The organism is Xenorhabdus sp. TH1 (genome assembly GCF_037260955.1).
Taxonomy (GTDB): domain Bacteria; phylum Pseudomonadota; class Gammaproteobacteria; order Enterobacterales; family Enterobacteriaceae; genus Xenorhabdus; species Xenorhabdus griffiniae.
Genome location: NZ_CP147734.1, coordinates 958,187 through 1,188,872 on the forward strand (window position 1 = coordinate 958,187; position 230,686 = coordinate 1,188,872).

The window sequence follows — 230,686 nt, forward strand, 5'->3', positions numbered from 1 at the left end:
GAAATTCTGTCGGGTGACAGCGCTTGATGGGCGTGAAATTCAGGTGGGAGAACTGACGGCACTAGGGCAAGGACATTATTTCAAACCCAACAACCCCACTTATTTACTGTCCTGCCAGAAAGAGTCTGAGCAAAAGGAGGGGGATGATGCCTGAATATATTAATTCTGAACCGATAGATAACGTCAGTTTTGATCCTGAAAAAGTCTGGTTTGTTGGTGCGGGGCCAGGGGATAAGAGCTTGATTACCCTGAAAGGCTATCAATTATTACGTCAGGCGCACGTGGTGATTTATGCCGGCTCGTTGGTTAATCGGGAGTTACTGGATTATTGCCGTGCAGATGCCGAATGCCATGACAGCGCGAGATTGACGTTAGCGGAAATCACGGCATTGATGGTGAATGGCGTGAAAGCGGGCAAATTGGTGGTTCGCCTGCAAACGGGGGATTTATCGCTGTTTGGCTCCATACGTGAACAGGCAGAAGAACTGGCAAATCATGCTATTGGTTTTGTTTCTGTGCCGGGAGTGAGTTCGTTTCTTGGGGCTGCTGCACAGTTGGGCGTGGAGTACACCGTGCCCGAAATCGCGCAAAGTTTGATTATCACTCGTATGGAAGGCAGAACGCCAATGCCGCCACGGGAAACGTTGGAAGCCTTCGCTGCTCACCAAACTTCAATGGCGATCTTCCTTTCGGTACAAAACATAACAGAGGTTGTGGCTCGGTTGATTCAGGGAGGATATGGACAGGAAACCCCGGTTGCGGTGGTTTACAAGGCAACCTGGCCGGATTGCCAGATAGTGCGGGGAACATTGGCGACGATTGTTGAACAGGTACGCAGCGCCGGCATCCGTAAAACGGCCTTGATCCTGGTAGGGGCTTTTCTTGGCGAAGAGTATCACTACTCGAAATTGTACGATGCGAGGTTCAGCCATGAATACCGTAGCGCCTAACTTAATCTTATCTAAGACTGAGTTACCTAAAATAATGTCACCTAACAAAGAATATGCCTTGTTTTGCCTGACTGAAGGGGGAATGGCATTGGCTCGTCGTTTGCGAACTCACTTAGCGGTGGATTGTTTCACTTCCCCGGAATTGGTGGCGAGTGACGTTATAGATGGCGGTAACGGGTTCAAAGCATTTGAAGGCGGTTTTGCCAATACGGTACGCAAGGTATTCACCCAATATGGTGCGTTGATCATGGTTGGCGCGACGGGGATTGCCATTCGGATTATCGCTCCTCTGCTCAAGGACAAAATGACTGATCCAGCGGTCGTCGTATTGGATGAAAAAGGGCAGTTTGCTATCAGTTTATTATCAGGACATATGGGAGGCGCGAATAAACTGGCACAACAGATTGCAGATATTCTCGATGGTCAGGCGGTGATCACCACTGCCACCGATGTTAACCAAGTTGCCGCATTGGATCTGTTATCGCAAGAAATTGATGGGACAATGGAGAATTTCCGGACGAATGTCAAAACCGTTAACCAAATGCTGGTTAATGGCAAGCGGGTAGGAATATGGTGGCACCCGAACTTAAGTGATGAAAAAGATCGCTATGACACGCGTGGGTTTATTCCCGTTGACTCTCTGGAAGAGCGGCCTGAGCTGGATGCTCTGGTATACATCAGCTATGAACGGACAAATCTGGCACTGGCAATCCCGACTTTTAAATTAATCCCCTGCCGTATTGTTGCAGGCATTGGTTGCCGGCGGGGTGTGGAAGCGGAGCGGCTCGCCGAATTATTAGATCGCCATCTGGCGGAACATAACCTTGAATCTTTGGCGTTAAAAGCCGTCGGCAGTGTTGAACTGAAAAAAAATGAACCGGCGTTAATTCAATTGGCACAAGAGCGCCAAATTCCATACCAAATCTTCTCTGTTAATCAGCTTGCTCAGTGTGAACAGACATTTCCGGTTTCTGAATTTGTCCGAAAAACAGTGGGCATAGGCTGTGTCTCCCAACCTGTGGCCTGGCTAATGAGTCAGGGGCATCTGGTTGGCCATACCCTGCGTGAGCAGGGCGTCACCATCACATTAGGAGTATTGCATCCATGTTAACAGTCATTGGAATTGGTCCCGGCAGTGAAGCCATGATGACGCAGGAGGCGATTGCGGCATTGAAAGCGGCTGACATCGTGGTGGGTTACAAAACCTATACCCATCTGGTGAAACCACTGGTCGGTGATAAAGAAGTTATCAAAACTGGCATGTGCAAAGAGATTGAACGTTGCCAGACAGCCATTGAGTTGGCCGAGCAAGGTAAAAATGTGGCAGTAGTTTGTAGTGGTGATGCGGGTATTTATGGCATGGCAGGCTTGATTTTGGAATTGGTCAGCCAGCAAAAGCGCAATGTAGACGTTCGGTTGGTGGCGGGAGTGACGGCAAGTACGGCTTGCGCTGCCTTGCTTGGTGCACCATTGATGCATGATTTTTGTCATATCAGCCTAAGTGATCTGCTCACCCCGTGGGAGGTCATTGAAAAGCGGGTTCAGGCTGCGGCAGAAGCCGATTTTGTGGTCTGTTTCTATAATCCGCGCAGTCGCGGACGGGAAGAGCATTTGGCACGGGCATTTTCCTTGATGGCGCCGTGGAAATCACCAGAAACGCCCGTTGGTGTGGTGAAAGCGGCAGGGCGCAAACAGGAAGATAAATGGCTGACGACTTTTGGCTCGATGGATTTTTCCCGTGTTGATATGCGCAGTCTGGTAATAGTGGGTAACCAGTCAACGTATATACGTGATGGCCTGATGATCACGCCGAGAGGATACAAGCTATGAGACAACCATTGATTCACATTTTTGGCGGTACGAGCGATGCCCGCCAGATTTGTGTGATGATGGATGTTGCCGGAATAGATTATGGCTTATCAGTGGCAACGCCGACGGGAGCACAGCAGGCGATGGGGGTTCGCGGTGAAATTGTTACCGGCAGGATGGAAGCCGAAGAGATGGCCGAATATTTGCGAAAGCGGGGGACGAAAATGGTCATTGATGCGTCCCATCCTTATGCTGAACGGCTGAGCCAAAACATTGTCGATGCTTGCCAAACGCTAGGCATCCCTCTTATTCGTTATATTCGTCCCAGCGATATTGATGCTATTGAACATCCCCTTATCTATAAAGTGGCAACTATTAAGCAAGCGTGTGAAATAGCAACCAGTTTGGCAACCCGTATTTTGCTGACAACCGGCAGTAAGCAATTGGCCGATTACGTGGCGCACCTGCCAGGAAAAACCGTACTGGCCCGTGTATTGCCCACCGCAGAAGTTTTGGCGCTGTGTGAATCTTGTGGTTTGTCAGTTGATCAGATTTTTGCCCTGAAAGGGCCATTCAGTGCCGATTTCAATCGGGCATTTTACCAGTTTTGTCAGGCAGAGGTTGTAATTACCAAAGAATCTGGTGAGCAAGGAGGATTCAGGGAAAAAGTGGAGCCTTGCCTTTCCCTTGGGCTGCCCTGCATTGTGCTCTGTCGCCCAGGGCAGAAATTTGCCGGAGAAGGGATCACGCAGGCCAATGGATTGGAAGAGATGGCACAGTTATTGGCGAATTTTGGTACGTAAATAAACCAATAAGGAAAAGCGAAATGAAAAAAGCATTATTGGTGATAAGTTTCGGAACCAGTTATCCCGAAACGCTGAAAAACAATATTGAAGCCTGTGAGCAGCAATTAGCCTCAGTGTTTCCAGACAGGGAACTATTTCGGGCCTTTACCTCTGGCATGATCATTCGCAAATTGCGTCAGCGCGATGGCATTCACATTGATACTCCCCACGATGCACTGACCAGATTGCATCACGCAGGTTATCACGATGTTGCTGTTCAATGCCTGCATATCATTAATGGCGATGAATATGAAAAAGTGCGGCGCGAGGTTGAGAAATTTCGCCCTCGTTTTAAGCGGTTGGTGCTGGGTACGCCTTTGCTTAGCCACTTTGATGACTATCTGCAATTGATGCGGGCACTGCGCCACCAGCTTCCGCGGTTGGCAGAGAATGAATGTGTCGTTTTTATGGGACACGGTACAACCCACCCGGCTTTTTCTGCCTACGCCTGTTTAGATCACCTGATGAGCCACTCCCATTTTCCGGCACGGGTAGGCGCGGTCGAAAGTTACCCCGAACTTCCTCTGATCATCAAAGGATTAAAAGAGCAAAAAATCCGCAAGGCTTATTTGATGCCATTGATGCTGGTGGCAGGCGATCATGCCACTAATGATATGGCTTCCAATGAAGACGACTCCTGGAAATCACAGTTGGAGGATGCGGGAATTGTTGCGATCCCCTGGTTACAGGGATTGGGAGAAAACCCGATGATTCGGCAGATGTTCGTCGATCACCTTGCCTATGCGCTTAATGATCAGGAGAAAGCCTTATGAACGAAACAGTAACAGCAGGAAAACTGTATGTTATGGGTGTTGGCCCAGGAGCCAGTGATCTGGTGACTGTACGGGCTGCGCGTATTCTTTCTGAGCTTGATGTGATCTATACCCCGACGGGAAAAAAAGGCACCAAAAGTCTCGCCCACTCCATCATTGAAGAATACCTTTCGCCGAACACTCACGTTTGCACTTATCACTTTTTAATGAAAGCCGACATGTCAGCAAAACAAGCGGTGTGGGACGAAGTGGCGCAAAATTTGAAAGAGGAAGTCGCGAATGGCAGGAAAGTCGGTTTTATCACTTTGGGCGATCCCATGCTGTTTAGTACATGGGTATTTCTTTTGCAGCGGTTGGTGTCGCAACAGATGACTTCTCCCTCATGGCTGGAAATTGTGCCAGGGATCACCTCATTTTCCGCTATTGCTGCCGCCAGTGCGATGCCACTGGCGATGGAAGATCAAACATTGGCTGTGATTGCCTGTACCGCTTCTGAAGCTGTCTTAGAGCAAGCATTACTCAATTACGACTGCATTGTCCTGATGAAAGTCTACTCGCGTTTTCCCCAGATCAGTGACCTGCTGCAACGTCACAATCTGTTAGAACATGCGTTGATGATGGCTGATGCGACTTTGCCGACTGAGCAATGTTGGCATAATCTCGCCACACTGTCTTTCAGCGAAAAAGAGAGGATGCAGAAATTATCATATTTTTCAACGATTTTGGTTAATAAAAACGGGCAGTTATCAAGGTAAGTAGTGAGGGTGGGTTAAAATACAGGAGAAAATAGAATGACATTATCGCTGATGGTTCAGGGAACGGCATCTGATGCGGGTAAAAGTGTGCTGGTAGCGGGATTTTGTCGGATATTTGCCCAAGATGGCTATCGCTGCACTCCCTTTAAGTCACAGAATATGGCGCTTAATTCTGGGGTTACCGCAGACGGTAAAGAGATGGGACGAGCGCAGATATTTCAGGCGGAAGCAGCAGGGATTGCGCCGGATGTACGGATGAATCCTGTATTGTTAAAACCCACCAGCGATCGCAAGGCCCAGGTGGTTTTTATGGGGAAAGTGATGTGCAGCATGAATGCGGTGGAATATCACGAATATAAGCCGCAATTGCTCCAGCAGATTTTGATGGCATATAACGGGTTAGCGGCAGAAACGGATATCATGGTGTTAGAAGGGGCAGGCAGTCCGGCTGAGATCAATTTGCGTGATCGCGATATTGTTAATATGGGGATGGCTGAATTAGTGGATGCTCCAGTCATTTTGGTAGCAGATATTGATCGGGGTGGTGTATTTGCATCCATCTACGGCACATTAGCCTTGCTTAAACCTGCGGAAAAAGCGCGTATCAAGGGGGTGATCATCAATAAATTTCGCGGTGATATCGCCTTGTTGCAATCAGGCATCGATCAGATCGAAGCCTTGACACAAGTACCGATATTGGGGGTGTTGCCGTGGCTGGAGCTTGATCTGGAAGATGAAGACAGCGTCGCGTTACAGGTAGGTAAATATGATCGACAGCAACAAAAAACAGAAGATTGTCTGGATATTGCTGTCATCCAATACCCTCATATTGCCAATTTCACCGATTTCAATGCACTGGCTGCTCAACCGGATGTGTTTTTGCATTATGTCTCCGAACCTTCTGAACTTCAGGAAGCCGATCTTATTATTCTTCCTGGCAGCAAGAATACATTGGCAGATTTGGCATGGTTGAAAAGCCAGGGTTTTGAGCAGGCAATTATCATAGCCCGTCAGAAAAATGTGCCGATTATCGGGATCTGCGGTGGTTATCAAATGTTAGGTAAGCAGATTGTGGATGGCGTGGAATCCGGCTTAACTCAAATGGCCGGATTAGGTTTATTGGATACACAAACCCACTTTGCCAATGAAAAACAGACCGCGCAGGTTGAGGGCGTAGTTATGCCTGCATTGTCGGGTATGCTGAAACTATGCAGCGAACAACCCATTGCGGGCTATGAAATCCATATGGGAACCACTCGGCTTGGCCAGCAGGCAACACCTTTTGCTCAAATACATTGGCGCAATAGTGGGGAAAAAAATGGATTTGAGGGTGCAGTTGCTCAAGATGGGTTGGTAATGGGCAGTTATCTGCATGGCCTGTTTGATCAAAACACGTTTACCCGCCCACTATTAAATCAATTGCGTATCAGAAAAGGCGACGTTCCACTGGAAAATGGAGCGTTTAATTACTTCCAGCACAAAGAAAAACAATTCAATAGATTGGCTGCCAGTATGCGTGAGCATCTGGATATCGCGCGGATTTATCAATTAATGCATGAACACACCTCTGGCGGAGTGATGCCATGATTTTGGTGACTGGCGGTGCTCGCAGTGGCAAGAGTAGCTATGCTGAACGCTTGCTCACTAAACAGTGCGAGCAAGTGTTATATATCGCGACGGCACAGGTCACAGATGAAGAGATGGCGGCGCGTATTAAGCGACATAAACAGGAGCGTCCAGCACATTGGCGAACCTGGGAAGGCCATCAAAATTTAGGCTCTGTTATCCGCCAGCACCGCCAACCCCAAGAGGGCGTTATACTAGAGTGTGTTACCACACTAATTGCTAACTTGTTGTTTGACTTATCGGGTGGTGTATCACCTGATGAACTTGATTTCACCTTATTAGAGGTGATTATCCATCATCAGATTGATGACCTGATTGATGCTAGCTTGATGTGTCCGATGCCAGTATATTTGGTGACCAACGAGTTGGGGATGGGCATTACACCTGAAAATCGACTGGCACGCCATTTTGTCGATATTGCTGGACGTGCCAACCAAAAGTTGGCACAAGCGGCTAAAGAAGTCTGGCTGATAGTTTCGGGCATTGGAGTCAAGATCAAATGAAACTGCATCTTTTTTGGGCCACACTACAGTTTATGACACGGCTTCCGATCCCCAAAAAGTGGGCGACAGGTGTCGATTTTCGTCAATATTGGCGTGGTGTGCCTTATTTCCCGTTGATTGGGTTCATTGTTGGTGGTCTGGCTGGGCTGGTATCACTTTCGATCAGCCAGTCGGGTGGGGGAATGTATATTGGTGCGATGGGTTATGTGTTGGCTTTGGTGTTATTGACGGGAGGGTTACATGTAGATGGACTGGCAGACACATGTGATGGGCTTTTTTCCTCCCGCCAGCGTAAAGAAATGCTGGAAATTATGCGCGATAGCCGACTTGGAACGTATGGTGGTGTTGGGTTAATTTTCTGTCTTGCCCTCAAAACATTCGCTGTTGTTGAATTATCTTATCATCCTCCCTTTTATTTACTTGCCTTGTTGACCTGTGCATCGATTGTCGGACGAACAGCCGTGGTGCTTTTAATGTATGCGCAACGTGACGCCCGTGAAGGCGAGGGAATGGGAAGCAGTTACGTTGGCCAAATTAGCTTCTCTGCAACTACGCTGACTTTGTTGGCTGGTATTGTATTGGTGATGGTGCTGGGGAATTGGCAAACTTTGTCGGCAATGATGGTGTCATTACTTGTGGTTTACGGGCTGGCCCTCTATTTCAATTATCGTCTTGGTGGACAAACGGGCGATACGCTGGGAGCTTCCATTGAGGTAGGGGAAATTGTTTTTTTGCTGGCAATGATTTGGCAATAACGACCTATCAATGCTGTGTGGTCTTTTGCCTTCCAGCAAGGAGTCATCACCATGCGGAATTTACCACTTTGCACGTATTCAACGCTTCGACAGAATGTCGGTTGGATGGATAAACATGACACTACAATCATTGATTGATGCGATCCAACCCTTGGATCGGGGAAATATGGAAAAAGCGGCACAGCACATTGACAGCCTAGTCAAGCCATTGGGAAGTTTGGGGCGTCTTGAAGCGTTGGCGATACAATTATCGGGTATGCCAGGTATTGTTGGCCTACAAAATCTGCAAAAAGAGATTATCGTCATGTGTGCTGATCATGGTGTATATGACGAAGGTGTGGCTATTTCACCTAAAAACGTTACGGCCATACAGGCACGCAATATGTTGAAAGGATTAACAGGTGTTTGTGTGCTGGCGAAAAACAGTGGAACACATGTTTTGCCGGTGGATATTGGCATAGATTGTGATCCTATCGAACATATGTTGTCCCTTAAAATCGCACGGGGCTGCGGTAATATTGCCAAGGGGGCTGCGATGGATTATGGACACGCTGAAATGTTGTTGCTGGCAAGCGCACAATTGGTGCAACAGCGTATTGCAGCAGGAATAACGGTATTTGGTATTGGTGAGCTGGGAATTGCCAATACGACTGCGGCAGCCGCGGTTATCAGTGTCCTGACAGGCAATGATCCCTGTGATGTGGTTGGGTTAGGCGCTAATTTTCCTTCTGAGCGGCTGGCGTATAAACAATCCATTGTGCGGCAGGCTATTGCCATCAATCAACCAGATCACAATAACGCCATTGATGTGTTGGCAAAAGTGGGAGGATTTGAACTTGTCGGCATGGCCGGTGTGATTCTGGGGGCGGCGGCTTCTGGTGTACCTGTGGTACTTGATGGTTTTTTGTCCTACGCATCAGCATTAGCCGCATGTCAACTATCTCCCATCGCACGGGAGTATTGCATCCCTTCCCATCTGTCGGCAGAAAAAGGTGCGGTATTGGCGCTACGATATTTGAATTTGCAACCCTACTTGCATTTAGATTTACGCCTTGGTGAGGGGAGTGGTGCGGCCATGGCGATGTCGCTGATTGATGCAGCCTGCTCGATGTATTGCCATATGGGGAAATTGGCAAGCAGTGGGATCAATTTACCGGCGTTAGAAAGGCCGCACGTAATAGCGCCGTAAATTAAGCCCAAGGGATTAATTTATCGTTATTCTCTTTATGCTGGCTATATTAGTCTTTGACACGTTTCCTCAATTGATCTTTTACCACTTTGCCATTGGCATTTCGCGGTAAAGTTAAAAAAGTATATCCTTTAGGGCGTTTATAGCGTGCTATTACCGTACAAATATAATCGTCTAATTCTTGCTCCGTGATTGTTGTATTTTCATCGAGTTCAATAAAAGCATGGGGGACTTCTCCCCAATAGGGATCGGGTTTTGCCACAACAGCAACCGCTAATACATTTGGATAACTGGATAAGGCATTTTCCAGTTCAAGGCTGGAAATATTCTCACCACCGGAAATAATGATATCTTTTTTCCTATCGATGATTTTGATATAGCCATCAGGATCGACGACGGCTAAATCACCCGTATAAAACCATTGGTTAGTGACCTCCGGTGTAACATGGCGTACAGGATCATAAGCTGCTACGATATTACCGCGGATTGCGATCTCACCGATGGTTTTGCCATCAAAAGGCACTGCTAAGTTATTTTCGTCAATAACGCTCACCTGACCTTGCAAATTAGAGACAATTCCCTGACGCATCCGTTTTAAGACTTTTTCTGATTTTGGCAGTGATTGCCATTCATGCTTGTTTTCACAAACAACCACAGGGCCATAAGTTTCGGTTAATCCATAAACATGCGTTGCATTGATACCGACTTCGTCCAGCAATGAAAACATCATTTCTGTCGGTGGGGCACCAGCAATCAGGCCATAAACATGACCATTAAAATGCTTTTTATGCTTTTGCGTTATCTTGCCTAAAGAGTAGTGAATAATCGGGGCACCACAATAATGGGTAACGTGATGTTCCTGGATCAGTTGCATTGCTTCTTCTGCATCAAATTTCCTGATACAGATGTGTGTGCCAGCCCGTGCCGCAACTGTCCAGGGGAAACACCAACCATTACAGTGAAACATGGGAAGAGTCCATAAAAAGATGGGACGTTTAGGCATGTCCCAATCCAGGATATTGGAAATAGCATTTAAAAATGCCCCACGGTGAGAATACACAACCAGTTTTGGTTGCCCGCTGGTGCCCGAAGTGCAATTGATACTAATAGTGGCTTGTTCGTCAATTTGGATAAATGAGAGTGACTTTGATGAGTGTTCGGTTACCAGTGATTCGTAAGCGATAAATTCATGGCCGGCAGGGGATATAGGAATCGCTAAATTATTTTCATCAACAATAATTATCTTAATTGGATTATTAAAAGAGACATTATTTAATAGCGAAAGATAGTTTTTGTCGATAAATAATATCTTGGGATGCAATTTTTCAAAAACAAAATTTAATGTGGCTGCATCTGTTCGGGTGCTCAAGGCATTAAGAATACCGCCGGATAAAGGAACAGCAAAATGTAACTCAAGCAATTCATGGATATTGGGTAAAATAGCCGAGACTACGCTCCCTTTATCTACTCCCAATTGTTGGAGAGAGATAGCAATCCTTTCACAGCGATTGGCATATTGGTGCCAGGTCCAACGTTGTTTGCCATCAATAATGGCAATATCACTACCATTGCTTAATACAGCTCTTTTAAGAAATAAAATCGGTGATAATGCTGTACCGGTATATTCATGTAAGAATGAATTATTGAGAATCATACTCTTCACTCCATCTCATTATCGTTAATAAAATGTTACGTACTTTAAAAGTAATCTCTGGCAGAAGAATAAGCAATATCGGAAAAATTTAAGGAGGGGGTTTTATTTCAATTTTTCATGTAAATAATGCGGCCTTATTTTATGTTTTTTAATATGCAGCTTTCATTAATTAAACCTGATAAAGTTACGGTTTAAAAATAAATTGAATAATTCTATTTTATACCAATCTAACTTCAAGGTGCGTCTGATATCTCCCCGCAAAGAGGGGGAGATATCAGGTTTAATATAATGTTGTCAATTGTAATGCGTATATACGCGTTACCTTTCAATTTACTCATTATAAGACAACATAACTCATTGTTTCTCCCCGCGAAGCGGGGAGAAACAATGTGCATCTTGAAGTGAAATAGGTATAGATAATAAAAAAACGCTCACTACTAAATATAAAAGGAAAAGCTATGTTCGATTTAGCGGGAAAAATTGCTTTCATTTCAGGCGGCACCAAAGGTATTGGCACGGGCATTGCCAAGGTATTGAAGCAAGAGGGAGCTGTTACTATTATTGCCGGCACTGATGAGCTGAGAGGAAAAGCTATTGCCAAAGCGCTGGAGGTGGATTTCATTCCCCTTGATGTGACTGATCAAGCAGCATGTAAAAACGTGATTGCCCAGATTGTTGAAAAGTACGGTAGGCTCGATATTCTTTGTTCCAATGCAGGTATTTTTCCACAGCATTATCTGAAAGATATGACAGCGGCGGATTGGGATTTAGTGCACACGGTCAACCTTAAAGGGACATTTTTCCTGGTACAGGCGGCATTGAATGTCATGGAAAAGCAGCGTTACGGGCGTGTTGTTATCACGTCATCAATAACGGGAGAAATAACAGGCATTCAGGGTTACAGCCACTATGGTGCCAGTAAGGCGGGGCAACTCGGGTTTATGCGCAGTGCCGCGTTGGAATACGCGGGACAAGGCATCACTATTAATGCGGTTATGCCAGGCATGATCATGACGGAAGGTTTAAAGTCATTTGGTGATGAGTTCCTCAGTTATGCGAAAGAGATCACGCCAATGCGGGCTTTGGGTTCGCCAGAAGATATTGGCTATGCTGCCTGTTTCCTGGCTTCCGATGAAGCGAAATATATTACCGGACAAACGATAGTCGTTGATGGTGGGCAAGTTTTACCAGAAGTACCGGAGGCTTGATCCTTTTACAAAGATTGTCGTAAGACAGTAGAAGAAGGTAAAATGTCTACCCAGTAAACACAAGGAAGGGGATTTGTTCTCTTCCTGATTTTTTATTGTCTGAATCAGGTAAGAAATATTATGTCACTGAATTATGAGCGTAAACCTCTTCCATTGCCAAATGGGAACAAGAAAGTGCTGCTGCACTCATGTTGTGCACCATGTTCTGGGGAAGTGATGGAAGCAATGTTGGCTTCAGGGATTGATTTCACAATATTTTTCTATAACCCGAATATTCATCCCCTGAAAGAATACGAGTTGCGCAAAGATGAAAATATCCGTTTTGCGCAGGAGATGGGTATTCCTTTTATCGATGCCGATTACGATCGTGATAATTGGTTTGAACGCGCGAAAGGAATGGAAAATGAACCTGAGCGCGGTATTCGTTGTACAATGTGTTTTGATATGCGTTTCGAACGAACAGCGCTTTATGCCCACGAACATGGTTTTCCAGTGATTACCAGCTCACTCGGGATTTCACGCTGGAAAAATATGCAGCAAATCAATGAATGTGGAGTTCGTGCCGCTTCCCGTTACCCTGACTTAATGTATTGGGAATATAACTGGCGCAAAGGGGGCGGATCTGCCCGTATGATAGAAATCAGTAAACGAGAAGAGTTCTATCAGCAGGAATATTGTGGCTGTATTTACTCGTTGCGGGATACTAATCGTCATCGCCTGGCTACCGGCCGTGAAAGAATTAAATTAGGTACGGTCTTTTATAGTGCGGATAGCAACAAAAAAGAATAAAAAAGCCTGCGCGGAAGCAGGCCAAAGATACGGCAAATATAAAAATCCCTGGTGGTGACTTAGAGCTTAGTCGGATTAGCTCTAAACAGTAATGAGTCACCATGACTATATGTGATATGAGATACCGCCGTCCAATGGATTGCACAGATCAATTAGAGGAGATTGATCGATAAAAACGATCATAATCTCTTCGCCTAATTGGGATTGCGGCTTTTCAGTTTGATCTAAACAAGTTTATATCAAACTGGAAGGCCTTGATTTATGGAATATCACACTAACGATTCGTTATTAAATGAATCGCTAATCTTTGCCGTATCTGGAGCGATTAGGTGTACAACCAAAACGTCGGCGATAGCTTTGAGTGAAATAGGACTGACTGGAAAAACCCGATTCCAGTGAAATATCGGCGATACTCATTTCGCTATTGAGTAATAATTGATGTGCATAAAGAATGCGTTGTTCACTAATCCAGGCCTTGGGGGAAGTGCCATAGACACTGTTAAAAAGCTCCTTAAAAGAAGTTAACCCCATACCAAATTCACGTGCGAAGTCATTTAATTTCCATTCTTTGAGATAGTGAGCTTTCATAAATGTTTGCAGGCGTTCTACCTGACGGTTGCTTAATTTCCGTAGAATAGACATGAGTAGTGTCCCCTGCTTACCCAAGGAAAGCAGTAACAATAACTCTTCAACTCTCAGTTGAACCAAAGCTGGAGGGGAATCATGCGTCAGTAAGTTCGTCAGCCCGCGAATACTTTCCGTTAACAAGGGGGATTGGTTAAAAGGAATCAACCTAGAAGCAGGAAACTCCTGTCGCCCTAACTGACTTAATAATGATCCGAAACGTTGTAAAAAACTACGTAAAAACTCCATGTGTAACGGTAACCATAATAGTTGGCAACTTTCTGTATTGGTTTTAGCTGCATAACTTCCGGGGTGGGTAAAAAGGATTTCATTTGCTTTAATGTGATAAGTGTTTATACAATCTTTCCATACCATTTCGCCATCAAGTAAAATATATAGCCCTCTTTGTTTATGTTCCAGAATATTGAAATCTGGCATAGTTAATTGGATCGTGCAAATATTCTTTTGATTTAAGCCCGTCGTCCTTTTCATCTAATACTCCTAATTTTCCGTATCGTGAGTAATCATTTTTTGATGAGTGCATGAAGTGTTTTTTTATTATTAAATATCTACTGTCATTATATAACTAAATGAATTTTTGTGTTAGATTTAAATGTGATTTTTTTGTGGTCAAAAATAATTTTTCGATTTTTTACCTTGTTTTTATTAATGCTTTTGTGGTTTTTTTAAGGTTTTGTTAATGTTGATAATTAATCGATAGATGATTTTAAAAACGTAATCTGATTCATTATTCAAATAGACATTGATATTGAAATAAAAATTAATATTAAAAAAATATAAATTATTGTTGATCTATTTGGTTTAAAAATGGAATGTTAACCCATTTAGTTATAATTGCATATTCATATATTAAGTAAATATAAACCAAATAGCTATTGAGTATAGCGTGTTTTTATGAACTCAAATATGATGCATCATTATTAATACTTTTTATGTGTTGTTGATGAGTTGTGAATTTATACGCATTAAACTTCAAGTTGCCATTTACGACACTATATGAAACTTGATATCCCTCCAGCGAAGCTGGGAGATATCACACGCATCTTGAAGTTAGATTGGATATATGGTTTATATTTATGAAATAAGAAATTAAATTTATATTTAGGGATTGTTATTATTTAATAAATATGAAAAAAATTATAGAAAATCAGAGGATTAAACTAAAATAGAAGCTTTATCCGTGTAATAACGCTATAAATCCCTCTGTTATAGCTTCGTAGATTGTTTTTTATACTTATACAATGGTAGGATGTTCTTCCACAGCCTGTTTCTGTTACCTGCTAAGGCATATGTATAGATATATTTTGCTGATGAAATATAAGAAAAAACCACAAAAACGAGAACAATATGACAATGTATCGTTTTTCAGATAATGCTTTTTTATGCAGTGTATGGCTCCTTTGGGGAATTGCATTGGGACTATATCTGTATGGTGCGCATTTTAGTTGCACTATGACAGCAATTTTATCTTTTTTAGCCTTAGTGTTTTACTTTATGAAAATGAAATTGAGAATAAACGCTATGTTTGGAAAAAAAACAACCGAGGCAGCAACTGCCAGTTCTGCGACACCTGCTATGGGCATCAAGCCTGAAGAGAAAAAATTACCTGAAGCCGAGATCCGCCCTAATACCATTATTGCAAAAGACACTGTTTTCAAAGGGGATGTCGAAATGGAAGGAGATATCCAGATCTGGGGTAAAGTGGTTGGCAATATTCGTGTAAAAGGTGGTGCCATTCGGATTATGCATGCCGGCAAAGTAGAAGGTGAGCTGAATGCACCTGAAATTATCATTGATGGTCATGTTGAAGGCACGTGCTGTGCGGAAACATTAGATATCCTTGAACATGGCGAGTTACGGGGCATTAGCCGTTGCGGCAGTATGTCAATTCGACGCGGCGGGTTGTTTTTTGGTCAATCCGAACAGGTTGATAATAAGAAAAAACCAGAAATGGAACGAGTGATTTCCATTAGAGAAAATCAAGGTGACAAGCCAAAAGCGAAAAATAACGCTTGATAATCAAGGAGGCGTTGTGGTTTTCGAATTGGAAACAGAAAGATTGCGGCTCCGTGCCTGGAAAGCCGAGGACAGAGAACCTTTCTTTCACTTAAGTAGCAACCCCGACGTAATGGAATTTTTTCCTGACATACTGACTAAAGCGCAGAGCAATACTTTTATTGATAATTGTATCCACAAGTTTGAGACGCAGGGTGGTTGGGGATTATGGGCGGTTGAATTAAAACAGAATGGTGAATTTATCGGCTCTGTAGGACTGAATGTCCCGAACATCAAATTTCCATTCTCACCTTTTGTTGAAATCGGCTGGCGTTTGGACAAGCCATTTTGGGGAAAAGGCTATACGTGTGAAGCTGCCCGCAGAATTTTTGACTTTGCATTTACGGAAATCGGATTGGAGGAAGTTGTTGCTTTTACGACGGTTTCTAATTATCGCTCGGAAAATGTCATGAAAAAATTGGGTATGGTTAGGGATGAAAAAACATTTCTTCACCCTGGGTTAGAAGAAAACCATCCATTAAGGGAGCATGTTCTGTATCGGTTTCAGCGTTCAGATTTTGTATGAAAATGGTTGAATGCCATCAAGGTTATCCTCATGACTATAACCTTGATGGCAACTGTTTTATGTCAGATTATTTATTGTCTGGATATGACCAGAGCGACGCGGCCAATAAATTTGATATCGCTGATTGCACAATCAAAAGTAACGTTGCTATCGCTGACCCGAATCTTGCTGATTGGGATTTTGACAATCTTTTTGATACTGTGCATACCTTCAATATCCACCAGCCATAAACCATCTTGAATATTGCCTTCTTGCGTATCTAGCAGATACCATGAGGCACCATCATCAACAACCAGTGGATTTTTGAGTTCCTTGGAAATCAACTCGCTGTCCAGGATCACAGGGCTAATTTCATTGAGTTTACCGCCCGATAATTTTACACGAGAGATGGATGGGGCAATGATATTTTCCAACCGTTCCGCTTTTTTGCCGCTTTCTCCATCTGGGAACATTTCTCCTTGACCCGTGCTCAGCCACAGCAGTGAAGCGCCAGTTTCGAGATTGCACTGGATGATCCAATCCGCAGGGAAACTATCACGAAGGTAGCGGTTTGCCATCGTGCTTTTGGAAACGCCCAAATGGTCACTTAGGGCCTGACGTGATTTAAATCCATATGCGCGGACAAGACGTTCAATAGCAGGTCTTCCCCCACTATCGGTCCCCATTTTTATCTCAATATTGGTATTTTTCATTGATAGTACAGATAAGAGCTATTGATATCCCGCCTAATTTCTCGATACAAGATCTTCGGTGAGCCCAGATTGGTTAAGATGAAAACCATTGAGAGATATTGCATCATGAACGCCCAAATTTCAATCTTTATGCCTATATCGAAGTATTTCGGAAATGCCATTGAGGATAGATTGAGAGTTTGAAATGAAGAGAGTGTTGGAAATAGCGGGGAATTTTGAGGAAAGTCTTGTAGAAAAATATTGATGGAAAATATGGCGAATATCCGGTGTCCTCTCCATGATAATGAATTCAACATTTTACCTAAGAGGAAAAACAACGATTAATCATACGTACATTTTTCAAGTACTCTGATTTGGAAAATGAAAAATGGAGTTGTTTATGGCAACGCGAATCTTGCTCCGATATTGCTCATCACAATGGTGTAGTTGTCAAATTTTGAGTTCGAGTTAGGTCAATAAGTATACGAATTAACAGGGTAAGTAGAAAGATAAAGTATTCGATAGATCATAGAATTATCATAGTAGAAAAATAAATTAAATTAGTAAATGTTTCTGTTAAAACAACAGATAATAGTTATTAACTATCAAATTTAATTATTAAAACAGTTAAAAATTACTTCAAATTTAGCTTTATTGCATGTACTGTATGCATATACAGTTTCTTATGTGGAGGCAGGTAGATCAGTGGAATCTCTTATAGAATCATTGGTAGCGCAACGTATCAATTTCATTGCTAGAATGGCAACAAGTTGCGAATGTAATCATGCGGAAGACAAAGAGCTGGCACTGGTTTGGATAGCAGAGCTATCTGCACCTTATGAAAAAAGGTTTAACAGTTACCAGGGTAAACAGGAAAACAATCTGTTAGGTAATGAAGAGAACGGTAATAAAACGTTAAGGAATTATGAGCACATAGAAGAATAGATTTGGAGGAGAAAAAAATGCGAATAGAAATACTTTTCGATAAACGAACTAATATTTCTGAGCCAGTCATATCTTCATTAGAAAGTGAACTAAAAAAAAGAATATTACCACACTATCCTGATACAAATTTTAGAATTGGAATTAGCAGCAGCACCTCCGTAAGAGTGACAGGGACTAAAAAAAGCAGTGAACACGATCACATGATGGAACTCATTCAAGAGGTTTGGGAGGATGATAGTTGGTTATCTGATTAACACTGATAAGGATTAACTCCGTCCTACGAAGAGAAATTCATTGTAATAAGAAATAAATCAAGGGCAGGAAACCCTTTTCTACTCTTGATTTATTTGGATTGAATTTCCTTTATTTGTACTACTTACCTAACAATCCCACCGCATTGAAGCATTTCGCTAATTATTTGATCATAACTCTCCGATTTACTAACTGGTTTCTGCAAAGAAAAAGGAGAGTGTATGCAAGTTATCGCACAGCAAAATGAGACCGTAGATGCCATTTGCTGGCGTCATTATGGTCGCACATTGGGGATGACTGAGCGTGTGTTACAGGCAAATCCTGGATTAGCGGATTGTGGGGCAGTACTGCCGCATGGAACGAAAGTTGAAATGCCGGAATTTATACCTGCTGCCAGTAAACCTATTATCCAGCTTTGGGATTGAAGAGGAGACTGAACTGGTTTGTTGGGAATTAATACAATAAAAAAGGTGCCGTTAATTATGAGCTTGGTTATTGGTGGGAGTCTTGGCTGGTGGGGACATCGCACCCTGTTTCTCAGCGAAGTGGCGGATTTAAAACAGCAACAGGCTGAGCAGCTTGTTGCTATCAACCAACAAGCCCATTCAGAAACGTTGGCAGCTATTCAGCAAATGAAAGATGCACAAAATCGGGCTGCACAATTGGATGAATATTATTCAGGAAAATTAGCTCATGCTACCGAAGAAAATGCGGCTTTGCGTGCTGACATTGTTGCTGGTCATCGGCGGGTGCAAATCGCCGCCGCTAACCTTGCTACCTGTCAGCTCACCCAAAACCGAGATACCCGCCCCCGCAGCATGGGCGATGGAACCCAAGTCGAACTCACTGCAAAAGCTGGACGCGCTATTTACGATATCCGAACCGGCATCATCAAAGATCAAGCCAAATTAGACTATTTACAACAGTATGTACGGGATGTTGTTCGACAATGTAAATCAGAATGATTACACCTTAGCAATGCTGTTTTTAAGGCCTTCTTTTTCCAAAGGAGGTCTTTTTTATTTAATTGATTTAAAAGGGTTTTTATTCTGGATTTGTATGCTGTTTCCTACAAATTCAGTTTAATGTCCAACCTGCTATTTCATGGCATTCTTACGTCATGAACACACAACTCACTGAACTGATGCGCTTATTGCGCAACCTGATCCGAACCGGCGTTATTACCCAAGTGGATACCGCAAAGGGAATGTGCCGCGTCGCGACAGGTAATCTTGAAACCAACTGGCTGCACTGGTTGACATCTAGAGCGGGAAACTCCCGCACATGGTGGGCGCCCAGTGTTGGTGAGCAGGTTTTATTACTGTCCATAGGCGGAGATCTGACCACCGCCTTTGTATTGCCAGCGATTTTTTCAGATGAATTTCCGGCGCCATCAACATCACCTGAAGCGACGTATATCAAGTTTCCGGATGGTGCTGTGATGGAGTATGAACCGCAATCTGGTGCATTGACTGTGATTGGCATCAAAACCGCAACAGTGACTGCGTTGGATTCCGTCCATATTACCGCGCCGGAAATCACCTGTGTCGCCAGCACCCGAATTACGCTGGATACACCGGAGGTCATCTGTACGCAGCTAATGAGCACAGGCAACTTGATTGTGCGCAACGGCGGCAAAATGGCAGGCAATATTGAACACACCGGAGGCACTTTCAGTTCCAATGGCGTGGTCGTGGATTCCCATAAACACACCGGCATCAGGTCAGGCGGTGACACATCAGGAGGCCCCGTATGATGTACTTGGGAATGAATCGGCAGACGGGACGAGAGCTAACAGATTTGGCACATATCCGGCAATCCGTCAGCGATATTTTATTAACCCCTGTGGGCAGCCGTATCGCACGTCGTACTTACGGCTCTTTGCTGTCAGAGCTGATTGACTGGCCGCAAAATGCAGCGCTCCGGCTTCAGGTTATGGCGGCCAGCTATACCGCAATCAGCCGTTGGGAGCCACGCGTGATACTGACCTCCATTACGATGGAAACCAGACAGGACGGCAAAATGGTGGTGGATATTACAGGTAGTTATCATCAATCCGCCAAGGAATTTTCACTTTCTATTCCGGTGAGCCATTCCCGGTGAGGTAATAAATCATGCCAACAATCGATTTAAGCCAGTTGCCACCACCGGATGTGGTGGAGCCACTGGATTACGAACAACTGCTGGAAGAGCGTAAAAAAGGCTTGATCTCGCTCTATCCAGAAGATCAGCAAGACGCCATTGCACGTACTTTGCAACTGGAATCTGAACCTTTGGTCAAGTTGTTGGAAGAGAACGTTTATCGTGAGCTGCTCTTGCGTCAACGGGTTAACGAAGCAGCGCGGGCGGTGATGGTGGCCTATTCAACAGGCAGCGATTTGGATCAATTGGGGGCGAACAACAACGTATCCCGTATGGTTCTGCATCCTGCGGATAATTCTACCGTGCCACCGACACCAGCAGTGATGGAATCTGACAACGATTACCGCGTGCGTATCCCACAGGCTTTTGAAGGTTTGAGTGTTGCCGGTCCAGTCGGCGCGTATGAATACCATGCACGCAGTGCGGATGGTCGTGTCGCTGACGCTTCGGCAATCAGCCCGTCGCCAGCGAATGTCACTGTGACCATTATGTCGCGGGAAGACAAGGGTATTGCTTCCAAAGAGTTACTGGAAATAGTCGAAAAAACGCTAAACGATGAAAATGTGCGTCCAGTGGCGGATCGTCTGAAAGTCCAATCAGCAAACATTGTGGAATATGAAATTGATGCAGAGTTGTACATTTTCCCTACACCAGAATCAGAACCTATCTACAAGGCAGCAAAACAGCGACTGAAACATTATGTTGAAGCACAGCATCGTTTGGGGCGTGACATTCGTTTGTCAGCGATTTATGCCGCACTGCATGTGGAAGGTGTCCAGCGCGTGGAATTGAAGGCACCGTTAAAAGACGTAGTACTGGATAAAACGCAGGCATCTTACTGCACTAAAACTACCCTGACGATGGGAGGTTCGGATGAGTGATCGCCTTCTGCCGATAGGCTCGACTCAGTTAGAACTTGCAGCGGCCAAAGCCTGCGCTGAATTGCAGAAGGTCAAGGTTCCGTTACGCGAGTTGTGGGATCCAGACACTTGTCCGGCATCACTACTGCCTTATCTGGCTTGGGCATGGTCAGTTGATCGCTGGGATGAACGTTGGCCTGAAAGTATCAAAAGAGAAGTGATAAAAAGCTCCCTATTCTTGCATAAACATAAAGGAACGATTGGTGCGATTCGGCGAGTTGTCGAGCCATTGGGTTATCTCATCCGCGTAAAAGAATGGTGGCAAACCAACGATGCTCCGGGCACTTTCCGGCTGGATATCGGTGTATTGGAAAATGGAATTACCCATGAAATGTTCGAAGAGTTGGAAAACCTGATTTTCGATGCTAAGCCAGTGAGCCGACATTTGATTGGATTGGACATCAACCTAGATACACGTGGCGAATATCACTACTCAGCGGCGACTTACAGTGGTGACGAACTGACGATTTACCCTTATTTCCCGGAACAAATAACAATATCCAGCTCAGAAGTTGTGGGCGCGGGTGTACATATTATTGATGACATGAGGATTAGAGCATGAGTACCAAATATTTTGCGCTACTGACGCAATTAGGTGCAGATAAGTTAGCAAATGCTGCGGCCTTGGGTACTAAAATTGAAATTACCCATATGGCTGTTGGTGATGGTGATGGCAGCTTGCCGACGCCAGATACTAAACAAACCAAATTGATTAATGAAAAACGTCGTGCAGCGATTAATACGCTGAGCATTGATCCGAAAAACACCAACCAAATCATTGCAGAACAGGTTATTCCTGAAAACGAAGGCGGTTGGTGGATCCGTGAAATCGGCTTGTATGACAAAGATGGCATTCTGATTGCTGTAGGTAACTGTGCAGAAACCTATAAACCACAATTACAGGAAGGCTCCGGTCGTACACAGACTATCCGTATGATCTTGATTGTCAGCAGCGCTGATGCAGTGACTCTGAAAGTTGACCCGTCTGTGATTTTGGCTACGCGTGAGTATGTGGACGATTCTATTAAGAAACATGCAAACAGCCATAACCATCCTGATGCGACGCTAAAAGAAAAGGGATTTGTGATCCTAAGTAGCGCGGTGGATAGCAATAGCGAAATTCATGCGGCAACACCAAAATCGGTAAAGACAGCTTATGATTTGGCTAATGCGGCGAATAATAATGCCAATACTCGTCTGGAAAAAAACAAGAACGGTGCGGATATTCCAGATAAACAGGCGTTTGTGAAAAACCTCGGTTTAGTGGAAACGGTCTATCGAGCCATTGGGAACGGGCCAAATCAAATTCCCGATATGTCATTTTTCAAATCTCAGCCAGCTCGCTCCGGTTACCAACGTCTGCCGGGTGGAATAATCATCCAATGGGGGAGAGTAACTGCGCATCAGAACGGTACCACATTCGCGTTTCCGTTATCGTTTCCAGCACAATGCTGCATAATCATTGGTTCAGAACAGAGTAATACCAAAAACCCGACAGTAGCCACGTTTAGTCATATCGATAGATTTAGTTTCTTAGCTCGTGGCTGGAACCTCAATAGTAATAACGCTATTGCTATAGATTTCGGCTGGGTGGCAATCGGTTATTGATGAGAGAAAAATAAAAATGAAAATTTTTTGGTCAGCAACAACCAACGGTTTTTACCCGAGCGATATTCAATATGACCCACTGCCGGATGACCTGGTAGAAATATCTGTTGAAAACTGGCAACTGCTACTCTCAGGACAAGGAAGCGGAAAGATCATCAATTCTGGTAACAATGGCTATCCTGTTTTGACTGAGCAGCCGCCACCGTCAGGTACAGAGTTTATTGCAATGGTTGAGCAGCAGAAAAACTACCTAAAATCGACAACGAACAGTGAAATTAATTGGCGACAAGATACTGTTGATTTAGGTATCTCCACCGATATCGAAAAATCCGCATTAACCGAATGGCGCAAATACAGGGTGCTGTTCAATCGGGTGGATTACGCTACTGCCCCCGATATCCAATGGCCGGAGCAGCCGAAATAACAAACGGGGCACTACGCCCCGATAGTTATTTAGTATATTTGATTCTGAGTTCAAGAAATGGTTTTTCTATGAATTTGAATGTAATAATTGATAAAATAATTGTTATTGGAATAATTAAAAATGCAGCATTGGTAACAGCCTCAATATTATTTTTAGGTGGATTAAGTATTGTCAAATATGCAGCTTTAGATACTGCGAGATGAAGTAGATACATTGAAAAACTAAGGTTCCCCAAATAGGCAAGCGCCATATCAAACTTTTTTGGGATTTTGATATTACAAGACACATAACCATAAATCAAAAGACACCAAAAAAATGCCTCAATAGTGAACGAAAAAGGTATAAATAGGGGGGAGTTCTGGGAATTAAAATGCATAAACGCAGTTATACCAACTAAAGCAATAACAATCATGGTGGCTGATATAAAATTAGTTTCTCTGAAATAACCTTTTAAGTAAAAATATCCCGCAATCATTCCAATTAAAAATTGGTCTAATCTTCCGATAATAGAATGGTAAAGACGAGGGTAGACACCCGTTCCGTTGAAAATAACTAGAGATATTTTTATTAGAATAAAAACAATTATTATTCCGCTAATCGTTTTTATGCCGTCTTTTTTCATAAATATAATTAAAAATGGAAATAGAAGGTAAAATTGAAATTCTACTGCAATAGTCCAGATTGGCCCCATAGGATAATATTGATGCCCCCATCCAGTACTAGGATTGCCAGTATTCAGTTGTAATGTAAGTAACCTGAGGACATCCATAGGAGTGGACTGTGCTTGATTGATACAAATAACAATAAATACAAATAAAGTCGCCATTGGTGCTATTCTTAATATTCTATTTTTTATAAAACTCTTATATTCAATTTTTTTTCTTCCTGCATCCGAAATAATACAGAATAAAAATCCTGATAATACTAAAAATAAACTGACTCCCGTTGACCCCCACCGAAGCCATAGAGAGGCTAAATCAGATAAACTGTCAATTGTTCCAGAGTAAACAATTTTACCTCTGCAATGATGGAAAATAACTAAAATGGCAGCAAAAAATCTTAGATGGTCTAGTTTAGATAGGTAATTATAATTTAGTGTTTTCATTTTAAAGCTCTTTGTTTAATTTTGTCCATTACTTAATGGTACTTCAATGGAGTGAAGAAGTAACCTTAAACCTTAATGGTGAATTTAAATCAGTCAACCGAGCAGGTACTATATTGCCTACTTGTTGGTAACATAATAATAGATGTAAATCAGATGAATAGTATTTAATAAATCGAAAAAATGCATAAATAAAGACGGTTTGTCGGATGCGGTACGAATTAGCCGGATAATTAACGGAAAATCGTTGACGGGTGATGTGGATATTGATTTCCGCGATATTTTCGACACAGCGATTGATTTGGGCGGTCAAAACCTCAACGACCTGAATATCGCTGGATTGTATTATCAGAGTGCCAGTTCGCCTGATTTGGTACATCTGAATTATCCAGTTGGCCATGCAAGGTCACTGGCGGTGATAAAAACGGGCCGACACAGCGTAAAACAAACCTATACCGAGTGGTTGGGCTCTAATACATATATTCGGGTGTACAACGGCAGTTCAGGTCAATGGAGTGTTTGGAGCGAGTTATACACAACCACCAGTAAACCCACGGCGGCGGATTTGAGGCTGTACAGCCGTGCTGAAATTGATGATATCACCAGTCAAATATCCAGTCTCGGGGTGAAACAACAGTGGGTTGATGTGACAGCCAACGAGAATCTCATATCAGTTACAAAAACACAGCAGGCCAAATCTCAGAAAAAATATCTAATGATTCAAGCTACTGATGCTATTGCCCCGTTGCAATATGCTGTTGACCTCCAGATGGCAACGAATACGGAACAGAGCAAACTGACGGAATGGAAACGGTACTATCTCCTCCTGAACCGCGTAGACTGCTCGACAGCACCAAACATTGACTGACCTAAAGCGCCAGAATAACAATCAGGGGCTCTATGCCCCTATATTCATTTCGGCTGTTCCGGCCATTGGATATCAGGGGCGGTAGCGCAATCCACCTGATTGAGTAGCATCCGGTATTTATGCCATGCGGTTAATGCGGACGTTTCGGCGGTGGTGGCCATATTGAGGTCTACAACATCCTGTAGCGGGGCGACAGTAGAATTTGCTATTTCCATCAAACGTGATTTTTGACGTTTTGCAATTGAAATATAATCAGTCGGTATTTTTTCAATTTTTCCGTCAATATACCGCCATGGTAATTCCAGCGGGGTCGTACATGATTTTTACCGTATCGTCTGAAAACAGTGACTGGCACCCATACGAGTCCTGCCCATCGTCGGTTTGGCGGATACGGTACGAACGAGCCGAAAAATCAACGGTAAACCACTGACGGGTGACGTTACATTGAATGCCACTGATGTGGGGGCGTATAAAAAAGACGAATCCGACCGGAAATACCAGCCGTTGGGTAACTATGCCAGCTCCACCTCTGAAACGTTCACGGGTACAGTGAGAGCACCAAGTATCATCACTGGAACAGGGAATAATCTGAGCTACTTTTTTCAAAGGGATGGCGTTTGGGTATGGACAGTTCAACAAAATGGTATATGGAAAGGTGAAATTAAACATCCTAGTAGAGGAGGTGTATTTGCCTTGCAGGGAGACAGCTATACGAAAGGGGAGTCTGACAATAAATACCAACTGAAAGGAAATTACGTTAATAGAGGGGAATCTTATACCAAAAGTGAATCGGACAGCAGATATCAACCGCGTGGTAACTACCAGCCTGCGGGGAATTATGCGGTTAGGGGGGAATGCTATACCAAAGAAGAGTCTGATAGTAGGTATTTGAGAACAAAAGTTATTGGTTGGAAACTCTTGTATAATGGAGGTGGATTAAGTAGCGATGGTGTTAACATCAATGAGGATATTCGCGGTAAGATTGTTTGGGTTCTTGCTAATGACGATTGGAATTCATTTTGTTTACCTCCTGTTGATAATATACCGATGTGGTGTGGTAACACAGATAATAATTGGTGTACATTTAAAACGACCAATGGTGGAAGAAAAATCCATAGAGCATACGGGAAAGGGAATACTTCAATAAGAAAAGTTTATGTTGCTAGTTAGGAGATGTTGACGTTTTTATGAGGGGAAGTTTGAACAGCATAATGAACTAATATCATTGTATTCGCCAAAAAGCATTACTACGAACTATCATGCCAAGAATAAAGAATGGGTTGTCTTTGACCGGATTTACCCGCCGAATTTAGAAAATGGAATACGGTTTTTAAGAACTTGAATAAATGGCCAAGGAAGGTGTTTTTTTATTTGTTATTCAAATTATTTTATTGCTTAAACTACTACGCCTGAACATTCTGAATAATTTATGAACACAAAATGTGGTCACGTATTCAAGATGTTGATTGGTCTTAAATAGAATATTATCTTTCGATAAAAGTCCCGATGACTTTGTCATGCAGTTATGCATTTCCGGTGATTTTGAATAACCAATGTCTTACGATTCAGCCGCTGAATTTGGTTTCTAAGAATGAGATTTTCACGTTCAATGCGTTGCGTAAAACTTTTTCCGATGAAGTAGTTATCTGTGGACAACAAGTTGTAAGCTTTGAATTTATCGGTACACCAAAAAGCAACTTTAAAGTGCGATAATTTTTTGAGCAGTTTCTTCAATGTCTTTTTGCTTCGTCGGCCGAAAGTATGTGCAATAATATGCTTCAGACGAGGCTCCCAAGCATACCATAACCAACATTGCTGCTTTTTATTTCCAATAAATGAGCAATGAGCACATCTCATCGACTTCACAGAGGAGATGGATTTCCATATACTCCAGCGGTAATATAGTTACACATCGTGGGGATTATTTTTTAAAGTGCGAACGACAGTATTAATACTGATATGCAATGCCTGTGCAGTGTCACGGATGCCAGTATGATTCATTGCAAGATCCACAACTTATTCTTTTATGCCGACCCGGCAAGCACGAAAAGCATATTCAAGCTTAAAAGTACGTCGACAAGACAGGCAACGATAACGCTGACGTTCACCTTGACCTGTATCATGTTTTCTTACCGATTCAGTTTGTTGACAAAATCTACATTTCACTTCTACAGTTGTCATCTTATTTCCTGAAAAAGTGAGGAGTATGCATGAGAAACAACAAATTGAATGCATGACCCAAAATGTCAATCACCCCTAACCCATTTAGGTTATTATCTTGTGATTGTTTACATGAAATATCAGGAACACTAATGTTTGGTTGGAAGAAAGCTAGCTTTGATAACTATGTAGAAGCATATAATTTGTACGGTGGAGGAATATCAACTTCCCCTGAGGTACTTCAATTTTTACATTGCAGACTTAATTTTAATGAAAAGTATTTCGTTAAAATAGATGGTAATGGCAATATACTGGCGGCGGTATGTGTTTGGGATGCTAATTATTTAGCTGGTGATCCTAACGTATCACAAAAATTTTCTAATCCTTATCCTGTTTGTTCTGATGAAATTATTCTCCCAATTAAGCAGGGGCATCAGTGTGTATTGCCATTTAAATCAAAATTTCTTTCATGTAAAAATGCAGACAATGTTATTAATGGATTCCATATATTAAATGCTCATCGTGAAATATGTTTTGTAAAAAAACTATCAGGTAAAACAGTCAATACAAGAAATAGGGAATTAAAAAGATTTTTTAATAATGGTGGTAAGTTAATTAATATTTTAAACATAACAACAGATGAATTTGTTGACATTTATGATGAGTTATTCTTTATGCGTCGACAAATTCATATTGATAAAAAAGCGATAAAAGAACTACTGGATGAAATACCTTCTTTGAAATTTGGTAATATTTTATTTTGGAACAATAACCCAGCTGCTGTTCAGTTTGTTATAAAAAAACAGTGTGTTAATTGGATTAACTTTGATTTTATTAATATTGGTAGAGATATGAATCTTCAAGATAGCTCTATTGGAACAATTGCTATGTGGGTTAATGTCAGAGATGCTATAACGCTTTCAGAAAAAGAAGAGGTTGAAATGAGGTTTAGTTTTGGCCGTCCTACATTTGACTACAAAGAGCGTTGGTGTACAAAAGAAAAGTTATACAGAGTTATCACACTTTAAAAATAACATTATCGTAATATAATTTTGCGCAATTTAAATAAAAAATTTTTTCAATTCATGCGGAGCGCTACATTCATGTTTATACAAAAGTGGAGGTTGATAATCGTTTTATTAAGTTAGATTCTCATACTAAAATATCAGGATATATTTTATCTAGATTGTGTCCCTTAATTATATAATCTTCGGTAAAATAGTCGAATACAACCTAATTTCACCATGGACAGATAATTACGTGCAGTCTTTTCATAATGTGTTGCGATACGCCGATTTCCTTTGAGAAAACCGAAACAGCGTTCAACAACATTCCGATGGCGATAGAACTGTTTATCAAATTGAATACACCCATCACTATTCCCTTTTTCATTGATTTTATAAGGAATAATGCGTTTTATTCTCAATTTGCGAAGGTAACCGCGAAATTTTCCTCCCGAATAGTCTTTATCTTCCAGCACGACTTTGCCACGCCGTTTCATAAAACCATTCTTGCGTTGCACGCCAACTCCGTCGAGCAAGGAGAGCACGTAGAGGTGACTATGATCATGTACAGTATTTAGACTAACGTCACAAAATGATGCAATGGCTCGCTGACTACATTGATGAAACATAAAATCCTGCTAATATAATTAATCAAAATTTAATATGGTGTAATTTGGAAGTTTTTGTCATTAACTTAGAAAAAGATATAGATCACAAACTATCAATACAAAACCAGTTAAAAAAAGTTAATCTTGATGCTGAATTTATTACAGTGGTGTATGGGAAAGAAATGTCTGATGAACAACTCTAAAAAAATTTTTTGTCCAGACTTCAATAAAATATATCTAACTCTTAGTGAAGTTAGGTGTTCAATGAGTCATCTGAATATCTATAAGAAAATAATATATAATAATATTCCTATCTCACTCTTGCTGGAAGATGATGCTAAACGGGATCATTGTTTACCTAATGTATTACAAACTATAGAATTAGTAGCAATGAGTGAAAAACCTATCGTGTTTTTACTCAGTAAGCCTAATGAATATTAGGATTCTTTCAAAGTTCAACTGTTGGAATTATGATGAAGAAAAATAAAATTTTCATTGCTGGATATAATCTAAGTGGATTTGGCGGTATGGAAACAGTTTTCAATAATTTTTACCGATTAATGTCCACACCTAAAGATGGATATGAAATATTATTTGTTTTTTTCGAGGATAAGTTCAAAAACCCTGATGATCAGTGGCTTGATAACAAAAATTACATTCGTATCAAATCGAACATTAAAAACACAAAATTAAGAAGATTACATTTCGCATATAAATTTTCAAAATTAATCTTACAGCATAATCCAGAACATATTATTTCTTACGATTCGTTAACATGCTATATATCACTATGGGCAAGAAGATTTAATTTAAGTAGTACTAATATCCTTTCTTGGTGTCATTTTACATTACATAACATGTATAAGGCAGAATATATGTTATTAGCAGATAAACATTTAGCTATCAGTTCTGGAATTACCAAACAACTCTACAATATAGGAGTTAACTCAGACAATATTTACACTATTTATAATCCTGTGACACCGAAACACGAGGTAATAAGCCGTTCAGAAAACAACATTTCTTTTTTATATTTAGGCAGAATCACTTTTAGTGGACAAAAAAATCTAAAAGAACTATTTTTATCACTTTCTAGAATAAATGGAAATTGGTCATTAAATATTGTTGGCTCTGGTGAAGATCAAGAAATTGACAAACTAAAAGAACTTGCACTTTTTCTTAAAATTGAAAATAGAATAAAGTGGCATGGCTGGCAACAAAACCCTTGGGTATATGTTCAGAAAAAAATTAAGAATGTAACTTGTTTATTGTTAACTTCATCTTATGAAGGCTTCCCAATGGTTTTATGTGAAGCGATATCTTATGGAGTCTATGTAATTAGTTCTAATTGCCAAACAGGTACTATTGATATTGTCAAAGAAGGTGTTAATGGAGAATTATATCCACTGAACGATGTGGATTCTTTATATAAGAAATTACAATCCATTATAGATGGAAAGCAACTTCCTGATTACTCATTAGTAAAAGAATCCATATCTGAATATTATGATGATATATATTACGAAAAAATCAAAAAAATATTAAATAACACGTAATTAAAATTTTAAAAAGGGGATCATTCTCCCCTACTCTATTACACAAAAATATCATCAAACCGCATGGTTAGTTCTTATTCACTGAGTATAGCTACCAAAAATAAGCTATGCTGTTCGATACCAGCCCATTAACATCACATAGGCATTTTTGACATTGATTGCTACCCCACTGCCGCTATTGGCTGTAGTACCTGAAAAACTGTGTTTATGCGCTCCAATCGATACTGTATGCGAATGATTACCGTCCAAGCTCGTATTATATTTACTGTTATTGGAGTCTGCGCGATTCGCTCCAAAATTGTTTAGCGTATTATCGTATGTCCCATGTCGCGCATTGGATGGATGATCGTCCCCCCAGCCACTGTCATGATAGTGAAGGCCACTGTAATTAGTGGTTTTTGAACCATAATCAAAACTAGAAGTATTACCTGAAAAACTATGACCATGCGCAGGCAGGTTATTAACTGTCAATATAACAGTATCACTACCACCTGTTGACAATACATCTGAGCCATTTGCAGTGGCTAAACGAATAGTTCGATTTTCACCAATATATCTCCATGATGTCCCAGGAAATAAATTATTCGGATTTTTATTTTGCGCAAACCATAAAACTATCCCAATGGGATACACCAGATTTATTAAATCACCACGCGGTTGATATCTGCTATCTGATTCACTCTTGGAATACGCCCCTACCTCCCCCGCAGTCGGCTTATTTTTAGTGGTATATATCTCTGTCCAATCCTCTTCAAATCCAACCCTATCCCTAGCTGAGCGATAGGCTATACCACCATTCTTATATATTGATTTTAACTGGAGTGCAGGTGTGCTGCCTATACCTATATTAAAATGAACAACTATTGCAGAATGTCCAACTAACTGGGCATTATATGCCCCGGATGATGCATTCCATGGGACGCCATTTTCTCCTTGAACACTGTTTGTTAAACCCCAAGGAAACGCCCCTACATCGGTAGCATTCACCGTAATATCTGCTGACAGCGGTTTCCCGTTAATTTTTCGGTTATTGGGCACCGTTCCTGATAAACCGAGGTTTTTCACAATCTCTGGATCCTTATGAACCTAACTAAGATCCAATCTCCTATTCCCTGAAAATCAATATAAATAGAGGTGAAAAAGTCCCAATTTAGTTTGTCAAAAAGTAACCAAAAACCAGAATTACTTGAAACAATACTAAATGGAATGAATTTTGAACTAATTTTGAGTTAACAATAAGCCAAAAGGGTTCGTTATTTGATCAGCGAAAGGCCACTCACCAAAAGCTATTAATTTCTCTCTACCCGCCCAACAATAAATCAAATATAAAATTAAAATATTGATTATTAATAAAAATATTAATCTAGATTTGTACCTTCCCCCACACACCGCCAATCGAATGATTTCTCCCATCCAATCCGCCAATATATCAGCACACCTTAACAGGAGAGAACGCTAATATGGCACAAGATTATCATCACGGAGTCCGTGTTCAGGAAATTAACGAAGGCACGCGCACCATCACTACCGTTAGCACCGCTATCGTAGGTATGGTCTGTACTGCACCTGACGCAGACGAAAAAACATTTCCATTAAACACACCGGTATTACTGACTGACGTTATGAGCGCCATTGGTAAAGCTGGTGAAAAAGGCACTTTGGCCACATCACTGAAAGCAATTGCAGCACAGGCACAACCTATCACTGTCGTGGTTCGTGTGGCTGAGGGTGAAACTCTAGAAGAAACCTTTACTAACATCATCGGTGACGTTACGCCAGAAGGTAAGAAAACGGGTATGAAGGCACTGCTCGCTGCGCAAAGCCAGCTCGGTGTTAAACCTCGCATTCTGGGTGTTCCGGGGCTGGATTCAAAAGCTGTAGCTACTGAACTGGCCGTTATTGCTAAGCAACTGAAAGCAATGGCATATGTAAGCGCTTATAGCTGCAAAACTGTTCCTGAAGTCATCAAGTATTGCGAGTCCTTCAGCCAGCGTGAACTGATGGTGATTTGGCCTGATTTCCTAAGATGGGATAAGGGGGAAGTTATCGCACCTGCGACGGCTTATGCACTGGGCTTGCGCGCTAAAATCGACGAAGAGATCGGTTGGCACAAAACTCTGTCCAATGTGGGCGTTAACGGCGTAACGGGTCTGTCTGCCGATGTTTTCTGGGATCTACAAGAGACTGGAACGGACTCTGATCTGTTGAACCAGAATCACATCACAACACTGATCCGTAAAAACGGTTTTCGTTTCTGGGGTTCACGCACTTGTGCTGGTCCTGATTCTGATGAGTCACTGTTCCAGTTCGAAAGCTACACCCGTACTGCTCAGGTTCTGGCTGACACCATGGCTGACGCGCATATGTGGGCAATCGACAAGCCGCTGACTCCATCGCTGGTTCGCGACATTATCGAAGGTATCAATGCTAAGTTCCGCGAACTGAAAGCCGGTGGTTACATCATTGATGGTCGTTGCTGGTATGACGACAAAATCAACGATAAAGACACCCTGAAAGCCGGAAAACTGACCATCGATTATAACTATACCCCTGTACCGCCACTGGAAAACATGATGTTACGCCAGCGCTTTACAGATAGTTACCTGATGGATTTCGCGAAAAATATCAATAAATAAGGGGCTAACTGATGGCATTACCTCGCAAACTTAAATACCTGAACTTGTTCAATGATGGCAACAACTATCAGGGACTCGTGGAAGAGCTAACGCTTCCTAAGTTAAGTCGCAAGCTGGAAGCCTATCGTGGTGCTGGTATGAATGGCAGCGCAATGGTGGATTTAGGTCTGGATGAAGGCGCACTGGATGCTGAATTCACTCTGGGTGGCGTTGAAGATCAACTGTACAAACAGTGGGGTATCGCGAAAGCCGACGGTGTCATGCTGCGCTTTGCTGGTTCTTTTGAGAGTGAAGATAACGGTGAAGTGGTTGCAGTCGAAGTTGTAATGCGTGGTCGTTTTCAGGAGTTTGATCACGGTACTTATAAACAAGGTGATAACACCCAGACAAAAATCACGGCCAAAAATACTTATTTCAAACTGACATGGAATGGTGAAGAACTGATTGAAATCGACACCATCAATATGGTTGAAAAAGTAGGTGGGGAAGATCGTCTGGAGCAGCATCGCCGCGCTATCGGTCTTTTTTAATCGCTTCTTTTAGCAATTAACTTTTTTAAAACTTATTTCCTGTCTCATCAGTGTATTAATCGTGCTTGTTGAGACAGGTTTCTAATCGGATAAACAAGGTTGAACCATGACAGAAACACTGAATACTCAAAATGACGATCTGCGCACCATTGAATTGGAAGTACCACTGGCGCGAGGCAACGGCGAAATTACGGAAGTGATGGTACGCAAACCTAACAGCGGTGCGTTGCGCGGTGTACGTTTACAGGCATTGCTGGAAATGGATGTGGATTCTATGCTGCTTGTCTTGCCGCGTGTTACCACCCCTGCATTGACCAAAAATGACCTGATGATGATGTCACCTGGTGATCTGATTAATCTCAGTGTGGAGGTGGTCAATTTTTTGTTGCCGAAGTCGGTCAAGTCCGATTCCCAGAACGATTAACCGTTGATGAATTGGTGGCAGATATCGCCACCGTTTTTCACTGGACTCCGGCAGACACAGATACAATGTCACTGTCGGAATTATTGAGCTGGCGACATCGGGCCATTTTAAGAAGTGGTGCAGAAAATGAGTAATATACAGTCACAGCTAAACAAGGTACTGAGTACCGTTGGAAAGCTGACCAGTTCCTTTAAATCTTTTCAACAGCATCAGAAAAAACTGGTAGGTTCAGTTGATGAAATTTATAACCAGTTTAAAAAACTTGATAAGACTGTTGAAGGATTAAAACCTATTGTAGGTTATGCGCAGGAAACTGCGCGTATGCGCGCTGATATTAAGGCTTATAATCAAACCATTAAACAGTCTTTGGCTGTGCAGAAAAACTCCACTAAAGTAGTACAAGTTAACACTGCTAGCCAATCAGCCAATATTATCCAAACTACGCAGAATATTAGACAAGAAAATTCATCCAGTAAGAAAAATAAATTTAACCTTGGTGTATCTGGAAATATAACTAACAATTTTACATTGCTAGATAAGTTGATTATTAATATTAATCCAAAGATAATAATTTTATTTGGCACGTTGAAAAAAATTAAAGCAGTTTTGAAATTTCCCACTAGTTTAGTGAAAGCATCGTTTCAAGTTCTGATTAATTCTATAAAAATTTTTGGCAGTGTTGGTATAAGAATTTTTGGTTCTCTGAAAGTTAGTCTCCGTATCTTTGGGATTTTATCTATTCAGATTTTTGGAGCATTAAAAATTCGGCTAAATCTTTTTGGAAAGATAGGCATTAGAGTTTTTCGTTTATTGCGTATTGGATTGAATATCTTTGGGCAATTAGGTGTCCGAATATTTGGTTCATTGAAAATTAGTTTGAATATTTTTGCTCAGTTGGGGATACGAATTTTTGGCTCTTTAAGAATTGGTTTAAGTATATTTGGTCAATTAGGTGTAAGAGTATTTAGTTACTTGGGAAGCAGCTTCAATATATTGGGTAGTGTTGGAGGGAAAGTTTTTGGTTTTCTCAGAAATTCATTAAATACACTATTCAGTAGCAGTAATAAAATTGGTATTTTTATAAGGTTAAGAAAAGGTATAGGAAGATTAGGAAATATTGGACAGCAAGTATTTAGCTTTTTAGGTAATGGTATAAATATTCTGGCAAGTGTTGGTGTAAAAGGCTTGTCCTTTTTAAGTCGTGCTTTTAGTGTATTAGGTAAAGCAATGCTGTTTATTGGCCGAGCTATGATGGCAAACCCTATTCTTGCCATTATTGGTGTTATCGCAATGGCTGCTATTTATATTTGGCAGAGTTGGGAAACATTAGGCCCCAAATTCACTGCTTTGTGGGAAAACATCAAAAATGTTTGTAGCAATGCATGGCAGGGAATTAAAGACCGAGTTAGTGCTGCTTGGGAAGGTATTAAAAGTTATTTCATGGATGGTGGATTAATCGGACTTATTTACCAAAATTGGGACACGATTAAACAAAGTGCCTCAGAAACTTGGGGATCAGTTAAAGCTAAAATAGGTGAAGTTTGGGGCTCCGTTAAACAGAATACTTTAGAAATTTGGGAGAGCGTTAAAAAATCAATTTCAGATAGATGGAGTGAAATTGTTGCTGATGCTCAATCTATTCCTGAAAAATTAAAAGCGGCTGGCTCAGCAATGATCGATAGTTTACTAATTGGTATTCAAGAAAAATGGGAAAACCTGAAAAGTAAATTCGCTTCTATTACTGATTGGTTTAAATCGTGGTGGTCTGGTGATGATAAAGAGGAAATTACCGTAAAAACATCACAGGAAATCACCAAGAGTGACGCATCTCAGCAGGCAAAACAGATTACTCAACATGATAAAGGAGGATTTATTCCAGCCGGGAAACTAGGTCTTGTAGGGGAATATGGCCCTGAAATTATCAATGGCCCAGTTAACGTTACCAGCCGGAAAAATACTGCGAAACTCGCTGCTTTGGGTCTTGGTGTTAGTTTAATGTCACTGCCGGTTGCGGCACAGGATGCACCATTACACGCCCAGAGTTTACCTGCTCATGCTTATGAGGAAGTGCAGGCGAAACGGGAGCGAAGTCAGCCACAGCAATACAGTGGCGTAGCACCGCAATATAACATCTATGTTTATAGCACTCAGGGACAATCCGCGCAGGATATTGCCCGTGTGGTCAGGCAGGAATTGGAACAAAGGGAACGTATGCACCAAGCGCGTATGCGTAGCTCACTTTCAGACAGAGGAGAAGATTTCTCATGATGGCTGCACTTGGTTTGTTTGTTTTTATGCTGAAAACAACGCCTTATCAGACTTTTCAATATAAACAGAGTTGGCGACATACCTTCAACAGCCGCGTGGGAGCGCGGCCTGCCTGGCAGTTCGTCGGTTCAGACAATGATACTATTACGTTATCAGGGGAGCTTTATCCTGAACTGACAGGTGGCTCACTTTCATTAACTGCATTGAAATTGATGGCTGATAGTGGCAAGGCGTGGTCTTTTATTGATGGCAGTGGTGCCATTTACGGTATGTTCGTTATCGAAAGTATTGATGAAACAAAAACAGAATTTATGTCAGGCGGTGCAGCCAGGAAAATCAGTTTCGCGCTGACTTTGCGACGTGTCGATAATAACTTGCTCGAAATGTTGGGCGATTTGCAGGAGCAACTTTCTGATATCAAAAAAGATTTACCCAATCTGTCAAAGAAACTTTCTGCATTTAAAGATGGTGTTATTGATAAAGTCAATGGAGTGTTCTCATGATCGATTTTGAAAAGTGGATACCCGACACGAATTGGACCCCCCAGTTTGATTTGGTCATTGGAAAAATCAGTGAGCCTGCTTTTCGTCTGGAAATCAACAACAAGGATATCAGTGGGAAGATCCAATCACGCCTGATGTCATTAACATTGACGGATAATCGTGGTTTGGAATCAGACCAGCTCGATATTGAGTTGGATGATGCGGATGGCATGCTGATGCTGCCTCGTCGTGGCGATATTCTTACATTAGAGCTGGGGTGGCATGGTCATTCCTTAACGCCGAAAGGAAAATTTGTGATTGATGAAATTGAACATGTTGGTGCGCCAGATCGATTAACCATTCGTGCCCGTAGTGCAGATTTTCGTGGTGATCTGAATGTGAAACGGGAAGCATCTTACCATAAATGCACTTTAGGCAATATTGTCAGCACCATTGCGGCCAGAAATAAATTGGCGTTTAAGATAAGCTCAGAGTTAGAAAACATCTCTATGCATGTCGATCAAACAAATGAATCTGACGTCAGCTTTTTGACTCGATTGGCAAAACAGGAAGGCGCGATCGCTTCAGTCAAAAATGGCGAATTATTGTTTGTTCAGCAGGGGCAGAATAAAACGGTGAGTGGTCAGCGTATTCCACCTGTGCTGATTACGCGTAACTCAGGGGATAGCCACAGGTTTTCTCTGTCCGATCGTGAGGCCTATACTGGTGTAGTTGCCCAATGGTTGGATACACGTACAGCGTCTAAACAGACGGTTAAACTGAGGCGAAAGGAAACAAAAGAAGGAAAAGCTGAAATTATCTTTGAATATGCAAGCAGTAGTAGTCAATCATCAGGCAAAGAGCCGGCTCAAAAAGATAAAAATGCTACTAAAAAAGAGGGGGAAATTTCCAGGCAAAAGCAACCACAATCCACTAAACAGGGCAAAAATCTTAAATCTAAATCACCTGTACCAAGTAAAGTTAATTTGGCGAAAAAAAAACCAAAAGCTAAAGGTCGTGGAAAGCCAACTTATATTCAAAAGGGGAATAACAAGAAAAGCAAAGATAACGGCAGTATTGAGATAGAAGCAAATTTCGATATTGAAGCAAGTTCATCTTATAAAGAACAACGTGAATCAACAGTAGAAAACCATCAAACAACTACGGTACAGCAAGAATCTGCAAGCTATTTGGTAGGAACTGAGGAAAATATTCTGACGCTTTCGCACATTTATTCTAACAAAGAAAGTGCAGAGCGTGCCGCTATCGCTGTTTGGAAAAAAATGCAACGAGGAGCTGCACAGTTCTCTATTACATTAGCATTGGGGCGTGCTGATATTTATCCTGAAACTCCCATCCAGTTAGAGGGTTTTAAGCCAGAAATTGATGGAACTGACTGGACCTTGGTCAAAGTCACTCACACACTCAATGACAGTGGTTTTACGACATCATTAGATCTCGAAATAAAAATAGACGAAATTGAAATGAGTTCTTGATCTCGTTATGAGATCTTTGGTATATTATTCACCAGACGAGATGGTGTTTTTTCAAGACAGTTATTTCAAGATAACGATTTCAGAAAGGTAAACAATATGATCAAGTGTCCTCTGTGTGGTCAATCAGCGCATACTCGTAGCAGCTTTGAGCATTCAAGCCAAACAAAGGAGCGCTATAACCAGTGTCAGAATATCAATTGTGGAGCAACGTTCGTCAGCCATGAAACCTTTGTTCGTTTCATTTCTAAGCCAGGTGAAATCCAAAATGTGACGCCACATCCAAGGGCAAAAACCAAGAGACCACCTCGCCAGAAAGCGGCTGCCGTACAATAAATAACGAAAAAATTATTGCTCCAGTTTTTGCCACCGCTATGGTGGCTTTTTTTGGGATGTTAGATTGAATGGGTTCTCTATTAGAGAACTTTTTGTGACGCCCGCTCGTCTACAAAGCAGGCGTCAAAACCATTTGGCTGATTTACTTCTGGTTCTGATATTGTTCCTGCAAAATCCTTTGCATTTCATCTTTTATGTGTAGTTTTTCTTTTTTCAGGCGCACAACTTTATCGTTATAACCTGCACCATTTGGGCCTTCAAGTTGGGTTATCTCGTGGTCAAGTCGGTTATGTTTTTCAAACAGGGATTGGAAGCGGGGATGAGATTCTTTCAGATTGGATACTAAATCACGATATTCTGGAAACATAAGACCTCCTATACGAAATTCACTATCACACTCAATGAGTGTAGCAGGCCATTTTAATATCAGATTTGAGAAATATCACATAAAAAAGATCTGGTAGAACCTGTTAGTTTGTTGATGATAAATAAAACTTGACATTAATGATGAGTGAATAGATTTTCCTTATCCAATACCTTTAAGAATCAGTACCTTGCCAAAAAACATAATTTACCCCTGTCTTTTTGTTGTTATTATTTAGTCTCCTTTTTAAACATATTTAGAGGTGATATATGAAAAAATATCTATTTCCTTTCGCTGCATTGATGGTATCAACTTCGGTTTTTGCCGATAAAAAACTTGAAGATATCGCCCCTTATCCAGCACCTTCTGAGAAAATGGCTCGTAGCGTCATTGAATTACCTCAGAAAGAACATGAAAACGGCTATATGGTTGAGTTGGTGATTGGCAAGGATATGAAAGTGGATTGTAATCATCACTGGTTTGGCGGTAAGTTGGAGACTAAAACTCTGGAAGGGTGGGGATATGATTATTACGTGCTAAATAATGTAACTGGTCCCGCTTCAACAAAAATGGCTTGTCCAAATGAAGAACAAACAGTGCGTTTTGTTCAGGTGCAGTTAGGTAAGGATGCTTTCATCCGTTATAACAGCAAATTACCTATCGTGGTATATACGCCAAAATCGTTGACAGTTAAATATCGTATTTGGCAAGCCTCGGATGAAGTAAAGCAAGCAGTCATTAAATAACTTATTGATTAACTAAATAAACAACCTGAGTTGTTATATTAAACTCGGGTTGTTTAAAAATGAATTTCTTCGTTGCTTATTATTAAGTTAACAATCAAGCAATCTGTAATAAACCAATTTATATCGGTTTTTCTTTATTTTCCTATCTGTGATTTCTTGCCCATAATTAAAAACACTAACTAAACTAGTTTTTGGATTTTTTTGCATTCATGCAAATATTATTGAGGAATCGTCGAATGTTTAAAAAGTTATCGGCAGAGTTTTTAGGTACTTTTTGGTTGGTGTTTGGTGGGTGTGGTAGTGCTGTTTTAGCTGCGGCATTCCCACAGCTAGGAATTGGTTTTGTGGGCGTATCCTTGGCTTTTGGTTTAACTGTGGTAACGATGGCCTATGCGGTAGGGCATATTTCAGGAGGGCATTTTAATCCGGCAGTAACATTGGGGTTGTTTGCGGGCGGGCGTATTTCTGCCAAAGAGGTTATTCCTTATATTATTGCCCAAGTGATTGGAGGAATTGCGGCAGCCGCGGTACTGTACCTTATCGCCAGTGGTAAAAGTGGTTTTGATGCAACGGCAAGTGGTTTTGCATCTAATGGCTATGGTGAACATTCTCCTGGTGGTTTTTCATTAAGAGCTGCAATTATTATTGAATTAGTATTAACCGGATTTTTCTTGATTGTCATTCTTGGAGCAACAGATAAAAATGCACCAGCAGGTTTTGCACCGTTGGCTATCGGTTTAGCATTGACACTTATTCACTTAATCAGTATTCCAGTAACCAATACATCGGTTAACCCAGCAAGAAGTACAGCGGTTGCTATTTTTCAGGGAACCTGGGCCTTGGAACAGCTTTGGGTATTTTGGTTGATTCCATTAATTGGTGGGGCTATCGGTGGATTGATATATCGAACACTCTTACAGAAAAATGATTCATTCGTTAATTAATATTTCCCTTATTTTGATAGGCCATGTTATAGCATGGCTTTTTTATGGTGGATTTATTTACATTTCTGAAAATACCTGAAATACCTTAATAAATGCTAAAAAAGCGGGCAGTTATTATTAGTGTTTGGATAATACCGCCTGCACTGTTTATATATATTCATTAGAAATAAAAATTCACACTGAAAATAAATGTCATTATCTATGATCCGTATTATTTTCTTTATATAAGGTGAAAATATCAGGTAATAAAGTCATTAAGCCAATGAAAGCCATCAATCCACCAACCCATAATGGAGCTCGTAATCCCCAGCCTAAATCAATACACAATCCACCAAGAAAAGAGCCGATGACCACACCAAGTGTTATCACGGAGGTGTGAATTGTATTAACCAGTGGGCGACCATTAGCTGTTCGCATAACTCGAGTGACCATAGCCGGGTTCATCGTTACTCCAACTAATCCGATACCAATTAGGGATAAGGCTGCAAGTGATTTGTTATCAGCAAACAAGCCAAAGAGCAGGAGAAATAGGGTAAGAGAAATTAAGCCGATGGTTAAGACTGTGATTGTATGGCGATCTGTGAGTTTACCTACCACGATATTGCCCACTATTGTGGCGGCACCATAGAGAATCAGCAAACTGGCGATCATATCATCACTATAACCCGTTACCTCTTTTAATATTGGTGTAAAGTAAGTAAACGCCGCAAAAGTTGCCCCGATAATCAGCAGACTGGTGGAAAAAACACACCATAATTTTAGATTCTTTAGTTCTCCTAGTTCCGTACGTAAACTAGTAGCAGGGATTTTGGGGATAGAGGGAAGGTAAAATATACTGATAACACTTACTATTGTGGCTAATACACTGGTTGTCCAAAAACTTTCTCTCCAACCAGCATATGTGCCTATTAAGTTAGCCATGGGTAGCCCTAAGATCGTTCCCAACATAATGCCGGAAAGTACAATGGAAATTGCCCATGCTCGTTGCTGTTCCCTTACGATTTCCACACAGATTGCCAGTGCAACACCAAAGAAGGCTCCTGAAGCGGCACCAGTGATAATCCTTGCGACCATTAGCATGGGATAGGAATTTGCAAGTGCACCAAGGATTTCACCGGTAATGAAAGTCACGTATAGGCTAATTAATGCCGTTTTGGGGGATGTTTTTAATAATCCCATAGTAAGAAGTGGGCCACCAAACGTCATGGCTAGAGCATATAAGGAAACAAGATAACCAATTTGAGAAATGGATACGTCTAAATCGTAAGCCATAATTGGTATCATTCCCGTCACTTGAAATTCACTAGTCACTATAGCGAAGATACCGAGGGTTAGGATATAAATGGCCAGAGGAATCGATTTATGCTTTGTCGTAGTATGTCGATGATGAATATTACTAGGGCTTAAGTTTTCCATAATTAGCGTCTTTTGCTGATCATTTATGTAGTAAGGATTACAAAATTATCTGACTTGCGAAAATGGATCAAGATATTTATGTTATAGTCACTACAAAAATAACAATGGTACATATGATGGCACAACGAGGACGCCCTTTAAGTTTTAATCGTGATACTGCGCTTCAACAAGCAATGGAGCTGTTTTGGAATAAAGGTTATGAAGGTACACAACTTGTTGATCTCACAGTTGCGATGAATATCAATCCACCGAGTTTCTATTCGGCGTTTGGCAGTAAGAAAAAAGCCTTTTATGCAGCGGTTGAACTCTACATTAAAACAGTCGGGGCTAAAGTGATGGACAGTCTTAATGAGGCTGTTGATGTAAGGGAAGGTGTGCGAGTAATGTTAGAACGCTCTATCGATGTGGCGACTTCGAACCGAGCTGGTGGATGTTTGCTTATTTTAGGAGTTATTAACAATTCTCAAGAAAATGAGGATGTTCATGCTTATCTTAAAACTGTGCGTAAAAACACACTAGCGTTGATTCATAGTCGGATAGAAAAAGGGGTAAAGGATGGTGAGTTACCCAATGATACCAATGCTGGAAAATTGGCATCATATTTTTTTGGGATTATACAGGCCATTTCATTGCAATCACGTGATGGTGTGTCAAAAGAAGAACTTATGAGTTTGATTGAGCCGGCAATGGCTGCAATACCTTCTTGAATTAATTGATACCAGAAATATTGCAACCTGATAAAAGTAAACCCAAAGAGCCGTTATTATAATTCATCCCAATGATGAATGATCTGCCCGACAATACCGTAATCACGGGCTTCTTCTGGCTCCATCCAGTAATTCTGATCGGTATCTTTTGCGACCTTATCAAGGGATTGATTGGTTGCTTTACTGATCAGCCGGTTTATCCGGTTACGAATTTTTATTATTTCTTTGGCTTCGATTTCGATGTCTGAGGCGCGCCCTTGCACACCGCCTAATGGTTGGTGGATCATAAAACGGGTATTTGGTAGGGAGTAGCGATTTTCTTTATTGGCAGCAAGGAAAATGGTAATGCCGGCACTTGCAACCCAACCAGTACCAATCATCATGACCTTGGGTTTGATAAATTTGATCATGTCATGCAGGGTATCACCCGCTTCAACGTGTCCACCTTGGCTATTGATAAATATTTTTATTGGATCATCACTGATTTCCTGCAAAATTATCAGTTGTGTCATTATATTTTCGGCAAGCGCCTGATTGATTTCTCCAGCAATAATAATAGATCGTGATTTGATGAGTTGATTTTGAGTATATGAGATTGCTGTTGTTTCTTTTTTTGAGCTATTTATAAATTCGCAATGCATTATTTTTCTCTCCTGTAATAAATAATATTGGATATATAAATAATATAGCTTTAAAAAATAATATTTTCTAAAAACTTTGAACTTTATTTCAGTTTTGTAACATCATCAAAAAAATTGAATTATTTTTTTAAAAAAATTTAGTTTATTTGTGAAACTATAATGATATATATTTATATGTATGATTTTTTAGCATTTTATAGAATGCGTAATAAAATAAGATAAGATAAAAAACCCAGTATATTTATAGTTGGATTTGGTTGTATATTGTAACTTGCACGTTGTAAGTTTTGTTTCGAATTTTTATATATTAAAAAGCATGTGAGTTAATGTTTTTATACTCAGCAATATCTACATATTGCTAACTGTATTAATTGGCTGTGATGTAAATGTAATAAATTAGGAATGAATTATGGAACGTCTTGACATAGAAGAAGTGTCTAACAAAATTCTACATGAATTATTGCAGTATCGACGTCGTTTCCCTGAGTCTGAACATACACTTCAATATGAAGAAAAAAAGGTTTCTGAGGTTCAACTACCACGTATCCGTGCATTTGTGGAGCAAGGAAAACCTATTGAGTGTATTTTACCTGCATTTCCAACGAAATCCCCAAATCCTAGAAAAGTATTGGGTAAAATGCCGGATATGGCAGAAAAGTTATCACTGATTTTTCTAAATTCCCTTTGTCAGCGTATTCAACTTTATTATCCACCTGGGGCAAATATTGTTATTTGTTCTGATGGGCATGTGTTTAGTGATCTTATTCATGTCGATGATGACACAATTACTCATTATCAATTAGAAATTGAAAAGCTGCTACATGAATTAGGCGCGACTCATCTTTCAGTTTTTAATCTTGGTAACGTTGAATCACTAACACAATATACCAATGATTACGATCAACTACGTGAATTATTGGTCAGTCGTTATGCTTCTTCAATTGAAGAAATCAAAGATGAACTCAAAAAAACCGAAGAGGGTGTTCAATTATATCGGGCAATTACTCGTTTTCTTTATGAAGATAGTTTATTACCAGAATATGCAGGTTCGAAAAATGCTTTGCAAAAAGATGCCCGTCAGCGCTCGGTAGGGGTTATCCAACGTAGTTGGGCATGGGGGAATTTGCTAGCAGAACAATTCCCATTAGCGATCCGACTTTCTATTCACCCGCAGCCTGTGGATAGTATCAAAATTGGTATTCATATGATGCCGACTCGGGATGATTGGTTGACACCGTGGCACGGTGTGGCAGCCAACATTAATGGCCAGTTTGTACTGATGAAAAGTGATGAAGTGAAAAAGATGAATGGAAAACTGATCGAAATTAGAGGAGTTCCAAGCCATTACTTGATTGAAACGTTCTCCGAAGAAATTCAGCAAACAAAATCCCAGACGGCGACAGCATAAGCAGAATAACTGAATAATAACTGCATTTTGGAGAAAAAAATCATGAATACCTATGAACTTGATTGTCACATTGAGGTAATGACACCTTTTGGCGTGTGTATTACTCCCAGTTACCCTGATCAGGATATTACTACACTGTCAATTGATGCTCTGCGTAAACTGGCTCGTACTCATCTGCTAGTTGTGTTGCGTGGCTTTCAATCTGGTTTTACGAATAAAGAGAAATTGGCAGAATATTCTAGCCGCTGGGGTGAAATCATGATGTGGCCATTCGGTGTTGTATTGGATGTTATGGAGTCTCCGAAACCCTCTGACCATGTTCTGGACAGCAGTAGTGTACCGTTGCATTGGGATGGAATGTATAGGGAGACGATCCCTGAATTTCAGATATTTCATTGTGTATCTGCTCCAAAAGCAGCTCAAGGAGGGCGTACTACGTTTGTCAATACTGAACAATTAATTATCGATGCTAGTGATGATGAGCGTAATGCATGGAAAAATACCACTATTACTTACCGCACAAGTCGAGTGACACATTATGGTGGTGAAGTGAGTTCACCGTTGGTTTGTCTTCATCCCGACGGTAAAAAATGGGTGATGCGTTATAATGAGCCGATGGGAAAAGACGATGTCAAGTACGCTGATCATCACTCTTTGGCGATAGATGGAATGTCATACGAAGAGCAACAATCCTTTGAGGAAGCATTGTATAATAGATTGTATGATCCGCGTTATTTCTACGCCCACCAATGGCAGTCTGGTGATATTGCGATTTGCGATAACTTCACTTTATTACATGGACGTGAAGCTTTTATTTCCCGTTCTCCTCGCCATATTCAACGGGTACATATCCACAGCACGCCTGTGTGTAACAATCACAGCTTCCGTACTATTTCTGTTTCCGGTTCTGTTTCCAGTGCTGATTAAGTAGAAATTGTTTTGAAGGAGGTTTATTAATGTCGCGTATTGCCTTAGCAGCTATTGCAACTCCTGGCCATGTTTTTCCAATATTCACTATTGCGGAACATTTAATAGGACAGGGACATGATGTCACAATATTTAGTGGTTCTTTGTTTCAACAGCAAGCGGAAGCATTGGGAGCCACTTTTGTTCCCTTTGATAAACAAGTGGATGTTGATTATCGCTATTTGGAAAATTATTTTCCTGAACGGGCAAAACATCCACCGGGAAATATTCAGATGGCGCTATCGTTAGGGAGATTTTTTGCCGAACCCATTCCTGTATTGTCGAAGCAATTGCTGCAAATCATCGACGAGGGGAAAGCTGACCTGTTGATTATTGATAATACCTTTTATGCCGCGTTGCCGTTATTACAGAAACCAACTGAAAAACGCATTCCCGTTATTGCGATTGGCGTTACTCCGTTGCCATGGTCATCAAAGGATTCCATATTCTGGGGGGCTAGGATACCCCCTGAATTATTGCCTGCTGATTTGACTCGCGAGCAATTGGTGGATGAGGAAACGCACCAATTAATTGAGCAGGTTAGGGAAACATTTAATCAATCACTTGCTGCTGTAGATTGTCTTCCACTAACAGGGGATCATAATGATGTTTTGATGAGCGGAGTTGATCGTTTCTTGCAACTGGCAACGCAATCATTTGAATTTTCGCGTGATGATTTACCTGAGACAGTGGAGTTTATCGGAGCGCTGCCGGTAAAAGTGGAAGATGATAAAACGCAAATCAGTTGGCCGGATGAAAGCCTGCCGTTGATCCTGGTGACTCAAGGTACACTGGCTAATATTGATTTTAACCAATTGATATTACCTACATTACGGGGATTGGCAACGTTACCGGTTCGGGTATTGGCGATTACAGGCGGTCGTTCTATTGATGCCTTGGGAGAAGATCTTCCAGAAAATGCCAGGGTGGTCGAGTATCTCAATTTTGAACACTGGCTCCCCAGAGCATCCATTTTTATTACTAATGGTGGTTATGGTTCTCTGAATTCAGCCATTCGTCATGGAGTACCTTTAGTGGTCGCGGGAACAGGAGATGGAAAATTAGAAGCTGTCGCTCGTGTTATCTGGTCACGTTGTGGTATCAGCTTGCACACTGATACACCAACTGAGCAGCAGTTATATCAGGCAGTGACAAGGATATTATCTTCCCCGATATGGCGCCAGCAGTCACAGATCATTAAGGCAGATTATGATGCCCACAATGCTTTGGCTCTAATAACGCGTCACGTTAATGAACTGATTGCCCAATAGATATGGAATTTGTCTAAAACAGGATAAATGGAACGCGGTACGTTTTTCTTACCGCGTTCTTTTATGATTAGGTTTTTTCTCGCACGCCTTCAACGGAAATGATTAGTTCGACTTCCTGAGATTTTGGTCCCAGATCTTCTTTGATATTAAAGTCTTTTAATTTGAGTTTGCCTGTCGCCTCAAAACCAGCACGGTATCCACCCCACGGATCGTTTCCTGCATTGATCAATTTTGCGTCCAGTATGACAGGCTTGGTCACACCATTTAATGTGAGATCTCCGGTAATAAGATAATGTTCACCTTCTTTCTTAACATTCGTTGATGTGAAATTAGCTTCAGGATATTTATTACTGTTCAAAAAATCAGGACCACGTAAGTGCTTATCTCGTTCGGCATGTTTGGTGTCTACACTATCGGTTTTGATAACGACATTCACTTTATCATTTGCCGGATTTTCTGGATCAAAAGTAAAGTTACCATCGAAATCCCTAAAACCACCATAAAGCCAGCTAAATCCCAAATGTTGAATACGAAATTCAATAAAGGCATGTTGGCCTATTTTATCGAATTTATAATTAGCAGCGAGAGTATTTCCTGTACTCATGAGCCATCCCCCTACGGTTAGGGCTACTAACGTTTTTTTCAGCATCATAATTCTCCAAAAGTCATTTTAATTTGGTTTGTAACCAAATATTCTTTTTAGGGTAATATCACGATCAATAAAGTGGTGTTTCAGTGCAGTAAGCCCGTGTAATAGGGAAAGCACAACAACAATCCAGGCAAGATAAAGATGAATAACCCCCGCCGTATCAGCCTGTATTCCTTGTTCTGTTAAAGTGGCGGGAATTTCAAACCAATCAAAAATTCTGATAGATTGCCCATCGGCTGTGGAAATGAGATATCCACTAAATAGAATACCAAATAAGGCGATATAGAGAGTGAGTTGCATTAGTTGTGAACTGATGCGTATAAAAAGACTGTAGCTTGCCAAAGGTTTTGGTGGTGGCGAAATAAATCGCCACATTACCCGAATAATCATGACAATAAATAATAAACTACCTATACTTTTATGTAGTTCAGGAGCACGATGATACCAGTTATCGTAATAACTTAATGTGACCATCCATAATCCAAGTGCAAACATTCCATAAACGGAAAATGCCACTAGCCAATGAATAAAAATAGAAATATGACCAAAGCTAATGGCAGTATTTTTGAGTGGCATATTATACCTTATTTTTAATATAGAGATGTTTCTACAATATATACCAATTTAACTTCAATATGCATGTGATTTCTCCCCGCCTCGCGGGGAGAAATCAGGTTTCATGGAGTGTTGTAAATTGCAACTTGAAGTTTAATGCGTATAGATGAGGGTTTTTAAAGTACATAGTGAATTCATTTTTTTATTTTGTGGATTATTTGTTTTTTTTATTGAGTGCTATTCTAATAGCGTGATATTTTATAATGGAATTACTGTTTTTATGGGGAAATATAATGTTTATTTATAATCACGTAATTTTATTATAGTAGAGAAAAATACGATGTATACATTGTGGATAGCCAATAAAAATTATTCTTCTTGGTCACTGCGTCCGTGGATTTTGCTCAGGGCGTTGGATATTCCTTTTAAGGAGAGGCTAAGTTATTTTGAAGATGGTAAAAGCAGTCGTGAGAAATTTCAGGCATTTTCACCTACTGGTTTGGTTCCTTGTCTGATTGATGGAGAAATTACGGTTTGGGATTCTCTGGCAATTATCGAATATATTGCTGAAGAACATATACAAGTTTGGCCATCAGATAAAATAGCCAGGGCATGGGCGAGAAGTGCTGCGGCAGAAATGCATTCTGGCTTTGCAACATTACGTCAGCTTTGCACGATGAATTGTTCTATTCGTAATGAGCTTAATGAAATAACACCCGAATTACAGTGCGATATTGAACGAATAGATGCACTTTGGACAGAAGGGTTAACTCAATTTGGGGGTGAATGGCTGGCGGGAGATAAATTCACTGCTGTCGATGCTTTCTATGCTCCAGTTGCTTTCCGTGCCCAAACTTATGGATTGAAACTTTCTGCAATCAGCCAGAAGTGGGTTAATCATATGTTAAAACATCCAGCAATGATGGAATGGGCAGAGTCTGCGCTAAAAGAACCTAAGATAGCGCATTAATTCACGTCTTATAAGATAGAAATTATGATTCGGGGTGCTTTGTGTACCCTGATTTAATATTTCACTTTAAAAATTAACGAACGAAAAAGTGAATCTATTTATCAGGCGCGGTTTTCCGACTAACCTGGTGTTTTCTGCTGCTCGATGTATTGCCGGATGATCGAGATCGGCGCACCTCCGCAACTACTTGCAAAATAGCTCGGTGTCCACAAAACGCCTTTGTAGTAATAGCGTAGAGCAATATCTGGACGGTCACGCCGAAGCAGCCTGCTGGAAACGCCTTTAAGACTGTTGACCAGATTCGATACTGCGAGCTTTGGCGGGTAGTTGATCAGCAAATGCACGTGGTCGTATTCGCCGTCCATTTCAACCAGTTCAACACCAAAATCAGCACATACGCTGCTAAAGTAGCTGCGTAGCTTTTCGATGGCATCAAGATCGAATATCTTTCGTCGATACTTGGCGACGAATACCAAGTGGACGTGCATCAGGAAAACACCGTGTCTTCCGCGTCGACTATCAGTTTCTTTTGTCATAGACCAAAGTATAATGATAGTCATGAAACGACTTCAAGCCTTCAAATTCCAGTTAAGACCAAATGGTCAGCAGGAGCGCGATATGCGACGCTTCGCAGGGGCTTGTCGCTTCGTTTTTAACCGTGCACTGGCACTCCAGAATGAGAACCCTGCAGCAGGGAATAAATATCTCCCCTACACCAAAATGGCTTCATGGCTGATTGAGTGGAAATCCGTACCTGAAACACAATGGCTGAAAGAATCTCCCTCGCAACCGTTGCAGCAGTCACTGAAAGATCTGGAGCGCGGCTACAAAAATTTCTTCCAGAAGCGGGCTGCATTCCCCCGCTTCAAAAAACGTGGTCAACATGACTCATTCCGCTACCCGCAGGGCGTGAAGCTCGATCAGCCCAACAGTCGAATCTCGTTGCCAAAGTTAGGGTGGATACGCTATCGCAACAGCCGTGAAGTCATTGGCGAAGTGAAAAACGTCACGGTCAGCCAGTCATGCGGCAAATGGTACGTCAGTATCCAGACTGAATACGAAGTGACTGACCCTGCTCACAATGCAGAATCAATGGTCGGACTGGATGCCGGAGTAACAAAACTTGCCACGCTTTCAGATGGCACGGTATATCAGCCAGTAAGCAGCTTCAAAGCAAACCAACGTAAGCTGGCAACACTCCAGCGGCAGTTGAGTCGCAAAGTAAAATTCAGCGCAAACTGGCAGAAACAAAAACGGAAAATCCAGGGTTTGCACTCACACATTGCCAATATCCGGCGCGACTACCTTCACAAAGTCACCAGTGAAATCAGCAAAAACCACGCGATGATCGTCATTGAAGACTTGAAGGTCAGTAACATGTCGAAATCGGCAAAAGGCACGGCAGAGAAGCACGGAAGAAACGTCAGAGGCAAATCAGGATTGAACCGCTCGATACGGGATCAAGGCTGGCATGAAATGCGCCGTCAGCTTGAGTACAAGCAGCTCTGGCGCGGTGGTCAGGTACTGGCGATACCTCCGGCATACACCAGCCAGCGGTGTGCCTGCTGTGGTCATACGGCGAAAGAAAACCGTCAGACGCAAAGTCAATTCGTGTGTCAGGTATGCGGCTACACCGCGAACGCGGATGTAAACGCCGCACGTAATATTTTAGCGGCAGGACATGCCGTGCTTGCCTGTGGAGGGATGGTGCAGTCAGACCGCCCGTTGAAGCAGGAACCCACCGAGGTGAGTCAGGCTTCGGTCTGAACGCTGTAGGAATCCCCGTCCTTTAGGGCGGGGAGGATGTCAACTAGATAAAAAAAGCTCCGTGTAGGAACGGAGCGAGAAATAGGTAAAAGTAGCTGAGAGAAATGTAGTACGAAGTCATAATAACTCAGCGGCATTAAATGAAGATTAAACAAAAAAGAGATGAGTATATGTTCCTGAGTACGAATACTTGGTATGGCTGATACTTGCTTAATGGGAAATCGCATCCCGAATGGCTTCCAATGAAGCGGGATTCTCAATCAGGGCAATATCGCTTGGTTCACGTCCTTCACAAATAGCCTGCATGGTGCGGCGCAACATTTTTCCTGAACGGGTTTTCGGTAATTGCGTCACAAAATAGACGCGTGCCGGACGTCCAACGCTGCCGATTTTCTTATCCACCAACGCCATTAATGCCTTCTCCAAGGTGGCAAAATGGTCAGCACTCTGGATTTCTCGTCCTTCTTTGAGGACAGCAAACGCCACGGCGGTTTGTCCTTTCACTTCATCCTTGATACCAATGACGGCAACTTCTGCGACATCTTCGTGACTGGCGATGCACTCTTCAATCTCCCGCGTTCCCAAACGGTGGCCGGAAACGTTAATCACATCATCCGAACGCCCCAGAATAAAATAATAACCTTCGCTGTCACGTATTCCCCAATCAAATGTCGAATAGACTTGCTGATCAAAGTGACGCCAGTAAGTATTAATGAAACGGCGATCATCACCATAGACAGTCTGGATGCAACCTGGCGGCAAAGGGCCTTTGATAACCAGCATTCCTTTTTCATTATCACCACATTCCTGACCAGTCAGTTCGTTGAGTAGCTTGACGTTAAAACCGTACATGGGAAAACCGGTGCTACCAAAACGGCTTGGCCTGTTATCCAGACTGCGGGCAATCGCCATAATGGGCCAGCCCGTTTCAGTTTGCCAGTAGTTATCAATGACAGGCACATTAATGGTTTCGGCAATCCAACGGGCGGTATGTTCATCAAGCGGCTCTCCTGCTAAATAGAGTGTTTCAAGCGATGAGATATCATATTTGGCGATACAATCCGTCGGGTATTTTTTCAAAACGCGGATTGCCGTAGGAGCAGAAAACATTCTGGTGACACGATATTTTTCGACAATTTGCCACCAAATGCCCGCATCCGGTCGTATCGGGAGACCTTCATACATGATCGTTGCCATGCCGGCGATTAAGGGAGCATAGACAATATAAGAGTGCCCAACAACCCAGCCAATATCCGATGTGCAGAAAAAAACGCCGCCTGCCTGACCACCAAAAATAACGTCCATTGATGTCGCCAGCGCCACGGCATAACCGCCGACATCGCGTTGAACCCCTTTCGGGGTTCCGGTTGTGCCTGATGTATAGAGCACACAAGACGTTTCACTGGATTCGAGCCATGTGACAGGCACTTCTGCATCAAGATGCTTCTGCCGTAATGTGGCAAAATCGACATCCCTGCCGTTCACCCAATGAATATTGGACAGTCCGCGATCTACCATCAAAACATGGCGTGGCGTGTGCCTGGCTAATTCAATGGCCTCATCAAGCAGAGGCTTATAAGGAATGATTTTTCCCCCACGTGAACCCGCATCCGCTGAGACAACTAAAACGGGTTCAGCGTTATCTAATCGGGTAGCGAGACTGTGAGAAGCAAAACCCCCAAATACGACTGAATGGATTGCCCCAATACGGGCACAGGCCAGTAAAATAAACAGGGCTTCAGCCACCATTGGCATGTAAACAACGACACGATCACCTTTTTTCACGCCGAGCGACAACATGATAGCAGCGGCACGATTCACTTCCCGATGCAGTTCTTTATAGGTGAAAACTCGCTCGCTATTGGTTTTAGTTTCCGTTGAAATGGCAATCAGTGCCCTGGCATCGGGTTGGCTTTCCAGCCAGCGGTCTAGCGCATTGTAGCAGAGATTGGTTTTTCCCCCACAAAACCAACGGGCAAAAGGGGGATGGCTATGATCCAGGGGCTGTTCAAAAGGCTGTTGCCAGTGTATGCGTTTGGCCTGTTCTGCCCAAAAAGTATCAGGATCATCAATTGAATGCTGATAGAAATCTTGGAATGACATAATCTCTCCTACATTCATCTCTTAAGGATATACAAATTATATGACATACAAATCAAGGTATTCGTTTACCGGGATGTCTCTCAATGCCATCAGATCAAGAGATATCGCTAAAATTTTTTGTTGCTGCTCTTGCGGGAAACGACGCGCCAGATTGGTTTTGAATTTCTCCTCTAATAGCGGAATGCCATCTTTACGGCGACGGGCGTGTCCAATCGGGAATTCGATTTTAACTTCGTCCAATTGAGTGCCATCGGTGAATGTCAACGTCAGTGCATTGGCAATGGAGCGTTTTTCGGGATCATGATAGTCACGGGTGAAATCAAGGTCTTCAACGCAGACTATTTTTTCCCGCAAGGTGTCAATGCGTGGATCGGCAGCGATATCATCTTCATAATCCGCAGCCGTCAGACGCCCAAAAATCAGCGGGACGGCAACCATATATTGAATACAGTGATCCCTGTCGGCGGGATTGTTCAATGGTCCCTGTTTATCAATGATTCTGATACAGGCTTCGTGGGTACGGATAGTGATTTGTGCAATATCTTCAATGCGTTTGTTGTGCTCTTTCAGTTGCTGATGCAAGATCATTGCTGCTTCTACGGCAGTTTGTGAATGGAATTCTGCTGGAAAAGCGATTTTAAACAGCACATTTTCCATGACATAAGAACCATAAGGGCGCTGGAATGTGAATGGCTGACCATTGAACAGAACGTCATAAAATCCCCAGGTTTTGGCAGATAATACAGAGGGATAACCCATTTCACCGGTTTGGGCTATCAGAGCCAGACGCACGGCACGGGAAGTTGCATCTCCCGCAGCCCAGGATTTGCGCGAGCCGGTATTGGGGGCATGGCGATAAGTTCTCAAAGATTGTCCGTCAACCCAGGCCAATGAAACCGCACTTAATATTTCCTCACGTTGCAGCCCTAACAGTTGAGCGACAACCGCCGTGGAAGCCACTTTGACTAAAATAACATGATCCAACCCGACTTTATTGAAAGCATTTTCTAATGCCAGGCAGCCTTGAATTTCATGCGCCTTAATCATCGCTGTCAGAACATCCCATATGGTGAGTGGTTTTTCTCCGCGGGCAATCGCATTTCTGGACAACCAGTCGGCGGTGGCAAGTATTCCGCCAAGATTATCAGAAGGATGTCCCCATTCGGCCGCCAGCCAGGTGTCATTGAAATCGAGCCAGCGGATCATTGCACCAATGTTAAAGGCGGCTTGAACAGGATCGAGCTGGAATTGGGTTCCTGGTACGCGCGCACCGTTAAGTACCGTTGTTCCCGGCACAATTGGCCCTAATAGTTTTGTGCAGGCGGGATATTCCAGCGCCTCTAATCCACAACCCAAGGTATCTATCAGGCAGTGGTGGGCTGTGGCGTAAGCAATTGGGGATGTTATGGTGTAGTCCATGACATAATCCACAATATCTACAATCACCTGATCGTAATCAGGTCGGTTGTTAACAACAGAGGTAGACATAATTAATCCTTAAATCGAATTATTAACGTTGTTCAAGCGGTATAAATGCCAAATTTTCAGGGCCAATATAGTGAGCTGATGGACGGATGATTTTGTTATCAATACGTTGCTCAATAATGTGAGCGGCCCAACCAGAAGTGCGGGCCATCACAAATAGCGGGGTAAACATGGCAGTAGGAACCCCCATCATGTGATAGGAAACCGCTGAGAACCAATCAAGATTCGGGAACATTTTTTTGTTATCCCACATCACGGATTCAATCCGATCAGCAATGTCATACATCTGGGTTGTCCTTGCTTCCTGGGAAAGTTGCAGGGCAATTTCTTTAATGACTTTATGGCGAGGATCGGAGACGGTATAAACCGGATGGCCGAAACCGATGATAACTTCTTTTCTCGCCAGACGGGCCAGAATATCGGTTTCGGCTTGCGCGGGAGTGTCATAGCGTTGCTGAATTTCGAATGAAACTTCATTGGCCCCACCATGCTTCGATCCACGCAGGGCACCGATTCCCCCGATAATGGCAGAGTAAATATCTGATCCCGTGCCCGCAATGACTCGGCTGGTAAAGGTAGACGCATTAAATTCATGTTCAGCGTACAAGATCAGGGAGGTGTGCATCGCTTTTTCCCATGATCCCCGTGGCTTTTGACCATGCAAGAGATGGAGAAAGTGTCCGCCAATGGAATCATCATCGGTTTCAACTTCGATGCGACGGCCATTATAACTATAGTGATACCAATACAGCAGTATTGAACCGAGAGAGGCGAGTAAGCGATCAGCAATATCGCGGGCACCAGCCAGGTTGTGATCTTCTTTTTCTGGCAAAGTACAACCCAGTACAGAAACGCCGGTACGCATGACATCCATAGGATGGGCCACCGCAGGCAGTGCCTCCAATGCGGCTTTGACATTGCTTGGCAGGCCACGTAAGGATTTCAATTTGTTTTTGTAGGATGTCAATTCTGCGTGGGAGGGAAGTTTGTCGTGGATGAGAAGATAAGCGACTTCTTCAAATTCACAATGGGCGGCCAAATCGAGAATATCATAACCACGGTAATGTAAATCATTGCCATTTTTGCCAACGGTACAGAGCGCTGTATTGCCTGCTGTGACACCGGACAGTGCAACTGATTTTTTGGGCTTAAATGGTGTAGATTCTGAGAGTTCCGTTGCCGTATTCTGCTTACTCATGAGTATCACCTCTGCTATTTTTCTGGGAAAACAGGGCATCCAGTTTTCGTTCAAAATCGTAGTAGTTGATGCTTTCATAAAGTTCATTGCGGGTTTGCATCATATTGATGACGTTTTTCTGTGTGCCATCTCGACGCAAAGTGGTATAGACCTGTTCGGCGGCTTTATTCATCGCCCGAAATGCTGATAGCGGGTAAAGGGCAATGGCGACGTTGACGCGCCTTAATTCTTCGATTGTAAAGAGTGGTGTCGCACCGAATTCGGTAATGTTCGCTAAAACAGGGACCTGCGTCTTGGACGCGAATTCCTGATACATATGCAGCTCGGTGATGGCTTCAGGGAACAGCATATCGGCGCCCGCTTCGATATAAGCTGTGGCTCTGTCCAGTGCGGCATCTAACCCTTCTACTGCCAGTGCATCCGTGCGGGCCATAATGACAAAATTTTCATCGGTACGGGCATCAACGGCAGCCTTGATACGGTCTACCATCTCCTGTTTGGAAACAATTTCTTTATTTGGACGATGACCACAACGTTTAGCACCGACCTGATCTTCAATATGCACACCCGCGGCTCCTGCTTTAATAATAGAACGAATTGTGCGGGCGACATTAAACGCCGAGGAACCGAACCCAATATCGGCATCGACAAGCAGCGGTAAGTCACAGACATCAGTAATACGGCGGACATCAATCAACACGTCGTCCAGCGTAGAGATCCCCAAATCTGGCAGCCCCAGTGAACCCGCAGAAACACCACCACCTGAAAGGTAAATCGCCTTGTAGCCTGCCTGTTTTGCCAGTAATGCATGGTTTGCATTGATGGTTCCGACGACTTGTAACGGAGATTCGTCCTCTATTGCCTGACGAAAAGCTAAACCAGCGGAAGAAAGTGCCATACATAACCCCATTGTTACCAAAATGAAACCAATTTGTATTTTGTTGTTACTGTGAATTTTTTTAGCAAAGTCTATGCCAATATTTAAAAAATGGGCAGATGGGCTAATGTTGATGTTTCAACTATATGTTTTAATTATTAAAAATTAATTTGGTGGATAGATTTTGGTTGATAAGTAGCTACTGTTTAGCTATTGGCTATAATGTATATTTGTTTCATATTGAATCAATTATGTTTCATTTTTGTTTCATATTTTGGCGGTGAAACAGAACACAAGCAACAGGGGAGGAGATATGGCATCAGCACAGGCAGAGGAACGTGATAACAATAAACCCGTTATCTGGACCGTCTCTGTTTCCAGACTTTTTGATCTTTTTCGTGATATTACACCGGAATTTGATCACCAAGCGAATATCACGCCGATTCAGTTGGGTTTTGAACGTGCGGTCCAACATATTCGCAAACGACTGGAAACTGAACATTGTGATGCGGTGATTTGCGCAGGATCTAATGGGGCGTATTTAAAAAGCCGTTTATCTGTGCCTGTGATTATAGCTAAAGCCAGCGGATTTGATTTTATGCAGGCATTGGCCCGTGCCCGACAAATCAGTTCCCGAATTGGTGTGATTACCTATCAAAATACGTTGCCTGCATTAGAAGAATTTCAGCAGCATTTCAATTTGCGCATTGAACAACGCAGTTATGTCACAGAGGAAGATGCTAGGGCGCAGGTCAATACGTTGAAGGCGATGGGCATAAAAGTGATTGTCGGGGCCGGATTGATTACCGATCTTGCTTATGAAGCTGAGTTAGTGGGGGTTTTTGTCTATTCAGCGGATTCGATTCGGCAGGCATTTAGGGATGCGTTGGAGATGGCCCGAATGAGCAAACTTAATCAGGCAATGATTTCTCCTTATCCTACAGAAGATAAACTACGCACACGGCACACAATCAACGACATCAGGGGACATTCTGTTGTGGTAGAACATGTGCGCAATACAATTATGCTGTACTCCCGCTCGACGGCAACAGTTTTAATTCAGGGAGAAAGCGGTACAGGAAAAGAGCTGGTGGCGCAGGCTATTCATCATGAATATACCTTGCGATATGGACAGCTAGCGGGCAAGTATCCGCGGCCATTTGTTGCCGTTAACTGTGGCGCGATTACGGAGTCTTTGCTGGAGGCTGAACTGTTTGGTTATGAGGAAGGCGCTTTCACCGGTTCACGACGTGGTGGGCGTGCGGGGTTATTTGAAATTGCACATAGAGGGACGCTATTTCTGGATGAAATCGGTGAAATGCCATTGCCTTTGCAAACGCGGTTATTAAGGGTATTAGAAGAAAAATCGGTTGTCAGGGTTGGTGGATATCGTCCGATTGCCGTCGATGTGCGGATCATCTGTGCGACGCATTGTGATTTAGATACTTGGGTCAGGGAAGGGCGTTTTCGGGCAGATTTGTTCTACCGTTTGAGTGTATTGCGGATCAACATACCTGCATTAAGGGAGAGGGGGGATGATATTGGTTTGTTGGCGCTAGAATACTTACAACGGGCTTTCGCGGTACTTAACTTACCCATTACTGCATCGAGGATACAGGCGCTTGCTGGGTGTTATGACGTGTTGCATGACTATCATTGGCCGGGAAATGTGCGTGAACTACGTAACTTAATGGAACGGATAGCGCTTTATTTAAGTGCTCATCCAGAACAGGCGTTAACCCCTACATTGATATTATCGCTTTCACCTGAACGCCAGACTGGCTCTGATGTTACTCAAGCAGCCCAGATTGAGACAGCTTCTCTTATCGAAAATACGCCTTTAGTACACGATATTGTGGCGCGGTTTTCCGGTAATCGGCGTGCGGCAGCAGAATATCTGGGCATTAGCCGCACGACGTTATGGCGGAAGTTAAAGAAAGAACAGGAAAAAGTTAAGTAGCAATTTTCTGCTTATTTTTATCATGCTAACGGGGGCATGATTAAATAATGAATGCTCATGAGAGCTTGTTTGCTAACAAATGTGCATATTGTTTTATATCAATATTTCCACCACTCAAGATAATTCCGATACGTTGCCCTTGCAATTGTTCCCGCATTGCGTTTGCCGCAGCAAATCCCAAACAGCCGGTAGGCTCGACAATGGTTTTCATTCGCTCGGCCAAAAAGTGCATGGCATCAATTAATTGATCATCTGACGCAGTAAGAATGTCTTTAACAAGGTGGCGAATGATAGCAAAAGTGTGTTGTCCCAAGTGTTGTGTTTGAGCACCATCTGCAATGGTTTTTGGGGTATTTATATGGACTATTTCACCTTTTTTAAAAGACTGCTGACCATCATTACCGGTTGCTGGTTCGACACCAAAAACCTGACATGTAGGGGATAAGTGAGCAGCGGCAAGCGCAGAGCCAGACAATAAACCCCCACCGCCAAGAGGTATAAACAGAGCATCCAACTCACCGACTTCTTCAAATAACTCCTTAGCTGCGGTGCCTTGACCTGCAATGATATGTGGATGATCGAAAGGTGGGATGAGTGTCATGCCGTGTTTTTCTGCCAGTTGCCGACCGATTTTTTCGCGATCTTCAGTATATCGGTCATAAAAAACTATTTTACCACCATAACCTTTTGTTGCCGTTATCTTAGCTTGGGGAGCATCGTGTGGCATGACAATGGTGGCAGAAATATTCAGTAACTTAGCTGCCAGCGCAATTGCTTGTGCATGATTGCCTGATGAAAAAGCAATAACGCCTGCGTTTTTCTGTTCATCACTAAACTGGGATAGGGCATTCATGGCTCCGCGGAATTTGAATGCCCCCATTTTTTGATAGTTTTCACACTTGAAATAGACTTGAGCGTTAAAGAGTTCATTGACAGTTGTTGATGTCAATACAGGGGTTTTATTGATATAGGATTTAATACGAGAATGTGCTGCATGAATATGATTATAATCGGGAACAAACTTCATTACTTTGTCTCCTTTGTCCGGTAATGTATCCCATCAATGTTATTGAATACCTTGATAAATAAGAGGGCAGTATAGTCACAATATTGTGGTTAATACTGGGATGGCTGTATCAATATGGCATCTTAGAATTTAATATATTCCAGAGGAATCCGGCCTGCTTCTCCTGAGTCTTTATATGCCCAGTACCAACCATTTAATGCTCGGTTAAGATACAGATATTCTCCCACTTTTACTGTTATACCAATCTAACTTCAAGATGCATGTGATTTCTCCCCGCGAGGCGGGGAGAAATCAAGTTTCATAGCGTGTTGTAAATTGCAACTTGAAGTTTAATGCGTATAACTCGTGAGCCGTGTAATAATAATACTGCGGCGCATATTAGTAAGCATTGTTGAGAATATTAATTAAAACTACTAGGGAAAAGTTTATTGCTTTCATGCTGAATTATTAATGTTGAGTTTTTACACATAATAACCTTTTGGGGATGATGTTTATTCTTATTGGTTTATATTCTTAGGGTGATTATGTTTCTGATTGATATTGAGTGTAATTTTTCTGTTTTTTTGTGAGAGCGATATAAATCAAATTAGAGTTTAATTAATTAAATTTTGAATTTTGAATTTTGAATTTTGACTGTTGCTTGTTTGTGCAAAAAACCACACAAATCTAACAAATTAAAATGGTGTTCAGTATTTGTTAATATATTTCAACTGTCTGACAGTGAACGGAATATAAATTTTATTTTTTCTTGAAATTACCTATAAATATAAGGAATTAGTATGTCTAACGTTATTAAGCCTGAATGTGAATGCCCATTCGATCCAAAACAATATCAATGCGATTGCTTTATTGCACCAGTGGGTTCTTTCTCTTGGGCTTTGATTCAATTAAAACTACGCAAGCGTATTGCCCGTTTTGTTTGGGGTGATAAAGGCATGTATCTAGCTATTACGCCACGAGTGAATAATCTAATTGTAGATGAAGGTAGTGCTTATGCGGTTGATGGTGTTGCTGTTGGGACTCAGTATGATTATCTGACACATATTGATTTGCATAATGAACACGGTAACTTCGTGCCTTGGCAACCGACACAAGAAGATATGATGGCTTGTGATTGGGAACTGATTAAAGAACTAGATGATATGTTAGTTTTCGATCTTAAATCAGAATATGAAGGAGAATCTAATTATTCGGGATATTTGGGTGTAAATAAAATAAGTGATACAAGTGTAAATCCTATGGGGATTTTAACTATCACCCAGAATAAAACAGCTATTGAAAATACTTCAATATTCCATACTAACATAAATAAAGATTATATTCATTTTGCGGTATCCATTAATGAAAATAATTCTCAAAAAGTGAAAGAATTATTTAAGAAGAATCTTTATGTCAAAGTTGACGATGTAATCTACAATCTTGGAGTATTCACAAAAGAGTTTGGACCAGATATAACAAATTCCACATACGGTGTTTTGTATTACTATAACCACGATGATGATCCACAAAAACCAGATGTTCAGAAACTAGGAGAGATTCTGAAGCAAACAGATCAAACTAAGCGTTATTACTTAAACTGGCGTGATGAATAAATTGCTCAAATTCATACTCTAAATTTAAGGCCGCGCAAATTTGCACGGCCTTTCTCATGTTATAAAGGTGGGATTTCTCGATTTCAAATTGGAAAATTCTTTTAGCGAGTAGACAAAGACAGTCGCATCAACCATGACTTGCCTTAAGCGGGCACACCTTCGTTATGCCCATTGACCCGGCCTAGCAGAGCCAAGATCATCAACGCCGTCAGCACGGAAGCTCCTGATAGAATGAACAAGGTAGTGCGAAACGCTGCATCGTAGCTGCGTAGCAGCGCGTCCTCTAATCCAGGTAGCAAGGTGTTGGCACCAGCCAAGTCGCCAATAGCAGCACGGCTGGCTGCTTGACCCAATGCTGTGTTGGAAGTGATGTCGGATAAACCAGACTGGATCAATATCACCAATAACACACCAAATACAGCCAGTGCTAAACCATCAGCCGATACACGGATCGCATTGAAGATGCCTGTGGCCATACCCGCACGTTCCTTCTCCACCACGCTGACCGCGAGGCTGTCCATCAGACCCCACGGTAAGCCGATGCCTACGCCGATCAGCAGCATTGGCCAGTGTAATACGCCATTAGCAGCACCTCCGGCTAGGTTATGACCCAATAGAGCCAAGCCCAGTGCCAGGATCAATAGGCCAATACCTGACAATATACCCGCCGATATCCAACGAGCCAGCACTCCAGCGATGAAAGGTACCACCAGCAGCGGTGCTGATAAAGCGATCATAATTTGCCCAGCCTCCAGTGCGCTGTAACCATCTACGCTGATGAAACGTGCTGGCAGGATCACGATCAGCGTGATATAGAAAAACGCGGGCGAAGCACCTAGCAGTTGTACGCCTACAAAGCGGGTGTTAGCGAACAGCGATAGATCGAGCATAGGGCGAGTCTGTCGTTTCTCTATAATGATAAAAGCGACGAACAATATCATGGTCGCCACCAGAGACGCCACTACGCCAGTATCTTTCCAACCGTGCTCCGGTACACGTAGCAGCCCGTAAGTCAGCAGTGTCAGGAAGCCGGTGAAACTAATTGCTCCAGGCCAGTCTAAACCCGTAGCCTGTGGGTCGCGTGACTCGTCAGCGGTGAAGAGTGCCAAAATCAGGCTAATGACACTGAGCAGTGCGGTTGCCAAAAATACCCAGCGCCAACCCGCAGTATCTACCAACCAACCTGCGGCCAATGGGCCAAAGGCCAGAGCAACACCGAAGCAGGTACCGAGGATACTGAATGCACGGGTACGAGTTGAGCCGTGGAAGACTTGAGCTAGGGTTGAAATGCCCCCGGCACATGCTACGGCTCCCGCTGCGCCTTGGAACAGACGCAACACACCTATCCACAGTACTGACGGCGCGTAGGGAATGATAAATGTGACTACGATGAATAGCGTCAGCCCGAGCAACCAGATCCGCTTGCGCCCATAAGTGTCGGCCAGACTTCCTCCTGCCATCATCAGGCTGCCATAGGTCAGGATATAGCCGTTCATCACCCAGCTAAGTTGATTAGGTGTACCGCCCAATATCTGCTGAATCGATGGTAATACTACTGCCGGACCGGTAAAACAGAGTGGTGTCAAGATGCCGGTTAGGCAGACAGTGAGGAGTAGGAACCAACGGCGCATGCCAGTATCGGATTTCTTCATTATGGTATTCTTCTGTTTGGATTGGATCGATTCAAGCGTTGAAACCGCCGTCCACGTCGATCACTGCACCGGTGATATAACGTCCGCTGTCGCTAGCTAAGTAGAGTACGGTAGCGGCAATGTCTTCGGGTTGGCCGTAGGCAGGCAGAGCTAATTTGGCCAAATTTGAAGGCGCGCACGGCCCATCGGCTGGGTTCATATCGGTGTCGATTGGACCCGGCTGGAGCAGGTTGACTGTGATGCCGCGTTTACCCAAGTCATGCGCGACACTCTTAGTCAAACCGACCAAAGCAGATTTGCTAGTGGCATACAAACTGATACCGGCTCGCCCCGCACGTGGGGCGAGGCAGCTCCCTAGAGAGATGATGCGTCCGCCATCAGGCAGATATTTGACTGCATGCATGATGGCCGCGAATACAGCCCGTAGATTGACCGATATGGTGCGCTCGAAATCGTCAATCGTGAGCTGATCGATGGTTCCAGTCAGGAAATTGCCAGCATTGTTGACCAGAATATTGAGTTGCCCGAGCCTGGAGATGGTTGTGTCCACGGCGGCGATAACTTGGGTGGCATCGGACGCATCGGCGGCGATGATTTCGGCACGTTGGCCAAGTGCGCGAATCTCTGTCGCGACAGCCTCTGCTTTGTCCTTGGAAGCACTGTAGGTAATGGCAACGTCTGCACCATGTGCGGCTAGCATGCGCGCAATGGCGGCACCAATACCGCGGCTACCACCGGTGACGAGAGCGACTTTTCCTGCGAGTGAGCTCATGATTAAAACTCCTATAATGGTTAAAGATGAAAGGTCATTTACAAGTAAATCTCAATGACTGGAAGGTATGTGCTCCTGTGGCTCGCAAAACCCGTCATCATCAGTGCAGGTAATCCAGGAGTTGGCAGGCGTTCACTTTCTGTTCCTGGAAATGTAGAGGTGTTTTTGTGCATCAAAACGGCTCCTTATCATTTATATACCAATTGGTATAAAATGTAATGATGATGAGGCTATCTTGTCAATGATTTTTATATTGAATAGTATTTAAGTTTATTTTTAATAAGGAAATGGTTATGGCTAAGATGGGTCGTCCCCGTACTTTCGATCGTGATGAAGCAATCAATCAAGCAATGTTATTGTTCTGGGAGTATGGCTATGAATCAACGTCTCTAAGCCTACTCAAAGCTGGGATGGGTGGTATCTCCGCTCCCAGTTTCTATGCGGCCTTTGGTTCCAAAGAGGCATTATTTAAAGAGGTGGTAATCCGTTATATCGATACGTATGGACAAGTAAGAATGAGCCTTTGGGATCAAACGCTTTCTCCCAAAGAGGCTATTGAGTTAACTCTACGTCGCTCAGCAAAAATGCAGACGGAATGTAGCCATCCTCCGGGATGTTTGTTGGTACTGTCAGCGAGCGTTTGCTCACCGGAGCACGACCATATCCAAAAACTGTTGGCTGATGCCAGAGGACAAGTACGGCAAGGATTCGCTGCCTGCATTCAGCGAGCTATAGACAACGGTGAATTGGCAAGTGAAAAGGACCCAGCCGTAATGGCTGCAATGTTTGACAGCTTCCTGTCAGGATTTTCAACTTTAGCTAGGGATGGAGTTCCTCTGAGTGTTCTCGAGTCATCCATTACGCAACTAATGAAAGTTTGGGATAGTAAAGTCAACAACAGTTGTGAGCATTACGATCAGTTTCGTTGAGTGTAGTGATTTCGATAATAGAAGCCTGTTTGGTTTCTATTGGTCATAGCTTAATAGTTTTGTCCATTAAAAATAGCGCGATGTACTCTGAGCTACTTTAATTAAACAGGATACTTTAATAACGGAATATAATCCCATTATTGAGTTGTAAAATGACAAAACGTAAGAATAGAACTTATCCCACTCAATTTAAGCAAGACCATAAACGACCATTGCTCATCTATTTCACAGATAATTTGAATATTATTTCCATTCAGGGATAGTGTCGTTACGTTTCAGGACGTGAGGTTTTTAACGTTTTCATGACGGTGGCTGTGGCGACTTTCAGGACTTGAGCGGTGTTGCGAATTCCCCATTATTCATCGTCATGTCGACAATCTACTCTACTACTTAAAAATAATGATGCACAATTATCCGAGGTAATTACCATGATGATGGTTGATATTTCAACCATCAATGTTAGCTATTCGGCTCGCCACTTATTATGCTTCACGCTTTAGCTACATAAACCCACGCAACATCACCTGATGTCAAATTTACTCTGATACGGTGATAGTCTGATACTTCATAAGCATCTGCTTTGAGAAGTTCATCTGATGAGACATAAAACGCTGTTCCTTCAACCCTATCGCTATCGTTTCCACTCTGACTAACAATCGGATGAAAGCGTTCTCCGCTTTCTGCCAAGACATCCGGATCAGTGATTTCGAGCATATTCTTACGCCAGCCAACCATTGCAGCAGGTTTTCCCTCCAGCAAGCGACCGAAATTAGCTTGTTGTACTGATTCTAGTTGAAGTGTCCCATAAGAAAAAAGCAGCTCGGTGTTTACATTAAATGTCATGATGACCTTCTGATAATATGGCTCGATATAGATCCTACGGCATGATACACATACCTCAATTAATAATACAGTGCTTAGATAGTGTCGTCATAAATAAATTCATGTAATAATAACCCTATATTACATGAATGGATGACTTAACCATGAGCACACCCGCACACCGCCGTCACGATATTTCCGATCATATTTGGATCAAAGTCTCTGCGTTGCGCCCAAGCTGCGCAATTCCCACGAAATAAACGTTAACCCCACGTAAAACGGACTACACCGCACCCGCCTGCGGTTTTGGGATCAGAAAATTATTTCAGTTTGAAGTGTAGAAAAAGGATCGAGATAAAAAAGCAATACGTTGATAATAAAAGAAATTTTATACTTTACGTGGGGTTAATGATCTACCTTTTACAAGAAGAATTTTAGAGAATATTTATTTTTCAGATGGTTATAGATTTTTGAAACTGAAATGGAATGGAACATAGTTATGTTAAGAAGAATTAAAAAATATCTTTTGAAACTGAAATGAAATAGTAATTGATATATGCGTAAAAATTTTCTGTGTGGACGCAATGTGGACATTCCAAAAATTAAGGGGCTACGTTTTCACGTAACCCCTTGTTTTATTTGGTGGAGCTGGCGGGAGTTGAACCCGCGTCCGAAATTCCTACATCCTTGGCACTACATGCTTAGTCTAGTCTTTACATTCGCTTGCCAGCTGCGGACAGACACGCCACTAACAAACTAGCCTGATTGGATTTAACGCTTCAACCCCAGGCAGGGCATCCACGCGATCTCTTTTGGGTTTGACCTCTCTTGATCCCCGTCCTAAGAGCAGAGGCTAGGGAGAGAGGGCTCTGCGCAGGTTATTAAGCTGCCAGTGCGTAGTTTTCGTCGTTTGCGACTATTGTTTTGCGGCTTTTTACGAGGCCAACCGCCCCTCGGCATGCACCTTGGGTTTCGCGAATCCCGTCGAATCCAGAATCAGCCCCAAGTGTATTAAGAATAAGTATATCAGAATATTGAGTGATAATGCCAGTGATTAACGCCCAGAATTCTTCATAATTCTCGCTTTGTCTAATTTCCATTCACGTTCTTTGATATCTGAACGCTTATCATGCGCCTTTTTACCTTTTGCCACGCCAATTTTGATTTTGCACCAGGCATTTTTCCAATACATGGAAAGTGCGACGATGGTATAACCTTCTCGATTGATTCGACCATACAGTGAATCAAGCTCGCGTTTGTTAAGTAGTAGCTTACGTGACCTCGTCGGATCACAAACTACGTGGGAAGAAGCAACATTTAATGGCGTAATTGTGGCACCAAAAAGATAAGCATCACCATCTTTGAGCAAAACATAACTCTCACTGATGTTAGCCTTGCCAGCGCGCAGTGATTTGACTTCCCAACCTTGTAGGGATAAGCCTGCTTCGAGTTCTTCCTCAATGAAGTATTCGTGGCGGGCTCGCTTATTCATGGCAATTGTTGCCGAACCGGGTTTGTATGCTTTTTTCTTTGTCATAGTGCGTTGTATTATACTGTATGCGTTAGTGAAAGAAATCTCTTCTGTATGATATTTAGCGATAAGTGCGCATTTATTGTTCTAAATGTCATCGGGTTTTTATTTAACCATGTTTAAGTGATACTATTCAGTGCTGTTATGTTTTACAGGAAACGATATGCCACAGATTAGTCGCTCTGCGCTAGTGCCTTACAGCGTGGAACAAATGTATAAATTGGTCAACGATGTGACATCTTATCCGGATTTTTTACCAGGATGTGTAGGTAGCCGTGTAATAAGCAGTAGCAACAATGAAATGACGGCTTCTGTTGAGGTCTCTAAGGCAGGGATCAGTAAGACGTTCGTAACGCGCAATACGTTATTTGATAATCAACGCATCAGTATGCAACTTGTTGATGGGCCTTTCCGTAAATTGATGGGAGGGTGGCATTTTACTCCGTTAAGTGAAGAGGCTTGTAAGGTTGAGTTGCATCTCGATTTTGAATTTACCAATAAATTGATTGAACTGGCTTTTGGTAAGGTATTTAAAGAGCTGGCGGGGAATATGGTTCAGGCTTTTACCCAACGTGCACGTGAGGTCTATAGTGTCTGAAATTAATATCGAAGTCGTTTATGCTCTGCCTGAACGGCAATATCTGCGTAATGTGAAAGTACCGCAAGGAGCAACCGTCGAACAGGCGATTGTAACGTCCGGCCTTTTGACATTACGTAATGATATCGATTTGGCTAAAAATAAAGTTGGTATTTATAGCCGTCCTGCCAAACTGACTGATACATTGGAAGAGGGAGATCGTGTGGAAATTTATCGCCCTCTGGTTGCTGATCCAAAAGAAATGCGCCGTAAACGAGCAGAGCGTGCGAAGAACAATGCACGATAATGTCTATTTATTCGCCAGGCTCTTTACTGGCGAATAAATAAAACACACATTTCACTGATTCTCTGGCAGTGATTTTTCATCCTTGATATCAGTTAACACGCCTTTGCTATCAAAGGTAAGTGTCAGTGTTTCCTGAGTTGTTTTCCCATGGCCTGGTTGTTGGCGGAATACGTAATACCAAGTTTGACTCCCAAATGGATCGGTCAGCATTGGTGTTCCCAAAGTGTAAGAAACTTGCTGCTGAGTCATTCCTTTATGGATTTTTGATACCGCAGCCGGCGTAAGGTAGTTCCCTTGATTAATATCAGGACGATAAACAATTCGCTCAAACATAGAGCAACCCGCAGTCAGCATAACAAGTGATACAGTAGCGGCAGTCAACAATTTACAGCGCATAGTAATTACATTCCTTTAGGAGTTAGGCCGTCGATAATAATAAACATTGAAGAGGTTGAAAACCTCTATGCATTTACCTATGACTGCAATTATACAAGAAAGTTGTCTCAATTTATGCCGCTAACAGTTCTTTTGCGTTAGCCAAAGTATTTTTTGTAACCTCACTTCCCGCCAAAAGCCGTGCCAGTTCTTGAAGTCGTGCTTTTTTATCCAATAGCTGCATTTGGGTTTCTGTTTCTTCACCGTCTGTCTGTTTGCTGACATAAAAATGTTGATGCCCGCATCCTGCAACTTGGGGTAGATGGGTGACGCACATAACTTGGGTCGATTCTCCCAATTCACGTAGCAAACGCCCAACAATGGCCGCTGTTGGACCACTGATACCTACATCAACTTCATCAAAAATCAGCGCAGGGGTTTCCATTTTTTTCGCTGTAATAACTTGAATTGCCAATGCAATACGGGAAAGTTCACCACCTGATGCCACTTTTGCTAACGGTTGGTGGGGTTGGCCGGGGTTGGTTGTGACATTGAATTCAACTTTGCTGGCGCCATCAATATTTAAATGCTCCGCTTCAAAGGTAACATCAATGGTAAAACGTCCGTGAGGCATAGAAAGTTGGTGCATACTGTTTGTTATCAGTTGGCTTAATTCTGCGGCATATTTCTGGCGAACATGATGCAATTTTTCTGCCACAGTTAGGGCTTGCTGATAATGTAAGCTGACAAGTTCACTAAGGTGGGCGCAATCATTTTCCTGCTGGGATAACTGATATTGCTCTTCCAACAGTTGTTGATGTAATGCAGGTAACTCTTCTGGCGCAACATGGTGTTTACGGGCCATACTAATTTGTTGGGAGATTTTCTGTTCCAGTTCAAATAAACGATTGGGGTCCAGTTCCAGTTGGTCGCTGTAATGACGTAGCTCGTCACTCACTTCATTGATTTGAATAGCCGCCTCTTCCAGCATGTTAAGCAGGCCACTGAGTTTGTGATCCATGCTGGCAAGCTCTGTTAGTTCACTGCGGGCATAGCTAAGAAGACTGGTAATGTTCTGTTCATCATTATCACTTAAAATCTGGAGTATATTTTGACTGACGGACAAGAATTGCCCGCAATTTGCCAGCCGTTTATATTCACTATCCTGTTCTTGATAATGGCCTGGTTGTGGTGACAGTTCATCCAGTTCTTTCAGGTGATATTCCAGCAATTGCTGACGTGAACGACGCTCAAGAGCTTGTTGTTGGAATTGGGAGAGAGCCTGGCAGCTTTGGCGCCATTGCTGGTAAGCCTGTTTCATTTCTTGCTGAAGTTCGAAATCGCCTGTGTAAATATCCAGTAAGCGCCTTTGGTGACGATTTTCTAACAATAATTGGTGAGCATGTTGCCCGTGAATTTGTATTAGATGAGAACCTAATTCACGTAATTGAGAAAGCGGTACAGCAGTACCATTGATAAAACCGCGAGAGCGCCCATCAGCGGTAATTGTACGACGCAGCAGGCACTCATTATCATCATCAAGACTTCCATCTAGCTGGTGGTCTATAAGCCATTTGCGGGCAGAAGGAGCATCAGTTAGTGAAAAACGGGCACAAAGATCGGTACGCGGAGCACCTGGGCGAACCATGTTAGTTTCGCCACGATTGCCAAGACATAAACCTAATGCATCAATCGCGATAGATTTACCGGCTCCGGTTTCACCTGTGATTGCCGTCATACCTGTGCGGAAATCAATTTCAAGTTCGCGAACGATAGCAAAGTTACTGATGGTCAATTGAGTCAGCATCGTGCTCCTCCTTCTTTTTTACTGTATATAAACACGTTCCTGTGCATAAAAACATGTCTGTGCTTCCATACAGTATAAACTGGTTTTTTATACAGTAAAGTAGGAAGATCTATTTTTAGAACATTTTTTTCGACCAGCCCAGTTTTGTGCTCAGTGTATTAAAGTAGTTGTAATCTTTTGGGTGAATTAAATGCAGATTATAGTCACTGCGTTTGATGATCACTTCTTCACCATCTTGGATTGGCAGGACGATCTGGCTGTCACAACTGACTTCGTAGTCATTGCTATTCTGGGCAAATTTCAGGCGAATGCTGCTTTCGCTGCTGATAACGAGAGGGCGAGCCGAGAGCGTATGTGGAAACATCGGCACTAGCACGATAGCGTCTAAGTTTGGGGTTAATATAGGTCCTCCAGCAGACAGTGAATAGGCCGTAGAGCCAGTGGGAGTTGCTATGATTAATCCATCTGAACGTTGAGAAAAAGCAAAACGTTCATCAATATATACTTCGAATTCAATCATATGAGCAACTTTGCCTGGATGAAGTACGACTTCATTTAATGCAGTGCTACGGCGGGATTTATGTCCCGTTTTTGTCACTTGTGCTTCAAGTAGAAAACGTTTTTCGTCTCGATATTTGCCGTCCAAAACTTCGGATAGTTGTTGTAAGGCATTATCGGGATCCAAATCCGTCAAAAAGCCCAAATTGCCTCGGTTGATACCAATGACTTTGATGTTATAACGTGATAATACTCTGGTTGCACCGAGCATATTGCCATCACCACCGACAACAATCACAAGATCGGCAATTTTACCAATTTCTGTCAATCCCCCAGTTTGAGCGCCTTTTAAATTAATGTCTTTCGCGACCTGTCTATCCACAATGACGCAATAACCTTTAGATACCAGCCAGTGGTACAGCATTTCGTGGGTGGCCAGCGCTTCCGGGTGACGTGGACGACCGACAATACCGATGCATTTGAATTCATTATTCATTGCTGTTATTTCCTTCAGCATATGGTTTTGCCCTCACAATAATGATTGTTCCCTTGAATCCCGCGTATTGATCCCCATAATAAGCTCAAATGGCGAAGATAATACAAAATACGCGGAGATATTCATGAGTAGTAAAGACCAAAAAGTACCTGACGAGCAAGTCGCAGAAAATACAGAAAATGTATTAGAGCAACAAATGAATGCGGAACAGGCAGATGCGCCAGAGACTGAAAACGTTGTTAATCCGCGTGTTGCTGAGTTGGAAGAACAACTGAAACAGGCTCAGGCTAATGAACGTGATGCTATGTTGCGTGCGCGTGCTGAAATCGAAAACATTCGCCGTCGTACTGAGCAGGATATAGAAAAGGCACATAAATTTGCATTGGAAAAATTCGCCAATGAACTTTTGCCCGTTATCGATAATCTGGAACGTGCATTAGATGCGGCTGATCGTACCAATGAAGCCTTACTGCCAATGATTGAAGGTATTGAACTGACACTGAAATCTTTTATTGATTCAGTGGGTAAGTTTGGTGTTGAAGTGGTCAGTGACATTAATGTACCTTTCAATCCAGAAGTGCATCAGGCGATGACCATGATGGAATCAGATCAGCATGAACCTAATCAGGTTATGTTGGTGATGCAGAAAGGTTATACTTTGAATGGCCGTCTATTGCGTCCTGCAATGGTTGCGGTTTCTAAATAAAGGTTACGGTCTCTCGTGATGCAATGCCGCCATTAGAAAGGCGGCATTTTTGTAGATAGAGATCGGTTATTGGGGTAATTGAGGCACCCAATCTATAGGAGATAATCCTTGAGCTTCCAATAAGTTATTAGCCTGTGAAAAATGTTTGCAGCCTAAGAAACCTCGATGGGCGGACAGAGGTGAAGGATGGGGGGCTTTTAATACATGGTGGCGTTGGATATCAATGAAGTGGCCTTTTTTCTGGGCATGAGATCCCCAAAGTAAGAAAATGACTCCGTTGCGATGTTCATTGATTGCTGCAATAACTTTGTCAGTGAACGTTTCCCAGCCCAAATGCGCATGAGAATGTGCGTTACCGCGCTCAACGGTGAGTACGGTATTGAGTAATAACACGCCCTGTTTTGCCCAGCTTATCAAGCAACCGTGATTTGGACGAGTAAATCCAGCAATATCCGACTCCAGTTCTTTGTACATATTGACGAGAGAGGGCGGTGCAGGAATACCAGGCTGTACAGAGAAAGCCAAACCGTGGGCCTGATTCGGACCGTGGTAAGGATCTTGCCCTAAAATGACGACTTTTACATCAGCCAATTCAGTATAGCGAAAGGCATTAAAAACATCGGCTTGAGGCGGATAAATGGTTTTTCCAGCCTGACGTTCATTGGCAACATAAGCCAATGTATCAATAAAATAAGGCTGTTTCTTTTCATTGCCGATGACATCGTGCCATGTGAGAGGTGTGGACATAGCCAATCCCTTTCTAAATGATTATCAGATGACTAAAGCTTACCGATTCCCTTGGGATAGGGAAACCCTCAGATCCCAATCTAAGTTTAATTCTCAGGATGAAAATCTATTTTTATAAATTTTTTTGAAAAAATATGAAAATAATTTCATTCAATTCTACTGTAAAAGATGATTTAAAACATAATGTTATGAATTTTTTATCAATAACCTTATGAAATTAGTTGATTACAATCAAAGAATCTTCTCATTTGTGCTGGTATACAGGAAATCAAGAACGATGGTTGATTAAATTATGGATTGACTGAATAACTAAGATGATGATTCTGGAGGTATAAATGATTACTGGAATTCAAATTACCCAATCTGATAATGCTGCATTGATGAATTCTTTTTGGCTATTGGATGATGAAAAAAATGAAGCGCGTTGCATCTGTGCCAAAGCAGATTACGATGAAGGCCAGATTGTTGCTAAAGAGGAGCTGGGGCAATTTGAATATCGCGAGATCCCGCTGGAGGTCAAGCCGGCTGTACGTGTAGAAGGCGGGCAACATCTAAATGTTAATGTTTTGCGTCGTGAAACGTTGGAAGATGCAGTAAAACACCCTGAAAAGTATCCTCAACTCACTATTCGTGTATCTGGTTATGCTGTGCGTTTTAACTCACTGACTCCAGAACAGCAACGTGATGTTATTGCGCGTACGTTTACAGAAAGCCTGTAATTTTTGTATCAAGCAAAAAGTTTAAAGGGAGAATTAATACTCCCTTTTTTATTTCCATATTTTAGTTACGGGTGTTAATTTTGTTAATTGAAAATTAAATTTGTTTTAAAGTTGTTAATAATTCTGCCGATAGAGAATTTGGGATTTTAACCCCCACCAAATTTAAATAATCTGTAGGAGAATTTTATGACTTTATCAGTTAATACCGATTTTTTCAGAGGACTAGGGATCGATTCATTACAAGGAAATGCGTTACAACCTCAACCGAATTCTTCAGCTCAATCACCACCTGACAAAGTTGAACACACTTCTTCCCCAAGCATTTCATTTTCAGAAAATACCAAGCAGGTGAATGCGCTCTATCAATCATTGGTTAATAATTTAAATGCCAGCACGATGGCAGCTCCTGAATTGAAAGCTAATGATATTGCGGGAAAACAATCTAAACTGGTCGATTATAACTTGACGTTGGTTACCCGTGATGTTTATCGACAAACGAGTTTAGGGATTGGCGATTATGTGCGCCTGTCTGATGAAGATTTATCAAAATTAGGGATTGATCCTGACACTCTGAATGATTATTCAACAGGGTTTCAGGCCGGTGTTTACCATAATAAGGGACTATATATTGTCTCTTTCACAGGATCGAATGAATTACAGGATTTTATGGCAAGTATTCGTCAAGGGCTTGGTTACAATGAAAAACAGTATACTCAAGCTGTGGAATTGGCACATAAATCGTTAGAAGTATTTGGTGAAAATGTCATTTTTACAGGGCATTCATTGGGGGGCGGATTAGCAACAGTGGCAGCATTGGCAACAGGAAAACCAGCAGTTATTTACAATTCTGTGAGTGTTTCTGACGCTACATTGAAATATATGGGCGTATCACCTGAAGTTGCTCGTGAAATGGCTGACAGCGGTTTGATACGCCATTATACCGTCCAACATGATTGGCTGGGGAACCTGCAAAAAACATTGCCAATTCCTCAACCTATGGGGCACGAAGTAGAGCTTAAGTATGAATATGAATTAGAAAGCATATGGGATGTCATTTTGCCTAATCGATATGGTCTCCATACTTTTAAGGCGCATTTTTTGGAAGCTGTCCTCGAATTAATGGCGGAACAGAAGCCTTGGTTGAATAATGGCGACACCATGTTGGCGTCAACGGAAATTACAGATACAGATATCACCTTGCAACAAGGTGAGCAGCATTATGCCGTGTAATATTTAGCCCTCAGTCTGCCGGAGCATGGGGCGAATTCATTGTATGTCTTCGCCCATGTTTTACAATCGGTGATTAATTAATCGTTGCTAAATAGGTTTTTCTCATACTGAGAGTATCAGATGTTGGAGTTCCTTACCCTGTACGGAGCACGGGATAAGGCATACTCCTATCATTTTGGAAATGCTATTTAGACTCAGTTAATTCTGGTCTGGGATTGCCAGAAGGAGCGCGGCGTTTCCCGATATTTTTGCTATCGCGATGACGAACTTTTACGCGGTTTTTCTTTGTCTCTTCTGTTTTCTTCTTCTCTTTGCGTTTTGCCAGTACTTTTTTGGATGGCTTATTGCTCTTTTTCTCGCTTGGCGCTTTGGTTTGTGGGCGAAGTTCATCAACCACTCGTATTTTCAAAGGCTCTTTCAGATAACGGCTGATTTTGCCCAAAAGCAGGTGATCGTGTGCTTCAACCAGAGCAACGGCAGTTCCTTTACGGCCTGCGCGAGCAGTACGACCAATTCGGTGTAAGTAAACATCCGCGGTACGAGGCAAATCGAAGTTAAAGACGTGGCTGATATTCTCGATATCCAAGCCACGGGAAGCAACATCGGTTGCGACCAAGACCTTGACTTTACCCTCATTCAAGCGTCTGACAGCATCTGTACGCTTGGCTTGCACCATTTCACCTTCAAGAAAACACGCTTGAATGCCTGCTTGGTTTAGCCAATCGACAAGCTCGCGTACACGCTCTCGTTTGCGCACGAAAACAATGGATTTCGTCACTTCAGGCTGCTGGAGAAGGTGGCACAGCAGGGCTGTTTTATGCTCTAACGAATCAGCCCGATAGTAAAATTGCTGAATTTTCTTGCGCTCACGGCGAGAAGGTTCGGCATCGATCTCAACCGGATCCGTTAACAGACGCTCGGCAAAATCACGGATGGATTCTCCTTCCAGCGTCGCGGAGAATAACAATGTTTGTTTACGCCAGCGGGTTTCGCCTGCAATCGTTTCGACATCATTGGCAAATCCCATATCCAACATGCGATCCGCTTCATCAAGGATCAGCGTTTCCACTGCACGGCAGTCGAAATTTTCCTCTTTGATGTATTGCAGCAGACGCCCTGTCGTTGCGACAACAATATCCTGATTCTCACTGAATACTTCCGCATGATTCATGTAGGCAACACCACCTGTAATTGTGGCAATGTCCAAATGTGTATGGGCCGCCAGTTCTTTTGCCTGTTCTGCCACCTGCATTGCCAGTTCACGGGTTGGTGTCAAAATCAGGATGCGTGGAGGTCCCGATTTTTTGCGAGGAAAATCCAATAAATGCTGTAGAGCCGGTAGCAGGTAAGCGGCAGTTTTACCAGTACCGGTTGGCGCTGAGCCTAATACATCGCGTCCGTCCATCGCCGCAGGAATGGCTGCCGCCTGAATAGCGGTTGGGCGTTCGTAGCCTTTGTCGTTCAGTGCTTCAAGCAAGGATTCATCAAGTTGGAATTCGGAAAAGTTTGTCGCAGTCATCATATACCTCTGTTTGGGTCGCCGATTATAAACAGGTTAAGCGTATTCTTCATCCTATAAAAGCATCCAATAAGTAGGTTGCTTTTATCCGTCGGCTATAAGATTTATGCTATGACAAATTCTAATTTCAGCAGAATAGGTTATGGCATCGATACAGAAACCCGTTTTTCGCCGCGGTGGTTTTACATTTAAACAGTTTTTTGTTGGACATGATAAATGTGCGATGAAAGTCGGGACGGATGGGGTGTTGTTGGGAGCCTGGGCGCCAGTATATAACAGGAAAAGGTGTCTGGATATTGGATGTGGCAGTGGTTTGATTGCATTGATGATAGCCCAACGTACCAAAGAAGATACCTTTATTGATGCGGTGGAGCTGGATGAACTTGCTGCAATGCAGGCAGTGGATAATGTACGGCAATCACCGTGGCCTTCCCGTATTACGGTATATCAGCAGGATGTTCATGATTTTGTACGACAAAATGCGTTGCGGAAAATTAACGCGCAATATGATTTGATTGTGAGCAACCCTCCCTACTTTGAGCCGGCTATTGCATGTCGAAACGAAGCTCGTAATCAGGCGCGCTATACGGAATCATTGACGCATCAGGGGTTATTGGCGTGTGTACGGGCATTGATTACACCAACAGGGTTATTTTGTCTGGTACTCCCTTATGAAATTGGTGAACAATTTGAAAAAATGGCATCAGATTTGGGATGGTTTACCCATTTCCGTGTCAACGTTCGTGACAGGCAAGATAAGCCGTTGCATCGTCTATTACTGGGATTGTCACGACAAGAACAAGATGTCCAAGTGAGTGAATTAACAATCCGTGCTTCGGATGGCACATATTCAGACGACTTTCGCCAGTTAGTGATGGATTTTTATTTTTATTATTGATGATGTTAGCACTATTGAGATGGTGAATGAGATTTTTCGGTATAATAAAACAAAGGTTTTCTTTTTCTCAGTTTAAAATCGCGTATCCTGTGAAATAGCAGCTATGATTTAGAAAAGTGCAATACGAAAATAACAGGTGGCTGTAATCAAAATTACAACTAAAGTTGAACTTCACAGTGAACTGATACTCAAAGTCATGCTTGTTCGGGAAATCAGAACATCATATTAGTTTAATTTAAGTATAAATGTGGAGTTTTACCTCAGGAGAGTGAACCTCGGATGAGCGAGCAGTTAACGGATCAAATGCTGATTGAACGCGTCCAGAAGGGCGACCAAAAAGCATTTAATTTGCTGGTGATGAGATACCAGCACAAAGTAGCGAGCCTGATTGCTCGTTACGTACCTCAAGGTGACGTTCCTGATGTTGCTCAGGAGGTTTTCATTAAGACTTATCGGGCACTTTCTTCTTTCCGAGGTGATAGTGCATTTTATACATGGTTGTACCGTATTGCCGTTAATACTGCGAAAAATTATTTAGTTGCCCAGGGGCGCCGTCCACCATCCAATGATCTGGATGCCAACGATGCAGAAAATTATGATACGTCAAGTTCATTAAAAGAAATTTCGAACCCTGAGAACTTAATGTTGTCTGAAGAATTAAAGGAAGTCGTTTTCCGCACGATTGAATCGCTTCCAGAAGATTTGAGGGTCGCGATTACGTTGAGGGAGTTGGATGGGTTGAGCTATGAAGAGATAGCCGACATCATGGAGTGTCCTGTAGGCACTGTGCGTTCACGAATTTTTCGGGCAAGGGAAGCAATTGATAATAAAGTTCAACCACTGATCCAAGAATAAATAGTGGAAACAGTGGAATAAAACAATATTGAAGGGTACTTTGGCATGCAAAGAGAGAAACTTTCCGCATTAATGGATGGAGAAGCTCTTGATAGTGAAGTAGTTCATTTGGTCTCTGAAGATGCGGTCATGCAGAAACAGTGGGAACGCTATCACCTGGTGCGTGATGTGCTGCGTGGCGATGTGGGGGATGTATTGCATTTGGATATTGCAAGTCAAGTCGCATTGGCACTTGAAAAAGAACCCATTCAAATTAATTCAGCGGCTGTTTTGGAATCTCAGCCAAAACCTGCAACATGGGCTAACATGCCATTCTGGGATAGAATTCGTGCATGGAAGAGTCAAATTGCACAAATTGGTGTGGCAGCCTGTGTATCGCTGTCCGTGATTATCGGTGTCCAGCAGTATAATAGTGATAACAGTGTTGAAACAGATAACCAATTTGAGGCACCGGCTTTTAACACATTGCCTATGATGGGTACCGCTTCAACAGTTGGCTTAGCAACCCCAGCTGAAGAAGAAACTTTCGGTGGTGATTTGAGTATGCAAGTGCGAGAAAGCAATAAACGAATTGATGCAATGTTACAGCAATATGAGCTCGCCCGGCGTATTCACTCTGAGAAAAATCATGGTATCACTCAAACTAATCAGGTTCCTGAAGAGCAAGCGCCACAACAACAGTGATGAAACGTATTTGGGTTGTCGTTTTTTTATTGGCGAGTAGCCTGATAAATCCTCTAAAAGCCTCAGCGCAACAAAGCAACGCTGAGGCTTTGTTACAGGATATGAGTAAGGCAGTGAAAACGCTGAATTATGAACTTGGTTTCATCATCTTAGAACAGCAATTTCTTGTTCCCTTGCGTTACCGTCATGCCATTATTGATGGACAGATTATTGCTCAAGTCATCCAAATGGATGGTTCACGTAGGGAAATTATTCAGCGTGGTGACCAAATTAGCTATTACGAACCTGGATTAGACTCATTTAGTATCCGTGGTTCTCATATCGTCGATTATCTTCCACCAATTATCTTTGCCGATTTTGCCCAATTACAAAAATTTTACCGTTTTATTGATGCAGGCAGCACGAATTTTGGCGATTATCCTGTGAGTTTTGTACGTATCATAGCGAAAGATAAATCCCGTTATAACTATAACCTGCTGATTGATGAGAAAAATCATCTTCCTCTGCTGATAGACCTATTAGATAAGGATAATAAAACAGTCATTGAACAATTCCGTGTCGTGTCATCAACTGTGAATGACTCGATTAAAACGGAATTGAATGTGATTACTAATTTGAAATTACCACCTATGCTGCTCATTCCTCCTGCTGATAAATTGAAATTCAATTGGCTGGTTGGAAAAATGCCTGACGGTTTCAAAGAAATTTCACGTAACAGCCGAAAATTATCAGAGACAGAATGGTTAGAGTCCATCATGTATGGTGATGGATTGTTTAATTTTTCTGTAAATGTGGTGAACTCAGATAAAAAGATTGTCGATGAACAACCATTTCGACAGGGCAGAAGAACGGTTTATACTTTGGCCAGAAACAAAAACAGCATAACAGTCATTGGTGAGCTGCCTTTTGCAACAGCCGAACAAATTGCAGCAAGTGTGACGTTTACGGGAGAAAACTGATGGTTAAAGAGTGGGCAACTGTTGTTCGTTGGCACAAAGGGCGAGCATTATTACGTTATGGCTCATCTTCAGGCTGCGGTAGCTGTCAAACCAAAGCAGCCTGTGGTTCTTATTTGTTGGAAAAGATAGGGCCAGAAAGCATCCATCAGTTGGAACTGGAAATTTCTCAACCACTCCAACCGGGTCAGAAGGTTGAAGTAGGCATTCCTGAAAGCAGTTTGTTACGCTCAGCCATGCTGGTTTATTTGACACCCTTATTGGGTTTGTTTTTGGGAGCCGCATTTTTCCAATTTTGGACGACTGTCCAATTGTGGGTTTGCTTAGGAGGGATTGGCGGTGGAGTCGCTGGTTTTTTCATTGCTCGTAAGATCGCGGCGTATTGGGATAATTTGCAAGCATACCAGCCTGTTGTGTTACAAATTGGTTTACCGCCTGATTCGATTAAAATTCTACAGCAAGAATAATCTGTTTTACCGTACGAGCTTCAACTTTAATTTATCATTACTGAAAACAACTGGGTCATACTGAAAACGACAGGCATGGCTAAGTTTTCACGGGTTTGGTTTTCACGGGTTTGGCATGTAGAATACAGCTCCTCAGGCCAGTGGCCGAACCAATAAACTGTCGCTTTATGTCCATCAATGTGTCCATAGGCGAATGATTCAGAAATATTAAGGCAAAAAAGATTTAATAATGAAGCAAATAAGAAATTTCTCCATTATCGCCCACATTGACCACGGTAAATCCACGCTCTCTGACCGGATTATTCAAATTTGTGGTGGTTTGTCTGATCGCGAAATGGCAGCGCAAGTACTGGATTCAATGGATCTTGAACGTGAACGCGGGATCACGATCAAAGCACAAAGTGTAACCCTTGATTACAAGGCAAATGACGGGCAAGTTTACCAATTAAACTTTATCGATACGCCAGGGCATGTTGACTTCTCTTACGAAGTTTCCCGTTCACTGGCTGCGTGTGAAGGTGCTTTGCTGGTTGTTGATGCAGGGCAGGGGGTTGAAGCCCAGACATTGGCTAACTGCTATACCGCCATTGAAATGGATCTGGAAGTCGTTCCAGTTCTGAATAAAATTGACCTTCCTGCTGCTGAACCAGAGCGTGTCGCTGAAGAAATCGAAGACATTGTTGGTATTGATGCGACCAATGCTGTTCGTTGTTCTGCAAAAACGGGCGTGGGTGTACAGGATGTTATTGAACGTCTGGTGAAAGAGATACCGCCACCAGAAGGCGATCCTGATGCTCCATTACAGGCCCTGATTATTGACTCATGGTTTGATAATTACCTTGGTGTTGTGTCACTTGTTCGTATTAAAAACGGTACGTTGCGTAAAGGTGACAAAATTAAGGTAATGAGTACTGGACAGGTATACAACGCTGACCGATTGGGTATCTTCACACCGAAACGCATTGATCGTGATGTGTTGAATTGTGGTGAAGTAGGCTGGTTGGTCTGTGCCATCAAAGATATTCTGGGGGCGCCAGTTGGGGATACACTGACAACGGCTCGCCAGCCTGCGGAAAAAGCCTTGCCTGGTTTTAAAAAGGTCAAACCGCAAGTTTATGCTGGTCTGTTTCCTGTAAGCTCTGATGACTATGAAGCATTCCGTGATGCGTTGGGCAAATTGAGCTTAAATGATGCATCATTATTCTACGAACCAGAAAGTTCGACTGCGCTGGGTTTTGGTTTCCGCTGTGGTTTCCTCGGCTTGCTGCATATGGAAATTATTCAGGAACGTCTGGAACGTGAATATGATCTCGATTTGATCACAACGGCTCCAACAGTTGTTTATGAAGTTGAGACAACCAGTGGTGATATTATCTATGTTGATAGTCCATCCAAGTTGCCACCATTAAACAACATTAATGAATTGCGTGAGCCGATTGCCGAATGTCACATGTTGTTGCCGAAAGAGTACCTTGGCAACGTCATTACACTCTGCGTAGAAAAACGTGGTGTGCAGACAAATATGGTTTATCACGGTAATCAGGTGGCACTAACTTATGAAATTCCAATGGCTGAAGTGGTTCTGGATTTCTTTGATCGCTTGAAATCAACATCTCGTGGTTACGCCTCTTTGGATTATAATTTTATCCGTTTCCAGGATTCGGATATGGTTCGTGTGGATGTCTTGATTAATGGTGAGCGTGTTGATGCTTTGGCATTGATTACTCACCGTGACAACTCTCAGTACCGTGGACGTGAGCTGGTGGAAAAAATGAAAGATTTGATCCCACGCCAGCAATTTGACATCGCTATTCAAGCTGCCATAGGAACTCACATTATTGCGCGTTCTACCGTTAAGCAATTACGTAAAAACGTATTGGCGAAATGTTATGGTGGTGACGTCAGCCGTAAGAAAAAGTTATTGCAGAAACAGAAAGAAGGTAAAAAACGCATGAAGCAGGTCGGCAATGTTGAACTGCCACAGGAAGCCTTCTTAGCGATTCTGCATGTTGGCAAAGATAATTAACACAAGGTTGTAAGGAGTTCAAATGGCTAACACTTTTGCCTTGATATTAACGTTAGCAACGTTAATCACGGGTATTCTTTGGTGCATAGAGCGATTTAAATTCGCACCTGAACGTAAGAGAAAACTTGCTCATATTCAGGAACAGGCGACAGGCGAAGAAGCCCAGGAAACTTTGGCTAAAGGACTTAACAAACCTTCATGGTTTGAAACAATTGCATCTGTCTTTCCAGTGTTAGCCATTGTGTTGGTTCTGCGCTCTTTCGTCTATGAACCTTTTCAGATCCCTTCTGGTTCAATGATGCCAACATTGTTGATCGGGGATTTTATTCTGGTTGAAAAATTTGCTTATGGTTTAAAAGATCCCATTACGCAAACAACCTTAATTAAAACTGGCGAGCCTAAGCGTGGGGATATTGCAGTTTTCAAATTCCCGAAGAACCCAAGCATAGATTTTGTAAAACGCATTATTGGCTTACCTGGAGATAAGATCGTTTACGATTATGTCAACAAGGAGCTTCAGGTTTACCCGGGCTGTGGCTGGAATGCGCAATGTAAGGGCGATTTACCGGTTACTTATCGGAATGTGTTCCCAAGTGAATGGACAATAAAAGAGGCTGTGACACCAGAAGGCGTTAGTATTAGTGGTGTTTATCAAGTTCCGGTTGATGAGTCAGTAGGGTCGAACGCTCTTCGTCAGGACGAAAGAGTCGAAACTTTAGGTAATGTGTCGCACCATATTTTGACCATTCCTGTAATACAACGTTTCCCTGGTTTTTCTCAAGAAGGCTTACCAGTAGGGACTTGGGTTGTTCCTGAGGGGCAATATTTTGCCATGGGTGATAATCGTGACAATAGTGATGATAGTCGTTCATGGGGCTTTGTACCGGAGAAAAATTTGGTAGGCCGTGCAACTGCCATTTGGATGAGCTTTGAAAAACAGGAAGGTGAATGGCCTACTGGTGTACGCTTCAGTCGAATTGGTGGAATTCACTAATATTTATATATTAGCGCAGCATTAATTTATCTCACAGTGTAGAATATTCTTTCAAACGAGATGACTGGCTCCTGAAGAGGATGAATACTTTGGGAGCCAGTGCAAACGCAACAGTTTTGTAAGGCATGCCGCAAAAATATCCCCAAGATAACTTGCTGGTTGATGTTGCCTCACAGGTCTGTTGCGTGTGCTTTTTATTTGATGAATTCTAACTGAATTGGTAGCACATGAACCCCATAATAACGAACCGATTACAACATAAGCTAGGATATAGCTTTAAACAGCACGATTTGTTGCTTCAAGCATTGACTCACCGCAGTGCCAGTAGCAAGCATAATGAACGTTTGGAATTTCTTGGTGACTCAATCCTGAGTTTTGTCATTGCTAATGCCCTTTACCATCGTTTTCCCCGTGTTGATGAAGGGGACATGAGTCGCATGCGGGCAACATTGGTGCGTGGTAATACTCTGGCGGAGCTAGCCAAGGAATTTGAATTAGGCGAATGCCTACGTTTGGGGCCGGGTGAGTTAAAGAGTGGAGGACATCGTCGCGAATCCATTTTAGCGGATAGCATTGAAGCCTTAATCGGCGCTATTTTTCTTGATAGCGATATTCAGGCAGTCGAAAAGATTATCCTGAATTGGTATGAAACCCGTTTGAATGAAATTAGCCCAGGCGATAAGCAAAAAGATCCTAAAACCCGTTTACAAGAATATTTGCAAGGGCGTCATCTGCCGTTGCCTGCATATCTGGTTGTTCAGGTTCGTGGGGAAGCCCATGATCAGGAATTTACAATTCACTGTCAGGTCAGTGGATTTGAACAACCGGTCAGAGGAGTCGGTTCCAGTCGCCGCAAGGCAGAGCAGGCGGCTGCGGAACAAGCATTAAAACAACTGGAGCTTGAATGAGCGAAGAAAAAAACTATTGTGGATTCGTTGCAATAGTCGGTCGGCCCAATGTTGGTAAATCAACGTTACTGAATCAGTTATTGGGCCAAAAAGTATCTATTACCTCCCGTAAACCTCAAACGACGCGGCATCGCATCATGGGGATCCATACGGAAGGGGCATACCAAACGATCTATGTTGATACACCGGGTCTGCATATTGAAGAAAAGCGGGCGATCAACCGCCTGATGAACCGTGCGGCGAGCAGCTCTATTGGTGATGTCGAACTGGTTATTTTTGTTGTGGAAGGTACGCACTGGACACCCGATGATGAAATGGTGGTGAATAAGTTACGTCATTTGCGTTGTCCTGTCTTACTGGCTATCAATAAAGTGGACAATGTAACGGATAAAACCCTTCTTCTGCCACATATCGGTTTTCTTAGCCAACAGATGAATTTTCTCGATGTTGTGCCGATTAGCGCCGAAAAAGGCATGAATGTTGATACTATTGCCAACATAGTACGTGATCATATGCCACAGGCGGATCATCACTTCCCTGAGGATTACATTACTGATCGCTCACAGCGTTTTATGGCGTCAGAAATCATCCGTGAAAAACTGATGCGTTTTTTGGGTGATGAACTCCCCTATTCTGTGACAGTGGAAATTGAGCAATTTGTTACCAATGAGCGTGGAGGCTATACCATCCACGGTTTGATTCTGGTAGAGCGTGATGGTCAGAAGAAAATGGTGATTGGTAATAAAGGCAGCAAAATCAAGAAAATTGGCATAGAAGCCCGTCAAGATATGGAAAAGCTGTTTGATATGAAAGTCCACCTGGAATTGTGGGTAAAAGTGAAATCCGGTTGGGCTGATGACGAACGAGCGTTGCGTAGCCTCGGTTACGTCGACGACTTATAAGGCAGATTTGTGGACGGCTGGCAGAGAGCCTTTGTGCTTCACGGGCGCCCTTACAGTGAAACCAGTTTATTGCTGGATTTTTTTACTGAACATGAAGGGCGGGTACGTGTTTTAGCGAAAGGGGCACGCAGCCGTCGCTCCAATCTAAAAGGTTGTTTGCAACCTTTCACCCCGCTGCTTATTCGTTGGAGTGGTCGGGGTGAAATCAAGACATTAAGAGACGCAGAGCCTATCTCATTGGCTCTCCCCTTAACGGGAAGTGTGCTTTACAGCGGTTTATATGTGAATGAACTCTTGTCCAGGCTTCTTGAGCAAGGAACGGCATATCCCGCGCTTTTTTTTGATTACCTCCAATGTTTACAAGCGCTTGCTGTGAGTGAATACACACCAGAATGTGCATTGCGTCGTTTTGAATTAGCATTACTAACCAATATGGGATACGGAGTAGATTATCTTCACTGTGCAGGAAGTGGTGAACCTGTATTGGATACCATGACTTACCGTTATCGTGAAGAAAAAGGGTTTATCGCCAGTTTGGTTGTAGATCACTACAGTTTTACAGGTTATGAACTCAAGGCACTGGCAAATAGCGAATTTCCCGATCAGGTGACCTTGAAAGCGGCGAAGCGTTTCACTCGCATTGCCTTGAAACCTTATCTGGGGGGAAAACCGTTAAAAAGCCGTGAGCTATTTCGTCAATTCGTACGTAAAAAAACTGATAACCCCAACAAGAAAAATGAAAATTAAAGTAAACCACTTTTGCATGATGAAGAGTGTAGACTTTACTGAATCTTATGTTATTGCAGGAGCTAAAAATGGCTGAGGTATTGTTAGGTATCAACATTGATCACATTGCAACCTTGCGTAATGCCCGTGGGACACAGTATCCCGATCCCGTTCAGGCAGCATTTGTTGCAGAGCAAGCGGGAGCAGATGGTATAACGGTTCACCTACGTGAAGATCGCCGCCATATTACTGACAGAGATGTTCAATTATTAAATAACACAATCCAAACCCGGATGAACCTTGAGATGGCGGTGACAGATGAGATGGTGGGGATTGCTTGCCAAATCAAACCTGTTTTCTGTTGCTTAGTGCCTGAAAAGCGTCAAGAGGTCACAACCGAAGGTGGATTGGATGTATTTGGGCAAAAAGAGCACATTGCTGCGGCTATTAAGACTTTATCAGAAGCAGGGATTTTAGTGTCTTTGTTCATTGATGCGGATCACCAACAAATTGATGCTGCTGTCGAAGTTGGGGCGCCATTTATTGAAATTCACACGGGTGCGTATGCAGATGCAGAGAATGAGAGACAGCAGGAAAAAGAGTTTCAGCGTATCAAAGAAGCCGCAACCTATGCAGCCGCGAAAGGGCTTAAAGTCAATGCAGGCCACGGTTTGACCTATCACAATGTGCAGCGCATTGCAGCCTTACCTGAAATTTATGAATTGAATATAGGACATGCCATTATTGGCCGTGCTGTATTCAGTGGCTTATCTGCGGCTGTTGCGGATATGAAAACTTTATTGCGGGAAGCACGCCGTTAATGGCTATTCTTGGATTAGGCACAGATATTGTTGAAATATCCCGCATTGAAGAAATTGTCGGGCGTTCAGGCGAACGTCTGGCAAGGCGAGTTCTGAGTGATAGGGAATGGCAGCAATATCAACAGCATAACCAGCCTGTCCGCTTCCTTGCAAAACGGTTTGCGGTCAAGGAAGCGGCCGCTAAAGCTTTTGGAACAGGTATCCGCAATGGATTGGCCTTTAATCAATTTGAAGTGATTAATGATCCATTGGGAAAACCCACATTGAAACTTCATGGAGAGGCTGAAGTGCTGGCTAACAAATTGGGGGTAAAATCCATGCATGTCACACTAGCAGATGAACGGCGTTATGCCTGTGCGACAGTGATATTGGAAAATTAAATTCAGATCTTATCAGCATGATGCAGGAGTACAAATTTATCCCATAACTGCTCTTCAGTTTCCTGATGATTAGGATCAAGAATAATGGTGTTCGTAATCGGGCAGACAGATTGGCAAGTTGGCTTTTCGTAGTGCCCGATACACTCGGTACAGCGTTCAGGCTCAATTTCGTAGATCTCTGCGCCCATTGTGATGGCCTGATTAGGGCATTCGGGTTCACACATATCGCAATTAATGCAGCGTTTGGTAATTAATAGTGCCATTTTAACCTCTTAAATCAATTAAGTCTTTTAAGTTGCAGACTTAATTCTTCCTGATTTGTTGCTCCAGACCATCCTTTGTTATTCCATACAATATATTTACAAAAAATACATCTTACAAAAACATGGTTACAACTAAATGCATTGTGCAAAGAAAAGCTATCTGGGGTAGATATTAACACATTAGAAAGCAGTCCAATACTTTTATCATGGTATATACTTAAATATGTTTTCAATACATTAGAGTAAAAACATGCTTGAATACATCGTAAAACATGGTAATGATATTGTGAAAGTCTTGGGATCTATCGGGACTTTTATTGGTATTATTCTGTCTGTATTAAAGAGGCTTTATGCCGATGTGTGTGTGTTTAGAGAGAGAAAGGCCATAAAGTATATCAAATATCTTAACGAATATAACGTTTATTTAGATGATTTGAGTAAAGAATATATTAAACATCAAATTGCATCTGAAATAATGTTTGATGTTACAAAGATAAAATCTGATAAATTTAGAAATATATTTATTAAGCTGAAAAAAGATGGGTTGAACCCGGAATATCTGGATATTCTGAAAAAGTTGAAAGCATACACTGTATTAAATTCTGGCGTAGTACAAGTTAATATTGGTCCTTCATATTATTTTACTTATTGTTTTGAAAGGGTATTTTCAACGTATTTTTTCACATTGGCATTTGTTGTATTGGTAACATTTTTGTTCAAAGTTGATGCCTTAAGTAATACCATCAGCAATGCTTTAGATTTCTTTTTCGTCATATTAAGTATGATTTTACTGATGGGGATTGGTATCTATTTATTGATGTTAAGCCCGTCAAAATATCAAATCCGAAAATTAAATAAGGAATTAATTAAATATAAAATTGATGATATTTCTTTATATACCAATTTAACTTCAAGATGCGTGTGATTTCTCCCCGCGAAGTAGGGAGAAATCAGGCTTCATATCGTGTTGTAAATTGCAATTTGAAGTTTGATGCGTATAGACGGTATGGGTTGAATTGTCATTGTATCTAAACTTAAAGTCTGTTAGATAGTGAGATTCATTTCGCGTGTCTTCTGGAGCTACCCCAATGAAATCAAGCTGCTTAACGGAAGTTATATTACCCAATAATTATCATACGAGCGATTTTTTGGCCTTTCATCAGCGGGATGAAATGGGTGTTTCTGAAATAGTACAACATAATCAAATAAAAAAAGGGATTATTTGGTATGAAAATCCGGCTCTTTTAACCATCACAATAGAAAAGAATAGAGCGAAAATACGGCTTGATATTGATGGTGATAAAGACTGTTCTTCACAACATGAAGCATTATCGACGTTAGCCTCTCATATGCTTGGTTTAAAACAATCTGTTGATATATTTGAATCTATCTATCAAGCTCATCCCGTTATTGGAGAATTGGTTAACAGACAAACGGGATTACGCATTTATCAGTCCGCGACACCTTTTGAAGCATTGAGTTGGGCGATTATTGGGCAACAAATTAGTTTAAGCGCCGCAATTTCCATTAGACGGCGTTTTATTCAGGCGGTGGGGCGTCAGCACTCTTCTGGGTTACTGTGTTTCCCGAATTATAATCAGGTCATGCAATATTCACCGCATGATCTCCGTCAGTGTGGTTTTTCTGTGAGTAAGGCCAATGCCTTATTGCATGTTTGTCAACTGATTAACTCAGGGGATTTGGAACTCAATATCCCAGAAAGAGAAAATGCAATAAAACAACTGACAGAGAGTTTGCTTGCTATCAAGGGCATCGGCATGTGGACAGTGAATTATGCATTGCTACGGGGATTCAATTATCTGGATGGTTCACTACATGGTGATGTAGCTGTTAGGCGTAATCTCCAATATTTGCTTAGCCAGGAAAACAAAGTGAGTGCGGAACAGGCGGAAAAATGGTTGGCAGATTTTTCTCCCTGGAAAGCGTTGGTGGGCGCGCACTTATGGCAACAGCAATCCAGTAGTGGATATTAATATTAAACTTCTTTTCCAGATGCTTTTCGTAAAACTTCAAGGCGGCCGGCAAGAGAACTATATGGGGTTAGGGAAACAGGAGAAATTTTGGCTATGTTATTTTTTTCACCGTTTGAAGATTTGGCTCGACAGCTTTTACCGATGGCAATAGAAAGTGATGATGGCGCCCATGATATTGCCCACCTAGATAGGGTATGGCGAAATGCGAAACAAATTTGTGAAGCGGAATCGGGTAATTTGCGGTTAGTGTTTGTCGCTGTGCTATTACACGATTGTGTCAGTGTTGAAAAAAACGCGCCAAACCGACACCTTGCTTCACGCATGGCAGCAGAAAAAGCCGCAATGATATTGAAAGAATTGGCGTGGTGTGAGCAGGACATTCAGGCTGTCTGCCACGCCATTGAAGCGCATAGTTTTTCAGCAGGCCTAACCCCAAAAACATTGGAGGCAAAAATTGTGCAAGATGCAGACCGGCTGGATTCCATTGGCATGATTGGTGTTGGACGTTGTTTTTACACCGCTGGCCGCATAGGGTCTGCATTGTATGACTTTGATGATCCGTTGGCAAAGCAACGTGAGTATAATGATAAGGCTTATACTGTCGATCACTTCTTCACTAAGCTATTTAAAATTGAATCAAAATTTCAGACGGTATCAGGTAGAAAAATGGCGAGTGAAAGGACTCAACGCATGAAATTGTTCCTTGATGCCTTTCTTAATGAGATTCAAGCTGAATCAGCAGATGGAAGTCATTGGGTATAATAGGCGGAATTTTTATAAGCAAGAGAATGGGCAGTGACAGAAATAGATACAGTGACCGAAAATTTTAGTGATGAATATTGGATGCGTCGGGCAATAGATTTAGCCATGCAAGCACAGGCCAAGGGAGAAATTCCTGTTGGTGCTGTATTGGTAGCTGATAATAAGGTGATAGCTGAGGGATTTAACCACCCAATCACTGACCATGATCCTACCGCCCATGCAGAAATTATTGCGTTACGGCAGGGCGGGAGGCAATTGCAGAATTATCGTCTGTTGAATACGACACTGTATGTCACTTTGGAGCCTTGTGTCATGTGCGCAGGTGCGATGGTACACAGCCGGATACAACGGTTAGTTTATGGTGCCAGCGATATGAAAACGGGAGCGGCAGGATCATTGATGGATATCTTGCGCCATCCGGGCATGAATCACCAAATTGACATTATCGGCGGTGTTCTGGCGGAAGAGTGCTCCACTATGTTGAGTGCTTTTTTTAAACAACGCAGGGAGCAGCATAAAGCGTTGAAAAAAATGAAATCTCAGCAACAGGATATGCCATAATCAGTTATGTGTGTGAGATCTCTAACTTCGATTGACTGAGCAAGTTGCGACTAATACAAATAAAGAATTCAATAATTAATTTTATTGAATTCTTTTCAAAAAATATCGTTTTCATGTGTTACATTTTAGAATGTAACAATGTGTCCTGACCAAATACCACCATATGTCACATCTCTATCATTATCATTACCGACCTGATAATCAAAGAAGATCTCTCCATCATGGTAAGGAAATGCTAAATTATTATTCAATAAATCATAAGGAATATTAAATCTCAATGTTGCTGTTTTTCCCCCTGCTTCATCTGGTTGATAGGGCATGTCACCGTTAAAAACTTTTTTTGTTGTTTTGTTACTTGCATTAATATATAAAGTTAAGATGACTTTTGAACCCAATTTTACTTTAGTATTATCACTATTATCATTGGTTCCTGTTATTGTGACAAACAGGCCAGCATCGTCTGGGTTATTAGCATGGTTTGATATAGTTTTGTCAATAATGGGGCTATCCTGGTTTATAAGTTCGTTTAAGCTGGAATAAACCTGGCAAGGTTCATATGTTCTATCAATATCATTCCATGGTTGATTTGGTCTTCCTCTATAAATAACATCAGCAGGACTTGATTTGGCGATTATATTGTCACTGGGTTTAATTAAAAAATAAGATAGTTTTGATGGTTCATCTTTTTTGAAAATAAAATAAGGTAACTCCTTTAAACAAGGTTCACTCTCCTTATTACTAAGGATTCTGGTGTAGTACTTATATTCATCGTTAACAAAAAATAACAAAAAATCACCCAACTTATAATCATTACACGGTGACATATCTACCCAAAATTTACTTTCTCCTTCTGACTTTAAATTATCATTAATGGCAGTTACTATATTTAAGGGTTGCCGGTAATCTTTAATGTTATCAACAAAAATAAATATAGGATCATTAGCAAACTTAAAGTCGGTTGAATTTGGTATGGTAGAAGATAATTGAATGATTGGTAATACTGCTTTTTTCGGAGAAATGTAAAATTCTAGCTTTCCTTTTTCATCTGAATTTACGAAAATACCCTGATCGTTACCAAATTCATGAACATCTATTTTTGTGGTTTTATCATTGTGGTAAATATTTATTTCTTTTAACTCATTAATGGTATTAGCTTTTATAAATACAGGTACTCCTGATAATGTTTTTCCTTTTTTATCTCTTAGAATTGTATGAATTTTAGTTGATAGAGAGCCAATTTGGGCGTCGGTAAATGAGATTGGAATAACTAAACATGGGTTATCAATACGTAATCTCACTGAATCCGAATCAATAATTCTTGCTGTGGATTGTAATGTTTTAGTTGGAAATCCGGTTGACGATGTTTTTACACTAAAAGAAATTTTTTCATTTTCTGCTATAGAGTTAGATACAGTAAGAGTGACTGTTGCTGCTGCCTTTTTTTTATTGTGATCTGATGTTAAGGAGATAGGATCAAGTGGTACAGTAATGTTTTTGTTATTATAAAATGAAATAGTAGAAAGGTCATCAATATTTTCATCAGATGATAGAGTTACTGTAAATAAAAATTTTTGTCCGATAATTAAATCGCCATTATCAGGTAGGGAAAACTCAATTGTACCAGCCATATTTTTATTTCCTTTTCTATTTTATGAACATTAAGTTTAAGAGCGGTGCTACAATCAGCGCTCATATTTTTGTTAATTAATTACCTGTATCATCTGGTAAGGTTTGTTTATAATTACTTACAGACACCATAAAATACGATAGTCTTGAATAGAGTAAAAATAGAATATTTTTAATCTGGTGCCCCGTTTCTTATTTTTAACTTATTTCTTAAATTTAAAATTTAAAACTTCAAGTTGCAATTTACAACACGGTATGAAGCCTGATTTTTCGCCGCTTCACGGGGAGAAATCACACGCATCTTGAAGTTAGATTGGTATAGATGCAGGATATATACTTTATAAATAATAAAAATTAAAATAAGTGTATTATTATATGGTTTGAATTATCAGTGGTCTTTCACACCTCCTGGAGCTGCATAGGTATCAATAGATCCATCCCAAACCACACCATACTCTAATTTTTCATCTAAGTAAAATTGATAATCAAAACTAAGTCCTCCATCTTCTATACCAGCCAAATCCATATAAGGAATATGGAAGAAAATAGAATCTTTATTACCATCACTCCCGATGTCATCTAATGTAATTGGTGTGTGATAAGTTAACATTATATTTCTATTCGGTGAATCTATATACATATTTAAAGTAAAATCCGTTACACTTAATGGAACAGGGTTTACTGTTAAGTTAGGATCCTGAGTATTAGAACGAACAATTTCAATAAATAATCCATTATGTTTATAACCGGGATATTGCATAATGCTGGCATAAGCAACACCATTATGAGTTGGGATAATATTATCAGGGCCAACACCAATACTGGTATGAACTAGGCAATGTTCATAACTCCTATCAACATTCGGGTTAGCTTCGTAAGGAATACCACCTAAATAAGTGACCGGTATTGGTTCAGAATAGAGGGCTTTGCCATTCGATTTGACTACGGTATAAGAAAATTTGGATGCTTCATCTTGTTTAAAGATAGCATAAGGAAGCTTTATGCTGTATTGATCTAACTGTTTTTCTTTATCCTCGATCATCATGGAATAACCAGTATAGTTACCATTAACAAAAAATAAAATGAGATCACCATTTTCTGCACCATCATAGCTACTTATCGATACCAGAAAATTGGGATCTGAAGTATATGCTGTTAATCCTTCGGGGGTATTACCCTCAATACTTGGCATACCTATAGAATTAAGATAACCCGGTTCTTTATAATTAACTACATAAATCATTTTTTTAGCCAGAATGTTATCTACATTCAGAATAACAGTCTCTAACAGAAGTGTGTTCATCAGTGATGATTTAGGGTAGAGATAAAACTTTGCCAAACCATTTTTATCTGAAATTATAGTTATTCCTTCATTAGGTCCAATTTTCTCAGGAATAAGCTCTGTTTGATTATTAGAACTCTTAAAGCTAAATTCTTTCATTTTATTTTTTTGTACAGATGTAATAAATACAGGTGTACCCGCCAATACTTTCCCTGATGTACTTTTCAACGTTGTATATATTGCCGTAAAGTTATCTTTCTCCGATGGTTTTTCATTACCTGCGATACTTGCTTTCAAGTAAGGTTTTTCAATAAAAAATGCCAACGAATTTATATCAATTTGATTAGTCGTACCACTGAAAAGTACAAAATTAAAATCAGCCGCATCTGTATGTACCTCAAATTCAATAGGAGAACCCTCTTTTATGGAGTTACCATCAACTTCTTTAAGCACAATGAACCCTAACTGCGCAGAAGCTGTGAGGAAATCTTTTTCATAAACAAGTGGAATAGTTTCTTTATCAAACTGTGTATTATTACTGGAATTTTTTATAATTATATTTTTCAGTGGGAGAATTAGTTTATCCGAACTTAATGTAACAACAAAACGAACGTACTGTCCAATGACTAAATCCGCGTTAGGTTGAATTGAAATTTCCATTTTATTATTTTTCATTTTATTATCTCATATTTTTATTGATACTGTTTATAGTTAATGACTTGTGAATTAATTATAAGAGCGCTGCTACAATCAGCGCTCATGTTTATTTTTGTTAATTAACTACCTGTTTCACCAGGGCCTGCGGTTGTTTCAATATTTGAAGTCCATTCTACACCATATTTTAATAATTGATCTTGATAGAAATGATAGTCAAAATGTATATAACCATGACCTTCTATACCAGAGATATCATCATAAGGAATATGGAAAAAAATAGAGTCTGGATTACCAGCACTACCAATTTGAGCTAAGGGTATTTGTTTAGTGTAAGATTTCTGAAAACTATTATTGTCTGAATTTATATACATTGTCAGAGTAATATCTGTTATATCTAATGGGACGGGATTTATCTCTGCATTGGAACTAATATTATCAGAGCGTATAATCTCAATAAATAATCCATTGTATTTATATCCAGGGTATTTCATTATGGCGTCATAATTAATATAATTACCCCAACCGGGTTGTAATATGTCATCTGGACCAACACCAATGCTGGCATGAACTATACAAGGTTCAAATTCTCTTTTAACACCTGTAATAGGTTCATAAGGAGCACCACCTATATAATTTAATTTTAACACTTCAGAATATAATGCGTGTCCACCAGATTTAATTACAGCATAAGAAAATTCAGAAGACTCATTTTCTTTAAATATAGAATAGGGAAGGAGTATAGGAGTATTTAACTGGTCAGCTAATTTAATAATACTTACAGAATGGCCTGTATAGTTACCATTAACAAAAAATAATATGGTATCACCAACGGCTGCTTGGTCGTAACTATTTACTATTGTGGCAAAATCTTTCATTCCCGTAGAATATAAATTCCCTATAGAAAATCCAGCGATAATTGGTTGACCTATAGAATTCATGTAGCCTGGATTTGTATAATTGACAGCATAAATTTCTTGTTTAGCAGGGGCATCAGTCACACCATCAAGGATAATAGTCTTGAGTGTAAGTGTGACAATTTCTGCCAATTTAGGATAGAGATAAAATTTAACTAATCCGTTACTATCTGAAGCCAACATAATACTTTCATTTGGTCCTATTTTTTCAGGAATAATATCAGTTTGATTATCAGCTTTTTTGAAATAAAAATCTTTCATTTTATGTGAAATCATTGATGTGATTAGTACAGGCGTATAAGCCAACGTTTTTCCTGATTTGCTTTTCAATGTTGTATATATTGGTGTGAAGTTACCTGTTTCTGATGGTGGTTGATCACCCTTTATTATTGTTTTCAAAATAGGTTTTTCAACAAAAAGCGATAATGAATTTGTATCAATTTCATTAGCTTTCCCATTAAATTGTACAGATTGAAACGTAGCGTGATCGGTTGTTGTAGCATTAGTCTCTATTTCAAAATTAATTTCTGAACCATCTTGTGCACTCGAAAGTACTGTAAACCCTAACTGCATAGTGGCTATTGTATTATTAGAGCCATACACAAGAAAAGTAGGCATCGGATCGAATTGTATATTGTTACTGATACTGCTTTGTTTAATAGTTATCGAAGCTGACTGATAAATAGGTGTGTCCGAACTTAATGTGACAACAAAACTAACATACTGACCTATAACTAAATCAGCTTTTTTGTTAATTGAAATATCCATTGTTTTTTTTGAAACTGGTTTGGCTTTAACTTTGCCCGCCATAACCGGTGGTGGCGATGTAAATTTAACGCCACCAACATCAGCATCGGTATCTACGTCAAATGTAATGTCAGAATTAACTTGTGCATTGGGAAGGATTTGAAACGTAAACTTTGCAGTTGCTGTCTGGTCTTGATTGGCGTAAGCAAGATTAACAGAATTTGCATCGAATTGTATATTTTTACTGTGATTATTTTTTATTGTTACTTTTTTCCCCTTTGTAATAGGCTGATCTGACGTTAATGTTACGGTAAAACTAATCTTTTGGCCTATAACTAAATCATTTGGATCGATTTTTGAAATATCCATTTTATTATTTGGAGCTGGTTTGGCTTTAACTTTGCCCGCCATAACCGGTGGTGGCGATGTAAATTTAACGCCACCAACATCAGCATCGGTATCTACGTCAAATGTAATGTCAGAATTAACTTGTGCATTGGGAAGGATTTGAAATGTAAACTTTGCAGTTGCTGTCTGGTCTTGATTGGCGTAAGCAAGATTAACAGGATTTGCATCGAATTGTATATTTTTACTGTGATTATTTTTTATTGTTACTTTTTTCCCCTTTGTAATAGGCTGATCTGACGTTAATGTTACGGTAAAACTAACCTTTTGGCCTATAACTAAATCGTTTGGATCGATTTGTGAAAGTGTTATTTTATTCGTTAAAGCTGCCATTTTATCACCTCATTTTTTAATTAATGCTAGTTATTTATAATAACGGATAGAATACCTATTTTCAGTTGAAACTATTTTATGCGTTAATGGTTTTTAATAAACTTAAGACAGATTAAATTATAAACTCAACTGTGCTGTTTTTAATGGTTGAGATCGTCGTTTAAACTAAATAAATAATCAGAAAAAAACCAATGAAAAAAAGTTATCAGGTGATAACTTTTTTTCATTGTAAGATTTTGTCATATTTTATAAGTCTTATTTTGTTTTATGTTATTTTATCGATGTAACATAAAACTACTCCTTCTGAATATTTATCAAAAGTATTGCTGTTAAAATCATAAATTCTGTATTTACTTTGATTACCAGCACGGGTGTTTTGTACTACAATAGTGGCTTTATTTTTATCCATTCCTGATGTATTACCGAATATGCCCCATTTATATAAATTACCAAATTCATTATATAAACTATAAATATTGGTGTGATCAGAAACTTGCTTATCTGAAAAAATATGGGAAGCAATACCTGGAAAACTTGGATTACTATTACACTGAATATTGCCATTTATATTTTGATACACAAGGTTATTAAAGGGTGATAGAAGTTTTGTAGCAGACATTTTATATTCATATAATTGAATCTCTCCCGTTTGTTTATTTGTTATTATGACGGTTATGGTGGCAGAACCTAGCGCCATAAATTGTATGGGGCCACTGTTGTCAGCACCAAAGAATAACATTCCATCTCCATAAATTGGAGAATTAGCATCTTTTATACCATAAACGATTTCATTTTTATTTTTATCAAAGGGACCAGAATTTGTGGATTTCCTTAATTCTCCTCGAAAAATAGGCGCAATGTGATTCGGATGAAGTTTACCTCCGATATTGTCAAAGTATTTATGTTCATCGGTAATGGTGTTATAAATATACAATATTGCAGGTTGAGCAACTGGTGCGAAATCTACATTCTCTTTGGAATCTTTACTGATAATATTCTTTGTAGAGTTGCTATTTAAGTGTGGTATTTTTAATGTAATTTTAACATTATCTACGCCAACAAAACTCTTCAATTTTGCGTATATGTATCCACTGGCATCGGATGTAAATTTATCTCCTCCTGTCGGTGAATAAGCTTCAGGTTTAGGGAATTTAGCGTCCTCGATTTTGTCATGGTCGTGTGTCCACTGTATACCTTCGAACGTATAACCGGAGAGAGGATCTGTCGTCCCTTTTTTTACGATCAATGCCTTGTAGTGATATTCATCTGTGCCATTACCTTGTAATGGATTATTTTCATCAAAATTCGTCACTTTAACCCAGGAAATATCGAATTCCGGTGGAGGTTCAACAAAATTCATCATATCTGAACATGTTGGTGCCGCTGGTTTTCTACCGTCGATATCAATACAAACTTTCACCTTCTGTGCCTTACTACTAGCGACATTCACTTGCAGTTTGCCATCATTGGGGGTCACGGATTGTGAGCTATCTGTTGAGGGTGATAAGGTTACACCTATCGCCTCCGTACCATCTTGGTTTTGAGGTTTAGACCACCTAAACTTAATATCTTGCCCTTTATATGTTGTCTTATTTTTTTCACGCCATACCCTTGCGGTGAGAAAATATTTTTCTTGCCCGCCAATAGTGACATCATGATTTTTGGGTTTATCTATGGTGATTTCCGGCCAACTAAAATTAATTTTATCCTTTGATTCTCCTTGACTGGATTGGCCTGCAACAGAAGCTATCACGACAATATTTGAAGCCTCAATGGGACTCCTTAATGTTGCCGTCACTTTACCATCACTATTGGTTTTCTCTGAAGAGGGTATCAGTTTAAGGTTAATATTATCTTTAACCTGCCAATTTACTGTCTTATCTGATACACCTTGGCCACCCACGTCGGTGACTGTTGCTGTACAGGTGTAGGTTTCAGTAACCAATACAGGGAGTTCCCCATCAGCTTTACAGATCACATTAATACTTTCAGGCTTAATCAAAACTGAAACTGGAGGATCGCTGGTAACGGCAGCATGGTGTTCAATAGCCAGTGAAACCTTCACACCATTTAATGGCACTGAACTATCCAGTGTTGCGATCAATTCTCCGTGTTCATTTGTCTCTGTTTTTTGTGTTGTTAATTTAACATCCTGTCCTTTATCATCTTTTGCTTGCCATATCACTCCATCGATAGGCTGACTAATCACCTTGTACTTCTGACTATCAATGTTCTTCTGACTATCAATAACAGTGGCCTTAAAGGTATAGAATTTTCCATCACCAACTGTCAGAGGGCCTTTGGGCTTCACGGTCAGGCCATCCTTAATTTTGTAGTGAGGTTGTTTTTTGTTAAACGTCACTGAACCTATTTTTTGCTGTGGGGCACCATCTAGCTGTATATAAATATCGACTTTTTCATGGGGTTTTTCACTCAATAAAATGTTATGGACTAGTTTCCCTTTTTCATCGGTTAATTCACCCTTTTCATTCGTTCGGGCAGGCTGATTATTCCATATAAATTTTAAGCCAGAACCAGCGCCTAAAGCCGGCTCGGTTGTCCAGACAACTTTATCGATTCTGGCATTTTTAACAAATTTTCCAGATGGGGAACCTGCATAAGTAATAATAGGGGTATCAAACGTATATCCATTTTCTTTTTCGCCGGTTGCTACCGGTGATTTAGGTGGAATGATATTGACTTTTCCCTCTATCATAAAAGGCAAAACTTTCATGGGGATCTGAATCGGTTTTGTTTTTTCCTGACCATCTACTGTATATTCTAACAATATATCAAGCAGGTAATCATTTTTATGTGTTTCCTGATAGCTGGGGAGAGTAATAACAATATTCTTACCTGAGTCAGAAGAAAGTTTCCCCTTGTTATGTAGAAATGCTTTATCTGCAACAATCCAGCGAATTTTTTTTATATCAATATTAGAGGGGACGGGTAAGTTAACGGGTATCTCTTGATGGCCATATCCGACAATAGGCTCTAACGCGATCAGTATTTCTTGTTCTCTTTTTGCATGATCTAAAACAATATGATTATTTCTTTCCACCAAATCATAACGGCTACTTGCTAATGTCCGCATTGAAGCCACATTAGCGGGTGACAATTGAATACTAAAGGGAACCCCGAATTTATAATTTAAGTTTGCTAAAAACTGTGTTTCAGTATGGCCACTTTCCCCCTGCTTATAGTCAACGCCCATGGTAATTAGTGGGATTGGGGTATATGTTAGGCCGAACTTAGCCAGGCTTGGATTTTTCTGTTTAGTATCACGATTGAATAAAGTGACCTTATCACCAAAATATTGCTCATAGGTTAGTTTCATTCCCAGATTAGGGTAAGCCGGCAAGAAAAATTCCCCATTAATGTCATAACCGTTGGCGGAACGTTCATAATAATCCTGAAAGTTTCGTGATTTTTGCCAGTCACTTAAACGATAATAGGTATTAGCGGAAAGTTTAATATAATCGCCCCAGATTTCTCCTCCTAGTCCCAAACGTTGGTTTTTTCCAGTAAAGTCATGATCATAGAAAGTATTTAAGCCATACATCCAGTTCTGATAAAAATAGCGACCACCTAAACCCAGATTCATGGTATTTCGGCTATCTTTGTTACGATAACCCAATTGGGAAAAGAACAACCAATCTGCTTTGTTATCGTAAAGGGGTAATAGTATATCGAGTGAGTTATCTTTCAGTGTCCATTTCCTATCTAGCCCAAGGTTAATTCTGGCAGTACCAAACTGCGATAACCATTTTTGAGTTTCTGAAGATAGGGTGCTATTAAATTTACCTAATGCATAGGATTTTGCTTGCTTCGCGAGTTCTGAAGGGGAAGAAGATAAAATATGACTAGCTTTCTGGATATTGCTGATAATGACATGTGGGGCGTTCAGATCTGAAGTGTCATTTTTTTTTAAATGAGTATACAGTTTATCATCTGTCTTGACATTAGCTTCTGCTAAAGCGTTACTGACTGTAGAAGGCATAAATAATATGTAGAAGAAAATAAAAAAGACAATGATTTTTCTAGTATATGATGACATATATGAGAGCCTCAAAAAGTTCATATCAGCCGTTATTTTTACTTAATTTTTGATTTCTTAAACAACTTCACTTATTTCCGTATATAAATCTAGTCAAGAAAACTCAAATTAGCATCATTCAAAATAGTTATCACATCATCAGCAGAGTATCTTGGAACTCAATTGAAATGGCGTTTTCGATCAAGGGAATGATTCAGAGGCTTTCTAGACACGAAGAAAACTAATTTCATGTGTGGTCGTTTGCTTTCATGATAATCGTATTTCACTTATTATACGAAATCAGTGATAATAAAAAGTTATCAGTTGATAATCTTTTATCATTAGTTTTTGAGTTTCACTCTGTTTATTCTAAAGCGACATCAGAAGATCAATTTTATAGTGATAATAACAGTAAATTATTATTTCATTGATCTGAGAGGGTTTGTATTTAAAAAATAATTTATGTGGCAGTTTTTTTAATTAAAGCATGAGGTGATAACATGTCAAATAACAACAATAAAATGGAAATTTGCACTCAACCTAATGCGAGTTTAATCATAGTTCAGTATGTGATTTTCGTTGCCATATTAAGTTCGAATAAGTCGATTGTTTCACTGAAAAAAATAACCAATAAAAATTATGATAATAATACACAATTTAATTATGATATTATCCCATTTGTTTATATAAATAATGATATCACTCAGTGTTATTATATTTATATTTTTATAATAAAAATAATTCTCCTTAAAATAACCAAATGAATTTAATTGTAATGAATAAACCAATCATAAAGTTTATAATTTTATAGGTTGATTTTTTAAATTTTTTTCAAAAAAGGTTTTTTATGAATAACAAAAGCAAAAATATTTTATTGCCACCTACTTTTCCTCAAGGAAATTTAAGTGCTGTAATTAATATGCCTGACGTTATTGCAATGAAAATTAAGTATGTAATGATGCAGGTGAATAAATATGAAGGTGTGGAATTATTAGATAAAATAGAGGGTGAGATTTATGTAAAAGATAATATAACCACTAAGGTAAAAAGCGTTCCTTATCATGTTACATCAGATAAACTAAAAGATGATTTCTATTTCTTATTATTTCGAGTTAATGAAATGGATATATCAGGCCTGTGTGAAGCAAAATATACAGTAACAGATTTAAATTATAATCATCTTGATTCGCCAACATCAAATATCACTATTATAGGGGATCCTAACATGAGTAATGCCGACAATGTGGTCATTTTTCTTGATGCTAAAAGTTCTATATTAAGTTTACACACAATAAATCTTAAAGAAGGTGTTAGGCTTCAGGCTAAATTTAAAGGTCTTGTACCTGGTGATACTATAATTATAGAAGCCAAATTTTTAAGAGAAGATAGTACAGAGTTAATAACCATCCATTCTGACAATATTGATTTAGACTCGAATGCAATAAATGATGGTCATAAGGATCATACAATTAAAACAAATGAAGTTAATTTTTTAGAAGTAAAATATATTGTTGCATCCTTTACTGTTCTTAATAAGAAGATAAATCAATATCCTACACAAGTTTCCATTTTAAATGATTTAGATACTGTCAATATTAAAGTGCAAACAACTAAAAATGTAGGTAGTACTCTAAGTGACTATCCACATATAAAGCCTTTTTTAACCGCAGTAATATATACGGGTTCAGATAACAATCCAATAAATGCTCGACTGACAAATGCCAAATTTACTGATGATACTTATGATACAGTGGTAGACAAAATCGATGAAAATGGTGTGGCATATCTTCATATCTATAGTGATGATATTACTAAAAATAGCGTATTAATTCTTAACTATGAAGATCCAGTGATTGCCTGTAAAGTTCCTTTGGATTTTGGCAATTGGATTTCATCTTCAGCGGGAGAACTTTCTTATACCTATAGTTCTTATGGTGTCGCAGATGGTAATTGTCAATGTTTACTTCTTATTAGACTCCTCTCAGAGGATATTACGGGGATTACAGTGAATTTTGATAGCCCTGATATTAAAATTAATGGCGCGAATAATACTTCACAAATAGATAAACCTGATTCTAACAAAATATTAGTTTATAAATTAACATCCACAAAAGCGGTTCGCTCAAATTTTACTATTAATGTTAGTGGTATTTCTATGGATCAAATTAGGAATACTATTGTTTTTACCGACCTTCTTACACTTTAAATAAGAATATTATGAATATTTCAGTGAAATTCTTTCAATCTTATCGACTCTATCAAGATAGGTCTGCTACTGATATTCAGATTGTAGTCCATGAAGAATATATTGATTTGGCTGAATTAGGCCTAATTCTTGAATGCTCATTAGGTAGCTTTATCATTAATGGTCAGGAGACAGGCGACAATACACTTTCTTGTTTTACAGATAGTGGCGGAGAAGTTTCTGTTTCAATTGTCGGTTCTGAAATAGGAGGTGATGGTCACTTAACCGTCTCTCTTCAAGATCATGGTAAACAGATTGGTGTCCAACCCTACCATCTTAAAGCTACGGCATATTATACACTTAACTTTAATGTTATTAATGATTATGCAATGGCTGACGGTGTGCAAAGTAATAAAGTTACGGCGAAACTTACCGGAACCGGTTCAGGGGTAAATCTTACTAAGCGTAATCTGGATTTAAATGTTACAGGTTCTGCTTCTTTTGAGAAAAACCATGTAGTTCAGACCACTTCTATAGAGACTGACGAAACAGGAAATGTGAGTTTTGAACTTTATAATACCAATAAAGATGCTGAAATGGTAACACTCACGGGTTTCTTGGATATCAGCAAAGCAGCCTACGCAACCGAACAAATCCATTTTCAGTCTAATCTGGATTGTGAAGCTTCGCCTCCTGCTAATGGAGTATACATTAGAACTATTTTTATTTATTCCATTAATTATCAACAGTATCTTTTGCGGCAGCGTCAATGTGATCATCTGGTGACGGTACACCAGCTGCTCGCAAGTGGACAACAAGGAAATCAAACTTCTACTGGGCAGAAGTGGGTAAATTTTTATGATTTAATGTTTCCTTTTGTGCTTGGTGAAGAACAATATATTTTTGGGTTAGCCAAAAATTTTATTAATAAGTCAAACAATACGTATAAATCCTATTGGATAATTGCAAAATTAGATGAAAAAGGACATAAAGAAATTATAGACTCCGGTTATTGGGATAGTGACTATGATGTAGGTTTTGCCTATAAAACGAGTAAAAGTCAGTTTATTTATCTCCATAGTAAAGATAAAAATGATCAAGGTAAATTCCCCTATATTATATGGGAAATATTGCCAAATGGAAAAATGGGAACAATAGTAGAACAAAGTGATTGGGATAATTTTTATGGGGCTACTTTCTTCTTCTCAATGGAAGGAAAAGAATACATATATATCCATACGAGCGCTAATCGTGCTATGTTTACTTATGAATTAAATGAAGACGGAAAGATAGGTAACTTAGTTAACCAAAATACTTGGGAATATTATTACTATCCACAGTTTCCATATGCTATTGACGGGAATTATTTTTACACAGGGCAAAGATTCTACGATAATTATTGGTTTGTTAGCTATCTATATAGTGGGGGAATACCTGATAGAATAAATGAACATCAAGATTTATGGGATAGGAGTTATCAATATCTGGTTCCATTTTCTATTGATGGGCATCAATATTTTTTGAGACAGGATCAGAGCAAAGATCATTGGTACATTACAGAAATCCTTGCTGATACTCGTATGGGGAATGATACCGATAGCAGTGTTAATCACTAAGCTCTGTTAATGGATGTAACTTATGTTTCATCAGGCGTTTTATCTGTCAAGCTATCGTGTGGTCTGGGATGGTTGTAAAACGCCTCTTATTCGCCAACCTGGCTTCTAATTTTGTTATTGTCTTCTGTATTATTACCTTCCATGTTAGTTGTACCAGTTTTATCATTTTCAGTTTGGAGCACACTGACGATGGTAGTATCCGTTGGTGCTTCATTGCTCTTTGCTTTCTCGCGGTTGGCTTTTGCCCTCATGTATCCCTCCAGGCTCAAATAGTAGCGCCGAATATTTTCAACGTAGCGATAAGCTTCATAGCCACGGGCATAACCATATGTTGTATTGGCGTAATATTTTTTCTTGCTGAGCAAGGGAAGACGCGTTTTAACATCCAGCCAACTGTCTGGATTACTTTTTTGCGCAGCGGTTAACTTACGGGCATCAAGAAGGTGCCCATACCCCATGTTGTAAGCGGCAAGGGCAAACCAAATGCGCTCATCTTCAGGAATGGTTTTTGGCAAACGTTCCATCAGGTAGTTCAGATAAGCCATTCCTCCTTTTACACTCTCTTCTGGATCCAGCCGATCATGAATTCCAGCCCATTCTGCTGTTGGGCGGGTGAGCATCATTAATCCACGAACACCAGTCGGTGAAGTGGCTTGTGGATCCCAATGTGATTCTTGCCATGCAATGGCAGCCACCAATTGCCAATCAAGCGATCCCGCGTATTGTTGAAAAATTGGCTGATAGGTTGGTAAGAGCTTATCGATGGCACGAATAAATGAAATAGTGTCGAAATAATCGAATGAACCGACATGACTGAAATATTTTTCTTGTAGCCGCGACATAATGCCGTTTTCAGTCAACATACTGAAGAAATCGAGCATAGCGGAGTAGAGGCTATAATCGCCATTGCGTTTTAAATACCAGGTTAAAGGACTTTCTTCACTGACATCAAAAGCAACTGCCAGATTGGGATGAATACGCTGCTGCAAAGCTAAACTAAGGGAGTCACTGATGGTGTAGTCGATTTTTCCCTCGGACAGTTGTTCGAGCAATTGTTGCGTATTTTCGCGCGGTGTTTCTTCCCAACTTAATTCAGGATAAGACTTTTCTTTCCACTTTTTCAGCTCGCTTACATGGGCAGAGCCTGCCGTGACGATGAGTTTACCTTTTAGGTCGCCAAACGAACGTGGCCGTGCCTCCCCCTTGCGATAAACCAGTTGTTGTATGACAGAAGCGTAGGCAGGGCCGGTGCGTGTTTGATCCAGCCTATCTTTATTGTAGATAAGCCCGGCAGCCAGGAAATCGGCTTTATCGTTTTCCAAGTCGTCAAACAGTTGCTTAATGTTGGGACGAAACTTAATCACAAGTTTAACCCCCAGATAATCGGCAAACCGCTTGACTAACTCATAGTCGAATCCTGTCGGTTCATTTTTACTGTTAAGAGAGAGCAGAGGAGAGCTAATAGTGCTAACCCGCAGCTCTCCTCGTGCCAGAATTTTGTTTATCTGCTCCTGCTGTTTATTCGGCCAATTGATATTAAGGCCGATGATAGCAGCAGAAAGGAGCGTGATAATTACTATTACAAAGTAATTTATCTTTATGTTATTCAAATAGTTATCTCTTTTCAGAACGATTTGAAACCGTATGAAGTACAAGATAATAGCATGGTTAAATTTCCAGTAATTGAGAATTTTGCGTAACAAAAGGGAGATGTGCAACCCTATTAAACCCATTTTGGCATTTTATTGAGTGTATTGTTGGGTGGATAAATCACCACGCAAACGGTTTCGTCAGAGGAAACATTCCTCTATAATGCTTGCAGTTTCCCCTGAGACATCAGTCAGGCTTTGCGTCTAAGATGAGAGAACCTATTATTATGGAAATTCTGCGTGGCTCACCCGCTTTATCGGCATTTCGTATCACTAAGCTCCTTTCCCAGTGTCAAGATCAACATCTCCCTGTTACCGACATTTATGCAGAATACGTGCATTTTGCCGAAGTTAATACTCCAATCACAGAAGATGAGCGAGAGAAATTAAATAAGCTATTAAAATATGGTCCTTCTTTGGCTGAATTGGAGCCTAAAGGGCAACTTATATTAGTCACTCCGCGTCCTGGCACGATATCCCCTTGGTCATCGAAAGCGACAGACATTGCCCACAATTGTGGACTGAAGCAGATTGTCCGTTTAGAAAGGGGAATTGCCTATTATATTCAGGGTATTGGCATGGATGACGGGCAGTGGCAAACATTGTCGGCATTATTGCATGATCGCATGATGGAAAGTGTGTTCACTCAGTTTGAACAAGCTGAAGTCCTGTTTTCTCACCAACAACCTGCACCGTTAAAACAGATTGATATCTTGCAATTGGGGCGGGCAGCATTGGAGTCGGCAAATATTGAATTAGGGCTGGCTCTGGCTACCGATGAGATTGATTATCTGATGAGCGCTTTTCAGGCGTTGGGGCGCAATCCAACAGATGTTGAGCTGTATATGTTTGCTCAGGCAAATTCTGAGCATTGTCGCCACAAAATTTTCAATGCAGATTGGGTTATTAATGGTCAGGCTCAACCCAAGTCTTTGTTCAAAATGATCAAAAACACGTTTGAACAAACGCCGGATTACGTGCTTTCTGCTTATAAAGATAACGCAGCGGTTATGGAAGGCTCTAATGTTGGCCGCTTTTTCCCTGACTCCACCGGTACTTATGACTACCATCAAGAGTCAGCCCATATCTTAATGAAAGTGGAAACCCATAACCATCCAACCGCGATTTCGCCTTGGCCTGGTGCAGCAACGGGCTCAGGTGGTGAAATTCGTGATGAAGGTGCAACCGGACGAGGAGCTAAACCGAAGGCTGGGCTGGTCGGTTTCTCAGTTTCAAACTTGAGAATTCCTGGGTTTGAACAACCGTGGGAAGCGGATTTTGGTAAACCTGATCGGATTGTCAGTGCATTAGATATCATGCTGGAAGGTCCATTAGGCGGTGCAGCGTTTAATAATGAATTTGGGCGGCCGGCATTGGCTGGGTATTTCAGAACCTATGAAGAAAAAGTCTGTTCCCATAATGGTACAGAATTGCGTGGTTATCATAAGCCCATCATGTTGGCAGGCGGGATCGGCAATATCCGTGAAGAGCATATCCAGAAAGGGGAGATTTCGGTCGGCGCAAAATTGATTGTGTTGGGTGGGCCAAGCATGAATATCGGCTTAGGGGGCGGTGCGGCATCTTCAATGACATCAGGTCAGTCTGATGCTGATTTGGATTTTGCCTCTGTGCAGCGTGACAATGCCGAAATGGAGCGTCGTTGCCAGGAAGTTATCGACAGTTGCTGGCAATTGGGGGATAAGAATCCGATTTTATTTATCCATGACGTTGGGGCTGGTGGTTTGTCAAATGCCATGCCTGAATTGGTCAGTGATGGTGGTCGAGGCGGGCGTTTTGAATTACGCAATATTCTTAACGATGAACCCGGCATGAGTCCATTGCAGTTATGGTGCAATGAATCCCAGGAGCGTTATGTTTTAGCGGTAGCACCAGAGCAGTTAGCCCTGTTTGAAGAAATATGCCGTCGTGAACGTGCGCCTTACGCTGTGATTGGGGAAGCCACGGAAGAGCGACATTTACTGTTGAATGACAACCATTTTAATAATCAGCCAATCGATATGCCGCTGGATGTCTTGCTCGGTAAGACACCAAAGATGGTGAAAAATGTGCAGGTCTTGCAAGCGCAAGGGCAAGGTTTGGATCGCAAGGGTATTGATCTCGCAGAGGCGGTAAAACGCGTCTTGCATTTGCCCGCTGTAGCGGAAAAAACATTCCTGATTACGATTGGGGATCGCTCCATCACCGGTATGGTTGCCCGTGACCAAATGGTTGGCCCTTGGCAAATTCCAGTCGCAGATTGTGCTGTTACTACCGCCAGTTTGGACAGCTATTATGGCGAAGCCATGTCAATAGGCGAGCGAGCGCCGATTGCATTGTTGGACTTTGCGGCATCGGCGCGTATGGCGGTGGGTGAAGCTCTGACCAATATTGCTTCCACCTATGTCCAGGATCTGAAACGCGTGAAGTTATCAGCTAACTGGATGTCGGCATCAGGCCATGCTGGTGAAGATGCGGGTTTATATGCTGCCGTCAAAGCGGTGGGTGAGGAGTTGTGTCCCGCTTTAGGATTGACCATTCCCGTTGGCAAGGATTCGATGTCAATGAAAACCCGCTGGCGTCAAAATGGGGAAGAGCGTGAAATGACTTCACCACTTTCATTGGTTATCAGTGCCTTCGGACGAGTAGAAGATGTGCGCCGTACCGTGACGCCAGAGTTATCTACTGAAGATGACAATGCGTTGTTGCTGATCGATCTGGGTAAAGGACAAAATGCGCTGGGTGGAACAGCATTGGCGCAGGTTTATCGCCAACTGGGGGATAAAACCGCAGATGTTCGCAACGTCGAGCAATTAGCGGGCTTCTTTAATGCGATCCAGCATTTGATTTCAGAACAAAAATTACTGGCTTACCATGATCGTTCGGATGGTGGGCTATTAGTGACATTAGCGGAAATGGCTTTTGCTGGTCATTGCGGCTTGCATACCGATATCAGTGCATTTGATGAAGATATCTTGGCCGCATTATTTAATGAAGAACTGGGTGCGGTGATCCAAATTCGTGAGACTGACAGGGTGCAAATTGAAAACCTGTTGGCAGATTATGGATTAAATGAATGTGTGCACTATTTAGGTAAAGCCCAGGCGGGCGATGATTTTGTGATTTCCAGTGGCAATATGGAAGTTTATCGTCAGAAGCGCAGCACATTGCGCTTATGGTGGGCAGAAACAACGTGGCAAATGCAGCGTCTGCGTGATAACCCAGAGTGCGCAGATCAAGAACATCAGGCAAAACAGGATGTGGATGATCCGGGCTTGAATGTGGAATTAACCTTCAACCCTGTGGAAGACGTTGCTGCTTGTTATATTGCAAAACAAGTGCGTCCGCGCGTTGCTGTATTGCGTGAACAGGGCGTTAATTCCCATGTTGAGATGGCGGCGGCATTCCACCGAGCGGGCTTTGAGGCGGTGGATGTTCATATGAGTGACTTATTGGCGGGGCGGATCACATTAGATCAATTCCAAACATTGGTTGCCTGTGGTGGCTTCTCATATGGGGATGTGCTTGGTGCAGGTGAAGGCTGGGCGAAATCCATTCTGTTTAATCCACGGGTACGTGATGATTTTGCGAGTTTCTTCGCAAGGCCGGATACCTTAGCACTTGGTGTATGTAACGGGTGTCAGATGATGTCCAATTTGCATGAATTGATCCCTGGCACGGAACACTGGCCGCGCTTTGTCCGTAACCGTTCAGAACGCTATGAAGCCCGCTTTAGCTTAGTGGAAGTGGCAAACAGCCCTTCATTGTTCCTGAAAGATATGGCCGGTTCTCGCTTGCCAATCGCAGTGGCTCATGGTGAAGGGCAGGTGGAGTTCAGAAACGACCTGAGTTTAATGGAACTTGAAAAGCATCAGCAAGTCGCATTGCGTTTTGTGGATAACTACGGTTCAGTGACAGAAAACTATCCGGCAAACCCGAATGGTTCTGTGAACGGCATTACTTCTGTGACCAACCTTGACGGCAGAATCACCGTGATGATGCCTCATCCTGAGAGGGTATACCGCACAGTTAGCAACTCCTGGCATCCTAAGGAGTGGGGAGAAGATAGCCCGTGGATGCGAATTTTCCGTAATGCACGCAAACAGCTAGGTTAATAGCAAAGGCTCTGAAAATACATCAGGGCCTTTATTTTTTACGTTATTAATCATTTTCTTGGCAGTGTCTCTATCTCGCGACAAGAGTGCTTTTTAGTGTCTCAAAAATGAGACATTTAATTTGTTGATATTATTTGAAAAATATTTTTTGATGGTGAGGTGTCATAAATAGGCGACACTTATACCTATCAAATATGAATAAATACCGATAAGAAAATGCAATAAATCTATGTTTTTGTTTATTTTCAATTATATCAGTTATTTAAAAATAATTTTGTAAGTTGGCATGTAATGTGCATAATACAGAGCAGTTGCTCATTCAACTTTTTTATGTCGGCCCGCAATTGGGTGGAAACATGCCACATAAAGCCCGGAATGACGCCAAAGTAAGGTGCCTACCGTCCAACTTAATGATACTCGCCTTCAGGCCTTATCAAACACAGGACGACACGTGGAGTGAGGCACCGCCTACATGTTTACATGTAGGAACTTCACTGGCGGGATGGTAAAAAAAGTTACCGTCCCGCCATCATTATTACAGCCCACCCTGTTTATGTATGCATCCGCATCACTTTCAATGACTCATTGTTTCAATTATCCGTCGTTTTCAACTATTATTCTGACCATTTTCAATAAGAGAAAAGTCACTGTAGCATCAATGTCATTACAGGTTATGAGATGATTTCTTTGAAAAAATGGCGTTTATTTCCACGCTCATTGCGCCAGTTGGTTGTCATGGCTTTCTGGTTAGTGTTATTACCGCTCTTGGTTTTGGCTTATCAGGCTTATCAAAGTCTTGATCAGCTTAGTACCCAGGCTGCTGAGATTAATCGTTCAACGCTGGTGGACGCTCGCCGTAGCGAAGCAATGGTTAGCGTCGCCCTTGAGATGGAGCGTAGTTACCGCCAATACTGTGTATTAGGTGATAGTCGGTTAGAAAAGCTTTATCAACGCCAATATCGGCAATACATGAATATGCTTGGTAATCAGATGGCGATGCTAGCTAATGCAGAGTATACAAAGAAATTCAATGAATTATTGTCGGGCTTGAGCAACATTGCCTGTAGTAATGGGGCGCCAGAAGCAACGTCTTCTAAATTACTTGAAGAATTTTCCAGGGCTAATAATCTTTTGGTACAGGAAACCCGTAATATTATTTTTAGCCGTGGTGAACAACTGCAAAAAGATATCGCCGACAAAGGGCAATTTTTCGGTTGGCAGAGCCTTATTTTATTCTTGTTAAGTGCTTTCTTGATAACCTTGTTTACGCGTATGATCATTGGGCCAGTAAAAGGCATTGAACGGATGATCAATCGGCTTGGAGAAGGGCAATCATTGGAAAATCAGATTGATTCCTTTAAAGGACCACGGGAATTGCGATCATTGGCCCAACGCATTATTTGGCTGAGTGAGCGTTTATCCTGGCTAGAGTCTCAGCGTCATGAGTTTTTACGCCATATTTCCCACGAACTGAAAACCCCTCTGGCAAGTATGCGTGAAGGAACGGAGCTATTGGCTGATGAAATTGCTGGGCCTCTGACAGCAGATCAAAGGGAAGTTGTCAGTATCTTGGATAGCAGTAGCAGGCATTTACAGCAGCTTATTGAGCAATTACTGGAATATAACCGCAAATTAGCGGATGGCGCTGCCGAACATCAGATTGTTTCTTTAAAAGAAATTGTGAATAGTGTCGTATTATCACACCAATTGCCGGCACGGACAAAAAATATTCATACGGAAATTCAACTGGATATGGATTATTGTTGGGCAGAGCCTGGCTTACTAACACGGGTGATTGATAATCTCTATTCCAATGCAGTGCACTATGGCGCTGAATCCGGTAACATTTGGATTGCGAGTCGGCAAGTGGGGAAAAACCTTCAAATTGACATTGCCAATACAGGAACGCCTATCCCAGAGTTAGAGAAAAGTATGATCTTCGAGCCATTTTACCAAGGAAAACTGCAACGAAAAGGCGCAGTTAAAGGAAGCGGTCTTGGTTTGAGTATCGCGCAAGATTGCATTAAACAAATGCAGGGGGCGCTTTGCCTGGTAGAATCCGAATTTGCTGATGTATGTTTTCGAATTGAACTGCCATTAACCGCAGAGAATGACTAAATAATATGTATAACAGGTTTACTTACCGCTTTATGACGGAGACGGAACAGCAAAATATTGTGACTAACCCAATGAAAAAAATGGTTGTCAGGCCATCTATCTTGGCACGTGCTTCGGCCCTGCGCTTGCGGGCGATATTGCTATTGTGCGTTCCCTATTTGCTGGCAGGATGCGTTAAAACGAGTGGTTCAGACAATTTGACAACCCTGGCGCAGTCTATCCTGCCAGAACAAAATGTTACCGATTATCGTCTTAAGGATTGTGATGTAATCTGGGATATCACAAAGCCTGCGGCGATGGAAAACGGACTTTATTGGTTGAGATTTATCGATTGTACGGATCGGTTGACTTCGTCAGAAGCTCGTGAGACGGCGAAACGGTTTGCTCCAGAGACGCCGACTGATTGGCAGCAAGTGCTTAAGCAAAGTATTTTAATTGGCAGGGCGACTTCTGTATTAGCTGAACGCCGGAAAACGGTGGAAAACTTTAATCAGTATAGTGCACAATTTCCTATCGGTTTACGGCCATTACTTCAACTGTGGCGTGAGCAGCAATATCTGAAAATTAATCTTGCTGAAGAAAGAGCCAAATTCCAGCGCTTCCAGTTTGACAGTGATAACAAAATTGATCGTTTGAAAGAAACACGAGCACGTTTAGAATATGAGCTTCATTCAATGTCCCGCAAACTCGAAAATTTAACCGATATTGAACGCCAACTTTCCTCCCGTAAACAAGAACAAAGTAGCGTAGCTACTCCTAATACGAACACGTCACCGGATAATAAAGCAGAACTGAAAGAAAAACCCGCCCCAAACGCGGATACTAAAGTGGAAGCCAATCCTTCAGAAGAAAAATTAGAAGAAAAAGGAGCTGAATAATAATGACAGTACGCAATTCCGCCCATCTTCTTTTAGTTGATGATGATCCCGGCTTGTTAAAACTATTGGGAATGCGTTTGACCAGTGAAGGCTTTCGTGTCACGACCGCAGAGAGTGGTCATGAAGCGTTACGCATACTGGCGAGAGAAAAAGTAGATTTAGTGATCAGTGACTTACGCATGGATGAAATGGATGGTATGGCACTGTTTGCTGAGATCCAGAAACAGCATCCCGGTATGCCGGTCATTATTCTGACTGCGCATGGTTCTATTCCTGATGCGGTGGCAGCAACGCAGCAAGGTGTATTTAGTTTTCTGACCAAGCCTGTTGATCGTGACGCACTTTATAAAGCGATTGATGATGCGCTGGAACTCTCAACGCCAGCCATTGATGGGCAATGGAGCGAGAAAATTGTTACCCGAAGCCCTTTGATGTTGCGTTTACTGGAACAGGCAAAGATGGTGGCTCAATCCGATGTGAGTGTTCTAATTAATGGGCAAAGCGGAACCGGTAAAGAGGTATTGGCGCAAGCTATTCATCGGGCAAGTCCCAGAGCGAAGAAACCTTTTATTGCTATTAACTGTGGTGCCTTACCTGAGCAATTACTTGAATCTGAATTATTTGGTCATGCCAAAGGCGCGTTTACAGGCGCAGTCAGCAGTCGGGAAGGGCTATTTTTAGCGGCGCAAGGAGGAACATTATTCCTTGATGAAATCGGCGATATGCCGATGGCGTTGCAAGTTAAACTTTTGCGAGTGCTACAGGAACGCAAGATCCGTCCATTGGGGAGTAATCGGGATATCGACATTGATGTCAGAATTATTTCGGCAACCCACCGTGACCTGCCTAAAGCCATGCAACGTAATGAGTTTCGGGAAGATCTCTATTATCGATTGAATGTTGTTAATTTGAAAATTCCTGCCTTGAACGAACGCGCAGAAGATATTCCTCTCTTGGCTAATCATCTGTTACGTGACGCAGCTAAACGCCATAAACCGTTTGTGCGCAGTTTTTCCACTACGGCCATGAAATGCCTGATGGCAGCAAGTTGGCCGGGCAATGTTCGTCAATTGGTTAATGTCATCGAACAGTGTGTGGCATTGACGATGGCTCCGGTCATTAGTGATGCGCTAGTTACTCAGGCATTGGAAGGGGAAAATACGGCATTGCCGACATTCGTGGAAGCCCGTGGTCAGTTTGAACTGAATTACCTGCGTAAATTGTTGCAGATAACCAAAGGCAATGTGACCCATGCCGCTCGTATGGCAGGGCGGAACCGGACAGAATTTTATAAATTGTTGGCACGCCACGAGCTGGATGCTAACGATTTTAAGGAATAACTTTTCTGCTCCTGCAAAAATTCTTACACTGAGTAGAAATAAATTGCTTTGCTGCTAAGACCCAGTAAAGCAGATAGATGATTTATGGCCCAGGAGAGCCGCATTCTATGAGTCGTACTCTTAATATCGCTCTTGCCCAGTTAAATTGGTTGGTAGGAGACATTGAAGGCAACAGTGAACGTATGTTGCAGACAGTTCGGGAGCAGCAGGCAAAAGGCGCTGATCTGGTTATGTTTTCTGAGCTGGCGCTGTCTGGCTATTTTCCTGAAGATTTGTTATTCCGTTCTGATTTACATCAGCGTTGCCGTGAACAATTGGTACGTTTGCAACAAGCAAGCGCTCAGGTTGGTATCTTGGTAGGGCATCCGTGGCAACAGGATGGCAAACTTTACAACGCACTTTCCCTGTTTTGGCGAGGGGAAATTGTGGCTCGTTACTTCAAACAGTTATTGCCAAACTATGGCGTTTTTGATGAAGAGCGTTATTTCGACGCGGGTGATCAAAACTGTGTTATCCCATTCAAGGGTTATAACCTTGGTTTGTTGATTTGTGAAGATTTGTGGTTTGATGCTCCCATTGATGCCTTGAAACAGGCGGGGGCAGAAATCGTCTTGTCGATTAATGCTTCTCCTTATAATCGTGAAAAACCGAATATCCGCAGTACATTAATTAAATCCCACTGCCAGCGTACTCATTTGCCAATTATTTATCTTAATCAGGTGGGGGGGCAAGATCAGCTTATCTTTGATGGTTGTTCTAAGGTCTTTGATGCCAATGGTGAAATAACCCATCGCATGGCGGCATTTGAGGAACAGGTTGAACAATGTCGTTTCAATGAAATGAACATTGAACCTATGGCAAATCCGATCCCTCAATTGCCCCCTCTGGCGCAAATTTATAAGGCGTTAGTGCTTTCTGTACGTGATTATGTGCAAAAGAACGGTTTTAAAGGCGCTTTGCTTGGTTTGTCAGGTGGGATTGATTCAGGGTTGACATTGGCAATTGCTGTGGATGCTTTGGGTAAAGATCACGTGCAGGCGGTCATGATGCCATTCCGCTATACCTCAGAAATAAGTATCCACGATGCCAGAGAACAAGCAGAATTGCTGGGGGTTGAATTTGACGTTGTTTCCATCGAACCCATGTTTGATGCGTTTATGGCACAGCTTGACCCCATGTTTGCGGGAACAGAAAAAGATACGACAGAAGAGAATTTACAGGCACGTTGCCGCGCAGTGATTTTAATGGCAATGTCTAACAAGCGTCGTCGCTTGGTATTGACCACCAGTAACAAAAGTGAGTCGGCAGTCGGGTACTCAACCCTGTACGGCGATATGGCGGGTGGCTTTAATGCTTTGAAAGATGTTCCTAAAACGATGGTATTTGCATTGGCTAAATATCGTAATACCGTATCTCCGGCGATCCCTCAGCGTGTGATTGATCGTCCACCGTCAGCGGAGTTGGCACCAAATCAACTGGATCAGGATAGCCTTCCTCCCTATGACATTCTGGATGCGATCCTCGAAGGGTATGTTGAAAAAGATAAATCAGTGGCTGATCTGGTATCCGAAGGTTTTGATGAAGCCATTGTACGCAAGGTGATCCGACTGGTTGACATTAATGAATATAAACGTAGCCAGGCACCTATTGGCCCACGCATTACGCAGCGTGATTTTGGTAAAGATCGGCGCTACCCGATTACATCTGGTTTCGGGCGTAATAATTGGTAATTACAGGAAAACTTGATGAAAAAGATTGATGCAATTATCAAACCTTTCAAGCTGGATGATGTGCGTGAAGCGCTGGCTGAAGTGGGTATCACTGGTATGACGGTGACAGAAGTGAAAGGGTTTGGCCGTCAGAAAGGGCATACTGAACTGTATCGCGGCGCAGAATATATGGTGGATTTTCTGCCAAAGGTAAAAATAGAAATTGTCGTACCGGATGATATTGTTGATACCTGCGTCGAAACAATCATGCAGGTTGCACAAACAGGCAAAATTGGTGATGGCAAAATTTTTGTTTTCGATGTTGCCCGTGTTGTGCGCATTCGTACCGGCGAGCAGGATGAAGAAGCGATTTAATCAAGTCACTAAAATCACCTGAAAAAAGTGATAACGGAAATATTATCAGTTATTCCATATCCTAACTTAATGTAGGAGATGAGGAGTGGAAATATCCGATTTTTATCCGCTATCACTTATCTTGTTTATTCGGTGAACTTTACTAAATGACTTTGTGTGGGCCAAAACATTCATAATGGATATGTTGTTCATCAATGCCCATTGCCAGCAGCTGTTTGGCGATATGTTGCATGAAAGCCACAGGCCCACAGAAATAGAATTGCATCCCTTTTACCGCTATTGCATCCTTCACGAGCGATAGATCCATCAGCCCAATATGCTGGTAATGTATGCCTTTCTGATCTATATCTCTGGGTTCACGATACCAAACTTGTGAATACAAATTAGACATAGATTGGGAAATTTCATTCACCTTATTGGCAAATGCATGATGGCCACCATGCTCTGCGGCGTGGAACCAATTTACTGCACCAATATGATGTTGGTTATGCAGGGATTGCAGCATACTCATCATTGGTGTCAAACCAACCCCGGCAGAAATCAGCGTAACTGGCATATCAGGTTGTACATCAAGGAAGAAATCACCGTGTGGTGCAGCTAGCATCACAATATCCCCTTCCTGTACCTTATCGTGCAGATGGTTTGAAATTTTGCCTTGAGGTTCACGTTTGACGGCAATTTGGTAACTGGTTCCGTTTGGCGCGGCAGTCAGTGAATATTGGCGGATTTCACGGTTGTCAAATGAGGGATCTTCTACATAGATTGCCAAGTATTGCCCTGGTTTGTAATCCATAACCTTGCCACCATCAACAGGCGAAAACTCAAAGCTAGTGATAACATCACTTTGTGGTTGTTTCCGGCTAACACGAAACTGACGTAGATCACGCCAACCTCCTTCCAGGGATTCACCACTTTGATAAATTTCCTCTTCTCGATTGATAAAGACATTAGCTAATACGTTGTAAGCTTCTCCCCAGGCGTTGAGAACTTCGTCACCAGGATGAAACATTTCATCAATCGTTGCCAGCAGGTGCTTACCGACAATTTGATAATGCTCAGGTTGAATACTGAGGCTGGCATGTTTATGGGCGATTTTTTCTACGGCAGGTAAGAGTGCTGACAGATTATCGATATTGCCAGCATAAGCACAAAGGGCATTGAAAAGTGCCTCCCGCTGATCACCGTTGATCTGATGACTCATATTAAAAATATCTTTCAATTCAGGGTTATACTTGAACATCCGCTCGTAAAAATGCGCAGTTAGCTTAGGACCTGTAGAAACAATTAATGGAATGGTCGATTTTATGGTTGCGATAACCTGACTATCTAGCATGGGGATCTCCTGAATTTTTCTCACATAATGCTGAAATTTATAAATTGCATTTTAAATGCAACTTATAGGGTTTGGGAATGAGTCAAATTAAGAAAAGATGATTATCTCTTCTTAAATCAAAAAAATAGAATTTTAATTAACGTGGATCACGATCAGGATCACAAATCTCAGTAATAAATCCATAATCATTAGTGAAACAACAGGTTATTTAGCTTCTATTGGGTTACCAGGGTGGAGTGCAAACGTTTGCGTAATTTATTTTGTCAAGACTATCTCATTCGATAAAAAGAGTTTACACTGTGTGCCATTCTGGCCCTCAGGGGTATTTTTTTAGAGATGTAGCTGAGTCAGGAGAACCAAATGTTAAAGCGTGAAATGAATATTGCGAATTACGATCCCGAACTGTGGCAAGCGATGGAACAGGAAGTTTGTCGTCAAGAAGAACACATTGAATTGATTGCTTCTGAAAACTACACCAGCCCAAGAGTAATGCAGGCACAAGGCTCTCAGCTGACTAACAAGTATGCGGAAGGTTATCCGGGTAAACGTTACTACGGTGGCTGTGAGTATGTTGATGTGGTTGAGCAGCTTGCGATTGACCGCGCAAAAGCGTTGTTTGGTGCAGATTATGCTAATGTCCAGCCACACTCTGGTTCTCAGGCAAATGCTGCGGTGTATATGACACTGCTAAAACCCGGCGATACGGTTTTAGGGATGAATCTGGCGCACGGTGGCCATCTGACTCACGGCTCCCCAGTTAACTTCTCTGGCAAACTTTATAATATCGTGCCTTATGGTATTGATGAAAATGGCAAAATCGATTACGACGATATTCGTAATCAAGCGCAAAAACATCAGCCTAAAATGATCATCGGCGGCTTTTCTGCTTATTCTGGTGTTGTCGATTGGGCGAAGATGCGTGAAATTGCGGATGAAATCGGTGCCTATCTGTTCGTTGACATGGCTCACGTAGCAGGTCTGGTGGCCGCAGGGGTTTATCCAAACCCAGTGCCTCATGCACACGTTGTCACAACCACAACGCACAAAACATTGGCTGGCCCACGTGGCGGCTTGATTTTGGCGAAGGGTGGTGATAAAGAGTTTTACAAGAAACTAAATTCCTCTGTTTTCCCTGGTTCCCAGGGTGGTCCGTTGATGCACGTTATTGCTGGTAAGGCAGTTGCATTGAAAGAAGCGATGGAGCCTGAATTCAAAGCCTACCAACACCAAGTTGCTAAGAACGCGAAAGTGATGGTAGACGTATTCCTGCAACGCGGTTACAAAGTGGTTTCTGGAGAAACCGAAAACCATTTGTTCTTGCTGGATTTGGTGGACAAAGACATTACGGGTAAAGATGCTGATGCGGCCTTGGGACGTGCCAATATCACCGTGAACAAAAACAGCGTACCTAATGATCCACGCAGCCCATTCGTCACTTCTGGTATTCGTATCGGCACGCCTGCAATTACCCGCCGTGGTTTCAAGGAAGCAGAATCCCGTGAGCTGGCTGGCTGGATGTGTGATGTGCTGGATAATATCAATGATGAAGCAATCATTGAAAGTGTTAAGCAAAAGGTATTAGATATCTGCGCAAAATATCCGGTTTACGCATAATTTAAATAAAATTTAGTTTAGTAATAAACCCGACTCATAACGTCAGTTTTGAGCGGGTTTTTTGTATCAAAAACGGGGGCATTTGGATGGTTGTTCCATCGACATTTTGGTTAGGCTTGGGCTATTTCACCTATTTTTTTTCTTACGGTATATTCTTGCCTTTTTGGTCTGTCTGGTTAAAAGGTGAAGGCATTGATGCCTCAATGATAGGGATCTTGCTAGGTGTTGGAATGGTAGCTCGCTTTGTCGGCAGTTTGGTTATCTCTCCTACGGTAAAAAACCCCGCTAAATTAATTAACGCATTACGTCTTCTCTCATTATTGGCCTTGCTTTTTGCCATTGGCTTTGTATTTGGTAGCCATTGGGCATGGCTTTTCTTTATCATGGTTGGTTTCAATTTATTCTTCTCACCATTAGTCCCCTTATCAGATGCTTTAGCGGGAACATGGCAAAAGCAGTTTACGTTTGATTATGGCAAGGTAAGGGTTTGGGGTTCGATTGCATTTGTTATTAGTTCTTCGTTGGCAGGCATATTGATGTCTGCCAATGGGATCAATTTCTCAATCAGTAGCCTGAATGTTGACTGGAATATATCGTTTGATCGTTTGAATAATTGGATCGGTCATGAGTTATTCGGTACACACCATATCATTCTTGCTTTCTTGCTATTCAGTGTTACCGCCATGTTATTGGGTATGATGTTGAAACCCTCCATCATGCCAGTAGGTAAGATTAAAGCTGCCAATATTAATGCTGTTTCTTTTAAAGAACTCTTATCTGAAAAATCAGTGTGGCGGTTTTTACTCTGTGTCACTTTATTGCAGGCCGCCCATGCGGGATATTACAGTTTTGGTTCCATTTATTGGGAGCAAGCGGGTTATTCCTCATCAACCATTGGTTATCTCTGGTCCTTGGGTGTAGTGGCTGAAGTTGTTGTCTTTACTTTTAGTAAACAATTATTTCGTCGTTGGAGTGCCCGTAATTTACTATTGTTGTCGGGGATTTGTGGTGTCGTTCGTTGGGGGCTTATGGGAACCTCAACCGAGTTACCAGTGTTGATTATTATTCAAATCCTGCATTGTGGTACTTTTACTGTTTGCCATTTGGCCGCGATGCGTTTTATTGGCGCCAGAAAGGAAAACGAAATTATCCGGTTGCAAGCAACTTACTCTGCTTTAGCGATGGGGGGCGGTATTGCTGTCATGAGTATGGTTGCCGGCTTCATGTATGAGCAGATAGGAAGTGGTATATTTGGGGTGATGGCACTGGTTGTTTTGCCCGCCCTATTCCTGAGACCAAAAGTTGAAGCCCATTCACTTTCGCGCTAATAAAAAAACGAAGATAAGAAAAAGGGCACCCGATAGGTGCCCTAAAAATAACATTGCTCAAATTATATTTATTCAATAATAACGAATTAACGTTTTAATGCTTCAGTCAATTCTTCACGCATTTCAGACAGAATGTCTTTAACGATACGTGGGCTACCTGCAACGATATTGCCAGAGCTGACATAGTTATGGCCACCAACGAAATCGGTGACAATACAACCTGATTCACGTACCAGCAATTCACCACCCAGGAAATCCCAAGGTTTTAAGCCAATTTCAAAGAAACCATCGACACGTCCGGCAGCAACATACGCCATATCCAGTGCTGCCGAACCTGTGCGACGGAAATCTGCACAACGTTCAAATAATTTACCCAGTACATTCATGTAAGGGATAGTGTGTTGCTTAGCTTTGAATGGAAAACCTGTCGCAAGGATAGTGCCGTCCAGATCACGGGCATTAGCGCCACGCAGACGATAACCGTTCAATTGAGCGCCTTGGCCACGAGTTGCACTGAACAGTTCATTGCGCATTGGATCGTAAACCACAGACACTTCTGTGCGGCCTTTAATGCGTACGGCAATGGAAACAGCAAAATGAGGAAGACGTTTAATAAAGTTGGTGGTGCCATCCAGTGGATCGATAACCCATTGGAAGTCATCTTCTTCTCCTATGTGATCACCACTTTCTTCGGTGATAATCGTATGTTTAGGGTAAGATTTACGGATGATGTCAATGATCAGCTTCTCTGCTTCACGATCAACATTGGTAACGAAATCATTACTGCCTTTTTGACTTGCTTCAACAGCATCAGGAGTTTCGTAGCTTTTGGCAATGTAGTTGCCGGCCTTACGCGCAGCGCGTATAGCGATGTTTAGCATCGGATGCATGGGGTATCTTCCACCAGGATTTTAAAGAACGGGAAATAAATTGGCGCGCATTATAGCAGTAGTTCGTCAAAATGACTAATGCTGTGTTAAGATATTCGGCTCTTATACTGAATTTAAAAGCCGTCATGTTAGAGAATATCCGCATTATTCTGGTAGAAACCTCCCATACGGGGAACATGGGATCAACCGCCAGGGCCATGAAAACCATGGGATTGACCAACCTGTATCTGGTGAATCCCATTGTCCAACCTGATTCTCACGCTATCGCACTTTCAGCCGGTGCAAGTGATGTTATCGGCAATGCAACGATTGTGAATTCGTTGGATGAAGCATTGGCCGGGTGTGAGTTAGTCATTGGCACCAGTGCCCGTTCCCGAACCCTATCCTGGCCGATGGTGGAGCCACGTGAATGTGGTGAACGTTGTGTCGAAACTGCCAGCCACTCGCCAGTTGCTATTGTCTTTGGCCGTGAACGTGTTGGCTTGACTAACGAAGAGTTGCAAAAGTGTAATTATCACCTTTATATCCCAACTAACCCAGAATATGGTTCATTGAATTTAGCAATGGCGGTTCAGTTGGTTAGCTATGAAATTCGCATGGCATACCTTGCGGCTCAGGAGTTAAAAGAAGCAACGTCTCCAGAGCATGAAGTAGAGTATCCCCCTGTCGAAGACATGGAGCGTTTTTATCAGCACCTTGAACAGGTATTGAAAGAGTCCGGTTTTATTCGCAAAGCGCATCCGGGCCAGATAATGAATAAATTAAGACGTCTTTACACTCGTGCCCGGCCAGAAACCCAAGAGCTGAATATCCTGCGTGGTATACTGACTTCCATGGAAAAGTGGGATAGAAAATAAATTGGTACAGTATACCCATCTAACTTCAAGATGTGTGTGGTTTCATATAGTGTGTAAATTGCAACTTGAAGTTTAATGCAGATAAAAACTGTAGCAGAAAGTAACAGGAAGCAGTCGCTAGAAAATACAATGTAATGGGAAAATAGGTAACTGGACAATAGCGGAAAACAGTCGGGATAGGTAAGTGAAAAAGTAAAAGAGCGTCAAATAATAGTTGAGTGAATTACTCGGTTAAATAGTTGACTAAAATACTCAGGAATGCCACAATTTCAACCATATTTCACCACGGAGTTTTTGTTATGAGACTGACATCAAAAGGACGTTATGCGGTAACAGCCATGCTAGATGTGGCGTTGCATTCACAAGAAGGGCCGGTGCCGTTAGCCGATATTTCTGAACGTCAGGGTATTTCTCTTTCCTATCTTGAGCAGTTGTTTTCCCGCCTGCGTAAAAATGGTCTGGTTTCTAGCGTCCGTGGTCCAGGTGGCGGCTATTTATTGGGTAGAGATGCCGGTAAAATTTTCGTTGCTGAAGTGATTTCAGCGGTTGATGAATCTGTTGATGCCACTCGTTGTCAGGGGCGAGAAGGTTGTCAAGGCGGTGATCGGTGTTTGACCCATGCTTTGTGGCGTGACCTCAGTGATCGCATCACGAGCTTCCTGAGTAGTATCAGTTTAAAAGAATTAGTGAATAACCAAGAAGTATTGGATGTTGCTGATCGTCAAGACGGCGATAAGCGTCGTACCCCTGGCCCTAACGGCAGACTTCAAGAGACGATTAACGTTAATCTGCGTGCGTAACTTGCGGCAAATACTTGTGTGGCAATGAAAAGTATTAAAAATGTCTTACGGAGCATGTGAGCAATGAAATTACCCATTTATTTGGACTATTCAGCAACAACACCAGTCGATCCACGTGTTGCTGAAAAGATGATGAATTATTTGACTATTGACGGCGTCTTCGGTAACCCAGCTTCCCGTTCACACCGTTTTGGTTGGCAGGCTGAAGAAGCGGTTGATATTGCGCGCAATCAAATTGCTGACTTAGTAGGCGCGGATCCACGTGAAATTGTGTTCACTTCCGGTGCGACAGAATCAGATAACCTGGCAATTAAAGGTGCTGCAAAATTTTATCAGAAGAAAGGCAAGCACATTATTACCAGTAAAACTGAGCATAAAGCGGTTTTAGATACTTGTCGTCAGCTGGAGCGCGAAGGTTTTGAGATCACGTATCTGGCGCCAATGAGCAATGGCCTGATTGATCTGAAAGAGTTGGAAGCGACCATGCGTGAAGACACCATTCTGGTTTCTATCATGCACGTTAACAACGAAATTGGTATTGTTCAGGATATCATGACTATTGGTGAATTATGCCGCAGTCGTGGCATTATTTTCCATGTTGATGCAACCCAAAGTGTTGGTAAAGTGCCTGTCGATCTCAGCCAGCTAAAAGTGGATTTGATGTCCTTTTCTGCCCATAAACTTTATGGCCCGATGGGGATTGGTGCGCTGTATGTTCGTCGTAAGCCTCGCGTACGCATTGAAGCTCAACAACATGGTGGTGGTCATGAACGCGGTATGCGTTCAGGTACATTGCCTGTTCACCAGATTGTTGGCATGGGTGAAGCTTACCGTATCGCGAAAGAAGAGCTGGAATCAGAGGCAGAACGCCTGCGTGGTTTACGTCTGCGTTTGTGGAACGGTATTAAAGATATTGAAGAAGTTTACCTGAATGGTGATTTGGAACAGGGAGCGCCACACATTCTGAATGTCAGCTTCAACTATGTTGAAGGTGAGTCATTGATGATGTCATTGAAAGATCTGGCAGTATCTTCTGGCTCGGCATGTACTTCAGCGAGTCTGGAGCCTTCCTATGTCCTGCGCGCACTGGGTATGAATGATGAACTGGCGCACAGTTCTATTCGTTTCTCTTTGGGGCGTTTTACCACAGAAGAAGAAATAGACTATGCAATCAAACTGATCCACAACGCGATTGGTCACTTGCGTGATCTTTCTCCATTGTGGGAAATGTTCAAGCAAGGTGTGGATCTTAGCACCATCGAATGGTCTCATCATTAATCAGACGGTTTCAGGAGTAACGATATGGCTTACAGCGACAAAGTAATTGATCACTATGAAAACCCACGTAATGTTGGTTCATTCGATAACGAAGATCCAACAGTGGGTAGTGGCATGGTAGGAGCACCCGCTTGCGGTGACGTCATGCGACTGCAAATCAAAGTCAACGATGAAGGTATCATTGAAGACGCACGTTTCAAAACCTATGGCTGTGGCTCGGCCATTGCATCCAGTTCTTTGGTAACAGAATGGATGAAAGGTAAATCGTTGGAACAGGCTGAGGCAATTAAAAACACGCAAATTGCTGAAGAATTAGAACTGCCACCAGTGAAAATCCATTGCTCTATTTTGGCAGAGGATGCTATCAAAGCGGCTATCGCTGATTACAAGAGCAAGCGCCAAGCCAAATAATTTTTCATAAAAAGAACATAATTCTGGTGGATATTGTAGCAATATCCACCTTTACGAGTTTTAAAGTGAGGTGTTGTATGTCAATTTCCGTGACAGAAAGTGCAGCCCAACGTATTTTGGCTTTTCTGACCAATCGAGGAAAAGGTGTCGGGTTGCGCTTGGGAGTGAGAACATCCGGCTGCTCTGGTATGGCATATGTGCTTGAATTTGCTGATGCAGTAAATGAAGAAGATCAGGTTTTCGAAGATAAGGGCGTGAAAGTCATCGTTGACGGTAAAAGCATCATTTATCTTGATGGTACTGAGTTGGATTTCGTTAAAGAAGGTCTGAATGAAGGCTTTAAATTCAACAACCCCAATGTTTCCAGCGAATGCGGTTGTGGAGAAAGTTTCCACGTTTAATCCCATTTTTTGACCCGCATTTTGCGAAACTAAGAGTAACTTATGGACTATTTTGCTTTATTTGGGCTGCCTGCACGTTATGCGATTGATCGCGAACAGTTGGTGACCCGTTATCAGGAATTGCAACGCCAGTTTCACCCTGATCGTTTTGCCAACCAGCCAGAACGTGAAAAAGCGCTGGCACTCCAACAAGCTGCTACCATTAATGATGGTTATCAGACACTCAAACATCCCCTGAAACGCGCAGAATACATGCTTTCTCAGCAAGGGTTTGATCTATCCAACGAACAGCACACGATGCAGGATACGGCTTTTTTGATGCAGCAGTTGGAATTGCGTGAAGAGCTTGATGCCATTGAACATCGTGCAGATTCAGAGGCAGCCTTGAACGATTTTTCCTCTCGCTTGCATAAAATGATTAAAACACGCAGTGAGCAGATGGAACAGCAACTCAATGCTGCCGAATGGTCAATTGCAGCTGATACCGTCCGTAAGTTACGCTTTCTGGATAAATTGCAACAGCAGGTTGAACAACTGGAAGAGCGGTTGTTGGATGATTTTTAGCGGATTTTTGGCTGAATGCATTTCAGTTGAGTAAATTTCGGCTGATATAGATTTATAGGGGCACATATGGCTTTATTACAAATCAGCGAACCAGGTTTATCTGCCGCACCGCACCAGCGCCGACTGGCTGCAGGGATTGATCTTGGCACAACTCACTCTCTGGTTGCGACCGTCCGTAGTGGCCAGGCGGAAACATTGGCAGACAGTGATAACCGTCACTTACTTCCTTCTGTTGTACAGTATCGTAAAGAAGAGATTCAAGTTGGTTGGCAGGCGCGTCAACAGGCTGCGTCTGATCCTGCCAATACAATCAGTTCAGTCAAGCGGATGATGGGACGATCTTTGGCTGACGTTCAACAGCGTTATCCTAACCTGCCATATCAACTTCAGGCCAGTGAAAATGGTTTGCCATTGATCAATACTGTGGCGGGGCTGGTAGATCCTATTCAGGTTTCTTCTGAAATATTGAAATCGTTGGCGCAACGGGCAGAAGAAACCTTGGATGGTAAACTTGATGGTGTTGTGATCACAGTGCCTGCTTATTTCGACGATGCTCAGCGTCAGGGCACTAAAGATGCTGCTCGTTTAGCGGGCTTGCATGTTCTGCGTCTCTTGAATGAACCTACTGCGGCAGCCATTGCTTATGGTCTTGATTCCGGTCAGGAGGGGATAATCGCTGTTTACGATCTTGGTGGCGGAACATTTGATATTTCTATTCTTCGCCTTAGCCGAGGCGTGTTTGAAGTGCTGGCAACAGGGGGAGATACCGCCCTTGGTGGTGATGATTTTGATTCGTTGTTAGCAAATTGGATACGTGAGCAGGCTGGGATCAGTGATAACGGCCACGGATTACAGCGTCAATTGCTGGATGTTGCTACCCAAACCAAAATTGCCTTGAGTGAAGCTGAGAGCGCGGAAATCAATATAGCTAACTGGCAGGGCAGCATTACTCGTACCGAATTTAACGAATTGATTGCCGCTTTGGTCAAACGTACATTACTCTCCTGCCGTCGGGCGCTGAAAGATGCAGGTGTAACGATTGACGAGGTTTTGCAGGTCGTCATGGTTGGTGGTTCAACGCGCGTGCCGTTGGTACGCAGCATGGTGGGAGAATTCTTCGATCGCGAACCATTAACGTCTATCGATCCAGATAAAGTTGTCGCAGTGGGTGCTGCAATTCAGGCCGATATTCTGGTGGGTAACAAACCAGATAGCGAAATGCTGTTACTTGATGTTATCCCGCTGTCACTTGGCTTAGAGACAATGGGAGGGTTGGTTGAAAAAGTCATTCCACGTAATACCACCATTCCCGTTGCTAAAGCGCAAGAATTTACCACTTTTAAAGATGGTCAAAGTGCGATGAGCGTTCATGTGGTGCAGGGCGAGAGAGAACTGGTTAGTGATTGCCGTTCACTGGCGCGTTTCACACTGCGTGGTCTTCCGCCATTACCGGCTGGTGGTGCACACATTCGTGTGACCTTCCAGGTCGATGCGGATGGCTTGCTAAGTGTCAGTGCATTAGAAAAATCCACGGGTGTTGAGGCTTCCATTCAGGTGAAACCTTCCTATGGTTTGTCGGATGAAGAAATTGCCCATATGCTCAAAGATTCTATGTCTAATGCACAGGAAGATGTTCAGGCACGCAAATTAGCTGAACAGAAAGTAGAAGCCGCTCGAATGCTGGAAAGTTTAACCAGTGCATTGGAAAAAGATGCAGATTTGCTGGATCAAGAAGAGCTGGCGGCGATTGATGCTGCTGCACATGTATTAATTGAAAGTGCTCAGGGAACCTCCCCTGAGGCAATTGAAAGTGCAATAAAACAACTGGACAAGCAAACGCAAGAATTTGCAGCACGCCGTATGGATACATCAATCCGCCGGGCTTTGGCGGGTCATTCTGTGGATGAGATTTAATATATGCCGAAAATTGTGTTTTTACCTCATAACGAACTTTGTCCTGAAGGGGCAGTCTTGGAAGCAAAGGAAGGCGAATCCATTCTGGATGTTGCATTACGTAATGGCATTGAGATTGAACATGCCTGTGAAAAATCCTGTGCGTGTACCACTTGTCACTGTATTGTCAGGGAAGGCTTTGACTCACTGGAAGAAAGCTCTGAACTGGAAGATGACATGTTAGATAAAGCATGGGGTTTGGAGCCTGAAAGCCGTTTGAGCTGTCAGGCTAAAGTTACCGATGAGGATTTAGTCGTTGAAATCCCCAAATACACCATTAACCATGCGCGCGAACACTGACAGGAGAACAGAAAATGAAATGGTCTGACAGTCGTGATATTGGTGAAGCACTGTATGATAAATTTCCTGATTTAGATCCAAAAACAGTGCGTTTCACCGACATGCATGAATGGATTTGTGAGCTGGAAGGTTTTGATGACGATCCACAGAAATCCAACGAAAAAATACTGGAAGCTATTTTGTTGGTGTGGCTGGACGAATATGAATAACGTGCAATTTCACCGATTCTTGCTCAATAGCTTGGCATAGTGTGTATTTAGTGGAAAACTGGCGATTGCCAGTTTTTTTATAAACCCTCACTGTGTAACAGTGAACAAATAAGATAAGAAGTGAGAAAAAATGACAAAACAAATCATGCCTATAACACTGTCTTATGAGCCAGCTAACGCTTGCTGGGGTGAAAAAGCACTAATTAGTTCAAATGAGCAAGGGATCACAATCCATTTGGAAGGCAATGGCAAGCTGGGCGCAATTCAACGTGCCGGGCGTAAAATTGACGGACAAGGAATTCGCAATATTGCTTTAGTGGGTGATGGCTGGGATCTGGAAAAAAGTTGGTCATTTTGGCTGGGCTTCCGTTCACCTAAAGGATTACGCACAATTGAATGGCCACAACTCCCTGCGGTGGAAAAACAGGAACTAGAAAGAAGGATCAAATTCATTGACTGGGTGCGTGATACCATCAACCTTCCAGCAGAAGATTTGGGGCCAGACCAGCTTGCTCAAAGAGCTATTGATTTATTGCGTGGAGTAGCGGGTGATGCCGTTAGTTATCGTATTATCAAAGGAGATGAGTTGCGTAAACAGGGATATGCAGGGGTATATACCGTTGGCCGTGGCTCTTCTCGTGATCCTGTGTTCCTGGCATTAGACTTCAATCCAACAAAAGATGCAAAAGCACCTGTCTTCGCCTGCCTGGTTGGTAAAGGCATTACTTTCGATTCCGGTGGATACAGCATCAAACCTTCTCATTTCATGGACTCTATGAAATCAGATATGGGGGGATCAGCGACATTAACAGGAGCACTGGCTCTGGCAATCAGTCGAGGCTTAAAACATCGTGTAAAACTGTTCCTGAGTATTGCAGATAATATGGTGAGTAGTAATGCGTTCAAATTGGGCGATATCATTCACTACCGCAATGGTAAAACGGTTGAAGTGATGAATACGGATGCGGAAGGGCGTCTGGTTCTGGCTGATGGTTTGATTGATGCTAGTGCAGAAAAAGCACAACTTATTATTGATGCTGCTACGTTGACTGGCGCAGCGAAAACAGCAGTAGGAAATGATTACCACTCAGTATTGGGTTTTGATGATCAACTGGTATCTGATTTAATGGCTGCGGCCAATAATGAAAATGAATTGTTCTGGCGTTTACCGCTGGCTGAATTCCATCGTAACCAGCTACCATCCAACTTTGCTGATCTGAACAACATTGCGTCACCGGCACATTCGGCAGGAGCAAGTACCGCAGCAGCATTTTTGTCGCACTTTGTTGAAAATTACAAAAAAGGTTGGGTGCATATTGACTGTTCAGCAACTTACCGTAAATCCGCTGTTGAACAGTGGGCGGCGGGTGCAACGGGATATGGTGTACGTACCATTGCCAATTTATTGCTGACAAAAGCGAAATAAACTGAAATATCTTGCTTAATAGCTCCTCTTCTTATGGGGAGCTATTATTGAATTTTTCGATGACCTTATCTTCAATTTAAACAGTACCATCGGAGATTTTCATGAACTTATTAAATGGATCTATCGCTACTGAAATAGAGGTTCCTGGCGGAAGTCTCATTACTCTAAGCCAGCCAGAAGAACAGCCAACTCAGCTTATTGAGTCATTAATTGAATTATTTAAACAACATAAACCTGTTCGACAGGCTTTTTTAATTATGGCCCATGATAAGAATATAGATGAAAAACCCAATGTATTAATTGGCTTGGAATTCAGTGTGACACTGGCAGAAAACGAAATTAATTTGTTAATTCAAGAAGCGGGTGAACTAGCTTGCAAATATCTTGATGAAGAGGAATCTGTCGATTTTTGCCTGCTTGATGAACAAGAAGGAGGCATCAGCCATTTCTTGATTCATCATACCCAACCCTTTTATCAGCGAAAATTAGGTAGCTGGTTGCGTGATACTATCCCGATTGTTAATCAATAACGACTTGAGGATGGACATAAGATTAGTGTTTTAGATTAAAAAATTATTGTTTTACGATAATTTTGATCTATAATTCGATCATGTTAACTAATGAGACACAAACATGATGCCCTCTGGAAAACTGACACGAATAACGACACTCAGCTTGGTGATGTCCAGGTTATCTTTGTTAATTATCATCCTAATGATGGTGATTAATATTTTTAGTTGGCTGGATCCAAAACTCATTTTGGGAAGATATGGATTAGGTTTTTCTTTAACTGAAAGGATATTATCCAACTTTGACAGGGATACGTTTACTGCATGGAAATTAACCGGAGGAATATTGATATCGACGATCCCACTATTATCATTGGTTGGTAGTTTTTTGGCTTTTCATCGATTATTTGGCAATTATAGAAAAGGAGATTATTTCTCCAAACGCACGGTTAAATATTTGGAGTATGCGGGTTGGGGCGTTATTTTATGGAGTATTTTAGATATTCTTTGCCAGCCAGTATTAACATTATGGTTAACAATAGGAGCACCAGTAGGTGAACGCCTTATCTCATTGAGTTTAACGACCGGTCATTTTGTCGCTATTTTCATTTCAGTTTGCCTGGCTATTATTTCACGTATTCTTTATCAAGCATGTGATATATATGATGAAAATCAGAGTATTGTATAGGAGATACCGTGGCAATTCTTATCAATTTGGATGTGATAATGGCGAAACGAAAAATTAAATCTAAAGATTTAGCACAAGTTATTGGCATTACTGAACAGAACCTTTCTTTGCTAAAAACAGGAAAAATTAAGGGGATTCGATTTTCTACCTTAAATGCCATTTGCCAATATTTAGAATGCCAGCCGGGAGATATATTGGAATTCAAAGACGATTAGAGCAAGTAAATAGCGTAGTGGTTATTATTAATTCAACGTAAACAGTGAGGAAAAAAGATGAAAAATTTTTCATATGTTTTGCTGCTGGGGGCATTTTATATACCTGCTTCGTTTGCTGATACCTCAATAACTAATAGTCAAAAAATAACAGATCAGGGATCTCCTCGCCAGGGAGTACTAAGAGAGTGTACTGATCTATTACCAACGGGGCACAAATATACTATCAGTATTATTGGTACGTCAGATAAAACCAGCCAAGATCCTAAAGAAAAGTTCACCGGAGAATTTATCGTTTCTGATGAAAGTAAACAAGATATAAGCAAAGAAAGGGCTGACGAAATTAAGCCTTTTATTCAATGTGTAACAGAGAAGGTTTTATAATTGTCATTGAGTGAAAAACACGAATTCAATGATCCTGGTCAGTATGCCTGTTTGGGAATTCATCGCCTGAACGGGCATTATTTTATAAAATGGTTATTTCATCGTGTATACCAATCTCACTTCAAGATGCGTGTGATTTCTTTCCGCGAAGCGGGGAGAAATCAGGTTTCATAGCGTGTTGTAAATTGCAACTTGAAGTTTAATGCGTATATAACGAAGCGAAAATGTGATTTATGCTAAAAAATGATATTTTCGCTAAGAAAGTTTTAATAAAATGTTATGTTTTTTGTAGGCAAGCAGAAACTCTCCTCCTATAATCAACGCCTATTTTTATTCCTGTCAGATACAGGGTAGAGCAGCCCTTCAGTTTTGTTTAGGGCGTAAAAATTAAAATGAATCATCGCTGAAAGTGCCAAAGAGGTTACGCAATGACAATTGAACGTACTTTTTCCATTATTAAACCCAACGCCGTGAAGAAAGATGCTATCGGTTCTATCTATGCCCGCTTTGAAAGTGCTGGGTTTAAAATTATCGCCGCCAAAATGTTACATTTGACGCGCGAACAGGCGGAAGGTTTTTATGCTGAACACAAAGGCCGCCCTTTCTTTGATGGTTTGGTGGCGTTCATGACCTCTGGCCCAATTATGGTACAGGTTCTGGAAGGTGAAAATGCCGTTCAACGTCACCGCGATCTGATGGGGGCTACCAATCCTGATAATGCGTTGGCTGGCACTCTGCGTGCAGATTATGCCGACAGCTTTACTGAAAATGCGGTTCACGGTTCAGACTCTCCTGAATCTGCAAGTCGTGAAATAGCTTACTTTTTCAGTGACGATGAAATCTTCCCACGTTTTTAAAGTTCTTCACTTAAGTAGCATATAAATAGTAAAGTTTGTACAATGATGCGCCCCACTGATTTGGTTCAGCGGGGCGTTTATTATTTTATTTCAATGTCCATTCAATATGGCTCTGATTAAAAGAGAGAATGAACATTGAATTGGCAGTCACCGCATGAAAACTTAATGCTGAAATCAGATCAGCATAGAGCCGAAAGTGTAACAACGAGGCGATGTAACAATGTCCCAACTTAACGAAACCGTACCACCTGCAACTTCCGCCGTATCCGTCACGCCTGAAAAGAAAAACGGTAAAGTCAATTTGCTCGATCTTAACCGTAAACAAATGCGTCAGTTTTTTGTCGATATGGGAGAGAAACCTTTTCGTGCCGATCAGGTTATGAAATGGATTTACCATTATTGCTATGACGATTTTGAGCAGATGACCGATATCAACAAAGTGCTCCGGGCAAAATTGCAACAACTTGCTGAAATCAAAGCCCCTGAAGTTGCAGAAGAGCAACGCTCTGCTGATGGCACAATCAAATGGGCGATTACTGTCGGTGATCAACAGGTTGAAACGGTTTATATCCCAGAAGATGATCGTGCGACACTGTGTGTTTCATCTCAGGTGGGGTGTGCTTTAGAGTGTAAATTTTGTTCTACGGCTCAGCAGGGCTTTAACCGTAATCTGCGAGTTTCCGAGATTATTGGTCAGGTTTGGCGTGCTGCCAAGATTATAGGATCACTGAAATCCAGTGGTCGTCGCCCCATTACCAACGTAGTGATGATGGGAATGGGGGAACCATTACTCAATTTGAATAATGTCGTGCCAGCAATGGAAATCATGATGGATGACTTTGGCTTTGGTTTGTCGAAACGCCGTGTAACATTGTCAACGTCTGGTGTTGTTCCTGCGCTGGATAAACTGGGGGATATGATCGATGTTGCACTGGCAATTTCCTTACATGCACCCACTGACGACATTCGTGATGAAATTGTGCCAATTAACCGCAAGTACAATATTGAAGAGTTTCTGGCGGGAGTACGCCGTTACCTGACAAAATCCAATGCTAACCAGGGACGTGTGACAGTGGAATATGTGATGCTTGATCATGTCAACGACAGCGTTGAGCAGGCTCATCAGTTAGCCGAATGCCTGAAAGATACTCCCAGCAAGATCAACCTGATCCCGTGGAACCCGTTCCCAGGTGCACCTTATGGGCGCAGCTCAAATAGCCGCATTGATCGTTTTGCCAAGGTCCTAATGGGATACGGTTTTACAACCATTGTGCGTAAAACGAGGGGAGATGATATTGATGCTGCATGTGGGCAGCTTGCCGGTGATGTCATTGACAGAACCAAGCGAACCATGAAAAAACGCCTTGCAGGTGAACCTATTCAGGTAAAAACAGTCTAATTTTTTGTTTAATATCGATTAATGGCTAAAAATCTGGCAAAGTTTAACATATCCTTATAAATGAAGATGGTATGATACGGAAATCAATAATTTGGTCTATAGTTTGTTTTGGCCTGCTAACGGGGTGTGTGGAACAATCAACGCATCGCACTCATCAGGTTGTTGCCATAGATACACGATTGCAGCTAGGGAGAGCTTATTTGGCGGAACGAAATTTATTGGCCGCTAAATATCATTTTCAAAAAGTCCTGCTGGCGGAGCCTCATCATCCAGAGGCACATTTAGGCATGGCGCTGCATGAACAATATGCAGGCCATCCTGAAACCGCCAGTCAGCATTATAGAATGGCTATGCAGTATGCAGCTGAAAGTGATACCGTAGTGTATCACTACCATATTTTTCTTTGTGAACAGAAGCAGTATGAAAAAGCTGAGCAGTTGATCATGAAAAATATGAAAAGTAACACCGGCCGTTATAGCTGTGATAAATGATTTTCTGCGGCCAACGTAGTATTTGGATGATTTCGCTACACAAATTAAATGAATATCAATTTGTGTAAATTCTTTAACCCAGAACAGTACCAGTATCCCTTGCTAATGAAGACTGAAACTTACCCAGAAGAAGCCAATCTGACAACAGGTCAGATTCTGCGTCAAGCTCGTGAAAAACATGAGCTTTCTCAGCAAACTGTGGCAGATCGCTTGTGTCTTAAACTGTCCACTGTTCGTGATATTGAAGAAGATAATATCCCGTCAAATATTTCACCAACATTTCTTCGTGGTTATATTCGCGCCTATGCAAAATTAGTTCAGGTGCCTGAATCTGAAATCTTGAGTACCCTGGATAAACAGATCCCTTCCAAGGCCATAAAAACGGCACCTATGCAAAGTTTTTCAGCAGGAAAAAAACGCAAGAAACGTGACGGTTGGTTAATGAAAATAACATGGGTTGTTATTGTTGTATTGCTGGGAATGACATTCCTGTGGTGGTGGCAGAACTATAAAGTACAACAAACAGAACTGTCTTCAATGGCCACACAATCAAATGCCCAGGATAACCAGGTAACAGGTTCTGAAAATGATCGACTGGCGCCAAGTGCTGGGGAAAATAATGTAGCGCCGCTTAAAGAAAATCAAGCCGAAGCGACTGCTCAATCTGATGTTTCCCAGGCGAAAACATCGCCGACAGAGGCGAATGACACAGCAGGAAACAGCAAGGCTCCAGAGCCTCCCGGCGCGCCGGTATCCACAGAAGCAAATCAGCCTGCAACCAATGTAACGCCAGAAAATGCGGCTGCTTCTGCCAATACAGAGGCGGCGAATAGTACTGTTGTGAGCCCGTCATCGACTGATGTAAATAGTATCAGTACTGCGAACAACGATGAATTAGTGATAGATTTCAGCGGTGAGTGTTGGCTGGCCGTCAAAGATGCTAAAGGTAAGATGTTGTTTAGTGGCATAAAAAAGAAAGGGGATAGCCTAAAACTTTCCGGGAATTTACCTTACTCAGTGAATATTGGCGCACCTGCTAAGGTTAAAGTCCAGTTCCGAGGAAAGCCCGTGGATCTCAGTTCTTTTGTGAAGAAAGGTGTCACGGCTAAACTGACACTGAAATAAATGCCTTAACCGTTTTGGCATAGTTATTCACCACAGCATAGTTGTAATTCTTATAAACAAAAATACAGGGATGTAGGGGAGTAATGTAAAAATGCATAATGAATCACCGATAAAAAGACGTCAATCTACACGTATTTATGTCGGTAATGTTCCTGTCGGGGATGGCGCACCGATTGCAGTGCAATCAATGACTAACACACGAACAACTGATGTTGAAGCAACAGTCAACCAAATTAAGGCGTTAGAGCGTGTGGGTGTTGATATCGTTCGGGTGTCTGTTCCAACAATGGATGCAGCCGAAGCATTCAAGTCCATCAAACAACAAGTTAATGTCCCTCTTGTTGCCGATATTCATTTCGATTACCGCATTGCATTGAAAGTTGCAGAATATGGTGTTGACTGTCTGCGCATCAATCCTGGCAATATTGGTAACGAAGAGCGTATTCGTCAAGTTGTGGATTGTGCCCGCCACAACAACATTCCGATTCGCATTGGGGTTAATGGTGGATCACTGGAAAAAGATCTACAGGAAAAATATGGTGAACCCACACCAGAAGCGTTAGTTGAATCAGCAATGCGTCATGTGGATATTCTTGATCGCCTAAACTTCGACCAATTTAAGGTCAGCGTCAAGGCCTCTGACGTTTTTCTGGCGGTTGGTGCATACCGTTTACTGGCGCAACAAATTGATCAACCGCTGCATTTGGGAATTACGGAAGCAGGCGGAGCCCGTGCTGGTGCGGTGAAATCATCGATTGGCCTTGGCATTTTGTTGTCAGAAGGAATTGGCGATACGTTGCGTATTTCGTTGGCCGCAGATCCAGTGGAAGAAGTTAAAGTCGGTTTTGATATTCTGAAAGCATTGCGGATCCGTTCACGGGGCATTAATTTCATTGCCTGTCCAACTTGTTCGCGCCAGGAATTTGACGTTATCGGTACGGTTAACGCGCTTGAGCAGCGTCTTGAAGACTTAATCACCCCGATGGATGTTTCCATCATTGGGTGTGTCGTGAATGGTCCTGGGGAAGCAGAGGTTTCAACGCTTGGCGTAACGGGTGCTAAAACAAAAAGCGGCTTTTATGAAGATGGTATTCGTCAAAAAGAGCGTTTTGACAATAACAATTTGATTGATCAACTTGAGGCGAAAATTCGGGCGAAGGCAGCTATTCTTGATGCTAAAAACCGAATCAGCATCAATCAGCTTGATGAGTAAGTTATTGGGGATATAAGCATATAGATTTGCTTGCAGATTGAACCTTGCAAGTATTCGCTTTTATAATCGGTGGCATTGTATAAATATTAATAAGAGATAAAACGTGGCAAAAAATATCCCAGCTATTCGTGGCATGAACGACTGCCTTCCTGCTGAAACAGCCATCTGGCAACGAGTTGAATCTACGGTAAAGCGTGTGCTGTCAGGTTACGGTTTTAGCGAAATTCGGACACCGATTGTAGAGCAGACCCCGTTATTCAAACGTGCAATTGGGGAAGTCACTGATGTTGTCGAAAAAGAGATGTATACCTTTGACGATCGCAATGGTGAAAGCTTGACCCTGCGCCCAGAAAATACCGCAGGATGTGTTCGTGCCGGTATTCAGCATGGTCTGCTGTACAATCAGGAACAGCGCTTATGGTATATCGGACCTATGTTCCGTTATGAACGTCCACAAAAAGGCCGTTACCGTCAATTCCATCAATTAGGCGCTGAAGTGTTTGGCTTACAAGGGCCAGATATTGATGCTGAACTTATTTTAATGACAGCACGTTGGTGGCGCGAGCTTGGCATTGCTGATCACGTTACACTTGAATTGAACTCAATAGGCTCATTAGAAGCCCGTGCCAATTATCGTGAGGCGCTGGTGGCATTCCTTGAACAACATAAAGAGAAATTGGACGAGGATTGTCAACGCCGCATGTATACCAATCCCCTGCGTGTATTGGACTCTAAGAACCCTGAAATTCAGCAACTTCTGAATGATGCACCGGCGCTGTTTGATTATCTTGATAGCGAATCAAAACAGCACTTTGATGGACTGTGTCAGCTACTTGACAGCGCCGGGATCAAATACCGCATCAACCAGCGTCTGGTTCGCGGCCTTGATTATTATAACCGTACAGTTTTTGAGTGGGTGACATCCGCGTTGGGTGCGCAAGGAACCGTCTGTGCTGGTGGTCGCTACGATGGTTTGGTTGAACAATTGGGGGGTAAGGCAACACCAGCGGTTGGTTTTGCCATGGGCATGGAGCGTATGGTCCTGTTGGTGCAAGAGGTCAATCCTGACTTTGTTGCTGATTTGGCCGTTGCTGATGTTTATTTTTCTTCCTTTGGTGAAGGTAGCCAGCAAGCGGCATTGATATTGGCCGAAAAAATTCGTGATCAACTGCCAGAATTACGTCTGATGACCAATCATGGCGGCGGTAACTTTAAGAAACAGTTGACGCGTGCGAGTAAACATGGTGCCAAAGTTGCCTTGATTCTGGGAGAAGATGAAATTCAGGCAGGCAATATTACAGTGAAAGATTTACGCAACGGCGAACAAGAAACCTTGTCACAACAAGCGATCGCAGTGCGTCTGAGCGAACTGTTAGGCTAAGGAGATAAACTCTAATGCAAGTCTATTCCACAGAAACTGAACAAGTTGACGCAATGAAGCGTTTTTTCTCTACCAATGGTAAATACCTTGCTATTGGTCTGGTGCTGGGCATTGGTGCTTTGTTGGGTTGGCGTTACTGGCAGACTCATCAAACCAACCAATTACATAATACGGCAGTAGTATTTGAAGAGTTGAACAAATCACTGGCGTCGGGGTCGAAAGAAAATGTTGTTGCCGTAGAAAAGTTCGCTGATGAGACGAACAATGTCTACGGTGTTATGGCTGATCTGGAACTGGCAAAACAGGCTATTGCTCAGAATGATCTGGCTCAGGCAGAGAAAAATTTGCTAGCGGCATCCGGTAAAGCCAAAGATGGGAATATGCAAGCATTGTCTAACCTTCGTCTGGCTCGGATTCAATTGGCAGAAGACAAAACAGATGTTGCATTGAAAACGCTGGATTTGGTCAAAGGCAAAGGCTGGCAAGTTATGGTTGAGGATATTCGTGGGGATATCCTGGCTAAAAAAGGGGATATTGCTGGCGCACGTGCAGCCTATTCCACAGGGCTTGGACTTGATGGCCCGCAGGTAATTAAGGATTTTATGAAAATCAAACTTAATAATTTATCCAACTAAGGGAGCCAACTTCATAATGCAGCTGCGAAAAACACTCTTGGTTGGGCTGGTTGCTTCTGTTCTGCTGGCAGGTTGTTCAAGTGAACAGGATACGGTAACAATGTCACCGTTACCGAAGGTTGAAAATCAATTCAAACCTCGCATCGTTTGGGATAAGTCCGTTGGGAGTGGTACGGGAGAGTATTACTCTCATTTATCACCAACCTGGCAGGGTTCAACAGCTTATTTTGCTGACCGTAATGGTGTTGTTAAAGCATTTGATATAGACAGCGGCAAAGAGATATGGGCAACGGATCTGTCAGAAAAAGCAGGTTTATTGTCATCCCGTTTGCCAGCGATGCTTTCTGGTGGTTTGACTGTATCCGGTAATCGCCTGTATGTCGGAACAGAAAAAGCAAAAGTCATCGCACTGGATACAACGAATGGTAAGGTTGAATGGGAATCAACGGTCGCTGGCGAGGCGTTATCCCGTCCGGTAGTGAGTGATGGTTTTGTCTTGATCCATACCGGTAATGGTATGTTGCAGGCATTAAACGAAACGGATGGTCATATTGCCTGGTCAGTTAACCTGGATACACCTTCGTTATCCGTTCGTGGTGAATCCGCTCCTGCCGTAGCCTATGGTGCAGCTATTGTCGGTGGTGACAATGGCCGTATTAGTGCGGTGTTGTTGTCTGAAGGGCAACTGATTTGGCAACAACGTATTTCTCAAGTCACAGGTTCTACCGAAATAGATCGCCTGAATGATGTCGATATGACCCCGGTTATTTCTGACAATGTTATTTACGCGATTGCTTATAACGGCAATTTGGTGGCAATGGATATGCGTTCAGGCCAGATCATCTGGAAACGTGATCTTGGCTCAGTGCATGATATGGTGGTCACTGACAGCAACATTTTCATTGTTGATCAAGATGATCATATTTTGTCCTTGCGCAAGAGTGATGGTGTGACATTATGGTCGCAAAATGATCTCTTGCACCGTAACCTGACAGCCCCAGAAATGTACAATGGTTATCTGGTTGTTGGTGATGCTGAAGGTTACTTGCATTGGTTGAATATGGCTGATGGCAAATTTGTAGCGCAGAATAAGGTTGATAGTTCTGGTCTGTTGAGTCGTCCGGTAGTTGCCAGCGATAAACTGATGTTACAAGCGAAGGATGGGACAGTTTATCTGTATACCCGTTAACTTCGAACGTGTTTAAATAACACGGAATTATACGGCTCCTGGACAATAAACAGGGGCCGTTTCGTCTTTTTAGTATCTTGTATCTTGCAGTGGTGAAAGTTGCTTTCAGCAGGATATCGATTTAAATCTAGTCATGAGGCATCAAGAAAATGATACCTGTCGTTGCGCTGGTTGGGCGCCCCAATGTTGGAAAATCCACCTTATTTAACCGATTAACCCGAACCAGAGATGCGCTGGTAGCGGATTTCCCTGGCTTAACCCGTGATCGTAAGTATGGACGGGCAGAGGTTGAAGGGCAGGAATTCATCATCATTGATACGGGTGGTATCGATGGTACAGAAGAAGGCGTAGAAACGCATATGGCTACGCAATCTCTGATGGCCATAGAAGAGGCGGACATTGTTCTGTTTATGGTTGACGCCAGATCGGGATTGATGCCTGCTGACCATGCGATTGCCAAGCATTTGCGTAGCCGTGAAAAAGCAACCTTTCTGGTGGCGAATAAAACCGATGGTATCGATATTGATACCTCGATAGCTGAGTTTTATTCACTCGGTTTAGGGGATGTTTATTCCATCGCGGCTTCCCATGGTCGTGGGGTGACCCAACTGATTGAACGTGTGTTGTTGCCATATTCTGATAAAGAAGAAACGGAACAAGTTGAGTTAACTGAGGAAGAAGCTAACGCGGCTTATTGGGCCGAAATGGAGCAAGCCGAATTGGATGCTTCTGTTGAACAGGAAAAAGAGGAGGAGGCATTTGATCCTACAACATTGCCTTTGAAACTTGCGATTGTTGGCCGCCCCAATGTGGGTAAATCCACATTAACCAACCGTATCCTCGGTGAAGAGCGTGTTGTCGTTTATGATATGCCAGGTACAACCCGTGACAGCATTTATATTCCTATGGAGCGTGATGGCCGTGAATATATTTTGATTGATACAGCGGGTGTGCGTAAGCGTGGAAAAGTCACTGAAACAGTTGAAAAATTCTCTGTGATTAAAACGCTCCAGGCGATTGAAGATGCCAATGTTGTATTGCTGGTAGTGGATGCCCGCGAAGGCATTTCTGATCAAGATCTCTCTCTACTTGGTTTTATCCTTAACAGTGGCCGTTCCCTGGTTATCGCCATCAATAAATGGGATGGCATGAGTCAGGAAGATAAAGATCACGTTAAGGATATACTTGAGTTGCGTTTGGGGTTTGTTGATTTTGCCCGTATTCACTTTATTTCTGCGCTGCATGGCAGTGGTGTTGGGAATTTATTTGAATCAATTCTGGAAGCCTATGAAAGTGCCACCCGTCGCGTTAGTACGTCCTTATTGACCCGTATCATGCGTATGGCAGAAGATGATCACCAGCCGCCAATGATCCGTGGTCGTAGGGTGAAAATGAAATATGCCCATGCCGGTGGATATAACCCACCTATTGTGGTTATCCATGGTAATCAGGTCACAGATTTACCTGATTCCTATAAGCGTTATTTGATGAATTATTTCCGCCGCTCTTTGAAGGTGATGGGAACACCTATCCGCATCCAATTTAAAGAAGGGGCTAACCCTTATGCGGATAAGAAAAATACATTAACAGCATCTCAGCTCCGTAAACGTAAGCGTTTAATGGAACATCTGAAAAAGCGGTAATTGTTTAAAAATATTGATATAAATGAAAGGGCTATTCTTAGCCCTTTATTATTTTCTGTATTTAAAGAATAGCTTAACCATCATAAAAACAGAATATACCAGCCTAACTTCAAGATGCGTGTGATTTCTCCCCGCTCCGCGGGGAGAAATCAGGCACATTATTTAACGTAGAAATACCGCTTGCAGCTTAATGACTGAGACGGTATCTGAGCTTTGTGCTTAAAAAGGGAACTAAAGTATCTCAGGCATGCATTGTATCGTGCTGTCTGTGATCGCGAGTTTTTGCCCGTCTGCATCGGCTAGTCCTTTTGTTAAAAAGCCAAAGGACTTAACTTGTCAAACCATGGCTTTGCTTGCTCCAATTGAAAGGCTAGCCGGAATAACACATCTTCACGCCCTGCATCGGCTGCAAATTGTACGCCAATAGGTAAGTTATCTTTGTTCCAGTACAAGGGGACTGACATGGCGGGTTGCCCGCTAGCGTTAAAATATGGCAAGAATGCCGTAAATTGCAGTGTATCGGAACGATGAGTCACATAGTCCCGATTTGCCGCATAACGACCGATTTCAACGGGAGGAGAGGTAAGTGTAGGGGTTAGAAGTACATCATAATTTTGCATGAAAAATCCAAGTTTGCGGCCAATTTGATGTATCAGTGCAACAGCATCGGTGTAATCTACAGCTGAATGTTTTTTTGCAAAATCAATTGCAGTGAAAATGGATATTTCCAGAAGGTCAAGATTAGGTGCCGTATTATGCATGGCGCAACCTGCCCGCACGGCTTGTGCAATGCTTGCCGCAACGATCAGGCGCATGGCATGGCCAAAGTCCGCATAATTAATATCAGGCAATTCTGTCGGCATGATATGATGACCCAATGTTTCACACAATTTCGCAGCATCTTCAACGGCTGCAAGGCAATCGGTGTGAACGGGTAATCCGGAAGGGGATTTCGTCACCAGACCTATGCGTAATGGCTGAAGTTCTGTCTTATTTAAATCCTGATAGCGACCTGTAAAAATAGGTGCACAGTAGGGAGCCCCGATGTCCCTACCATGTGTCGCATCCAGAACAGCTGCACTGTCACGTACTGACCTCGAAATGACGTGTTCCACGCCAAGACTGCCCCAGCCTTCACCTGCAATCGGTCCTGTTGGATTGCGCATTCGGGTTGGTTTAAGACCGAAGAGACCACAGCATGAGGCGGGAATTCGGATGGAACCGCCCCCATCAGAAGCATGGGCGACTGGCAAGATACCGGCCGCGACTGCCGCCGCCGCCCCGCCTGAAGATCCGCCTGAAGAAAGAGCGGTATTCCAAGGATTGCGCGTTGGTTCTCCATAAAAAAGAGCTTCAGTCGTGCAGTTCGCACCAAATTCAGGTGTCTTAGATCGCCCGAAAAAATTAAACCCAGCTTTGCGAAGACGCAAGGCCAATTCATTATCTTGACTGCTTTTATCGCCTTTAAAAAGGCGTGATCCATTGGTGAGGGTAAATCCTTTTGCCGTTATGCCGAGGTCTTTCAGCAGCATTGGAACGCCAAGGAACTGACCCTTGAGTGTTTCCTTGTTCGATTGCAGGGTTTGGTGCATTTGCTTTGCCTGATCGCGCGCCAAGTCGAGTTCAGACCAGCATACGGCATTGATCGTAGGCTGGATCCGTTCCATCTGGGTAATGGCGGCATCCAACAGTTCTTCCGGGGTTATTTTGCCCTTTCGTACAAGTTCTCCAAGACTCAAACCGTCATGCTGAATATAGTCTTCATGCTTCATGAAATCCCCCCCCCGATTCTGCTCTGCTAATCGGTGCAAGCGCTTTTTGAAAATGACATCTTCACTCTGGTGTTTTCTTTGATAAAAACTTTGATCGTGCCTTAGACATTGAGTTCCTTTCTTAAGCGAAGCTCACGTTAATTAGCTTTGAAAATCTGTCAAACTTATTAATGGGTTTATTGTAAATTTAGTTTTTATAATATTATCTTAAAAATTATGTAAATCAGAGGGTAAGACTGTTTTTTTTAATTAATAACTATCTTCTGATTTAGGGTTTTTCCTATTTTTATATAATAAAAGATTATTTTCAGAGTCTAAGGCGCCTTCTTTGGTTGATTGCTTCATGAGTTTATTAACATGCTCCAAAGTTTTCAAAACATACTTTTTATCATTAACATCACAGTTTTTTGCAATATATTCTAATAAATAAGGAGGGATTATATTTTGTTTTCTTGCTCTATTGTCAATCATGATAATACCCTATTTTATATGTATGTTGTGGTGGTGGTGTATATTTGGTCTAATCTGAATAGTAGCTAAACTAACCATGTTAGTCACTACTAAAAATGTAAATTTTTTATGATATGACTTTTTATGATATGGCATGAAGGGATAAGATGATTAATTAAATTAAAGATAAATATATAAATGTAATCAAGACCTTCCCTGGTCCTGAATAATTAGAGAGATACTACAACTTTTAGAGTAAAGTTCCGACTTGTTTCCATGAATGAGTCACAATATCTGAAATTTCCTTGCCAAATAACTGGTTAGCATTATCAACGGTTAGCTGTGCAAAATCATTAAAACTGGCTTTGTGGGATAATCGTTTGTCCAATAATGTATTATACCAAATTTTTCCCGCTTGTTCCCAAGAGTACCCTCCTAACTCTGTTGCCAATAAATAGAATGCCTTATTAGGAATACCAGAATATTTGTGGACACCCCCGTTATCATCTCTGACAGATAAATCCTGATATTGGTCCATATGACCAACTTGATTATCTTTCGGGTTTGCTGATCCAGGGTTTTTAAATGAGCGCAAGGCAACATTAGGATCGTTGTCTGGGTTAAGTGCAGGGCCAAATATTCCCTGACCTATCAACCAATCAGATTCATTAGCCTTTTGGTTATTTGCATATTGTTTTACCATAATACCAAATACATCTGAGATCGATTCGTTTAATGCACCCGATTGATAGGCATAATCGAGATTTGCTTCACTTTCAGTTACCCCATGAGTTAATTCATGCGCAGTAATGTCAATGCAGGAAGTAAAACAGTTAAAATAAGGGGCATAACCATCACCGAAGATCATTTGATTATTATCCCAAAATGCATTCATATAGTTTTTTTGGTAATGCACAGTAGCAACTAATTTAAGACCTTTGTTATCAATTGAGTTACGGCTAAAAATTTTCTGATAAAACTCATATGTTTTACCAAGATAATTATAAGCCTTAGTGGCTGCAATATCATCAATCATAGCCATGCCCTCGCATAAAATTAATTTATCCCCCGGGTATTGATCATTATATTCGGCATTGTAAATAGTCCTATTTAATTTATTGTCAAAACCAGGCTGATATCCATGAATTAGTATATCTATTTCAGCAGAGCTATTCATTAGATTGTAAACATGATCTAATGTTTTTAATATGTGCGCTTTGTCGATTTGGCCGCAAATTTTAACAACGTATTCCAATAGGGATGGTGGGATGATACCGGATTTATTTAATTTATCTTGATGATTTTGCATAATGATACCCCGCTTTTTAAGTGCTATGCATATTTTTATCTCTAGGGATTTTAATTAATTATTAATCTAAGTGATGGCATTTTCTACTAATGGAAAGTGTTTTTGTTGGGTTATAAAATGTTAATTTATAAATATGATAAAGGGTTATCCTTAACTCTTTATTATTTGTTTTATGATTATCTTAATGTTACATATTAAAATATGAATTGGTATTTTATTAATATACCAATCTAACTTCAAGATGCGTTTGATTTCTCCCCGCGAAGCGGGGAAAAATCAGGTTTCATATCGTGTTGTAAATTGTAACTTGAAGTTTAATGCGTATATACCAATCCAACTTCAAGATGCGTGTTATATTTCCCCGCGTAGCGGGGAAATATAAGGTCTCGCCTCGTCTTGCGGGTTGCAACTTGAAGTTTATCGAGTATAGTAATTTCATTATTCTTCAGAAAGTAGAACACCAACTTTTTTCCAACCATGACTAACAATCTTTGACGTTTTCTTATTGAATAATTTTTCAGCATTATCAACCGTCAGTTTGGCAAAATCCTCGAAATCTGCATCTGAAGATAGACGTTTATCCAGTAGCGTTTCATACCAAATCTTTCCTGCTTTTTCCCAGGCATAACCTCCTAACTCCATCGCCACTAAATAAAATGCTCTGTTAGGAATGCCTGAGTGTATGTGAACACCTCCATTATCAATTATGAAGGGAAGGTCTTCATATAGATCCATATGACCAACTTGCCTATCTCCAGAAAATGCACTTCCGGGGTTAATAAAGGAGCGTAAGCTAACATCGGATTTATTTTCTGGGTTAAATTTTGGCCCTAGTAAACCTTGGCCTAATAGCCAATTGGACTCATCGACTTTTTGGTTATTAACATATTGTTTTACCATAATGCCAAATACGTCTGCGATGGATTCATTAAGTGCACCAGACTGATAGATATAATCTAGTCCAGCTTCGCTTTCGATGACACCATGGGTTAACTCGTGAGCTATAATATCAATGGCAGAGGTAAAACGATTGAAGTATTTTCCATCACCATCACCATCACCAAATACCATTTGTTTTCTGGTCCAGAATGCATTCAGATAATTTTTTCCATAATGTACTGTAGCAACTAATTTGATTCCTTTATTATCAAGAGAATTGCGGCCGAAAACTTTTTTATAGAATTCATGAGTCTTACCAAGATATTCATAAGATTCATTAACTGAATCATCTGAACTCTCTGGCATACCTTCGCTACGAGATAATTCTTCTCCTGGGAAATCCTCTTTATTTTTAGCATCGTAGATAGTGCGATGCAGTTTATCATTCGCCTCTTTTTTAGTTTCCTGCTTATCCTCTTGAGAGATAATTTCTTCAACAGGCGCATTCATCAATTGATAAACATGACCTAATGTCTTTAATACATATTGATTAGTATATGTATCACAATCATTAGAGATATATTCCAGAACAAATGGAGGAATTAAGCTGTATATATTGGTTTGATTATTGCTCATAATAATACCCTGTTTTTTGTTATGTTAGACGTTGTATTCTTTTTTCTGGCCCTGATTGAATACTAGCTGTAATTAATAGTCGAGTCATTAGTGTAAGCATTGACTTTTTATAGCAGGGTATTGCTAATGAAAAATAATAAATATTTTTATCAGTATTATGATAAATAACTCATCTTTTTTAGGTTAAATTTTTTATAAACAAGGAGTAAAAACAGGAATAAAGAAATTGTCTTGTATTCCTGTTTTGAATTGTTATACCCAATCTTTTTTTATCAGAAATGAAGTATATAATTCAGATTCAGGAGAGTTAGCTTCTGGAGAATAGCTATATTCCCAACGTACTAATGGGGGCATTGACATTAATATAGATTCAGTTCTTCCACCACTTTGCAGGCCAAACAGTGTTCCTCTATCCCAAACAAGATTGAATTCAACATAGCGGCTACGACGATATAATTGGAATTGCCTTTCACGCTCACCCCAGGTGATATCTTTTCTTCTCTCTACAATCGGTAAATAGGCGGATAAAAATCCATTTCCGACAGCTTGCGTGAAATTAAAACAGGAATCAAAATCAGGCGTATTTAGATCGTCATAAAACAAGCCACCAATGCCACGTGGTTCATTGCGGTGTTTAATAAAAAAGTAATCATCACACCATTTTTTATATTTGGGATAAATATCATCGCCAAATGGCTGACATAAATTTTTGGCAACGGTGTGCCAATGAATAGCATCTTCTTCGAAACCATAATAAGGTGTGAGATCAAAGCCACCGCCAAACCACCATACAGGAAGCTCCCCTTCTTTTTCAGCAATAAAGAAACGCACATTTGCATGGCTGGTTGGGACATAGGGATTAAGAGGATGGATGACAAGAGAAACGCCCATTGCCTGATAGCTGCGACCTGCTAATTCAGGACGATGAGCTGTAGCAGAAGTGGGCATTGAAGCGCCAGAAATATGTGAAAAATTCACACCAGCTCTTTCAAAAACCTTACCTTCCGTCAGTACTCGGCTTCTTCCACCACCGCCTTCTTCTCGTTGCCAGCAATCTTCTATGAAGGTTGATTGACCATCAAGTTGTTCTAGCTGCTTGCAAAGGTGATCTTGTAAGGAGAGGAAAAAATTCTTAACTTGATATAGATTAGGTGTATTCATTTCTGCTTTCATTTTGGCTAGTTTATAATGATATGCAGTATACCTGTTAGTATCAATAAACGCATTTTCAGATTGATTTCAAAATAAAAGCAGTGATAATTAACATTGATTCAACTGCTTATTAAATAGGCCTACTAACTATGGAAATTCGGGTATTTCGGCAAGACGACTTTGAAGCCGTTATCACACTTTGGGAACGTTGTGATTTGATTAACTCTGGTGATGATCCAGAAATAGATATTGAGCGTAAACTCACTCATGACGCTGGTTTATTTCTGGTTGCTGAAGTTGCGGGAGAAGTGGTTGGTACAGTTATGGGCGGTTATGATGGACACCGTGGTCATGCTTATTATCTGGGGGTGCATCCTGAATTCAGGGGCCGGGGAATAGCTAATGCATTGATCTCCCGCTTGGAAAAGAAATTATTGGCTAGAGGTTGCCCCAGTATTTTAATTGTGGTTCCAGAAGAAAATGATGCAACAATCTGCATGTGTGAAAAGATGGAATATGATTATTTGGGCCAAGAAAATGTCATGTTTAGCAAGCGATTAATCATCGATTAAATGAATCTTTAGATAAATATGCAAGCCATGAAATGGTTGAATAGAATTATGCTATTTATATACCTCTCTATTTAGCCATTATCTTCGGTCATTACTTTTTTGATGAAGTGTGAATAGAGTGTACCCAACTTCTCATATATTTGTTTTTTATAACAAGAAGATCTTTTGACATTATTGGCTTTTCATTGTCAATATAAAGTGTCACTTTAATATTTCCATTCTCATCCTTAGATAGAAAATAATGTTCAGGTATAGAGTATGTGGACTTTCCTTTTAATACAGTCCAGTCAGAAAGCTGTTGAAAATTAATATGATATTGATAAGGAGTATCCATCATTTCTTTCCTGAGTTATCTCATCTAACCAATGAACCATAACAGGGAAATATGAAAATAAGCATTAGCAGTCAGATGAAGGATATATAATACTCGTTTAATCATACAGTTTATTTTATAAATAGATGTGCAATACTTGATAAATGACATCTTTTAAACATGATTTTGATGTTTTTGTTGATGAATGGTTTGTATATTTACAATTGAATGTTTTTTTAAGAATGTGGTCTGATAGATATCAAATGATAAAGCCATAGAACCAAAGGTAAGAAAACAGTGATGGGTAAATTTTTTGCATTTAATGTCTGTTCTAAACAGAAGAGGGTTATGGTAGCCAGCAGTTTAGTTGGATGCTCATTCTTATTGACGGCTTGCGCCGGGACTTTAAGAATGTCATGGCCTGCTTTATCACCTTTTAATTGGTTTGGCAGTTCCTTAAGCGTTTCTGAACAGGGTATAGGAAAAATCAATAAACAGACGGATATGTCTCAATCTGCAATCGAAAAAGGGTTAGAGGGAAAATATCATCTGCGTAGTGGCATGGAAATGCAAGATGGCAAGTTAGTGAGTGTGATTCAGGGCATGGAAGAAGGTCAGGTAAAACTAGAATTTCACGGTCTGGTCAATGGTAAAGTCAATCGTATTGACGTGTTGGATGATGAGGTTAAAACCGTTTGGGGAACGAAAATAGGGACACCTTTCTCCAATCTCTATAATCAGGCATTTGGAAAATGTCAGCGCTCCCATGAGCTCACTGTATCATCACCTACAGTTATTTGTACTTCTCCGCAAAGTCAGCATGTCAGCTATGTTTTCACCGGAGCTTGGGAAGGTCCTGAAGGATTAATGCCTTCTGATGATGTTTTGAAAGGCTGGAAAGTTTCGCGCATTATTTGGAAAGCCTGATAAACGCCTGCAAATCGCTTTATATCAAGTCAAAAATTTTTTAATCCACTTACATGATAAGGGCAGGGTGCCAGAATTCAACCCATTTCAGTTACTTGAAAAGCGGCTGGCACCTGTAACCTGATATTTTCTACATCTTATCGTTTTTCATCATTTCTCATAAAAATTCGGTATATAAAACAGCAGGTAGTAAACTACCCTGTTATAAAGATTCTGGATACAGTAGAGAAATTGTCGTCAATTATAGTGTGAAGAATAAGGTGTTGGATGAAAATAGTGGCAATAAAAAATAAATTATTAAACGGAGTGACTAGCCTGTTGTTTTTGGCCTGTCTCAACGTTTATAGCTCTAGCGCCTTAGCTGTTGAGTTGCTGAATAGTTCTTACGATATTGGGCGAGAATTATTCTTGCGCTTGAACCCGGAATTTGAAAAACAATGGAATGAACAGAATCCGCAGGACAAATTAACCATCAAGCAGTCCCATGCCGGTTCATCGAAACAAGCATTGGCCATTTTGCATGGATTGCGGGCGGATGTTGTCACTTATAACCAAGTCACAGATATTCAGATCTTGCACGATCGCGGCAATCTCATTCCTGCTAATTGGCAGCAGCGTTTGCCGAATAATAGTTCTCCATATTATTCCACTATGGCGTTTTTGGTACGCAAAGATAATCCTAAGAATATCCAATCTTGGGAAGATTTGGCGCGAAATGATGTGAAATTAGTTTTCCCAAACCCAAAAACATCAGGTAATGGACGCTATACCTATTTGGCCGCATGGGGCGCTTTTCAGCAAAAAAATCCGCATGAGCCTGCTAAGGTTCGCCAACTGATGCAGCACTTTTTACAGAATGTAGCGGTGTTTGATACCGGAGGTCGTGGCGCAACAACTTCCTTTATTGAACGGGGTATAGGGGATGTACTGATTAGTTTCGAATCTGAGGTCAATAACATTCGCAAACAGTATGGGGAAGATAATTACCAAGTCATTGTACCTCCGGTAAATATTTTGGCTGAATTCCCTGTGACCTGGGTGGATAAACGTGTTCAGAAAAATGGTACGGAAGCGGTTGCCAGAGCATATTTAAATTATTTGTATAGTCCGTCAGCCCAGCAAATCATAGCCAGTTTTCATTATCGTGTGATTGATCAAAATGTGATGAACGCACAGCAATCCCATTTTCCTGTCACCAAACTGTTTCGCCTCGAAGAACAATTCGGTAGCTGGCCCCAAGTGATGAAAATTCACTTCAATACTGGCGGTATGCTTGATCAGTTATTGGAAGAAGGGCGCAAATAATGTGGATATTTAGCAAACGTGTCTTGCCCGGATTTGGGCTGAGTTTAGGCTGTAGCCTGTTTTATGTCTGCCTTATCCTGTTATTGCCATTAAGTGCTCTGGTAGTACAGCTTTCGAGTATGACATGGGAACAATATTGGCAGGTCATCGCTAATCCGCAGGTTGTTGCCGCTTATAAGGTGACATTATTGGCCGCAGCGATTGCCAGTTTGTTCAATATGGTTTTTGGCATGTTGATGGCTTGGATATTAACGCGCTATCAATTTCCTGGACGTAGTTTATTAGATGGTTTGATGGATTTGCCCTTTGCTTTACCGACGGCAGTTGCTGGTCTCACGCTAGCGACACTTTTTTCTGCAACTGGGTGGTATGGGGCCTGGCTTGGTCATTTCGATATCAAAGTCGCCAATACCTGGCTGGGGATTGCGGTCGCAATGGCATTCACAAGTTTGCCGTTTGTTGTGCGTACTGTTCAGCCTGTGCTTGAAGAACTGGGGCCTGAATATGAGGAAGCGGCACAGACATTGGGAGCCAGCCGTTGGCAAACTTTTCGGCGGGTTATATTACCAGAGGTTTCACCAGCATTGATTGCCGGAACTGTGCTCTCTTTTACACGTAGCCTGGGAGAATTTGGTGCCGTGATTTTCATTGCAGGCAATATTGCCTGGCAAACCGAAGTTGCTTCTCTGATGATCTTTGTCCGCCTGCAAGAATTTGATTATCCGGCGGCTAGTGCAATTGCTTCAGTTATTCTCGCAGCGTCGTTATTACTGCTGTTTAGCGTCAATATACTGCAAAGCCGCTTTGGTAAACGGATAGGGGGACAGTAATGACTGAATTTTCAGCACACATAGTGGCACAACGTCCCACTATAAATTGGGGAAAATGGTTACTGATCGGCACGGGTGTACTTTTTTCCCTTTTGCTGTTGGTTATACCGGTAGCATGGATTTTCTTGACCGCTTTTTCCAAAGGAATCGATATGGTTGCCCAGAACCTTTTCGATCCCGATATGCTGCACGCTATCTGGCTAACAGTGATGATTGCGCTTATCACCGTTCCCCTTAATTTGGTTTTTGGTGTGATGACGGCATGGTTAGTGACACGTTTCCAATTCCCCGGCAGACAATTATTGCTGACACTAATTGATATTCCGTTTGCGATTTCGCCGGTTGTAGCTGGATTACTTTATCTGCTGTTTTATGGTGCAAATGGCTGGTTAGGGAGTTATGACATCCAATTGATGTTCTCATGGCCTGGTATGGTCTTGGTGACTGTGTTTGTGACATGTCCGTTTGTTGTCCGTGAATTAGTGCCGGTGATGTTGAGCCAGGGCAACCAGGAAGATGAAGCTGCCATATTGTTGGGCGCCTCTGGCTGGACGATGTTCTGGCGCGTGACATTGCCAAATATTCGTTGGGCATTGTTATATGGCGTCGTTTTGACCAATGCGCGGGCGATTGGGGAATTTGGTGCTGTGTCTGTGGTATCGGGGGCAATTCGTGGTGAAACCTATACACTGCCTTTGCAGGTTGAGCTGTTGTATCAAGACTACAATACGGTTGGCGCATTTACGGCTGCGGCTTTATTAGCGGTGATGGCGATTATTACTCTGATTGTCAAAAGTGCATTGCAATGGCGTTTAAGTCGCCAGCAAGGGTAGGTTAGGAGCGGGATATGAGTATTGAAATCAGTAAAATCAGTAAATCTTTTGGTCGATCTCAGATACTGAATGACATTTCACTGGATATTGAATCTGGTGAGATGGTAGCCCTGCTTGGTCCATCGGGTTCTGGCAAGACGACATTACTGAGGATTATCGCAGGGCTTGAGCAGCAGAGTGCCGGCCAATTGAAATTTCACGGCCAGGATGTCAGCCGATTACATGCAAAAGATCGGCGTGTTGGGTTTGTATTCCAGCACTATGCCTTATTTCGCCATATGACAGTATTTGATAACGTGGCTTTTGGTTTGACGGCTCTTCCTCGTCGTCAGCGTCCCAGTACTGAGGCATTGCGTAGTAAGGTCATGGCATTGCTGGATATGGTGCAACTTGCCCATTTGGCAGAACGTTATCCATCGCAGCTTTCTGGTGGACAAAAACAGCGTGTGGCATTAGCGAGAGCATTGGCGGTTGAGCCACAGATCCTCTTATTAGATGAACCTTTTGGTGCATTAGATGCTCAAGTTCGTATGGAGTTACGTCGTTGGTTGCGTCAGCTGCATGAAGAATTGAAGTTTACCAGCGTATTTGTCACCCATGATCAGGAAGAGGCAATGGAGGTGGCTGACAGGGTGGTACTTATGAATCAAGGACGCATTGAACAGGTCGGCACTCCTCAGCAAGTATGGCATGAGCCAGAGAGCCGTTTTGTTCTTGAATTTATGGGAGAAATAAACAAACTGAGCGGTGAAATTAAAGGTTCCCAACTTTGGATTGGTGGGAAAATTTTTCCATTGAATATCACACCGTTACATCAAGGAAATGTTGATGTATTTTTCCGGCCTTGGGATATGATGCTTAGTGCTAGGCAAACACCCATTTGTCCTTTGCCAGTGCAAGTTGTAGAAGTGAGTCCACGCGGTCATTTTTTCCTCTTATCTGTTCAACCGCTAGGATGGGGCGATGAATACCTGACTGTGATTTGGCGGGATGATTCATCTATACCAGTTAGAGGAAGTGATTATTTTATTGGTGGTACAGGCGCTCGCTTGTATGCGGAGGATTTGTCATTAAAAGTGTTGAGATTTGCTGAATCTGCCTAATTTAATGCATCTTTATATTCAATCCCTATTTCCCGCTATGCGGAGGAGTAGGGATTTTTTGCTTAATGTCTTGCTACAGTTTCCTTAATATGATTATTTGTTTATCCATTCTCATACGAACTAGGTAACACTGTGGCAAGTTTGGAAGAATTTATAGGTAATACACCACTAGTAAAATTACAACGAATTACAGAAGGTGTTGATGCTGAAATTTGGGTGAAGCTGGAAGGCAATAATCCAGCGGGTTCAGTCAAAGACAGAGCTGCACTTTCGATGATCCTGCAAGCAGAATTGCGTGGGGAAATTGCTCCGGGCGATGTTTTGATTGAAGCAACGAGTGGTAATACTGGTATTGCACTGGCGATGATCGCGGCGGTAAAAGGATACCACCTAAAATTATTGATGCCTGAAAATATGAGCCTCGAGAGGCAGGCATCAATGCGGGCTTACGGTGCTGAATTAATTTTAGTCAATAAAGAATTGGGAATGGAAGGTGCGCGGGATTTAGCGCAAGAAATGGAGAAGAGGGGGGAAGGAAAAGTCCTGGATCAGTTTAATAATAAGGATAATTCACTGGCACATTTTAATACCACTGGTCCTGAAATTTGGCAGCAAACACAGGGACGGATCACGCACTTTGTTTCCAGCATGGGAACGACAGGCACGATTACGGGAGTGAGCCGTTATCTGAAATCTCAGTCAGGCAGAGTGAAAATTATCGGATTACAACCTGCGGAAGGTAGTCATATTCCTGGTATTCGTCGTTGGGCTCCGGCTTATATGCCCGGAATTTATCAAAAAGAGCTGGTGGATCAAATCTTGGATCTCACCCAAACAGAAGCGGAAAATACCATGCGTTTGTTGGCCAAAAAGGAAGGCATTTTCTGTGGCGTCAGCTCTGGTGGCGCTGTTTCTGGCGCGTTACGCATCGCAGCCGAAAACCCGGGCTCAGTCATTGTAGCAATTATTTGTGATCGTGGTGACAGGTACTTGTCTACAGGGGTATTTAATTAACTTCTTATCATCCATAAAAAAATCGCCCTGTTTTATCGAGCATTTTACTGACTAGCCTGATAAAGCAGTGGCGATTCACGAACAGGTCATCAATGAAAATGAACCGGTTAACAGAAAAAAGAGGGAAATATCCCTTAGTGATTTTTCTGTTACTTTTTGATTCGCATGATGACCGACTCACCTACAACTACAGAGCCATTGACTTTCGTTAACTCTTTAATTTCATCCATGTTAGAAATTACAACAGGAGTTAAGGTTGATTTAGCTCTTTCTTCCAAAAATGCCAGATCAAACTCTAAAACCAAATCACCTTTTTGTACCCGCTGACCTTCTTCGGCAATGCGTTTAAAACCTTCACCTTTCAATTCAACGGTATCAATACCAAAATGGACGAATAGCTCAATGCCACTATCAGATTCGATAGAAAAAGCATGATTAGTTTCAAAGATCTTACCAATGGTGCCATCAACAGGAGCGACAATTTTGTTACCGGTTGGTTTAATCGCGATACCATCACCAACGATTTTTTCGGCAAAAACAACATCCGGAACATCCTCGATGTTGACTATTTCACCTGACAATGGTGCGATAATTTCAATACTGCCACTATTTTTTTTATCGTCTGAAACCAGAGACTTCAATTTATCAAGCAGACCCATGAATCTTCTCCTAATTGTTTAATGGGACCGTATTCTGGCTAATTTTTAGCAGAGTGTTTTTTCTCTGGTAAAGGTGTCAACCAAATCCATCAATTCCTTTGCTGTTGGCTGAGTCAAGGCCTGCTCTGCCAGTGCTTTTGCATCATCATAATTAGTATTACGGATGATCTTTTTAATGCGTGGAATTGATATTGCACTCATGCTGAACTCATCCAACCCCATGCCCAGGAGCAACAACGTGGCACGTTCATCACCGGCAAGCTCTCCACACATACCAGTCCATTTACCTTCTGCGTGTGAGGCATCAATAACCTGCTTGATTAAGCTCAACACTGCTGGTGACATTGGGTTGTAGAGATGAGAAATCAGTTCATTACCACGGTCTACCGCAAGAGTATACTGAGTTAGATCGTTTGTCCCAATACTAAAAAAGTCAACTTCTTTTGCAAGATGATGAGCAATGGTTGCAGCAGCTGGCGTTTCTACCATGATGCCAACTTCAATCGATTCATCAAATGCTTTGTTTTCATTGCGTAACTGCTCTTTGAGTAACGCAATCTCAGCTTTCAATTCCCGAATTTCTTCAACTGAAATAATCATTGGGAACATAATGCGAAGGTTACCAAATGCAGAAGCTCTCAGAATAGCACGTAATTGAGAATGTAAGATCTCTTTACGGTCAAGGCAAATTCGGATCGCACGCCAGCCAAGGAATGGGTTCTCTTCTTTTGGCAAGTTCATGTAAGGTAAATCTTTATCGCCACCAATGTCCATTGTACGAATAATGACGGCTTGATTACCAACTGCTTCTGCAACTGCTTTATAGGCCTTAAACTGTTCATCTTCGGTTGGCAGAGAATCACGATCCATAAACAGAAATTCAGTACGGTATAAACCAATACCTTCGGCACCATTACGTTCAGCGCCTGCGATGTCACGTACTGTACCGATATTAGCGCAAACCTCAACTTGGTGGCCATCCAATGTAATGGCAGGTAAGTCTTTCAGCTTCGCCAGTTCGGTTTTTTCTGTCAGGTACTCACTTTTCGCTGTTTTCAGTTTCTCAATTTCAGTATTAGATGGGTTCACATAAATGTGATTATTGACGGCATCTAGAATCAGATAACTGCCATTTTGGATTTGCCTGGTCGCGTTGGTTGTGCCAACAATCGCTGGTAATTCCAGTGAACGGGCCATAATGGAAGTGTGAGAAGTTCGGCCACCAAGATCGGTGATGAAACCTAATACCTTGTCCAGATTGAGTTGTGCGGTTTCTGATGGGGTCAGGTCACTGGCAACCAGGATAACTTCTTCTTCAATGGAACCTAAGTCGATAATTGGCATATCCAGAATATTTTTCAGTAAGCGCTTACCAATATCACGGACATCGGCGGCTCGCTCTTTCAAATATTCATCATCCAACTCTTCCAGCGCATTGGCCTGATCTTCAATAACGGAATGAACGGCGGCATCTGCTGTTAACTGGTTTTTTTTAATAAGAGTGATAATTTCCTGTTCTAGCTCTTCATCTTCCAGCAACATAATATGGCCTTCGAAGATTTCGGCTTTTTCTGCACCCAGATTTTTTTCGGCTGTTTCTCTAATTATCTCTAATTGTGCGGAAGATTTGTCGCGGCCTTGCTTAAAACGGGAGATTTCTTGTTCGACTTGTTCAGGAATAATTTTTTTATGATTGATAATGATGGGATCTTCTTTCAGTAATAATGCCTTACCGAAAGCAATTCCTGGTGATACTAAGATGCCTGAAATCATATTATATGACCTTACTGCGGGTAATTATCTTTCATTAAGACTTAGGAGAAAACCCTAACTATCCCCAGATTTTATTGGCCTGGGGATAAGCTGAATGAAATAGATTGGTTTGGTTGAACGGATAATTATTCCAATTCACCCATCAATTTAACTAAATGTTCAACAGCTTGTTGTTCATCTTCGCCTTCAGCAGAAATCGTTACGACTGTACCTTGAGTTAATCCCAGCGTTTGTAATTTGAACAGGCTTTTTGCGCTGGCAGACTTGCCTCCAGAAGTCAGGGTAATGTCAGAAGAGAAGCCTTTTGCTTCTTTGACAAATTGTGCCGCAGGGCGAGTGTGGAGGCCGTTTGGTGCAGTAATAGTAACTTCTTGCTGGAACATAGTATTTCCTTAATAACTTAAATATTCGTTGATAAGCTAAGAGAATTCCATTGAATATAGCTGAATTCCCTGCGACTTATACAGCCGTTAAAATGATAATGAAGTAAAGCGTAGTCCTTTCATCTTTCAAGTTATTGCTCTGTTAGTTTTAACTTGAAATTCAGTGGAATTATAATAATCATTATCAAAAAATTAACATACCTGATGCACTCAATTGTTGATTTGGTGTTAATACACGTTATCCGACGAATGAATTAATTGAATAACCTTTATTGCCATCTCGTTGGCGATTAATTTCGTGCATCAAAATAATTACTGGTTAAATACTAAAGCTACTTGAATAAATCATCTAGGAAAGTTTTAAACTTTGATCTAATGCACAAAAAAGCACCCTGGAGGTGCCTTTTTGTGCATGTAGTGAAACGTTCTATCGAGTGATTTTTACTCACTGTGTAAGTCAGCAAACAGTGCTGTACTGAGATAACGTTCCGCCGACGAAGGTAAAATTACCACGATATTCTTATCCTTGTATGCATCTTCTTGCGCTATTTTGATAGCCGCGGCAACCGCAGCTCCTGAAGAAATACCAGAAAGAATGCCTTCTTTTTCAGAGAGTTCACGTGCAATCTGCATCGCTTCTTCATTGCTGATTTTAAATACGCGATCAACTAATGTTAAATCTAAGTTATCAGGAATGAAACCAGCGCCAATTCCCTGAATTTTATGTGGACCTGGTTTAAGTTCTTCACCCGCTAATTTTTGGCTGATAACAGGTGAATCTTCTGGTTCTACCGCAACGATGGTAACTTGTTTACCCCGCGTATTTTTTAAGTAACGGCCAACACCGGTAATTGTGCCACCAGTACCTACTCCAGCAACAAAAACATCTACATTACCGTCAGTATCTTCCCAAATTTCAGGACCAGTGGTTTTTTCATGAATTTCAGGGTTGGCAGGATTGCTGAATTGTTGCAGAAGTATATAACGGTCAGGATTACTGTCACGGATTTCGTTGGCTTTCTCAATCGCGCCTTTCATGCCTTTTGCACCTTCGGTCAGCACCAAATTTGCACCGAGTGCTTTCAGCAGCTTACGTCGTTCAAGGCTCATTGTTTCAGGCATGGTCAATGTCAGTTTATAACCACGGGCAGCGGCAACATAGGCAAGTGCAATCCCTGTATTACCACTGGTTGGCTCAATAAGTTCTTTATCTTTGGTCAGAATGCCACGTTTTTCAGCATCCCAAATCATATTAGCACCAATGCGGCATTTTACACTGAAGCTAGGGTTACGGGATTCTATTTTCGCCAAGATACGGCCATTCGCAAAGTTTTTCAAACGTACTAGCGGAGTGTGACCAATAGTCAACGAATTATCTTCATAAATTTTGCTCATTGTTCGATTGCCCCTAACATACCGTAAATACTGATTAACCATACGCTAACATCATATTTATGGAAATAAGGTTTCAGTCTATTCTTATTATATAAAAGAATAATTGATGGACATTTTATATTCTTCTGATTATTTAAGATTGGCATGAATTTTTAAACAAAGTCCCCTGACATGCTTGTCACTTGTCAGGAGGCTTGTAGTAGGCAAAAGGGAGTATAAATTAATTTAATGATGTGCGATTCAGGGCATGCTGAGCACGGTAGCGATCAACCCACATCGCAGTCGCGCCACAAACCGCAACGGGCATGATAAACAGGTTCACAATCGGGATCAGGGTCAGAATGTTTACTGCTGCACCGAATTGCAGGTTATCTATTTTATTTTGGCGTAATGTATTGCGCATCGTGGTAAAACTGACTTTATGGTTGTCAAACGGATAATCACAATATTGGATTGTCAGCATCCAGGCACTGAAAATAAACCAAAGGAGAGGCGCGACGGTTTGGCCTATTCCTGGAATGAAATAAAGTAACAATAGAACAACTGCACGCGGAATATAGTAAAGAATTTTTACTACTTCGCGTTTCAGAATACGGGGTGTATCTTTGAGTAAGTCGATAACGCCAGTATCGGGTGCCGGAATGCCTGTTAAGTCAGCCTCTAATTTTTCTGCCAGCAGGCCATTGAATGGTGAAGCGATAAAATTAGCCAGTGTGCTGAAAAAATAAGTAAAAACGAGCAAGATAGAGATAACTGCAAGTGGCCAAATTAAATAGCTTAACCATTGCATCCAATCTGGTATTTTATCGAGAGTCCATTGTATCCAGCTCCCCAGTTTATGGTATAGCCACCAAAATGAACCACCTAGCAATAAGATATTAGCCAATAAAGGTAATAAAACGAACCTCTTAATGCCAGGACGGATTATTAGTTGCCAACCTTGGACAATATAGTGAAATCCATTCGCATGTTTTGGCACCCTTGTCGAATTCGTCATATTTTCTTATTCTCTCTTAGATGATTGAGGCGGTATGATATAGGCAGGGTTTTCTACTGACCAGTCGTTTTATGAGTAAAAAGCATCCGAAAAAACAGAGAAAATCTCTCATTATGATAAGAAAAGTAGGTAGAGACTTGCACTTGTCCTATTTGACAAATACTCTTATCTAAAGAATATTCCGCCGTGGTGGCAATTAATTTAAACAACAGAGATAGCAATGATGCAGGATTTGCGTCTGATATTAATCGTTGTTGGTGCGATAGCCATAATAGCTTTGCTATTACATGGGTTGTGGACCAGCCGTAAAGAGCGTTCATCACTCTTTCGTGATCGCCCAGTTAAACGTCATAAACAGGGGCGTCAGGAAGAGCCAAAGAATGATGATGGCGATGAACTGTTTGATAATACGCCAAAATCGAATGTTCAGGAGTCGGCGAAACGGCAGACTGAACATCGTGCAGAGCCGGTTATTGAACATCATGCGTCTGAATCGTCAGCTATATTGCCTGATGATGGCACAGATCCTTTACTTACAAGGCATCAATCTGATGCTCCTACAGTCAAGATGAAAGGTGTCGATGATCAACAGGAAGAACCACAACTTGGCTTGTTTGATCCGATTGAATCTGCTGAGTCGAAAGAAGCCAGGGTCGCAGAGTCAGACTCTGACATTGTGGAAGGGCAGTCAAAGGCAGCGAAAAATGAAGCACAGTCTAAACCTGAACAGACTAAAAAAGAGACAGTGTTAGTGTTGCATGTGGCCGCTCATCATGGGCAAGAACTGAATGGTGAAGTGCTGTTCCAAAGCATTTTACAGGCGGGCTTCCGGTTTGGTGAAATGAACATTTTTCATCGCCATCTAAACCCATCGGGTAGCGGTGCTGTGTTGTTCAGTTTAGCTAACATGGTAAAACCGGGTTCGTTTGATCCAGACCAAATGGTCGATTTCACTACGCCTGGCGTTTCCATATTTATGCTTGTGCCTTCATATGGTGATTCCAATCAGAATTTTAAACTGATGCTACAGGCGGCGCAGCGCATCGCCGCTGATGTGGGAGGCGTTGTTCTGGATGGTGAGCGCAAGTTGCTAACACCACAGATGATCGAACTCTATAAGGCGCGTATCCGTGATACGCTCAATGTCAGTGAATAACCCCTCTTTTTATTAGTATCAAGCCCCCGCTAGTCGGGGGTTTTTCATCTCTGGTGAGAAGTCATGGAAAATATCATCCAAAAAATCAAAGAATTAAGAGAAACATTACGTCATCACGAATATTTGTATCATGTTATGGATGCACCAGAGATCCCTGATGCAGAATATGATCGCTTGATGCGAGAATTAAAAGTGCTGGAAGAGCAGTATCCAGAACTGGTTACTGCGGATTCACCTACCCAGCGTGTGGGTGCAGCGCCGTTAACAGTATTTGAGCAGGTACGCCATGAGATCCCGATGTTGTCTTTGGATAACGTATTTGACGAAGAGAGCTATCTGGCGTTTGACAAACGCGTTCGTGATCGTCTGAAAAATGGCCAGGATTTGGTGTTTTGTTGTGAACTAAAACTTGATGGTTTAGCGGTCAGTTTGCTGTATGAAAATGGGGAATTGGTGCAGGCTGCGACGCGTGGCGATGGGACAACGGGGGAGAATATTACCGCCAACGTCCGTACCATTCGTGCCATTCCTTTACGTTTGAAAGGGGACAATATTCCCTCTCGTGTTGAAATCCGTGGTGAAGTTTTTATGAAGCAAGCCGGGTTTGAGAAATTCAACGAAGAAGCGCGTCGCACAGGCAATAAAGTTTTCGCCAATCCCCGTAATGCGGCGGCTGGATCGCTGCGTCAGCTTGATCCACGTATTACTGCCAAACGTCCACTTACGTTTTATTGTTATGGGGTTGGTGTGCTGGAAGGCGGAGAGTTACCAGCAAGTCACTATGAACGCCTGATGCAATTCAAACAGTGGGGGTTACCTGTCAATGATAACGTGAAGTTATGCCAGGGCACTCAACGGGTGATAGATTTTTACCGTGACATTGAGCTGAAGCGGCCGACACTAGGTTTTGACATTGATGGCATTGTCGTCAAGGTCGATTCTCTTGAATTACAAGAAAGGTTGGGTTTTGTTGCCCGAGCACCACGTTGGGCGACGGCTTTCAAGTTTCCGGCTCAAGAGCAGATGACTATCATCCGTGATGTCGAGTTTCAGGTAGGGCGTACTGGAGCCATTACTCCGGTTGCTCGTCTGGAACCGGTATTGGTGGCCGGTGTTACGGTGAGTAATGCGACACTGCATAATGCAGATGAAATTGAACGTCTGGGGTTACGTATTGGTGATACGGTGATTATTCGTCGTGCCGGAGATGTTATCCCGCAAGTCGTGGGTGTTGTTCATGAAAACAGGCCTGCAGAAACTCAGGAAGTGATTTTTCCTGCACATTGTCCGGTTTGTGGCTCAGATATAGAGCGTGTCGAAGGTGAAGCTGTCGCTCGTTGTACCGGAGGTTTGTTTTGTGGAGCGCAGCGTAAAGAGGCACTGAAACATTTTGTTTCCCGCCGTGCTATGGATGTTGATGGCATGGGTGAAAAAATTATTGAGCAGCTTGTAGATAAAGAGTATGTCAAAACGCCGGCAGATCTTTTCCGACTGACAGCCGGAAAATTAACAGGTCTTGAGCGAATGGGGTCTAAGTCTGCGCAAAATGTCATTAATGCCTTGGAGAAAGCGAAAAAAACCACTTTTGCACGCTTTATTTACTCTTTGGGTATTCGTGAAGTCGGGGAAGCGACCGCTGCCAACTTGGTTGCCCATTTTGGCTCGTTAGAAAAATTGCGTGCAGCGGATATTGAAACCTTGATTGCGGTGCAGGATGTAGGAAGTGTTGTTGCCCGCCATGTTGTGAATTTCTTTAATGAGCCACATAATCAGGTGGTGATTGATGATCTAGTTAACAAGATTGGTATCCATTGGGAATCGACTGAAAGCCTGAACTTTGATGAAATTGACAGTCCATTTTCTGGTAAGACAGTCGTATTGACAGGTTCATTGAGCCGTTTATCCCGAGACGAAGCTAAAGATAAGCTGGTAGCGTTAGGCGCAAAAGTGACAGGAAGTGTATCTAAGAAAACAGATCTGGTGATTGCTGGTGAAGCTGCGGGTTCCAAGTTAGCTAAGGCCAATGAACTGGGAATTGCTGTGATTGATGAAGAGGAAATGCTCCGTTTATTGGGTGAATAATGTTTCTTCCATTTAGAGGGAGGATTATTAAAGTGTGATCGAGTTGGCTAAATAGAGATTTGTAACCACTCAAATAGTAAATTATTGTGATAATAATCAAACTTTACTATTATATGTTACATAAAATACAGATATAAGTTTGCACAGAATCGTGTTTGGAGCCTTTCTTTATGTCTATGTCTCATATTTTGCACTTTTTCCTCTCATTGGTCGTCATTGGCGGCCTGGCGGTTTTGGCAAGTAACAACCGGAAGGATATTAAGGTTCGTTATATTTTTCAGTTACTTATAATCGAACTCTTGCTAGCATGGTTCTTCCTAAACTCTAACGTGGGTTTAGGGGTGGTTAAAGGATTTGACGATTTATTTGTCCATCTATTGTCTTATGCAGCAAAAGGCACTAGCTTTGTTTTTGGTGGCATGATAGAAGCGAATTTAGCCTTTTTCTTCCTGAATGTATTGTGTCCTATCATCTTTATCTCCGCCCTGATTGGTATCTTGCAGCACATCAAAGTACTACCTATCATCATTCGTGTGATAGGTACAGTACTGTCTAAAATCAACGGCATGGGTAAACTGGAATCGTTTAATGCGGTGAGTTCATTGATTTTGGGGCAATCAGAGAATTTTATTGCGTATAAAAATGTGTTGGGCAAAATGTCTGAACGCCGGATGTATACGATGGCGGCGACGGCAATGTCTACTGTATCTATGGCGATTGTTGGTGCCTACATGACGATGCTGGATGCAAAATATGTGGTCGCGGCACTGATACTGAATATGTTCAGCACTTTTATCATCTTATCTCTCATCAATCCTTACTCTGTTGAGAATGAAGAAGATATCCATATGAGCAACATCCACGAGGGACAAAGTTTCTTTGAAATGCTGGGCGATTATATTCTGGCGGGCTTTAAAGTTGCTTTGATTGTTACTGCGATGTTGATCGGTTTTATTGCCCTGATTGCAGGAATTAACGCAATTTTCCATCTGGTATTTGGTATTACTTTCCAGGAATGTATGGGATATGTGTTTTATCCGTTTGCATGGATCATTGGTATTCCAAGTGATGAAGCATTGAAAGTCGGCAGTATCATGGCAACTAAGTTGGTTTCCAACGAATTTGTGGCGATGCAGAGCCTGCAAGAGATATCTGCTCAACTAAGTGAACATTCGAAAGGTATTCTGTCCGTATTTTTGGTTTCTTTCGCTAACTTTGGCTCCATTGGGATTATTTCTGGTGCTGTTAAAGGTCTTGATGAACAACAGGGTAATGCTGTTGCGCGCTTTGGCTTGAAATTGCTGTTTGGTTCAACGCTGGTGAGTTTCCTGTCCGCAGCAATTACCGGGCTGATTTTGAGCATCTAATCTGTTTCATTGGATTTGATAGAAAACAACCAAAAGTGGCATCCTGGCAGATGCCACTTTTTTGTATTCGTCGCGAAATAATGAGGTTGATTTAATGAACAAAGAAGATTTGTTGAAAATAGCTAATACAGCTATGCCATTTGGTAAATATCAAGGACGAATGTTGATTGATTTGCCGGAAGAGTATTTACTTTGGTTTGCTCGCAAAGGAGAGTTCCCACAAGGAAAACTGGGCGAGTTGATGGAAATGACGCTTGCAATAAAAATTGAAGGATTGGACTCTCTGGTAAAACCGTTGAAAGGAGCCTGATGGATAACGTTTCTTTGTTCATTATTATCAAATCAGTGACATAAATCGCTTAACCATATCCCTGATAGCACTAATATCCTGCGTGATTAATTGAAATATTGGGTGGTTTCCAATCACATGCATCTATATGGAGAGCCACATCCATACGGAGGATTATGATGAACTATTTTGACGGGAAAATTGCGATTGTTACAGGTGCGACAACGGGAGTTGGCGAGGGCATTGCAGAAGAACTATTCCAGCGCGGAGCGACGGTAATTATTACTGGGCGTCAATTTTCCCGTGCTAAACAGACAGCAAGACAGCTTGATCCCACAGGACAATATGTGATCCCAATGGAAGCAGATATCAGGGATCATCTTTCAGTCAAGGCATTGATTGACAACACAGTAAAGCAATTTGGTGGATTGCATATGTTGGTCAATAATGCGGGTATTACTGGGCCGCATGGTATCACTATTTGTGATTATTCCATTGATGATTGGAATGATGTGATTAATACCGATCTCAGCGGAACATTTTTTGGCTTGAAATATGGTATTCCGGCACTCCTTCAAAGTGGAGGCGGAGCTATTGTTAATCTTTCTTCCTCTAACGGCATTGTGGGCATTCCTGGCATTGCACCTTATACAACGGCTAAACATGGTGTGCTTGGTTTAACGCGTTCGGTTGCCCTGGAGTTTGCAGATAAAGGCGTTCGCATCAATGCAGTTGGACCGGGTTATGTTGATACTCCGTATATGCAAACTCTGCCTACAGACATCAGGGAATGGATGGCAAATAGTCACCCAATGAAACGCATGGCAACCAGAGAAGAAGTGGCAAAAACGGTAGCATTTCTATTGTCTGATGAAAGCTCATTTACGACTGGCGCATTTTACGCGATTGATGGGGGCTATACGGCACAATAGGGTAAACACAATAAAGTGATGACAGTTACGCCAATTTTTTAATAATTGACTTTATATCTTGATTGGATGGCTAATACAGACTAGACAGAAAAACCCCTGAAAACGCAAGTTTTCAGGGGTTTCAGAATTTTGGTGGAGCTAAGCGGGATCGAACCGCTGACCTCTTGCATGCCATGCAAGCGCTCTCCCAGCTGAGCTATAGCCCCACGAATGTGGTTCGGATTTTGAATGCCAGATACGGTTTATCTTTGATGAGTAAATAAAATAAGTATTTGGTGGAGCTAAGCGGGATCGAACCGCTGACCTCTTGCATGCCATGCAAGCGCTCTCCCAGCTGAGCTATAGCCCCAAATCAAAATCCTGTAGAACGGGGCGAATCATATGAAAACCGGAGAATTCTGTCAATGAATTCATTAATATTCCCCGTGTAAACGCTGAAAAAGCCATCAATGACCCATTGGGAAGGCAAAAAATAAAGGCACTGCAATAATTGAGTGCCTTTCATTTCATTATTTACGCCATGTTATGACGTAACATCGATAGATGACGATTTATTGCGCTTCACGCTGAGCAATATAAGCCAGGGCTTTATCAATACGAGCTAATGAACGAGCTTGGTTAATAGCATGGATCGTTACATCAACACTTGGAGACTGGCCCGCACCTGTTACCGCAACACGCAGTGGCATACCTACCTTGCCCATCCCAACTTCCAGTTCGTCAGCCGTTGCCTGAATGGCGTGATGGATATTTTCAGGTGTCCATTCAGTAATGGCTGCCAGTTTCGCACGGGCAACTTCTAATGGCTGGCGAGCAACAGGACGCAGATGTTTTTTCGCCGCGTCTGCATCAAATTCGGCAAATTCTTCATAGAAATAACGGCAAGATTCAGCCATTTCTTTCAGCGTCTTGCAGCGTTCACCTAACAGTTTGATCAAATCAACCAGTTCTGGCCCCGTGCGAGTATCAAGACCTTGTTGTTCAATATGCCATGCTAAATGTACAGCAACTTTTTCTGCTGGCAGGGTATTAATGTAATGATGGTTCAGCCATTGCAGTTTTTCTGTATTGAATGCACTGGCCGATTTGCTGATGGCATCGAGACTAAACAGCTCAGTCATTTCTTCAACGCTGAAAATCTCCTGATCGCCATGTGACCAGCCCAGACGAACCAGATAGTTCAACAGTGCTTCTGGCAGATAACCATCATCACGATATTGCATTACGCTGACTGCCCCGTGGCGCTTGGACAGTTTTTTACCATCGTCGCCGAGGATCATCGAAACATGGGCATATTCTGGGACAGGTGCCCCAAGTGCTTTTAGGATATTGATCTGACGTGGGGTATTGTTGATATGGTCTTCACCACGAATAACATGGGTGATTTCCATATCCCAATCATCAATGACCACACAGAAATTATAAGTTGGTGAGCCGTCGGTACGGCGAATGATCAAATCGTCCAGCTCTTGGTTACTGAATTCAATCGGGCCACGGATACTGTCGTTAAAAACGACAGAACCTTCTTGTGGGTTGCGGAAACGCACAACATGTGGCTCATCATGACTATGCTTGCACTCGCTATCACGGCATTTCCCGTCATAACGTGGTTTCTCACCATTAGCCATCTGAGTTTCACGCAATTGTTCCAAACGCTCTTTAGAGCAATAGCAGCGGTAAGCCGTACCTTGCTCTAACATTTCATCAATAACCCGGTTGTAACGGTCGAAACGTTTGGTCTGATAATAAGGACCTTCATCCCAATTCAGATTTAACCAGTTCATCCCGTCCATAATTGCATCGATGGCGTCTTGGGTAGAACGTTCCAGATCGGTATCTTCGATGCGAAGAACAAATTCACCTTGATTGTGGCGACTGTATAACCAGGAATAAAGAGCAGTACGCGCACCACCAACATGCAGATAGCCAGTAGGACTTGGCGCAAAACGGGTTTTAATTTTACTCATCAGGAATTGCCTTAATTACGTTTCTCTTTATTAGAGAGCGTGTTGGATGATTGAAGTAACAACAGTGGGAGTTATTTTATCACTGCGCTTCAATTCCTCAATGGCGTTAACAGCAGGTTATTGAGAAAAGCTAAAATAACGTGTCTAAATGATACCATATGGTGATTATAATTGTTTCATTCTGTTTAATTTTACGACGAACGATTGTTTTAGTGATAAAAAGCGTTGACTCACTTCGAACTATCCCTATAATGCGACTCCATCACGACGGGCGATTAGCTCAGTTGGTAGAGCATCTCCCTTACAAGGAGGGGGTCATCAGTTCGAATCTGGTATCGCCCACCATATTTCTCGTAGTGATAAAAATGATTTTATGATTGGGCGATTAGCTCAGTTGGTAGAGCACCTCCCTTACAAGGAGGGGGTCATCAGTTCGAATCTGGTATCGCCCACCAATCATGAATCAGTGGTATTGATGTCGGTAATAGTCATCGTGAAGTGGGCGATTAGCTCAGTTGGTAGAGCATCTCCCTTACAAGGAGGGGGTCATCAGTTCGAATCTGGTATCGCCCACCACTTCATCGGGTTGTTTCGTCTCCAGTATCACATTGATATTTAGAATGGGTCGTTAGCTCAGTCGGTAGAGCAGTTGACTTTTAATCAATTGGTCGCAGGTTCGAATCCTGCACGACCCACCATTTAAATATCAAAATCAAAATTATCTAATTGGGTCGTTAGCTCAGTCGGTAGAGCAGTTGACTTTTAATCAATTGGTCGCAGGTTCGAATCCTGCACGACCCACCATTTAGATATCAAAATCAGAATTACCTAATTGGGTCGTTAGCTCAGTCGGTAGAGCAGTTGACTTTTAATCAATTGGTCGCAGGTTCGAATCCTGCACGACCCACCATTTAGGTATCAAGATATGAAGTGGGCGATTAGCTCAGTTGGTAGAGCACCTCCCTTACAAGGAGGGGGTCATCAGTTCGAATCTGGTATCGCCCACCACTTCATGCCATCATTTCTTATCAGTCACTTGCTTACCTTAAAGTCATATCCCCTTGATACTTTTTCTCTAATATACAGAATATTGCCGTTATTTTATCTTTAGCTCATAACTTTTGAATTTTTCCAGTACTTGCAGCCTTTCTGCCGGAGAAAGTATTGGCGCTGTTTTCATAATTGGCAGTACTTTTAAATAAAGATGTGCCAATACCTCAATTTCATTGGCCAACAATGCAGAGATCCACTTTGCCACGTTGCATTAAGTGCCTGCCGGCGTTACCAGCAACTATGAAATATTCTGTTTTTTATTCGACTAATATCAAACGAGTATCAATTATGTTTAAGGTTTTGCTAGAGGGGGAAGACCATAAGCAGCTCTGGCACGATCACAACTTTCATTATAATCTTCCGTTTCCCAGGCTTGGGTAAATTCTCTGCAAGGAGAGGGCCTTTTATCATAGATAGAACAGGAAACCGATTTACCAATTTCACCATATAAATTGATACATCGAGGGTGGGGTTTATTGGTGCCTTTCATACAGCGCATGAAATCATTTAATTTTTCGGTCATGGATACGGGAACTGTGCCGCCACCATCCTCAGCTTCCGCCCAATAAAATGAAACACGAAAATATGCACAGCAAGCACCGCAACTAATACAGGGATTGTCTTGTAACTTAGATTGAGAAATTAATGTTTTACTCATACCAGATGTCACTATCTGATGTTTAAACCCATACTTAGGTAAAATAACCTTTCCTCAAAATGCCCGTTTTCCAATGAAAGTCAAGCCTTCTTAAAAATAAATTATGTTACCAAATTAGATCTATTTTCAAGATAAATTTATATACCAATCGCCTTTCAAGATGCGTCTTCTATCTCCCCGTTACGCGGGAAGATAGAAATAATCACATTGATTTTCAAGCTGCAACTTGAAGTTAGATTGGTATATATTTTGGATGTAATTGAAATTATTTAATAACTTATTATTTTAGAAAATAAAATATCGCTGAATAAACTTTATCTAAATCAATATTGTTGACATTTTCAGGGTCATATAATGTGATGAATGTATCTTTTTTAGCCATTGGTGCCCAATTTTCAGGTCTTGTTACACCATAAAAGGCAACAATCTTTTTCTGTAATGCGGCAGCTAAATGACAAATACCACCATCACCGACAACAATGAGTGTCATGCTGTTCAATAGGGCTAAAAAAGAATTCAGAGAATAAGATACGACGACTTCACTATTTTTTCCTATACGTGACTTTAAATCCTCAGCTAAGGGAATGTCATGCTTATATGAAGAAATAAAAAATTTTGTATCTGGGTGATTTTCTAGGATTTTATTTGCTATTAAAGTGAGTCGTTCATTATTAATGAGACTGTATTTTCTATTGTTAGAGACAGAAAATAAAATCATAGGTGATTGCTGTTCAATAGACTGAAGGGTATTTTTAAATTTGATACAAGGAAAAAGCTCAGGAGATAATTTATTCTCATCAGGTGAAAAAATACGTAGTACCTTTAATGCTTGATGATAGCCATCGACTTGTTCTTGGCTAACTGGATAGTTAATTAACTTTGTATGCCAATGCCTATCTGCAACGACAGCGTAGCGTTTTTTAGCCCCTAATAGCCATAAGAATAAATTATTTAGTTTCATAGGGGTAGGTTTAGCTGATATCGCAATATCAAAATTTTTTCGACGAAATGTTAATGCAGTTTTAATAATAGATAGGTATTTATTCCCTCTAGGGAGGATGTAGATCTTGATTTCAGAACACAAATAATAAGCAAGTTCAGTATTACTAGAGTTTATAAATAGGCTGATTTCTGCTTTGGGATATGTTTTTTGTAAAAACTTTATTAATGGCTGAGTACAAATGAAATCACCAAGACCATTTCTACGTAGTATGGCTATTCTCATATGAAATTATCAACATTAAAAATTTTATCGTTTGAAGTTGATTTAATTATAGTTAACTCAAGACTATTTTCTAACAACACTGTGAAAATTTCCGCATATGTCGAAATTATGTTGTTACAGACTGATATAGAGACATAGTCTTACAGGCTTTTGATAAATCTGTACCCGAAGATTATCTGATCCGTAAAATTGGTAGGGCGATTGATTGTGAATTCATTCGTGATGCCGTTGCTGTAAAAAATGCTAAAGCCAACTCATTTTTTAATTCCTTTAATTACAGTTCCTGACTACCTTTAAGTAGAAGAACGAATAAGCTGGATAAAAAGTCTGGTTTTTTCTATTTGAATGAAAATGAAATATTTTTTGGAAGTATTTTTGTTCTAAAAATGAACTTTAATAATGATCACATTTTAGATTGACCTACTCTGCTGTAATTGTTTCTAGGGGGAACGGTTTTGGCCTTGAAGTTAGAATTATCATCAGGCACTGATCTTTTTTGCTGCCGACGTCATTATGGTTGATGAATAAGAAATATCTATTTTAATTAAAAACGTAAGGTTTTTAAACATATCTGAATAGTCTGGAGATACTATGCAGCCATTATTGCAGTTGATCCACCGCCATAAATCAGGCGAGAACGTTGGAGTTTACTCAGTTTGCTCGGCCCATCCCTGGGTGCTGGAAAGTGCTATTCGTTTTGCCAAAGAGCGAGGCTCTTCGGTACTTATTGAGGCAACTTCTAATCAGGTTAATCAGTTCGGTGGATATACCGGAATGCAACCGATAGATTTCCGCGCAATGGTCTGGAACATTGCTGACAAAATAGGGCTTCCTCGCGAAAAAGTCTGGCTTGGTGGTGATCATCTGGGGCCTAATGCATGGCAAAACCGTAGCGCACAAGAGGCGATGCAGCTTTCTGAAACACTGATTTACGATTATGTTGCGGCAGGTTTCAGGAAAATTCATCTCGATTGCTCAATGTCCTGTGCCGATGATCCGGTGCCGCTCTGTGATGAAATCGTAGCATCCCGTGCAGCGAGGCTGTGTCAGGTTGCTGAACGCAGTTGGAAAGCGCACGGCGGTGAACGCCCTGTTTATGTGATTGGCACTGAAGTTCCTGTTCCGGGAGGTGCTAAAGTGTCAATGGCAGGGATGCAGATCACTTCGCCTCTGGCTGCAGAAACGACGCTGAAAATTCATCAACACGCATGGCAGGAGCATGGTTTAGCGGATGTCTGGCCGCGGGTCATTGGCCTTGTGGTTCAGCCTGGCGTCGAATTTGATCATCATAATGTTGAACATTACAAGTCAGCGAAAGCACAAACACTAAGCCAGTTTATCGAGACAGTCCCCCATTTGGTTTATGAGGCGCATTCTACGGATTACCAAACTCCGCGTGCTTACTGTGAATTGGTGCGTGACCATTTTGCCATTCTAAAGGTGGGGCCTGCACTGACGTTTGCCCTGCGCGAGGGGTTGTTTGCTCTCGATAAGCTAGATCGTGAATGGAACGGTGAGCTGAATGCGGCTCACCTGCACAGTACGCTGGAGCAAATCATGCATGAGCAGCCTCAGCACTGGCATCCTTATTACCAAGGCAATGCACATCAGCAATATATCGACCGCCAATACAGTTTTAGTGACCGCATCCGTTATTACTGGGCAGATCCAAAGGCAGAAGCGGCAGTCAATAAGCTGTTGGATAACCTGCGTAATAACCCAATACCTCTGTCGATGTTAAGTCAATACCTGCCTGAGCAGGCCGAAGCAGTAAAAGCAGGGCGGCTGGAACAGGATCCGAAAGTGTGGGTGATGGATAAAGTGAGAACCGTTTTACTTCAGTACGCACTCGCGTGTGAAGGAGCTGTCGCATGAAGACGATATTGTCATATTCACAGTCATGGCTGGAAGAACACGATGCACTGTTTACCGCAGAGGAGATAGCCCATCAACCCCGTTTATGGCGTGAACTCTATCGTGAATTGGAGTCCAGCGCGGCACAGTGGCAGCCTTTTTTGTCTCCATTGTTAGCTAAGCCTGATTTACAGATTATCCTCTGTGGTGCCGGTTCTTCCGCTTTTGTCGGTAAAGCGATGGCTCCGTGGTTACGTGAACATTGCGGGTTGGATGTTTGCGCCTATGCATCGACAGATATTCTGCCGACACCGTGGCAGTATCTTGAAAAACAGCGTCCGACCTTACTAGTCTCCTATGCACGTTCGGGTAACAGCCCGGAAAGTGTTGGTGTAATTGCGCTGGCAGATCAGCTGGCAGGTGATGTTTATCACTTGATACTTACCTGTAATCCTGATGGCGCGCTTGCCCATTATGTCAAGGAGAAGCGGGCAGAGGGTAAGAACAATGTCTGTTCGCTGATTATGCCTAAAGGTTCCCATGATCGTAGTTTTGCAATGACATCCAGCTTCAGCAGCATGACGTTGGCGACATTGCTACTGCTTGGCAAACTGGATTTTGCACGGGCAGATAAGTCAGTCGAAAAGATGGCCACTCTCTGTGAAAAGTGTTTTTCAGAATGGTTGCCGCAGGTTCAGAAAGTATCACAGTCCGGTTTCAACAGAATGGTAGCGTTGGGTTCCGGCTGTTTTACCGGCATCGCGGAAGAAGGTGCCCTGAAGATGCTTGAACTGACCGCCGGGAAAGTAGCAACCCGTTTTGATTCTACACTTGGTGTACGTCACGGTCCTAAATTTATGATCGATGAAAATACCTTAGTTGTCGTGATGCTGTCGGCTGAAGCGTATTGCCGCCGTTATGATATCGATCTGCTCAATGAACTGAAACATGATGAACTGGCAAAACAGATTATTCCGCTTAGCAGCCTGCCATTGTCGGGAGCTGTTGAACTCAATAGCGAGCTTTCTGATGTCTGGTTAATGTTTCCGTATCTTATCTTTTTCCAGTTGTTGGCATTCAATACCTCGCTGTCACATAGCTTATCACCCGATAATCCTTGCCCAACAGGGGAAGTCAATCGGGTTGTACAAGGTGTCCAGCTATACCCTTATTAACAACAAAATAATAACAGGAGTGAGTATGTCTACCCCAAACATATTGATGACCCGAATCGATAACCGTCTGATTCATGGTCAGGTTGGCGTGACCTGGACAAATTCACTGGGCGCGAATTTGGTGGTGGTGGCAAATGATGAAGCATCAGCCGACCCTGTTGCGCAATCTCTAATGGATATGGTGGTTTCTGACGATGTGCAGACCCGTTATTTCACATTGCAGAAAACAATTGATGTCATCCACAAGGCGGCGGACAGGCAGAAAATTTTTATTGTCTGCAAAACACCTCAGGATGTGCTTACTCTGGTTAAAGGAGGTGTTCCTATTAAATTTGTCAATGTCGGAAATATGCATTTCTCGGAAGGAAAAAAACAGATCCACAAAACAGTTTCTGTTGATGACGCTGATATCAATGCATTCCGTGAGTTGGATAAATTGGGAGTCACTTGTGAAATCCGTCGGGTGCCGGATGAAGCAGGTGAATCTGTCTCTAAGCTGATTAGCTGAGGAGGTCAGTATGCTTACTAGCGCACTACTTATCGCTTTACTGGCAGGGATAGCCGGTGTTGATTTGTTCAACGGACTGACTCATATTCACCGTCCCATCGTGATCGGCCCTTTGGTTGGACTGATTTTAGGGGATGTACAGACGGGTTTGCTGGTTGGCGGAACGCTGGAACTGGTCTGGATGGGGATGGTGCCACTGGCCGGAGCACAGCCACCTAATGTGGTGATTGGTGGGGTGATTGGGACAACGTTTGCGATCATGGCCCATACCGATCCGAAAGTGGCGATAGGGATAGCTGTGCCATTTTCGATAGCCGTACAGGGTTGCATCACACTGTTGTTCACTATCTATTCACCGATGATGCACAAGTGCGATGAAATGGTGAAAAAACTAAACTGGCGTGGTGTTGAATGGGTTAACTACTTCGGTATTCTCATTCTGTTCTTGTTCTACTTTATTGTGGCTTTCCTGCCTATCTATTTCGGTGCAGATGCGGCGAGTGCCATAGTTAGAAAAGCGCCACAATGGTTGCTTGATGGCCTTGCGGTCGCAGGGGGAATGATGCCCGCGATTGGTTTCTCATTACTGATGAAACTCATGATGAAAAAAACCTATGTGGCCTACTTCATGCTGGGTTTTATTTCCGTAACTTTCCTGAACATGCCGATTATTGCAGTCGCACTCGGCGCATTCGCAATCGCACTGATTGATTTCTTTAATCGTACCCGTAACGACAGCAATGACGATCAGGGTGCTGGCTCTCAGACTACCGCACAGGAGATGAACGATGGCATTTAACATGGAAACCAGTCAGGTTGATCGGGACGACTATATTGATAGTGATCCTGCTCCCGAACTGACAAACCGCGATATTAACGTAATGGCGCTGCGCTCACTATTATTGCAAGCATCGTTTAACTATGAACGTATGCAGGCAGGAGGCTGGTTATATACCCTGATACCAGCACTGCGCAAGATCCATAAAAATCCACAGGATTTATCCAACTCCATGAAAATGCATATGGAGTTTATCAATGTTCATCCCTTTGACGTCACTTTTCTGTCTGGGCTTGTACTGGCGATGGAAAAGAGCAAAGAGAAGGTATCTACTATCCGTGCTGTGAAAGTTGCATTAATGGGACCTTTAGGCGGGATCGGTGATGCTCTGTTCTGGTTGACTCTACTGCCTATTTGCGCCGGCATTGGGGCATCTTTGGCACTTCAGGGCAGTTTATTCGGACCGGTTATTTTTCTGCTAATGTTTAATATTGTGCACTTTGCCCTGCGTTTCGGGCTGGCGCATTACGGCTATCAGGCCGGTACCAAAGCGATTGCCCTGCTGAAAACGCACACCAGAAACATCTCTCATGCGGCTTCAATTGTCGGTATGACAGTGATAGGCGCGCTGGTGGCTTCTTATGTTCATCTTTCCACTCCGTTAGTCATGAAGGCGGGTGAGGCGAAGGTCGCTCTACAGACGGATGTACTGGATAAACTGATGCCTAATCTGCTGCCTCTGGCTTTTACTCTACTGGTTTACTGGCTGATGAGGAAGGGAAGCTCACCGGTGAAACTGATTGGTATCACAGTGGTGTTCGGGGTTGTCGGTAAATTAGTTGGTTTTCTATAAGGAGTGCAGATGTTAGGTGTAGTGATAACCGGACATGGCAGTTTTGCCAGTGGCCTGTTGCAGGCAGTAGAGCAGGTCATTGGCCCACAGGCGCAGTGTGTAGCCGTGGATTTTCCAGAAGGAATGTGTACTGAGACACTGAAAAAAGCACTGGCGGCTGCGTGCGGTCAATGTGATCAGGGGGATGGGCTGGTTTTTCTCACCGATTTACTCGGTGGTTCTCCATTCAGACAGTCTGCGCAACTGGCATTAAATCATCCTGCATATCAGGTTATTACCGGTACTAATATGCAGATGGTTGTGGAGATGATGCTTGAACGTGACGGTATGACAGCCCTTGAGTTCCGCGACATGGCACTGGAATGCGGACATCGTGGGCTGACCAGTCTGTGGCATGAGCAACAGCGTGAAAAACCGTCATCACAGGATATTGATGGTATCTGAGGAGGTCACATGTATCTGATTTCTAATCGAGAAATGCTAAAAAAAGCGCAACGGGGTGGATATGCTGTACCCGCTTTTAATGTCCATAACCTTGAAACAGTGCAGGTGGTGGTAGAAACCGCCGCCGCACTATCATCGCCGGTAATATTGGCGGGAACACCTGGCACTTTTACCTACGCAGGGCTGGAATATATGGTGTCTATCTGTCGTGAAGCGGCCTATATCAACCATCTGCCAGTGGCACTGCATCTGGATCACCATGAAGAGTATGATGATATCTGTCATAAAGTGCAGTCTGGTATTCGTTCTGTGATGATTGATGGTTCACATCTGCCTTTTGAGCAGAATATTGAGGCAGTATCCCGGGTGGTTCGATTTTGCCAGAATTATGATGTCAGCGTTGAGGCAGAATTAGGTCGACTTGGCGGGCAGGAGGATGACTTAGTCGTCGATAGCAAAGATAGCTTCTATACTGATCCTATAGCGGCGAAAGAGTATGTTGCTCGGACAGGTATTGATTCATTGGCGGTTGCGATAGGTTCAGCGCATGGCCTGTATCACGGGGAGCCGCACCTTGATTTTGGTCGCCTGGACGCCATCAGGCAGCAGGTTGATATTCCACTGGTACTGCATGGTGCATCGGGTATCCCTGAAGAGATGGTTCGGCGTGCGATTAATTTTGGGATCTGCAAGGTGAATGTGGCGACAGATCTGAAAATCGCTTTTGCTGACGCGGTCAAAGCCTATTTTGCTGAACACCCTGATGCAAACGATCCGCGCAAATATATCACACCGGGTAAAGAGGCAATGCGCAAGGTGGTCGAAACTAAAATCCGCATTTGCGGTAGTGCAGGAATGATGTAACCACAAATAAGATAGTCGCCCTCAATCTATCGGACAAAATCTTTAATTAATCAACTCATTGGTTTTATCTATTTAATACCTGAACCTATGCCTAGAGCTTGTAATGCAAGTATAAGATCACCGATTGTTAAAACATTTTGCCATTGTTGGAAAACGTGTTCAGATAGATCAATAACCTGCTTATTGTCTTTTAGATTTTCCGAGTGATAGCAGTAAATGCGATGGTAATAATGCCAATGGCACTGACAATTGCAGTCAAGGTTAGTGTGTCAGAATATCCCATTGTTGCACCGATGACTCCTGCCCCAAGATAAATGAATGGGTGTGCACCACTGGTAACAAAAGTATCTACCGCGACAACTTTTCCAAGGTTTTTTTCTGGAGAAAGAATTTGTATCGCTGTTGCCCAGCCAGTAAGCCAAGATGCTTCAACAATTCCAACAAACATCGCCCCCAGAATGACCATCCAAACGAAGCTCCCCATGCTCAATAAAAGCATTGCACTACAGAGAAAGCCACCACAGATCACAGCAAGTCGTATTAGGTGTTGATGACCAGCAGTAAGCACCGTGATAACAGACCCAATACATGCTCCAGCTCCTGAAGCTGCCAGACAAAACCCCCACATCGTATCACTGAACCGATCACTAATTGCGTATGGAGCAACGACCAAGAAAATAGGAAAGCACAACACATTCAAGATCAATGTTGCGATAAATCCGAGTAACAAAACAGAATTACTGGTAATGACTGTGATGCCATTCAATACTTCATGCATAGAAAATTTATCATCGAAGTCACGAGTTCCTATATCGGGTATCAGGGCAGTAAAAAGAGCTGCCGCGAAAAATGTAATACCATCAATCAATATTCCCCATGCTGGTTCCCACAATATGATCATAACTCCTACTGTGGCAGGGAAAACTACTGCCACAAAGTTATCGACAAAATTCATGGCGCCATTTCCTGCAACCAAGGCTTGCTTAGGTAACAAGTTTACAAGGAGAACTTGAGCGCATGGACGAGAAATACCAATGCCAATACCAAATATTAAATAAGCAAGAACTAATCCCCACCATGGGGCGTTTAATACAAGTAACATTGTTGCAGCAACTTGCGCCAACCCTCTGGCAATATCTGTCGCAATGAGAGTGTATTTTGGTGATTTTCTATCTGCTAACAAACCTCCAGTGACGGCTCCAATAACTGTCCCTAATCCGACTGCAGCCATGACGACGCCAAAAACCTCTCCATTAAGTTTGGCATGAATCAACGCAACAGGAAGGGCAGCTAAACAGACTGCATCACCAATCATCGACAAACCTTGACCAATCAGCAAGTTCCGGAATGATGGGGAGCGTAACGCCTCAGAATAAGGCGATGAGCGTTCAGCGAATGAAGTCATTGGTTTCTCTTTCATATAAGCATCATCGTAAGTTATAGACCAGTACCTATATAGGGCATAACAGACATCTGCAGAAATGTGTAATACTTCATCGATATTCCACTCACGCACGATATCAGCATCAGGATAGGAAAGGATATAGTGAAGGCCATTCAGCACCATGATCATTGGGAGCTTCCGGAAAGCGCACCCGTAAAAATCCTGTAGATTTTGCAAATTAATAGCTTTTCCATACGATGAATTGGTAGCCAATGAGTGTTTTTGCTACTAGGGGGTCATTTCAAGACCAAAATGTAGAGCGTCTGTCTGAGGGAATGTATTTCATCAAAAACGTGCAGGGATTCAATACCGATGTAGCATGGGGCAGTGTTGATGGCGGTATCGAGATACCATTGTGTAAAAATAAATTGCTGCTGATTTGGGTTGATTATCGCGTGTTACCCAATGATGCCATTAAATTAATGACGTACCACAGTGAACACGCAGACGCTGATCTGATTATATTCCTGTGGGTCGATTTATTTCTGTCCGAGTCCAGATGTTGAAAGATCCGGTGTGGAATTTGAGGTAAGGGGTGAGTAATTCAGCGCCTTCATGATATGAAAACGCCCTCGTGGAGGAGGGCTCATAATTACTAAGCTGCTCTGACTATGTAGTTGAATGCTATATTGCGGGGACGGGTTTCATTTGCTGTTTTCGGAGAGTTATAGTAGGGATTATTCCATCCTGTGCTAGCCCTATAGGTTCTAAGTATCGAGTGTGCCGCAATATTACTATTCACAAGTTCTTTGTTATTTCCCACTGGCTTACCATCAGCGCGTAAATAAATTTTCGGTTGTTGCATATCTTTCCAGTGAGCGTTACTATTAATTTCCCCCACATAACCAAGAGCATCCGATATTACAGCATAGATATCACTTTTAATACTGCCATTTTCTACGCCTGCATACCCCATAGAAGTAGGCAGCGTTAAGGCGTGATCCTCGAAGGCAAAATCCTGAACACTAAGCAGAGAGCGACCAGGATCAATTTTACCGCTATTATCCCATCCACGGATAAATTCCCCTCTTAAATCAGGCAACACACCAGACGGATAAGCCAGAGCAAGTTTCGGATATCGTTCTTTATCAAATGAATCACCGTTGCATATCAGCCAGCCTTCAGGTGGGCTTTCTGTAGGCCAAGGGACAGGAACGCCAACGGGCAAGGCTAAATTTGCATTTTCATTTGCAACATTAGCAAGATTGGTTGCATTATTAGCATTTTGATTAGCTGTATTCGCTAAATCATACGCCGCTTTTACTGCTTTTGGTGTTGCTGCCATAGTCTCGCTATCGCTACCAGCATCATTGCTCAGGACAACAAAGCCTTTATCTTGCAGTGTTGCATCTGGATGATTGCGGCTTTGAGCGTGTTCCTCAATGGCATCTTTGACATATTCCGGCGTTGGAACGACAACAAGACCGTCATTTTCCAAGAATTGTGTTTCAGATTTTTTATCTTGAGTACTCATGTTTATTCCCTCATTTAATCAACAATACATTGCTAAGTAACATGAAGGCGGTGGGGGACTTCTCCGCCTGTGAACATCAATAAAATTGGTTCATCAATACTGGAGAGTACATCTTGATTTTACTTCAATGGGTGAGATGCATGTTTTGATGGCAGAATGACATAAAATAACAGGTGTGGAATTAATCAAATTTATCAGGTAGCTGATGAAACTTAGTACAGTAAGATTAGGGTTTCCCGTCTTTAATTCAACACACTTCTGTTTGAAACAGATTCAGTGAGTTACTCTAGGGATCCCTTGAGGTTAAGGAGTCATCAATCTTAGAGGTTAAAATACGAAAATTTTGTGGGTTATAATTTTCGTCAGCAAGGAGGTCCTCAATCTCACCCAGAAGCCTTCCTACCTATTAGCAGGTTGGTTGAAATCGATAGTGGTTTTACTAATCTAGGTGGTTGCCACTTTACTCCCGATATCTTATCAATGTAGTCAGCGAACCATTGCATTATTTCGCGGCGTTGATCTAAATACTGTGCATGGTTATACACTCCTCTCGTTTTATTACCAACAACATGAGCTAGCTGTTTCTCGATCACATCATGATTAAATTCATGTTCATTCAGTAACTGGAGCAATTTAACAACCTGATTGGACATCGGGACTATGTATAATCGACGTTCTTTCATTACTGATAGATCGATAGTAATAACCTGCTTTACAGTGAGCATTGGGTAAAATTGTTTACCCAAAATTTACCCGGATAGGTAGGCCCGCCTCAAAGAACTAATGCGAACTTCCACGGACGGTTATTTTTTAATGCTGATAATTGGAGGGTTTTTCGAACGATTAAGAACTGAGTTGAACTGTAGAATGGCGTCCCCTGCAGGAATCGAACCTGCAACTAGCCCTTAGGAGGGGCTCGTTATATCCATTTAACTAAGGGGACAGCGGAACGCAGTATACCTGTTTTTCTTGTCAGAGATAAGGTATAACGAACTGTTTGCCTATATAATCACCACTCTTTTTGATTACCATTAATGAAAGATAGGCAGTATATTTTACATATTGGGTGCAATAGCTGATATACAGCACGATAATTGATATCTAAAAATAATTATATGGAGAACTGTATGAAGTATCGTCTGAGCGGAGTTGCTCTTACAGCCGTCTTGCTTGTGGGATGTGCCAGTTCATCGAATACGATGGAGCAGGGGCGTTCTGATCCGCTTGAAGGGTTTAACCGTACTATGTTCAACTTTAATTATGATGTTCTCGACCCATATGTACTGCGTCCTGTTGCTGTAGCCTGGCGTAATTATGTGCCGATGCCTGCACGAAACGGCATTGGTAATTTTATGAGCAACCTTGAAGAGCCTGCCAGTATGGTGAACAGTTTCTTACGTGGTGATGTTCGTGAAGGTGCAAAACATTTCAACCGTTTCTTTTTGAATACTTTGTTGGGAATGGGAGGACTTATTGATGTGGCTTCCATGGCTAATCCCAAACTAGCAAAAGAAGATCCGATGCGTTTTGGTAGCACATTGGGATACTATAATGTGGGGTATGGTCCATATGTTGTTCTGCCCGGTTACGGCAGTTTTACATTGCGTGATGAGGGCGGTAACTTTGCGGATATGACTTATCCCGTATTGAGTTATCTTACGGGTTGGATGTCGGTAGGCACGTGGATTTTCCAAGGTATAGAAACCCGCGCTCGCTTGCTGGATTCTGACGGCCTGTTAAAAAATTCTTCAGATCCTTATTTGATGGTGCGCGATGCTTACTTCCAACGCCACGATTTTATGGCCAATGGAGGTAAGTTGGAGCCAGAAAAAAATCCTAATGCGGCAAGCATTCAAGATGAATTGGATTCCATAGATTAGTTCGTCTTATAATCAAAAAAGGATAGCATCTGCTATCCTTTTTTGGGATTACAGCATGTAGTTAGAACGAATAGTTAAAGTTTATACCATACAACCATGCAGTTCCTTTGGAATCGAACTCATATGGTGCAGTGCCACCTAATTTCTGGACATCTTCTGGTAGTTTTTCACTAATATGTACTTTTTTGCCACGCATATAGGAAACACCGACATCTACAGAAGCATCTTTGTTGAATGCGTAAGTGGTTCCTAAGCTAAACCAAAAACGATCTTGATCTGGAATGGAAATAGAACGATTTTTGGCGGGGACAGGGCTTTCATCAAAGGCGATACCACCACGGAATGTCCAGTTATCATCATGGTAGTAAGTTGTACCTAGTGAGATACGGTAAGCGTCACGGAAGCCTTCGTGCTTCTCAAATGCAACATTACCCGTGTCACTCCTTACTGCTTTTAATTCTTTGAATTCGCTCCAGCCAGTGTATAGCAAGCTATAGTGAATTGCCCACTGTGGAGCAACACGGTTATAACCTGAGAATTCCCACATATCCGGTAAATTCAGGTTCAGCTTGCCTTTGACTATATTACCATTAGTCCCATTATCAAAGACTTTTGGTATATGTGGCAAATCATTGCTGTAATCTCCGCTTTTAAACTTAACCTTGACTTTTGAACGGTAAGTCAGGCTATAGCGGTTATTTTCGTCATACTGATATAGGAACCCTGCATTCCAACCATAACCCCAATCTTTACCTTCCAATCTGGCCGCTTCAGCGCTATCTGGGATTGAAAGATGTGCAAGGACTGGATTACCAATGGCTTGTCCTTTTGCGTTTAGCATCTTAGTGGCTATTGGGCCGAATTCTCCCATATGACGGGCGATTTTGGCATCAGCATAAACAGCATTGACACCTAAGCCAAAGCTAAACTGGTTATTAAATTTGTAAGCACCGCTTAGGTTTAGGTTCATGGTCTTCAGTTGAGTTTTACCGCCTAGCAGGCCAGCAGAATAGTTGTTGCTGAAGTCGGTAGACAAGCCGAAGTTAGACGTTGCAGATGCGCCAACAAACCATTGATCATTGATTGGGGTAATAAAATGTAGGTTTGGGATCCATGCATGTGGTGCAATATTTTTAGCATTAGTGCTGTTTTTGGTGATGGGAGAATTCCCGGTAATATCAACATCTGGGTTGACATACACTAAACCGCCAGAAAATGATGGGCGATCAAATAAGGTCATGGCCGCAGGGTTACGACTGCCTACGGAAGCGTTATCTGCAACGGCACCTGCCCCAGAAAATGCACGGCCTAGTCCTGATGATGAATATTCATTCAATTGAAAACCAGCAGCACTCGCGTTGGATGAGAGGATTGCAACCGCCACTGCTAACGCTGAACGTGTAAATAGGTTTTTCTGGTCCATAACCAAAACCTCATTGTCTAATTATTATTAACATGCCACTCAAGTAGCTGAGAGCGCGGGATTGTAGAGTCGATTTGTCACCATGACAATAATGACAAATCAGACCAGTGCACGAAGTATAGGCTTGATAATAGAATATGTTGCAAGAATGTTTTCTAAATATAACTAAAATGATTCTCAAATTGGGACTTGCTTAACAAAAAATAGACAACTTCCGTTAATGAAGTGTAAACGGGTTTTTGTTGGCGTTGTCAGATCAATAAATAGTGAGATAAATGGCGTCAAACAGCGCAAATGCTGGTTATCGGCAGTCAGGAAAACGTAGAATTATTAGCAAGTTTTTTAGCCGGAGAAATTAAATGTCTGATGCGATTAAGCGCTGTAATGCCGAAGAAACGGCAGCTTGCTGCTGTGTTGATGTGGGAACCGTTATTGATAATGAAGACTGCACCGCTTCTTATCAGTGTATTTTTGCGAGTGAACAAGACGCAGAAATTATGCTTAATACGTTAATTAAAAAGGCAAAATCAGTGGAATCTGATCCCTGTGTTATACGCCATAGTATCGAAGCGGTTAACGGTGGGATGCAATTATCGGTGGACTTTACCTTTAGCTGCCAAGCGGAAGCCCTCATCTTTCAGTTAGGTTTGCGTTAATTCACTCTGAACAACGGTTTTCTCATTGTTTTGTCATGCCAAACAGTGAGAAAATCGCTTGTAATAGATTGTAAATCATTGCCCTTTCTTTGCACTCCTTTCGCTTATTCTTCATTTAAGTTGTATAAATTATAAATAGTTTAAAGTTGAGTTTGTTCTCATTTTTGGTTTATTCCTATTTGCTATTTTCCAACATTGCGTTAACAATGCATCATCAGGTCTGACCTCTTATGAGGTGAGTAAATATTTTTAATCAATCAATTGATTTAGTTAATAATAATTAGGAGTTGCTATGGGTCGTTCTTCAACAAAAGTGACATCGCAAAAGGAACGTGTTGCTATTGTCAGCGGGTTGCGCATTCCTTTTGCGAAACAGGCAACTTTCTACCACGGTATTCCGGCTGTTGACTTGGGAAAGGCTGTTGTAAGCGAGCTGGTCATTAGGAGCGGTTTGTCGCCTGAGAAGATCGACCAATTGGTTTTTGGGCAAGTTGTTCAAATGCCGGAAGCGCCAAATATTGCAAGGGAAATTGTTTTGGGGGCAGGCTTAAGTGTGAATACTGATGCCTATAGTGTTTCCCGTGCCTGTGCGACGAGTTTTCAGGCAATTGCAAACGTGGCTGAAAGTATTATGGCAGGCGTAGTCAATATAGGGATCGCGGGAGGTGCGGATTCCTCATCCGTTTTACCTATCGGAGTGACGAAGTCATTGGCGCGTACGTTAGTTGACATGAACAAAGCCAAAAGTCTCACCCAACGATTAAAATTACTCAGTCGATTGAAATTACGTGATTTATTGCCTGTATCTCCTGCTGTTGCAGAGTATTCCACAGGGTTGAGAATGGGAGATACCGCTGAGCAGATGGCAAAAACGTATCATATCAGTCGCGAAGATCAGGATGCGCTTGCGCACCGCTCGCATGTACTGGCCGCTAAAGCCTGGGAGCAAGGGCTTTTGCAAGAGGAAATCATATCGGCCTATTTCCCGCCATACCGCAAGACATTGGCAGAAGATAACAATATCAGAAAAAACTCAACCTTAGCTTCTTATGCCAAATTGCGTCCGGCCTTTGATCGAAAACATGGCACAGTCACCGCGGCAAACAGCACACCACTGACGGACGGTGCCGCAGCAGTGATGTTAATGCGTGAATCCGTTGCCAAAGAGCTTGGTATGGTTCCATTGGGGTATTTACGTAGTTATGCATTTTCTGCCATTGATGTTTGGCAGGACATGTTACTGGGGCCGTCCTATGCAACCCCGTTGGCGCTTGAGCGTGCGGGTATCACTCTCAATGAATTGGCCATTATCGACATGCATGAAGCATTTGCTGCCCAAACATTAACGAATTTAAAAATGTTTGCCAGTGAGAAATTTGCCCGTGAAAAGTTGGGACGTACTCAGGCAATTGGTGAAGTGGATATGGATAAATTCAATGTGTTAGGCGGATCAATTGCTTATGGGCATCCCTTCGCGGCGACAGGCGCCAGAATGGTGACCCAAACGTTGAATGAATTGCGTCGCCGTGGGGGCGGTTTTGGGTTAACGACAGCTTGTGCCGCTGGTGGTTTAGGTGCAGCAATGGTATTGGAGGTAGAATAATGGCTCAGGCTGAAAAAGAAACGGTTATGTCAGCAACAATGCAACCGGAGCAATCGGTATTCCGTTTTTCTGTCAGGGACGACAAGGTGGGAATTATCACCATTGATGTCCCAGGAGAGAAAGTCAACACCCTGAAAGCTGAATTTGTCGAGCAGTTCCTGATCATGTTTGAAAAAGCGCAACAAGTTTCAGGCTTGAAAGGGTTGGTTATTGTGTCCGGCAAGCCGGATACTTTCATTGCTGGTGCGGATATTAGCATGATAGCTAACTGCCAAACCCAGGAAGAAGCGTCAGCATTAGCTGAAAAAGGTCAAAAACTGTTTGCGCAGATTGCCAATTATTCTTTGCCTGTTGTGGCAGCGATTCATGGTGCGTGCTTAGGTGGTGGTCTGGAGTTAGCATTGGCTTGCCATGCGCGTATCTGTTCTTTGGATGAAAAAACCCGTCTTGGTTTGCCAGAAGTTCAGCTTGGGTTATTGCCCGGCTCAGGTGGAACGCAGAGATTACCTCGCTTGATTGGTGTCAGTGCTGCTTTGGACATTATATTGACAGGCCGTCAGCTCAAGGCAAAACAGGCGCTACGGTTGGGTGTTGTAGATGACGCAGTTCCTTTAGATATCTTGTTAGATGTTGCTGTGCAATATGTTAAAAAAGGCATCGTGAAACGTAAGCCATTGGCATGGTCGCAGCGTATGCTGGCAAGTGCGTTAGGCAGGCCGTTGTTATTCCAGATGGTTCATAAAAAAACGCGAGAAAAAACTCGCGGCCATTATCCCGCCCCAGAAAAAATCATCAATGTGATTCGTGCCGGTTTGGAAAAAGGCTCAGAGAAAGGCTTTCAGCTTGAAGCCAAGGCATTTGGTGAGCTGGCGATGACGCAAGAATCAGAAGCATTGCGGAGCCTGTTTTTTGCTTCTACCACGTTGAAGAATGAAACTGGCTCTTCAGAACAGCCCGCTGAAATCAGACAGGTGGGGATTTTGGGAGGCGGCCTGATGGGGGGCGGCATTGCCAATGTAACCGTGACGCGAGGAAATTTGCCTGCCCGCATTAAAGATATTAATGAAAAGGGTATTAATCAGGCTTTGAAATATACATGGGATCTCCTTTCTAAGCGGGTAAAACAGCGTCGTTTGAAATCAAGTGAGCGTTCTCGTCAGATGTCTCTATTGACAGGAACGACCGATTACAGTGGGTTTAAGCAAGCTGATATTGTTGTTGAAGCGGTATTTGAAGATTTAGTCTTAAAACGCAAAATGGTTACAGAGATTGAGGAGAATACAAAACCTGAAACCATTTTTGCGTCTAACACTTCTTCATTGCCAATCCATAAGATTGCTGAAGCTGCGACTCGACCAGAGCAGGTGATCGGTCTTCACTATTTCAGTCCTGTAGATAAAATGCCGCTGGTGGAAGTTATTCCACATGAGGGAACAAGTGAAAAAACGATCGCAACTGCTGTAGCGTTAGCCAAGAAACAGGGAAAAACAGCGATTGTTGTTGGTGATAAAGCGGGTTTTTATGTAAACCGGATTCTGACACCTTACATTAATGAGGCGGGTTATTGTTTATTGGAAGGTGAGCCGATTGAACATATTGATAATGCTTTACTGAATTTTGGTTTTCCTGTTGGCCCTATCAATCTACTGGATGAAGTTGGCATAGATGTGGGGACTAAAATTATCCCTATTTTAGTAGAAGAATTAGGCAGTCGATTTGAAGCACCAGAGATTTTATCTGCAATTTTGCAGGATGACCGAAAAGGCAAGAAGAATGGTCGCGGCTTCTATTTGTATACGGGCAGAAAAAAAGCCAAAGAAGTGGATGCTTCGATTTATTCCTTATTAAAGATCAAACCAGCGATAAAAATGTTGCCGGCTGACATTGCCCAGCGTTGTGTGATGCTCATGCTGAATGAAGCTGTGCGCTGTCTGGATGAGGGGATTATCAGAAGCCCGCGTGATGGTGATATTGGTGCTGTATTTGGCATCGGATTCCCGCCATTCCTGGGAGGGCCATTCCGTTATATTGATAAGCTTGGCAGTGATAAAGTTGTAGAAATTTTACGTCGTCTGGAGGCGCAATATGGCGAAAGGTTTGCGCCCTGTGAGCGTTTAGTCCAGATGGCTGAACAGAAAAAGAAATTTCACGCATAACTTGAATTTTATTTAAATAACCCGATCGGCTCTTTTAATTAAGAGTCGATTTTTTATGGCAATTAAATCCTTATTCGTATTTTTTATCTAAAAAGAGTCCACGAAATAACAAGAGATATATCGATTTTTTTTAGCCATTTTATTTACCTTTGTTTTAGGGCAGAATGCGGATTGGCCCTAACTGAAACGTTTTTATATCCTTCGGAAATCCATAGGGCATATATCAAATATTAGCTTGATAATTGCTTTTGAGCTTACGTTTTAATGCCGTATAACCAATGGCTTATCTCAAGAAATACGAGTGTATAGGGTATTTTGAGATCGGTTTGCAATTAACTAAACGGTGGATTATGTACGTTTTTATTATGCGTCACGGTGATGCTGCTTTGGATGCAATCAGTGATGCAGCCCGGGAGCTGACACCTAGAGGGTGGCAAGAATCACAGAAGATGGCAGATTGGCTTTCACAACAAACGCCTGATATTGATTGTATTTTGGTCAGTCCTTATATTCGTGCAGGACAAACATTAAAGGCGGTGCGAGAAAATTTGGCGCTTCCTGATAATGAAGAGTTATTGGCTGAGTTAACGCCATCGGGTGATGTTGCGTTGGTTGCCAGCTACTTACACGTCTTGTCAACACAAGGACACAAATCTGTATTGGTGGTTTCCCATTTACCGTTAGTCGGTTATTTGGTTTCTGAGCTTTGTCCTGGACAAACGCCGCCGATGTTTGCTACATCCAGCATTGCTTGTGTCGAGTTGGATCACCAAACAGAAAAAGGGTGTCTGTTATGGCAAACATCTCCTGCACAATTAGCGGAGAAATTCTGACCAACCACCTTAACCATTAGACAATTTAATTAAATATACCAATCTGACTTCAAGATGCGTGTGATTTCTCCTCGCTTCGCGGGAAGAAATCAGGTTTCATTGCATGTTGTAAATTGCAGCTTGTAAATCAATATGATTGTTTATATCTCCCCGCGTAGCGGGAGATATAAGATGCATCTTGAAAGGCGATTAGTATATAAAGACCAAATTAGCGCTGCGTAAACTCATCCATCTCTACCAAAATGAGTAACGCAGCGTTCCCTCCCCACGCTTTGGGCGCTTGATGGAAGGCAATAATATCAGGATGTTGGGCAAGCCATAGCGGGGCTTGTTGTTTGAGAATATGTTTACCGTGTCCATGCATAACACAGGCACAATAGACGTGTTCGCGACGACAGGCAGCGATTAATGCCCCAATTTCTTGTTTGGCCTGCAACTGAGTTAGCCCATGTAAATCCAGAAAAAGTTCAGGGGAATAATCTCCCCGCCGCAATTTCTTTAATTCATAATGGCTGGCGCCTTCCCGAATGTAACGAGTCGGGCCTTCCATTTCCAAATTTGGCTGGAATTCATCGGAAAAATAGTAACTGGCATCAGCTTGCTCCTGCATCAAACGTTCAGGGGCAACAGCGTTAATTTTTTTTCTTTTCGGGGGATGGGAAACCGTATCTTGTGCAATACGACGGGTTCCTGTAACAGACGTTCTGAATAGACTGATGTCTTCTGAGTTTAGTTGATATTTCTTCTTCATTACACATTCATTTACTCACTGCTTTTGGCAAGTGTACATGATTTTTTGTGATTTTTCCTGACAGTTATCATTTTAAGTAACAAATTGTTCACAAAATGATTTGACAATTATGTTTGGTTATAAAATAAATGTATATACAACATGAGTTCTGATACAAACAAGAAAAATAACAGGATAGTACAATGTCGATTGAACTGAGAGACACTGATGTCATATGGCGCAATGCCAAACTTGCTACGATGGATCCTGCAATTAAGAACGTTGATGGTGAAAGCCATTACGGCATGTTAGAACAGCATGACCTTATTGTGCGGGATGAAAAAATCTTAGCGATATTACCGACAGATAGCGTACCAGCCAACCAATGTAAGGTCATTGACGCAGAGCAGCGCTTAATTACACCTGGCTTAATCGATTGCCACACTCACTTAGTTTTTGGTGGCAATAGAGCCTCTGAGTGGGAACAGCGCTTGAATGGGGTTTCTTATGAAGAAATTAGTGCTAAAGGGGGAGGGATCAATTCTACCGTTAATGCCACCCGTAACAGTTCCGCTCAACAGTTAGAAAGCGTATCCCAGAAACGTCTCAATGCGTTGATGGCTGAAGGGGTGACAACAATTGAGATGAAATCAGGTTATGGGCTAGATCTGATAAATGAAGAAAAACAGTTAAAGGTTGTGCGGGCATTGGCACAAAAAAATCCCATCGAAATTAGTCCGACATTACTTTCTGCCCATGCTGTCCCACCTGAATATAAACATGATCCTGATGGCTATATTGATTTAGTTTGTGGCTCCATTTTGCCTACTCTCTGGCAAAAACAGTTATTTGAAGCTGTAGATGTATTTTGTGAATCCGTTGGTTTCACTTTAAATCAGACTAAACGCCTTTTTGCAACAGCAAAACGTTTGAATATTCCCGTAAAAGGTCATGTTGAGCAACTTTCCAATTTAGGAGGCAGTGAGCTGGTTGCTGAATATCAGGGTTTATCCGTTGATCATATTGAGCATTTGGATGAAAAGGGTATTGAGGCTATCAGCCGTAGTGGAACAGTGGCAGTATTACTGCCGGGGGCATTTTACTTCCTGCGAGAAACTCAACGTCCACCCATTGCATTATTGCGCCAATACGGTGTTCCAATGGCTATTTCAACCGATTTTAATCCTGGTACGAGTCCTTTTGCTTCCTTGCGCCTGATTATGAATATGGCTTGCGTACAATTTGGTTTGACACCAGAAGAAGCCTGGCAAGGCGTGACTATTCATGCAGCTCAGGCACTGGGACGAGCGGGTAGTCACGGTCAATTAGCCGCAGGTTTTACGGCAGACTTTATTGTTTGGGATGCCCGAAACCCCGTTGATATTTTATACGAACTGGGACATAACCCGTTGGTTTATCGTATTTATCATGGCGAAATTACGCATCGTAATGATTTAAATGGCTTTAATTAATGGTGGTGAGGGAAAAAATATGAATTTATGGCATCCAACATCCGAAAACATTTGGCAAGGGCGCAATGATCTTGCTGAAGCCAATAACGCGTTACGGTTATTCCAGACAATAAAACAGACAGCCAGTTTCTCTCCAGCCGCATTTCCTCACCACATTGCGCTATTGGGATTTGAATGTGATGAAGGTGTTAAATTGAATCAGGGCCGTCCAGGAGCAAAATTGGGACCAGAATATTTGCGCCAATCGTTGGCAAACCTGGCGAGTTATGATGGTCACGATAGATTGGTGGATTTGGGGAATATTCGTGCTAATTCTGGTGAATTGAGTGAAGCACAGCAGGCACTCAGTGATGCTGTCTATGAATGCCAGCAGAATAATATGAAGACGCTGATTTTTGGTGGTGGGCATGAAACGGCTTTTGCTCATGGGATGGGAATTTACCGTGCGTTTTCAGAGCAGCGTGTCGGTATCATCAATTTTGATGCCCACTTGGATCTGAGAAATTCGCCGCAGCCTACATCAGGAACCCCATTTCGGCAACTTGCGCATTACTGCCAGCAACACCAGCGCCCATTTAATTACAGTTGCGTTGGCGCCAGCTTGGCATCAAATACCCAGGCATTACTGGATGAAGCTAACCATCTTGATGTCACCATTATTTGGGATACCCACTGCGTTGAATCCATGTTGGATAGGGTACAGCAGCAATTACAAGATATAATTAATCAGGTTGATATCATTTATATGACTATCGACTTGGATGTGCTGCCAATTTGGCAAATGCCGGCCGTTTCTGCGCCTGCGGCATTGGGTGTTCCGCTGGAGCGTTTATTGCCATTGGTTCAACTCATCTGTCAGAGCAAAAAATTGCAAGCCGTAGATTTAGTTGAGCTTAACCCTTTATATGATATCCAGGGAATGGGGGGGAAAGCGGCGGCTCGCCTTGCATGGCAGTTGGTGCATTGGTGGAATAAATAGGTTGGTGAACGAATAAAAAGCGAGAAGGAAGGGACAGTGACAGACGATTTACCAGATACATATGCCAAACCAGTGCCTTTGTATGCAAGAGTCAAACAAGTGATTATTGAAAAGATCTATACGGGGGAGTGGAAACCGTATGATCGGATCCCTTCGGAAGCGGAATTGGTCAGGCAATTTAACTGTAGTCGCATGACGGCTAACCGGGCATTGAGGGAGCTAACAGCAGAAGGTTTTCTATTCCGTTTGCAAGGTGTGGGTTCGTTTGTCTCTGAGCCGAAAGGACAATCGGCGTTATTTGAAATTCATAGTATTGCCGATGAAATTGCTTCTCGCTCTAACCGGCATAGTTGCAAGGTGCTGAAACTTGCTGAAGTGAAGGCTAACATGACGCAGGCTGCGGAATTCAGTATTGCAGTAGGTGCGCCGCTCTACCATTCCATCATTGTACATTATGAAAATGATGTCCCTGTGCAGATTGAAGATCGCTTTGTCAATGTTCAGGCGGCACCAGAGTATTTGCGGCAAGATTTTCGTCAGCAAACGGCCCATGATTATTTATCCCAGGTAGCGCCATTGACCGAAGGGGAGCATATCGTCGAAGCCGTGGCGGGAGATGCCCTCTCTTGTCGGTTATTACAAATTGAGGCAAATACGCCTTGTTTGTTAATCAGCCGGCGAACCTGGTCGAAAGAATTTATTGTTTCCAGTGCCAGGTTATTGTTTCCTGGGTATCGATATAAATTGAAAGGGCGTTTTAGTTCATAGTTCTCCTATATGGAGCTACAAAAAGTTAAGCGGCAAAAAACCTCTTTTTCCGTTGAGTCGAAGAGGTTTTTTATTCATTTTTGTAACAATAATGTAAAATCAATGTGATGTTAAACACAAAACCAGCAAAAATATCCCCCTGTTTATCACGAAATAAATCAATATCATCTTTTTGATTTTAATTAAAAAAATATTTTTACCGCATTATTAACTTTATCTCTGTCACATTTTTGCCTATTGAATGTACATGTATATACAACTATACAATTAACAAAATTCACAACGATGAGATAGGAAAAAACCGTGACGACGCAAAATAATAAATTCAGCAACGTAACCATTCGTGCTCCCAGAGGGACACAACTCACAGCAAAAAGTTGGCTAACCGAAGCACCACTTCGTATGCTCATGAATAACCTTGATCCCGATGTGGCGGAAAATCCCTGTGAATTGGTGGTGTATGGTGGCATTGGTCGTGCAGCCAGAAACTGGGAATGCTATGAAAAAATCGTTGAAACCTTAAAGGATCTGGAAAATGACGAAACCCTGTTGGTGCAATCAGGAAAACCTGTGGGGGTGTTTAAAACACATGAAAATGCCCCGCGTGTATTAATTGCCAACTCGAACTTGGTGCCACACTGGGCGACATGGGAACATTTTAACGAACTGGATGCCAAAGGGCTGGCTATGTATGGCCAGATGACCGCCGGTAGTTGGATTTACATTGGAAGCCAGGGCATTGTTCAGGGAACTTACGAAACTTTTGTCGAAGCAGGCCGCCAACACTACAACGGCAATTTGACCGGACGTTGGATACTGACAGCGGGTTTGGGGGGAATGGGCGGAGCACAGCCACTGGCTGCGACATTGGCCGGTGCCTCTTCATTAACCATAGAGTGCCAACAAAGCCGCATTGACTTTCGTCTGCGTACTAAATATGTGGATGAACAGGCCGTTGATCTGGATGATGCTTTGGCGCGTATTGAACGTTATACCCAGGAAGGTAAAGCAATTTCGATAGCATTGTGTGGTAATGCTTCAGAGATTTTACCTGAACTGGTACGCCGTGGTGTGCATCCTGATATGGTGACAGACCAAACCAGCTCCCATGATCCATTACATGGTTACTTACCGGCTGGCTGGACATGGGAAGCATATTGCCGCCGTGCCGAAAGTGAGCCAGAAGTGGTGATCCAAGCGGCAAAAGCGTCAATGGCCGCACATGTTGAAGCTATGCTGGCTTTCCAGAAACAGGGTATACCTACTTTCGATTATGGCAATAATATCCGCCAAATGGCGAAAGAGGTAGGTGTTGAACACGCTTTTGATTTTCCTGGATTTGTTCCCGCTTACATTCGTCCTCTGTTCTGTCGCGGTATCGGACCTTTCCGTTGGGCGGCGCTTTCCGGTGATCCTGAAGATATTTATAAAACTGATGCCAAGGTAAAAGAGTTGCTGCCGAATGATGACCATTTACACCGTTGGTTAGATATGGCAAGAGAGCGCATCAGTTTCCAGGGCTTGCCTGCGCGTATCTGTTGGGTGGGATTGGGCGATCGCGCCAAATTAGGATTAGCATTCAATGAAATGGTTCGCCGTGGGGAACTTTCCGCCCCAATCGTGATTGGCCGTGATCATTTGGATTCTGGCTCTGTCGCCAGCCCTAATCGTGAAACTGAATCCATGCAAGATGGTTCTGACGCTGTTTCTGACTGGCCATTGCTGAATGCCTTACTGAATACGGCCAGTGGTGCGACGTGGGTTTCCTTGCATCATGGTGGGGGCGTTGGTATGGGATTCTCCCAACATTCCGGCATGGTCATTGTTTGTGATGGAACGGATGAAGCGGCTGAACGCATTGCCCGTGTATTACACAATGATCCGGCAACGGGAGTTATGCGTCATGCTGATGCGGGCTATGAATTGGCTATCCAGTGTGCGAAAGAGCAAGGGCTAAACTTGCCAATGTTAAACCTGCCAGTGACTGATGTGAAATAAGGAGCGTTGTTAGAATGAAAAATATCACTATTCATCCGGGAAAAATGACGCTTGAAGAATTACGTCATGTTTATCAGCATCCTGTTCACATTAGTTTGGACGAACAATGCTTTCCTGCCATTGAGAGCAGTGTTGCGTGCGTGAACCGCATTATCAGTGAAAATAAAACGGCTTATGGTATCAATACCGGTTTTGGTTTGCTGGCGAATACCCGTATTGCAGAACAAGATTTGGAAGAATTGCAGCGTTCTATTGTGTTGTCACATGCGGCGGGTGTGGGGGAGCCTCTGCCGGATGAAATTGTCCGATTGATTATGGTGTTGAAAATCAATAGCCTTGCCCGTGGTTATTCCGGCATTCGTCTGGGCGTGATCCAGGGATTGGTTGCCCTGGTCAACGCTGAAGTTTATCCCTGTATTCCAAGTAAAGGTTCAGTAGGGGCTTCGGGTGACTTAGCACCATTAGCGCATATGAGCTTGTTATTGTTGGGAGAAGGGAAAGCCCATTATCGTGGCGAATGGCTGCCGGCAAAAGTAGCACTGGAAAAAGCGGGACTTGAGCCGATGTGTCTTGTCGCCAAAGAAGGATTGGCACTGCTCAATGGTACACAAGCTTCTACCGCCTTCGCCTTAAAAGGACTATTTGCTGCCGAAGATTTACTCGCATCAGCGATTGTTTGTGGCGCCATGTCTGTTGAAGCCGCTCTTGGCTCCCGTAAACCCTTTGATGCTCGTATCCATGAAGTCCGTGGACAGAAAGGCCAGATTGATGTGGCAGCCCTTTACCGTTTGGCATTGGGAGAACAAAGTGAGATTTGTGAATCCCATAAAAACTGCCCGAAAGTTCAGGATCCTTATTCATTACGCTGTCAGCCTCAAGTGATGGGCGCTTGTTTAGCCCAAATCCGCCATGCGGCTGATGTCATTATGGTTGAAGCCAATGCCGTCTCTGATAATCCGCTGGTCTTTACTGAAGAAGATGAGGTGATTTCTGGGGGGAATTTCCACGCTGAACCGGTCGCGATGGCATCGGATAATCTGGCTATTGCTCTGGCAGAAATAGGTTCATTGTCAGAACGCCGCATTGCCTTGTTGATGGATAGCAATATGTCCCAGTTGCCGCCATTCTTAGTTGAAAACAGCGGTGTTAACTCCGGTTTCATGATTGCACAGGTGACTGCGGCTGCGCTGGCAAGTGAGAACAAGGCGCTGGCGCATCCTTCCAGTGTTGATAGTTTGCCAACCTCTGCCAATCAGGAAGATCACGTTTCAATGGCACCCGCCGCGGGGCGTCGTTTATGGGAGATGGCAGATAATGTGCGAGGGATCTTAGCGATTGAATGGCTGACGGCTTGCCAGGGCATGGATTTTCGTCATGGCTTGACGAGTAGTCCGATATTGGAAAAAGCCCGCCATATTCTCCGCAATAAAGTTGCACATTATGATAAAGATCGCTTTTTCGCCCCGGATATTGATGCAGCAATTCAGTTGTTGGCCGAACAGCAACTTTCTGCCTTGTTGCCTGCTGGGAATATCTTAGAAAACTAAGTACAGACTCACCGTCTTAGGCCGGATAAGCTCCGGCCTTATCGTAGTATTTATCTCTTCCAATCTAATAATAAAAGACATAAGGATAAATCATGCAAAACATTTCACAACTCAAGCGAGGATTAAGTGTTCGCCACATTCGGTTTATGGCTCTGGGTTCGGCAATTGGCACCGGTCTTTTCTATGGTTCAGCGGGAGCCATTAAAGCCGCAGGGCCTGCGGTATTGCTAGCTTACGCCATTGGCGGTGCAGCTGTATTTATGGTCATGCGGGCATTGGGGGAAATGGCGGTACATCGCTCCGCGCCAGGCTCTTTCTCTTATTATGCCACCCAGTATTTAGGGCCATTGGCGGGTTTTCTGACCGGATGGACTTACGTTTTTGAAATGCTGGTCGTTTGCCTTGCTGACGTCACTGCATTTGGCATCTATATGAAGCTCTGGTTTCCCCATGTTGACCAGTGGATTTGGGTACTTGGCATTGTCTTTTTTATTGGTGCAATCAACCTATGCAATGTGAAGGTATTTGGTGAAATGGAATTTTGGCTGTCTATCATCAAAGTGGTTGCGATTATCGCCATGATTGTCGGCGGTTTTGCCATCATGATGTATGGGTTTGGTCAGGAAGCCGAGCATGTCACCGGCCTGTCGAATTTATGGGAACATGGTGGATTTATGCCAAACGGCATAGCGGGAGTGATTGCCTCGTTTACGGTTGTGATGTTTGCCTTTGGTGGCATTGAGGTTATTGGTATCACTGCCAGTGAAGCTAAAAATCCAGAAAAATCCATCCCACGTGCAATCAATGCGGTCCCATTCCGTATCTTATTGTTCTATGTCCTTACGCTGTTTGTTTTGATGTGCATTTATCCGTGGAACCAAGTGGGGCAAAATGGTAGCCCGTTTGTCCAAATCTTCTCCAGCTTGGGAATTGATTCCGCAGCCAATATTTTAAATATTGTCGTCATTACTGCCGCAATTTCCGCGATCAACAGTGATATTTTTGGTGCCGGACGGATGATGTATGGCATGGCGCAAGAAAAACAGGCTCCAGCCTCGTTTACCCAACTAACTAAAAATGGAGTGCCGTGGGTGACGGTGCTGGCAATGTCAGGAGTTTTGTTGGTGGGCGTCCTCTTGAATTACTTGTTACCGGAAAAAGTTTTCGTCATTATTGCTTCCATCGCAACATTTGCAACTGTGTGGGTATGGCTGATGATTCTGCTGTCACAATATATCATGCGCCGGAAGATGCCCGCAGAAGAGGCCAGACAGCTTAAATTCCCTGTTCCCTTCTGGCCTGTTGCGCCAACGTTGGCTATTGCGTTTATGGGATTTGTTATTGCGGTATTAGGTTATTTCCCAAATACTCGGATTGCGTTATACGTAGGGATAGTATGGATAGTATTATTGACTATTAGCTATTATTTATGGGTGAAAAAACCAAGTCATGGCTAACCCTCCTATATCACCCTAAAATAACGCTGTGTTAAGAAAGCTGATTTGTGTTCTGGATCATGGCAAACTAGCGAGCTGATATATCTTTTGTTGTTTGGAGGTGTTTTTTGGATAAGATCGTAGCCGATGAGGCTGTTGCAGAACTGCGTACCATTTTAGATATGTTGCGTTGGTCTACTAGCCGTTTTAGCGAATCGGGTATCTATTGTGGACATACGGCATGTAATCCGTGGGATGAAGCTTTGCAGTTAGTTCTTCCTTCATTGCGTTTGCCTATGGATGTCCCTGATTCAATGCTGGCTTCACGCCTGACATCAACAGAGCGTCAACGCATCGTGGAACTTGTCTTGCGTCGTATTAATGAACGTGTTCCTGTTGCTTATTTGATAAATCGAGCTTGGTTCTGTGGTCATGAATTCTATGTCGATGAGCGCGTTTTGATTCCACGTTCACTGATTAGAGATGTGATTGAAGAGCATTTTGAAGGGCTTATCTCACGTCAGCCATCGACAATTTTGGATCTTTGTACCGGAAGTGGGTGTATTGCAATCGCTTGTGCCCATGCCTTCCCAGAAGCCGAAGTTGATGCTGTTGATATTTCTCCTGATGCTTTGGAAGTGGCAGAAATAAATATAGAGAATCATAAACTTTCTCATCGTGTAATCCCGATCCGTTCAGATCTATTTCATGATATACCACCGGTGAAATACGACATCATTGTCACTAATCCTCCTTATGTCGATGAAGAAGATATGAGTGATTTTCCTCAGGAATACGATCATGAACCTACATTAGCCATGGCTGCAGGTATTGATGGGTTGGATTTGGTTCGTCGTATTCTGGCAACTGCCCCGGATTTCCTTTCAGAAGAGGGAATCGTGGTATGTGAAGTAGGTAACAGTATGGTTCACCTGATTGAGCAATACCCTGAAGTACCCTTCAAATGGCTGACATTCAAACATGATTATGGTGACGGTGTTTTCGTGCTGACTCGCCAGCAGCTTGTTGAATATCAGGAATATTTCCAGCCATTCAAAGACTGATATTTTCTCATTCATCCAGTGGTTAAAACGGCTATTTCATATAAATTGTATCAATATCCCGTGGATTTCGGGTCATAGCTAGCAATATTGTTGCTCGAAAGATTAAGGATATACCAATCTAACTTTAAGATGCGTGTGATATCTCCCCGTTTCGCGGGGAGATATCAGGTTTCATAGCATGTTGTAAATTGCAACTTGAAGTTTAATGCGTATAAAAGGCAATTGACATCCTCCCCGCCCTAAAAGGACGGGGATTCCTACAGCGTTCAGACCGAAGCCTGACTCACCTCGGTGGGTTCCTGCTTCAACGGGCGGTCTGACTGCACCATCCCTCCACAGGCAAGCACGGCATGTCCTGCCGCTAAAATATTACGTGCGGCGTTTACATCCGCGTTCGCGGTGTAGCCGCATACCTGACACACGAATTGACTTTGCGTCTGACGGTTTTCTTTCGCCGTATGACCACAGCAGGCACACCGCTGGCTGGTGTATGCCGGAGGTATCGCCACTACCTGACCACCGCGCCAGAGCTGCTTGTACTCAAGCTGACGGCGCATTTCATGCCAGCCTTGATCCCGTATCGAGCGGTTCAAGCCTGATTTGCCTCTGACGTTTCTTCCGTGCTTCTCTGCCGTGCCTTTTGCCGATTTCGACATGTTACTGACCTTCAAGTCTTCAATGACGATCATCGCGTGGTTTTTGCTGATTTCACTGGTGACTTTGTGAAGGTAGTCGCGCCGGATATTGGCAATGTGCGAGTGCAAACACTGGATTTTCCGTTTTTGTTTCTGCCAGTTTGCGCTGAATTTTACTTTGCGACTCAACTGCCGCTGGAGTGTTGCCAGCTTACGTTGGTTTGCTTTGAAGCTGCTTACTGGCTGATATACCGTGCCATCTGAAAGCGTGGCAAGTTTTGTTACTCCGGCATCCAGTCCGACCATTGATTCTGCATTGTGAGCAGGGTCAGTCACTTCGTATTCAGTCTGGATACTGACGTACCATTTGCCGCATGACTGGCTGACCGTGACGTTTTTCACTTCGCCAATGACTTCACGGCTGTTGCGATAGCGTATCCACCCTAACTTTGGCAACGAGATTCGACTGTTGGGCTGATCGAGCTTCACGCCCTGCGGGTAGCGGAATGAGTCATGTTGACCACGTTTTTTGAAGCGGGGGAATGCAGCCCGCTTCTGGAAGAAATTTTTGTAGCCGCGCTCCAGATCTTTCAGTGACTGCTGCAACGGTTGCGAGGGAGATTCTTTCAGCCATTGTGTTTCAGGTACGGATTTCCACTCAATCAGCCATGAAGCCATTTTGGTGTAGGGGAGATATTTATTCCCTGCGTCATGGTTCTCATTCTGGAGTGCCAGTGCACGGTTAAAAACGAAGCGACAAGCCCCTGCGAAGCGTCGCATATCGCGCTCCTGCTGACCATTTGGTCTTAACTGGAATTTGAAGGCTTGAAGTCGTATCATGACTATCATTATACTTTGGTCTATGACAAAAGAAACTGATAGTCGACGCGGAAGACACGGTGTTTTCCTGATGCACGTCCACTTGGTATTCGTCGCCAAGTATCGACGAAAGATATTCGATCTTGATGCCATCGAAAAGCTACGCAGCTACTTTAGCAGCGTATGTGCTGATTTTGGTGTTGAACTGGTTGAAATGGACGGCGAATACGACCACGTGCATTTGCTGATCAACTACCCGCCAAAGCTCGCAGTATCGAATCTGGTCAACAGTCTTAAAGGCGTTTCCAGCAGGCTGCTTCGGCGTGACCGTCCAGATATTGCTCTACGCTATTACTATAAAGGCGTTCTGTGGACACCGAGCTATTTTGCAAGTCGTTGCGGAGGTGCGCCGATCTCGATCATCCGGCAATACATCGAGCAGCAGAAAACACCAGGTTAGTCGGAAAACCGCGCCTTATATCCCCGCCCTGAAGAACGGGGTTTTACGGCGCACCTGATAAAATTACTGAAATAAGATAGGTTTTAATCATTGGGTGAGTTATTGTTATTCACTCTTTTTAAATGCACAGAGAATAATGGCAGGCTAGGAATGGCAGGAAATAGTATTGGGCAGTTTTTTCGTGTCACCACGTTTGGTGAATCTCACGGGATCGCACTGGGATGTATTGTCGATGGTGTTCCACCGGGTATTGCTATTACAGAAGCTGACTTACAAATCGATTTAGACAGGCGTCGTCCGGGAACTTCCCGTTATACGACACAGCGTCGTGAACCCGATCAGGTTCGTATTCTTTCTGGCGTTTTTAACGGCGTAACAACAGGTACTAGCATTGGCCTGATGATTGAAAACACCGATCAGCGTTCACAAGATTACAGTGCGATTAAAGATGTTTTCCGCCCAGGTCATGCTGACTATACCTATGAACAGAAATATGGGATGCGAGATTACCGTGGTGGCGGGCGTTCATCTGCCCGTGAAACTGCCATGCGTGTTGCAGCAGGGGCAATTGCTAAAAAATATCTATTCGAAAAACACGGTATTCTTATTCGTGCTTGCCTGACTCAGATGGGCGATATTCATTGTGAACTGAAAGACTGGGATCTGGTTGAACAGAATCCTTTTTTCTGCCCGGATGCAAGTAAGTTGACTCAGCTTGATGAATTACTCCGGACATTGAAAAAAGAAGGAGATTCCATTGGGGCGAAAGTCAGTGTGGTTGCCGAAAACGTTCCTGCGGGATTGGGGGAACCGGTTTTTGACCGTCTGGATGCAGACATTGCCCATGCTTTGATGAGCATTAACGCAGTCAAAGGTGTTGAAATTGGTGATGGTTTCGGTGTTATCAATTTACGTGGCAGCGAAAACCGCGATGAAATGACGACGCAGGGGTTTACCAGTAACCATGCTGGCGGCATTTTAGGCGGAATTAGTAGTAGTCAGCCAATTATTGCGCATATTGCCTTGAAACCGACATCCAGCATTATGGTGCCAGGCAGAACTATCACTCGTCAGGGAGAAGAAGTGGATATGGTGACTCGCGGCCGCCACGATCCTTGTGTTGGTATTCGTGCCGTACCTATCGCAGAAGCCATGATGGCGATTGTGCTGATGGATCACTTACTGCGCCAGCGGGCACAGTGTGCTGATGTGAACGTTGGTAGGCTGGGAAGAGGCTTTTGATACCTGCTTCGGTTGATGCTGAAAGGTATCATGGGAATAAGCAAGCAGTTTTCTGGTGAAATGCATAATGGAATGGTCATTATTGGGGCCGGAAATTTACGGTCTCCTCTTTTTGGTTGCGCTGGTGGCGGGGTTTATCGATTCTATTGCAGGGGGCGGTGGATTATTGACCATTCCTGCGTTGCTATCGGTGGGGGTTTCTCCGGTCCAGGCATTGGCAACAAGTAAGTTACAGGCTATAGGTAGTTCTTTCTCTGCCAGCCTTTATTTTATCCGCCGTGGTGTAGTCGATTTGCGGTCCCAGCGTTTTGCTATCGTCATGACGATAATTGGCGCCATGTTGGGCGCGTTGTTGGTTCAATTTGTGTCACCGGATTTTCTGCGTTATTTATTGCCGGCATTAGTGATCATTATCGGCCTTTATTTCCTATTAGTACCGAGTATTGGTGCCGAAGATCGGCAACGTCGTCTTGGCCCAATTGCGTTTGGTTGTCTTGCCGGCTGTGGCATTGGTTTTTACGATGGCGTGTTTGGGCCAGGAACGGGATCGTTTTTCGCACTCTCTTATGTCATGCTTTGTGGCTACAATTTGGCGAAAGCGACGGCTCATGCCAAAGTACTGAACTTTGCATCTAACCTCGGAGCCTTGGGATTCTTTGTGCTTGGTGGACAGATCTTATGGCTGGCGGGCGTTGTGATGCTGGTAGGGCAAATAATCGGTGCGCGATTAGGGGCGAGTTTGGTGTTGAGCAAAGGGAAGAAACTCATCCGTCCGCTGTTAGTGACAATTTCCTTCTTGATGAGCATCAAACTTCTTTATGATCAGCACGGAGATACAGTCCGCTCTTGGCTGGCATTTTATTTTTGATTTAGGATTTGGCATTAATACATGACCGCACATCATTATCAACAACTGATTGAAATTTTTGATAATTGCTTTAGTAATGACTACAACACTCGTCTGATAAAAGGTGACGATGAGCCAATTTATCTGCCTGCAGATGATGAAGTGGACTTTAACCGGATAGTGTTCGCCCACGGATTTTATGCCAGTGGATTACATGAAATTTCTCATTGGTGTATTGCGGGTGAAGAGCGTCGCAAACTGATCGATTTTGGTTACTGGTACTGCCCTGATGGGCGTGACGCTCAAACTCAGGAAGCGTTTGAAAAGGTAGAGATTAAGCCACAATCGCTGGAGTGGTTATTCTGTGTAGCTGCGGGATTTCCCTTTAATGTCAGTTGTGACAACCTTGAAGGTGATTTTGAGCCGGATCGGCTTGTTTTTCAGCGGAAAGTGCATGTACAAGTCATGCAATACCTTGAAAATGGGATACCTGCACGAGCTGCACGCTTTATTCAAGGTCTGCAATCGTTCTACAATACGCCTCCACTAAAAGCAGAGCATTTTCCTTATCCGGAAGATCGCTTTGCTAATTAATTTGATGTTGAGGAAAAAATAATGCTCGCAGAGTTTGAAACACGCATTCTGGCGCAAATTGATGATATGGTTGAACAGGCCAGTGATGATGAATTATTTGCTGGTGGTTACCTCCGCGGGCATCTGACATTAGCTGTTGCTGAATTAGAGCAAGAAGGTGCAAATACGGTTGAACAGCTTCATCAGCGTGTTGAAGAAAGCATCCACAAAGCGATTAAAGTGGGAGAACTGACTCCACCAGATCAAATTTTGGTTTTGGCGACCTGGCAAAAACTGCTGGATGGTGCGAAAGAGTAATTCTTTAATATACGCATTAAACTTCAAGTTGCAATTTACAACACGCTATGAAACCTGATTTCTCCCTGCGAAGCGGGGGAGAAATCACACGCATCTTGAAGTTAGATGGATATATAAAAATAACTTTATTTAGGGCTATTCAGATAGCCCTTTATTTTTGCTCGGACTGAGTAATCCCCTATCTTCAACGACAAAAAAATGCGTAGTGCATCTCAATAATGAGAATAAATGGTGATAATGAAATCTTTATTGAGCTTTTTATAGTAAATATAAAGTAGAGTTATCTGACGGTTAAATTTGTCCAAAATATAGCTTTAAGCACTCCTTGCTGGGACAATGTTGTTATATACCCACCGCCTTTCAAGATGCATTTTATATCCCCTCGCTACGCGGGGAGATATAAATAATAGCATTGATTTTCAAGCTGAAACTTGAGGTTGGATTGGTATATTAAAATAATTAGGGTGTTAATATATTGAATTAAATTAAATATAAATGATGTCTAAAATAATGACATTCTATTTATTACCTTAATCTAAGAGGATTTTTTTATGTCACGTTAAAATGATGCATAAATATGTTAGATTTTAACGAGTATGAATATAATTATTTATCATTGCTTTTAAATAATCATGTTATTAATGGAACGACTGATGATTAAAATAAATAATGATGCTAAGCTTTTGGTCATGACACACAGGGAAATAAAGAGGTTTTTACTTAACTAACTCACTGATTTAAGAGGATTTATAAGTTAAAAGTCAATAAGGTCTAAGATTAAAAAACAAATAAATTTCTCTTGGTAAGTCAAAACTAGAAAAGGATATTTCAGGAGATAGTGACATGAAACTAGGAAGAAACTTTATTCAAAGTGGTGACAGAGAGTATGCTGAAAATAACAAAGCACTTTTATTACCTGAACCTATAAATTATGACGTATTAAGATTTGCTGAGAAAAAATCGATGAATATAACATTGGAAAAAAGAGTTGAGAATCTGGAATCAGACGTTGCTCAAATCAAAATGGATGTTGCTGTTATAAAATCAAACTATGCAACAAAAACGGATGTTGAAATGGTTAGTTCACTGATTTACAAGGAGATATCATCTGTGCGTAGTGATATGTCCTCGCTGAGAAGTGAAATAGCTTCTATACGTAATGACGTATCGATCTTGCAGAAGGATATGATAGCTGTACGTGGTGAGATATCTTCTATACGAGGTGATATCTCATCTATACGAGGTGATATCTCATCTATACATCAGAAAATATCAACTCTAAATGAGGAGCTATCCAACAAAATAGTTGCTCAAACCAAATGGATGGTCACCATGATGTTTGGTTTTTCTGGTGTCATTATTGCAACAATGAGGTTTATGATTTGAACACAAGGTCTTCTATTCGCTTAACACAAAAATCAGATGTAAGCCAATTACCCGCAATAGAACGTTCTGCTGCGAAATTGTTTAGGTTTATACCCGAGCTGGCTTGGATAGCCGATGGTCATGTGCAAACGGAGCAGCAACATTTGGACTATATTGCGCAAGGCAATAGCTGGGTTGCCCTTAATGAAGATGCTCTGCCTGTTGGCTTTATTTTAGCTAAGCCGTTAGATGATGGCTTACATATTATGGAGCTTTCAGTGCATGAAAATTGGCAGAGAAAAGGTATTGGAAAAGCATTGATTGAAAAAGTTATTCAGGTTGCTGAACAGCGCCATCTTAACGCTGTGACATTGACAACTTTTCGTTATGTTAACTGGAATGCACCCTTCTATCATAAATTGGGGTTTGAGATCTTAGAGTCACAGCAACTTTCTGAGTCATTACAGCAAATACGACAAAGTGAAATCGATTATGGATTTGCTGAAGAACAACGTTGTGCAATGAGACGTTTGCTTACTGTGACGACTATACCTAAGTAACTTACTGAATTTGAAAATGATATCGATTTGGGGAATAAAAATCTTGGGATTTACACCAGACATAATTTTCCCATGTCTGGTGCACAACATAAACTACTTTAAGGTTTTTCTGTTCTTACCGCTTTGCCACGTAATAGCTTTCTCACCCAAAAGCGATTTGGGTGTAAAGCCGCTAATGTTTCGTCATCAAGTGGGAGAGGTTCCCCGAAAATTTGGCTAGCCAATAATTCTGCGCTTAAAGGAGCAGAACATAATCCACGTGAACCTAACACACCAAGAACAAATAAATCTGGATAACAAGGAGATTCTTTAATCATCTTATTCGTGTTTATTTGCAGAGATAAATTTGCATATTTATCCATAAGCTCATTGAAAGCAGGAACATTCCCGATCATTGGCATATGATCCCGGATGACACATCGGATACCCTGACGAGACTTCTCTTCTGAAATGTCAATTTCCTGTGGCCAATCAACATCAGGGAAACATTTTAATAAACGATCTCGGTTTTCTTGTTGCTCGATAGACGAATACCGTGTATCCAACTGGTTGCGTTGATAACTGGCACCGATACAGTGATATTGGTTATTAGGATTAACGGGAGTCATGTAGCCATCGTAGCACAGTACGCTTTTCAATTGGCTCAGGCTATCTGTGGTTGGAATATGGCTAACCTGACCGCGAACAGCGGTTACAGGGAGTTTTTTAGTCTGTTCAAATTGTGGCAGACAGTGGCCATTGGCAATAATGACAACTTTGTGAGCCTTGCATTGCAGGTTTTCCTTATGTTCAAGCTGCAATTGCCAGCCGTTTTCACCCTGGATAAGCTGAATTACTTTATGATTAAAATAAACCTGCATTCCGCGTTGTTCAGCCAGTTTAATCACCGCTTGAGTGAGTTGAGCAGGGGATAACCATCCTCCCTGTGGGTAGTGAATGCCAGCATAATTTACATCTATTCCACTGACATGGCTTAATTGGTTGCGGTTCATACCAAGCGCAATGTCTTCTGGCCATGCTGTCCGTAGCATTTTGCTGATTTTATTTGCGCTTTTTTCATCATAAGCTAATTGGCTGACACCACACCATTGATGGTCAAACGATACATTTTCGTCAATTAATTGATCGTACTGACGGCGGGCAAAAGTAAATGCTGATGTAAAGAAACGTTCTAACGGATCACTATTACCATTCAATAGGGGATAAATGGCTCCTTGTTGATTGCCGGATGCATTTTGGGCAGGTTGTTCATCCTGGCAATATAGTGTGACTTTGGCGCCACGGCGCAATAGGGCAAGTGCGGTTAATGCACTGGCAATACCTCCACCGATGATGGCAATATCATCGGTACAGGTAGCGGCTTTGTGAGAAAACCAGGGTGCATAAGGTAAGTGAAGTGGGTCACTTGATGGAGATAAGGTGCCAGTTAGCATCTCTCTTTTACGCCCAAAGCCTTTAACCTTAGTGACATTAAAGCCTGCTGCCTGCAATCCTCGGCGGACTGTTCCGGCGGAAGTAAAGGTCGCAAAAGTTCCTTCAGGACGACAAAATTTGGCCATTGCAGCGAACAGCTGTTCACTCCACATTTGTGGATTTTTTGCTGGTGCAAAACCATCTAAAAACCAGGCATCAATTTTCCCTGTCAGGCTTGAACTTATTTTCGGTAATAGATCATTTACATCGCCAAACCAAAGATCCAGGGTAACAGCGCCATTATCCAGGATTAATCTATGGCAGCCTGCCAGTGGTAAGGGCCATTGTTGGCATAATTGCTCAGAAAACGTTTTCAGTTCTGGCCAACGTTGGTGTGCTGTTTTCAGGTCAATGGGTTTTAATGGGTATTTTTCAAAACTGATGTAATGTAGCCGTTTTAATACAGCTTCAGGATATTGTTGTCTAAAATGAGAGAAATATTGACAAAGTGTCAGGAAATTCAATCCAGTACCGAATCCAGTTTCTGCAATAACACACTCTGGACGGGAATGTGTATTAAAACGTTGAGGAAAATGATTGCCTTTCAAAAATACATATAATGTTTCTTCCAAGCCATCTTGATTTGAAAAATAAACATCATCAAACTGCTCTGAAATGGGGGTGCCCTGCTCATTCCAGCTTAGGGTTGCGTTGCTGATAGCGCTGCTTTTCACAATAATGCCTGTACTGTTGATAACAATAATAGGTGGATTTTAACGGTCTTCGTTTAGTTGCACCACCCATGGTAAAGTTTCAAAGTTGAGTCAAGATCAATTTTTCCTTGAATTTTTAACCTGATCGGACTTGTTCGGCGTACAAGTGTAAGCTAAAGTGCAGGTGAATAAATCCCGCAGGTAAACATATTGATGAGGTAAGTAATGAAACGTGCAGTGATCACCGGTCTGGGTATTGTTTCCAGTATTGGTAATAACCAGAAAGAGGTGCTGGAATCTCTGAAAGAGGGCCGTTCCGGGATAACTTTCTCAGAAAAATTTAAAGAAATAGGCATGCGCAGCCATGTTTGGGGGAATGTAAAACTGGATACTTCTGGTTTGATTGACCGCAAAACTTTACGTTTCATGAGTGACGCATCTATTTATGCTTATCTGGCAATGGATGAGGCAATTAAAGATTCCGGCCTGTCCGATGAACAAGTTTCTAATCTTCGTACTGGATTGGTTGTCGGTTCAGGAGGAGGCTCTCCCTATAACCAAGTCGCAGGTTCAGATGGTATGCGTGCCCGTGGGTTACGTGGCGTTGGCCCTTATATGGTCACACGGGCAATGGCTTCTGGCGTATCAGCGTGTTTGGCAACACCGTTTAAGATCAAGGGCGTCAACTACTCCATCAGTTCTGCCTGTTCAACCTCTGCACATTGCATCGGTCATGCCGTTGAATTAATCCAACTCGGTAAGCAAGATATTATTTTTGCCGGTGGTGGTGAAGAATTAAGCTGGGAAATGGCTTGTGAGTTTGATGCAATGGGAGCACTTTCCACTAAATATAATGAAACACCAGAACAAGCCTCCCGTACTTATGATCAAAACCGTGATGGTTTCGTGATCGCGGGTGGTGGCGGTATTGTTGTTGTTGAAGAGTTAGAGCACGCATTAGCCCGTGGTGCACATATTTATGCTGAAATTATCGGTTATGGGGCAAATTCAGATGGTGCAGATATGGTCGCCCCGTCTGGAGAAGGCGCTGTGCGTTGTATGAAAATGGCATTAGACGGTGTTGAAGGGGGAATCGATTACATCAATACCCACGGAACTTCGACACCAGTTGGCGACTTGAAAGAACTGGAAGCTATTAGAGAAGTTTTTGGTGACAACACACCTGCCATTTCCGCGACTAAAGCGATGACAGGGCATTCATTGGGTGCAGCGGGTGCCCATGAAGCGATTTATAGTTTGTTGATGTTAGAGCATGGCATTATTGCACCAAGCATTAATATTGAAAACCTGGATGAAAAAGCACAGGGCATGAATATTATTACTGAACCTACCAAACGCGAGCTAAGGACAGTGATGTCCAATAGCTTCGGGTTTGGTGGTACAAATGCATCCCTGGTGATGCGCAAGTATTCAAACTAATTTTTAAAGTAATAAAAACTTATACGCATTAAACTTCAAGTTGCAATTTACAACACGATATGGAACCACACGCATCTTGAAGTTAGATGGGTATAGCCAATCCATTGATTATGTGGATTGGCTATTTTTATTAAAGCGCCGTGATTTTATTGCGGCGTTTATTAATGATGCGCAGAATTGGCGGAATAACAATGACTAATACCGCCAGAATTAGCAAAACTTGTGTGATAGTACTACTCCATAAGATCTCAAAATCTCCATTGCTGATTGAGAGTGCCCGTCGTAGGTTTTGTTCCAGCATTTCGCCTAAGACGAAACCTAAGATCAGTGGTGACATTGGGAAATTCATTTTTCGCAGTATATAACCAAAAACGCCTAACCCGACCATTAACATCAGATCAAAAGTGGTACTGTGGATGGCATATACGCCCACTGCGGAAACGATAGCTATTGCAGGAACCAAAAACCACATTGGGATACTGAGCATACGGGTAAATAAGCCAATCATTGGGATATTCATGATCAGTAACAAAATATTAGCGATCAACAAAGCAGCAATAAGCCCCCAGACGATATCAGGTTGTTCGGTGAACATGGTAGGGCCTGGGGTGATGTTGTAGAGTGTCAACGCACCCAGCATCACAGCGGTTGTACCTGAGCCGGGTACACCGAGAGTCAGCATAGGGATAAATGAACCACAAGCTGATGCGTTATTCGCGGCCTCTGGTGCAGCTACACCGCGGATATCACCTTTGCCAAATGAATCACTGTTACCGCTGAGTCGCTTTTCTGTCATGTAGGTTATTGCACTGGCGATTGTCGCCCCTGCACCAGGTAATATTCCCACAAAAAAGCCAATGACTGAGGAGCGTAAAGTTGGTCCTACACACGTTGCGGCTTCTTTTCTATTGAATAACAAGCGTCCTGTCTGGCTAATGACTTTTTGCCCCGCAGAAGTACTCTCCAGCATCAATAAAATTTCGCTGACTGAAAACAGGCCAATAACGACAACAATGAATTGAATACCATCGGAGAGGTGCACGTTATCAAAGGTGAAACGGTAAACGCCGGTGTTGGCATCTACGCCCACGGTTGCCAAGGCTAAACCGATTAAGGCGGCAAGGAGTGATTTGATAGGATTTTGGCTCATCATACTGCCGAGGCAAGCAATGGCAAATACCATGAGTGCAAAGTATTCAGCCGGCCCGAAAGCTAAAGACCACTGTGCCAAAAGTGGAGCAAATAAAATGATACCCGTGATAGCCAAAAGTGAGCCACAAAACGAACTAACGGCAGAGATAGAGAGTGCAACACCTGCTCGCCCCTGTTTTGCCATCGGGTAGCCATCAAGCGTTGTCATAATGGCAGCGGCATCTCCCGGTACATTCAGTAAGATTGAAGAGATACGGCCGCCATACTCACAACCAATGTAGACAGTTGCCAATAAGATCAGGGCAGATTCAGCAGGTAATTTTAATGCAAAAGCCAAAGGCAGCAGAATAGCTACCCCATTTATAGGACCAAGACCGGGCAGTAACCCAACGACAGTACCGATAAAACAGCCTATCAATGCAATGACCAAGTTTTTGGGTACTAATGCGACTTCAAAACCATGGCTCAGATATATCAAAGTATCCATTGTTGTCTCCTTAGCTGAGCCAACTGCCGACGGGCAGAGTGACTTCTAACAGACGATCAAAAGCAAAAAAGAGTGAACTACCGAGAACTAAACCGGAAATAATTGCAGCAAGGAGTGTGGCGTTAAAGAGTCGTGCCACACAGATAGTCAATAACGTAGTTGCGAGTGGAAAACCCAACCACTCAAATGACCATGCATAAATGGTTAGTGTGGCAATCAATAAAACTAAGCGACGTAACACTTGTGGTGTCGGCCAGTAAACAGGATCAGGTTTTTTTAACAGCAATAGTAAAGCACAGAGTGCCATTAATGAAATAATAACAATTGGAAATGGGCGGGGGCCTAGAGGTTCATAGCTATATTCACTATGGATACCCCATCCAACGACCAACCCTATTCCACATAGCAGCAGCCATACAATAGCAAAGATACGATCGCTCATGATGCTATCCCTGTTATTTTGCTAAACCAAAGGATTTGGCCATTTCATGGTATTGAATAACTTGTTTTTTCACATAGTCATCCAGCTCTTTACCTGCCATATTGAATTCAAATAATCCGCGTAGTTCACGTTGTTTTTTGAATTCATCAGTTTGTTGGAGATTTTTAAAGGTATCTACCCACCATTGATATTGCTCATCAGAAACTTTCGGCCCCATATAAAAACCGCGAATAATGGGCCAAATAAGGTTATAACCTTGTTCTTTTGCTGTTGGAATTATTGCCAGATCGCCATCTAAGCGTTTATCGGCATAAACAGCCAGTATGCGAATTTTATCGCCATTGAGATAAGGTAAGGTTTCACTTAAATCACCGGATACAACTTGGATATGATTACCCAACAGGGCGGTGATAGGTTCACCACCACCTTCAAACGCGACATAGCGCATTTTGCGGGGATCGACACCAACCTCTTTTGCCAGTAATGCGGTTTTCATCCAGTCTTGACTACCGATGGAAGCACCTGCGCCAAACACAATACTATCGGGCGCTTTTTTAAACGCCTCCATCAAATCTGTCAGCGTTTTGTAGGGAGAATCCTTGCGCACCGCAATCATGCCATAATCTGTACCGACACTGGCGAGCCAGCGTACGTCATTGACGTTGTAGCGACCAAATTTGCCTTGTGCAAGATTCAATAAGGAACCGCCGGAAAAGGCGACGATAGTGCCGGCTTCCGCAGGCCGTTGAGCAATAATGGCATTATAGGCAACTGCGCCGACACCGCCGGGCATAAATGTCACCCGCATGGGAGAATCGATAGTTTTAGTTTCTAATAGTGAAATTTGGATGAGTTTGCAGGTTAAATCAAAACCTCCACCAGGTTTGGCGGGGGCAATACATTCGGTTCTATTGGGAGCAGAAGTTGCAAAAGCGCAGGCGCAAATAAACAGGCTTGCAGTGGCTACTAATGTTTTAAAAGTTTTCATTTTTATTCCTCACATAGCACCAGTAAAGGATATGAATGACAAATTTCTGGTGCCTGTTTATTTATAGAAACGAAACCTTTCAATTACCTTTCATTAACAAAAAAAGTTGTCTGGATGTGACCTCAATCGCTTAATTTGCGTAGTGTTTTACATAATCATGTTAACTGTTTGTTTGAATTCATGTTTTTTTGTTAACCCCTAAGCAATTGCTCAATCTTAATATTGCAATTATGTGATATCTCCGCTTTATTTCTCTGGTTAATTTTTAACAATAGGTATTATTCAATGCGGCTCTTATTAGTTGAAGATCACCCAGAATTATCACATTGGTTACAGAAGGTATTGAATAATGCTGGGTTTGTGGTTGATCTGGCGGAAGATGGTATCGTGGCAGATCAGCTTTTGCAGACTGAAAATTATGCGTTGTTGATTCTGGATGTGGCTTTACCTAGATTGGATGGTTTGTCTCTGTTATCGCGGTTACGTAAGCGTGGTCAAAACTTACCCGTGTTGTTATTGACTGCTAAAACAGAAGTTACGGATCGTGTGAAAGGATTGAATTCCGGTGCCGATGATTATTTAACCAAGCCTTTTGATTTTCAAGAACTGGAAGCCCGTATTCGTGCGTTGTTGCGTCGTAGTTCAGCTATACCACAAGAGGCACAGAAATTTGGTTCATTAATTTATGAAGGCGAAGGGTATTTTGTGCTGAACAATGTACCGTTGGCATTGACTCCCAGAGAATTGTCTGTGTTAACAACATTATTTCATCGTCGAGGGCGTCCGGTTTCTAAACAGCAGCTGTTTGAGCAGGTGTTTTCCCTATCGGATGAGGCCAATCCACAAAGCATAGAGCTGTATGTTCATCGGTTACGAAAAAAATTACTCAACAGTGATGTAGAGATCAAGACATTGCGTGGGTTGGGATATCGGTTGGAGCAGCTGACACAATGAAGTATCTGAAAATACCGCGATCGTTATTCCACCAGTTATTGCTGTTCCTGGGCGTTCCTTTGCTATTACTGGGTTGTGCTTCTGTTTATAGCCAGTATGCCAGCGTGAGAAATGCAGCAATGTTGGCTTATGACAGAACACTGCTTGCATCAGCAAGAACCGTTGCTGAACGCCTGACTGTTCGGGACCAGAACTTAATCGTTGACGTACCTTATGTTGTCTTGGACAGTTTCGAGCGCAATACGAATGATCGTCTGTACTACCAGGTTATCTCACCGCAAGGCAAGACGATTTCCGGTTATGATGATCTTCCCCAAATACCGCAGAACGTCCAACGTTCACCCTTATATACGGCATTGGCTTATTTTTATGATGCGGAATATCAGGGGAAGCCTATACGTGTAGTGGGATTGTATCAACCCATCAATGAAGGTAACGTCATGGGGATGGCGTTGATATTGGTGGCGGAAACGGTGACCTCCCGTCAAGATATGGCTCACCAATTACTGCTGTCTTCGCTTGTTAATCAAGGGGCTGTCGTATTATTGGCATTATTCCTTGCTTACATCTTACTCAAACTCCTGCTTAAACCGCTGCGGAAGCTTTCAGGCATGATGAGCCTGCGTTCTGCTAATGATCTAACACCATTACCGAATATTTTACCGTGGTCAGAACTTGCTCCCTTACTGCAATCGCTTAACCGCTATATTGGACGGTTGGCATTAATGGTTGGACGCCAAGAACGATTTAGTGCGGATGCTTCTCATCAATTAAGAACGCCTTTAGCAGTATTGAAAACACAGGTTGCAGTAGCACGTGGCAACCAGGATCTGGAACAGAGGGATAGCATACTGACGGCAATTGATAAGGGTTTAGATAATATGATCGTGCTGACTGATCGCCTGCTGCAACTTTCACAACTTAGAGTGCATGAAAAAGAGGCAATACAAAATTATCAGCCGGTCAATATCGTGGCGCTGTTGCAACAAGTTTGCTTTTCCCGTTTACAGCAAGCAGAAAGTAAAAACATTGACTTAGGCTACGAAGGGGAAGAGGCTGCCTGGATCAGGGGAGATCCGCTATTGTTAGCAGAAATGTGCGCTAACTTGCTGGACAATGCCATCAAATATACCCCGCAAATGGGCGTGGTAACAGGAAGGGTGAGTATAATGCCAGATAAAAAACACGCTTGCCTTGAGATCGATGATTCAGGTTCGGGGATCGCTCAAGAAGATATTCACCAATCGCTAATGGCATTTAACCGTTTAGACAACGCTGCTGGGCTGGAGGGGACGGGATTAGGGCTGACTATTGTTAAAGAAATTTGCCAGTATCACAATGCCGCTCTCCAGCTTTTACCCAGTGAGGTGTTGGGTGGGTTATTAGTGAGAATTATAATCAGGCTTTCTGCGCGTGAGCGGGATACGTAACTGTTGCGCGAGTATCACACCGGCCAAAACAACACCTCCCCCAATTAAATGGTAACTGTGCATTTCTTCATGGAGAGCCACGATAGCAATAATGGCAGTAAATACGGGCGCCAGATTCATAAAAATTGCAGTCATGTTTGCGCCAATGCGGGTGACACCTTGTATCCACAAATAGGGAGCAATAATGGAGGCAGGAATACCAGCAAACAGAACAAGGGAAATATTATCGGTCGTTAACTGGATATCATCTGCCATCATAAAATTGGGCAAAAGCAATAAAACGCCAAACCCAATTTGGGCATAGAGTGATTGCCAGTTGGCTAATGGAATTGCCCAACGTTTGGTTAAAACTCCATACAAGGCATAAGAAGCGGCGGCAATAAACATCATCACTTCTCCAATACCCAAACCCTGTTGCAATAGGGAAGCGGGTTCCCCTTTGCTGACCAGCCATACAAGCCCAAACAGAGAGAGTACAGTGCCGAGAGTGATACCAACAGTGGGGGTGACCCGTAAGGCAAAGATACTGATAATGACGGTTAACAGGGGGATTAATGAAGTGAAAATCCCGATGATTGTCGCGCTGACGGTGTGGGCTGCATAATATGCCAGGCTTTGGTTAAGCACCATACCTAGAGAACCCAAAATCAAGAGCTTCCACCAATATTGAGCAATGATTTTCCGCTGTTGTAGGACTGGCAATAAGAGAAAAGGCGTCAGAACCAAAAAGGCAATAAACCATCGGTAAAAAGAAATTGCAGCAGGTTCAATATGAGTGGCAGCAGCTTTGCTGACTACGGCGTTGATTGACCAGATCAGCACAGCGACAAGGGGGAATAATAAGTTCTTCATTGAATTGGATTATTTAGGTAAGTAGTTTGTCTGTTTAGTTTAGCAATGACCGATTTATTATATATATTGATAATCAGACAACAGATGTGGCTATTAAGACAAGATATTACCCTTGGAGGCAAATCAAGTTATGTTTCAGCCAATTATGCCAGATATCCTCTCTTTTCGTGATGAAACATTGAATGCTGATACTGAATGTCGGTTACATACACATCCTTTCGGTCAATTAATTTATGTCGTTTGTGGCGTCATGGAAACGCAGGTGGGAAAGCAGCGTTTTCTTGCTCCACCAGAGTTTTGTATCTGGATACCGAAAAATATCGCCCATTCAAGTTATAACCGGAAGGCGATGCGATTTTGGATCATTGACATTTCCCCCCAATGGACGGAGACCTTGCCGCAACAACCTTGCCTTATCCGTTTGAGTGGTATCTTCAATGCCATTATGGTGGATTTTTTTCAGCGAAAGATCCGGCAGTTGGAAACAGAAAAAGATCGGCGGCTGGCACAGATATTGATTGATCAGTTGGAGTTGTCACCAAGTCAGTGTACCTATTTGCCTTCCTCAAAAGATAAGTTGCTCGCTCCCGTATTACAGATGTTGGAACGCAATCCGGCGGATAATACCTCTTTAGCGGAGTGGGCTAAAAAGCGGTATACCTCAGAGAGAACTTTATCGCGGCGTTGTAAGCAAGAATTGGGCATGTCATTTAGTGAATGGCGGCAACGGTTGCGTTTTCTCCATGCCATCTCTTTATTGGAACAGGGGAAAAGTATTCACGAAATCGCGTTTGATGTGGGTTATAGCTCATCATCGGCTTTTATCGCCATGTTTCAACAGATTGCGGGCACAACACCAGAACGTTTCAGAAAAGGCTGAAAGCCTATACCAATCGTCTTTCAAGATGCGTCTTAATATCTTTCCGCGTCGCGGGGAGAAATCATACGCATCTTGAAGTTAGATTGGTATATAGGTTTTATACAGATAAAATGGCAGAATAATGGATCACGCCCATTTAAGTCATTGGATGAGAAAAGTGAAAATCTTAGTTGATGAAAATATGCCTTATGCTGAACAACTCTTCCAGCAATTAGGTGAAGTGCAGGCAATTCCAGGGCGCCCAGTGCCCGAGGGAATTTTGGAACATGCTGATGCCTTTATGGTTCGATCTGTCACTAAAGTCAATGAATCTTTGTTGCAGGGCAGTTCGGTGAAATTTGTCGGGACGGCCACGGCGGGAATGGATCATATTGATCAGCAATGGTTATCTCAGGCAGGGATTGGTTTTTCCGCCGCGCCTGGATGTAACGCGATTGCCGTGGTTGAGTATGTCTTCTCGGCATTGATGCTATTGGCTGAGCGCGATCAATTTCAGCTTAAAGACAAGACTGTCGGTATTGTCGGTGTTGGTAATGTCGGGGGACGTTTAGCGGATCGACTGACGGCCTTGGGCGTGAAGACCTTACTGTGCGATCCTCCCCGCGCAGATCGTGGTGATGAAGGGGCGTTCTGGCCTTTAGAAAAATTGGTACAAGAAGCGGATATTCTGACTTTCCACACCCCCCTTAATCGCTCTGGCCCATACCAGACGTATCATTTGGCTGATGCAGCATTACTCTCTGCATTACCGGACAACCGTATTTTGATTAATGCCAGCCGTGGTGAGGTGGTTGATAATCAAGCGTTACTTTCCGCACTGCAAAATGGAAAAAGGTTACGCACAGTGCTTGATGTTTGGGAAGTAGAGCCTAACCTTTCTCTACCCCTGCTAGCGTTGGTTGATATTGCGACCCCACATATTGCCGGCTATACCCTGGAAGGCAAAGCACGGGGGACAACTCAGGTTTTTGAGGCTTATTGTGAATTCCTGGGGCAACCGCGCAAGACGGAATTGGCTGATCTGTTGCCAACACCCGATTTCAGTCAGGTCACCGTGCGAGGAGAGGTGACACAAAGTCTCCTCAAGCGTTTGATGCATTTAGTGTATGATGTGCGCCGTGATGATGCACCCTTACGTCAGGTTGCGGATCAGGAGGGCGCTTTTGATCGATTACGCAAATACTATCCAGATCGTCGGGAATGGTCTTCACTGACCGTGCATTGTGACTCAGAAGAGAGTGCTCAATTACTGTCCAGACTTGGATTTAATGCAAAAGTGATTTAATACAGGCAGGAATCCCTGTCTGTCAGCAAAATAAGAGAAGTGGAGAAAACCAACATGTCAGAAGGTTGGAATATTGCGCTTTTGGGTGCAACGGGCGCAGTAGGTGAAGCGATATTGGCGTTATTACAAGAACGTCAATTTCCGGTTGGTGAACTGCATCTTCTTGCCAGTGAACAAAGTGTTGGAAAGATCCAGCGTTTTAACGGAAAAAATATCACGGTTCGTGATGCGGCAGAGTTTGACTGGTCACAGGTACAACTTGCTTTTTTTGCTGCAACGATGGAAACAACAGCACAATATATTGAAAAAGCAACAGAGTCTGGTTGTCTGGTGATCGATAGCAGCGGCTTGTTTGCCGCAGAGCCAGATGTGCCTCTGGTTGTTCCTGGCGTTAACCCTTATGCATTGGCAGAATATCGTAACCGTAACATCATTGCTGTGGCAGATAGCTCAACTAGCCAGGTTCTGACTGCCATCAAGCCATTGATCGATACGGCTGGCATTGCCCGTTTACATTTGACCAATATCTTGCCAGTTTCTGTTTATGGCAAAGCCGCTATTGATGAACTGGCAGGGCAGAGTGCTCGTTTATTAAATGGCATTCCACCGGATGAGGGTCGTTTCAGCAAACAATTGGCTTTCAATTTGCTGCCTTTGTTGCCTGATGCTGAAGGTGTGGTGCGCGAAGAGCGCCGGATTGTCGATCAAATTCGCAAGGTATTACAGGATGAAGGATTGCCGGTTTCGGTAAGTTGTGTCCAATCTTCTGTTTTCTATGGCATTGCTCAAATGGTGAATTTGGAAACGTTGCGTCCGGTTGGCATAGAAGAAGCCCGTAGTGAATTTGAACGCCTTGACGATATTCAGGTTTCAGAAGAGGGTGATTACCCGACTCAGGTAACGGATGCTTCGGGCAGTGATAGTTTGAGCATAGGCTGTCTGCGTAACGATTACGGTATGCCTGAGATGCTGCAATTTTGGTCAGTTGCCGATAACATCCGTTTCGGTGGCGCTTTGATGGCGGTTGAAATCGCTGAAAAGCTGATGCAGGAGCAATTTTACTGATGTCTGATACAGAGCTGAGTCAGTCTGTGCCAGAGGCAAAAAAAGTAAAAATTGCACTGGGGATTGAATATGACGGCAGTCGATATTATGGTTGGCAGCGTCAGCAAGAAGTGAAAAGCGTACAGGAATGCCTGGAAAAAGCCCTGTCGAAAGTTGCGAATGAGCCGATTTCAGTTTTTTGTGCAGGTAGAACGGATGCAGGGGTACACGCGACCGGCCAGGTCGTGCATTTTGAAACCTCGTCCCAACGTAAAGATGCCGCATGGACAATGGGGGTAAATACCCATTTACCTGCGGATATTGCAGTACGTTGGGTTAAAACGGTGGATGATGAATTCCATGCCCGTTTCAGTGCAACTGCTCGCCGTTATCGCTATGTGATTTTTAACCATCGTTATCGTCCAGCGGTATTGGCGCACGGTGTCACGCATTTTCATTATCCATTGGATGAGAAAAAAATGCATGAAGCGGCACAGAGCTTGTTGGGAGAAAATGACTTTACTTCTTTCCGGGCAGTACAGTGCCAATCCAATTCACCGTGGCGCAATATGATGCATATTAACGTTAGTCGGCATGGGCATTATATTGTCGTGGACATTAAGGCGAATGCGTTTGTGCATCATATGGTACGTAATATCGTTGGCAGCTTGCTGGAGATTGGTTGCGGTAACCAGGATATTGGCTGGATGGCTGAATTATTGGCGCTGAAAGACAGGACAAAAGCGGCAGCCACTGCCAAGGCTGAAGGCTTATATTTAGTTGCTGTGGATTATCCTGAACGTTTTGGTTTACCTGAACCCGTCATGGGGCCACTATTTCTGGCAAATCATTTAATCTGACATTTTCGAATAGTGACAGGGATGTTTAGTCATAACGAGGAATATTATGGAGTTTTTAACTCATTTTATTGATTTTGCGAAATTCATTGTCGATTTTATTTTACACATTGATGCTCATTTAGCTGAATTAGTTGCCAGTTATGGTGATTGGGTTTATGGCATCCTATTTCTGATTATATTTTGTGAAACAGGTCTGGTGGTCACGCCATTTTTGCCAGGGGATTCCTTGCTGTTTGTGGCTGGCGCACTATCTGCATTAGATTCTAATGATCTGAATGTGCACGTCATGGTCGCTTTGATGATTACAGCCGCGATTATTGGTGATGCTATCAACTATACCATTGGCAGAATTTTTGGTGAGAAATTATTTACCAATCCCAATTCAAAGATTTTTCGCCGCAGTTATTTAGATAAGACCCATGAGTTTTATGAAAAACATGGTGGAAAAGCAATAATTTTGGCTCGGTTTGTGCCAATTGTGAGAACGTTTGCACCGTTTGTTGCAGGAATGGGGAAAATGTCTTACCGCCATTTTGCTGCTTATAATGTCATCGGTGCATTTATCTGGGTGCTATTATTCACTTATGCCGGTTATTTATTTGGTGATATGCCAGTTATACAGCAAAATCTGAAATTATTGATTGTTGCTATTATTTTTATCTCTATTTTGCCTGGCATCATAGAAATTTGGCGCCATCGTCGTGCTGCATCGAAAAAAGCAGCAAGCAGTGCAGTAGATAGATAAAAAATAGAAGATAGATGAATTGATAACCGTAAACAGGTTTGAGCAGTTTTTTATCCACACTGCAATGGCATTGTGGTTTAATGGCACGTAAAACAATAGCTGGCAGCAGCCAGATTCAGACGGAAAGGTTCATTAATGAGCTGGATTGAAAAGATTCTAAACAAAAGCAAAATCATACAAACTCGTAAGGCCAGTATACCCGAAGGAGTTTGGACAAAATGCGACAGTTGCAGTCAGGTACTTTATCGTGCTGAATTAGAGCGTAACCTTGAAGTGTGTCCAAAATGTGACCACCATATGCGTATTTCAGCCCGTAAGAGATTGCATTCATTTTTGGATGAAGGCACTGGCACAGAATTAGGCAGTGAGCTGGAACCCAAAGATGTCCTGAAATTCCGCGATATTAAAAAATATAAAGATCGCTTAGTGGCAGCCCAGAAGCAGACGCAAGAAAAAGATGCACTCATCGTTATGAAGGGTAAGCTGCATGATATGCCAGTTGTGGCGGGTGCCTTTGAATTCAATTTCATGGGTGGCTCAATGGGCTCTGTGGCTGGCGCTCGTTTTGTGCGCGCTGTTGAACAGGCTCTGGAAGATAACTGTCCATTTATCTGTTTTACTTCCAGTGGCGGAGCGCGTATGCAGGAAGCGTTGATGTCACTGATGCAGATGGCAAAAACCAGTGCAGCGCTGGCAAGAATGCAACACCGTGGTTTGCCTTATATCTGTGTATTAACCAACCCAACACTGGGTGGGGTAACGGCAAGTATGGGAATGCTGGGTGATATCAATATCGCTGAGCCTAAGGCATTGATTGGCTTTGCGGGGCCTCGTGTCATCGAGCAGACTGTGCGGGAAAAATTGCCGGAAGGTTTCCAACGTAGTGAGTTCCTGCTGGAGAAGGGGGCGGTTGATATGATCGTGCGTCGTCCAGATATGCGCGATAAAGTTGCCAGCCTGCTTGCTATGTTGACCCACAAACCTCATCCAGGCACAAAAGCAGAGCCAGTAGAAGCAATCGTTGTTGATTCTGCTGATGTCGAAGCGGATATAAACATCAATCCTAATAAAGAAGATGTCTGATATTTCACAAATTCCTCAAGCCACGTCGCCACTGATGACGTGGCTTTCCTATCTGGGAAACCTGCACACGAAAGCCATTGATATGGGGCTTGCACGTGTGGGTAAACTGGGGCGTCAGTTAGGCTTATTGACTCCGGCTCCAAAAGTTATCACGGTATCAGGTACTAATGGCAAGGGAACCACTTGCCATACCCTGGAATCCATTTTTTTGGCCGCAGGGCTTAAAGTCGGCGTGTACAGTTCCCCGCATTTAGTCCGCTACACCGAAAGGGTGCGTATTCAGGAAAAGGAACCCGCGGAACAAGATTTCTGCCGTGTATTTGCAGCGATTGAAGCCCAGCGTGGTGACATCTCATTAACCTATTTTGAATATGGGACGTTGGCCGCATTACAACTTTTCAAAGAAGCGGATCTTGATGTCGTGATTTTGGAAGTTGGGCTGGGTGGACGTTTGGATGCCACCAATATCGTTGATGCCGATATTGCCGCAATCACCAGCATTGCACTGGATCATACGGATTGGTTGGGTGCAGATCGCGAACACATTGGCCGTGAAAAAGCGGGCATTTTCCGCCGTGGGCATTTTGCCGTAGTGGGTGAACCTGATATGCCTCACTCAATTGCTGAAGTTGCGGAAGAATTAGGCGCTAAGCTCTTTCGTCGTGGTGTTGACTGGCATTTCTCACAGCGTGAAGATAGCTGGAACTGGCGAAGCGATAAGCAACAATTCAATGAGTTACCTTTACCTAATTTGCCGTTAGCAAATGCTGCAACTGCAATGGGGGTGATCCACTGCTTGTTGCAGCAGGATGACAAAGTCAGCCGAGCCATTGATGAACAAGCAATCCGTGCAGGGCTAAGAAATGCGCAATTACCGGGGCGTTTCCAAATCATCAGGGAAAATCCGCTGGTTATTTTGGATGTGGCTCATAATCCACATGCTGCGGGCTATCTAGTGCAAAAACTGGCAGAATTGCCTCGTTCACCAGACAGCAAGATCCGTGGCGTGGTTGGCATGTTGGGAGATAAGGATATAGCGGGTACACTTGCTTGTCTTTCTCAACAAATTGATGAGTGGTATTGCGCATCGTTGCATGAACTGAGGGGAGCAGAAGCTGACGAATTGTCTGGGCATCTTGTACAGGCGCGGACATTCCCCGAAGTAAAAACAGCCTGGCAGCAGGCAGTAAAAGATGCGTCGGTGCAAGATATTATCGTGGTTTGTGGCTCTTTCCACACTGTCGCACATGTCATGGAAGCACTGGAGGAGGGCAAGGAAAGTGGCCAGTAAATTCCAAAATCGCTTGGTTGGTACGATTGTTCTTGTTGCATTGGGCGTCATTGTCCTGCCTATGATTTTTGATGGTGATAAGAAATACAATGAAAATCAATTTGCGGCGATCCCTTTGGTGCCAAAGCCTGGTGATGAAGAAGATATTGACTCGATCCCACCATTGACACAAAACATGCCTTCTACACCGCCTGAAGGTGCTGCACAAGCAATGCAATCACAGGAGCAAGAGCCAGATATCGAGATGCTGTCTCGGCCATCGCCTGCAGAGCCAATAACAGCACCTCTTGTCACTGTCACGCCAGAGCCTAAAAAAGTGGAGTCATCTCCTCAAGAGAAAGCGGGAACTAAACCTGAACCTCGCGTTGAAAGCAAGCCAGAAACTAAACCTAAACCGGAGCCAACAGAGCAAGCCCCCCAGGCAGCGGCATATGTTGTTCAGCTGGGCGCATTAAAAAACGCGGATAAAGTTGACGAGATAGTGGCAAGGTTGCGTCTTTCTGGGCACCAGGTATATACAGTGCCTTCTTCTCCGGTACAGGGGCAGTTAACCCGAATTTATGTAGGACCGAATGCATCAAGGCAGGTACTGGAATCTATTTTGCCCGAATTAAAGGAACTTACGGGATTACAAGGGCAGATCAAAAATTATAAGCCATAATCTGATTGGCACAGCAAATGCTGTTTGTTTACCTGTCGAAAATTATTTTCAGTAGAGTGGTGAATCTACTACGCAAACGTTTTCGTTTTCTGTTAGAATGCGCCCGACCTGAGTGTCGGGAGCCTGTTTTTGGATTAAAATATGGTCTGGATTGATTATACGATCATTGCCATCATTGGTTTCTCGGCACTGGTTAGCTTGATTCGTGGTTTTGTTCGCGAAGCGCTTTCCCTGATAACGTGGGGTTGTGCTTTCTTTGTTGCAAGCCACTTCTATACTTATTTGGCGGCTTATTTTACCCGCCTTGAGGATGAACTGGTGCGCAATGGGGTAGCGATTGCTATCTTATTTATTGCAACACTGATTGTTGGCGCAGTAGTAAACTATGTCATTGGTTCACTTGTTCAGCGAACGGGGCTGTCAGGCACTGATCGGGTTTTGGGGATCTGCTTTGGCGCCTTGCGTGGTGTCTTGGTGGTGTCTGCCATTTTGTTTATTGCGGACTCTTTCACGCCACTGCCCAAAAGTCAGGATTGGCAACAATCACAACTGATCCCACAGTTTAGTCAAATTATCAGGTGGTTTTTTGACTACTTACAAAGTGCGTCGAGTTTCTTGCCGGAGAGATAACGCTCTCCGCTTGGCTGATGAGGAAAGGCTACATGTGCGGTATTGTCGGTATCGTCGGTTTTACACCGGTTAACCAGTCGATTTATGATGCATTGACGGTGCTTCAGCACCGTGGACAAGATGCAGCAGGTATTGCAACTATTGATGGTAACAATGAGTTTCGTTTACGTAAGGCGAATGGTTTAGTCAAAGATGTGTTTGAAACACGGCACATGCTACGTTTACAGGGAACCATCGGCATTGGGCATGTCCGTTATCCTACGGCGGGCAGTTCCAGTGCATCTGAAGCGCAGCCCTTTTATGTGAATTCTCCTTTTGGTATCACGTTGGCACATAACGGTAATCTGACAAACGCACATGAATTGAAAAAAATGCTGTTTGAAAATGCCCGCCGTCATGTCAACACAACCTCAGACTCTGAAATTCTACTGAATATTTTTGCCAATGAATTAGCCCAATTTCCCCATTTCCCTTTAGAGCCTGATGATATTTTCGCGGCAGTCGCAAAAATGCACAAAAAAATTCGTGGCGCTTATGCGTGTGTTGCCATGATTATTGGGCATGGGGTGGTGGCTTTTCGTGATCCACATGGCATTCGTCCTCTGGTGCTGGGAAAGAAAACACGGGAAGATGGCCGCAATGAATACATGGTGGCGTCGGAAAGTGTGGCGCTGGATACATTGGGTTTTGAGTTCCTGCGTGATGTGGCTTCTGGGGAAGCGATTTATATCACTGAAAGCGGGCAACTGTTTACTCGCCAGTGTGCAGAAAATCCGTCATTAACACCGTGTTTGTTCGAATTTGTCTATTTCGCTCGCCCGGATTCCTTTATTGACAAGGTTTCGGTCTATAACGCCCGGTTGCGGATGGGGCGGAAATTGGGGGAAAAAATAGCCCGTGAATGGGAAGACTTACATATTGATGTCGTTATTCCCGTACCGGAAACCTCTTGTGATATCGCATTGGAAATCGCCCATATTCTGGATAAACCCTATCGCCAGGGATTTGTCAAAAACCGTTATGTCGGGCGTACCTTTATCATGCCTGGTCAGCAAGAGCGACGTAAGTCTGTTCGTCGTAAACTGAATGCTAATCGCGCTGAATTCCGGGGTAAAAATGTTTTGCTGGTGGATGATTCCATCGTGCGTGGAACCACGTCTGAGCAGATTGTTGAACTGGCGCGCGAAGCGGGAGCCAAGAAAGTCTATTTTGCTTCGGCGGCACCGGAAGTTCGCTTCCCGAATGTTTATGGTATTGATATGCCGAATGCCAATGAACTGATAGCTCACGGTCGGGAAGTGGATGAAATTCGTCAGATCATTGGTGCTGATGCCCTGATATACCAAAACCTCCACGATCTTATCCAGGCTGTCCGGGAAGAAAACCCTGATATTGAAACATTCGAGTGCTCTGTATTTGATGGTATTTATGTCACGAAAGACATTGACCAGTGTTACCTCGACTACCTGGAAAATCTACGCAAAGACGATGCAATGAAAGTGCGTGGACAGAGCGAAATAGAGGATCTGGAAATATATAATGAAGGATAATATTGTTATTATCATGCAGTTATAGCCAGAATCTCAGAGGAAAACATGAAAAAATTGATTGTCGGGCTGACCGGCGCGAGTGGTGCGATTTATGGTGTCAGGTTGCTGCAAGTTTTGCGACCAATAGAAGGCATTGAAACGCATTTAGTGATCAGCCAATCAGCCCGACAGACTTTGGCATTGGAGACGGACTATACGCTGCGAGATGTACAAGCTTTGGCAGATGTTGTACATGACAATCGTGATATTGCCGCATCCATTTCCTCTGGCTCTTTTAAGACACTGGGTATGGTGATTTTGCCTTGTTCCATAAAAACCCTATCAGGCATTGTGCATAGTTACACTGATGGCTTAATTACCCGTGCTGCGGATGTTGTTTTGAAAGAGAAGCGCAAGCTAGTGCTGGGAGTGAGGGAAACTCCCTTGCACTTGGGGCATTTGAGATTAATGACGCAGGCCGCGGAAATTGGGGCGGTGATCATGCCACCTGTTCCGGCATTTTATCATCGTCCTGAACATATTCAGGATATTATCGACCAGACGGTTAACCGTGTGCTTGATCAATTTGATATTGACTTGCCAGAAGATCTGTTTAACCGTTGGCAGGGCGCTAAGCCCATTGGATATGGCATTTAAGTTGAGTCAATATGCTGTTGTGAAGAAATCATAACAGCATATCGTTTATTATCTTACCCTTGTTCAAGATATACTAATCTCACTTTAAGATGCGAGTGATGTCTCCCCGCTTTGCGGGGAGACATCAGGTTTCATAGCGTGTTGTAAATGGCAATTTGAAGTTTAATGCGTATAGATTGATTAAGTATTGTCTTTTCCCTCTATGACATCTTGCAAGGCTTCTTCCAGTTGAAAATAACGGAAACCAAATCCGGCTTCTTCCAGTCTTTTCGGAATAGCTTGTTGACCACCCAGGACTAACTCTGCGGCTTCTCCCATCATTGCTTTTAACACACATGCAGGAATATGTATAAAAGCAGGGCGATGTAACACAGTCGCGAGTGTGGCACTAAACAGCTCATTATGAGCAGGGTAAGGCGACGTCATATTGAAGGCGCCCTGTAATTCAGGTGATACCAGCAGGTAATAAATACCATTGACCATATCGTCAATGTGTATCCACGGCATATACTGTTTGCCATTGCCGATAGCTCCCCCTAAACCTAACCGGAACAGTGGCAGCATTTTTTGTAATGTTCCCCCTTCGGGAGCCAAGACAATGCCCGTACGTAATAGGCATACGCGAGTTTTGTCACTTTGAGCTTGTAGGGCAAGTTGCTCCCAACGTTCACAAAGCTGATGGGCAAATTCATTGTGAGGAAGATCGTTTTCGGTAACGACTGCTTGTTTCTGATCACCATAATAGCCAACGGCCGAACCGGAAATAAATACAGATGGCGGAGATTCACTGGCCTTGATTAGCTTGCTCAATTGCTCGGTGATCTGCCAGCGGCTTTGACAGAGTTTCTCTTTTTGTTTCAATGTCCATCGTTTATTGATAATAGGCTCGCCAGCAAGATTGATAACAGCATCAAAGCCGTTAAGATCGTGTTGGTCATTCAACGTTGTCCAACAGTCAACGCGATCAGAAAACAGAGAATACACCTTTTGTGGTGAACGACTCAAAATGGTGATGGAATGGGAGAGCGAAATTAATTGGCAGGCCAAGCGATGACCAATTAACCCTGTTCCCCCCGTAATTAAGATACGCATAGCCACCCCCTGTAACAAAAAATAATTGCACATTGGACTATAACAAGGGATAGCTTAAGCGGCAGCGAAATATGCGGTTATCTGTTACCAATATCAAGTTTTATGGTGAAATATCTCGTCATCAGGTTATATGGAGTTAAGCTCCCTTATCGGCGTAGGCGGCTTGTGTTGCCGGGCGTTGGCTGATCTTATCCAGCCATTTAGCAACCGCCGGATAATCCTGTAGGTCGATTTTTTGGTATTCATAGCATCTTGCCCACGGATAAGTGGCAATATCTGCGATACTATATTCGTTTCCGCCGAGATAAGACGTTTTTTCCAGTTGAGTGTTTAGCACCTTGTATAAACGTTTTGATTCTTCCACATAGCGATTAATGGCATAAGGTACAACTTCTGGAGCGTAGCGGTTGAAATGGTGATTTTGACCGAGCATTGGGCCAAAGCCGGCAACTTGCCAAAACAGCCATTGCAATTGTTCGGTACGTTCACGCAAATCTTTGCTTAATAGCTGGCCTGTTTTATTTGCCAGATAAAGTAAAATAGCTCCTGATTCGAAGATAGAGACAGGCTCTCCCCCATCGGCGGGTTGATGATCGACAATAGCCGGGATCTTGTTATTGGGTGAAATGGTGAGAAATTCAGGTTTGAACTGCTCGCCAGTGCTGATATTGATGGGGTAGATAGTGTAAGGAATACCGGCTTCTTCAAGAAAAAGAGTGATTTTGTAGCCATTTGGGGTTGGCGCATAGTACAGATCTATCATATAACCTCCAGCGATAATAACTTTCTGAAAAATGTAACGATGTTACCTTACCATCGTTTATTTATAAATGTTATAAATTTACTGCAAAAAAGTAACAGGCAACTGATTGATAAAAGGTTTTTAGAATGATGCAAGAAAAATCAGCAAATATTGAATGGATTGATATCGTCAATGAAGGCAATGAAGTCATTGCGCAATCGTCTCGCCAGCAGATGAGAGCGCAGAACTTGAGGCATCGTGCTACTTATATTGTCGTGCATGATGGAATGGGCAAAATCCTGATTCAGCATCGTACAGAAACGAAAGATTTTTATCCGGGAAAATTAGATGCAACGGCAGGTGGTGTCGTGATGGCGGGAGAAACTTTGCTTGAAGCCGCGCGTCGGGAAGCAGAAGAAGAACTGGGGATTGCAGGCGTTCCTTTTGCCGAGCATGGGATTTTTTATTATGAAGAGGACACTTGTCGTATATGGGGTGGTTTGTTCAGTTGTGTTAGTCATGGGCCATTTGCATTGCAGGAAGAAGAAATCGCTGCAGTTTACTGGCTAACACCGGAAGAAATCACGGCCCGTTGTGATGAGTTCACCCAGGATTCACTGAAAGCGCTCTCTTTATGGTTAGCACGTAATAATCAAGTGACGTCGTTTTAATTATCATTGACAATTATTGGTTACGGAAATGAGGATCTTTTGTTGATATTCAATAATCATTTAAAATAGGAGTATGTATTATAAATATACATACTCCTTTTTTATTAAAATTTAATAAACGGAATAGCAGGTTGTTAATTTAATATTTCGGCTTTATTTATTGTCAGAAAATTTTTCCAAGAAGAATATAAAATGATAACCATCTACTTTTTCAAATCGCATATGATGTGGTTTAGTCGTATCATAAGTAACGATATCAAGATCTGTACCATTGTATGTAAAATAAACCGATCCTTGCGTGACTGGAATATTATTCTGATCAAAGACAACAACGAATGTAACATATTGTTGACCATCTTTGGGGATTAAACCAACAATTTCATAATCTCCATTTGAATAGCAATCTACAGGATTGGGAATTTTATAAGTCTGAATATTAGCCCTAAATATTTGATCGATACCTGATTCATTAATTAATTTTACTGCGAGTAAATCACGATTTGAGGGTGAGACAATAAACTTTGATAACCCTTTAATATCGCTGATATCTGGCTGGCTTGTATCCCATTCACGATAAATTTGTCCGGGTTGACTGTCATTGCCATGCCGCCAGGCGAATACAATAGAACCTGTTCCAATTTCAACGGAAAGAAACTTATCATTTAATGGCGTGCCAATTAGATTGATCTCTGTACTATTTTCTGGGTATTCATAACACGCCCCAGTATAATTTTTTCCGGTATAAAATATAGCGCCATTGGTTAATTTATCTTTAGGCATAATAAATATTCCCCTTATTTTTGGTTGTGGAAGGAATATCAAGGATAAGAAGCTTAGTTTATATGTCAAGATAATGGGTGTCTCTTATATTGGCTCTTGTCTTTAAAATATATTTATTTAATTTATATTCTTCTCTATTAATATACGCATTATACCAATCGCCTTTCAAGATGCGTCTTATATCTCCCCGCGTAGCGGGGAGATATAAACAATCACATTGATTTGCAAGCTTCATCTTGAAGTTAGATTGGGATAAATATCGAAAAACCTCGTTGAGAATAACGAGGTTTGTTGTTAGCGGAGCAGCCATTGGCTGCCAGAAATTTATGGAATTATATTTACACTCGCTATGGCCGATGCTAACCCTTGAACGAAAGGTTGACGCATAATAGTGATGTGATCACCGGATAAAGTTTCGGAGATAACTTTCCCAGCAACCAGTGTTTGCCATCCATCAATAATGCTTTCGGCTTGGCCTTCATAATCTTGGCCATCGCTAGCCAGAAACAGATGGAGTGTTCCGGGATAGCGTTCTTGCGGCTGATAAGTTGCCAAATAGTGTGCTTTGAAGACGCGTAAATGAGCCGAGATTTCCTTAGATTCAAGTTGAGGAGGCAAGAGTTTCTCTTCAATGAGACGAAGTCGCAAGTTATCGAGTTGCGCTTCTTCTGTCATGGATTGAAATTCTTCTTCGGTAAAGTTTTCCTCTGTTCCCTCTAATGCAGCAAACGCATTGCCAAACTCGGCCAGCCAGCGGCTATGAGACCATTCTGACTCGATCCTTTGGGTTACGTCCTCCAAAGGGGATTTGCTATCGACTAAAGCCAGTAAGCCAATGCTTTCACCCTGTTGGAGGAGTTGTCGGGCCATTTCGAATGCGAGCCAGCCTCCGAAAGAGTGTCCACCTAAGTAATAAGGGCCAGTTGGTTGAACTTTCTTAAGCTCATCGATCATGACGCTGGCCATTGCCTCAAGGTATGATGAGGGATCACTACGTCCATCTAACTCTGGTGATTGCATACCCCAAACGGAATAAACACCTTCCAATGCTGTCGCCAATTCCCGCAAATAGAGCACGTGTCCTCCAGCGCCGGGCGCAAAGAACAGCGGTGTTGCTTTGAGGTTTTGTGACAGGCCGACCATAGAACCAGCATGGAGATTATCTCGATCTTCAATGGCGCGGGCTTGTTCTTTGATAGTGGTAAACGTCATCAAGCTTGCCATCATATTCTGCTGAAGCCCAAGTTTTTCTATTGCTAAAGAGCCGGCTTTCAAAATAAGCAGTGAATGGCCTCCTAACTCAAAGAAATGGTCATGGCGGCTGACACGCTCCACTCCCAGCAGATCTTGCCAAATTTGAGCCAGTGTAATTTCAACCTCACCTTGGGGGGCTTCATAATCACGGGTTACGATGGCAGATTGATCGGGAGCAGGGAATGCCTGACGGTCGATTTTGCCGTTAGAGGTAAGCGGGAAAGCGTCAAGGATCACAAATGCACTGGGTAGCATAAACTCGGCAAGCTGTTGAGCAAGTTGCTGACGCAGTTCACTGGGAACCAAGTTGACACCGGATTCAGGCTGAACATATGCAACGAGACGTTTATCATCAGATGTTATTTCTCGGATCAGGACAATAGCATCTTGTACTCCCTGACATTGCGCCAGACGAATTTCAATTTCCCCCAGTTCAATGCGGAACCCGCGTAGCTTGACCTGAAAATCATTGCGTCCTAAATATTCAATCGCGCCATCGGATAGCCAACGCCCCAGATCGCCGGTTTTGTACATGCGGGCATCGGGCTGTTTGCTAAATGGATCCGCCACAAATTTTTCGGCGGTTAAATCAGGGCGATTGAGATAACCACGAGCCACACCGGCGCCACCGATATGAATTTCACCACTGACACCGAGAGGAACCGGCTTCCCAAATGTATCCAGAATATAAATACGGGTATTGGGCAGT

At 42.5% G+C, this 230,686-nt stretch carries 221 protein-coding genes, 10 tRNA genes, 1 other RNA gene and 5 pseudogenes (2 of these 237 cut by a window edge); 165 read left to right on the forward strand and 72 right to left on the reverse strand.

What is annotated here, in order from left to right:
- From WDV74_RS04155 to cobT, 11 genes are all read left to right on the forward strand, one after another.
- Positions 1–154, forward strand: the 3' end of a protein-coding gene (locus WDV74_RS04155; RefSeq protein ID WP_338884808.1) for a decarboxylating cobalt-precorrin-6B (C(15))-methyltransferase. The gene continues 431 nt to the left of window position 1, outside the view; the window shows 154 of its 585 coding nt (coding positions 432–585); the start codon falls outside the window, past its left edge; the stop codon is at positions 152–154.
- Entirely contained in the window at positions 147–950 is an 804-nt protein-coding gene (locus tag WDV74_RS04160; RefSeq protein ID WP_338885530.1) for a cobalt-precorrin-4 methyltransferase, read from the forward strand. The genes WDV74_RS04155 and WDV74_RS04160 overlap by 8 nt, the downstream gene beginning before the upstream one ends.
- A 34-nt stretch (positions 951–984) precedes the next feature.
- Complete coding sequence (gene cbiG / locus WDV74_RS04165) at positions 985–2,061, forward strand: cobalt-precorrin 5A hydrolase (RefSeq protein ID WP_338805363.1); 1,077 nt, start codon at positions 985–987, stop codon at positions 2,059–2,061.
- Entirely contained in the window at positions 2,055–2,780 is a 726-nt protein-coding gene (locus WDV74_RS04170) for a precorrin-3B C(17)-methyltransferase (protein ID WP_189759941.1), read from the forward strand. Before cbiG ends, WDV74_RS04170 begins: the two co-directional genes overlap by 7 nt.
- Positions 2,777–3,562, forward strand: a complete 786-nt coding sequence (locus WDV74_RS04175; RefSeq protein WP_338884809.1) for a cobalt-precorrin-6A reductase — start codon at positions 2,777–2,779, stop codon at positions 3,560–3,562. The genes WDV74_RS04170 and WDV74_RS04175 overlap by 4 nt, the downstream gene beginning before the upstream one ends.
- 23 nt (positions 3,563–3,585) lie before the next feature.
- Positions 3,586–4,377, forward strand: a complete 792-nt coding sequence (locus WDV74_RS04180; protein WP_273570462.1) for a sirohydrochlorin cobaltochelatase — start codon at positions 3,586–3,588, stop codon at positions 4,375–4,377.
- Entirely contained in the window at positions 4,374–5,132 is a 759-nt protein-coding gene (locus WDV74_RS04185; RefSeq protein WP_338884811.1) for a cobalt-factor II C(20)-methyltransferase, read from the forward strand. Before WDV74_RS04180 ends, WDV74_RS04185 begins: the two co-directional genes overlap by 4 nt.
- 36 nt (positions 5,133–5,168) lie before the next feature.
- Positions 5,169–6,719, forward strand: coding sequence for a cobyric acid synthase (locus WDV74_RS04190; protein ID WP_273570464.1), 1,551 nt, complete (start codon positions 5,169–5,171; stop codon positions 6,717–6,719).
- Positions 6,716–7,261, forward strand: a complete 546-nt coding sequence (cobU, locus tag WDV74_RS04195) for a bifunctional adenosylcobinamide kinase/adenosylcobinamide-phosphate guanylyltransferase (RefSeq protein ID WP_338884812.1) — start codon at positions 6,716–6,718, stop codon at positions 7,259–7,261. The genes WDV74_RS04190 and cobU overlap by 4 nt, the downstream gene beginning before the upstream one ends.
- Positions 7,258–8,016, forward strand: a complete 759-nt coding sequence (gene cobS / locus WDV74_RS04200) for an adenosylcobinamide-GDP ribazoletransferase (RefSeq protein ID WP_338884813.1) — start codon at positions 7,258–7,260, stop codon at positions 8,014–8,016. The genes cobU and cobS overlap by 4 nt, the downstream gene beginning before the upstream one ends.
- Before the next feature lie 115 nt (positions 8,017–8,131).
- On the forward strand, positions 8,132–9,205 hold the full coding sequence (gene cobT, locus WDV74_RS04205; protein ID WP_338884814.1) for a nicotinate-nucleotide--dimethylbenzimidazole phosphoribosyltransferase: 1,074 nt from the start codon (positions 8,132–8,134) through the stop codon (positions 9,203–9,205).
- A 49-nt stretch (positions 9,206–9,254) separates the two neighbouring features.
- Here the strand turns inward: cobT and WDV74_RS04210 are convergent, their stop codons facing one another.
- Complete coding sequence (locus tag WDV74_RS04210; RefSeq protein ID WP_338884815.1) at positions 9,255–10,859, reverse strand: AMP-binding protein; 1,605 nt, start codon at positions 10,857–10,859, stop codon at positions 9,255–9,257.
- A gap of 458 nt (positions 10,860–11,317) precedes the next feature.
- On the opposite strand from WDV74_RS04210, the gene WDV74_RS04215 reads away from it, so the two are divergent.
- Positions 11,318–12,067, forward strand: a complete 750-nt coding sequence (locus WDV74_RS04215) for an SDR family oxidoreductase (RefSeq protein ID WP_338884817.1) — start codon at positions 11,318–11,320, stop codon at positions 12,065–12,067.
- A 120-nt stretch (positions 12,068–12,187) separates the two neighbouring features.
- Positions 12,188–12,856 carry an epoxyqueuosine reductase QueH gene (locus WDV74_RS04220; RefSeq protein WP_338884818.1) on the forward strand — a complete coding sequence of 223 codons (669 nt, stop codon included), beginning with the start codon at positions 12,188–12,190 and terminating at the stop codon, positions 12,854–12,856.
- Positions 12,857–13,156: 300 nt separating this feature from the next.
- Here WDV74_RS04220 and WDV74_RS04225 read toward each other — a convergent pair whose 3' ends face one another.
- A complete protein-coding gene (locus tag WDV74_RS04225; RefSeq protein WP_338884819.1) occupies positions 13,157–13,972 on the reverse strand; it encodes an AraC family transcriptional regulator in 816 nt (271 codons plus the stop codon).
- 1,050 nt (positions 13,973–15,022) lie between these two features.
- On the opposite strand from WDV74_RS04225, the gene WDV74_RS04230 reads away from it, so the two are divergent.
- Together WDV74_RS04230 and WDV74_RS04235 are read left to right on the forward strand one after the other, a co-directional pair.
- Positions 15,023–15,517 (forward strand): polymer-forming cytoskeletal protein, encoded by a 495-nt coding sequence (locus WDV74_RS04230; RefSeq protein ID WP_338884820.1) that lies wholly within the window; start codon positions 15,023–15,025, stop codon positions 15,515–15,517.
- A gap of 16 nt (positions 15,518–15,533) precedes the next feature.
- Positions 15,534–16,082, forward strand: coding sequence for a GNAT family N-acetyltransferase (locus WDV74_RS04235; RefSeq protein ID WP_338884822.1), 549 nt, complete (start codon positions 15,534–15,536; stop codon positions 16,080–16,082).
- A gap of 71 nt (positions 16,083–16,153) precedes the next feature.
- On the opposite strand, the gene WDV74_RS04240 is transcribed toward WDV74_RS04235, so the two are convergent.
- Positions 16,154–16,747: a phage repressor protein CI gene (locus tag WDV74_RS04240; protein ID WP_338884823.1), complete on the reverse strand. Its 594-nt coding sequence runs from the start codon at positions 16,745–16,747 to the stop codon at positions 16,154–16,156.
- 711 nt (positions 16,748–17,458) lie between these two features.
- Between WDV74_RS04240 and WDV74_RS04245 the strand changes: the two genes are divergently transcribed.
- The 10 genes and pseudogenes from WDV74_RS04245 to WDV74_RS04290 all read left to right on the forward strand — a co-directional run bounded on the left by WDV74_RS04245 (position 17,459) and on the right by WDV74_RS04290 (position 23,044).
- Complete coding sequence (locus tag WDV74_RS04245; protein WP_338884824.1) at positions 17,459–17,698, forward strand: hypothetical protein; 240 nt, start codon at positions 17,459–17,461, stop codon at positions 17,696–17,698.
- A 17-nt stretch (positions 17,699–17,715) separates the two neighbouring features.
- Positions 17,716–17,952, forward strand: a complete 237-nt coding sequence (locus tag WDV74_RS04250) for a DinI-like family protein (protein ID WP_338884826.1) — start codon at positions 17,716–17,718, stop codon at positions 17,950–17,952.
- A gap of 219 nt (positions 17,953–18,171) precedes the next feature.
- The gene (locus WDV74_RS04255; RefSeq protein WP_338884827.1) at positions 18,172–18,375 is read left to right on the forward strand and encodes a tail protein X; all 204 of its coding nucleotides are present in this window, start codon (positions 18,172–18,174) and stop codon (positions 18,373–18,375) included.
- A 57-nt stretch (positions 18,376–18,432) separates the two neighbouring features.
- Positions 18,433–18,915, forward strand: a complete 483-nt coding sequence (locus WDV74_RS04260; protein ID WP_338884828.1) for a lysis system i-spanin subunit Rz — start codon at positions 18,433–18,435, stop codon at positions 18,913–18,915.
- A 155-nt stretch (positions 18,916–19,070) separates the two neighbouring features.
- Positions 19,071–19,706 (forward strand): phage baseplate assembly protein V, encoded by a 636-nt coding sequence (locus WDV74_RS04265; RefSeq protein WP_338884830.1) that lies wholly within the window; start codon positions 19,071–19,073, stop codon positions 19,704–19,706.
- Entirely contained in the window at positions 19,703–20,053 is a 351-nt protein-coding gene (locus WDV74_RS04270; RefSeq protein ID WP_338884831.1) for a GPW/gp25 family protein, read from the forward strand. Before WDV74_RS04265 ends, WDV74_RS04270 begins: the two co-directional genes overlap by 4 nt.
- Positions 20,054–20,064: 11 nt before the next feature.
- Entirely contained in the window at positions 20,065–20,973 is a 909-nt protein-coding gene (locus tag WDV74_RS04275) for a baseplate assembly protein (RefSeq protein WP_338884832.1), read from the forward strand.
- Positions 20,966–21,574 (forward strand): phage tail protein I, encoded by a 609-nt coding sequence (locus tag WDV74_RS04280; RefSeq protein WP_338884833.1) that lies wholly within the window; start codon positions 20,966–20,968, stop codon positions 21,572–21,574. Before WDV74_RS04275 ends, WDV74_RS04280 begins: the two co-directional genes overlap by 8 nt.
- Positions 21,571–22,287: pseudogene (locus tag WDV74_RS04285) on the forward strand (phage tail protein); the annotation flags it as partial. The gene WDV74_RS04280 and the pseudogene WDV74_RS04285, both read left to right, overlap by 4 nt.
- Positions 22,288–22,636: 349 nt before the next feature.
- Positions 22,637–23,044 carry a tail fiber assembly protein gene (locus WDV74_RS04290; protein ID WP_338884834.1) on the forward strand — a complete coding sequence of 136 codons (408 nt, stop codon included), beginning with the start codon at positions 22,637–22,639 and terminating at the stop codon, positions 23,042–23,044.
- Between the two features lie 25 nt (positions 23,045–23,069).
- Here WDV74_RS04290 and WDV74_RS04295 read toward each other — a convergent pair whose 3' ends face one another.
- Positions 23,070–24,149: an acyltransferase gene (locus tag WDV74_RS04295; protein ID WP_338884836.1), complete on the reverse strand. Its 1,080-nt coding sequence runs from the start codon at positions 24,147–24,149 to the stop codon at positions 23,070–23,072.
- Between the two features lie 199 nt (positions 24,150–24,348).
- Here WDV74_RS04295 and WDV74_RS04300 point away from each other — a divergent pair, with 199 nt between their 5' ends.
- On the forward strand, positions 24,349–25,014 hold the full coding sequence (locus WDV74_RS04300) for a tail fiber assembly protein (protein ID WP_338884837.1): 666 nt from the start codon (positions 24,349–24,351) through the stop codon (positions 25,012–25,014).
- Positions 25,015–25,058: 44 nt separating this feature from the next.
- Here WDV74_RS04300 and WDV74_RS04305 read toward each other — a convergent pair whose 3' ends face one another.
- Positions 25,059–25,319, reverse strand: a complete 261-nt coding sequence (locus WDV74_RS04305) for a tail fiber assembly protein (protein WP_338885531.1) — start codon at positions 25,317–25,319, stop codon at positions 25,059–25,061.
- 139 nt (positions 25,320–25,458) lie between these two features.
- Here WDV74_RS04305 and WDV74_RS04310 point away from each other — a divergent pair, with 139 nt between their 5' ends.
- Both WDV74_RS04310 and WDV74_RS04315 read left to right on the forward strand, forming a co-directional pair.
- Positions 25,459–26,184 carry a hypothetical protein gene (locus tag WDV74_RS04310; RefSeq protein WP_338884838.1) on the forward strand — a complete coding sequence of 242 codons (726 nt, stop codon included), beginning with the start codon at positions 25,459–25,461 and terminating at the stop codon, positions 26,182–26,184.
- A 123-nt stretch (positions 26,185–26,307) separates the two neighbouring features.
- Positions 26,308–26,400: pseudogene (locus tag WDV74_RS04315) on the forward strand (IS5/IS1182 family transposase); the annotation flags it as partial.
- A gap of 98 nt (positions 26,401–26,498) precedes the next feature.
- Here the strand turns inward: WDV74_RS04315 and WDV74_RS04320 are convergent.
- Positions 26,499–27,195: pseudogene (locus tag WDV74_RS04320) on the reverse strand (IS1 family transposase).
- A 131-nt stretch (positions 27,196–27,326) separates the two neighbouring features.
- Here WDV74_RS04320 and WDV74_RS04325 point away from each other — a divergent pair.
- Positions 27,327–28,202, forward strand: coding sequence for a hypothetical protein (locus tag WDV74_RS04325; protein ID WP_338884839.1), 876 nt, complete (start codon positions 27,327–27,329; stop codon positions 28,200–28,202).
- Between the two features lie 167 nt (positions 28,203–28,369).
- On the opposite strand, the pseudogene WDV74_RS04330 reads toward WDV74_RS04325, so the two are convergent.
- Positions 28,370–28,714 (reverse strand): annotated as a pseudogene (locus tag WDV74_RS04330) (transposase); the annotation flags it as partial.
- Positions 28,715–28,975: 261 nt separating this feature from the next.
- On the opposite strand from WDV74_RS04330, the gene WDV74_RS04335 reads away from it, so the two are divergent.
- Both WDV74_RS04335 and WDV74_RS04340 read left to right on the forward strand, forming a co-directional pair.
- Positions 28,976–29,227: a glycosyltransferase family 25 protein gene (locus tag WDV74_RS04335; RefSeq protein WP_338884841.1), complete on the forward strand. Its 252-nt coding sequence runs from the start codon at positions 28,976–28,978 to the stop codon at positions 29,225–29,227.
- Positions 29,228–29,259: 32 nt separating this feature from the next.
- Complete coding sequence (locus tag WDV74_RS04340; protein ID WP_338884842.1) at positions 29,260–30,342, forward strand: glycosyltransferase; 1,083 nt, start codon at positions 29,260–29,262, stop codon at positions 30,340–30,342.
- A 105-nt stretch (positions 30,343–30,447) separates the two neighbouring features.
- On the opposite strand, the gene WDV74_RS04345 is transcribed toward WDV74_RS04340, so the two are convergent.
- Positions 30,448–31,407: a hypothetical protein gene (locus WDV74_RS04345; RefSeq protein ID WP_338884844.1), complete on the reverse strand. Its 960-nt coding sequence runs from the start codon at positions 31,405–31,407 to the stop codon at positions 30,448–30,450.
- A gap of 395 nt (positions 31,408–31,802) precedes the next feature.
- On the opposite strand from WDV74_RS04345, the gene WDV74_RS04350 reads away from it, so the two are divergent.
- From WDV74_RS04350 to WDV74_RS04385, 8 genes are all read left to right on the forward strand, one after another.
- Positions 31,803–32,978: a phage tail sheath protein gene (locus WDV74_RS04350; protein WP_338884846.1), complete on the forward strand. Its 1,176-nt coding sequence runs from the start codon at positions 31,803–31,805 to the stop codon at positions 32,976–32,978.
- Positions 32,979–32,989: 11 nt separating this feature from the next.
- Positions 32,990–33,508 (forward strand): phage major tail tube protein, encoded by a 519-nt coding sequence (locus WDV74_RS04355; protein ID WP_338884848.1) that lies wholly within the window; start codon positions 32,990–32,992, stop codon positions 33,506–33,508.
- Between the two features lie 106 nt (positions 33,509–33,614).
- Positions 33,615–33,932, forward strand: a complete 318-nt coding sequence (locus tag WDV74_RS04360) for a phage tail assembly protein (RefSeq protein WP_338884850.1) — start codon at positions 33,615–33,617, stop codon at positions 33,930–33,932.
- Positions 33,933–33,943: 11 nt separating this feature from the next.
- Complete coding sequence (locus tag WDV74_RS04365) at positions 33,944–34,066, forward strand: GpE family phage tail protein (RefSeq protein ID WP_338884851.1); 123 nt, start codon at positions 33,944–33,946, stop codon at positions 34,064–34,066.
- Positions 34,059–36,200, forward strand: coding sequence for a hypothetical protein (locus tag WDV74_RS04370; RefSeq protein WP_338884852.1), 2,142 nt, complete (start codon positions 34,059–34,061; stop codon positions 36,198–36,200). Before WDV74_RS04365 ends, WDV74_RS04370 begins: the two co-directional genes overlap by 8 nt.
- Positions 36,197–36,703 (forward strand): phage tail protein, encoded by a 507-nt coding sequence (locus tag WDV74_RS04375; RefSeq protein WP_338884853.1) that lies wholly within the window; start codon positions 36,197–36,199, stop codon positions 36,701–36,703. Before WDV74_RS04370 ends, WDV74_RS04375 begins: the two co-directional genes overlap by 4 nt.
- Entirely contained in the window at positions 36,700–38,178 is a 1,479-nt protein-coding gene (locus tag WDV74_RS04380) for a phage late control D family protein (RefSeq protein ID WP_338884854.1), read from the forward strand. The genes WDV74_RS04375 and WDV74_RS04380 overlap by 4 nt, the downstream gene beginning before the upstream one ends.
- Before the next feature lie 96 nt (positions 38,179–38,274).
- Positions 38,275–38,511 (forward strand): ogr/Delta-like zinc finger family protein, encoded by a 237-nt coding sequence (locus WDV74_RS04385; protein ID WP_338884856.1) that lies wholly within the window; start codon positions 38,275–38,277, stop codon positions 38,509–38,511.
- Positions 38,512–38,653: 142 nt separating this feature from the next.
- On the opposite strand, the gene WDV74_RS04390 is transcribed toward WDV74_RS04385, so the two are convergent.
- Complete coding sequence (locus tag WDV74_RS04390) at positions 38,654–38,878, reverse strand: YdcH family protein (protein ID WP_273571746.1); 225 nt, start codon at positions 38,876–38,878, stop codon at positions 38,654–38,656.
- 266 nt (positions 38,879–39,144) lie between these two features.
- On the opposite strand from WDV74_RS04390, the gene eco reads away from it, so the two are divergent.
- Positions 39,145–39,621: a serine protease inhibitor ecotin gene (eco, locus tag WDV74_RS04395; protein ID WP_338884858.1), complete on the forward strand. Its 477-nt coding sequence runs from the start codon at positions 39,145–39,147 to the stop codon at positions 39,619–39,621.
- Between the two features lie 236 nt (positions 39,622–39,857).
- On the forward strand, positions 39,858–40,565 hold the full coding sequence (gene aqpZ / locus WDV74_RS04400) for an aquaporin Z (protein ID WP_338884859.1): 708 nt from the start codon (positions 39,858–39,860) through the stop codon (positions 40,563–40,565).
- A gap of 195 nt (positions 40,566–40,760) precedes the next feature.
- Here the strand turns inward: aqpZ and WDV74_RS04405 are convergent, their stop codons facing one another.
- Positions 40,761–41,981 (reverse strand): MFS transporter, encoded by a 1,221-nt coding sequence (locus WDV74_RS04405; RefSeq protein ID WP_338884860.1) that lies wholly within the window; start codon positions 41,979–41,981, stop codon positions 40,761–40,763.
- Between the two features lie 62 nt (positions 41,982–42,043).
- On the opposite strand from WDV74_RS04405, the gene WDV74_RS04410 reads away from it, so the two are divergent.
- Positions 42,044–42,688 (forward strand): TetR/AcrR family transcriptional regulator, encoded by a 645-nt coding sequence (locus WDV74_RS04410; RefSeq protein WP_338884861.1) that lies wholly within the window; start codon positions 42,044–42,046, stop codon positions 42,686–42,688.
- 56 nt (positions 42,689–42,744) lie between these two features.
- On the opposite strand, the gene WDV74_RS04415 is transcribed toward WDV74_RS04410, so the two are convergent.
- On the reverse strand, positions 42,745–43,329 hold the full coding sequence (locus tag WDV74_RS04415; RefSeq protein ID WP_338884862.1) for an ATP-dependent Clp protease proteolytic subunit: 585 nt from the start codon (positions 43,327–43,329) through the stop codon (positions 42,745–42,747).
- 409 nt (positions 43,330–43,738) lie between these two features.
- On the opposite strand from WDV74_RS04415, the gene pvcA reads away from it, so the two are divergent.
- The 3 genes from pvcA to WDV74_RS04430 are packed head-to-tail and all read left to right on the forward strand — an operon-like array spanning position 43,739 to position 46,974.
- Entirely contained in the window at positions 43,739–44,737 is a 999-nt protein-coding gene (pvcA, locus tag WDV74_RS04420; protein ID WP_338884863.1) for an L-tyrosine isonitrile synthase, read from the forward strand.
- 42 nt (positions 44,738–44,779) lie between these two features.
- Positions 44,780–45,664, forward strand: a complete 885-nt coding sequence (pvcB, locus tag WDV74_RS04425) for a tyrosine isonitrile desaturase/decarboxylase (protein ID WP_338884864.1) — start codon at positions 44,780–44,782, stop codon at positions 45,662–45,664.
- 29 nt (positions 45,665–45,693) lie between these two features.
- Entirely contained in the window at positions 45,694–46,974 is a 1,281-nt protein-coding gene (locus tag WDV74_RS04430; protein ID WP_338884866.1) for a rhabduscin glycosyltransferase, read from the forward strand.
- 67 nt (positions 46,975–47,041) lie between these two features.
- Here WDV74_RS04430 and WDV74_RS04435 read toward each other — a convergent pair whose 3' ends face one another.
- Complete coding sequence (locus WDV74_RS04435; RefSeq protein ID WP_338885532.1) at positions 47,042–47,623, reverse strand: YceI family protein; 582 nt, start codon at positions 47,621–47,623, stop codon at positions 47,042–47,044.
- A 21-nt stretch (positions 47,624–47,644) separates the two neighbouring features.
- Positions 47,645–48,199 (reverse strand): cytochrome b, encoded by a 555-nt coding sequence (locus tag WDV74_RS04440; RefSeq protein WP_338884868.1) that lies wholly within the window; start codon positions 48,197–48,199, stop codon positions 47,645–47,647.
- A gap of 319 nt (positions 48,200–48,518) precedes the next feature.
- On the opposite strand from WDV74_RS04440, the gene WDV74_RS04445 reads away from it, so the two are divergent.
- On the forward strand, positions 48,519–49,148 hold the full coding sequence (locus WDV74_RS04445; RefSeq protein WP_338884870.1) for a glutathione S-transferase family protein: 630 nt from the start codon (positions 48,519–48,521) through the stop codon (positions 49,146–49,148).
- Positions 49,149–49,267: 119 nt separating this feature from the next.
- Here WDV74_RS04445 and tnpA (WDV74_RS04450) read toward each other — a convergent pair whose 3' ends face one another.
- Entirely contained in the window at positions 49,268–49,684 is a 417-nt protein-coding gene (gene tnpA, locus WDV74_RS04450) for an IS200/IS605 family transposase (RefSeq protein ID WP_338805343.1), read from the reverse strand.
- 22 nt (positions 49,685–49,706) lie between these two features.
- Here tnpA (WDV74_RS04450) and WDV74_RS04455 point away from each other — a divergent pair, with 22 nt between their 5' ends.
- Entirely contained in the window at positions 49,707–50,915 is a 1,209-nt protein-coding gene (locus WDV74_RS04455; RefSeq protein ID WP_338884872.1) for a transposase, read from the forward strand.
- Positions 50,916–51,125: 210 nt separating this feature from the next.
- On the opposite strand, the gene WDV74_RS04460 is transcribed toward WDV74_RS04455, so the two are convergent.
- From WDV74_RS04460 to prpB, 4 genes are read right to left on the reverse strand one after another with little or no spacing between them, the layout of a single operon-like run.
- The gene (locus WDV74_RS04460) at positions 51,126–53,018 is read right to left on the reverse strand and encodes a propionate--CoA ligase (RefSeq protein ID WP_338884873.1); all 1,893 of its coding nucleotides are present in this window, start codon (positions 53,016–53,018) and stop codon (positions 51,126–51,128) included.
- Between the two features lie 36 nt (positions 53,019–53,054).
- Positions 53,055–54,506 carry a bifunctional 2-methylcitrate dehydratase/aconitate hydratase gene (locus tag WDV74_RS04465; protein WP_338884875.1) on the reverse strand — a complete coding sequence of 484 codons (1,452 nt, stop codon included), beginning with the start codon at positions 54,504–54,506 and terminating at the stop codon, positions 53,055–53,057.
- A gap of 22 nt (positions 54,507–54,528) precedes the next feature.
- Positions 54,529–55,701 carry a 2-methylcitrate synthase gene (prpC, locus tag WDV74_RS04470; RefSeq protein ID WP_338884876.1) on the reverse strand — a complete coding sequence of 391 codons (1,173 nt, stop codon included), beginning with the start codon at positions 55,699–55,701 and terminating at the stop codon, positions 54,529–54,531.
- Entirely contained in the window at positions 55,694–56,599 is a 906-nt protein-coding gene (gene prpB / locus WDV74_RS04475; protein ID WP_273560127.1) for a methylisocitrate lyase, read from the reverse strand. Before prpB ends, prpC begins: the two co-directional genes overlap by 8 nt.
- A 292-nt stretch (positions 56,600–56,891) precedes the next feature.
- Between prpB and prpR the strand changes: the two genes are divergently transcribed.
- Positions 56,892–58,538 (forward strand): propionate catabolism operon regulatory protein PrpR, encoded by a 1,647-nt coding sequence (prpR, locus tag WDV74_RS04480; protein ID WP_338884877.1) that lies wholly within the window; start codon positions 56,892–56,894, stop codon positions 58,536–58,538.
- 55 nt (positions 58,539–58,593) lie between these two features.
- Here prpR and WDV74_RS04485 read toward each other — a convergent pair whose 3' ends face one another.
- Positions 58,594–59,565, reverse strand: coding sequence for a threo-3-hydroxy-L-aspartate ammonia-lyase (locus WDV74_RS04485; protein WP_338884879.1), 972 nt, complete (start codon positions 59,563–59,565; stop codon positions 58,594–58,596).
- A gap of 122 nt (positions 59,566–59,687) precedes the next feature.
- Positions 59,688–59,792 carry a hypothetical protein gene (locus tag WDV74_RS04490; RefSeq protein WP_338884880.1) on the reverse strand — a complete coding sequence of 35 codons (105 nt, stop codon included), beginning with the start codon at positions 59,790–59,792 and terminating at the stop codon, positions 59,688–59,690.
- Between the two features lie 552 nt (positions 59,793–60,344).
- On the opposite strand from WDV74_RS04490, the gene WDV74_RS04495 reads away from it, so the two are divergent.
- On the forward strand, positions 60,345–61,157 hold the full coding sequence (locus WDV74_RS04495) for a DUF2829 domain-containing protein (RefSeq protein ID WP_338884881.1): 813 nt from the start codon (positions 60,345–60,347) through the stop codon (positions 61,155–61,157).
- A 143-nt stretch (positions 61,158–61,300) separates the two neighbouring features.
- Here the strand turns inward: WDV74_RS04495 and WDV74_RS04500 are convergent, their stop codons facing one another.
- Genes WDV74_RS04500 through WDV74_RS04510 form a run of 3 tightly spaced genes read right to left on the reverse strand, consistent with a single transcriptional unit; the run spans position 61,301 to position 63,754 of the window.
- The gene (locus WDV74_RS04500) at positions 61,301–62,809 is read right to left on the reverse strand and encodes an MFS transporter (protein ID WP_338884882.1); all 1,509 of its coding nucleotides are present in this window, start codon (positions 62,807–62,809) and stop codon (positions 61,301–61,303) included.
- A 31-nt stretch (positions 62,810–62,840) separates the two neighbouring features.
- Complete coding sequence (locus WDV74_RS04505) at positions 62,841–63,584, reverse strand: SDR family oxidoreductase (RefSeq protein ID WP_338885533.1); 744 nt, start codon at positions 63,582–63,584, stop codon at positions 62,841–62,843.
- Positions 63,585–63,619: 35 nt separating this feature from the next.
- Positions 63,620–63,754, reverse strand: a complete 135-nt coding sequence (locus WDV74_RS04510; protein WP_338884883.1) for a hypothetical protein — start codon at positions 63,752–63,754, stop codon at positions 63,620–63,622.
- 120 nt (positions 63,755–63,874) lie between these two features.
- Between WDV74_RS04510 and WDV74_RS04515 the strand changes: the two genes are divergently transcribed.
- Positions 63,875–64,510 carry a TetR/AcrR family transcriptional regulator gene (locus tag WDV74_RS04515; RefSeq protein WP_338884885.1) on the forward strand — a complete coding sequence of 212 codons (636 nt, stop codon included), beginning with the start codon at positions 63,875–63,877 and terminating at the stop codon, positions 64,508–64,510.
- 489 nt (positions 64,511–64,999) lie between these two features.
- On the opposite strand, the gene WDV74_RS04520 is transcribed toward WDV74_RS04515, so the two are convergent.
- The 3 genes from WDV74_RS04520 to smpB form a co-directional block, all read right to left on the reverse strand.
- The gene (locus WDV74_RS04520; protein ID WP_338884886.1) at positions 65,000–65,353 is read right to left on the reverse strand and encodes a gamma-glutamylcyclotransferase family protein; all 354 of its coding nucleotides are present in this window, start codon (positions 65,351–65,353) and stop codon (positions 65,000–65,002) included.
- Between the two features lie 619 nt (positions 65,354–65,972).
- Positions 65,973–66,336, reverse strand: a transfer-messenger RNA (tmRNA) gene (gene ssrA, locus WDV74_RS04525).
- Between the two features lie 50 nt (positions 66,337–66,386).
- Positions 66,387–66,869, reverse strand: a complete 483-nt coding sequence (smpB, locus tag WDV74_RS04530) for an SsrA-binding protein SmpB (protein ID WP_189760709.1) — start codon at positions 66,867–66,869, stop codon at positions 66,387–66,389.
- A 157-nt stretch (positions 66,870–67,026) separates the two neighbouring features.
- Between smpB and WDV74_RS04535 the strand changes: the two genes are divergently transcribed.
- Entirely contained in the window at positions 67,027–67,461 is a 435-nt protein-coding gene (locus WDV74_RS04535) for a type II toxin-antitoxin system RatA family toxin (protein WP_338884888.1), read from the forward strand.
- Positions 67,454–67,747, forward strand: a complete 294-nt coding sequence (locus WDV74_RS04540; protein WP_338884889.1) for an RnfH family protein — start codon at positions 67,454–67,456, stop codon at positions 67,745–67,747. Before WDV74_RS04535 ends, WDV74_RS04540 begins: the two co-directional genes overlap by 8 nt.
- A 51-nt stretch (positions 67,748–67,798) precedes the next feature.
- Here WDV74_RS04540 and bamE read toward each other — a convergent pair whose 3' ends face one another.
- The 3 genes from bamE to nadK form a co-directional block, all read right to left on the reverse strand.
- Positions 67,799–68,143: an outer membrane protein assembly factor BamE gene (bamE, locus tag WDV74_RS04545; RefSeq protein WP_189760706.1), complete on the reverse strand. Its 345-nt coding sequence runs from the start codon at positions 68,141–68,143 to the stop codon at positions 67,799–67,801.
- A 112-nt stretch (positions 68,144–68,255) separates the two neighbouring features.
- The gene (gene recN, locus WDV74_RS04550; RefSeq protein WP_338884891.1) at positions 68,256–69,929 is read right to left on the reverse strand and encodes a DNA repair protein RecN; all 1,674 of its coding nucleotides are present in this window, start codon (positions 69,927–69,929) and stop codon (positions 68,256–68,258) included.
- A gap of 115 nt (positions 69,930–70,044) precedes the next feature.
- Positions 70,045–70,923 (reverse strand): NAD(+) kinase, encoded by an 879-nt coding sequence (nadK, locus tag WDV74_RS04555; RefSeq protein WP_143187471.1) that lies wholly within the window; start codon positions 70,921–70,923, stop codon positions 70,045–70,047.
- Positions 70,924–71,047: 124 nt separating this feature from the next.
- Between nadK and grpE the strand changes: the two genes are divergently transcribed.
- A complete protein-coding gene (gene grpE / locus WDV74_RS04560) occupies positions 71,048–71,629 on the forward strand; it encodes a nucleotide exchange factor GrpE (protein WP_338884893.1) in 582 nt (193 codons plus the stop codon).
- A gap of 66 nt (positions 71,630–71,695) precedes the next feature.
- On the opposite strand, the gene ung is transcribed toward grpE, so the two are convergent.
- Positions 71,696–72,376: a uracil-DNA glycosylase gene (gene ung, locus WDV74_RS04565; protein WP_338884894.1), complete on the reverse strand. Its 681-nt coding sequence runs from the start codon at positions 72,374–72,376 to the stop codon at positions 71,696–71,698.
- 335 nt (positions 72,377–72,711) lie between these two features.
- Here ung and grcA point away from each other — a divergent pair, with 335 nt between their 5' ends.
- Both grcA and WDV74_RS04575 read left to right on the forward strand, forming a co-directional pair.
- Positions 72,712–73,095 (forward strand): autonomous glycyl radical cofactor GrcA, encoded by a 384-nt coding sequence (gene grcA / locus WDV74_RS04570; RefSeq protein WP_338804754.1) that lies wholly within the window; start codon positions 72,712–72,714, stop codon positions 73,093–73,095.
- 186 nt (positions 73,096–73,281) lie between these two features.
- Positions 73,282–74,325, forward strand: a complete 1,044-nt coding sequence (locus WDV74_RS04575) for a phospholipase (RefSeq protein WP_338884895.1) — start codon at positions 73,282–73,284, stop codon at positions 74,323–74,325.
- A gap of 184 nt (positions 74,326–74,509) precedes the next feature.
- Here WDV74_RS04575 and srmB read toward each other — a convergent pair whose 3' ends face one another.
- The gene (gene srmB / locus WDV74_RS04580; protein ID WP_338884896.1) at positions 74,510–75,844 is read right to left on the reverse strand and encodes an ATP-dependent RNA helicase SrmB; all 1,335 of its coding nucleotides are present in this window, start codon (positions 75,842–75,844) and stop codon (positions 74,510–74,512) included.
- Between the two features lie 142 nt (positions 75,845–75,986).
- On the opposite strand from srmB, the gene WDV74_RS04585 reads away from it, so the two are divergent.
- The 12 genes from WDV74_RS04585 to acpS all read left to right on the forward strand — a co-directional run bounded on the left by WDV74_RS04585 (position 75,987) and on the right by acpS (position 86,461).
- Positions 75,987–76,742 (forward strand): tRNA1(Val) (adenine(37)-N6)-methyltransferase, encoded by a 756-nt coding sequence (locus tag WDV74_RS04585; protein ID WP_338884897.1) that lies wholly within the window; start codon positions 75,987–75,989, stop codon positions 76,740–76,742.
- Between the two features lie 279 nt (positions 76,743–77,021).
- Entirely contained in the window at positions 77,022–77,597 is a 576-nt protein-coding gene (gene rpoE / locus WDV74_RS04590; RefSeq protein WP_338884899.1) for an RNA polymerase sigma factor RpoE, read from the forward strand.
- Positions 77,598–77,642: 45 nt separating this feature from the next.
- Complete coding sequence (gene rseA / locus WDV74_RS04595; protein WP_338884900.1) at positions 77,643–78,281, forward strand: anti-sigma-E factor RseA; 639 nt, start codon at positions 77,643–77,645, stop codon at positions 78,279–78,281.
- Positions 78,281–79,240: a sigma-E factor regulatory protein RseB gene (gene rseB, locus WDV74_RS04600; RefSeq protein WP_338885534.1), complete on the forward strand. Its 960-nt coding sequence runs from the start codon at positions 78,281–78,283 to the stop codon at positions 79,238–79,240. The genes rseA and rseB overlap by 1 nt, the downstream gene beginning before the upstream one ends.
- The gene (gene rseC, locus WDV74_RS04605; protein WP_338884902.1) at positions 79,240–79,704 is read left to right on the forward strand and encodes a SoxR-reducing system protein RseC; all 465 of its coding nucleotides are present in this window, start codon (positions 79,240–79,242) and stop codon (positions 79,702–79,704) included. The genes rseB and rseC overlap by 1 nt, the downstream gene beginning before the upstream one ends.
- Positions 79,705–79,933: 229 nt before the next feature.
- Positions 79,934–81,730, forward strand: coding sequence for a translation elongation factor 4 (gene lepA, locus WDV74_RS04610; RefSeq protein ID WP_338884903.1), 1,797 nt, complete (start codon positions 79,934–79,936; stop codon positions 81,728–81,730).
- 22 nt (positions 81,731–81,752) lie between these two features.
- On the forward strand, positions 81,753–82,724 hold the full coding sequence (gene lepB, locus WDV74_RS04615) for a signal peptidase I (RefSeq protein ID WP_338884904.1): 972 nt from the start codon (positions 81,753–81,755) through the stop codon (positions 82,722–82,724).
- A gap of 227 nt (positions 82,725–82,951) precedes the next feature.
- Positions 82,952–83,632: a ribonuclease III gene (gene rnc, locus WDV74_RS04620; protein ID WP_338884906.1), complete on the forward strand. Its 681-nt coding sequence runs from the start codon at positions 82,952–82,954 to the stop codon at positions 83,630–83,632.
- A complete protein-coding gene (era, locus tag WDV74_RS04625) occupies positions 83,629–84,534 on the forward strand; it encodes a GTPase Era (protein ID WP_273560067.1) in 906 nt (301 codons plus the stop codon). Before rnc ends, era begins: the two co-directional genes overlap by 4 nt.
- A 9-nt stretch (positions 84,535–84,543) precedes the next feature.
- Complete coding sequence (recO, locus tag WDV74_RS04630) at positions 84,544–85,281, forward strand: DNA repair protein RecO (RefSeq protein ID WP_338884908.1); 738 nt, start codon at positions 84,544–84,546, stop codon at positions 85,279–85,281.
- Between the two features lie 68 nt (positions 85,282–85,349).
- On the forward strand, positions 85,350–86,081 hold the full coding sequence (gene pdxJ, locus WDV74_RS04635; RefSeq protein WP_338884909.1) for a pyridoxine 5'-phosphate synthase: 732 nt from the start codon (positions 85,350–85,352) through the stop codon (positions 86,079–86,081).
- Positions 86,081–86,461 (forward strand): holo-ACP synthase, encoded by a 381-nt coding sequence (gene acpS, locus WDV74_RS04640; RefSeq protein WP_193849593.1) that lies wholly within the window; start codon positions 86,081–86,083, stop codon positions 86,459–86,461. Before pdxJ ends, acpS begins: the two co-directional genes overlap by 1 nt.
- A gap of 2 nt (positions 86,462–86,463) precedes the next feature.
- Here acpS and WDV74_RS04645 read toward each other — a convergent pair whose 3' ends face one another.
- Positions 86,464–86,724, reverse strand: a complete 261-nt coding sequence (locus WDV74_RS04645) for a YfhL family 4Fe-4S dicluster ferredoxin (RefSeq protein WP_099132125.1) — start codon at positions 86,722–86,724, stop codon at positions 86,464–86,466.
- 250 nt (positions 86,725–86,974) lie between these two features.
- On the opposite strand from WDV74_RS04645, the gene WDV74_RS04650 reads away from it, so the two are divergent.
- The 4 genes from WDV74_RS04650 (at position 86,975) to tadA (ending at position 90,041) form a co-directional block, all read left to right on the forward strand.
- Entirely contained in the window at positions 86,975–87,649 is a 675-nt protein-coding gene (locus tag WDV74_RS04650; protein ID WP_338884911.1) for a hypothetical protein, read from the forward strand.
- Between the two features lie 163 nt (positions 87,650–87,812).
- Positions 87,813–88,718: a 3-methyladenine DNA glycosylase 2 gene (locus WDV74_RS04655; protein WP_338884912.1), complete on the forward strand. Its 906-nt coding sequence runs from the start codon at positions 87,813–87,815 to the stop codon at positions 88,716–88,718.
- A gap of 93 nt (positions 88,719–88,811) precedes the next feature.
- Positions 88,812–89,480, forward strand: a complete 669-nt coding sequence (locus WDV74_RS04660; protein ID WP_338885535.1) for an HD domain-containing protein — start codon at positions 88,812–88,814, stop codon at positions 89,478–89,480.
- An 81-nt stretch (positions 89,481–89,561) separates the two neighbouring features.
- On the forward strand, positions 89,562–90,041 hold the full coding sequence (gene tadA / locus WDV74_RS04665; protein WP_338885536.1) for a tRNA adenosine(34) deaminase TadA: 480 nt from the start codon (positions 89,562–89,564) through the stop codon (positions 90,039–90,041).
- Between the two features lie 125 nt (positions 90,042–90,166).
- On the opposite strand, the gene WDV74_RS04670 is transcribed toward tadA, so the two are convergent.
- The 4 genes from WDV74_RS04670 to WDV74_RS04685 all read right to left on the reverse strand — a co-directional run bounded on the left by WDV74_RS04670 (position 90,167) and on the right by WDV74_RS04685 (position 100,062).
- Positions 90,167–91,669 carry a hypothetical protein gene (locus tag WDV74_RS04670; RefSeq protein WP_338884913.1) on the reverse strand — a complete coding sequence of 501 codons (1,503 nt, stop codon included), beginning with the start codon at positions 91,667–91,669 and terminating at the stop codon, positions 90,167–90,169.
- A 386-nt stretch (positions 91,670–92,055) separates the two neighbouring features.
- Positions 92,056–93,624, reverse strand: coding sequence for a hypothetical protein (locus WDV74_RS04675; RefSeq protein WP_338884914.1), 1,569 nt, complete (start codon positions 93,622–93,624; stop codon positions 92,056–92,058).
- 101 nt (positions 93,625–93,725) lie between these two features.
- Positions 93,726–96,005 carry a hypothetical protein gene (locus WDV74_RS04680; protein WP_338884915.1) on the reverse strand — a complete coding sequence of 760 codons (2,280 nt, stop codon included), beginning with the start codon at positions 96,003–96,005 and terminating at the stop codon, positions 93,726–93,728.
- A gap of 265 nt (positions 96,006–96,270) precedes the next feature.
- Positions 96,271–100,062 carry an inverse autotransporter beta domain-containing protein gene (locus tag WDV74_RS04685; RefSeq protein WP_338884916.1) on the reverse strand — a complete coding sequence of 1,264 codons (3,792 nt, stop codon included), beginning with the start codon at positions 100,060–100,062 and terminating at the stop codon, positions 96,271–96,273.
- A gap of 826 nt (positions 100,063–100,888) precedes the next feature.
- Between WDV74_RS04685 and WDV74_RS04690 the strand changes: the two genes are divergently transcribed.
- Both WDV74_RS04690 and WDV74_RS04695 read left to right on the forward strand, forming a co-directional pair.
- Positions 100,889–102,247: a hypothetical protein gene (locus tag WDV74_RS04690; protein WP_338884917.1), complete on the forward strand. Its 1,359-nt coding sequence runs from the start codon at positions 100,889–100,891 to the stop codon at positions 102,245–102,247.
- Between the two features lie 11 nt (positions 102,248–102,258).
- Positions 102,259–103,842, forward strand: coding sequence for an Ig-like domain-containing protein (locus WDV74_RS04695; protein WP_338884918.1), 1,584 nt, complete (start codon positions 102,259–102,261; stop codon positions 103,840–103,842).
- Between the two features lie 86 nt (positions 103,843–103,928).
- Here WDV74_RS04695 and mltF read toward each other — a convergent pair whose 3' ends face one another.
- Positions 103,929–105,452, reverse strand: coding sequence for a membrane-bound lytic murein transglycosylase MltF (mltF, locus tag WDV74_RS04700; protein WP_338884920.1), 1,524 nt, complete (start codon positions 105,450–105,452; stop codon positions 103,929–103,931).
- Positions 105,453–105,718: 266 nt separating this feature from the next.
- On the opposite strand from mltF, the gene purL reads away from it, so the two are divergent.
- From purL to glnB, 6 genes are all read left to right on the forward strand, one after another.
- Complete coding sequence (gene purL / locus WDV74_RS04705; RefSeq protein WP_338884921.1) at positions 105,719–109,603, forward strand: phosphoribosylformylglycinamidine synthase; 3,885 nt, start codon at positions 105,719–105,721, stop codon at positions 109,601–109,603.
- A 678-nt stretch (positions 109,604–110,281) separates the two neighbouring features.
- Entirely contained in the window at positions 110,282–111,721 is a 1,440-nt protein-coding gene (locus tag WDV74_RS04710) for a HAMP domain-containing sensor histidine kinase (protein ID WP_273559426.1), read from the forward strand.
- A gap of 5 nt (positions 111,722–111,726) precedes the next feature.
- Complete coding sequence (gene qseG / locus WDV74_RS04715) at positions 111,727–112,599, forward strand: two-component system QseEF-associated lipoprotein QseG (RefSeq protein WP_338884923.1); 873 nt, start codon at positions 111,727–111,729, stop codon at positions 112,597–112,599.
- 2 nt (positions 112,600–112,601) lie between these two features.
- Complete coding sequence (glrR, locus tag WDV74_RS04720) at positions 112,602–113,939, forward strand: two-component system response regulator GlrR (RefSeq protein ID WP_273559430.1); 1,338 nt, start codon at positions 112,602–112,604, stop codon at positions 113,937–113,939.
- 107 nt (positions 113,940–114,046) lie between these two features.
- Entirely contained in the window at positions 114,047–115,669 is a 1,623-nt protein-coding gene (locus tag WDV74_RS04725) for an NAD+ synthase (protein ID WP_338884924.1), read from the forward strand.
- 15 nt (positions 115,670–115,684) lie between these two features.
- A complete protein-coding gene (gene glnB, locus WDV74_RS04730; RefSeq protein WP_045971762.1) occupies positions 115,685–116,023 on the forward strand; it encodes a nitrogen regulatory protein P-II in 339 nt (112 codons plus the stop codon).
- A gap of 142 nt (positions 116,024–116,165) precedes the next feature.
- Here the strand turns inward: glnB and hmpA are convergent, their stop codons facing one another.
- Positions 116,166–117,356, reverse strand: coding sequence for an NO-inducible flavohemoprotein (gene hmpA / locus WDV74_RS04735; protein WP_338884925.1), 1,191 nt, complete (start codon positions 117,354–117,356; stop codon positions 116,166–116,168).
- 360 nt (positions 117,357–117,716) lie between these two features.
- On the opposite strand from hmpA, the gene glyA reads away from it, so the two are divergent.
- Both glyA and WDV74_RS04745 read left to right on the forward strand, forming a co-directional pair.
- Positions 117,717–118,970, forward strand: a complete 1,254-nt coding sequence (glyA, locus tag WDV74_RS04740; RefSeq protein ID WP_338884926.1) for a serine hydroxymethyltransferase — start codon at positions 117,717–117,719, stop codon at positions 118,968–118,970.
- 86 nt (positions 118,971–119,056) lie between these two features.
- Positions 119,057–120,298, forward strand: coding sequence for a 3-phenylpropionate MFS transporter (locus WDV74_RS04745; protein WP_338884927.1), 1,242 nt, complete (start codon positions 119,057–119,059; stop codon positions 120,296–120,298).
- 86 nt (positions 120,299–120,384) lie between these two features.
- Here WDV74_RS04745 and suhB read toward each other — a convergent pair whose 3' ends face one another.
- Positions 120,385–121,188, reverse strand: a complete 804-nt coding sequence (gene suhB / locus WDV74_RS04750; protein ID WP_338884928.1) for an inositol-1-monophosphatase — start codon at positions 121,186–121,188, stop codon at positions 120,385–120,387.
- Positions 121,189–121,313: 125 nt separating this feature from the next.
- Between suhB and trmJ the strand changes: the two genes are divergently transcribed.
- The 23 genes from trmJ to der all read left to right on the forward strand — a co-directional run bounded on the left by trmJ (position 121,314) and on the right by der (position 141,113).
- Entirely contained in the window at positions 121,314–122,045 is a 732-nt protein-coding gene (gene trmJ, locus WDV74_RS04755) for a tRNA (cytosine(32)/uridine(32)-2'-O)-methyltransferase TrmJ (RefSeq protein ID WP_338884930.1), read from the forward strand.
- Between the two features lie 299 nt (positions 122,046–122,344).
- A complete protein-coding gene (gene iscR / locus WDV74_RS04760; RefSeq protein WP_338884932.1) occupies positions 122,345–122,845 on the forward strand; it encodes a Fe-S cluster assembly transcriptional regulator IscR in 501 nt (166 codons plus the stop codon).
- 63 nt (positions 122,846–122,908) lie between these two features.
- Positions 122,909–124,123: an IscS subfamily cysteine desulfurase gene (locus WDV74_RS04765; RefSeq protein WP_338884934.1), complete on the forward strand. Its 1,215-nt coding sequence runs from the start codon at positions 122,909–122,911 to the stop codon at positions 124,121–124,123.
- Positions 124,124–124,147: 24 nt separating this feature from the next.
- Entirely contained in the window at positions 124,148–124,534 is a 387-nt protein-coding gene (iscU, locus tag WDV74_RS04770) for a Fe-S cluster assembly scaffold IscU (protein ID WP_074019771.1), read from the forward strand.
- A gap of 77 nt (positions 124,535–124,611) precedes the next feature.
- Positions 124,612–124,935 carry an iron-sulfur cluster assembly protein IscA gene (iscA, locus tag WDV74_RS04775; protein ID WP_189759906.1) on the forward strand — a complete coding sequence of 108 codons (324 nt, stop codon included), beginning with the start codon at positions 124,612–124,614 and terminating at the stop codon, positions 124,933–124,935.
- A 42-nt stretch (positions 124,936–124,977) separates the two neighbouring features.
- Positions 124,978–125,499 (forward strand): co-chaperone HscB, encoded by a 522-nt coding sequence (gene hscB, locus WDV74_RS04780; RefSeq protein ID WP_338884935.1) that lies wholly within the window; start codon positions 124,978–124,980, stop codon positions 125,497–125,499.
- Between the two features lie 66 nt (positions 125,500–125,565).
- Positions 125,566–127,413, forward strand: a complete 1,848-nt coding sequence (gene hscA / locus WDV74_RS04785; RefSeq protein WP_338884937.1) for a Fe-S protein assembly chaperone HscA — start codon at positions 125,566–125,568, stop codon at positions 127,411–127,413.
- Between the two features lie 3 nt (positions 127,414–127,416).
- Complete coding sequence (gene fdx, locus WDV74_RS04790) at positions 127,417–127,752, forward strand: ISC system 2Fe-2S type ferredoxin (protein WP_074023187.1); 336 nt, start codon at positions 127,417–127,419, stop codon at positions 127,750–127,752.
- A 14-nt stretch (positions 127,753–127,766) separates the two neighbouring features.
- Positions 127,767–127,961, forward strand: coding sequence for a Fe-S cluster assembly protein IscX (iscX, locus tag WDV74_RS04795; RefSeq protein ID WP_189759909.1), 195 nt, complete (start codon positions 127,767–127,769; stop codon positions 127,959–127,961).
- Positions 127,962–128,091: 130 nt separating this feature from the next.
- Positions 128,092–129,387 (forward strand): aminopeptidase PepB, encoded by a 1,296-nt coding sequence (gene pepB, locus WDV74_RS04800; protein ID WP_338884939.1) that lies wholly within the window; start codon positions 128,092–128,094, stop codon positions 129,385–129,387.
- Between the two features lie 101 nt (positions 129,388–129,488).
- A complete protein-coding gene (locus WDV74_RS04805) occupies positions 129,489–129,917 on the forward strand; it encodes an enhanced serine sensitivity protein SseB C-terminal domain-containing protein (RefSeq protein WP_338884940.1) in 429 nt (142 codons plus the stop codon).
- A 103-nt stretch (positions 129,918–130,020) separates the two neighbouring features.
- Complete coding sequence (locus tag WDV74_RS04810) at positions 130,021–130,584, forward strand: DUF2975 domain-containing protein (protein ID WP_338884941.1); 564 nt, start codon at positions 130,021–130,023, stop codon at positions 130,582–130,584.
- 8 nt (positions 130,585–130,592) lie between these two features.
- Entirely contained in the window at positions 130,593–130,799 is a 207-nt protein-coding gene (locus WDV74_RS04815) for a helix-turn-helix transcriptional regulator (protein WP_338884942.1), read from the forward strand.
- 57 nt (positions 130,800–130,856) lie between these two features.
- A complete protein-coding gene (locus WDV74_RS04820; protein WP_338884943.1) occupies positions 130,857–131,180 on the forward strand; it encodes a hypothetical protein in 324 nt (107 codons plus the stop codon).
- Between the two features lie 428 nt (positions 131,181–131,608).
- Positions 131,609–132,037, forward strand: a complete 429-nt coding sequence (gene ndk / locus WDV74_RS04825; protein WP_273559463.1) for a nucleoside-diphosphate kinase — start codon at positions 131,609–131,611, stop codon at positions 132,035–132,037.
- A gap of 220 nt (positions 132,038–132,257) precedes the next feature.
- Positions 132,258–133,436 (forward strand): bifunctional tRNA (adenosine(37)-C2)-methyltransferase TrmG/ribosomal RNA large subunit methyltransferase RlmN, encoded by a 1,179-nt coding sequence (locus WDV74_RS04830; protein ID WP_338884944.1) that lies wholly within the window; start codon positions 132,258–132,260, stop codon positions 133,434–133,436.
- Between the two features lie 71 nt (positions 133,437–133,507).
- Complete coding sequence (locus WDV74_RS04835; RefSeq protein ID WP_338884946.1) at positions 133,508–133,927, forward strand: fimbrial assembly protein; 420 nt, start codon at positions 133,508–133,510, stop codon at positions 133,925–133,927.
- 105 nt (positions 133,928–134,032) lie between these two features.
- The gene (gene rodZ, locus WDV74_RS04840) at positions 134,033–135,052 is read left to right on the forward strand and encodes a cytoskeleton protein RodZ (protein ID WP_338884947.1); all 1,020 of its coding nucleotides are present in this window, start codon (positions 134,033–134,035) and stop codon (positions 135,050–135,052) included.
- Positions 135,053–135,143: 91 nt separating this feature from the next.
- Positions 135,144–136,265, forward strand: a complete 1,122-nt coding sequence (ispG, locus tag WDV74_RS04845; protein WP_338884949.1) for a flavodoxin-dependent (E)-4-hydroxy-3-methylbut-2-enyl-diphosphate synthase — start codon at positions 135,144–135,146, stop codon at positions 136,263–136,265.
- Between the two features lie 103 nt (positions 136,266–136,368).
- Positions 136,369–137,646 carry a histidine--tRNA ligase gene (hisS, locus tag WDV74_RS04850; protein ID WP_338884951.1) on the forward strand — a complete coding sequence of 426 codons (1,278 nt, stop codon included), beginning with the start codon at positions 136,369–136,371 and terminating at the stop codon, positions 137,644–137,646.
- Between the two features lie 14 nt (positions 137,647–137,660).
- A complete protein-coding gene (locus tag WDV74_RS04855) occupies positions 137,661–138,281 on the forward strand; it encodes a YfgM family protein (protein ID WP_338884952.1) in 621 nt (206 codons plus the stop codon).
- Between the two features lie 16 nt (positions 138,282–138,297).
- Complete coding sequence (bamB, locus tag WDV74_RS04860; protein ID WP_338884954.1) at positions 138,298–139,470, forward strand: outer membrane protein assembly factor BamB; 1,173 nt, start codon at positions 138,298–138,300, stop codon at positions 139,468–139,470.
- 149 nt (positions 139,471–139,619) lie between these two features.
- Positions 139,620–141,113, forward strand: a complete 1,494-nt coding sequence (gene der, locus WDV74_RS04865) for a ribosome biogenesis GTPase Der (protein WP_338884955.1) — start codon at positions 139,620–139,622, stop codon at positions 141,111–141,113.
- Between the two features lie 311 nt (positions 141,114–141,424).
- On the opposite strand, the gene WDV74_RS04870 is transcribed toward der, so the two are convergent.
- The 5 genes from WDV74_RS04870 to hemF form a co-directional block, all read right to left on the reverse strand.
- Positions 141,425–142,885: an amidase gene (locus tag WDV74_RS04870; RefSeq protein WP_338884957.1), complete on the reverse strand. Its 1,461-nt coding sequence runs from the start codon at positions 142,883–142,885 to the stop codon at positions 141,425–141,427.
- Positions 142,886–143,134: 249 nt separating this feature from the next.
- Positions 143,135–143,356: a protealysin propeptide domain-containing protein gene (locus tag WDV74_RS04875; RefSeq protein ID WP_338884958.1), complete on the reverse strand. Its 222-nt coding sequence runs from the start codon at positions 143,354–143,356 to the stop codon at positions 143,135–143,137.
- A 229-nt stretch (positions 143,357–143,585) separates the two neighbouring features.
- Positions 143,586–144,644 carry a M4 family metallopeptidase gene (locus tag WDV74_RS04880; protein WP_338884959.1) on the reverse strand — a complete coding sequence of 353 codons (1,059 nt, stop codon included), beginning with the start codon at positions 144,642–144,644 and terminating at the stop codon, positions 143,586–143,588.
- 438 nt (positions 144,645–145,082) lie between these two features.
- Positions 145,083–146,159 (reverse strand): M4 family metallopeptidase, encoded by a 1,077-nt coding sequence (locus tag WDV74_RS04885; protein WP_338884960.1) that lies wholly within the window; start codon positions 146,157–146,159, stop codon positions 145,083–145,085.
- Positions 146,160–146,411: 252 nt separating this feature from the next.
- Entirely contained in the window at positions 146,412–147,320 is a 909-nt protein-coding gene (hemF, locus tag WDV74_RS04890) for an oxygen-dependent coproporphyrinogen oxidase (protein WP_338885537.1), read from the reverse strand.
- A 140-nt stretch (positions 147,321–147,460) separates the two neighbouring features.
- Between hemF and WDV74_RS04895 the strand changes: the two genes are divergently transcribed.
- Complete coding sequence (locus tag WDV74_RS04895) at positions 147,461–147,883, forward strand: GNAT family acetyltransferase (protein WP_338884962.1); 423 nt, start codon at positions 147,461–147,463, stop codon at positions 147,881–147,883.
- A gap of 91 nt (positions 147,884–147,974) precedes the next feature.
- Here the strand turns inward: WDV74_RS04895 and WDV74_RS04900 are convergent, their stop codons facing one another.
- Positions 147,975–148,220, reverse strand: coding sequence for a hypothetical protein (locus tag WDV74_RS04900; RefSeq protein WP_338884963.1), 246 nt, complete (start codon positions 148,218–148,220; stop codon positions 147,975–147,977).
- 324 nt (positions 148,221–148,544) lie between these two features.
- Between WDV74_RS04900 and WDV74_RS04905 the strand changes: the two genes are divergently transcribed.
- The 6 genes from WDV74_RS04905 (at position 148,545) to cysM (ending at position 154,208) form a co-directional block, all read left to right on the forward strand.
- Complete coding sequence (locus WDV74_RS04905; RefSeq protein WP_338884965.1) at positions 148,545–149,123, forward strand: RpoE-regulated lipoprotein; 579 nt, start codon at positions 148,545–148,547, stop codon at positions 149,121–149,123.
- Positions 149,124–149,390: 267 nt separating this feature from the next.
- Positions 149,391–150,428 (forward strand): sulfate ABC transporter substrate-binding protein, encoded by a 1,038-nt coding sequence (locus WDV74_RS04910; protein WP_338884967.1) that lies wholly within the window; start codon positions 149,391–149,393, stop codon positions 150,426–150,428.
- The gene (cysT, locus tag WDV74_RS04915) at positions 150,425–151,258 is read left to right on the forward strand and encodes a sulfate/thiosulfate ABC transporter permease CysT (RefSeq protein ID WP_338885538.1); all 834 of its coding nucleotides are present in this window, start codon (positions 150,425–150,427) and stop codon (positions 151,256–151,258) included. Before WDV74_RS04910 ends, cysT begins: the two co-directional genes overlap by 4 nt.
- Complete coding sequence (gene cysW, locus WDV74_RS04920; protein ID WP_338884968.1) at positions 151,258–152,091, forward strand: sulfate/thiosulfate ABC transporter permease CysW; 834 nt, start codon at positions 151,258–151,260, stop codon at positions 152,089–152,091. The genes cysT and cysW overlap by 1 nt, the downstream gene beginning before the upstream one ends.
- A 14-nt stretch (positions 152,092–152,105) precedes the next feature.
- Positions 152,106–153,194: a sulfate/thiosulfate ABC transporter ATP-binding protein CysA gene (gene cysA / locus WDV74_RS04925; RefSeq protein WP_338884970.1), complete on the forward strand. Its 1,089-nt coding sequence runs from the start codon at positions 152,106–152,108 to the stop codon at positions 153,192–153,194.
- Between the two features lie 132 nt (positions 153,195–153,326).
- A complete protein-coding gene (gene cysM / locus WDV74_RS04930) occupies positions 153,327–154,208 on the forward strand; it encodes a cysteine synthase CysM (RefSeq protein WP_338884971.1) in 882 nt (293 codons plus the stop codon).
- A gap of 149 nt (positions 154,209–154,357) precedes the next feature.
- Here the strand turns inward: cysM and crr are convergent, their stop codons facing one another.
- The 5 genes from crr to cysZ all read right to left on the reverse strand — a co-directional run bounded on the left by crr (position 154,358) and on the right by cysZ (position 159,415).
- Positions 154,358–154,867 carry a PTS glucose transporter subunit IIA gene (gene crr, locus WDV74_RS04935; RefSeq protein WP_047767273.1) on the reverse strand — a complete coding sequence of 170 codons (510 nt, stop codon included), beginning with the start codon at positions 154,865–154,867 and terminating at the stop codon, positions 154,358–154,360.
- Between the two features lie 45 nt (positions 154,868–154,912).
- Positions 154,913–156,640 carry a phosphoenolpyruvate-protein phosphotransferase PtsI gene (ptsI, locus tag WDV74_RS04940; RefSeq protein WP_338884972.1) on the reverse strand — a complete coding sequence of 576 codons (1,728 nt, stop codon included), beginning with the start codon at positions 156,638–156,640 and terminating at the stop codon, positions 154,913–154,915.
- Between the two features lie 125 nt (positions 156,641–156,765).
- Positions 156,766–157,023 (reverse strand): phosphocarrier protein Hpr, encoded by a 258-nt coding sequence (ptsH, locus tag WDV74_RS04945; RefSeq protein WP_038262654.1) that lies wholly within the window; start codon positions 157,021–157,023, stop codon positions 156,766–156,768.
- A gap of 441 nt (positions 157,024–157,464) precedes the next feature.
- Positions 157,465–158,418, reverse strand: a complete 954-nt coding sequence (cysK, locus tag WDV74_RS04950) for a cysteine synthase A (RefSeq protein ID WP_338884975.1) — start codon at positions 158,416–158,418, stop codon at positions 157,465–157,467.
- Positions 158,419–158,638: 220 nt separating this feature from the next.
- Entirely contained in the window at positions 158,639–159,415 is a 777-nt protein-coding gene (gene cysZ / locus WDV74_RS04955) for a sulfate transporter CysZ (RefSeq protein ID WP_338884976.1), read from the reverse strand.
- Between the two features lie 220 nt (positions 159,416–159,635).
- Here cysZ and zipA point away from each other — a divergent pair, with 220 nt between their 5' ends.
- From zipA to WDV74_RS04980, 5 genes are all read left to right on the forward strand, one after another.
- The gene (gene zipA / locus WDV74_RS04960; RefSeq protein ID WP_338884977.1) at positions 159,636–160,571 is read left to right on the forward strand and encodes a cell division protein ZipA; all 936 of its coding nucleotides are present in this window, start codon (positions 159,636–159,638) and stop codon (positions 160,569–160,571) included.
- 63 nt (positions 160,572–160,634) lie between these two features.
- Positions 160,635–162,653 (forward strand): NAD-dependent DNA ligase LigA, encoded by a 2,019-nt coding sequence (ligA, locus tag WDV74_RS04965; RefSeq protein WP_338884979.1) that lies wholly within the window; start codon positions 160,635–160,637, stop codon positions 162,651–162,653.
- Between the two features lie 176 nt (positions 162,654–162,829).
- Positions 162,830–164,020 carry a nucleoside transporter C-terminal domain-containing protein gene (locus WDV74_RS04970; protein WP_338885539.1) on the forward strand — a complete coding sequence of 397 codons (1,191 nt, stop codon included), beginning with the start codon at positions 162,830–162,832 and terminating at the stop codon, positions 164,018–164,020.
- 94 nt (positions 164,021–164,114) lie between these two features.
- Positions 164,115–164,330, forward strand: coding sequence for a DUF3820 family protein (locus WDV74_RS04975; RefSeq protein ID WP_338884980.1), 216 nt, complete (start codon positions 164,115–164,117; stop codon positions 164,328–164,330).
- A gap of 158 nt (positions 164,331–164,488) precedes the next feature.
- Positions 164,489–165,241 carry an SDR family NAD(P)-dependent oxidoreductase gene (locus WDV74_RS04980; protein ID WP_338885540.1) on the forward strand — a complete coding sequence of 251 codons (753 nt, stop codon included), beginning with the start codon at positions 164,489–164,491 and terminating at the stop codon, positions 165,239–165,241.
- A gap of 130 nt (positions 165,242–165,371) precedes the next feature.
- On the opposite strand, the gene WDV74_RS04985 is transcribed toward WDV74_RS04980, so the two are convergent.
- The 3 genes from WDV74_RS04985 to gltX all read right to left on the reverse strand — a co-directional run bounded on the left by WDV74_RS04985 (position 165,372) and on the right by gltX (position 167,208).
- Positions 165,372–165,447 (reverse strand) — tRNA-Ala (locus tag WDV74_RS04985).
- A gap of 67 nt (positions 165,448–165,514) precedes the next feature.
- A tRNA-Ala gene (locus WDV74_RS04990) sits at positions 165,515–165,590 on the reverse strand.
- A gap of 202 nt (positions 165,591–165,792) precedes the next feature.
- Entirely contained in the window at positions 165,793–167,208 is a 1,416-nt protein-coding gene (gltX, locus tag WDV74_RS04995) for a glutamate--tRNA ligase (protein WP_338884982.1), read from the reverse strand.
- A 269-nt stretch (positions 167,209–167,477) separates the two neighbouring features.
- On the opposite strand from gltX, the gene WDV74_RS05000 reads away from it, so the two are divergent.
- The 7 genes from WDV74_RS05000 to WDV74_RS05030 all read left to right on the forward strand — a co-directional run bounded on the left by WDV74_RS05000 (position 167,478) and on the right by WDV74_RS05030 (position 168,216).
- A tRNA-Val gene (locus tag WDV74_RS05000) sits at positions 167,478–167,553 on the forward strand.
- Positions 167,554–167,587: 34 nt separating this feature from the next.
- Positions 167,588–167,663: transfer RNA gene (locus WDV74_RS05005), tRNA-Val, on the forward strand.
- A gap of 45 nt (positions 167,664–167,708) precedes the next feature.
- Positions 167,709–167,784, forward strand: a tRNA-Val gene (locus WDV74_RS05010).
- A gap of 46 nt (positions 167,785–167,830) precedes the next feature.
- A tRNA-Lys gene (locus WDV74_RS05015) sits at positions 167,831–167,906 on the forward strand.
- 30 nt (positions 167,907–167,936) lie between these two features.
- Positions 167,937–168,012 (forward strand) — tRNA-Lys (locus WDV74_RS05020).
- Between the two features lie 30 nt (positions 168,013–168,042).
- Positions 168,043–168,118, forward strand: a tRNA-Lys gene (locus tag WDV74_RS05025).
- 22 nt (positions 168,119–168,140) lie between these two features.
- Positions 168,141–168,216: transfer RNA gene (locus WDV74_RS05030), tRNA-Val, on the forward strand.
- Between the two features lie 88 nt (positions 168,217–168,304).
- Here the strand turns inward: WDV74_RS05030 and WDV74_RS05035 are convergent.
- From WDV74_RS05035 to WDV74_RS05045, 3 genes are all read right to left on the reverse strand, one after another.
- Positions 168,305–168,466 (reverse strand): hypothetical protein, encoded by a 162-nt coding sequence (locus WDV74_RS05035; RefSeq protein ID WP_338884984.1) that lies wholly within the window; start codon positions 168,464–168,466, stop codon positions 168,305–168,307.
- Positions 168,467–168,553: 87 nt separating this feature from the next.
- The gene (locus WDV74_RS05040) at positions 168,554–168,919 is read right to left on the reverse strand and encodes a YkgJ family cysteine cluster protein (protein ID WP_338884985.1); all 366 of its coding nucleotides are present in this window, start codon (positions 168,917–168,919) and stop codon (positions 168,554–168,556) included.
- A gap of 280 nt (positions 168,920–169,199) precedes the next feature.
- A complete protein-coding gene (locus WDV74_RS05045) occupies positions 169,200–170,144 on the reverse strand; it encodes a glycosyltransferase family 9 protein (RefSeq protein WP_338884987.1) in 945 nt (314 codons plus the stop codon).
- 591 nt (positions 170,145–170,735) lie between these two features.
- Between WDV74_RS05045 and WDV74_RS05050 the strand changes: the two genes are divergently transcribed.
- Genes WDV74_RS05050 through WDV74_RS05080 form a run of 7 tightly spaced genes read left to right on the forward strand, consistent with a single transcriptional unit; the run spans position 170,736 to position 176,620 of the window.
- A complete protein-coding gene (locus tag WDV74_RS05050) occupies positions 170,736–172,019 on the forward strand; it encodes a D-tagatose-bisphosphate aldolase, class II, non-catalytic subunit (RefSeq protein WP_338884988.1) in 1,284 nt (427 codons plus the stop codon).
- Positions 172,016–173,173 carry an SIS domain-containing protein gene (locus WDV74_RS05055; protein ID WP_338884989.1) on the forward strand — a complete coding sequence of 386 codons (1,158 nt, stop codon included), beginning with the start codon at positions 172,016–172,018 and terminating at the stop codon, positions 173,171–173,173. Before WDV74_RS05050 ends, WDV74_RS05055 begins: the two co-directional genes overlap by 4 nt.
- 25 nt (positions 173,174–173,198) lie before the next feature.
- Positions 173,199–173,681 carry a PTS N-acetylgalactosamine transporter subunit IIB gene (agaV, locus tag WDV74_RS05060; protein ID WP_273571924.1) on the forward strand — a complete coding sequence of 161 codons (483 nt, stop codon included), beginning with the start codon at positions 173,199–173,201 and terminating at the stop codon, positions 173,679–173,681.
- A 10-nt stretch (positions 173,682–173,691) separates the two neighbouring features.
- Positions 173,692–174,480: a PTS N-acetylgalactosamine transporter subunit IIC gene (gene agaW, locus WDV74_RS05065; protein ID WP_273571926.1), complete on the forward strand. Its 789-nt coding sequence runs from the start codon at positions 173,692–173,694 to the stop codon at positions 174,478–174,480.
- Positions 174,470–175,312: a PTS system mannose/fructose/sorbose family transporter subunit IID gene (locus tag WDV74_RS05070; protein WP_338884990.1), complete on the forward strand. Its 843-nt coding sequence runs from the start codon at positions 174,470–174,472 to the stop codon at positions 175,310–175,312. The genes agaW and WDV74_RS05070 overlap by 11 nt, the downstream gene beginning before the upstream one ends.
- A 9-nt stretch (positions 175,313–175,321) precedes the next feature.
- Positions 175,322–175,756, forward strand: coding sequence for a PTS galactosamine/N-acetylgalactosamine transporter subunit IIA (gene agaF / locus WDV74_RS05075; RefSeq protein ID WP_273571930.1), 435 nt, complete (start codon positions 175,322–175,324; stop codon positions 175,754–175,756).
- Between the two features lie 9 nt (positions 175,757–175,765).
- A complete protein-coding gene (locus tag WDV74_RS05080) occupies positions 175,766–176,620 on the forward strand; it encodes a tagatose bisphosphate family class II aldolase (protein WP_338884991.1) in 855 nt (284 codons plus the stop codon).
- 190 nt (positions 176,621–176,810) lie between these two features.
- Here the strand turns inward: WDV74_RS05080 and WDV74_RS05085 are convergent, their stop codons facing one another.
- Positions 176,811–178,193: an MFS transporter gene (locus tag WDV74_RS05085; RefSeq protein WP_338884992.1), complete on the reverse strand. Its 1,383-nt coding sequence runs from the start codon at positions 178,191–178,193 to the stop codon at positions 176,811–176,813.
- Between the two features lie 83 nt (positions 178,194–178,276).
- Between WDV74_RS05085 and WDV74_RS05090 the strand changes: the two genes are divergently transcribed.
- Complete coding sequence (locus WDV74_RS05090) at positions 178,277–178,570, forward strand: hypothetical protein (RefSeq protein ID WP_338884994.1); 294 nt, start codon at positions 178,277–178,279, stop codon at positions 178,568–178,570.
- An 89-nt stretch (positions 178,571–178,659) separates the two neighbouring features.
- Here WDV74_RS05090 and WDV74_RS05095 read toward each other — a convergent pair whose 3' ends face one another.
- The 3 genes and pseudogenes from WDV74_RS05095 to WDV74_RS05105 all read right to left on the reverse strand — a co-directional run bounded on the left by WDV74_RS05095 (position 178,660) and on the right by WDV74_RS05105 (position 180,481).
- Entirely contained in the window at positions 178,660–179,538 is an 879-nt protein-coding gene (locus tag WDV74_RS05095; RefSeq protein WP_338884995.1) for a phage tail protein, read from the reverse strand.
- A 464-nt stretch (positions 179,539–180,002) separates the two neighbouring features.
- A pseudogene (locus WDV74_RS05100) lies at positions 180,003–180,248 on the reverse strand (hypothetical protein); the annotation flags it as partial.
- A 158-nt stretch (positions 180,249–180,406) separates the two neighbouring features.
- Positions 180,407–180,481: transfer RNA gene (locus WDV74_RS05105), tRNA-Arg, on the reverse strand.
- 184 nt (positions 180,482–180,665) lie between these two features.
- Here WDV74_RS05105 and mlaA point away from each other — a divergent pair.
- The gene (gene mlaA / locus WDV74_RS05110; protein WP_338884996.1) at positions 180,666–181,418 is read left to right on the forward strand and encodes a phospholipid-binding lipoprotein MlaA; all 753 of its coding nucleotides are present in this window, start codon (positions 180,666–180,668) and stop codon (positions 181,416–181,418) included.
- A 61-nt stretch (positions 181,419–181,479) separates the two neighbouring features.
- On the opposite strand, the gene fadL is transcribed toward mlaA, so the two are convergent.
- Positions 181,480–182,841 (reverse strand): long-chain fatty acid transporter FadL, encoded by a 1,362-nt coding sequence (gene fadL, locus WDV74_RS05115; RefSeq protein WP_338884997.1) that lies wholly within the window; start codon positions 182,839–182,841, stop codon positions 181,480–181,482.
- A 359-nt stretch (positions 182,842–183,200) separates the two neighbouring features.
- Here fadL and WDV74_RS05120 point away from each other — a divergent pair, with 359 nt between their 5' ends.
- The 4 genes from WDV74_RS05120 (at position 183,201) to sixA (ending at position 188,089) form a co-directional block, all read left to right on the forward strand.
- Entirely contained in the window at positions 183,201–183,497 is a 297-nt protein-coding gene (locus WDV74_RS05120) for a YfcZ/YiiS family protein (RefSeq protein ID WP_338884998.1), read from the forward strand.
- Positions 183,498–183,789: 292 nt separating this feature from the next.
- Positions 183,790–185,100 (forward strand): acetyl-CoA C-acyltransferase FadI, encoded by a 1,311-nt coding sequence (gene fadI, locus WDV74_RS05125; RefSeq protein WP_338884999.1) that lies wholly within the window; start codon positions 183,790–183,792, stop codon positions 185,098–185,100.
- Positions 185,100–187,256 (forward strand): fatty acid oxidation complex subunit alpha FadJ, encoded by a 2,157-nt coding sequence (gene fadJ, locus WDV74_RS05130; RefSeq protein ID WP_273558257.1) that lies wholly within the window; start codon positions 185,100–185,102, stop codon positions 187,254–187,256. Before fadI ends, fadJ begins: the two co-directional genes overlap by 1 nt.
- Positions 187,257–187,606: 350 nt before the next feature.
- A complete protein-coding gene (sixA, locus tag WDV74_RS05135) occupies positions 187,607–188,089 on the forward strand; it encodes a phosphohistidine phosphatase SixA (RefSeq protein WP_338885000.1) in 483 nt (160 codons plus the stop codon).
- Between the two features lie 208 nt (positions 188,090–188,297).
- Here the strand turns inward: sixA and smrB are convergent, their stop codons facing one another.
- Positions 188,298–188,840, reverse strand: a complete 543-nt coding sequence (smrB, locus tag WDV74_RS05140; RefSeq protein WP_193851216.1) for an endonuclease SmrB — start codon at positions 188,838–188,840, stop codon at positions 188,298–188,300.
- A 182-nt stretch (positions 188,841–189,022) separates the two neighbouring features.
- Between smrB and hutI the strand changes: the two genes are divergently transcribed.
- The 7 genes from hutI (at position 189,023) to prmB (ending at position 198,083) form a co-directional block, all read left to right on the forward strand.
- Positions 189,023–190,291, forward strand: a complete 1,269-nt coding sequence (gene hutI / locus WDV74_RS05145) for an imidazolonepropionase (RefSeq protein ID WP_338885001.1) — start codon at positions 189,023–189,025, stop codon at positions 190,289–190,291.
- Positions 190,292–190,310: 19 nt separating this feature from the next.
- Positions 190,311–191,270, forward strand: coding sequence for a formimidoylglutamase (gene hutG / locus WDV74_RS05150; RefSeq protein ID WP_338885002.1), 960 nt, complete (start codon positions 190,311–190,313; stop codon positions 191,268–191,270).
- A gap of 36 nt (positions 191,271–191,306) precedes the next feature.
- A complete protein-coding gene (hutC, locus tag WDV74_RS05155; RefSeq protein ID WP_273558261.1) occupies positions 191,307–192,038 on the forward strand; it encodes a histidine utilization repressor in 732 nt (243 codons plus the stop codon).
- A gap of 303 nt (positions 192,039–192,341) precedes the next feature.
- Entirely contained in the window at positions 192,342–194,036 is a 1,695-nt protein-coding gene (hutU, locus tag WDV74_RS05160; protein ID WP_338885003.1) for a urocanate hydratase, read from the forward strand.
- A gap of 14 nt (positions 194,037–194,050) precedes the next feature.
- Entirely contained in the window at positions 194,051–195,583 is a 1,533-nt protein-coding gene (hutH, locus tag WDV74_RS05165) for a histidine ammonia-lyase (protein ID WP_338804881.1), read from the forward strand.
- Between the two features lie 92 nt (positions 195,584–195,675).
- A complete protein-coding gene (locus WDV74_RS05170; protein WP_338885004.1) occupies positions 195,676–197,040 on the forward strand; it encodes an amino acid permease in 1,365 nt (454 codons plus the stop codon).
- A 107-nt stretch (positions 197,041–197,147) separates the two neighbouring features.
- A complete protein-coding gene (gene prmB, locus WDV74_RS05175; protein WP_273558264.1) occupies positions 197,148–198,083 on the forward strand; it encodes a 50S ribosomal protein L3 N(5)-glutamine methyltransferase in 936 nt (311 codons plus the stop codon).
- A 266-nt stretch (positions 198,084–198,349) separates the two neighbouring features.
- On the opposite strand, the gene WDV74_RS05180 is transcribed toward prmB, so the two are convergent.
- On the reverse strand, positions 198,350–199,558 hold the full coding sequence (locus tag WDV74_RS05180) for a transposase (RefSeq protein ID WP_338885005.1): 1,209 nt from the start codon (positions 199,556–199,558) through the stop codon (positions 198,350–198,352).
- Between the two features lie 22 nt (positions 199,559–199,580).
- Here WDV74_RS05180 and tnpA (WDV74_RS05185) point away from each other — a divergent pair, with 22 nt between their 5' ends.
- From tnpA (WDV74_RS05185) to WDV74_RS05215, 7 genes are all read left to right on the forward strand, one after another.
- A complete protein-coding gene (tnpA, locus tag WDV74_RS05185) occupies positions 199,581–199,997 on the forward strand; it encodes an IS200/IS605 family transposase (RefSeq protein ID WP_338885541.1) in 417 nt (138 codons plus the stop codon).
- Positions 199,998–200,147: 150 nt separating this feature from the next.
- The gene (aroC, locus tag WDV74_RS05190; protein ID WP_273558265.1) at positions 200,148–201,239 is read left to right on the forward strand and encodes a chorismate synthase; all 1,092 of its coding nucleotides are present in this window, start codon (positions 200,148–200,150) and stop codon (positions 201,237–201,239) included.
- Between the two features lie 67 nt (positions 201,240–201,306).
- The gene (locus WDV74_RS05195) at positions 201,307–202,107 is read left to right on the forward strand and encodes a sulfite exporter TauE/SafE family protein (protein ID WP_338804883.1); all 801 of its coding nucleotides are present in this window, start codon (positions 201,307–201,309) and stop codon (positions 202,105–202,107) included.
- A 21-nt stretch (positions 202,108–202,128) separates the two neighbouring features.
- Positions 202,129–202,680, forward strand: coding sequence for an elongation factor P hydroxylase (locus WDV74_RS05200; protein WP_189758847.1), 552 nt, complete (start codon positions 202,129–202,131; stop codon positions 202,678–202,680).
- Between the two features lie 21 nt (positions 202,681–202,701).
- Positions 202,702–202,977: a YfcL family protein gene (locus tag WDV74_RS05205; RefSeq protein WP_338885006.1), complete on the forward strand. Its 276-nt coding sequence runs from the start codon at positions 202,702–202,704 to the stop codon at positions 202,975–202,977.
- An 843-nt stretch (positions 202,978–203,820) separates the two neighbouring features.
- Positions 203,821–204,363, forward strand: coding sequence for a hypothetical protein (locus WDV74_RS05210; RefSeq protein ID WP_338885007.1), 543 nt, complete (start codon positions 203,821–203,823; stop codon positions 204,361–204,363).
- Positions 204,360–204,902: a GNAT family N-acetyltransferase gene (locus WDV74_RS05215; protein WP_273558269.1), complete on the forward strand. Its 543-nt coding sequence runs from the start codon at positions 204,360–204,362 to the stop codon at positions 204,900–204,902. The genes WDV74_RS05210 and WDV74_RS05215 overlap by 4 nt, the downstream gene beginning before the upstream one ends.
- Before the next feature lie 98 nt (positions 204,903–205,000).
- Here the strand turns inward: WDV74_RS05215 and mnmC are convergent, their stop codons facing one another.
- Entirely contained in the window at positions 205,001–207,049 is a 2,049-nt protein-coding gene (mnmC, locus tag WDV74_RS05220) for a bifunctional tRNA (5-methylaminomethyl-2-thiouridine)(34)-methyltransferase MnmD/FAD-dependent 5-carboxymethylaminomethyl-2-thiouridine(34) oxidoreductase MnmC (protein WP_338885008.1), read from the reverse strand.
- Between the two features lie 204 nt (positions 207,050–207,253).
- Between mnmC and fabB the strand changes: the two genes are divergently transcribed.
- Positions 207,254–208,468: a beta-ketoacyl-ACP synthase I gene (gene fabB, locus WDV74_RS05225; RefSeq protein WP_189758850.1), complete on the forward strand. Its 1,215-nt coding sequence runs from the start codon at positions 207,254–207,256 to the stop codon at positions 208,466–208,468.
- Between the two features lie 130 nt (positions 208,469–208,598).
- Here the strand turns inward: fabB and WDV74_RS05230 are convergent, their stop codons facing one another.
- From WDV74_RS05230 to WDV74_RS05240, 3 genes are read right to left on the reverse strand one after another with little or no spacing between them, the layout of a single operon-like run.
- Positions 208,599–210,107 (reverse strand): tripartite tricarboxylate transporter permease, encoded by a 1,509-nt coding sequence (locus WDV74_RS05230; RefSeq protein WP_338885009.1) that lies wholly within the window; start codon positions 210,105–210,107, stop codon positions 208,599–208,601.
- Positions 210,108–210,117: 10 nt separating this feature from the next.
- Positions 210,118–210,549 (reverse strand): tripartite tricarboxylate transporter TctB family protein, encoded by a 432-nt coding sequence (locus tag WDV74_RS05235; protein ID WP_338885010.1) that lies wholly within the window; start codon positions 210,547–210,549, stop codon positions 210,118–210,120.
- Between the two features lie 13 nt (positions 210,550–210,562).
- Positions 210,563–211,537 carry a tripartite tricarboxylate transporter substrate binding protein gene (locus tag WDV74_RS05240; protein WP_338885011.1) on the reverse strand — a complete coding sequence of 325 codons (975 nt, stop codon included), beginning with the start codon at positions 211,535–211,537 and terminating at the stop codon, positions 210,563–210,565.
- Positions 211,538–211,822: 285 nt separating this feature from the next.
- Between WDV74_RS05240 and tctD the strand changes: the two genes are divergently transcribed.
- Together tctD and WDV74_RS05250 are read left to right on the forward strand one after the other, a co-directional pair.
- Positions 211,823–212,491: a transcriptional regulator TctD gene (gene tctD / locus WDV74_RS05245; RefSeq protein WP_338885012.1), complete on the forward strand. Its 669-nt coding sequence runs from the start codon at positions 211,823–211,825 to the stop codon at positions 212,489–212,491.
- Positions 212,488–213,921: a sensor histidine kinase gene (locus WDV74_RS05250; protein WP_338885013.1), complete on the forward strand. Its 1,434-nt coding sequence runs from the start codon at positions 212,488–212,490 to the stop codon at positions 213,919–213,921. The genes tctD and WDV74_RS05250 overlap by 4 nt, the downstream gene beginning before the upstream one ends.
- Here WDV74_RS05250 and WDV74_RS05255 read toward each other — a convergent pair.
- Positions 213,874–214,773, reverse strand: coding sequence for a DMT family transporter (locus tag WDV74_RS05255; RefSeq protein WP_273558276.1), 900 nt, complete (start codon positions 214,771–214,773; stop codon positions 213,874–213,876). The two genes, WDV74_RS05250 and WDV74_RS05255, sit on opposite strands and share 48 nt — an antisense overlap.
- 130 nt (positions 214,774–214,903) lie before the next feature.
- Here WDV74_RS05255 and WDV74_RS05260 point away from each other — a divergent pair, with 130 nt between their 5' ends.
- The 11 genes from WDV74_RS05260 to WDV74_RS05310 all read left to right on the forward strand — a co-directional run bounded on the left by WDV74_RS05260 (position 214,904) and on the right by WDV74_RS05310 (position 225,438).
- Positions 214,904–215,653: a helix-turn-helix transcriptional regulator gene (locus tag WDV74_RS05260; RefSeq protein WP_338885014.1), complete on the forward strand. Its 750-nt coding sequence runs from the start codon at positions 214,904–214,906 to the stop codon at positions 215,651–215,653.
- 157 nt (positions 215,654–215,810) lie between these two features.
- On the forward strand, positions 215,811–216,938 hold the full coding sequence (pdxB, locus tag WDV74_RS05265; protein WP_338885015.1) for a 4-phosphoerythronate dehydrogenase PdxB: 1,128 nt from the start codon (positions 215,811–215,813) through the stop codon (positions 216,936–216,938).
- A 54-nt stretch (positions 216,939–216,992) separates the two neighbouring features.
- Positions 216,993–218,003, forward strand: a complete 1,011-nt coding sequence (locus WDV74_RS05270) for an aspartate-semialdehyde dehydrogenase (RefSeq protein ID WP_338885016.1) — start codon at positions 216,993–216,995, stop codon at positions 218,001–218,003.
- Positions 218,003–218,842 carry a tRNA pseudouridine(38-40) synthase TruA gene (gene truA, locus WDV74_RS05275; RefSeq protein ID WP_338804896.1) on the forward strand — a complete coding sequence of 280 codons (840 nt, stop codon included), beginning with the start codon at positions 218,003–218,005 and terminating at the stop codon, positions 218,840–218,842. Before WDV74_RS05270 ends, truA begins: the two co-directional genes overlap by 1 nt.
- 67 nt (positions 218,843–218,909) lie before the next feature.
- On the forward strand, positions 218,910–219,587 hold the full coding sequence (locus WDV74_RS05280) for a DedA family protein (protein WP_338885542.1): 678 nt from the start codon (positions 218,910–218,912) through the stop codon (positions 219,585–219,587).
- A 135-nt stretch (positions 219,588–219,722) separates the two neighbouring features.
- Positions 219,723–220,670, forward strand: a complete 948-nt coding sequence (accD, locus tag WDV74_RS05285) for an acetyl-CoA carboxylase, carboxyltransferase subunit beta (RefSeq protein ID WP_338885017.1) — start codon at positions 219,723–219,725, stop codon at positions 220,668–220,670.
- Positions 220,663–221,961, forward strand: coding sequence for a bifunctional tetrahydrofolate synthase/dihydrofolate synthase (gene folC, locus WDV74_RS05290; protein WP_338885018.1), 1,299 nt, complete (start codon positions 220,663–220,665; stop codon positions 221,959–221,961). Before accD ends, folC begins: the two co-directional genes overlap by 8 nt.
- A complete protein-coding gene (dedD, locus tag WDV74_RS05295) occupies positions 221,951–222,622 on the forward strand; it encodes a cell division protein DedD (protein ID WP_338885019.1) in 672 nt (223 codons plus the stop codon). Before folC ends, dedD begins: the two co-directional genes overlap by 11 nt.
- 141 nt (positions 222,623–222,763) lie before the next feature.
- Positions 222,764–223,252 (forward strand): colicin V production protein, encoded by a 489-nt coding sequence (gene cvpA, locus WDV74_RS05300; protein ID WP_099132017.1) that lies wholly within the window; start codon positions 222,764–222,766, stop codon positions 223,250–223,252.
- Between the two features lie 32 nt (positions 223,253–223,284).
- Positions 223,285–224,802, forward strand: a complete 1,518-nt coding sequence (gene purF / locus WDV74_RS05305; RefSeq protein WP_273558284.1) for an amidophosphoribosyltransferase — start codon at positions 223,285–223,287, stop codon at positions 224,800–224,802.
- Positions 224,803–224,847: 45 nt separating this feature from the next.
- A complete protein-coding gene (locus WDV74_RS05310) occupies positions 224,848–225,438 on the forward strand; it encodes a UbiX family flavin prenyltransferase (protein ID WP_338804900.1) in 591 nt (196 codons plus the stop codon).
- Between the two features lie 180 nt (positions 225,439–225,618).
- Here the strand turns inward: WDV74_RS05310 and WDV74_RS05315 are convergent, their stop codons facing one another.
- A complete protein-coding gene (locus WDV74_RS05315) occupies positions 225,619–226,530 on the reverse strand; it encodes a TIGR01777 family oxidoreductase (RefSeq protein WP_338885020.1) in 912 nt (303 codons plus the stop codon).
- Between the two features lie 136 nt (positions 226,531–226,666).
- Positions 226,667–227,293, reverse strand: a complete 627-nt coding sequence (locus WDV74_RS05320) for a glutathione binding-like protein (protein ID WP_338885021.1) — start codon at positions 227,291–227,293, stop codon at positions 226,667–226,669.
- 125 nt (positions 227,294–227,418) lie between these two features.
- Here WDV74_RS05320 and yfcD point away from each other — a divergent pair, with 125 nt between their 5' ends.
- Positions 227,419–227,943 (forward strand): NUDIX hydrolase YfcD, encoded by a 525-nt coding sequence (gene yfcD / locus WDV74_RS05325; RefSeq protein ID WP_338885022.1) that lies wholly within the window; start codon positions 227,419–227,421, stop codon positions 227,941–227,943.
- 153 nt (positions 227,944–228,096) lie between these two features.
- On the opposite strand, the gene WDV74_RS05330 is transcribed toward yfcD, so the two are convergent.
- Complete coding sequence (locus tag WDV74_RS05330) at positions 228,097–228,723, reverse strand: beta/gamma crystallin domain-containing protein (RefSeq protein ID WP_338885023.1); 627 nt, start codon at positions 228,721–228,723, stop codon at positions 228,097–228,099.
- 324 nt (positions 228,724–229,047) lie between these two features.
- Positions 229,048–230,686, reverse strand: partial view of an amino acid adenylation domain-containing protein gene (locus WDV74_RS05335; RefSeq protein ID WP_338885025.1) — the end only. Its footprint extends 9,116 nt past the window's final position; only the last 1,639 of its 10,755 coding nucleotides appear in the window; its start codon lies beyond the right edge, outside the window — the gene reads right to left on this strand; its stop codon occupies positions 229,048–229,050.

Bases quoted from the DNA above. Each gene is read 5' to 3' on its own strand.
- rseA (WP_338884900.1), top strand. From the start codon at position 77,643: ATGCAAAGAGAGAAACTTTCCGCATTAATGGATGGAGAAGCTCTTGAT.
- nadK (WP_143187471.1), bottom strand. From the start codon at position 70,923: ATGAATAATGAATTCAAATGCATCGGTATTGTCGGTCGTCCACGTCAC.
- pvcA (WP_338884863.1), top strand. From the start codon at position 43,739: ATGGAACGTCTTGACATAGAAGAAGTGTCTAACAAAATTCTACATGAA.
- WDV74_RS04460 (WP_338884873.1), bottom strand. From the start codon at position 53,018: ATGTCATTCCAAGATTTCTATCAGCATTCAATTGATGATCCTGATACT.
- lepA (WP_338884903.1), top strand. From the start codon at position 79,934: ATGAAGCAAATAAGAAATTTCTCCATTATCGCCCACATTGACCACGGT.
- WDV74_RS04975 (WP_338884980.1), top strand. From the start codon at position 164,115: ATGAACAAAGAAGATTTGTTGAAAATAGCTAATACAGCTATGCCATTT.
- WDV74_RS05320 (WP_338885021.1), bottom strand. From the start codon at position 227,293: ATGATAGATCTGTACTATGCGCCAACCCCAAATGGCTACAAAATCACT.
- hutI (WP_338885001.1), top strand. From the start codon at position 189,023: ATGTCGATTGAACTGAGAGACACTGATGTCATATGGCGCAATGCCAAA.
- fabB (WP_189758850.1), top strand. From the start codon at position 207,254: ATGAAACGTGCAGTGATCACCGGTCTGGGTATTGTTTCCAGTATTGGT.
- WDV74_RS05120 (WP_338884998.1), top strand. From the start codon at position 183,201: ATGTCTGATGCGATTAAGCGCTGTAATGCCGAAGAAACGGCAGCTTGC.
- prpR (WP_338884877.1), top strand. From the start codon at position 56,892: ATGGCATCAGCACAGGCAGAGGAACGTGATAACAATAAACCCGTTATC.
- hutG (WP_338885002.1), top strand. From the start codon at position 190,311: ATGAATTTATGGCATCCAACATCCGAAAACATTTGGCAAGGGCGCAAT.
- WDV74_RS04510 (WP_338884883.1), bottom strand. From the start codon at position 63,754: ATGCACAAAAACACCTCTACATTTCCAGGAACAGAAAGTGAACGCCTG.
- fadI (WP_338884999.1), top strand. From the start codon at position 183,790: ATGGGTCGTTCTTCAACAAAAGTGACATCGCAAAAGGAACGTGTTGCT.
- WDV74_RS04430 (WP_338884866.1), top strand. From the start codon at position 45,694: ATGTCGCGTATTGCCTTAGCAGCTATTGCAACTCCTGGCCATGTTTTT.
- cbiG (WP_338805363.1), top strand. From the start codon at position 985: ATGTCACCTAACAAAGAATATGCCTTGTTTTGCCTGACTGAAGGGGGA.
- aroC (WP_273558265.1), top strand. From the start codon at position 200,148: ATGGCAGGAAATAGTATTGGGCAGTTTTTTCGTGTCACCACGTTTGGT.
- prpC (WP_338884876.1), bottom strand. From the start codon at position 55,701: ATGAGTAAGCAGAATACGGCAACGGAACTCTCAGAATCTACACCATTT.
- WDV74_RS04295 (WP_338884836.1), bottom strand. From the start codon at position 24,149: ATGAAAACACTAAATTATAATTACCTATCTAAACTAGACCATCTAAGA.
- WDV74_RS04435 (WP_338885532.1), bottom strand. From the start codon at position 47,623: ATGCTGAAAAAAACGTTAGTAGCCCTAACCGTAGGGGGATGGCTCATG.
- WDV74_RS05195 (WP_338804883.1), top strand. From the start codon at position 201,307: ATGGAATGGTCATTATTGGGGCCGGAAATTTACGGTCTCCTCTTTTTG.
- cobS (WP_338884813.1), top strand. From the start codon at position 7,258: ATGAAACTGCATCTTTTTTGGGCCACACTACAGTTTATGACACGGCTT.
- WDV74_RS05170 (WP_338885004.1), top strand. From the start codon at position 195,676: ATGCAAAACATTTCACAACTCAAGCGAGGATTAAGTGTTCGCCACATT.
- WDV74_RS04380 (WP_338884854.1), top strand. From the start codon at position 36,700: ATGATCGATTTTGAAAAGTGGATACCCGACACGAATTGGACCCCCCAG.
- agaV (WP_273571924.1), top strand. From the start codon at position 173,199: ATGTCTACCCCAAACATATTGATGACCCGAATCGATAACCGTCTGATT.
- iscX (WP_189759909.1), top strand. From the start codon at position 127,767: ATGAAATGGTCTGACAGTCGTGATATTGGTGAAGCACTGTATGATAAA.
- prpB (WP_273560127.1), bottom strand. From the start codon at position 56,599: ATGGCACTTTCTTCCGCTGGTTTAGCTTTTCGTCAGGCAATAGAGGAC.
- WDV74_RS05205 (WP_338885006.1), top strand. From the start codon at position 202,702: ATGCTCGCAGAGTTTGAAACACGCATTCTGGCGCAAATTGATGATATG.
- WDV74_RS04360 (WP_338884850.1), top strand. From the start codon at position 33,615: ATGACAGAAACACTGAATACTCAAAATGACGATCTGCGCACCATTGAA.
- WDV74_RS04440 (WP_338884868.1), bottom strand. From the start codon at position 48,199: ATGCCACTCAAAAATACTGCCATTAGCTTTGGTCATATTTCTATTTTT.
- acpS (WP_193849593.1), top strand. From the start codon at position 86,081: ATGGCTATTCTTGGATTAGGCACAGATATTGTTGAAATATCCCGCATT.
- ung (WP_338884894.1), bottom strand. From the start codon at position 72,376: ATGTCCACACCTCTCACATGGCACGATGTCATCGGCAATGAAAAGAAA.
- WDV74_RS04820 (WP_338884943.1), top strand. From the start codon at position 130,857: ATGAAAAATTTTTCATATGTTTTGCTGCTGGGGGCATTTTATATACCT.
- WDV74_RS05315 (WP_338885020.1), bottom strand. From the start codon at position 226,530: ATGCGTATCTTAATTACGGGGGGAACAGGGTTAATTGGTCATCGCTTG.
- purL (WP_338884921.1), top strand. From the start codon at position 105,719: ATGGAAATTCTGCGTGGCTCACCCGCTTTATCGGCATTTCGTATCACT.
- crr (WP_047767273.1), bottom strand. From the start codon at position 154,867: ATGGGTCTGCTTGATAAATTGAAGTCTCTGGTTTCAGACGATAAAAAA.
- WDV74_RS04250 (WP_338884826.1), top strand. From the start codon at position 17,716: ATGCGAATAGAAATACTTTTCGATAAACGAACTAATATTTCTGAGCCA.
- mlaA (WP_338884996.1), top strand. From the start codon at position 180,666: ATGAAGTATCGTCTGAGCGGAGTTGCTCTTACAGCCGTCTTGCTTGTG.
- WDV74_RS04350 (WP_338884846.1), top strand. From the start codon at position 31,803: ATGGCACAAGATTATCATCACGGAGTCCGTGTTCAGGAAATTAACGAA.
- cysK (WP_338884975.1), bottom strand. From the start codon at position 158,418: ATGAGCAAAATTTATGAAGATAATTCGTTGACTATTGGTCACACTCCG.
- WDV74_RS04215 (WP_338884817.1), top strand. From the start codon at position 11,318: ATGTTCGATTTAGCGGGAAAAATTGCTTTCATTTCAGGCGGCACCAAA.
- WDV74_RS04495 (WP_338884881.1), top strand. From the start codon at position 60,345: ATGTCTAACGTTATTAAGCCTGAATGTGAATGCCCATTCGATCCAAAA.
- cysW (WP_338884968.1), top strand. From the start codon at position 151,258: ATGACTGAATTTTCAGCACACATAGTGGCACAACGTCCCACTATAAAT.
- WDV74_RS04210 (WP_338884815.1), bottom strand. From the start codon at position 10,859: ATGATTCTCAATAATTCATTCTTACATGAATATACCGGTACAGCATTA.
- WDV74_RS04585 (WP_338884897.1), top strand. From the start codon at position 75,987: ATGGCATCGATACAGAAACCCGTTTTTCGCCGCGGTGGTTTTACATTT.
- WDV74_RS04340 (WP_338884842.1), top strand. From the start codon at position 29,260: ATGAAGAAAAATAAAATTTTCATTGCTGGATATAATCTAAGTGGATTT.
- WDV74_RS04375 (WP_338884853.1), top strand. From the start codon at position 36,197: ATGATGGCTGCACTTGGTTTGTTTGTTTTTATGCTGAAAACAACGCCT.
- bamB (WP_338884954.1), top strand. From the start codon at position 138,298: ATGCAGCTGCGAAAAACACTCTTGGTTGGGCTGGTTGCTTCTGTTCTG.
- WDV74_RS05210 (WP_338885007.1), top strand. From the start codon at position 203,821: ATGAAACTAGGAAGAAACTTTATTCAAAGTGGTGACAGAGAGTATGCT.
- WDV74_RS04745 (WP_338884927.1), top strand. From the start codon at position 119,057: ATGGTTGTTCCATCGACATTTTGGTTAGGCTTGGGCTATTTCACCTAT.
- WDV74_RS05070 (WP_338884990.1), top strand. From the start codon at position 174,470: ATGGCATTTAACATGGAAACCAGTCAGGTTGATCGGGACGACTATATT.
- WDV74_RS05045 (WP_338884987.1), bottom strand. From the start codon at position 170,144: ATGAGAATAGCCATACTACGTAGAAATGGTCTTGGTGATTTCATTTGT.
- WDV74_RS05200 (WP_189758847.1), top strand. From the start codon at position 202,129: ATGACCGCACATCATTATCAACAACTGATTGAAATTTTTGATAATTGC.
- trmJ (WP_338884930.1), top strand. From the start codon at position 121,314: ATGTTAGAGAATATCCGCATTATTCTGGTAGAAACCTCCCATACGGGG.
- WDV74_RS04405 (WP_338884860.1), bottom strand. From the start codon at position 41,981: ATGGAAAACTTAAGCCCTAGTAATATTCATCATCGACATACTACGACA.
- ptsI (WP_338884972.1), bottom strand. From the start codon at position 156,640: ATGATTTCAGGCATCTTAGTATCACCAGGAATTGCTTTCGGTAAGGCA.
- iscA (WP_189759906.1), top strand. From the start codon at position 124,612: ATGTCAATTTCCGTGACAGAAAGTGCAGCCCAACGTATTTTGGCTTTT.
- WDV74_RS04280 (WP_338884833.1), top strand. From the start codon at position 20,966: ATGAGTGATCGCCTTCTGCCGATAGGCTCGACTCAGTTAGAACTTGCA.
- era (WP_273560067.1), top strand. From the start codon at position 83,629: ATGAGCGAAGAAAAAAACTATTGTGGATTCGTTGCAATAGTCGGTCGG.
- WDV74_RS04725 (WP_338884924.1), top strand. From the start codon at position 114,047: ATGAGTCGTACTCTTAATATCGCTCTTGCCCAGTTAAATTGGTTGGTA.
- WDV74_RS04385 (WP_338884856.1), top strand. From the start codon at position 38,275: ATGATCAAGTGTCCTCTGTGTGGTCAATCAGCGCATACTCGTAGCAGC.
- WDV74_RS04710 (WP_273559426.1), top strand. From the start codon at position 110,282: ATGATTTCTTTGAAAAAATGGCGTTTATTTCCACGCTCATTGCGCCAG.
- WDV74_RS04290 (WP_338884834.1), top strand. From the start codon at position 22,637: ATGAAAATTTTTTGGTCAGCAACAACCAACGGTTTTTACCCGAGCGAT.
- fadL (WP_338884997.1), bottom strand. From the start codon at position 182,841: ATGGACCAGAAAAACCTATTTACACGTTCAGCGTTAGCAGTGGCGGTT.
- WDV74_RS05050 (WP_338884988.1), top strand. From the start codon at position 170,736: ATGCAGCCATTATTGCAGTTGATCCACCGCCATAAATCAGGCGAGAAC.
- fadJ (WP_273558257.1), top strand. From the start codon at position 185,100: ATGGCTCAGGCTGAAAAAGAAACGGTTATGTCAGCAACAATGCAACCG.
- WDV74_RS04485 (WP_338884879.1), bottom strand. From the start codon at position 59,565: ATGAAGTTTGTTCCCGATTATAATCATATTCATGCAGCACATTCTCGT.
- ligA (WP_338884979.1), top strand. From the start codon at position 160,635: ATGGAAAATATCATCCAAAAAATCAAAGAATTAAGAGAAACATTACGT.
- smpB (WP_189760709.1), bottom strand. From the start codon at position 66,869: ATGACAAAGAAAAAAGCATACAAACCCGGTTCGGCAACAATTGCCATG.
- WDV74_RS04650 (WP_338884911.1), top strand. From the start codon at position 86,975: ATGCTTGAATACATCGTAAAACATGGTAATGATATTGTGAAAGTCTTG.
- WDV74_RS04255 (WP_338884827.1), top strand. From the start codon at position 18,172: ATGCAAGTTATCGCACAGCAAAATGAGACCGTAGATGCCATTTGCTGG.
- WDV74_RS05180 (WP_338885005.1), bottom strand. From the start codon at position 199,558: ATGATACGACTTCAAGCCTTCAAATTCCAGTTAAGACCAAATGGTCAG.
- pvcB (WP_338884864.1), top strand. From the start codon at position 44,780: ATGAATACCTATGAACTTGATTGTCACATTGAGGTAATGACACCTTTT.
- cobU (WP_338884812.1), top strand. From the start codon at position 6,716: ATGATTTTGGTGACTGGCGGTGCTCGCAGTGGCAAGAGTAGCTATGCT.
- rseB (WP_338885534.1), top strand. From the start codon at position 78,281: ATGAAACGTATTTGGGTTGTCGTTTTTTTATTGGCGAGTAGCCTGATA.
- WDV74_RS05085 (WP_338884992.1), bottom strand. From the start codon at position 178,193: ATGATCATGGTGCTGAATGGCCTTCACTATATCCTTTCCTATCCTGAT.
- WDV74_RS05095 (WP_338884995.1), bottom strand. From the start codon at position 179,538: ATGAGTACTCAAGATAAAAAATCTGAAACACAATTCTTGGAAAATGAC.
- rnc (WP_338884906.1), top strand. From the start codon at position 82,952: ATGAACCCCATAATAACGAACCGATTACAACATAAGCTAGGATATAGC.
- WDV74_RS04265 (WP_338884830.1), top strand. From the start codon at position 19,071: ATGAACACACAACTCACTGAACTGATGCGCTTATTGCGCAACCTGATC.
- WDV74_RS04180 (WP_273570462.1), top strand. From the start codon at position 3,586: ATGAAAAAAGCATTATTGGTGATAAGTTTCGGAACCAGTTATCCCGAA.
- WDV74_RS04875 (WP_338884958.1), bottom strand. From the start codon at position 143,356: ATGATTGACAATAGAGCAAGAAAACAAAATATAATCCCTCCTTATTTA.
- WDV74_RS04515 (WP_338884885.1), top strand. From the start codon at position 63,875: ATGGCTAAGATGGGTCGTCCCCGTACTTTCGATCGTGATGAAGCAATC.
- WDV74_RS05330 (WP_338885023.1), bottom strand. From the start codon at position 228,723: ATGCCTAAAGATAAATTAACCAATGGCGCTATATTTTATACCGGAAAA.
- WDV74_RS04695 (WP_338884918.1), top strand. From the start codon at position 102,259: ATGAATATTTCAGTGAAATTCTTTCAATCTTATCGACTCTATCAAGAT.
- WDV74_RS04260 (WP_338884828.1), top strand. From the start codon at position 18,433: ATGAGCTTGGTTATTGGTGGGAGTCTTGGCTGGTGGGGACATCGCACC.
- pepB (WP_338884939.1), top strand. From the start codon at position 128,092: ATGACAAAACAAATCATGCCTATAACACTGTCTTATGAGCCAGCTAAC.
- WDV74_RS04980 (WP_338885540.1), top strand. From the start codon at position 164,489: ATGAACTATTTTGACGGGAAAATTGCGATTGTTACAGGTGCGACAACG.
- WDV74_RS04190 (WP_273570464.1), top strand. From the start codon at position 5,169: ATGACATTATCGCTGATGGTTCAGGGAACGGCATCTGATGCGGGTAAA.
- glrR (WP_273559430.1), top strand. From the start codon at position 112,602: ATGACAGTACGCAATTCCGCCCATCTTCTTTTAGTTGATGATGATCCC.
- WDV74_RS05240 (WP_338885011.1), bottom strand. From the start codon at position 211,537: ATGAAAACTTTTAAAACATTAGTAGCCACTGCAAGCCTGTTTATTTGC.
- WDV74_RS04270 (WP_338884831.1), top strand. From the start codon at position 19,703: ATGATGTACTTGGGAATGAATCGGCAGACGGGACGAGAGCTAACAGAT.
- tnpA (WP_338805343.1), bottom strand. From the start codon at position 49,684: ATGACAAAAGAAACTGATAGTCGACGCGGAAGACACGGTGTTTTCCTG.
- ispG (WP_338884949.1), top strand. From the start codon at position 135,144: ATGCATAATGAATCACCGATAAAAAGACGTCAATCTACACGTATTTAT.
- agaF (WP_273571930.1), top strand. From the start codon at position 175,322: ATGTTAGGTGTAGTGATAACCGGACATGGCAGTTTTGCCAGTGGCCTG.
- WDV74_RS04885 (WP_338884960.1), bottom strand. From the start codon at position 146,159: ATGAGCAATAATCAAACCAATATATACAGCTTAATTCCTCCATTTGTT.
- ndk (WP_273559463.1), top strand. From the start codon at position 131,609: ATGACAATTGAACGTACTTTTTCCATTATTAAACCCAACGCCGTGAAG.
- WDV74_RS04810 (WP_338884941.1), top strand. From the start codon at position 130,021: ATGATGCCCTCTGGAAAACTGACACGAATAACGACACTCAGCTTGGTG.
- tnpA (WP_338885541.1), top strand. From the start codon at position 199,581: ATGACAAAAGAAACTGATAGTCGACGCGGAAGACACGGTGTTTTCCTG.
- WDV74_RS04225 (WP_338884819.1), bottom strand. From the start codon at position 13,972: ATGAAAAGGACGACGGGCTTAAATCAAAAGAATATTTGCACGATCCAA.
- WDV74_RS05270 (WP_338885016.1), top strand. From the start codon at position 216,993: ATGTCAGAAGGTTGGAATATTGCGCTTTTGGGTGCAACGGGCGCAGTA.
- ptsH (WP_038262654.1), bottom strand. From the start codon at position 157,023: ATGTTCCAGCAAGAAGTTACTATTACTGCACCAAACGGCCTCCACACT.
- WDV74_RS05310 (WP_338804900.1), top strand. From the start codon at position 224,848: ATGAAAAAATTGATTGTCGGGCTGACCGGCGCGAGTGGTGCGATTTAT.
- WDV74_RS04355 (WP_338884848.1), top strand. From the start codon at position 32,990: ATGGCATTACCTCGCAAACTTAAATACCTGAACTTGTTCAATGATGGC.
- rseC (WP_338884902.1), top strand. From the start codon at position 79,240: ATGGTTAAAGAGTGGGCAACTGTTGTTCGTTGGCACAAAGGGCGAGCA.
- hutH (WP_338804881.1), top strand. From the start codon at position 194,051: ATGAAAAATATCACTATTCATCCGGGAAAAATGACGCTTGAAGAATTA.
- WDV74_RS04655 (WP_338884912.1), top strand. From the start codon at position 87,813: ATGAAATCAAGCTGCTTAACGGAAGTTATATTACCCAATAATTATCAT.
- WDV74_RS04230 (WP_338884820.1), top strand. From the start codon at position 15,023: ATGTTTGGAAAAAAAACAACCGAGGCAGCAACTGCCAGTTCTGCGACA.
- WDV74_RS04170 (WP_189759941.1), top strand. From the start codon at position 2,055: ATGTTAACAGTCATTGGAATTGGTCCCGGCAGTGAAGCCATGATGACG.
- srmB (WP_338884896.1), bottom strand. From the start codon at position 75,844: ATGACTGCGACAAACTTTTCCGAATTCCAACTTGATGAATCCTTGCTT.
- WDV74_RS04670 (WP_338884913.1), bottom strand. From the start codon at position 91,669: ATGGCTGGTACAATTGAGTTTTCCCTACCTGATAATGGCGATTTAATT.
- WDV74_RS04160 (WP_338885530.1), top strand. From the start codon at position 147: ATGCCTGAATATATTAATTCTGAACCGATAGATAACGTCAGTTTTGAT.
- WDV74_RS04410 (WP_338884861.1), top strand. From the start codon at position 42,044: ATGGATCAAGATATTTATGTTATAGTCACTACAAAAATAACAATGGTA.
- hscB (WP_338884935.1), top strand. From the start codon at position 124,978: ATGGACTATTTTGCTTTATTTGGGCTGCCTGCACGTTATGCGATTGAT.
- WDV74_RS04220 (WP_338884818.1), top strand. From the start codon at position 12,188: ATGTCACTGAATTATGAGCGTAAACCTCTTCCATTGCCAAATGGGAAC.
- WDV74_RS04880 (WP_338884959.1), bottom strand. From the start codon at position 144,644: ATGCAAAATCATCAAGATAAATTAAATAAATCCGGTATCATCCCACCA.
- WDV74_RS04970 (WP_338885539.1), top strand. From the start codon at position 162,830: ATGTCTCATATTTTGCACTTTTTCCTCTCATTGGTCGTCATTGGCGGC.
- WDV74_RS05055 (WP_338884989.1), top strand. From the start codon at position 172,016: ATGAAGACGATATTGTCATATTCACAGTCATGGCTGGAAGAACACGAT.
- rodZ (WP_338884947.1), top strand. From the start codon at position 134,033: ATGAAGACTGAAACTTACCCAGAAGAAGCCAATCTGACAACAGGTCAG.
- grpE (WP_338884893.1), top strand. From the start codon at position 71,048: ATGAGTAGTAAAGACCAAAAAGTACCTGACGAGCAAGTCGCAGAAAAT.
- WDV74_RS04855 (WP_338884952.1), top strand. From the start codon at position 137,661: ATGCAAGTCTATTCCACAGAAACTGAACAAGTTGACGCAATGAAGCGT.
- suhB (WP_338884928.1), bottom strand. From the start codon at position 121,188: ATGCATCCGATGCTAAACATCGCTATACGCGCTGCGCGTAAGGCCGGC.
- WDV74_RS04675 (WP_338884914.1), bottom strand. From the start codon at position 93,624: ATGAAAAATAATAAAATGGAAATTTCAATTCAACCTAACGCGGATTTA.
- hemF (WP_338885537.1), bottom strand. From the start codon at position 147,320: ATGAATACACCTAATCTATATCAAGTTAAGAATTTTTTCCTCTCCTTA.
- WDV74_RS04765 (WP_338884934.1), top strand. From the start codon at position 122,909: ATGAAATTACCCATTTATTTGGACTATTCAGCAACAACACCAGTCGAT.
- WDV74_RS05040 (WP_338884985.1), bottom strand. From the start codon at position 168,919: ATGAGTAAAACATTAATTTCTCAATCTAAGTTACAAGACAATCCCTGT.
- WDV74_RS04680 (WP_338884915.1), bottom strand. From the start codon at position 96,005: ATGGCAGCTTTAACGAATAAAATAACACTTTCACAAATCGATCCAAAC.
- folC (WP_338885018.1), top strand. From the start codon at position 220,663: ATGTCTGATATTTCACAAATTCCTCAAGCCACGTCGCCACTGATGACG.
- smrB (WP_193851216.1), bottom strand. From the start codon at position 188,840: ATGAAGAAGAAATATCAACTAAACTCAGAAGACATCAGTCTATTCAGA.
- eco (WP_338884858.1), top strand. From the start codon at position 39,145: ATGAAAAAATATCTATTTCCTTTCGCTGCATTGATGGTATCAACTTCG.
- truA (WP_338804896.1), top strand. From the start codon at position 218,003: ATGTCTGATACAGAGCTGAGTCAGTCTGTGCCAGAGGCAAAAAAAGTA.
- WDV74_RS04335 (WP_338884841.1), top strand. From the start codon at position 28,976: ATGAACAACTCTAAAAAAATTTTTTGTCCAGACTTCAATAAAATATAT.
- WDV74_RS04275 (WP_338884832.1), top strand. From the start codon at position 20,065: ATGCCAACAATCGATTTAAGCCAGTTGCCACCACCGGATGTGGTGGAG.
- WDV74_RS04895 (WP_338884962.1), top strand. From the start codon at position 147,461: ATGGAAATTCGGGTATTTCGGCAAGACGACTTTGAAGCCGTTATCACA.
- WDV74_RS04500 (WP_338884882.1), bottom strand. From the start codon at position 62,809: ATGAAGAAATCCGATACTGGCATGCGCCGTTGGTTCCTACTCCTCACT.
- WDV74_RS04390 (WP_273571746.1), bottom strand. From the start codon at position 38,878: ATGTTTCCAGAATATCGTGATTTAGTATCCAATCTGAAAGAATCTCAT.
- WDV74_RS04685 (WP_338884916.1), bottom strand. From the start codon at position 100,062: ATGTCATCATATACTAGAAAAATCATTGTCTTTTTTATTTTCTTCTAC.
- WDV74_RS04240 (WP_338884823.1), bottom strand. From the start codon at position 16,747: ATGGGGACCGATAGTGGGGGAAGACCTGCTATTGAACGTCTTGTCCGC.
- WDV74_RS05250 (WP_338885013.1), top strand. From the start codon at position 212,488: ATGAAGTATCTGAAAATACCGCGATCGTTATTCCACCAGTTATTGCTG.
- cobT (WP_338884814.1), top strand. From the start codon at position 8,132: ATGACACTACAATCATTGATTGATGCGATCCAACCCTTGGATCGGGGA.
- cvpA (WP_099132017.1), top strand. From the start codon at position 222,764: ATGGTCTGGATTGATTATACGATCATTGCCATCATTGGTTTCTCGGCA.
- hmpA (WP_338884925.1), bottom strand. From the start codon at position 117,356: ATGCTAGATAGTCAGGTTATCGCAACCATAAAATCGACCATTCCATTA.
- WDV74_RS04910 (WP_338884967.1), top strand. From the start codon at position 149,391: ATGAAAATAGTGGCAATAAAAAATAAATTATTAAACGGAGTGACTAGC.
- rpoE (WP_338884899.1), top strand. From the start codon at position 77,022: ATGAGCGAGCAGTTAACGGATCAAATGCTGATTGAACGCGTCCAGAAG.
- iscU (WP_074019771.1), top strand. From the start codon at position 124,148: ATGGCTTACAGCGACAAAGTAATTGATCACTATGAAAACCCACGTAAT.
- WDV74_RS05255 (WP_273558276.1), bottom strand. From the start codon at position 214,773: ATGAAGAACTTATTATTCCCCCTTGTCGCTGTGCTGATCTGGTCAATC.
- WDV74_RS05260 (WP_338885014.1), top strand. From the start codon at position 214,904: ATGTTTCAGCCAATTATGCCAGATATCCTCTCTTTTCGTGATGAAACA.
- WDV74_RS04645 (WP_099132125.1), bottom strand. From the start codon at position 86,724: ATGGCACTATTAATTACCAAACGCTGCATTAATTGCGATATGTGTGAA.
- WDV74_RS04900 (WP_338884963.1), bottom strand. From the start codon at position 148,220: ATGATGGATACTCCTTATCAATATCATATTAATTTTCAACAGCTTTCT.
- WDV74_RS04690 (WP_338884917.1), top strand. From the start codon at position 100,889: ATGAATAACAAAAGCAAAAATATTTTATTGCCACCTACTTTTCCTCAA.
- purF (WP_273558284.1), top strand. From the start codon at position 223,285: ATGTGCGGTATTGTCGGTATCGTCGGTTTTACACCGGTTAACCAGTCG.
- grcA (WP_338804754.1), top strand. From the start codon at position 72,712: ATGATTACTGGAATTCAAATTACCCAATCTGATAATGCTGCATTGATG.
- yfcD (WP_338885022.1), top strand. From the start codon at position 227,419: ATGATGCAAGAAAAATCAGCAAATATTGAATGGATTGATATCGTCAAT.
- WDV74_RS04175 (WP_338884809.1), top strand. From the start codon at position 2,777: ATGAGACAACCATTGATTCACATTTTTGGCGGTACGAGCGATGCCCGC.
- iscR (WP_338884932.1), top strand. From the start codon at position 122,345: ATGAGACTGACATCAAAAGGACGTTATGCGGTAACAGCCATGCTAGAT.
- recN (WP_338884891.1), bottom strand. From the start codon at position 69,929: ATGCTGACTCAATTGACCATCAGTAACTTTGCTATCGTTCGCGAACTT.
- WDV74_RS04830 (WP_338884944.1), top strand. From the start codon at position 132,258: ATGTCCCAACTTAACGAAACCGTACCACCTGCAACTTCCGCCGTATCC.
- pdxJ (WP_338884909.1), top strand. From the start codon at position 85,350: ATGGCTGAGGTATTGTTAGGTATCAACATTGATCACATTGCAACCTTG.
- WDV74_RS04445 (WP_338884870.1), top strand. From the start codon at position 48,519: ATGTATACATTGTGGATAGCCAATAAAAATTATTCTTCTTGGTCACTG.
- WDV74_RS04455 (WP_338884872.1), top strand. From the start codon at position 49,707: ATGAAACGACTTCAAGCCTTCAAATTCCAGTTAAGACCAAATGGTCAG.
- sixA (WP_338885000.1), top strand. From the start codon at position 187,607: ATGTACGTTTTTATTATGCGTCACGGTGATGCTGCTTTGGATGCAATC.
- accD (WP_338885017.1), top strand. From the start codon at position 219,723: ATGAGCTGGATTGAAAAGATTCTAAACAAAAGCAAAATCATACAAACT.
- WDV74_RS04660 (WP_338885535.1), top strand. From the start codon at position 88,812: ATGTTATTTTTTTCACCGTTTGAAGATTTGGCTCGACAGCTTTTACCG.
- WDV74_RS04465 (WP_338884875.1), bottom strand. From the start codon at position 54,506: ATGTCTACCTCTGTTGTTAACAACCGACCTGATTACGATCAGGTGATT.
- WDV74_RS05080 (WP_338884991.1), top strand. From the start codon at position 175,766: ATGTATCTGATTTCTAATCGAGAAATGCTAAAAAAAGCGCAACGGGGT.
- WDV74_RS05230 (WP_338885009.1), bottom strand. From the start codon at position 210,107: ATGGATACTTTGATATATCTGAGCCATGGTTTTGAAGTCGCATTAGTA.
- aqpZ (WP_338884859.1), top strand. From the start codon at position 39,858: ATGTTTAAAAAGTTATCGGCAGAGTTTTTAGGTACTTTTTGGTTGGTG.
- cysZ (WP_338884976.1), bottom strand. From the start codon at position 159,415: ATGACGAATTCGACAAGGGTGCCAAAACATGCGAATGGATTTCACTAT.
- WDV74_RS05235 (WP_338885010.1), bottom strand. From the start codon at position 210,549: ATGAGCGATCGTATCTTTGCTATTGTATGGCTGCTGCTATGTGGAATA.
- WDV74_RS04370 (WP_338884852.1), top strand. From the start codon at position 34,059: ATGAGTAATATACAGTCACAGCTAAACAAGGTACTGAGTACCGTTGGA.
- tadA (WP_338885536.1), top strand. From the start codon at position 89,562: ATGCGTCGGGCAATAGATTTAGCCATGCAAGCACAGGCCAAGGGAGAA.
- WDV74_RS04415 (WP_338884862.1), bottom strand. From the start codon at position 43,329: ATGCATTGCGAATTTATAAATAGCTCAAAAAAAGAAACAACAGCAATC.
- WDV74_RS04835 (WP_338884946.1), top strand. From the start codon at position 133,508: ATGATACGGAAATCAATAATTTGGTCTATAGTTTGTTTTGGCCTGCTA.
- hscA (WP_338884937.1), top strand. From the start codon at position 125,566: ATGGCTTTATTACAAATCAGCGAACCAGGTTTATCTGCCGCACCGCAC.
- WDV74_RS04905 (WP_338884965.1), top strand. From the start codon at position 148,545: ATGGTAGCCAGCAGTTTAGTTGGATGCTCATTCTTATTGACGGCTTGC.
- cysA (WP_338884970.1), top strand. From the start codon at position 152,106: ATGAGTATTGAAATCAGTAAAATCAGTAAATCTTTTGGTCGATCTCAG.
- WDV74_RS04575 (WP_338884895.1), top strand. From the start codon at position 73,282: ATGACTTTATCAGTTAATACCGATTTTTTCAGAGGACTAGGGATCGAT.
- gltX (WP_338884982.1), bottom strand. From the start codon at position 167,208: ATGAGTAAAATTAAAACCCGTTTTGCGCCAAGTCCTACTGGCTATCTG.
- fdx (WP_074023187.1), top strand. From the start codon at position 127,417: ATGCCGAAAATTGTGTTTTTACCTCATAACGAACTTTGTCCTGAAGGG.
- lepB (WP_338884904.1), top strand. From the start codon at position 81,753: ATGGCTAACACTTTTGCCTTGATATTAACGTTAGCAACGTTAATCACG.
- zipA (WP_338884977.1), top strand. From the start codon at position 159,636: ATGATGCAGGATTTGCGTCTGATATTAATCGTTGTTGGTGCGATAGCC.
- WDV74_RS04805 (WP_338884940.1), top strand. From the start codon at position 129,489: ATGAACTTATTAAATGGATCTATCGCTACTGAAATAGAGGTTCCTGGC.
- agaW (WP_273571926.1), top strand. From the start codon at position 173,692: ATGCTTACTAGCGCACTACTTATCGCTTTACTGGCAGGGATAGCCGGT.
- WDV74_RS04185 (WP_338884811.1), top strand. From the start codon at position 4,374: ATGAACGAAACAGTAACAGCAGGAAAACTGTATGTTATGGGTGTTGGC.
- WDV74_RS04870 (WP_338884957.1), bottom strand. From the start codon at position 142,885: ATGAAGCATGAAGACTATATTCAGCATGACGGTTTGAGTCTTGGAGAA.
- glnB (WP_045971762.1), top strand. From the start codon at position 115,685: ATGAAAAAGATTGATGCAATTATCAAACCTTTCAAGCTGGATGATGTG.
- WDV74_RS04520 (WP_338884886.1), bottom strand. From the start codon at position 65,353: ATGACATTTAATGTAAACACCGAGCTGCTTTTTTCTTATGGGACACTT.
- WDV74_RS05090 (WP_338884994.1), top strand. From the start codon at position 178,277: ATGAGTGTTTTTGCTACTAGGGGGTCATTTCAAGACCAAAATGTAGAG.
- qseG (WP_338884923.1), top strand. From the start codon at position 111,727: ATGTATAACAGGTTTACTTACCGCTTTATGACGGAGACGGAACAGCAA.
- der (WP_338884955.1), top strand. From the start codon at position 139,620: ATGATACCTGTCGTTGCGCTGGTTGGGCGCCCCAATGTTGGAAAATCC.
- WDV74_RS04535 (WP_338884888.1), top strand. From the start codon at position 67,027: ATGCCACAGATTAGTCGCTCTGCGCTAGTGCCTTACAGCGTGGAACAA.
- glyA (WP_338884926.1), top strand. From the start codon at position 117,717: ATGTTAAAGCGTGAAATGAATATTGCGAATTACGATCCCGAACTGTGG.
- tctD (WP_338885012.1), top strand. From the start codon at position 211,823: ATGCGGCTCTTATTAGTTGAAGATCACCCAGAATTATCACATTGGTTA.
- WDV74_RS04325 (WP_338884839.1), top strand. From the start codon at position 27,327: ATGTTTGGTTGGAAGAAAGCTAGCTTTGATAACTATGTAGAAGCATAT.
- bamE (WP_189760706.1), bottom strand. From the start codon at position 68,143: ATGCGCTGTAAATTGTTGACTGCCGCTACTGTATCACTTGTTATGCTG.